Here is a 230,686-nt window from a genome sequence, read left to right as displayed (position 1 = left end):
CCTGTTCGAGCCCTGGATGGCCGGAAACCGCGTACTTCTGGTCTGTCATGAAACCCCCGGTAGAAAGGTCAGCCCTGTGGTCGGGAAGGCAACCAATACCCCCGAACAGTCTTCGCATCGTCCCCCGAACGGGTGACGTTACAGTAAAGTACAGGCTCGATCGACCGGGAGTCGGCCTGGAAACGACGAATCCGCGCCACCCATCAGGTGGCGCGGATTCTATCCGATGCGCGGGTCAGCCTCGCAGGTACTGGGAACCGCGAGTGACGGCCGACCAGGCGTCGACGGCACCGTGGCCGTAGAAGCCGTTGAACGAAGCGTCACCGGTGCAGGTCGCGGTGAACGACGCGTCCCGGCCTTCCTTCAGGTAGTCGACGGTCCGCGGCACCGGGCAGGCGATGTCCGAAGCCGTGCCCTCCAGCACCCGCTGCACCGCGTCCGGGTCCATCCCGAAGTCACGCGAACCCTTGCCGTACTGCGAAACGATGAGCGCCGCGACACCGGTCGCGTGCGGCGACGCCATCGACGTCCCCTGCAGCCACTGGTAGTAGCCGACGCGGCCGTCGGCGGCGGTCGCCTTCTGGACCCCGGCGGTGACACCGGCGGGAGTGATGTTCCCGGCCGCGTCGATGTTGCCTTCCGCGACGCCGACGTTGCGCGGGTACGTCGAGAGGATCTGGTTCTCGACCGTGCGGTACCACGGCGTGCCGAAGTAGTCACGGAAGTACCCACCAGGCGCGGAGACCGAGATCTGCTCGACGCCGTAGTTCGAGTAGTCCGCCTTCGCCTGCGAAGGACCGAAGGACGAGACGCCGATCGTGTGCGGGCCCTCGATGGGCAGCGAAAGGCAGCTGTTGTCGATCTGCCGCGGGTGCGTGCTGTTCGACGGGTAGCCCGGGCTCGATGCGTCCGGCTGCGGGGCGGCGAGGTCGCTGTGCTGGTTGCCCAGCGAGACGACCTGGGTGACGCCCTTGCGGTGCGCGTAGTTCAGCGCGCGGGTCGTCGCCTCGATGATGGTGCGCTGCTCCGCCTGCTGCGCCGGGGTGTCCGCGGGGTTCGCGGCACAGTTGTACAGCCACGGGTCCGTGAAGAAGGACATGTTGACGACGTCCACACCGGCGTCGCCGGCGTAGGTGATCGCGTCCACGGTCGGCTGCAGGAAGAAGAAGCCCGAGTCCTGCCCGGCGCGGATGTTCACCAGCGTCACGTTCGGCGCGACGCCCGAGACACCGAAACCGTTCGCGGCGGCGCCGATGGTGCCGGCGACGTGCGTGCCGTGCCCGTTGTCGTCGTGGTCCACCGGGTCGACACAGCCGCGGTATTCACACGGGCCGTCGACGACGGCACCGTTGACGTCGGCGACGATGTCCTTCGTGAAGTTCCGCGACGCCGCGCGGTCGAAGTTCGGCGCGATGTCGGGGTGGCTCGCGTCGACACCGGTGTCGATGATGCCGACCTTCACCCGCTTGTCACCGGGCTGCTCGGTGCGCGAGAGGTCCGAGCGGACCGACTTGAGGCCCCAGAGCTGATCGTCGAGCGGGTCCATGCCGACGGACTGCGGCTGCGCCGGTTTCTTCGCCGACTTGGCGCCCCGGCTCTCCTTCTCGACGACGTTCGGCTTGACCTTCGCCTTGCCGTCCTTCGGCGCGGTGCCGATCGGCTTCGCTTTGGCCGCGCCGAAAACCGAGCGGTCGGCGGAGACCCGTTCGGCGAAACCGTTGGCGGGCGCGGTCGCGGTGATCAGGCCGACCGCGGCGTTGCTGGTCACGACGGTGCCACCGGCGGCGCGGATCGCCCGTTCCACCGACGCGACGCTCTGCCCGTCACGCGCCAGGACGGAGAATTCGGTTGCGGCGCCGGAAAGCGCCGGCTGCGCGGACGCGACCGGAGTAGCGACGATCGCACCGAACAGCGGTACCGCGAGCGCGATCACGAGAGATCTGGGTCTTTTCACTTCCTGCCTCCTGAAGAAACGGTTCATGAAAACTACGTCAGCGTTCTCCACTTATCAAAGAAGTCCCCACTAAAGTCAGGGGACGACAGTTTTCTCCTCCGCGAAATGACAGGCGGACAAATGGCCACCGGACCGCGTGATCAATTCGGGTTCCTGATCCGCGCAGACGTCCTGAGCCTTCCAGCACCGGGTGCGGAACCGGCAGCCCGACGGCGGATCCAGCGGGCTGGGCACGTCGCCTTCCAGGCGGATCACCTGCCGCTGCCCGCGCAGCGCCGGATCCGCGACCGGAACCGCGGACAGCAGCGCCTGCGTGTACGGATGCGACGGGCGTTCGTAGATCTCCTCTTCCGTTCCCATTTCCACGATCTTGCCGAGATACATCACCGCGACACGCGTGGAAAGGTGACGGACAACGGACAGGTCGTGTGCGATGAAAACGTAGGAGAGGCCGAATTCCTTTTGCAGCTCGCCGAGCAGGTTCATCACCTGCGCCTGAATCGAGACGTCCAGCGCGGAAACCGGCTCGTCGCAGATGATGACCTTCGGCCGCAGCGCCAGCGCCCGCGCGATCCCGATGCGCTGACGCTGCCCGCCGGAGAACTGGTGCGGATAGCGGTTGATGTGCTCCGGGTTCAGCCCGACGACGTCGAGCAGCTCTCGCACCTTCGCCGCCCGCGATCCCTTCGGCGCCACCTCGGTGTGGATCTCGAAGGGTTCGCCGATGATGTCGCCGACCGTCATCCGCGGGTTCAGCGAGGTGTACGGATCCTGCAGCACGATCTGGATCTCGCGCCGCAGCTTCCTGAGTTCGGCTCCCCGCAGGGCGAAGATGTCACGGCCCTCGAAGGTCGCGAGCCCGCCCGTGGGTTCCTCCAGGCGCATCAGCACCTGGGCCAGCGTGGACTTGCCGCAACCGGATTCCCCCACCACGCCGAGGGTTTCCCCCGGCATGAGATCGAAGGAGACGCCGTCGACGGCCTTCACGTGGCCGATCGTGCGCTTGAACAGGATCCCGGCTCGCACCGGGAAGTACTTCACCAGGTTCTCGACCCGCAGAATGGGCTCAGACACGACCGCTCACCACCTCGTCGGCGAAGTGGCAGGCGCTGACCCGGCCGAAGCCGAGGGTGTGCAGGGCGGGCCGTTCGGTCTCGCACCGGCTCTCCGCCCGGGGACAGCGTGGATGGAACGGGCAGCCGGGCGGCACGTTCAGCAGGCTCGGCGGCAGGCCCTTGATGGTCTCCAGCGTCTGTCCTTTGAGATCGAGCCGCGGCAGCGAGGCCATCAGCGCCTCGGTGTAGGGATGCCCCGGCGAGCGGAACAACTCGGTGACGTCGGCCTGTTCGACGATCCGGCCCGCGTACATCACCGCGATCCGGTCGGCGACCTCGGCGACCACCGCCAGGTCGTGCGTGATCAGGATCAGGCCCATCCGCCGTTCGGCCTGGATCTCCGCCAGCAGGTCCATGATCTGGGCCTGCACGGTGACGTCGAGCGCGGTCGTCGGCTCGTCCGCGATCAGCAGATCCGGGTCGAGCGCGAGCGACATGGCGATCATCGCGCGCTGCCGCATCCCGCCCGAGAACTGGTGCGGGTACTCGCGGATCCGCCGGGCGGCGGCCGGGATGCGGACGATGTCGAGCAGTTCGATCGCCCGCTTACGAGCGTCCTTTTTGGACATGCCGAGCCGGACGGTCAGTTGTTCTTCGATCTGGAATCCCACGGTGAAGACCGGGTTCAAGGCGGAAAGAGCGTCCTGGAAGATCATCGCGATCTCCCCGCCCCGCACTTCACGACGCCGTTCTTCGGTGGCGGTGAGCAGATCCTCGCCGCGGTAGCGGACGGCCCCGCCGGTGACGACGGCGGGCGGGCTGTCCAGGATGCCCATCACCGTCTGCGCGGTCACGCTCTTGCCCGAACCCGATTCTCCCAGCACGGCAAGGGTTTCCCCGGCGTGCACGGAATAGTCGACCCCGTTGAGCACCGTCGCGACGCCGTCGGACGTGCGGAATTCGACGTGGAGGTCTTCCACCTCTAGCAGCACTTCGTCGGACACAGCCGATCACCGGGCCTTCGGGTCGAGCGCGTCGCGGATCCCGTCACCGAGCATGACGAACGCGAGCACGGTGATGGTGACGAAACCGGCCGGGAACAACAGCATGTGCGGGTTCACCCGAAAGTAGTCCCGCGCGTCGCTGATCATCACGCCCCACGAGACGACCGGTGGCCGCACACCGACGCCGAGGTACGCCAGCGTCGCCTCCGCGCCGATGAACGCGCCGAGCGCGATGGTCCCGTAGACCAGCACCGGCGCGACCGTGTTGGGCAGCAGGTGCCGGAACACGATGCGCGGCGTGCTCGCGCCGAGCCCGCGCGCGGCCTTGACGTAGTCGAGCTGTTTGGCCACCAGGGTCGCCGACCGCATGATGCGCATCGCCACCGGCCAGCTCAGCGCCGCGATCGACACGACCACCTGCACGATGATCGTGACCGCGCCCGGATTCGAGCCGGGGGCGTTGAACGTGGTCAGGATGACGATCGCGCCGAGCACGAACGGCAGCGCGGCGAAGATGTCGCCCACCCGCGAGAACAGGCTGTCGACGAGACGGCCGTAGTACCCGGCCACGATCCCGACCACCGAGCCGATCAGGATCGTCAGCACCGTCGCGAAGACACCAACCAGCAGCGACGCCCGCGCGCCGTGGATGGTCCGCGCGTAGACGTCGTAACCCTGGTTGTCGTAACCGAACCAGGCGTCCGCGGACGGTCCTTCGTTGGCGTGGAGCAGATCGCTGAACCCGGCGGGCCGGGAACTGAACAGGTCGGGCGCGATCGCGATGAGCACGACGAGCGCGATGATGACGGCGGAGATGATGAACGACGGCCGCTTGCGCAGCATCCGCCAGGCGTCGCCGCCGAGGCTGCGCGGTTTGTGCGCCACCGCGGAATCGTCGGCGACTCCGGCGCTCGCGACGTCCACAGAGGACACGCCGCCGGCCACGTTGGGGTCAGTCATAACGGATCCTCGGGTCGAGAACGGCATAGAGCAGGTCGACGATGAGACTCACCAGCAGGTAGACCATCACCAGCAGGACGACGACGCCGGTGACGGTGGCGCCCTCCCGGTTCTGGATACCGCGGAAGATGAGCCCGCCGATGCCGTTGATGTTGAACACGCCTTCGGTGACGATGGCCCCGCCCATGAGCGCGCCGATGTCGGTGCCGATGAAGGTCAGCACCGGGATCACCGAGTTCCGGAGCAGGTGCACCCCGACGACCCGGCTGCGCGGCTGGCCTTTCGCGACGGCCGTGCGGACGTAGTCGGCGTGCCTGTTCTCGGCGATGCTCGTTCTGGTCAGCCGGGCGATGTAGGCCATGGACAGACTGCCGAGCGCGATCCCCGGCACGATCAGTTCGCCGATCGTGGCGTCCTCGGACACGCTCGCGTCGATGATCCCCAGTTCCGAACCGAGGACGATCTGGAGCACGATCGCGGTGACGAACACCGGGATCGAGATCAGGAACGTGGTGGACATCAGCACGAGGTTGTCGAGGAAACCCTTGCCGCGCAGGCCGGTCAGGATGCCCGCGGACAGGCCGATGATCGCTTCGATGGCCACCGCGATGAGCGCGAGCCGGACGGTCACCGGATAGGCGTTCCCGATCAGCTCGCCGACCGAGACGCCGTTGAAGGTCTCGCCCCAGTCGCCGGTGAACAGGTTGCCGAGGTACTTGAAGTACTGGACGAAGATCGAATCGTCGAGGTTGAACTTGTCGGTCATCATCTCGATGTAGGCGGGCGGGCAGGCGACCTGACCGCATTTGCCGGCGAACGGGTCACCGGGCACCGCCCACACGAGGGCGTAGATGAGGAACGTCGTGCCGAAGAAGACCGGGATGAGTTGGAGTAGGCGTCGAAGGATGTACTGGGGCATGGGCGTGCCGTCCTGGGGATCGCGTGGTGGGAGCCGTGGGTCCGGCAGGCCGGGAGCGGTGCGCTCCCGGCCTGCGCGACCACGCGATTACTTCGCCGCGACCTCGATGGACGAGTAGTCCGCGAGACGACCGAAGTCGAGCTTCGCGGTCTTCAGGCGGTTCGACTTGCCGCCGACGCCCTTCTCCTCCCACACGGGGATCTGCGGCAGATCCTTCGCGATCAGGTCCTCGGCCTGCTGGTACAGCTTGATCGCGGCCGCCTTGTCGGCGGTCTGGTCCGCCTGGGTCAGCAGCGCGTCGACGGCCGGGTTGTTGTACGTGGAGTCGTTCGACGAACCGGTGCTCTTGTAGCGCGGGTTCAGGTAGTTCTCGATCGACGGGTAGTCGGCAGACCAGTCGGAGCGGCCCATGCCGGTCAGCTGGCGGTTGTTGACGATGCTGCGCCACTGCCCGAAGTCGGTCGCCGGCACGAAGTCGCATTCGACGCCGAGCGCGTTCTTGATGCTGTTGCACGCCGCGACCAGCGGCTCCTTGCGGCCACCGTCGGCGTTCGACGCGATGGTCAGCTTGCCGGTGAAGCCGGACTTCGCGAAGAGCTCCTTGGCCTTGGCCGGATCGAACTTGCAGAACTCGCCGCAGACACCGGGCCGGTAACCCTCGATACCGCGCGACACGTAGCCGTCGGCGGGCGCGTAGGTGTCGTTCATGACGGTCTTGACGATCTGCTCGCGGTCGATGGCCAGCGAGATCGCCTTGCGCAGGTCGAGGTTGTTGTAGCCCGGGACGTAGTACGGGAGCGCGAGCGCGCTGATGCCGAGCAGGTTCCCTTCGACCAGGCGCTGACCGAGGTCGGCCTTGTACTTACCGCCTGCCTTGGCCGAGGGCGGGAGCGCCTCCATGAAGTCGAGGCGGTTGCTCAGCAGATCCTGGTACGCGGTCTCCTGGCTGGTGTAGATGCGGACTTCCAGGTCCTTGAACTTGACCTTGTCCTCGCCCTGGTACTCGTCGAAGCGGGTGAGCTTCATGTTCTGGTTGGGCGTGCGCGAAACGAACTTCAGCGGTCCGTTTCCGATGGGGGCCTTGGCGAACGCCTCCGGGTCGGCGAAGAACTTGTCCGGCAGTGGAGCGAAGGCGAGGTAGCCGATCTTGGTGGCGAACACCGAGAACGGGCCCTTGAGGGTGACCTGGAACTCGTAGTCGTTCACGACCTTGAGCCCGGACATCTCCTTGACGGCGGGCTCCTTGGCGCTGATCTCGTCGTAGCCCTGGATCTGCTCGAAGAACGACGCGTTCTGCATGCCGTTCTTGCCGTTCGCGCTGTAGTTCCAGGCGTCGACGAAGTTCTTGGCCTTGACCTCGGTCCCGTCGTGGAACTTCCAGCCCTTTTTGATCTTGATGTCGAAGACCTTCGAATCGGTCGTGGTGATCGATTCGGCCATCAGGTTGTACGGCTCGGCGGTGTCGGATTTGTAGCCGACCAGCGCCGAGAAGACCGGCTTGAGCGCCTTGGACCCACCGAGTTCGTTGGTGTTGGCGGGAATCAGCGAGTTCTCCGGCTCGGTGCCGTAGACCGAGACCGCCGCGTTGGCGTCAGCGGCGCCGGATCCCTTGTCGTCCTTGGATCCACCACCCCCACAGGCCGTCAGCAGCAGGGCCGCCGTGGCCACCACCGCCGTCGCTCCCCAGAACCCGCGTGAAGCCCGCATGTCCCCTCCAACTCTCGTCGTCGGATAGTCCGGCGAGCGCTGGTCGCGCCCCACCGCCCAGAAGGTGAGACGACGCTATGGGACAGGTGAAGGCGATCACAGTGCGTTGGTGTTGCAAATGGGTGACGGTATCCGGGACCACCCGGTCAGAGCACAACCTTGGTAGGAACCAGGCTGCGCCGAATGGTCTAATCCGGACTGGAGGTCACCACTTGATCACCGAAAGAAATGGCTTCACGCAAGAGAAAACCGGGCTGTCAAGCCAGTGACAGCGCGATCCCGTCGAGGATGTCGTGCTCGGAGATCACCAGCTCGTCGGGACCACCGCGCGTGGCGAACTGTTCGGCCAGCACCTGCACGATCACCGAGCCGCCGCCGATCACGTCGACCCGGCCGGGGTGGATCACCGGGTTCGCGGCACGGGTCACGTGGTCGGCCGTGAGCAGCGACCGCGCGACACGGTCGATGTCGGCGTGGGAAAGCTTCGAAAGGTGGGTTCGCTCGGAGTCGTACTCCGACAGTCCCTGTGCGACGGCCGTCAAGGTCGTGACCGTCCCGGCGACACCGATCCACGTCTTGGCGGTGGACACGTCCACGACGTCGAAGGCCTCGGTGAGCACCTTGGCGGCCAGCTCGCGCGCTTCGGCGATCTCGCCGTCGGTCGGCGGGTCGGACTTCAGTGCGCGTTCGGTGATCCGCACACAGCCGATGTCGACCGACTTGGCCGCGATCACCTCGGCCTGGCGGCCGTCCCAGGTCCCGACCACGAGTTCGGTCGAGCCGCCGCCGACGTCGACCACCACGAAAGGACCGTCGTCGGGGTCTTGCTCGCCGACGGCGCCGGTGAAGGACAGCCGCGCCTCTTCGTCGCCGCTGATGACTTCGGCCTCGGTACCGAGCACCTCGCGCGTCATGGCGAAGAACTCGTCACGGTTGCTCGCGTCGCGGGTCGCCGACGTCGCGACCATGCGGACCTTCTCCACGCCCTTGCGGCGCGCGGCGACCGTGTAGTCGGCCAGCGCCTTGCGGGTGCGCTCGAGCGCCTCGGGGGCCAGCTTGCCGGTGGCGTCCACACCCTGGCCGAGGCGGACGATCCGCATCTCGCGGTGCAGGTCGCGCAGGTCGACCGTCCCGTCGTGACGGGGCGTCAGCTCGGCGACGAGCAGGCGGATGGAGTTGGTCCCACAGTCGATCGCGGCTACACGAGGCATGCGTTCAGGGTAGTCAATGCGATCAGGTGGGTTTGGTGCTGGCGCTCCCTGACGACGTCACGGTGGTCGTCGTCGTGGTCGTCGTCGGCGAGGTGCACGTCGACGGCGGCGGAGTCGTGGTCGTGGGGCTCGCGCTCGACGTGGTCGGGTGTGTCTCCGTGACGGTGACCGTCGGGCACTGCGGCGGCTTCGAGCTTGTCGTCGGTGACGAGGACGACGAACCCGAGTTGCTCGGCGGCAGCGAACTCGACGGCGGCGGTGTCACCGAACCGGGCGGCGTCGACGGCAGCGGGGGCGGCGGCACCGAGGCGGGCGGCGGAGCGGCCGCGGCGTTCGGGGCGCCGACGGGCACCTTGCTGTCCGGTGTCGGCATCACTCCCGTGCGGTAGGCCTCGGCCCAGATCAGCACGGTGTTCACGTAGGTCTCGGAGTTGTTGTAGCGGAACACGGCCGCGCGCAACTGGTCCGGTTTGGACAGATCGAGCCCGCCGGAGCACAGGTAGCGGCCGGTGCCCAGTGCCGCGTCGAAGATGTTGTTCGGATTGGACTCGCCGTCGCCGTTGCCGTCGGAGGCGTAGCGGGCCCAGGTCGACGGGATGAACTGCGTCGGGCCGACGGCGCGGTCCCAGACCGTGTCGCCGTCGTACTTACCGCCGTCGGTGTCCGGAATGGCCGCGAACGGCCCGGCGCCGTTGAGCTGCGGGCCCAGAATGGGTTCGAGGGTGTTGCCCATGGCGTCGACGAAACCGCCGCGCGCGTGGTTGGACTCGATCCGGCCGATGCTGGCGATCAGCGCCCAGTCGATGTGGCAGCCGGGCTGTTCGGCGATGAGGATGTCGGCGGCTTTGCGGTACGCGGTGAGCGCGGTGACCGGGATGCCGAGCGGACCGTTGGGGAGTTCGTCCGCGGGGAGCGGGAGCGGGGTGGGCGCGTTCGGCAGGCTGCCGTCGACACCGATCTGCTGGACGAGCGGGTTCTTCGGGTCATAGCCGCCGACGAGGGCGACGTTGTCGGTCTGGACCGTGCTCGCCGTCGCGGCCCAGCTGCCGGCACCGACGACCGCGGCACCGGCCGGGACGATGGCGAGGACACCTCCGGTCACCGCGGCGATCGTGCGGTGCCGAAGACAGAGTCTCCGGACATGACCGGTCACCGCGCCTGGCACGTGCCTCACGCGCATACCTCAGAACCCTCCCGGCGGATCGCGGCCCGCGATCCGGTACTTCCCCACCCCGACAACGCTCGACCGTGCCCAGCCTGCCGCATACGGTGACCGGTTTCACCCCATAGGGGAGGACCAGTTTGCCGACAAAGGGTGAATTAACCCACCTGGAGGAACTATCTGTGCACCGGGCGTCGGCGTTACCCCTGGCAGTCGCCCGACGGCCATCCGTTGGCCTTGAGCAGGGCGAGGGTTTCGTCGCCGAACGGGTTCACGCCGGGGCCGACGGCGAGCGTGTGCGCCAGGTGGACGTGCAGGCATTTGACGCGGCCGGGCATCCCGCCCGCGCTGACCTCGTGGCCGAGCGAGTCGATGGCGTCGCGTTCGGCGAGGTAGCTCTCGTGGGTCTTCTGGTAGGCGGCCGCCAGCTCGGGGTCCTCCGCGAGCCGGTCGGTCATCTCCTTCATCAGCCCGGACGCCTCGAGCGTGCCGACCATCGACGTCAGCTTCGGGCAGGTCAAGTAGTAGAGCGTCGGGAACGGGGTGCCGTCGTCGAGGCGGGGGCTGGTCTGCACGACCGACGGGTGGCCGCTCGGGCAGCGCGCGGCGACGGCGCGCAGCGCACGGGGCGCCCGGCCGAGCTGTTCCGCGATGATCTCGCGGTCGGCGTCGGTCACAGGCTCGTATGAAGACTTTTCCGTGCTGTTCACGCCCATAAGGCTAAAGGGAGAGCCTCAGCCGCCCGCGACCTGATCCCACAGCTTCTCGTACCAGGAGCCCGCGGGCACCGGCTGCTGACCTTGCGGCTGGCCTTGCTCGGGCGCCTTGTCGTCGGGGAGCTGCACGATGTACGGCGTCTCGCCGGGCTTCACGAAACCGAAGCGCTTACGGGCCTCGGCCTCGATCTGCGCGGGGTCGCTCAGCTCGGCCTTGCGGCCTTCCAGCTGGGCGACGCTCCGCTGCAGTTCGGACTGCATCTGCTGCTGCTCGTTCACCTCGGACTTCTGGCTGAGGTACGTGCGCAGCGGGACGGCGATGGTGAACGCGAGCGCGCACACCACGATCGCCACCACCGCGGCCCGGCGGGTGGTGGACATGCCGAGCACCTTCGCGGCACCCGATGCCCTTTTCGCCGCCAGGCTGCGGCGCAGCCGGGTTCGGGCGCGGACCTCGTTCGTCGTCGTGCGGCGGGCACTCTCCGGACGGCGGCCCCTGCCGGAGCCGCCTCCGTCCGCACGCCCGCTACGACGGGTCCGCGCCCTCCCCCGGTCTGCCATGGCTGGTTACCCCTCGGCGCTGAACCGCGGGAACGCGAGGTCGCCGGCGTAGCGCGCCGCGTCGGCGAGGGTCTCCTCGATGCGGAGCAGCTGGTTGTACTTGGCGATCCGCTCGCCACGAGCCGGGGCGCCGGTCTTGATCTGGCCGACACCGGTCGCGACGGCCAGGTCCGCGATGAAGGTGTCCTCGGTCTCGCCGGACCGGTGGCTCATCATCGACTTGTAGCCGTACGAGGTGGCCAGCGAGATCGCGTCGAGGGTCTCCGACAGCGTGCCGATCTGGTTGACCTTCACCAGCAGCGCGTTGGCGGCGCGGCGGGTGATGCCCTCTTCGAGGCGGTCCGGGTTGGTGACGAACAGGTCGTCGCCGACGATCTGGACCTTCTCGCCGACCTCGGCGGTCAGCTGGACCCAGCCGTCCCAGTCGTCCTCGCTCAGCGGGTCCTCGATGGACACGAGCGGGTAGTCGCGCAGCAGTTCGGCGTAGTAGGCCGACATCTGCTCGGCGCTCTTCTTCGCGCCTTCGAAGGTGTACGCGCCGTCGGAGAAGAACTCGGTCGCGGCGACGTCGAGCGCGAGCGCGACGTCACGGCCCGGGGCGTACCCGGCCTTCTCGATCGCCTGAAGGATCAGGTCGAGCGCTTCGCGGTTGTTCTTCAGGCTGGGCGCGAAGCCGCCTTCGTCGCCGAGGCCGGTGGACAGGCCGCGGCCCTTCAGGACCGACTTCAGCGAGTGGTAGACCTCGGTGCCCCAGCGCAGGGCCTCGCGGAACGACTCGGCGCCGATCGGCGCGATCATGAATTCCTGGATGTCCACGTCGGTGTCGGCGTGCGCGCCACCGTTGAGGATGTTCAGCATCGGCACCGGCAGCACGTGCGCGTTCGGCCCGCCGAGGTAGCGGAACAGTTCCAGCTCGGCCGATTCGGCGGCGGCCTTCGCGACGGCGAGCGAAACGCCGAGGATGGCGTTCGCGCCGAGGCGGGACTTCGCCGGGGTGCCGTCGAGGTCGACGAGCTTCTGGTCGACGATGCGCTGGTCGACGGCTTCGGTGCCGACCAGGTCCGGGCCGATCTCGTCCAAGACGGCCGCGACCGCGCGCTCGACACCCTTGCCGTTGTACCGGCCGGTGTCGCCGTCACGCAGCTCGACGGCTTCGTGTTCGCCGGTGGACGCACCCGAGGGGACCGCGGCCCGCGCCAGCGTGCCGTCGTCGAGAGCCACCTCCACTTCGACCGTCGGGTTGCCTCGCGAGTCCAGAATCTCGCGAGCGCCTACCTGCTCGATGAGCGCCACGCCATGCTCCTCATGTGGGTCGTGCCTGCGGTGACGGGGCCCAGCCTAGCCGTCGGCGCAGTTCACCCGTTGGAGGCACGCGCCACAGTGGGCTATTCCGCGGCTGGTTCACCTGCGCGGACTTCCCGCCAGCCCGACGGAAGCTCGACGGTGTCGGAGAACTGCTGCCAGAAAGTCCAGCTGTTGCCGCCGATGTCGGAGACGGTGAACACGCGGGCGCCGTAGGGCTGGTCCTGAGGTGCGTCGAGGTCGGCGTCGTCGCCGAGCGCCGCGCGGACCCGCTCGTACTGCGCGTCGGCGTCGGAGACGTAGATGATGTTCAACTGGCCGACCGGGCCGTCGACGCCCTTGGCCTGCCAGTACTCGGGGCCGACCCCGGCCAGCTGGATCTTGGCCGGGCCGGCGCACAGGGTGGCCTGGAACACCTCTCCGGAGGCGTCGGCGAAGCGCACTTCCTCGGTGAACCCGAACACTCTGACCAGCCACGCGACCGCCTCGGTGGCGTCGGCGTAGTAGAGGTACGGCGCGAGCCCGAGGTATCCGGGCTCGTTTTCGGGCCTATCCGCTTCGGCGCTGCTCATGGCAGGACAGTCCACCATGACCGTTTCAGCAGTCGAGATCGGCCCTGCCCCGGCGTATCGTGGAGCGGACCATGATGGATGCCGAACCCGCCCCAGAACCCGGTCAGGACTCGTCCGGTGAGTCTCGGTTCCGTGCCTTCCGACAGGCGGAGGCGCTGGTCGAAAGCCGCAGGCCGCTCGACGCGCTCAAAGCCCTCGAGCCCCTGCTGGAGGAAGAGACCGACAAACCGAGTGTCCAGTTGCTGGCAGGCCGCGCGTACTTCCACTCCGCTCAGTTGCGGCGGGCCGAACGCGCCTTCACCCGGGTGCTGGAACTGGATCCGACCGATCATTACGCGCGGTTCGTGCTCGGACGGACCCTCCAGCGCCTCGGCCGGTTGACCGAGGCGCTCGCGCAGATGCGGATCGCGTCGGCGATGCATCCGATCCCGGAGTATCTGGAAGCGATCAGCGAGGTCAGCGCGCGGATCGCGTTGCGCGACTGACCTGCCCGCCGTCGTCGCGGGAGCAAGGGACCTTTGCTCTCATTTGGACCTGGCCCGCAGGTGGGCGCGCTCGCCCTGTTTGCCGAACAGCACCAGCAGTTCCACCGGCCCCGGCCCCGCGCTCCCGAACCAGTGCGGCACCCGCGTGTCGAACTCCGCGGCCTCGCCGGGACCCATCGTGAAGTCACGGTCGCCGAGCAGCGCCCGCAACCGTCCACTGAGGACGTACATCCACTCGTAGCCCTCGTGCGTCCGTTGCACCGGCTCGATGTCCTCGACCGGGATCAGCAGTTTGAACGCCTGCGGCTGGCCCGGCTGCGCGGTCAGCGCCCAGGCGGTGAACCTGCCGAACTTCTGCGCTTTCATCCGGACCCGCGGATCGGACGGCTCGGGTTCGCCGACCAGTTCGTCCAGCGGGACCTGATGCGCCGCCGACAGCGTGAGCAACAGCTCGAGGGTGGCCTTCCGGGTGCCCGATTCGAGCCGCGAGAGCGTGCTGGCGGAGATCCCCGTCGTCTCCGAGAGCGCGGAGAGGGTGGTGCCGCGTTCCTTGCGAAGCCGCTTGAGCTTGGGGCCGACCTCGGCGAGCCGTCGTTCGATGTCCTCCATGCCCCCAGTTTGCCAAATCGGCAATGAACTTTGCCAGATTTCGAACCAGTACGGATGCTCGGGAGCATGAACGAATACGACGTGGTGATCATCGGCGGTGGTGTCGCGGGCCTCAGCGCGGCGTTGGTACTGGGCAGGGCACGGCGCAAGGTGGTCGTGATCGACGGCGGCACTCCGCGCAACGCCCCGGCCGCGCACGCGCACGGTTTCCTGACCAGGGACGGGATTCCACCCAAAGAACTACTGGCGATAGGCCGTGACGAAGTCCGCGCTTACGGCGTGGAGATCGTCGACGACGTCGTGCACCGGCTGCGGCACGACAAGGCGGTGGAGCTGGCCGGCGGCCGGGTCGTCAGCGGGCGCCGGATCATCGTGACCACCGGGCTGGCCGACGAACTGCCGGACGTCCCCGGCGTCGCGGAGCGCTTCGGCACCGACGTGCTGCACTGCCCGTACTGCCACGGCTGGGAGGTGCGCGATCAGCGGTTCGGCGTGCTCGCCACTTCCGACAAGGCGGTCCACCAGGCGCTGATCGTCTGGCAGTGGAGCAAGGACCTGACGTTCTTCACGCACACGCGGCAGATCTCCGCCGAGGACCGGGAAAAGCTGACCGGGCTGGGCATCCGGATCGTCGACGGGAAGGTGTCCGAACTCGCCGTCGAGGACGACCGGCTGACCGGCGTCCGGCTGGTCGACGGCGATGTCGTCGAACGCGACGTCGTGTTCGTCGGCCCGAAGTTCGTCCCGCACGACGAGCTGCTCGCCCAGCTCGGCTGCGCGCGCACCGAAACCGGCTCGATCGCGGTGGACGCGCAGGGCCGGACGACCGTGGACGGCGTCTGGGCGGCGGGGAACGTCGTCGATCCGATGGCGCAGCTGATCATCGCGGCGGGCGACGCCTACCGGATGGCGTCGGCGCTCAACTTCGATCTGGTCCTCGAGGATCAGGGAGCGACGCTGGCGTCCGCGTAGGCGTCGGCCGCGCTGAAGACCTCCTGGACGTAGGGAACGGCCGAGTCGAACGTCCGCATGGACTTCCACCAGCCCTCCGGGGTGGCGACGTCGTCCCCTGCGGCGCACAGGTACCGGGCGGCGGCGAAGGCGGCGTCGTCGCGGTCCTTCGGATCCGGCTGCTTCCCGTCGCTCCTGGCCCTCGCGGAATGTTTGGCCCAGACGTCGGGATCGAGCGTGATCGGACCAGGTCTGCCCTGCGCCGCTTCGACGTGGGAGATGCCGGCGAGGGTCGCCCACGAGAGGTGACAGCCCGGCTTCTGCCGCCGGAGCCACATCTCGGCCCGGCCGTAAGCGGACAGATCGGCGGCGGAGAGCCGGGTCTTGGCGGCCACCCGGTTCGCCCAGGTCTCGAGCTCGGCCGCGTCGGAAACGGTCGGCCGGTCGGGTGGCGCGGCGAGCCCCGCTCGCGGCGTCGCCACTCCCGGCTGCGGCTTCTGATCGGGAACCGCGAGCGCGGGCTGGGGCTGAGGCGGCGGGGCCGGCGGCTCCTCTCCCTCCGGCCGGTTCATCCCGACGGTCATGATCAGGATCACGCCCGTGAGCACGAGCCCGCCCGCGAAAGCGAGCCGGGGGACGTACGGCGGCAGAGGGCGCGCTGGGTGCTCCGGGGCTTCGGTGCTCTGGGCTGTGTCGGCCACCCGGTCAGGTTACTTCGCCACACTTCCGGGCGATGACCCATTCGGCTTACGAAGCCAACTGACGGTAAAGCGGATCGGCGACCGGTCCTCGGCGGCCGATTCGTTATGCGAAGGACACAGGTCGCGCTGACCTGGGGATGCTTGCGAGCACTCCGTCCGATCAAGACCTCTTCGAACGTTTCGTCCGCTTCCTGACCGCGTCACTCTCTCTGGACTTTCAGGGAAGCCTTACCTAAAACCAGGAGGTTCAGTCGGACGACCAGGGAGAACGAAGTGTGGTTCGCGAGTGCGCTCATCGGCCTGCGGGAAGGCCTGGAAGCCGCTCTCGTCGTCAGCATCCTCGTCGCGTTCCTGGTCAAGACCGAACGACGGCACGCGCTGCGCTGGGTGTGGCTCGGGGTGAGCGTCGCGGTCCTGCTGTCGGTCGGGGTCGGCGCGATCCTCACCTACTCCACCGCCCAGCTGTCCTTCGAGCAGCAGGAACTGCTCGGCGGCAGCCTGTCGATCGTCGCGGTCGGGTTCGTGACGGCGATGATCTTCTGGATGCGCAAGGCGTCGAGGACGATCGCCGCGGAGCTGCGCGGGAAATTGGACGAAGCGCTCGACGTCGGCCCTGTCGCGGTCCTCGTCCTGTCGTTCTTCGCCGTCGGCCGTGAAGGCCTGGAGACGGCGGTGTTCTTCTATTCCACCGTGCAGACCGCGCAGGGCGAGGGCGGGACGACCGAACCGCTGATCGGCTTCAGCGCGGGCATTCTCGTCGCGATCGTGCTGGCGTACCTGATCTACCGCGGCGCCGTCCGGTTCGACCTCGGCAAGTTCTTCACGATCACCGGTGTGCTGCTGGTGTTCGTGGCGGCGGGTGTGCTCGGCTACGGCCTGCACGACCTGCAGGAAGCCGCCTTCCTGCCCGGCCTGAACACGCTCGCGTTCGACGCGTCGGCCGTCCTGCCGGAAAGCAGCTGGTACGGCGCACTGCTCAAGGGGATCTTCAACTATTCGCAGCAGACGACGGTCCTGCAGGCCGTCGCGTGGGTCGCGTACGTGGCGATCGTGCTGCCCCTTTTCCTCAGGCCCAAGAAGAAGGTCGCGGCTCCTGTCGCGGCCGCGATCAAGGAGTGACCTCCGTGTCTCGTCGATTCCCGCTCTTCGCGCTCGCCGGTGTCGGCGCCCTGGTGCTCACCGCCTGCGGTGGCGGCGAGGAAACGCCCGCCGCGGCAGGCGGCCCGATCAAGGTCGAAGCCTCCGACAGCGCCTGCGCCGTCTCGGTGAACACCGCGAACGCGGGCAACGTGACCTTCGAGATCACCAACAAGGGCAGCAAGGTCACCGAGTTCTACCTCTACGCCGAGGGCGACCGGATCATGGGCGAGGTCGAGAACATCGCGCCGGGGCTGAACCGGCGGCTCATCGTCGAGGTCGCCGAGGCGGGCAAGTACCAGACCGCGTGCAAACCGGGGATGACCGGAACGGGCATCCGGGGCGACTTCACCGTCACCGGTGGCGGCGCCAAGCAGAACGACCCGAACTCGCAGAAGGCGCAGGCGGTCAAGAGCTACGCGGAGTACGTCGCGAACAACACCAAGGCGCTCGACGAGGAGACCACCAAGTTCGTCGCGCTGGTGAAGGCGGGCAAGCTCGACGAGGCGAAGGCCGCGTACGCCCGTACCCGCGTCTACTTCGAGCGTGTCGAGCCGGTGGCCGAGAAGTTCGGCGACCTCGACCCGAAGATCGACGCGCGCGAGGCCGACCTCGAACCGGGCCAGAAGTTCACCGGGTTCCACCGGCTGGAGAAGGACCTTTGGGTGACCGGGCTCCAGGCCGACGCCGGTCAGATCGCCGACCAGCTGCTCGCCGACGTCAAGGAGCTGGTCACCAAGTCCGCGACGATCGAACTGAACGCGCTCGACCTGGCCAACGGCGCCAAGGAACTGCTCGACGAGATCGCCACCGGAAAGATCACCGGTGAGGAAGAAGCGTTCTCGCACACCGACCTCTCGGACTTCCAGGGCAACCTCGACGGTTCGAAGGCCGCGATCGCCTCGCTGCGCCCGCTGCTCCAGGCGAAGGACGCGGCACTGGTGTCCACTTTGGACAAGGAGTTCGGCAACGTGCAGGCACTGCTGGACAAGCAGCGCGAAGGAGACGGCTTCAAGTCCTACACCACGCTGAGCCAGGACCAGATCAAGGAGTTCGCGTCGGCGGTGGACGCGCTGAGCGAACCCTTGAGCAAGGTCGCCGAGGTCGCGGCGCAATGACCGGGACGGAGCACACCTCGGTCTCCCGCAGGAAGCTGTTCGGCATCGCGGGCGCGGGTGCCGCTCTCGTCGGCACCGGCGCGGCGGCCGGGATCGGCGCGAACCGGCTCCTCGGCGGGGACAGCCCGGCGCAGGCCGCGCAGAGCGTCGTCGAGTTCCACGGCGAGCACCAGGCCGGGATCGTCACGCCGGTGCAGGAGAACCTGCATTTCGTCGCGCTGGACGTGACGACGAAGGACCGCGAAAAGCTGGTCAAGCTGCTGCGCACGTGGACGGACGCGGCCCGGCGGATGACCGCGGGCCAGGAAGTCGGGACGGGCGGCGCCGTCGGTGGCGCCCCCGCCGCCCCGCCGAGCGACACCGGTGAGGCGCTCGACCTGGCGGCGTCGTCACTGACGCTGACCATCGGTTTCGGCCCTTCACTGTTCGACGACCGGTTCGGGCTCGCCGCGAAACGGCCGGCCACGCTGATCGACCTCCCCCTGTTCCCCCAGGACAAACTGGACCCCGCGCGCGGTGGCGGCGACATCTGCATCCAGGCGTGCGCGGACGATCCGCAGGTCGCGGTGCACGCGATCCGGAACCTGGTGCGGCTGGGCTTCGGCGTCACGGCGGTGCGCTGGTCGCAGCTCGGGTTCGGCCGCAGCTCGTCGACGTCGCGGTCGCAGTCCACGCCGCGGAACCTGTTCGGCTTCAAGGACGGGACGCGCAACGTCAAGGCCGAGGAGACCGACGTCCTGCGCGACCAGGTGTGGGCGACGGCCGAAGACGGCCAGCCGTGGATGGCGGGCGGGACGTATCTGGTCGCCCGGCGGATCCGGATGCACATCGAGACCTGGGACCGGGAATCGCTGAAGGGCCAGGAAGGGATCGTCGGCCGGTCGAAGGGCGCGGGCGCGCCGCTGGGCCAGTCCGCCGAGTTCGACATCCCCGATTTCCAGGTCGGTGGCGCGGGCGGCGAAAAGCTGATCCCGGAGGACTCGCACGTCCGGCTGGCGTCGCACGAAAACCTGAACGGGGCGCGGATCCTGCGTCGCGGCTACAACTTCGTCGACGGTTCCGACGGCGTCGGGCACCTCGAAGCGGGGCTGTTCTTCCTCGCCTTCAACCGGGACACGCGTAAGCAGTTCGTGCCGATGCAGCAGGCGCTGTCGTCGAAGGACGCGATGATGGAGTATTTGCAGCACACCGGATCCGCCCATTTCGCGGTGCCGCCGGGCGTGCGCGAAGGCGGTTTCTGGGGTGAGGGCCTGTTCGCTTGACCTCTAGTTAAGTCGAGGTCGGACACTGGATCCCATGTTCAGTGAAGCGGAACTCGACTATCTCGCCACCCAGGTCCTCGGGCGGCTGGCGACGGCGCAGCCGGACGGGACGTTGCAGGTCAGCCCGGTCGGCTACGCCTACAACGTAGAGACTCGGACGATCGACATCAGGGGCTACGAACTGGCGAAGAGCAAGAAGTTCCGGAACGTGGCCGCGAACGGGCAGGTCGCGTTCGTGGTGGACGACATGCCTTCGCAGGACCCGCCGAGGGTCCGCTGCCTGGAGATCCGGGGCCGGGCCGAGGCGCTGACGGGCGCCCTCACGGCCGACGGTCATCTGGACGGCGCGGTGATCCGGATCCATCCCACGCGGATCATCAGCCTCGGCGTCGACGACCCGGACCACGACCCGCTCGATCTGGTTCCGCACAACCGAAACGTCTGACACGGAAAGGGGCGCTCCCGATTCACCGGGAACGCCCCTTTCGTCGCGACAGGGTCAGCGGCGGTTGCCGAAGACCATGTAGGTCCCGAGGCCGGCCACGGCGAGCACCGCCGCGGTCCACGTGGCCGCGGCCACGTCGGCGGGCTGGAGGAGCCAGGTGATCACCAGATGCACGGTGTCCGTGCCCGACGTGGTGGCCCAGACCACGAACGAGACGACGAACACGAGCAGCGGCAACGTCCATCCGAAGGCCCCACCGAACAGCACCGCGGCGATCCCGACGAGACCGAGCAAGCCGCCCGCGTTCCGCAGGATGATCTCCACCGGGACCCGATCCGCCTCCCACAACCGCGGCAGCAGCACGGCACCGACGCCGAGGCCGCCGATCAGCAGGAGATGCAGGCCACGACGAGGCACCCAGCGGATCGCGGCGGTCCGGTCGAGATCGACGTCCTGCCCGCTGAGGCCGATGGCGGTCACCGCGATCGCCACCAGAAGCGCCAGGGAAACCGGGATCATCGACCAGCGGTCCCGTGCCAGGAACCAGATCACCGCCATGCTCACCGCCAGCGCCACGAACGACGCGGGCAGGGCACGCGAGCGGGCGTACAGCACCGCCCATCTCATCGCGCACCGCCGAGCAGGATGTCGAGCTGGTTACCCCGGCAGGTCAGGCCCGCCTGCCGCACCGCGATGATCCGGTCGCGCTGCACCTCGGGCGGAAGGGCATGGAAGATCTCCTGCTTCTGGACGACCTCGTTCTTCATTTCGTCGCTCAGCCGGGAACTTCCGACCATCTTCCACTCGCCGAGAAACCAGCTCGACGTGATCGACCGCGCGACAAGTTCGTCCACAAAGGACTTGTCGACACCGTGGAGGGAGTAGCAGGTCGGCGTCCCGACGCCGGCGACCAGCGCCCGCGTCACATCGTCCGGGACGAGGAGCGAACGGACGGACCAATCCAGCAGATCCACGTAGACGATGTCGGCGGCACGCGGCGGCACCTCGTCGTAGCCCAGCCGCCGGTCCTGTACCACGACCTTGACCGGCGCGCCCGGCAGCGTTCCCAACAGTCGCAACGCTTCCTTGCCCGGTCCGGCGAGACGCGGTAGCTCGGACTCGAGCATGCGGGGGACGCAGACCGGGCCGTCGCAGACCATCGCCGTCGCGTGCGGGTCGACGACCTTGGCTTCGGCCGCGCTGCCGGGAAGGACGGGCAAGGCGATCCCGGCCGCCACCAGCGCGGGGACGACGGCGAGCGCCTTCGTCCGATGGGAACGGACCGCCAGCAGGAGGAACCCTGTCGCGGCCAGTCCGACGAGCCAGATCACCTGCCCGAGATCCATCCGGCCCGCGGTGGTGTTGAACGGATCGTCGATGACGTCCATCGCGGGAGAAAGCAGCGAGATCCGGAACGGCACGAACCCGGCCAGCGCGCTGCCCTCCGACGAAGCGAACTGGAACAAGAGCACGGCCGCGAAAGCGACGACGGCCACGGCGGGCGCGGTCAGCGGATGCGGCAGCAAGCGGCCGATCCCGAGCCCGATCCAGGCGCCCGCGAGCATCGCGACCACACCGACCACGACGATCGGCAGCCAGCCGAAGGTGAAGAACCCGCCGAAGAAGATCGCCTGGACGGCGCCGACCGCGAAGATCAGCAGATAGCCCAGCACCAGCAGGCCGCCCAGCGCACCGGCGAGTTTCGCGGCCCGCTGCCAGCCGGGACGCGGCATGGTGGCCATGAGTTCGGCCGTCCCGGACCGGCTGTCGCGCATGCCCTGGATGACGCCGGCGCCGACGGCGATCGGCCACAGGAACACCAGCAGGAACCGGCTCCATTCCGCGGCGGGCACCCAGTGTTCGTCCCAGGCGAGCGGTGACCTCGTCCACGGACCGCTGAACGAGTACAGGAACCCGAACGCGACGACGAGGATCGCGAGCGTGGCCCAAGGGGCGATCGAACGACGGAGTTCGATCCGTAGAATCCGCGTGTTCACCAGTTCCCCTTTCCCGGCTCATGCCCGAGCAGCGCCGAATAGCCGCGCTCGATCGGGCTGTCGCCGACGTGTTCCGCGCTCCCGGCCGCGGCCATTTCGTCCGGGGTCCCCTGGAAGACGAGTTTGCCGCTTTCGAACAGGACGACGTCGGTGCACGCCGTGGCGACGTCCTCGACAAGGTGGGTCGAGACGACGACGCAGGCATCACGCCCCATTTCCTGCATGAGCTCCCGGAACCGCACGCGCTGCGCCGGGTCGAGCCCCGCGGTCGGCTCGTCCAGTAGGAGGACGTCCGGATCGTTCACGATCGCCTGCGCGATCCCGACCCGTCGCACCATGCCGCCGGACAGCGTCTTCATCTTGTCGTCGGCGCGATCGGCGAGGCCGACCCGTTCGATCGAACGCTGCACCGCTCCCGGGATGTCCTCTTTGGACACCTCCTTCAGCCACGCGATGTACTCGACGAACTCGCGGACGGTGAACCGCTTGTAGTAGCCGAAATTCTGCGGCAAGTAGCCGATACGGCGGCGCAGGCGGCGCTGATCGGTGAACCCCCCGACGGACTCACCGAGCAGCGCCAGCCCTCCTTCCGCAGGCCGGAGCACTGTCGCCAGTGCCCGGATTAGCGTGGTCTTCCCTGCCCCGTTCGGGCCGAGCAGACCGTGCACCCCCGTGCCGAGTTCCAGATCCAGCCCGTTCACGGCGAACTTGCGTTTGCCGACCCGGACTTTCAGTCCCTCCGCTTTGATTTGCCACGCGTAGGTCGTCGGCGCGACCTCCGCGGCCCCGACAGCTCGCATCATGTTCTCCCCTTCGTTCTATCGTTCGGTTCCGCTGAGCAGGCCGAAGGAGCTCCGCCGGAGCACCACCACGACCGCGGTCAGCGCGAAGATCACGCCCCACACCGGAAGCAAGTGGGGATCGAGTGCGGTGGCGCGCCCTTGCGAAGCCACCGCGGGCGCCAGGACCACCACCATCCAGATCCCGGACAGGACATAAGCCGCCCGGGTCACCCCGATCAGCCCGCCGAGCGCGAGCGTCCCGGTGGTGAAGGCCAGGCTCGGCAGGAGAGCGAGCCCGAATCCGCCGCCCGCGGCCCAGCTCGCGAGGGCCTGTATCGGCAGCACGACGGCGAGGACCGCCGTCGTGCGGCGCAGCACCAGGTAGAACCCGCCCCTCGGCGCGGAAGTGACGAGTTCGTAAGCGGGATCGAGGCCCTTGGACCACGACACCGCGACCCCGAGCACCGGCAGCACCGGTGAGAAGAGCTGGACGAAGGAGTAGCCCCCGCTCCAGGTGAAGCCGGCCCAGTCCAGTAGGAATCCCGTCGCCGGGATCAGGATGATCATCACCAGCCACGGCAGCATCACCGGTGTCACCCAGGTGTGCAACCTCCCGGCCCACCGGCTTCGCGACCGCCCCGGCCCCGTTTCGGCCAGTTTCGGGCCCAGCCCCGCCCAGACGTCGTCCACCAGCGCCGACACCATCGGCGAGCTGACCTCGGACAGCCTCCCCCGGCATTCCGCGCACGATTCGAGATGGGCTTCGACCGCCCAGACCTCGTCGCCCGCCAAACCGTCGCCGCCACGGACATAACCGGCGAGAAGCTGTCCGGACACGTGTTCCTTGTTCACGACAGCGCCTCCCGCATCGCGATCCGAGCCCGCCTCGCGCGGGTTTTGACGGTTCCTTCCGGCAGGCCGAGCAGGACCGAGGTCTCACGGACGGTCAGCCCGTCGAGCACCATGGCCTGCAGAACCTGCCGCAGTTCGGGAGCGAGCCGGCGCAGCGCGTCGCCGACATGGTCGCCGACCGCGCCGGCCAGCGCCTCGTCCTCGGCGGCGGGCGCGACGGTCGTTTCCGCGACCGGCAGCGGCTGCGAATACCGTGCCCGGCGGCGGAAGGCGTCGACCAGCCGCCGCGCGGCGATCGTCCACAGCCAGCCGACGGCACTCCCGCCGACGGCCGAACCGGCGAACGCCCCGGCCGCGCGCCAGACCGCGAGGTACGTCTCCTGCATCACCTCGGCGACGATCTGTTCGTCGGAGCAGCGACGGCGCAGACGTACGGCCAGCCACGGCGACGTGCGGCGGTAGAGCTCCTCGAACGCCGCGCGGTCACCTTTGGCCGTGCGGCGGACGAGCTGCTCTTCGTCCGGTTCCGTTCCCTTCACACCCGGCAAGACGTCGAGATCACGGAATCGGTTCTCACCCGATTGTGTTCCGCATCACAGCGGCTGCGCGACCTCGGCCGATCGAGGCTCGGACGCGATGGCGCGAAAGTCGCTTTCGCGACGTCAGACGCCTCGAAAGCGGCTTTCGCGACACTTCCGGCGTACCTGACTCAAGAGTTCGGCCAGAATTTGCGCCAGCCGTCGGCCTCCAGCGTCGTCGGTTCGAGACCGGTGTCGCGGGCGGCCTGTTCGGCGGCGCGGATGTCCTGCGCGAACCGCTTCGCCACGGCGCGAAGTTCACCTTCGGGATCGATGCCCGCCCGGCGAGCGGTCGCGGCGACCCGGAACAGCTGGGCGGCCGCTTCGGAACCTTCGGGGAACAGGTCGAGCGGGATGCCGGCGCGGCCGCTGCGTTGGCCGAGCTTCCCGGCCAGCGCCACGGCGGGCTGACCGAGCGCGACGCCATCCACAATGGACTGCCGGCTCTTCTCGGCCTGTTTCAGTTCTTCCCACTTCAGGTTCTGGTCACCGACGGTTTCGACTCGCGGGGCGTCGGTGAACACGTGCGGATGGCGGCCGACGAGTTTCGCGACCAGTTCGGACGCGACCTCGTCGATCCCGAACGGGTCGTCGGAGTCCTCGGCGGCGACGCGCGCGTGGAACAGCACCTGGAGCAGGACGTCGCCGAGTTCCTCGCGCAAGGCGGCCCTGTCGCCCTCTTCGATCGCGTCGAGCAGCTCGTAGGTCTCCTCGACGAGGTACTGACGAAGCGACTCGTGCGTCTGCACGGCGTCCCACGGGCAACCGCCCGGCGAGCGCAGGCGGTCCATCACTTCGGCGGCCTCGACCAGTGGCGGAACGGGCGCTTCGAGCACCCGCGCGCCCGACCTGATCAGCTCCGCGGCCCTCGGTTCCCGGCGCGAACCGGCGATGAGCACGAGGTCGCGCACCTGTGCGTCACCGAGCGAAGGCACCCCGAAAACGCCTGGATCGACATCGGAAGCCGCGTACACGGCGTGACTGCTTCGCAAGATCGAAAGTGCCTCGGCGGGCAGTGTCGCCCCGTGGGCGATCACGACGACAGCAGCTGTCACGGGTTTCGCGGGGAGGCACCGTGCACAGGCAGCACGATGCCCTTCTTCGAAGCTTCGTTGGGCGCGAGGTCCATGCCCACAACATCCCACACGCCGTAGCGCGGGTTGACCTTGAGGTCGACCTGGTCGAGGTACGGCTGGAGGAGCCGGATACCGACCGCGGCCAGCTGCTGAGCGCTGGGCTGAGTGGCCTGATCCGACGCGACGGGCTTGTCGGCGGCCCGCTCACGCACCACGACGACGACCCACAGCGGCTGCTGCGGCGTCGGCTGGAACGCGGCGACGGTGTTGGGTTCGAGACCGAAGAGGACGGTGGCCGCGGTCGCGGGCGACTGCAGCGCCGGCAGCTTCTGGCCGGTGCCGGCCTGTGTGTCGGAGGCCTGCTGGTCCTGCGCGATCAGTTCGGCGGCCGCGTTCGGCGAAGCGGCGAACTTCCGGGCCTTCTCGATCGCCTGCTCACGCAGCTTGTCCGCGTCGGAGCCGGTGGCGTCGGTCGAGGAGACCGAGCTGAAATCGAAGGTGACGGTGAGCTTGTCCAGGTACTTCATCGCGAGCTGGGTCTGCAGCGCCGCGTCGACCAGGGAATCGCGGTGATCCCGCACGCGGGCCACGAGCTGCTGGACGCTGAGCGCGGGGTCGTTCTGCGGGTTGGCCTGCATCGGCTTCGCCAGCGGATCGTTCTGCAGCGCGTTCACGACGAGGGCCTCGTCGACCCGGACGCCTTCCCGCTGAGCGGCACGCTCGGTGAGGTCGTGGAGGATCTCCTGGCGCACGATCTCACGGCCGACGAGGTCGAGCTTGTGCTCACTGGCGAGCTGCTGCCCGTACGGATGCTCGCGGACGGCCTTGTCGATCAGCTGCTGCACGCGATCCACCGAAACGGTCTTGCCGCCGACGATCACCGCGGCGCCGACCTGCCCGGGTCCGGCGTTACAGCCGGCGAGCAGGAGAGAACCGGCAAGAACCCCGACCAGCGCGCGACGGCGCCCCATGATCCGCATCACAGCGCCTACCCTCTCATACCGGCCCCTGCGAGAGAACCGGGAACGCAGTCGCGATTCGCTCACGCCACCGGGGCCGGTGACTTCATCAGATTCGTCAGCAACTTCGCGCACCAGTCGAGAAGTTCCTCGTCCCGCAGCGCCGGGGCGCCCATCCGGCCGCCCGCCGGGCCCTCGGTCGGCTTCGGCACGGAAACCGTGTTCGTCACCGCTTTGTAGAGAGCCTTGGGATACAAGCGCTTCAGCCGCACCATCTGGGAATCCGCCAGCGGCAACGGCGCGAACCGGATCGACGTGCCCTGGACGGCGACCTCGGTGACCCCCGCCGCGCGGCAGGTGTGCCGGAACGCGGCGACGGCGAGCAGCCGCCGCACCGGGGCGGGCGGCTGGCCGTACCGGTCGATCAGTTCCTCGCGCACGGCGTCGAGCCCGGCCTGGTCCGGTGCGGCCGCGATCTTCCGATACGCCTCCAGCCGCAGCCGCTCGCCCGGGACGTAGTCGTGCGGGATGTGCGCGTCCACCGGGAGATCCACGCGGACCTCGGCGAGCTCCTCCTCTTCGGAGGTCTCCGCTCCCGCGTGCCGCCGGAAGGCGTCGACGGCTTCGCCGACGAGCCGCACGTACAGATCGAAACCGACGCCCGCGATGTGCCCGGACTGCTCCGCGCCGAGGATGTTGCCCGCGCCGCGGATCTCCAGGTCCTTCATCGCGACGGCCATGCCGGCGCCCAGTTCGGTGTTCTGCGCGATGGTCGCGAGCCGGTCGTGCGCTGTCTCGGTGAGCGGAGCCTCCGGCGGGTACAGGAAATACGCGTACCCGCGCTCGCGACCGCGCCCGACCCGGCCGCGCAGCTGGTGCAGCTGCGCGAGACCGAGCAGGTCACCGCGTTCCACCAGCAGGGTGTTGGCGTTCGAGATGTCCAGCCCGGTTTCGACGATCGTGGTGCAGACGAGCACGTCGTACTCGTTCTCCCAGAAACCCTGGATGATCTTCTCGAGTTTCTCCTCGTTCATCTGCCCGTGCGCGGTGACGACGCGCGCCTCCGGCACCAGCTCGCGAATGCGCTTCGCGGCCTTCTCGATCGAGGAAACCCTGTTGTGCACATAGAAGACCTGGCCGTCGCGCAGCAGTTCGCGCCGGATCGCGGCACCGACCTGCTTGTCGTCGTACGCGCCGACGTAGGTCAGGATCGGGTGCCTGTCCTCGGGCGGGGTCAGGATCGTGGACATCTCACGGATCCCGGCGAGCGACATCTCCAGCGTGCGCGGGATCGGGGTCGCCGACATCGTCAGGACGTCGACGTGCGTCCGCAGCGCCTTGATGTGCTCCTTGTGCTCGACGCCGAAGCGCTGTTCCTCGTCGACGATCACCAGGCCGAGGTCCTTGTACCGGATGCCGGTCTGCAAGAGGCGGTGCGTGCCGATCACGATGTCGACATCGCCGGAGGACAACTGCTCCAAGATCGCGTCGGACTCGGTCTTGTTCGTGAACCGCGAAAGCCCCTTGATCTTCACCGGGAACGAACTCATCCGTTCGGTGAAGGTGTTGAGGTGCTGCTGCGCGAGCAGCGTCGTGGGCACCAGCACCGCGACCTGCTTGCCGTCCTGAACCGCCTTGAACGCCGCGCGCACCGCGATCTCGGTCTTGCCGTAGCCGACGTCGCCGCAGATGACGCGGTCCATCGGGACGCCGCGTTCCATGTCCGCCTTGACCTCGTCGATCGCGGCGAGCTGGTCGTTGGTCTCGGTGAACGGGAAGGCGTCCTCGAGTTCGCCCTGCCACGGGGTGTCCGGCCCGAACGGGTGTCCCGGCGCGGCCTGGCGCGCGGCGTAGAGCTGCACGAGCTCGGCGGCGATCTCCTTGACCGCCTTCTTCGCCTTGGCCTTGGTGTTCTTCCAGTCCGACCCGCCGAGCTTGTTCAGCGTCGGCAGCTCGCCGCCGACGTAGCGGGAGACCTCGTCGAGCTGGTCGGTCGGGACGAACAGCCGGTCCCCCGGATGCCCGCGCTTGGACGACGCGTACTCCAGCAGCAGGTACTCGCGGGTCGCGCCGGCGACGGTGCGCTGCACCATCTCGACGAACCGCCCGATGCCGTGCTGGTCGTGCACGACGTAGTCGCCGGCTTTGAGGGCGAGCGGGTCCACGGCGTTGCGGCGCCGCGACGGCATCTTGGTACTGAAGTCCTTTGTGGACGTTCCGGCGCCGGAACCCCGGCCGGTCAGGTCCGCCTCGGACAGCACGACGAGCGCGCGCTCCGGCGAGACGAAGCCGTCCGAAATCCCGCCGCACGTCACCGTCACGACGCCGGGCGTCAGCGGTCCGGTGATGCCTTCCGCGAGCGACGCGGGCACCTCACCGGCCGACAGCTGCTCGACGGCGCGGGTCGCGGTGCCGTGCCCGGCGACGACGAGCACGGCCGTCCCGCCCGCGGCCGTGTGCGCGCGCAGGTCGGTCGTCGCGCGCTCGACCTCGCCGCGGTAGTTCGGCGCGGCCTCGATCGATACGCGGTAGACGTCGGGATCGTCGCTGGCCAGCTGCGTCAGCGTCCACCAGGGACGCTTCGTCTCCTGAGCGTGCTTCGCGATCTCCGCGAGGTCCCGGTACGCGGACGCGCCGAGGTCGATCGGCGCCTGGCCGCCCGCGGCGGCCGTGGTCCAGGACGCTTCGAGGAACTCCTGCCCGGTGCGGACCAGGTCCGCCGCGCGGGCGCGGATCTTCTCCGGATCGGCCAGCAGGACGTGCGTGCCCTGGGGCATCGCGTCGGTCAGCAGGTCGAGCTCGCCCTCGCACAGCACCGGGATGAGCGCCTCCATGCCCTCGACGGGGATCCCGCCGGACAGCTTGGTGAGCATCTCGGTGAGCTGGGCGTCCGCCTCGTACGTCGTCGCCAGCTCGGCGGCCTTCGCGCGCACCGGCTCGGTGAGCAGCAGCTCACGGCACGGCGGCGCGCTGACGTGCTGAATCTCTCCGGGCAGCGACCGCTGGTCGGACACCGCGAACGCGCGGATCTCGCTGACCTCGTCGCCCCAGAACTCGACCCGGACCGGATGCTGCGCCGTCGGCCCGAACAGGTCGAGGATGCCGCCGCGCACGGCGAACTCGCCGCGCTTCTCGACCATGTCCACCCGCGTGTACGCGAGCTCGACCAGCCTGTCCAGCAGGCCTTCGAAACTCTGCTCCTCGCCGACGACCAGGTCGATCGGCGCGAGCGAACCGAGCCCGGGCGCCATCGGCTGGATGAGGCTGCGGACGGTCGCGACGACGACGCGGAGGCCGTCCGAGCCCGTCTTGAGCCGGTGCAGCACCTCCAGCCGCCGCCCGACGGTGTCGGCCCGCGGGGACAGCCGCTCGTGCGGCAGCGTCTCCCAGGACGGGAAGTCGACGACGGCGCCTTCGCCGAGGAACGACTTCAGCGAAGCGGTCAGCTCGTCGGCCTCGCGGCCGGTGGCGGTCACCGCGAGCACGGGGCGGCCGGCGCCCTCGTCCGCGGCGAGGGCGCCCGCGACCAGCTGGCGGGTGGCGATCGCGCCCTGGAGCTCGAGCACCGGGGCACCGGCCCGCTCGACGACCCCGCGAAGGGCCGGATCGGGAAGGATGGAATGGAGGAGTCCGGACAATGGAGCGTTTGTCACCGTCCCAGCCTACGTGGGGGCACCGACAGTCCGCCGCGCGATTACCTGGGCAGGGCGTCGACGACCTTCGGGAGCTGCTCGTCGAACTCGGCCGGTTCCTGCGTCGCGATGCGGATCAGCACGTGTTCGGCGCCCGCGTTCCCGTATTCGTGAAGCCTTTCGGCGACCTCGTCCCGGCTGCCCGCGATCTGCACCTGGATCTTCTCGACGAAGTCCAGCGGGACGCCGTAATTGCGCCGCGCGTAGTCCTCCAGCCGCTCCCGTGCCCGGATCGGGTCGTCCTCGATGAGCACTGTCGCGAACAACGCGGGTGTCACCGGGCGTACGGCGGTTTCGCGGATCTTCGCGAGACCGTCGGCGTAGTCCGCGACGTCGGGCGGATACGGCAGCCAGCCGTCGTATGACCGTCCCGCTCGCTTCAGCGCTCCGGGGGTGAACGCGGCGAGCCAGACCGGCGGGCCACCGGGCCGGTACGGCTCCGGGTACTCAGGAAGGGTGTCGTAGTGCAGTACTTCGCCGTGGAACGGGCCGCTCTTCCCGCTCCAGACGTGCCGCCACAGCGCGACGATGTCGTCGAGCCGGGCCCGCCTCCGCTCCCACGGAACGCGGGTGAAGGCGAACTCGGGTTCGCTGCGGCCCGCGAACCCCGCGCCGACGCCGAGCGTGACGCGGCCCTGGCTGAGCAGGTCGAGCGAGAGGATCGCGTTCGCGGAAAGGACCGGATCCCGCAGGGCCGGGAGCAGCGCGGCGGTGCCGAGCGTGACCCGCTCGGTTCTGGCGGCGAACGCGCCGAGCAGCGTCAACGGATCGATGGGCGCCTTCGCGAGGGTGTCGCCGACCCAGACCGAATCGAGGCCGAGGCGTTCGGCTTCGACCGCGAGGGCGACCATTTCCGGCGCGGTGCGCCCGGCGTCGAGGATGGATCGATAAGTGGGGACGACCAGACCGAATTTCATGCCGGAAGCATCTCCGCGGCGGGGAATGGCCTCAATTCCTTCGAGGGAATAGCGGCATCGAACGCGGCTCCGCCAAGATGACGACCATGGTTTCCGGATTCGGCCCCGCGCTCAAGGGCTGGCGCGAACGGCGGCGGCTGTCCCAGCTGGAACTGGCGATCCGGGCCGGGACCACGCAACGGCACGTGAGTTTCCTCGAAGGCGGGCGGTCGATCCCCGGCCGCGGCCTGGTGCTGCGGGTCGCCGAATCGCTCGAACTTCCGCTCCGGGAACGCAACGGCCTGCTGCTCGCGGCCGGGTTCGCGCCCGGCTTCCCCGAAACGTCGCTGACCGACCCCAAGCTGAAACCGGTCCTCGACGGCATGCGACGGCTGCTCGACGGGCATCGGCCGTACCCGGCCATCGTGGTCGACCGCTACGGCGTGCTCGTCGCCCGCAACGACGCGCTCGACCTGCTCTTCGAGGACGTGGCGCCGGAACTGCTGGAGGAACCGGTCAACACGCTGCGGCTCGCCCTGCATCCGCGGGGGATGGCTCCGCGGGTGCGGAACCTCGCGGATTGGGCGCGGCACATCCTGGAGCGGTTGACGCAGGAGATCGCGCACGCCCCCGACGAGCGGCTCACCGCGCTCCTCGCCGAACTCGAAGGTTACGTTCCGGCGCCGGGACCGCCCGGCCCGGACCATCTCGGGTTCGCCGTCCCGATGCGCCTGTCCACTTCGGCGGGTGAACTGCGGCTGATCACCGCCATCACGACGTTCGCGACCGCCGCCGACGTCACGGTGTCGGAATTGAAACTGGAGACGTTCCTGCCCGCCGACGCCGAAACCGCCGCGATCCTCACCGGATGACCGGTTCGTTCCTCGCGGGCGATTGGCGGGGCTGGCATGCTGATGCCATGCGCACTACCGCCGTCGCCGCGTTCGCCTCGCTGTTCTTGCTGGTCACGGCCTGTTCCGGGGCGTCGAGCGAGCAGGTACAGAGCGCGCCGCCGGTCACCTCGAAGCCCGCCGTGTCGAAGCTGAAGGTCGAACAGGTGACGGCCGGGCTCGAACACGGCTGGGACGTCGGCTTCCTGCCGGACGGCAAGATCCTCGTCACCCAGCGGCCCGGAAAGCTCGCTCTGGTCGACGGCGGCACGAAACGCGACGTCACCGCCGACTTCTCCGACGTCCTCGTGCGCGGCGAGGGCGGCCTGATGGGGATGGTGATCAGCAAGGACTTCGCGACGTCGCGCGAGTTCATCACCTGCCAGACCCACAAGGAAGGCGACAACGCCGTCGACATCCGGCTGGTCACCTGGCGGCTTTCCGACGACAACGCGAGCGCCACGAAGGTCAAGGACCTGCTGACCGGGCTGCCGGTGAACCCCAGCGGCAGGCATTCGGGCTGCCGTCCCACGTTCGGCGCGGACGGCGCGCTGCTCGTCGGCACCGGCGACACCGCCCGCCCGCAGCATCCGCAGGACCGCACGAGCCTCGGCGGCAAGGTGCTGCGCGTCGACGCGAAGACCGGGAACCCGTTGCCGGACAACCCGTTCATCTCCTCGGCGAATCCGAACGAACAGCGGCTGTTCACTTACGGGCACCGCAACGTCCAGGGCGTCACGGTCCGGCCGGGCACCGGGCAGGTGTTCACCGCCGAGCACGGGCCGACCATCGACGACGAGGTCAACCTGGAGCGCGCAGGCGCGAACTACGGCTGGGACCCGTCCAAGGGCGGCACCGAGACCGAATACGACGAAGGCGTCCCGATGACCGACAAGCAACGGTTCCCGGACGCCGTCAGTCCTTTGTGGACGACCGGCGAGATCACCGAGGCGATCTGCGGCGCCGAGTTCCTCACCGGATCGCAGTGGGGCACGCTCGAAGGCTCGCTCGCCGTCACCGCGTTGAAGGGGCAGAAGCTCCTGCTGTTCCGCCTCGACGAAACCGGCAAGGTCACCGAAGTGACGCTGCCGCCTGAATTCGACGACAAGTTCGGCAGGCTGCGCGCCGTCCGCGGCGGACCGGACGGCGCCCTCTACATCACGACTTCGGAAGGCAAGGACGACAAGCTGCTGCGTGTCACCCCTGGCGCCTAACGTCCGAGGTACGCGCCGCCGTTGACGTGGACGACCTGGCCGGTGACGTGCCGCGCGGCCGGGCTCGCCAGGAAGGCCACCACTTCGGCGACGTCCTCGGGTTCGCCCGCGCGTTTGGTCATCGTATTGCCGATGAGCCACTCCCTGCGCTCGTCGGACAGCTTGCCGTTGAAGAACTCGGTGTCCCCGACCAGTCCTGGCGCGACGATGTTCGCGGTGATCCCGCGCGGCCCGAATTCCCTTGCCACATCGACGTTCCACGCCTCCAGTGCGGCCTTCGCGGCACCGTAGGAACCGGCTCCGGTGTGCGCGGCGATCGAGCCGATGGTGACGATCCGCGCGCCGTCGGCGAACCTCTCCCGCAGGGCGCGGGTGACCAGCACGGCGCTGAACACGTTCGCGTCCAGGTTGGCCTGCCAGTTCGCGGCGAACGACTTCAGGTCCCCGGCGGATCCGTTCCGGAAATCGGTGTTCCCGCCCGCGTTGTTGACCAGGACGTCGATCTGCTCGGGCAGTTCGGCCAGTGCCCGCTCCACCGCGTCCGGATCGGCCGCGTCGAACGGGACCGGGTTCGCGCCGAGCAACGCCGCGGCCTCGGTGAGGACATGTTCGCGACGGCCGGTGATCGTCACCCGGTCGCCCCGTGCGGCGAACGCCGCCGCGACCGCGTAGCCGATTCCCGTTCCACCGCCGGTGATCACTACTTCCCTGTGCTGCCCCATGCGCTCAGCATAGGCACACTAGGCTCCCGCCATGACGAAGATCGACCCGGCGACGACGGCGCTCGTCCTGATCGACCTCCAGACGCGGATCGTCGCTTTGGAGACCACACCGATCGAAGGCACGGAGGTCGTCGCGAACGCCGTATTGCTGCGAGACGCCTTCAGCGCGGCCGGCTCACCGATCGTCCACGTGCGGGCGCACCGGCCGGACGTCGACGAGCAGCCGCCCGGCAGTGAACTGGTCGCCGAGCTGACGCCCCGCGAAGGCGAGCACCTGATCACCAAGCACACGATCGGCGCGTTCTACGGCACCGGGCTGGACGAACTCCTGCGCGGGCTCGGCGTGAAGACGCTGGTGTTCGGCGGGATCGCCACGGAGTACGGCGTCGAGTCGACACTGCGGGCCGCCGTCGACCACGCCTACGAGACCATCGCCGTTTCGGACGCGATGGCCGGCATCGCCGCCGTCTCCCACGAATCGGCGATCACGAAGGTCTTCCCGCGGCTGGGCGAAGTGCTCACGACCGCCGAAACCGCCGCGGCGCTGAGCTGAGCTGAACCATGATCGACAAAATCGCCTGGCTGCACCTGGTGGACGACCGGATCCTGAGCACCCGCTCGCGTGGCAAGTCCGTCTTCTACCTGCCCGGTGGGAAACGCGAACCCGGCGAAAGCGACACCGAGACGCTGATCCGGGAGATCCGCGAGGAACTGACCGTGGAGATCACCCCGGCGAGCGTCGCGCCCGCCGGGGTCTTCGAAGCGCAGGCCGACGGGCACGCGGCGGGGCTCGTGGTCCGGATGACCTGCTACACCGCCGAATTCAGCGGGACACTCGCGGCCAGCAGCGAGATCGAGGAAGTCGCGTGGCTGGGCTACGAGGACAGGGACCGGGTCTCCGCGGTGGACAAGATCATTTTCGACCACCTGCGGGAGACCGGCCTCCTGCGCTGAGACTTACTTCTTCAGATCGTCCAGGCACAGCACCCGGGACTGCGGCAGCGAGCCGCCCGCCCGCTGCCACTGGATCTTCTCGTCGGTCGACGGCACCTGGGTGCACACCGTGCTGCCGTCGATGAGGAACGTCGCGCTCTTTTCGATGGCGAGGACCTTGTATCGCGCTGTCGCGCAGTCCGCCTTCGTGAGCTTCTTCGCCTCGACCACGCCGTCGGGCAGGCAATCGCCGACGACCGGTGCCCGCTCACCCGGGTTCTTCAGGTCCTCCAGGCAGAGCAGGGTGCCGTCACTGGCCCCCTTCTTCCCCTGGAAGAAGTACGCGTCGGTCGTCGGGTAGTCGTCGCATTCGGACCCACCCGAGAGCTTGAGTCCGATTTCCGACTTTTTATCCTGTTTTCCGACGACCTTGAAATTGGCGTCCGGCTTTCCGCATTCGGTGTTCTTGACGCTGTCCACGTTGTCGACGTTGCCCGTGAGACAGGCGCCGACCTCGGTGCTCGACGCCGTGAACGGATTCGCCACGAAGAACGCGATCACGGCGATGACGGCGAAGATGCCCAGCCGGATGACGGGCTTCAGCCACGTTCTCTTCTTCTGCGGAACCATCTGTTCCACGGCGGGCGCGGGATAGTTTTCCACGGTGCTTCCCCCAGCTTGATGATCTCTTTGGGGGACCTAGCGCTCTTCGACCGGGAAACGTTACTGCCGCGCGACGCAGATCTCAGTGCAGCCGCAGCTTGGGCTTGTGCTCCAAATTGGACAGACCGTTCCAGGCGAGGTTGACCAGATGCGCGGCGACCTCGTCCCGCTTCGGTTTGCGGGCGTCGAGCCACCATTGCCCGGTCAGCGCGACCATCCCGACGAGCGCCTGCGCGTACAGCGCGGCCAGCTTCTCGTCGTAGCCCCGCGCGGCGAACTGCTGCGCGAGGATGTGCTCGACCTGGCTGGCGATGTCGTTCAGCACCGTCGAGAACGTGCCCGTCGAACTCGCGACGGGCGAATCCCGCACCAGGATGCGGAAGCCGTCGTGCGAGTCCTCGACGTAGGAGAGCAGCGCGATCGCCGCCTGCTCCAGCATCACCCTCGGGTGTCCACCGTGGAGGGTGGAGACCATCCGGTCGAGCAGGAGCTGGGTCTCGCGGTCGACGACGACGGCGTAGATGCCTTCCTTGCCGCCGAAGTGCTCGTACACCACCGGTTTGGAGACGTTCGCGCGATGCGCGATCTCCTCGATGGAAGTGCCCTCGAAACCCTTCTCCGCGAACAGGGCCCTGGCGACGTTGAGCAGCTGCTGCCTGCGCTCGCTCCCCGTCATCCGCACCCGGGCCACCGGAGCGACCGGACGTGCCCCGGTGACCGCTTCACGTTTGGTTCGCCGTCTCCCCGCCATTGCAGAAGACTAACGTGACCTCGCTATTTGCTTTCGGTGGCGATCCGCGCGAGGCGCTGCGGGGTCGGCCAGCGCACGTCATAGGCCCAGCCGAACTTCTCGAAGATCCAAATGAGCCGGGCGGAAATGTCGATCTGGCCGCGCTGCACACCGTGCCGTGCCGAGGTCGGGTCGGCGTGGTGCAGGTTGTGCCACGACTCGCCGAAGGAGAAGATCGCCAGCGGCCAGAAGTTGGCCGACTTGTCGCGGGCGGCGAACGGGCGCTCGCCGATCATGTGGCAGACCGAGTTGACCGACCAGGTCACGTGGTGCAGCACGCAGACGCGCACCAGCCCGGCCCAGAAGAACGCGGTGACCGCGCCCCAGAACGACCAGGTGATCAGTCCGCCGAGGATCGCGGGCAGCACCAGGGTGAGCAGGCTCCACAGCCAGAACAGGTCGTCGACCTTCTTGATGGCGCGGTCCTTGAGCAGGTCCGGCGCGAACCGTTCGGCGTTGCTCTGGTCGCGGTCGAACAGCCAGCCCATGTGCGCGTGCCAGAAACCCTTGGCGATGGCGAGCGGCGTGGTCCCGAACAGCCACGGCGAATGCGGATCGCCGTCGCGGTCGGAGAAGGCGTGGTGGCGCCGGTGGTCGGCGACCCAGGTGATCACCGGCCCCTGCACGGCCATGCTGCCGGCGATCGCCATAACGACGCGCAGCCACGGCTTGGCCTTGAACGAGCCGTGCGTGAAGTAGCGGTGGTAGGAGACGGTGATGCCGAGTCCGCTGATCGCGTAGAAGACCACGAAGATGCCGACGTCGACCCAGGTCAGACCCCAGCCCCAGGCGAACGGGACGGCCGCGAGCAGCGCGGCGAGCGGGAAGATGACCCCGAGGTAGACCGACAGCTGCACGGCGCTCGACCGCTGCCCGTCGGTAACCGGCTTAGGGCCCTTCGCGGGCTTCTGGGACTGGTCCAGGGTAGCCGTCATGCAGTCACTTCTTTTCTACGCGCGACCCTTGAGGGTTTCCCTAAGGGTGACCTTACCTACGATGCCGTAAGTTACGGTACAGGAGGTTTCGTCCCCTGTGGAGTGCCCGCGATGGCGAGGCAACCCCCGGGCGCACGGGGAGGTCCCCGGCATGGCTATCCTGACCAGGATCGATCCGCCGTAGTGTAATCGGCAGCACTTCAGATTTTGGTTCTGACAGTTCAGGTTCGAATCCTGGCGGCGGAGCAGACGAACAGATGACCAGCGGCGTTTTCAACGGTGGGGGTGTGTGCGGCTGACCGAGGACGCGACGAACAGTGGCAGGCGGCCGGCGCTTGCGGAGATGTCCGACGCCTGGCTCTACGGTCGCGCGCGCGAACTCGGGGCGGCCATACAGCGCGTCAGCTTCGCCGAGCAGCTGGACATCGTCACCAGCCTCGACGAGCTCCTCGACGAAACGCAGCGCCGCGGCGAACCCCTGCTGGTCGCCCAGCTGCTGCGGTACTCCGCGATGGCCAGGCTGGTCACCCGCGGCCTCGCCGCCGAAGCCGAACCCAGGCTCGACGAGATGCTCGCGCACACCAGGCGGCACGGTCTCGCGCTGATGCGGGCCGACGCGCACGCCATGCGCGGCCGTCGCCTGGTGATCGCCAAGCAGGAGGACGCCGCCCTCACCGAAATCGCCAGGGCACTGGCCATCCTCGACGACTCCGCCGTCCCGGACCGGCAGGTCGGCAGGCGCAACTGGGACCGGATGCTGTCCACGACCCTGGTCGACTGCTGGCTGGTACTGAACCAGCTGGGCGTCTACGAGGCGGCCGAGGAGGCCATCGCCCGCGCCGCACAGGCGATCCGCGACAGCGCGAGCCCGCACGAGATCGCGCTCCAGCTGATCAACCGGGTCAAGATGCTGCTGGGCTGGGGCCTGCGGCTCGAACGCATCGAGCGGTACGACGAGGGAGCGGACAAGTTCCGCACCGCGGCTTCGATGGCGCAGGCCGCCGAAGGCCCGTTCACCGAGTCGCTGTTCCCGCGCAAGGCCAACCTTCCCGCGATCGACCAGGTCGGCGTGCTCGCCGCGGCCGCCGCGCTGGCGTCGCCCGATTCGTCGCATATCGACCGGCTGAACTCGCTGCTGAACCCGGAACTGGTGTTCCCGCACGAACGCGAGATCATCGCCATCGCGCTGGCCCGCTGCCTGGACAACGATGGCCGCCGCGAGGACGCGCTGCAGGTGCTCAAAGAGGTCCGCGAAGACAACGAGGACGGCTCGCTGCCGTCGATGCGGCTGAACCTCGCCCGTGAACTGGCCAGGCTCGACACCACCCCGGACTACGCGTCCGGGGCGAGCCAGTCGCTGATCGACTACGCGACCATCCTGGAGACGGAGATGTGGTCGCTGCGGGAATCGCAGATCGCCACGCTCAACGCGCGCCGGGAGCACGAACGCCTGTCCGCCGAGCACGGCGCGATCACCCAGCAGGCCCTGCAGGACCCGCTCACCGGGCTGCCGAACCGGCGCGCGCTCGACGAAAAGCTCCGTTCGCTGGCGTCGTCCGCGGACGCCCAGCCGCTCGCGGTCGCGCTGGTCGACCTCGACGGTTTCAAGGACGTCAACGACAAGCAGTCGCACGCCGAAGGTGACAACGTGCTCCGTGTCATCGCGAGCACGCTGCGCGACGCCCTGCGCGGCGACGACGTCGTCGCGCGATACGGCGGGGACGAGTTCATCGTGCTTCTACCTGGGGCTCCAGCTTCGGCGGCGAAGCAGGCGCTGGGTCGTTCTGTGAATGCCGTCGCATCTCTGCCGCACCACCTTTCGCACGGCGTCACCCTCTCCGTCGGCCTCGTCTCGCTCCGCCCGCAGGAGCGCGCCGAACAGGTCCTGGCACGCGCCGATGCGGCCATGTACCAGGCGAAACGCGGCGGCGGGAACCAGGTTTCGTCGGTGAACTCGATGGCCATCGATCCGGTGACCGGATGGCCCGGTGAGGATGCTCCGACCGACCCCGCGTGGGACGCCGAGCAGCCCACGTAGGATCAATGCCCGACAACCACCGTTGGTGAAATGTTGGGAGTGCCGTGACCGGCCCGCTGAGCACGTTGATCCTCGCCGCGGGTGAGGGCACCCGCATGCGCTCGTCCACCCCGAAGGTGCTGCACCCGATCGCCGGCCGTCCTCTGGTCGAGCACGCGGTCCGGGCCGCCGCGGGGCTGAGCCCGGAACACCTGGTCGTGGTGATCGGCCACGGCCGCGAGTCGGTCGGCGCGAAGCTGGCGAAGGTCGGGGAGGCGCTCGGGCGCGAGGTCGTCACGGCCGTCCAGGAGGAACAGAAGGGCACCGGGCACGCCGTCTCGTGCGCGCTCTCGGCGCTGCCCGACGGGCTGACCGGCACCGTCGTCGTCAGCTACGGCGACGTCCCGCTGCTCGACACCGAAACGCTCGCTTCCCTGGTCGCCGAGCACACCTCGACCGGCAACGCGGTCACCGTGCTGACCGCCGTCGTCGAGAACCCGACCGGCTACGGCCGGATCATCCGCGACGAAAGCGGCGTCGTCACCTCGATCGTCGAGCAGAAGGACGCCACCCCCGAACAGCACGAAATCGCCGAAATCAACTCCGGCGTTTACGCGTTCGACGCCTCCGTGCTGCTCGACGGGCTTTCGAAACTTTCGACCGACAACGCGCAAGGCGAGCTCTACCTCACCGACGTCCTCGGCATCGCCCGCGGCGACGGCAAGGGTGTCGGCGCGCTGGTCATCGACGACCCGTGGGTGACCGAAGGCGTCAACGACCGTGTTCAGCTCTCCGTCCTCGGCGCGGAACTGAACCGGCGGATCGTCCGCGGCTGGCAGCGATCGGGCGTCACCGTCGTCGACCCGGCCAGCACCTGGATCGACGCGGGCGTGACCTTGTCGCGCGACGTCGTCCTCGAGCCCGGCGTGCAGCTGAAGGGTTCGACGTCGGTCGGCGAGGGCGCGCAGATCGGCCCCGACAGCACTTTGGAGAACGTCTCCGTCGGCGCGGGCGCGTCGGTGGTGCGGACGCACGGTTCCGATTCGGAACTGGGCGACGGCGTGAAGGTCGGCCCGTTCACCTACCTGCGTCCCGGCACCAAGCTGGGGACCAAGGGCAAGCTCGGCGCTTTCGTCGAGACGAAGAACGCGGACATCGGCGCCGGAACTAAGGTTCCGCACCTGACCTACGTCGGCGACGCGACCATCGGCGAGAACAGCAACATCGGGTGCTCCAGCGTCTTCGTCAACTACGACGGTGTGAACAAGCACCACACCACCATCGGCTCCCATGTGCGGCTCGGCGCGGACAACACGTTCGTCGCCCCGGTGAACATCGGCGACGGCGCCTACAGTGGGGCGGGCACCGTGATCAGGCAAGACGTGCCCCCGGGCGCGCTCGCCGTGTCCACCGGGCCGCAGCGCAACATCGAAGACTGGGTGACCCGGCGCAGGCCGGGCACCCCCGCGGCGGAAGCAGCTTCCGCCGCGAAGCAGGACACCACCGCCGTGTCCGATTCAGCCAAGGGAAACGACGGGGAGTCGCCAGCATGAGCTCGAAGTCCGGAACACCGAAGAAGAACCTGATGCTCTTCTCCGGGCGCGCCCACCCGGAACTCGCGGAGGAGGTGGCCAAGCACCTCAACGTGTCGGTCGTCCCGCAGACCGCGCACAACTTCGCCAACGGGGAGATCTTCGTCCGGTTCAACGAATCGGTGCGCGGGACCGACGCGTTCGTGATCCAGAGCCACCCGGCGCCCATCAACGAGTGGGTGATGGAGCAGCTGATCATGGTGGACGCGCTCAAGCGCGCGAGCGCCAAGCGGATCACCGTGATCATGCCGTTCTACCCGTACGCGCGGCAGGACAAGAAGCACAAGGGCCGCGAGCCGATCTCCGCGCGCCTGATCGCGGACCTGTTCAAGACCGCGGGCGCCGACCGGATCATGACGGTCGACCTGCACACCGCGCAGATCCAGGGCTTCTTCGACGGTCCCGTCGACCACCTGCTCGCGCAGAACGTGCTGGCCGCGCACATCAACAAGACCTACCAGGACGAGAACATCACCGTCGTCTCGCCGGACTCGGGCCGCGTGCGGCTGGCCGAGAAGTGGGCGGCGCAGCTGGGTGACCGGCCGATCGCCTTCATCCACAAGACCCGCGACCCGGACAAGCCGAACCAGGCCGTCGCGAACCGCGTCGTCGGCAAGGTCCGCGGTCAGCTGTGCGTGCTGATCGACGACATGATCGACACCGGCGGCACGATCGTGAAGGCCACCGAGGCCCTGCTCGACGAAGGCGCGTCCGACGTCGTCATCGCCTCGACGCACGGCATCCTGTCCGACCCCGCCACCGAGCGGCTGTCGAACTGCAAGGCGCGCGAGGTGATCGTCACCAACACGCTGCCGATCCCCGAGGAGAAGCGGTTCCCGGGGCTGACCGTGCTGTCCATCGCGCCGCTGCTGGCGCAGGCCATCCAGCAGGTCTTCGAGGACGGGTCGGTCACGTCCCTCTTCGACGGCAACGCCTGATCCCAGCGAAGCAAGGGACCTTTGCTCTCGCTCTCTTTCGGAGAGTGACAGCAAAGGTCCCTTGCTCTGTTTTCGGCTCCTCGCGAAACGACGCGCGCCCGGCCACCCGGCGTGGCTAGGTTCCGTCCATGGGGAAATTCAAGTTCGGTGTGAACCTGTGGGGCGCCGAGAGCCGCGAAGACTGGGTCGCGAAGTGCCTCCGCGTCGAGGCCCTCGGCTACGACGTCATCTCCGTGCCCGACCATCTCGGACCGGGACGGAACGCGCCCTTTCCGGCACTGACCATGGCCGCGGCCGTGACCCGGCGGCCACGCGTCGGCACTCTCGTCTCCAACGTGCCTTTCTACAACTTCGCGCTCTTCGCCCGCGAAGTCGCCACGACGGTGAAGATGACGGGCGACCGGCTGGACCTCGGGCTCGGCTCCGGCCACATGAAATCGGAATTCGACGGCGCCGGCCTGCCGTGGATCCCGGCCAAGGAACGCATCGAGTACCTCGCCGAGAGCCTTGACCACCTGCGCGAACACTTCACTGAAGAAGGGGTCACGCCTCCGCCATTGCTCCTCGCGGGCAACAGCGACGGCGTGCTCTCCCTCGCCGCCAGGAAAGCCGACATCACCGGCTTCTCGGGTCTTCGCCAGGCGCCGGGGAAACCGCCGGGCACTTTCCAGCTCGACGACGCCGAGCGCATGGACGAACGCGTCGCCTTCTTCCGCTCACACGCGAACGGCCGCGACCCCGAACTGAACCTGCTCGTCCAGCGGGTCGTCGTCACCGACGACCGGCGCGCGGCCGCCGAGTCCTGGCGTGCGGAAGACCCGGACGGCCTCGACGTGGACAAGCTGCTCGAAACGCCACAGTTGCTTTTCGGGACCGTCGACGAGATCGTCCGGCAACTCCAGGAGCGCCGCGAACGATACGGCTTCTCCTACGTCACGGTGTTCCAGCCGATGCTGGAAACGTTCGCACCGATCGTGAAGGAACTGTCCGGTCAGTAGGCGACGCAGAAACGCTGACGGCGGCGCTGCGGCTTGTCGATCTCGTCGACGAACGCGATCGCGTAGTCGGCGCCGCTGATCTTCGACCCGCCGTTCTCGTCGGTCAGGAGCACGTCGCCGCCGAGCCGGAAGTCACCGGTCCGCTCACCCTCGGCCCATGCGCCGAACTCGGCGGCAGGGCTGAGGTAGAACCAGTCGACGTCCTCGGGAAGCTTCCGGAACGCTTCCAGCACCTCGGCGTGCGCCCCCGCTTCGCCCTTGTACTCGTCCGGGAACTCGGGGGTGTCGATCAGCCGCGGCCCGTCCTCGGCCACGCGCAGGCTGCCGGCGCCGCCGACCACGCCGATCCGCGCGCCGTTGTCCTTCGCGACCCGGGCGATCGACGGCACCGCGTCGAGCAAGCCGCTCTGCCCGTGAACCGCGATCACCAGGACGTCGGCGCCCTTGGCGACCTCGGCGAGGAAGGCCTCGTCGTAGAGCGACCCCGCCTTGGTCCCCTCGCCTTCGGCGTTCCTCGACACCACCAGGACCTCATGACCGCGTCCACGCGCTTCCCCGGTGATCTTCCCGCCCGCGTATCCGGTTCCTCCGAACACAACCAACTTCGCCATCGCGTTCTCCCTTTTCGTCGGTGACGACACCGATGCTAAGAACGCAAGATCGACTACTTCAACGTATGTAACGCACCCGTGGGTGAGCGTGCAGGTCAGCCGCCCAGCGTGGCGAACTCGGACTTGAGCTTTTCGCGAAGGCCGTTCACGTCGACCGGGACCCGGACCTCGCCACGGGCCACCGGCTTCGCCTGCACCTGGTAGCTGGCGTTCCGATTCGGCAGTTTGAACTTGACCTCACAGGACATGCTGGTCGTGGTGTCCGGCGCCGCGTTGGCGTCCGCCGTGCAGCTCTGCGCTCCGAGCGACTGGGCGGAGAAGTCGACGGTCAGCGTCAGGCGCACGGGTGTCCCGTTCGCTCCGCCGATGACGGTGTTGGCGACGTCGATGGTCGCCCGGCAGGTTCCGACGAAGTCCGTGCAGTCCAGTTTGTCGCCGACCACGCTGACACTGACCTGGGTGAGCGCGTCGAACGGCTGCCCGACCCCGCCGATCGCGCCGTCCAGATCGGTCTGGAGTTTCTTGATCGCGTCCCCGGCGAGAGGCTCGACCCGCAGTTCGGCGCCGAGCGTCTTGCCGCCCGCCGCGTCGACGAGGGAAGGCGCGAAACTGACGACACGGTGCGGTGCGGAGGTGGTCACCCTCAGCGTCCCGAGCCCGCTCCCGACGTCGTACACCTCGGTCCCGTCGGGCAGCTTCGACCGGACCGGATCCGTCAGCCGGTTCATCGCGGCCACCGCGGTCCGGAGGGTCGACGCGGCCTTGCGCGGGTTGAGCACCTCGACGGCGTTCACCGGCAGGTCCGAGCTGTCGGTGCGGACCCAGTTGGTGCCGTACTGCTCGCTGTTGCCGAGCCCGTGCGCCTTCCAGTACTCCGGCGTCGCCGAAAGGTACAGCTGCTTGTCGGCCGAAACGACCTGGATGGTCTGGCCGTCGACCGGCAAGGCACCCTGCGCGCTGCCGTTACGGGTGATCCGGAACTGCAATTCGGCGGGATTGCCGGAGGCATCCTTGATTGTCGACTTGTAGACAACCGCAGGTGCCTGTTCCAGCTCTTTCAGCGCGCTCTCGACAGCGCCGCGCTGCTCATCGCGCCGATCCACCCGCTGCTGCTCAGCGGGCGAAATCCCCGCCGCCCCATCGACCTCGACGTCGCAACCGGCCACGAGGCAACACAAGACGGCGATCACACCGATCCCCAACCGTCGTGCCGGCATGCCGCCCCCTTCGTCTCACGTGCGAGGAGATCACACCTTAGAAAAGGGGTCACGCACCACCGCATCCGCGGGTTCCCGAAGCAGCTGTCACCGACTTGTCACCTGAACGAGCCACCCGGCGGGACCCTTGCCCGACCGGTTGGTCTACACTTTCCCGGTCTCGGCGAGGCGGGTTCCGTGAGCACCTGGTGCCCGACGTGATCGACGCGGCGGCTTGAGTGGCCACACGCGATCGAGCACGCCTGTGGAATTCGCCGCCGAACACCAGAACCGCCCCGAACCATCCCCACCTCAGCATGCTTTCGCTGAACATGTTGGTGAATTGAAGGAGTGCTACACCGTGTCCGAGGTAACCCTGTCCGTCGAGCCCCGCACCGAATTCGGCAAGGGTGCCGCGCGTCGCACGCGTCGTGCCGGCAAGATCCCCGCGGTGCTGTACGGGCACGGTTCGGAGCCGCGTCACTATGCCCTGCCCGCCCTGGAGTTCGCCCGCGTCGTGCGTGAGAACGGCAGCAACGCCGTTATCACCCTCGAGCTCGAGGGCAAGAGCGAGCTGGCACTGACGAAGACCATCGTCGTCCACCCGCTGAAGAACTACATCGAGCACGTCGACCTGCTGGTCGTCATCCGCGGCGAGAAGGTCACCGTCGACATCCCCGTCGTCGTCACCGGCACCCCCGGCCCCGGCACCCTGGTCACCACCGACCTCGACGCCATCCAGATCGAGGTCGAGGCGCTGCACATCCCCGAGCAGGTCGAGGTCTCGGTCGAGGGCGTCGCCGCCGGCACCCAGATCAACGCCTCGGACGTCGTCCTGCCGAAGGGCGCTTCGCTGGTCACCGACCCCGAAGCCCTGGTCGTCGCCGTGAACGAGGCGCCGTCCGAGTCCTCGCTCGAGGGCGACGAGGGCGAGGCGGCCGAGGCCCCCGCCGAGGACGCCGAATAAAGTCACTCGTGTGACTGACGCAGTACTTCCCGGGGCCGGCGAGCAGATCCTGCTCGCCGGCCTCGGCAATCCCGGTCCCCAATACGCCGGCAACCGGCACAACGTCGGCTTCATGGTGCTCGACGAACTGGCCGGCCGTGTCGGCGGCAAGTTCAAAGCCCACAAGAGCGGCGCCGAAGTCCTCGAAGGCAGGCTCTCGGGGCAGCGGGTGGTCCTGGTCAAACCACGCTCGTACATGAACCTCTCAGGCGGCCCTGTCGTGGGTGCGGCCCGATTCTTCAAGATCCCCCCGGCCGGTGTCGTGGTCGTCCACGACGAGCTGGACGTCGACTTCGGGGCGCTCAAGATGAAACTGGGCGGCGGCGACAACGGTCACAACGGCCTCCGCTCGATCACCAAATCACTCGGCACGAAGGACTACTACCGCGTCCGTTTCGGCGTCGGCCGCCCGCCCGGGCGGCAGGATCCGGCGGATTTCGTGCTGAAAGACTTCTCGACGGTCGAACGCAAGGAACTCGCTTTCGAGATCGATCGCTGCGCCGACGCGGTTGAAGCGCTGATCAGCACTGGCCTCGTCGCAGCTCAGAACACCTTCCACGCTGGGTGAACCCGCTCACATGGCGGTGCGTTACACCTCGTCACTCGAAGGCGTTTCACCACGCCCCTGATCGAGTCGTGGAATAGCTCGAGCTCTTCCGGGGAACTCTCAAACCCGTTAGGACGGAATGCGGAGATCGCATTCCCCACCGAAACCGGAGAGAGTTTCATGTCGTTTACGGCCGAAGACATCACCGGCGCCACTTTCCCGAACGCCCCGATCGGGCGCCGCGGATACGCCAAGCACGAGGTCGACGCGTTCCTGGAACGGATCGCGGACACGATCTCGGACCGGGACGACCTGACGGCCGCCGAGGTCCACCACGTCATGTTCTCGCGTCCGCTGATCGGGAAGCGCGGCTACGACGAACGCGAAGTCGACGAGTTCCTCGACAAGATCGAAGAGCAGCTCGCCCACCGGACCGGACAGCAGGTGCTCAGCGTGCCCGGCGCACGCAAAGAGGGCCAGGCGACCGCCGAACGCTCCGTCCCGGACCGCGGTCCCGCCGAGTTCCTGCGGGAGCGCTAGTGCCCGTCACCGCGTTCGAGGCGAGAACCAGGCAGTTCGACCGTGCGCCGATCGGTGCGCGGGGCTATCACGAACCCGCGGTCGACGCGTTCCTCGAGCGGGTCGCGGCGACGCTCGACGGCGACGACGACCTGTCCGTTTCGGACGTCCACAACGTGGCGTTCGCCAAAGCGCCGCTCTCGAAGAGAGGCTACGACCCGACAGCCGTCGACGCGTTCCTCCGGGACGTGGAGGGCACGCTGGCCGGGCTCTCGCGGTCCGCCGACTACTACATAGCGCCCGCCTTGGAACACACCCATACCCGTAAGCCGCTCTGGCGACGCCGCTGACCCCCGGGAGGTGCCGCGCAAAGAGCCGGGTCCGCGACATCCGCGGACCCGGCTCTTTCGTGTCAGCTGGTCGCCGCGTTCTTGGCGATCTTGTCCGCGAACTGGGTGGCGGTCGCGGCCCGCTTCACCTTGCCCGAAGGCGTCTTGGGCAGGCTTCCCGCCGGAAGCACCACCACCGCGTAAGGCCGCATGTCGACCGCGCCGCGGACCTTGGCCGCGACCTCCTTCGCCAGCGCCTTCTCCGTCTCCGGGTCCCCGGCGAGTTTCGATTCGACCACGACGGCGAACCGCTCCCGGCGACTGCCGGCGTCGATCCGCACGGCCACGGCGTTTCCGGCCCGGACGCCCTCGACCGAGGTGGCCGCCCGTTCGATATCGGTCGGGTACAGGTTCCGGCCGCCCATGATGATGACGTCCTTGCGGCGGCCACAGATCACGATCATGCCGTCGACCAGGTAACCGAGGTCTCCGGTGAGCAGCCAGCCGTTCTCGTCCTGGGTCGCGAGCGGACCTTCCATGGTCAGGTACCCCGGCGTCACGGCCTCGCCGCGCAGCCGGATCTCTCCGACCTGACGTTCTCCGAGCACCGTGCCCTTGTCGTCGATGATCTCGGCCTCGAGCCCGTCGAGCGGCGGCCCGAGCACCGCGAAGGATCGGACTTCGTCGGTTCCATGCCGCGGGTCGCCCTCGGGGACCGGCACCGCGCGGTTGTCCGCCTCAAGCGCGTCGGCTTCGACGACGTCCAGCGTCAGTCCGGTGAAGAGCGGCGCGAACGAAACCGCGAGAGTCGCCTCCGCCATGCCGTAAGCCGGGAAGACACATTCCGCGGGCATCTTGAACCTTGCCCCGGCCTCGACGAACGTCTGGACGGCCGTCTCGTCGATCGGCTCGGCGCCGTTCAGCGCGATCCGCAGCTTCGAGAGGTCGTACGCGTCGTCGTCCTCGACACGGGCCATCCGCCTGCCCACGATCGCGTACGCGAAGTTCGGCGCGGCCGTGGTCGTGCCGTTGTACTTGCTGATCAGCTGCGGCCAGATCAACGGCCCCGACAGGAACTCGAGCGGCGTGATCTTGACGAGTTCGACGCCGAACGTCATCGGGACCGTCAGGAAGCCGACCATCCCCATGTCGTGGAAGGTGGGCAGCCACGAAACCATCACGTCGACGTCGAAATCGAACTCGGCGCGTTCGACCATCGCCTTGACGTTCGAGTACAGGTTTCCGTAAGTGATCCGTACGGCTTTCGGGTCGGCCGTCGACCCACTGGTCAGCTGTAGGAGCGCGGTGTCGGACTCGGCCGTCGTCACGGGCTCCGCCAGCGGCTCGGCCTCGAGCAGTTCGGTGATCACCTGGAAGGCGATGCCGTGCTCGGTGAGCACCGGCCCCAGCTGGTCGAACGGCTCACCGAGCAGAACCAGACCGGAACCGATCATCCGCAGCACGCGAACGGTGTCCTCGGCCCATTCGGCGAGGTCGGTGCGCTGGGTCGGCTGGTGCAGCATCGTCACGCTGCCACCGGCGAGCCACACCGCCTGCACCGTCGGCGCGATCAGCGACGGCGCCGCCGCCAGGACCGCGACGGCCTTGCCGGGCTCGAGCCCGGCCGTCACCAGGCCTCCGGCGACCCGCTTGGCCTGCTCGTGGATCTCGGCCCAGGTACGCCGAACCGGCTCCTTGGGCTCCCCGGTAACCATTCCCCGCTGCTGACCTCGCCCCGCCGCGGTGGCGACGAGCGTGTCCACGAACCGACTCATGCGCGTCACATTACTGTCCGCGCTGAAAGATCCGCTCGCCGTCGAGTGAACTCATTCGATCGCTTCGGAGGTCTCGAGCCATTGGGCCTCGACCTCCTCCTTCTCCGTTTCGACGGCCTTCAGCTCGGTGTTGAGCTCGATGAGCTTCGTCGGATCGGTCGCCGCGGCGAGCAGCGCAGCGTGCAGCTTCTCCTCTTTCGCGTGCAGCTGGTCGAGCTTGCGTTCGAGACGGGACAGTTCCTTCTGCGCAGCCCGCTGTTCAGCGGCGCTCTTCTTGGGCGCGGAGGCCTGCCCGTTGCCTGGCTTCCGCTCACCGCCGGCCTTCTCGAGGCTCTTGGCGCGCCGATCCAGGTACTCCTCGATACCGCCCGGCAGATGGGTCACCTGCCCGTCCCCGAACAAGGCGACGATGGTGTCGCAGACGCGTTCCACCAGGTACCGGTCGTGCGAAACGACGACAAGACTGCCCGGCCACGAATCCAGCAGATCTTCCAGCTGCTGCAAGGTGTCGATGTCGAGATCGTTCGTCGGTTCGTCGAGCAGCAGCACGTTGGGCTCGGCCATCAGGAGCCGGCACAGCTGCAGACGGCGCCGTTCACCGCCGGAAAGGTCTTCGACGGGCGTCCACTGCCTCGCCTGCGGGAACCCCAGCTTCTCGGCCAGCTGTGAAGCGGAAAGCTCTTGCTTGCCGAACACGACCCGTCCTGAGACCTCTTCGATCGCCTGCAGCACGCGCAGGTCACCCGGCAGATCATCGAGCTCCTGCCGCAGGTGTGCGAGGCTGACCGTCTTGCCCTGGATGCGCCGCCCCGTCTCAGGCTCCTTGTCACCCCCGAGCAGTTTGAGCAGCGTCGTCTTGCCCGATCCGTTGACGCCGACCAGGCCGATCCGGTCGCCGGGCCCGATCCGCCACGTGACGTGGTCGAGCAGGGTGCGGTCGCCGACGGTCAACGTGGCGTCTTCGACCTCCAGCACGGTCTTGCCCAGCCGCCGGCGGGCGAAGGCCTGTAGTTCGACCGAATCACGCGGCTCCGGCACGTCGGAGATCAAGGCCTCCGCCGCCTCGACGCGGTAGCGCGGCTTCGAGGTCCTGGCCTGCGGTCCGCGACGCAGCCATGCCAGTTCCTTGCGTGCCAGGTTCTGTCGCTTCTCTTCGGCCGTCGCCGCCAGCCTCGCCCGCTCGGCCCGCGCGAAGATCCAGTCGGCGTAGCCACCTTCGTATTGCTCGACTCGACCGTTGGTGACTTCCCAGGTCACGCTCGCGACCGTGTCGAGGAACCACCGGTCGTGGGTGACCACCACGACCGCGATCTTGCGGTTGAGCAGATGATCCGCGAGCCAGCGCACACCTTCGACGTCGAGGTGGTTGGTCGGCTCGTCGAGGACCACGAGGTCCAGTTCGCCGGTGAGGGCGGCCGCCAGCGCCACCCTGCGACGTTCGCCACCGGACAGGTTCGCCGTCGCCTTTTCGAGGCCGAGAGCGGTGACCCCCAGACCATCCATAATGGACCGGACACGCGCGTCAGCGGCCCACTCGTGCTCCGCACCGTAGCGCTCCAGCACGACGTCGCCGACCGTGCTGCCTTCCGGGAGCTCGGTCCGCTGGGTGACCACGGCCATCCGCAAGCCGCGGACTTGGCTCACCCGGCCCGTGTCCGGCTCGCTGATCCCCGCGAGGACCTCCAGCAGAGTCGTCTTCCCGCCACCGTTGAGACCGACGACGCCGATGCGCTGCCCCTCCGCGACACCGAGCGAAACACCGTCGAGCAGCGGGCGCACCCCGAAGGACTTGCTCACCGACTCCAGGTTGACCAAGTTGGCCATGCCTTAGCCGATCCTTTCCCAAAAAGCTTGCACCACAACGAATTAGTCGATGTCCATTCCGGACACCCTCACGCGTGAACCCTGGGCGGCGCCGGCCGCGGCGCGTCGTCCCCGCCCACCAGCCTGGCCCCGGGAACAGGCCCGTGCGCGACGCGAACCGTGCGACAGACCCCCGCCCCGGACAATTCCGCGGCGACCTCGACGGCCGTCTGGGCGTCCGCGCACAGGAAGGCGCAGGTCGGTCCTGACCCGGACACGGTGCCGGCGAGCGCTCCCGCGTTGACTCCCGCTCGCAGCGTGCGTCGCAGTCCCGGACGGAGCGAAACAGCGGCCGCCTGCAAGTCGTTGCCGAGAAGCAATGCCAGCTGCCGCGGGTCACCGGACGCGAGCGCCTCGACCACCGGAGTGTGCGAACCGATCCGCGGCGGGTTGCCCTCTTCACGCAATCTGTCCAGTTCCCCGAACACCCGCGGCGTCGAAAGACCACGCTGGTCGAAGGCCAGGACCCAATGGAACGTATGCCTGGACAGCACTGGCACCAGCTGTTCGCCCCGGCCGGTACCCAACGCCGTCCCGCCGTAGAGCGCGAAAGGAACGTCACTACCGAGCTTCGCGGCGATACCCGCCAGTTCGTCCCGGGAGATGTCGAGCTTCCAAAGCGACGCGAGCCCCACCAGTGTCGCGGCCGCGTCCGCGCTGCCACCGGCCATCCCGCCCGCTACCGGGATGCCTTTGCGAAGCACCACCCGGACCTTGGACTCACCGTCCGCCTTGCCGACGTGAGCCGCCAGAGCCTGTGCCGCCTTCCAGGCGAGATTGTTGGCCCCCGTCGGTACGGAACCTTCCCCCTCGCCATAGACCTCGACACCGGGGTCTTCGGTGACCGCGACGGTCACCTCGTCGGTCAGGGAAAGCGCCTGGAACACGGTCACCAGCTCGTGGTAGCCGTCTGGGCGTACGTCACCGACCGACAGGTGCAGGTTGACCTTGGCGGGAACCCTGACGGTTACTGGAGGCGGTACGACGGCGAGCACGACTCAAGCCTACGTGGCCGCTCCACTTGTGCCGTCACCAGGAGAAAAGAGAACAGGACGAGTCAGACATGAACGGGCCGCCCCGGACGGTTTCAGTCCTGGGCGGCCCGTTCATGGAGAAATCAGGCAGCGACGCCCTGCGGTCCGCGGACCGGGTGGGTCACGTGGCCGCCGCGTTCGGCGATCCAAGCGAGGGCGGCGTCCGCGCGCTCGCCGCGCACACCGAGGCGGAACCGGCCGACCGGCGTGTCGCCGATCCGGGTCAGGCCGCCCCCGATGGTGGCGAGTTCGACGTCGAAGCGGCCGGCTGCCTCGGGCAGCAGCGCGCCGACCGAAGCGAAACCGACCAGCACGACATCCACCGCGCGGTCGTACTTCGAAGCCTGCGCCCGGCCGGTCTCGATCGAGGGCAGCAGCGACTGCGCGGTCCGACTGTTCGGGTCGGAGATCAAGTCGAGCACCGATCCGCGTTCGACGATCGCCCCGGCTTCGAGGACTGCGACGTCGTCGCAGACACGACGGACGACACCGGCGTCGGGAGTGGTGAGCAGCACGGTGACCCCGAGCTCGGCCCGCGCCCGGTCGAGCACGGTCAGGACCGCGCCGGACTCCTCGGGCTGCACACCCGAGGTCGGGTCGTCGGCCAAGAGCACGGACGGTCCGGCGGCCAAGGCCTTGGCGATGGCGACTCGGCGCAGCTGTCCCTCGGACAGTTCACCCGGCCGCTGGCCTGCTCGCGGGGTGAGCCCGACCAGATCGAGCAGGTTGCCGACCCGGTTGCGGCGCTGCGGCCCGTCGAGGCCGAGCTGCTCGAGCGGCGACGCGATGTTGCCGGCGATGGTGCGCTCGGCGAGCAACTCCGGCTTGGTGCTCACGACACCGACCTGGCGGCGGATCTCGCGCAGACGGCGTCCGTCGAGGGTCCCGGTGTTGAGGCCGTCGAGGCGGACGACACCCCGGTCGGGGCGCTCCTGAAGCCCGATGCAACGAGCGAGCGTCGACTTGCCGGAGCCAGCCGGACCGACGACTCCGAACAGCGAGCCGGCCTGGATGTCCACGCTCACATCGCGCAGGGCGACGACGGGATTTCCGTTGAGGGGAAAGGACTTGGACAGGTTTTCGACAGTGATCACGAAAGGCTCCATGCAAATGGGGCGCTGCTTCTTTCGAGCGCGCCAACCGTCACCGAGTGACCGTCCGAACGGACGGGATTCAGAGGTAAGGGAAAAAGACTCAGGCAGTAACGGTGGAGCGTCGACACGCACTTACCGTGCGGCGACCTTCATCGACGACACGTCGCCTGGTCAGCAGGAGCGGGTGGGTGACCCTGTTCATTAGGCACAGCCTCCATCGGTCCTGGCGGTAGCACCTGCCCTGTGGAGGGTGGTTGCTGCGACTTCGGCGAGCCAGGTCTCTCAGTCGCTCGGGATGGCTCACTGAGTAAAACCGATCCCACTGGATGAAAGCAAGCGCGTAGGCGCAGATCACACGTCTGGTCGCGTCCAGCATACAGGATCGGCTGCCCATATTTTGAGACAGCGATGGATGCTTTTGCGTTATGGCGAGCCACTGCCTGCGAAGACAGGTGTGGATCATGCAGATCCAGAAGAGGATTACGCAGTCGTGCTGACATACGCCTGGACCGCCTCAGCGCGGTGCCGGTCACACCTGCGACAGGTGGTCAGCCCGCCGCGGCGGCGATCCGGGCGAACTGATGAACATCCAGCTGCTCTCCACGGGTCTTGGGGTCGATACCCGCCTTCTCGAGCAACTCCCCCGCGCGTTCGGCGGAACCCGCCCATGACGCCAACGCCGCACGCAAGGTCTTCCGACGCTGCGAGAAGGCGGCGTCGACAACCGCGAACAACCGCTCCCGCTCCACGGACGACACCACGTCGCCCCTTTCGAAAGCGACCAGCGCGGAGTCCACGTTCGGAACAGGCCAGAAGACCGCGCGGGGCACCGCCGCGACTTTTCGCGCCTTGCCGTACCACGCGAGCTTGACGCTGGGCACGCCGTAAGTCCGGCTCCCCGGACCGGCCGCCATCCGGTCCGCGACCTCGGTCTGGACCATTACGAGACCGCTGGTCAGCGACGGCAATTCGGCGAGCAGGTGAAGCACGACGGGAACGGCGACGTTGTAGGGCAGATTCGCGACGAGCGCGGTCGGCCGCGCGGGCAGATCGTCCGCCGTGATCCGCAGAGCGTCCGCCCCGACGACCTTCAGCCTTTCGGCTCCGCCCCGTTCGGCCACGGTGTCCGGTAGCCGCCCGGCCAGCACGGGATCGATTTCGACCGCGACGACCTCGGCTCCGGTCGCGAGCAGCCCGAGGGTCAACGAGCCGAGGCCCGGCCCGACTTCCAGCACGACGTCGCCCTCGCCGATCCCCGAGAGGTCGACGATGCGGCGCACCGTGTTGGGATCGTGCACGAAATTCTGGCCGAGCTTTTTGGTCGGACGCACGTCCAGCTCGGCCGCCAGCGCCCTGATCTCCGCAGGCCCGAGCAGTTCAGTCACCCGACGATCGTAGCCAGCCCCCTTGAGCCACGGCTGGCGGCCGCGACTCGCCCCCATCATCCTTCCGTCGGTTCCCACCTGCTCGCGTCCCACTCAAGGGTGATGGGCGCAGATTCGAGCCGCCGGAGCGTAATGATCATTCACCCGATCGATACCGTGCACTCGTTCGAATCTGGCCCGACAATCGAAGGATGACCAGCACAAACACCCCCAAGACCTTCCCGCTCAACCTGCCGGAAGGTGACGCCGATCTGCTTCTCGACGAATTGCAGACACGGCTACGCGAAGGGCGGCGCATCGCCGCCGAAGTCGGCCAGATCCTGGCCGAGATCGAGTCACGTGGTGTCCGGGAGCTCTACGGATACAACTCGATCGCCGTCTTCTATGAGCATGTGGCTCGTGTACCCAGAGCGGAGGCGAAGAAGGTGACCAGCAGAGCACTGGCGCTCAACTCGAGACGGGCGCGCGACGGCACTACGACTCAACCCGTCGCGCCTCTGACCGGAGTCACAGCCGCTACCGGCGTACTGGCCGAGGCCGGCATCGACCGGATCGTCACCGTCATGAAGAAGCTGCCCGATCACGTCACCGCGAACGCGCGGCACGAGGCTGAGAAGGACCTCGTCGATCTCGCCAGCGTCGCGAGACCGCGCGACATCACGGTGGCCGGAACGGACCTGCTCGCACGTCTCGACCCGGATGGGAGCGCCACCGACGACCCCAGCCCGAAACGCGAGCGAAGCGAATTCTGGCTGCGCCAGAAGCGAACCGGTCGTTGGGACATGCGTGGCAACCTCGATCCGGAGACAGGCGCCCGCCTGAACGCGCTTCTGGTGCCACGGGCGTACCCGGCCCCGAACGGGGAGGCCGACGGCCGCACACCGGCGGAGAGACGCGGTGACGCCTTCACCGAGATCGTCGATCTCGCTGAGGTCGGCCCGGATGTCCCTTTGCCGCGACAAGCCTCAGAGCAGGGCACCGAGCGGCCCCAGCCCGCGGAGCCGGGCAAGAAACCCGAACAAGGCCCCAAGGCCACCCAGGCACGGCCGAAGCGCTATCCAAGCCCGCACCGCGGCAACGGTGGCGTTCGAGGGAGCGCTGCGACTGAGCGATCCCAGAACGTGGCCCGCATACGGCCCACACGCTGGTGGACACGGCTGTCGAAACCGAGAGCGGAGAACGCTACGCGGCCACAGAAGCCCTTAACGGCCTGAAGGTCACCCTTGCAGGCGAACCCACACGATGACCTTCAGGAGAAAGGAGGCTTAGTCGGCGTCAGGCCTTCTTGCCGCAGTGCGGCCAAGCGCCGTAACCACCGCGGGCGTCGCGGACCTTCTCGGCGACAGCGATCTGCTGGGCCTTGCTGGCCTGGTGCGGGTACGCGGCGTACTGGTCGCCACCGTAGGCGTCCCAGGTGCTCTTGTTGAACTGCAAGCCACCGTAGTAGCCGTTGCCGGTGTTGGCGGCCCAGTTGCCGGTCGACTCGCACTGCGCGATGCGGTCCCAGGCGCCGGCGTCACCGATGACCGGGTCGGCGGGCTTCTTCGTACCGACCTTGACGATCTTGGGCTTGGCCTCGGTAATGACCTCTTCCGAGACCTTCTCGCGGCCGACCTCTTTGCCGTTGCGCTTGGTGACCTTGTAGGTCACGGTCTTCTGGCCCGGAGTGCCCGGGTCCTCGACCTTGGTCTTGCCCTTTTCGAGCTCCGGGTCGTCGACCTTCTGCTCGGGAGGCGCGATCTCCTCGTTCTGCTTGACCATGGTGACGCCGGTCCGGCTGATGTGGACCTCGGCGCCGTCGACCAGCTTGACGTCGAGTCCGCCGACGGCTTCGTCGTCCGGGCCGAGGGTCATCCGGAACTCACCGAGGAATTCCTTGGTGGTGACCGAGTTGGTCTGAACCTTGTGCGGTTCGTTCGCACCGTCGAAGACGGTGACGTTCTTGAGGGTCTTGACCTCGACGGTGGAGCCTTCGAGCGGAAGCTCGCCGTTCTGCGGCATCGAGGTCCAGGTGCCGGACTTCGCGAGATCGGAACGACCGAGCTGGTTCAGGGCCTCGCCGAGGTTGGTCGCGCGGACCCAGGACTCCTGCTGCGGGGCGCCGTCGACGATCAGGTTCAGCTTGCGGCCGCGCTCGAGCTTGATGACGCCGCCGTCGCCGACCTCGGCCTGCGGCGAGGGCGAGAGCGAGTCGTGCGCGCCGACCGAAAGACCGGCGTCTTCGAGGACCTCGCCGACCGTGTCGCCGAAGCTGTGGACGGTCTGCTGCTTGCCGTCGATGTCGAGCGTGACGCTCTTGTTCATCGCCATCGCCGCCGCGCCGCCACCACCGAGGGTGAGCAGCACCGCCATGACGGTTCCCTTGAGGAAACGCTTCTTCCAGACGCGGGTCGCGCTGGAGATGACCTCGTCCTTGGTCGCGACCTTCATCGGCGCGCCCGCGGTGCGGTCCTCGGCCATCTCGTCCGGAATGACGATCGGCGGGAGCATGGTGGTCTCAGCGCTGATGAGGCGGATCAGCTCGTCGACGTCGACGTCGATCTCGGCCATCAGGGTGTCGGCGTCGGGGCCGAGCGCGGCGAGGACGTCCTGGTGCGTGATACGCGGGTCGTCGGAGTAGTCCAGCTCGCCGTACTGAGTGTCGCGGTCGAGCACGGCAACCGAACCGGCGGAAGCGAAGGTGTTCGCCTCTGCGCCGAGGCGCGAGCCATCCTGCCTACTGCTACCAGTCACTGGGTCGTTCCCTTTCCCAAGACGTCGAAGAGCTCGACTGCCGCTCCACTACGTCCTTCGTCTCGATGCGCACTTCGGCACACCTCTAGAAGTCCGACACCCGCAGTCAGCGCCATCGTCACGGTTCCAGGCCGTACCGCTCCCGGTTCCGCTTCCCCGACGTGCACTGACGTGACTGTGGGCGTAACAGCCGGAAACCGCATGAGCGGGTACCGACCGGCACGATCACGGGACAGTAACGAACCTCGCCGGGTTGCGCAAACACCCCCCGGAGTGTCGTGACGTTGGTCACTCATCAGAGTGGACCATTGGTGATCACTAATGTCGCAGTCCGTTCAACCGGCCGTGACTGTCGGCAAACGGAAGACCCGCTCAGCGGTCACTCGCACCGCTTCGGCCACCTCGTGCACCGCCTCGCCCCTGAGCGAGGCGAGGTGACGAACGGTGTAGGCGGCGCAGTAGGGCTCGTTGGGGCGCCCACGGAACGGATGAGGGGTCAGGAACGGCGCATCCGTTTCGACGAGGTACTGGTCCGCCGGCACGATCCGCGCCGCCTCGTGGAGACCGCGGGCGTTACGGAAACTGACCGTCCCGGCGAACGAAAGCACGTATCCCGCGTCGATGCAGCGACGGGCGATCAGCTCATCCCCGGAGAAACAGTGGAAGACGACCCGTTCGGGTGCGCCTTCTTCTTCGAGGATCCGCAAAACGTCGTCGTGGGCGTCTCGATCATGGATCATCAACGGCTTCCCGATCCGTTTGGCGAGATCGATGTGCCACCGGAAGGCGTCCTGCTGGGCATCGTGGGGCGAGTAATCCCAGTAGTAGTCGAGACCGGTCTCGCCGACCGCGACGACCCTGGGCTCCTTCGCGAGACTCTCCACTTCGGATTTCTCGTCGTCGCCGAAATCCTTGGTACGCGTGGGATGGATCGCGACGGCGGCCCACACCCGAGAGTCCCAAGTGGACGCCTGCGCGGCCCAGCGAGCGGCCGTGAGGTCGTCCGCGACGGTGATCACCCGCGAAACACCGGCGCGTTCGGCGCGATCGACCATGGCTGTCACATCAGCCGCGGTGACCGCGCCGCACGCGTCGAGGTGGGTGTGCGCGTCCACCACCGAAACCGGAAGCCGGTCCGGGATCGGCGGCAGTTCCTTCTTCTCCGCACCCATCAGCTGATCATTTCGAGATCGGTGCCCATTCGGGGCCGGTCTCGCCGAGTTCCGGGTCCAGCTTGGCGAACAACGGGGTCGGCTTCTCGAGCGGCTTGCCGACCTCGATCGGCACGGACTTCCAGCGCGCCTGCTCGGTCTTGTAGTCCCCGGTGATGATGGGGTTGATCCGGCCGGGGATGTCGAGGTCCTCGACTTCCTGCAGTTCGGGCTGGGCCGCCCAGACGCCGGTGCCGCCAAGGGCCTCGTGCACCTTCTGCGCCGAGTGGGGCAGGAAGGGGGTCAGCAGCGTGTTGGCGTCCGACACGACCTGCAGGGCGGTGTGCAGAACGCTGTCACGGCGAGCGGGGTCGTCCTTGAGCTTCCAGGGCTCCTGGTCCGAGAGGTACCGGTTCGCAGCGGTGACGACGCGCATGGCCTCGCTCGCCGCCGCCTTGAACCGGGACCGCTGGAGGTGGGCACCCGCGGTGTCGAACGCCTTGCGGGAGAGCTCCTTGAGCTCCTCGTCGGCGGCCGTGGGAGCGTCGGGACGCGGGATGGCGCCGACGTTCTTGTGGGCCATGGAAATGGACCGGTTGACGAGGTTGCCCCACTCGTTGGCCAGCTCGAAGTTGGTCCGGCGGACGAACTCGTCCCAGGTGAAGTCGGTGTCCTGGGTCTCGGGACCCGCGACCGAGATGAAGTACCGCAGGGTGTCCGGGCCGAACTCGCGGAGGAAGTCGTGGACGTAGATGACCGTTCCACGCGACGTCGAGAACTTCGAGCCGCTCATGGTGAGGAACTCGCTGGAAACGATCTCGTCGGGCAGGTGCAGCTTGCCGTACTTGCCGGGCACGCCACCTCGGTCGCCCTCGCCGTTGTGACCGAACAGCAGGGCGGGCCAGATCTGGGCGTGGAAGGTGATGTTGTCCTTGCCCATGAAGTAATAGGAGCGGGCGTCCGGGTTGCTCCACCACTCCTGCCAGGCGTCCGGGTTGCCGGATCGGCGCGCCCACTCGACGCTCGCCGAGAAGTAGCCGATGACCGCGTCGAACCAGACGTAGAAGCGCTTGAGCGGCTGGTCGCGCCAGCCGTCTAGCGGGATCTTCACGCCCCAGTCGAGATCACGGGTGATCGGCCGCGGCCGCATGTCGTCGATCAGGTTCTTCGTGAAGTTGAGAACGTTCGGGCGCCAGTCGGTCTTGCTGGACAGCCACTTGCCCAAGGTCTCGACGAACGCGGTCAGGTCGAGGAAGTAGTGCTCGGTCTCGACGAACTTCGGCGTTTCGCCGTTGATCCGGGACTTCGGGTTGATCAGTTCGGCCGCGTCGAGCTGATTGCCGCAGTTGTCGCACTGGTCGCCGCGCGCGCCGTCGTAACCGCAGATCGGGCACGTGCCCTCGATGTAGCGGTCGGGCAGGGTGCGGCCGGTCGAGGGGCTGATCGCGCCCCGGGTCGTCTTGGGGACGACGTAGCCGTTGCGGTGCAGCGCGAGGAAGATCTGCTGCGTGACGTCGGCGTGGTTACCCGTGGTGGTGCGGGTGAACAGGTCGTAGGTGAGACCGAGTCCCTGCAGGTCCTGGCCGATCTGACGGGTGTACTTGTCGGCCGTCTGCTGGGAGGTGAGGCCTTCCTTGTCGGCCTGGACGGTGATCGGGGTGCCGTGTTCGTCGGTACCGGACACCATGAGCACCCGGTTGCCGGCCATTCGCTGGTAGCGGGAGAAGACGTCGGACGGGACGCCGAATCCGGACACGTGGCCGATGTGGCGGGGGCCGTTGGCATAGGGCCAGGCCACCGCAGTCAACACTGGGGTGCTCATGCTTGTTTAGCCTACGGACGTCGTCTAAGGCATTGTTGTCCGGGAGAGGATCGGAGGCCTCGGTGTCCGCCACGCGTCTGCTGGTGCTGGGTGTCGTGCGCATGTACGGGAAGGCACACGGCTACCAGGTCCGGCGCGAGCTCCTCTCGTGGGCGGCCGACAAATGGGGCAATGTCCAGCCGGGTTCGATCTATCACGCGCTGAAGAAGATGTCAGCCGACGGTCTCCTGGAGCAGGTCGAGGACGCCGAAGCGGGCAGTGGACCCGGCAGGGTCGCGTACAGGCTGACCGAAGACGGCGAAACCGAATTCGTCGTACAGCTCGGCAGGGCGTTGTCGAGCGACGACGCGACCGGGTACTCGCTGTCAGCGGCGATCACGTTCATGCCGACCCTTCCCCGCCCGCAGGTGCTGGCCTTGCTGAAACAGCAGCTGGCGAACATGGAAGCGCATGCCCAGTCGACCCACTACGCCCGCGAGCACGCCGTCGATCTGGGGAAGCCGCCGCACGTGAGCGAGCTGTACCGCCTGTGGAGCGTGCACGCGGAGGCGAACGTGTCCTGGATGAGGGATCTGATCGGTCGTCTGGAAGCCGGCGAGTACGTGATGGCCGGCGAAGGCGACGACGTGGCCGTGTTCGGCGCACCGCCCAAGTAATCAAATTTGACCACGGAGCGACTCCTAGGGCACAGTGCGTCCGTCAGCTAGTCAAGTTTGACTAGCTGGGCATCGGAAGGGAGTAGACATGATCAAGGCACGCGGCCTTGAGCGGCGTTTCCGCCGCAAGGGTCGCAATGGGGGCGAGGTCCACGCGGTCAAGGGCGTCGACCTCGACGTGTCGGCCGGGGAACTGGTCGGCTTCCTGGGACCGAACGGCGCGGGGAAGACCACGACCCTGCGCATGCTGACGACGCTCCTCAAGCCCACCGCCGGTGAGGCGACGGTGGGCGGCTGCGACCTGCTCGCCGACCCGCTGGGGGTGCGTCGGCGAATCGGGTACGTCGCCCAGGGCGGCGGCACCGCACCGGCGAGCAAGGTCGTCGAGGAGATCGAGTTCCAGGGACGGCTGTACCGGATGAGCAAGGCGGACGCGCTCGCACGCGGGTCCGTCCTAGCCGAGCAGCTGGACCTCGCCGGGCTCGAACAGAGGACGACCGCGACCCTGTCCGGCGGGCAGCGCCGGCGGCTCGACATCGCGCTCGGGCTGATCCACTCGCCCGGGCTCGTCTTCCTCGACGAACCGTCGACGGGACTCGACCCGCAGAGCCGGGCGAACCTGTGGGAGCACATCCGCAGGCTGCGAGACGAGCAAGGAGTCACGGTCTTCCTGACCACGCATTACCTCGACGAGGCCGACGCGCTCTCCGACCGGCTGATCGTCATCGACGACGGGAAGATCGTCGCCGAAGGCACACCGGATTCGCTGAAGGCGAGGGTTTCCGGCGACAGTGTCGTCCTCGGGGTCTCACCGGAATCGGCGGCGGAGACCGCGGAAGTCGCGGGCCGCCTCGAAGGGGCGCACGAGATGACCGTCACCGACGGCACGGTGCGTTTCCGCGTGCCGCGCGGAGACACCGCGATGCCCGACCTGCTGCGGGCGCTGGACGCGCGGGGCATCGCGATGGCGTCCATGCAGGTGCACCGGCCGACGCTCGACGACGTTTTCCTGACCCTGACGGGCCGGAGCCTGCGCGACGCCGAAGAGGGCGCGCCGGTCGACGGCTCGCCGGAGAAGGAGGCAACGCATGTTGCATGACACTTGGTTGATCTTCCGCCGGGACATGCTCGCGGCGTTGCGAAACCCGACGTGGCTGGCGATCGGCATCATGCAGCCGTTGCTGTACTTGTTCTTCTTCGGACCGCTTCTGGTGAAGTCGCTCAACGCGCAAGGGCTGTCCGATGTGGACGGCTGGATGATCTTCACCCCGGCGATCATCGCGCAGCTCGCGTTGTTCGGCAGTTCCTTCGTCGGGTTCGGCCTGCTCGCGGAATTCCGTTCGGGCGTGGTCGAGCGGATGCGGGTCACACCGGTGAGTCGGGTGGCGCTGTTGCTGGGCAAGGTGTTCGCCAACGCGTTGCAGGCCGTCGTCCAGGCGTTGCTCATCATCGCGCTGGCGTATCTGGTCTTCGACCTGAACGCGCCGTTCGGCGGTGTCGTGCTCAGCTTGGTGATCGTTTTCCTTCTGTCGATCACGTTGGCGTCGTGCTCGTACGCGCTGGCGCTGACCCTCAAGAGCGAAGACACCTTCCCGGCTTTGCTCAACGCTGTTCTCTTGCCGTTGTTGCTGCTGTCCGGAATCCTGATCCCGATCACCGCGGGCTCGGCGCCGGGCTGGCTGTACACGATTTCCCGGATCAATCCGTTCCGGCACGTGGTGGATGTCGAGCGGAACAGTTTCCGTGGCGACTTCTCGATGGACGCGTTGTTCACCGGGAGCGTCGTAGTGCTGGTCATGGCGGTTCTGGCCATCTGGTGGGGCTCACGGACCTTCCAGCGCGAAAACGCCTGAGACACGCTGAACCGAAAGGTCACCTTGCGGCCGCCTCGCGGACGTAAGGTGACCTTTCGGGCGTACTGGGGCGATATTCGAGGACAGGTGACTTTGATCGATCCGGAAGGTGAGCACGGCGTCACCCTGTCCCACCGTGAGACGGTGACGGACTGGGCGGCGGTACGTGGCGCCGACATCCGGTTCGCCTCGGTCACGGTCAGCGAGAACACCAACTGGCGGGACGCCGCCGCGGAACGCAATCTGGCCGGCGCGCAGCACGTCGGCATCCACACCGGCGCTCGGCATTACGCACGTCCTGGCGCTGTTCACGACCAGGCCGACCATTTCGTGCGGACGGCGAGCGCGCTCGGCGCGTTCGCACCCGGTTCGCTCGCGCCGGCGCTCGAAGTGGAGGCACCCAGCGTCGACGACCGGTTCATCAAGACGTGGATCAAACACGTCCGCCACGCGGCGCGCGTCGAACGCGTCCTGGTCTACGCGGGGCTCGACTGCTGGACGAATCGCCTGCACCCGGACAAGTGGGCGGACAGCGAAGTGGTGCTCTGGCTGGTCCGGCACAACGAAATCCCGGGAAGGCCGGGGTGGTTCCACTCGCGGCTGGGCTTGCACCAGCACGGTTTCGGTACCGGACTGCCCGGTGTGGACGGTCCGATCGCCCAAGACGCCGTGGTCTATCCCTTCAAGCTCTCGGACGTGCTTCTGTAGTACTCACTCCGTGACGACGGGTGTGCACGACGTCACCGTGTGGTCGCGGATCTCACTTTCCGCCGGGCGCGGTTGCGTTTCCGCCCACCCCGGCGGAGACAATGTCGCGTGCGGTTGATGTGCCGGAGGCTGCGGACGGACGTCGGACCCGAACGGGCGCTGACGGCTCTTGGGGTACGCGCCGAGTCGCTCGGGCTGGCGCCACCGGCGGCGCTTTGCGGAGACTGGTTTTCTTCGCGCGCGGTCATCGCGCTGAGTGCTTCCCTGACTCCTGTCCGGGATGTCTCCGAGGCATTCGCGATTCCCACCCGGATGCCTGTCGTTCGTGACGCCGTTCCCGGCGCCGTCGGGGGCGGCTGGTTCGGTTACCTGAGTTACGACCTGACCGACCCCTCAGGCCGTTCCGGCGCTCTTCCTCCGGCAGTCTGGGGCTGGGTCGACCGCGTGCTGCGACTGGACGCGGATGGTTCGTGGTGGTTCGAAGCGCTGATCCCCGACGAAGACCCGGATCCGGTCGACGAAGTGTCCGCGGTCGAATCCGCGCTCGACGAACTCCCCGAGGCGACGACTTGGAGTTCCGGTCCGCTGTCGCGGCCGCTTCCGTCGGAGCACTACGACGCGGTCAAGGCATGCGTGCACGCGATCGAGGCCGGTGAGCTGTTCCAGGCGAACATCTGCGCTCGCTTCGGCGGAAAGTTCGAGGGCGATCCGATCGCGTTGTTCGCCGAGGGCACGCGTCGGCTGCGAGCCCGCCGGGCGGCGTTCCTCGCCGGCGACTGGGGCTCGGTCGTGTCGTTCTCCCCCGAACTTTTCCTTGCCCGGCATGGGCGCCAGGTCCGGTCGACACCGATCAAGGGCACCCTGCCGCGGCGGAACGCGGCCGACGAGCATCTCGCGCAACGGCTGCGGGAATCCACCAAGGACGTCGCCGAGAACGTGATGATCACCGACCTCGTCCGCAACGACCTCGGCCGGGTGTGCGCCACCGGCAGTGTGCGCGTCCCCGAACTGCTCGAGGTCCGGCCCGCGCCCGGGGTCTGGCATCTTGAGTCCACTGTGGAGGGGACACTCGCCGACGGGATCGACGACGTGGCTCTGCTCGCGGCCACGTTCCCGCCGGGTTCGGTGACGGGCGCGCCGAAGATCCGGGCGCTGGATCTGATCGCCGAACTGGAGCCGACAGCGCGCGGTGTCTACACGGGCGCGATCGGGCTCGCGTCGCCGATCGCCGGACTGGAACTGAACGTCGCGATCAGAACCTTCGAAATCCACGACGGTGAGATCGCGCTGGGAGTCGGCGGCGGGATCACCGCCGACTCCGACAGCGAAGCGGAATGGCAGGAATGCCTGCACAAATCCGCTCCACTGGAGCGCCTGCTCGGCTGAGCTACTTGGCGGGATCCAGCAGGAGCTTGCCCATCGTGCCGCGCGAACGCAGGGCCTCGTGGGCAGCGCGCGCGTCGGAAAGCGCGTACTCGCCACCGGCGACGGCGCGGACCCGGCCGGCGAGCGCCAGTTCGAAAAGCTCGTCGAGCGTACGGCCGAAGACGTTTCCGGGGAGTTTGAAGGCGTGCGGCAGCCACATCCCGGCCACGGTGGTGCTGTGCCCGAGAAGGTTGCGGGCCTCGATCGGCTTCGGCTGCTCCCGGCTGGCCATGCCGTAGAACGCGAGCCGACCGAAGGGCGCGAGGGCCGCGATGCTCTGGTCGGTGACGCTGCCGCCGGTCATGTCGAGCACGATGTCGACGCGCTTGCCGCCGTTCGCCTCGCGAAGCGCGTCGGTCATGTTCTCGGCGCGCGAATCGATGGCGACGTCGGCGCCGAGTTCGAGGGCGAGGGCGCGCTTCTCGTCGCTGCTCGCGGTCGCGATGACCCGGCCGGCGCCCCAGGCCTTGGCGAGCTGGACGGCGATGGAGCCGACCCCGCCCGCCGCCGCGTGCACGACGACGGATTCGCCGGGCTCGAGGTGGGCGCTCTTGCGCAGCAGGAGCGAGGCGGTGGTGCCCTGGACGATGAAGGAGAGCGCGGTCAGGTCGTCGACGCCGTCGGGCACGGCGAAGCTGGTGGCCTCGTTCGCCACCGCGCGCTCGGCGTAGCCGCCACCGCCGTTGAGCAGCGAAACGACACGCTTGCCGTCCGCGGTGCGGCCGACGACCTCGCCGCCGGGCACGAGCGGGAGCTTGCTCGGCGCGAGATAGGAGTTCTCGGCCTGGTGGGTGTCGGCGTAGTTGAGGCCGATCCGGTCGACCTCCACCAGCAGCTGGCCCGGCTCGGGGACGGGATCGGGCAGGTCGACGAGGTTGAGCACCTCGGGTCCGCCGAATTCGGTCACCTGTACTGCGCGCATCCGCATCCTCCTCATCGAGATGAGACATTCTTGCATATGTCTCATCCATGAGACGTCGCGTGATATGTTTCACTCATCGAAACCGCACTCGAACGCCAGTTGACTTCGCCGCGCCCGGACGCCCTGCGCGCGTTCACGGTCGCGCGCGCCTGGTTCCTGGAGGGGCGCCGGGTGGACATGGGCGAGCTCGCGGGCGAGCTCGGGATCAGCCGGGCCACGCTGCACCGCTGGGTCGGCGGCCGGGATCAGCTGCTCGGCGAGATCCTGTGGTCGATGACCGTGGAGGTCTTCGAGGCGAGGGCTTCCGGCAAGCTCGGACGCGGCGCGAAGGGGATCGCGGAGCTCGTCGGCACCTTCGTCCGGACCGTGAACGACTCGAAACCGTTCCGGGAGTTCCTGCGCAACGAGCCCGAGCGGGCCCTGCGGATCCTGACGACGAAGGCCAGCGTGGTGCAGAGCCGCGCGATCGCGAAGATGCGCGAGTTCCTGGACGAAGAGGTCGCGGCCGGACGGCTCACCCCGCCCCTGCCGGTCGAGGACTTGGCCTACCTGCTGGTGCGGATCGGTGAGTCCTTCATCTACACCGACGTCATCACCGGCGCCGAGCCCGATGCCGCGAAGGCGCACGCGGCCGCGACGGCCTTGCTTTCCTAGCTCCTACGGGACGCCAGCACGGCGTCGTAGAGCTCCTTCTTCGACACTCCCGCGGCCTCGGCGACTTCGGCGGCGGCGGATTTGAGCCGTTCGCCTGCCTCGACGCGTGACGAGACCTCCGAAACCAGGTCCGCGACACTCACCGAGCGCGGCGGCGCACCTGCCAGGACGACCGTGATCTCGCCCTTGACCCCCTCTGCGGCCCAAGCGGCCAGATCCGGCAGATTTCCGCGTTTGACCTCTTCGTAGGTTTTGGTCAGCTCACGGCAGACGGCGGCACGGCGATCGGCTCCCAGGACTTCGGCGGCATCGGCGAGCGTGCTCGCGAGACGATGCGGGGATTCGAAGAACACGGCCGTGCGGGGCTCGTCCTTCAGCGAACCGAGCCACTTCGCGCGTTCGCCGGGTTTGCGCGGAGCGAACCCTTCGAAACAGAAACGGTCACAGGGCAGACCGGACAGCGCCAGCGCCGTGGTCACCGCCGACGGACCGGGGAGGCAGGTCACCGGCACCTCGGCCTCGACGCAGGCCGCCACCAGCCGGAATCCGGGATCGGAGACGCTCGGCATTCCCGCGTCGGTCACGAGGACCACGGTTTCGCCTGATCGGAGCGATTCGAGAAGTTTCGGCAGGCGGGCCGTCTCGACGTCCTCGTAGAAGCTGACGACGCGTCCGACCGGCGAAACATCGAGGGCGGCGGTCAGGGAGCGCAGGCGCCGGGTGTCTTCGGCGGCGATCACGTCGGCGGTCGCGAGGGCTTCGGACAGGCGCGGCGAAGCGTCACGGACGTCTCCGAGCGGGGTGGCTGCCAGCACGAGGCGTCCTTCGGTCATTCCCGAAGGTTAACCGGTTCGCACATCCGGACACCGAGTTCACTCTTCCGCCCGTAGGATCATGCCCCGTGACCGCACTGCTGACCCGGGACAACGAGAGCGTGCGGCCGGATCCGGTCGACGCGCTCCGGCCACCGAACGACCGGGAGGCCACCCTCCTCGGCCGCGGCATGCCGACCGACCGCCTACGCGGCTGGGTCGTCACGCTGGTGCTGACACTCGTCGGCGGCATCGTCCGGATCCAGAACCTGGGCACGCCCACGGACAAGGGCACCCCGGTCTTCGACGAGAAGCACTACGTCCCGCAGGCGTGGCAGATGCTGCGCAACGGCGGTTACGAAGACAACTACGGCTACGAGCTGATCGTCCACCCGCCCCTGGCGAAGCACCTCATCGCGATCGGCGAGTGGCTGTTCGGCTACAACGCCTGGGGCTGGCGGATCATGCCGGCGCTGGCGGGCACGCTGATCGTGTTCCTCACCATCCGGATCGCCCGGCGGCTCACCCGGTCGACGCTGCTCGGCGCGGTCGCCGGGATCCTGGTGATCAGCGACGGCGTCCTGCACTTGCAGTCACGCATGGGCATGCTCGACATCTTCATCGCGTTGTTCGTGCTCGCCGCGTTCGCCTGCGTGCTCGCCGACCGGGACCAGGTCCGGCAACGGCTCGCCGTGGCCGTCCGCGAAGGCTGGATCGACGAGTCCCGGTTCGGCCCGAAGCTGGGTTTCCGGTGGTGGCGGTTCGCCGGTGGCCTGATGATCGGGCTGACCTTCGGCGTCAAGTGGTCGGCGCTGTACTACATCGCCGCGTTCGGGCTGCTCACCGTCTTCTTCGACGTGGCCGCGCGCCGCGCCGCCGGGGTGCAGCGGCCCTGGGTCGGCACGCTGCGCCGCGACGTGCTGCCCGCGCTGTGGGCGATCGTCGTCATCCCGATCTTGGTGTACCTCGCCTGCTACTGGGCCTGGTTCGCGAGCGAGACCGCGACCGACCGCAATCTGGTCGCGATCAAGGACATCGATCCCGGTTTCTGGTCCTGGATGCCGCCCGCGTTGCGGTCGCTGGGCAACTACTCGATGAACGTCCTCGACTTCCACGCGAACCTGGTGACGCCCAAGGACAAGCCGCATCCGTGGGAGTCGAAGCCGTGGACCTGGCCGATGGGGCTGCGGCCGATGCTCTACGCGTACGCGGGCGGCACCGAGGCGACCGGCTGCGGCGAGTCGACCTGCGTCCGGGCGACGATGCTGATCGGCACGCCGGCGATGTGGTGGCTGGCCCTGCCGATGCTCGGCTGGAGCGCGTGGCGGTCGTTCTTCCGCGCGGACTGGCGCTACGCCGCCGTGCTCGTCGGCTACCTCGCCGGGTACCTGCCCTGGTTCACCAACCTCGACCGCCAGATGTACTACTTCTACGCGACGCCGCTGGCGCCGTTCCTGGCACTCGGGTTGACCTTGATCCTCGGCCAGATCCTCGGCAGCGCGAAACGCGGATTCGAACGGCGGGGCACCGGTATGCTCGTCGTCGCCCTCTACGTGGGTCTCGTCGTGGCCAACTTCGCCTGGTTGTGGCCGATCCTCAACGGCAACGCGATCACCAACGAGCACTGGAACGCCGAGCTGTGGCTTCCGTCCTGGAAGTGACCACGATCGGTTGACCCAAGCCCCGGCGAGACGGCGGAAACCGGCTTAGACTCCCGTCCGAATTGAGGACTACTGGGGGTCGTCATGTCTCGTTGGCCGTATTTGATGGCTGTCGCTCTGCTGCTCACCGGATGTTCCAGCGCCGTCGACGGCAAGGCCTTCCGCGAAGGTTCGGCGCCGGGTGCGAGCGATGCGAAGTATCCGCGGTACCAGCCGCCCGCGGACGGGTCGGGATTCAGTGATCAGGTGCTCGACCAGCCACTGGCCCTGCCCGCGACACAGGGCGAAGGGGGGTTGCGGCTGGCTCGAATCGATCAAACCGGAAATGCAGCCGCTCGGACTCGTGAGCACCAAGGGTGTGCTCAGCGGCTGCCAGTTCGTGTTCCCGAACAACAAGGGCGCGCAGGTGCACGCCTACAGCCCGTACAGCTGGATCACGCAGGATTCGGCGGTGATGGAGCCGGTGGAGATCGCCGGGATCAAGGGCCGGAAGTACGCCTTCGACCCGGAGCCGGTGACGTTCTGCTCGGTGAACATGGACGTCCGCGCCTATGCCTCGATCGCTGTCGACGCCTACGACGTCGACAGCGACGAAGCGGGGAATCGCGCGGAGCACTGCGAACTGGCGAAGAAGGTCGCCGAAGTGGTGGTGAAGAAGTTCGTGCCGCTCGCCGGCGGGACACCGGCGAGCGGCACCGTTCAGGAACCGGTCCCGGACGCGCTGGCGAACGCCGACATCTGCGAGATCGTCAAGTTCACCCACGCGAACTACGCCGGGGTCAACGCCGGCCGCGAAGGCGCGCAGAAGGGCGAGACCTCGCTTGGGCCGACCTGCACTCACGAGGTTCCGTACGCGAAGGTCGTCGGGATGTACACGAACGGCGTCGGCGGCCTCGAAGCCTTGCCGCCGAAAGCCGGCGCGGAGGTGCGGAACGAGAAGTTCGGGTCGCTGAAGGCGAGGTACGAGCAGACCGCCGAGACCTGCGCGCTGAGCGTTCAGCTCGGCAACGGGCAGGTGCTGCAAGTCGACTTCATCGGCAAGAAGAAGGAAGCGATGAGCCGCACCTGCGTCTCCGCCCGGCTCGTCCTGTCCGTGTCGATGCTGGCGCTGATCACCGGGGAGCACTGATTTCCCGTTTCAAGTGTGACACTTGAACGAGAGTTGTTACTCTGCCCTGGTCAACAGGATCTCGACAGGGGGCATCATGACGATCCGACCGCTCGGAGCGGCCTGCGCGGCCGCGGCGTTGTTCTTGATCGCGGGCTGCGAAGAGCAGACGCCGGGAACCGCGTCGCCGCAGACTTCGGCCGTTCCGAGCACCTCGGAGGCGCCGGCCAGCAGCTCGGCTCCGCCCAGCGCTTCGCGGCCTTCGGCGACAGCGGCGACCGTCTCGGAGGCGACGAAACCCGCCACCGGCGGTGCGGTGGCGCACAGTCCGGCCGGGGCGGCGAGCGTGATGGAGGAGTATCACCACGCGCTGGGCAACAAGGACCTCGACACCGTTTGCCGGATCACCGCGCCGGCGTTCGACGGCGGGATGAAGGAGTGCCGGAGCCTCACCCCGATGCAGTTCGGGATGCTCTCGGAGGACGACTTCAAAAAACTGAAGGCCACCCGCGTCGACCCGGCCAAGGTGCAGAGCAAGGGGGCGGACAAGGTCGTCGTCCCGCCGTCCGCGATCGCGCCGCAGATCGCGATGATGGCGGCCGAGCCCAAGACGTTCACCATGGCGTGGCGCGACGGGACCTGGGTCGTCGTCGACTGAGGGAGAGCAAGGGACCTTTGCTAGCGTTCGTTAGCACACTAACTAACGACAGCAAAGGTCCCTTGCTCTCTTTGCGCAGGTCAGCGCGGGGGACGCTGGGGCTGCGGCTGCTGCTGGCGGGGCTGGGGCTGCTGCGGAGGGCGGCGCGGCACGATCTGGGTCACCGGGCCGTCCGGCGACTTGCCCGCCCGCGCGAGCCAGCCCTCGACATCGCGCCGCACGGCGGTGAGCGTCGGGCGGCGGCGCGGTTCCTGGTCGAGCGACGCGATGAGGATCCGGGCGTGCGCGCTGCGGTTCGGCAGCTTCGACACCGGTTCGGCGCGGGCGGCGGCCATCAGCGCGGCCATCGGGGTCTCCCGGGTGCCGCGCGGAGGCTGGCCTGACAACGCGTAGCTGACCGTCGCGGCGAGCTGCCAGGCGTCCGACGCCGGGCTCGCCGGGGAGCCCATCGCCTGCTCGGGGGCGACGAAGTCCGGCGTGCCGATCATCATCCCGGTCGCGGTCATCTTCGAGTCGCCCTGGCTGCGGGCGATGCCGAAGTCGATCAGGTGGGCGAGCCCGTTGCGGTCGAGGATGATGTTCGACGGCTTCAGGTCGCGGTGCAGCACGCCCTTCTCGTGCGCCGCGGCGAGCGCGCCGGCCATGGTCGACCAGAGCCGTCCGGCGGCGATGTCGTCGAGCGGGCCCTGCGAGTCGACGATCTCGGACAGCGAGCGCCCTTCGAGGTACTCCATGACCAGCGCGAGCCCGTCGGGCTCCTCGGCGAGGTCGTACACCTTGACGCAGTTGGGGTGGTTCACCACGGCCAGCGCCCTGGCCTCGCGCTGCATGCGCTCTTCGGTGTCCCGGTCCGGCGCGTGCGCGATCTTCAGCGCGACAGTGCGGTTGAGCTGCGTGTCGACCGCTTCCCACACGGTGCCGAAACCGCCGTGGCCGAGCCGCCGGACCCGTTTGTAGCGGCTGCCGCCGGAGTTGCGGGAGCCCGGGGGCGCCGGGACCGGGCCCGGTACAGCGGCCAGCCCGGGCGGTTCGGGCGCCTGCGCCAGCGCGGTCGCCGGGTACTGCTTCTGCGGCGGGGGCGGCAGCTGCTGCTGCGGCTTCGGGGCGGGCGGCTCGGGGCGGTACGGCTCGATCTTCTGCCGAGGCTGCGGGTCCGGCCGGTTGATCACCGACCACGGCGGCGGGCCGACCAGCGCGACCGGGATCAGGCCCAGCACGCTGAGCGGCAGGAAGCCGAGCCAGAAGTGCACGGCGGTGTTCGCGCCCATGCCGACGCTGGCGATCACCATCAGCACGAACGGGATCCAGAAGAAGCGCGAAGGCCACTTCGGGCCGCGGCGGAACGCGGTCCGTGCCTGCAGCATGACGAACAGCAGGGACAGCGCGGGCAGACCGACCAGCAGGATCAGGTAGAAGATGTAGCCCAGCTGCATCCCGTTCGGATAGAACAGGACCTCGTACACGTTCTGGCCGCGCCCGAGGTACTCGCTCTGCGCGCCGACCAGCGGGTTGTACTCGCTGTTGAAAGTCGCCAGGTCACTGCCGGAAAAACCGGACTGACCGCCAGTTTTCGACGAGGCGGCTTCCTGGTAGGTCTGCGAAACACCGGTGGCCAGCAGCCACGGCAGCAGGAAGACGGCGACCACGCCGATCCCGCCGAAGACGGACAGGGTCACCACGTCGTAGCGGTTGCCGGTGCCTTTGCGGATGATCGCGACGACCATCGCTCCCAGCGCGGGCAGCAGCGCGACCAGCGCTCCCGCGGTGCTCGTCGCCCACACCCAGTCCCCGGGCCAGATCCCCGGTCCGAACAGGCTGTGCGCGAACGACAGCAGCGCGCTCGCTAGTCCCATGGACCCTGCTCCCCTAGCTCGTCGAGGCCGTTTCCGGCGGTTTTTTCCTGGTTCAGCTTAGGACGCCTCATGCCCTCGCGGGGTTGCCGGGTTGTCGCGGGCGTCTCCTCGCCGTTACCACCGGGCATGAGCCCGCCCGGAAGTCCATGATGGTCCGGTACCCGAGCGCGAAGGAGCCTTCGATGTACGCCGAGACGTACCAGCGGAGCCTAGAAGACCCGGAGGGTTTCTGGCTCGAAGCCGCCCGGGCTATCGACTGGACCCGCCCGCCGACACGGGCCCTCGACGTAGCGAAGGCGCCCTTCTACCGCTGGTTCCCGGACGGGGAACTGAACACGGCGTTCAACGCGCTCGACAGGCACGTGCGGGACGGTCGCGGCGAGCAGACCGCGCTGATCTGGGATTCCCCCGTCACCGATTCGGTACGCCGGTTCACCTACGCGGAATTGCTGGACGACGTCGCGCGCTTCGCCGGCGCGCTCGCCGCTCTCGGTGTCGAAAAGGGCGACCGTGTCATCGTGTACATGCCGATGGTCCCCGAGGCCGCGATCGCGATGCTCGCGTGCGCCCGGCTCGGCGCGGTGCACTCGGTGGTGTTCGGCGGGTTCGCCCCGAAGGAGCTCGCGGCGCGGATCGAGGACGCGAAACCCAAGGTCATCGTGGCCGCGTCGTGCGGGATCGAGCCGACGCGGGTCGTCGAGTACAAGCCGATCATCGACGAGGCGCTCGCGGGCACCGTCCATCAGCCGGACAAGGTCGTGGTGCTGCAGCGTGAACGCGCTCGCGCCGAATTGGGCGAGCGCGACGCGGACTGGGCCGAATTGGTCGCGAAGGCCTCCCCCGCCGATCCGGTGCCGGTCGCCGCCACCGACCCGCTGTACATCCTCTACACCTCGGGAACCACGGGGAAGCCGAAGGGCGTCGTGCGCGACACCGGCGGGCACGCCGTCGCGCTGGCCTGGTCGATGGGCGCGATCTACGACATCCGGCCCGGTGACGTGTGGTGGACGGCTTCCGACGTCGGCTGGGTCGTCGGCCATTCCTACATCGTCTACGCGCCGCTCCTGATCGGCGCCACGAGTGTCATGTACGAGGGCAAGCCGGTCGGCACACCCGACGCGGGCGCGTTCTGGCGCGTCATCGCCGACCACGGGGTCAAGGCGCTCTTCACCGCCCCGACGGCGTTGCGCGCGATCAAGAAAGTCGACCCGGACGCGGTCGAAATCGAAAAATACCAGCTCAGCGAGTTTCAGACGTTGTTCATGGCGGGGGAACGACTCGATCCGGAGACCTACCACTGGGCGCACGGGAAACTCGGCGTTCCGGTGATCGACCACTGGTGGCAGACCGAGACCGGCTGGCCGATCGCGGCGAACCCGCGCGGGCTGGAGCCGATGCCGGTCAAACCCGGTTCCGCGACGAAACCGGTACCGGGCTGGGACGTACGGATCCTGGACCAGGCGGGCGACCCGCTTCCCGCCGGACGGGAAGGCGCGATCGCGATCAGGCTGCCGCTCCCGCCGGGGTCGTTGCCGACGTTGTGGCAGGACGACGAGCGGTATCGCGAGGCGTACCTTTCGCGGTACGAAGGCCACTACCTGACGGGTGACTCCGGATACGTCGACGAGGACGGCTACCTGTTCGTCATGGGCCGCACCGACGACGTCATCAACGTCGCGGGCCACCGGCTTTCGACCGGTTCGATGGAGGCGGTCCTGGCGTCCCACGCCGCCGTCGCCGAATGCGCGGTGATCGGCGTGCGCGACCAGCTCAAGGGACAGCTCCCGCGCGGCTTCGTGGTGCTGAAGTCCGGGGTCGACGTCGAAGCCGAAACACTCAAGGCCGAATTGGTCGCGCTGGTACGGCGCGACATCGGACCGGTCGCCGCGTTCCGCGACGTGTCCATTGTGGACGCCCTGCCGAAGACGCGGTCCGGGAAGATCCTGCGCAAGACCATGCGCGGTATCGCCGACGGCCGCGACGAGCAGGTGCCTTCGACGATCGAGGACGCGAGCGTTCTCGATGCCCTGAAAGCGGTTCTGCGCGGCGAGTGAACCAATGACCGGTACGGATTCCTAGTCCGATCGGGTGTTGTCCCCTTTGCCCTATTGGTCTATACCTCTATGAGCAGAGAGTCTCCAGTTCCCCGACCGGAGGTGCTCCATGAGTAAACGCCTGTCCACAACCGTGCTCGGCGTGGCCGTCCTGAGTCTCGTGACGTTCGGCCTGCCCGCGACGGCGAGCGCGGCTCAGCACACCAAGGCCGAACGGACCGTCACCGACGTCGTCCCCGCTCCCGTCGACGCGAAGCCCGACCCCCGCGCGAACTTCCGGCTCACTCCCGCGTCCGTCATCCGCGCCGACCGCGACGGCAGACAAGTCGCCGAATACCTGGCCGGACTGCTCCGGCCCGCCACCGGCTACCGGCTGCCCGTCGTCAGTGACCACCGCGGCGGCGGCGCCATCTCACTCGAAACCGGCCACGCGGGCGACCGCGTCGGCACCGAGGGCTACCGGCTCAAGGTGTCGTCCTCCGGCGTGAGCTTGCGGGCGAACACCGACAAGGGCCTGTTCTCCGGCGTCCAGACGCTGCGCCAGCTGTTCCCGTCGGCGATCGAAGCGACCACCGTCCAGAAGCGTTCGTGGGTGGTCTCGGGCGGCACCGTGCTCGACTACCCGCGCTTCGGCTACCGCAGCGCGATGCTCGACGTCGCCCGGCACTTCTTCACGCCGGCGCAGGTCAAGCTCTACATCGACCAGATCGCGCAGTACAAGATCAACACGCTCCACCTGCACCTGAGCGACGACCAGGGCTGGCGGATCGAGATCAAGAGCTGGCCGAAGCTGGCGACCGTGGGCGGGCTGACCGCCGTCGGCGGCGGCCCCGGCGGGTACTACACGCAGGACCAGTACACGGACCTCGTGCGCTACGCGGCTTCGCGGCACATCACGATCGTTCCCGAGATCGACATGCCGGGACACACCAACGCGGCGCAGCACTCCTACGCCGAGCTGAACTGCGACGGCAAGCCGATTCCGGCGCGCACGGACATCGAGGTCGGCTACAGCTCGCTGTGCATCAACAAGGACATCACCTACACGTTCGTCGACGACGTCCTGCGCGAACTGGCGGCGATCACCCCCGGGAAGTACCTCAACATCGGTGGCGACGAGGCGCACGCGACCACCCCGGAGGACTACCAGACCTTCGCCAAGAAGGTGCAGCCGATCGTCGCGAAGTACGGCAAGCAGATCACCGGCTGGCACGACATCGCCAAGACGAACCCGCCGCTTTCGGCCGTCCCGCAGTTCTGGGGCACGACCGGCACGGACGCGAACGTCGCCGCAGCCGCGGCCAGGGGCAACAAGATCCTCATGTCGCCCGCCAACAAGGCCTACATGGACATGAAGTACCACCCGCAGACGCCGCTCGGGCTGAGCTGGGCCGGGTTCATCGAGGTCAAGACCGGATACGACTGGGATCCGGCCACGTACCTGCAGGGCGTGACGGAACAGAACGTCATCGGCGTCGAGGCGCCGCTGTGGTCGGAAACGCTCGTGACCAGTGAGCACATCGAGTTCATGGCGTTCCCGAGGTTGCCGGGTTACGCCGAGATCGGCTGGTCACCGAAGGATTCCCGGACCTGGGACGCCTATCGGCTCCGGCTGGCGAAGCAGAGCCCTCGCTGGGTTCAGCAGGGCATCGACTTCTACCGGTCCACTCAGGTCGACTGGGAGTAGTCGAGACGTTCGGTGATGGCGGCACGGGCCAGCGCGTAGGGCTCCGTGCCGCCGAACATCACCGAATCGGCGTTCGCGGCCCGGCCGAGTGCGTGCAGTTCGAAGGCCAGCCGCTCCACGTCGACGGACGCGCGGAGGTCTCCCAGCTTCCGCGCTTCGACGGCGGTCGAGCGGATGAACTGGGCGAAGGCTCGGCTCACCTTGGCGACGGCGTCGTGGACCCGGCCGGTCCGCGCGTCGAATTCGGCACCGGTGTTGAAGAAGAAGCAGCCGCCCGGGAACACCCGGCGTTCCGAGTAATCCAGCCAGTTCGCGCACAGCGCGCGCAGCCGGGCGATCCCCGGCTCGACCTTCAGCGTCGGCTCGACGACGTTCTCCGCGAAGATCGCGCTCGCCGTCTCGACGGTCGCGAGCTGCAGTTCCTCCTTGGAACCGAACAACGCGAACACCCCGGATTTGCTCAGTTCCAGTTCGGTGGCGAGCCTGCCGAGGGACAGCCCGTCGAGCCCTTCGACGGACGCGATGTCCACGGCGCGCCGGAGCACGATCCGCCTCGTCGCGTCGCCTCGGGCCACCCGGCCGTCAACCGGCATTCCGTTCCTCTTTCCGCCGTTTCGCCGATTCCAGGCCGTCACGGTACTGCCGGGAAAGCGCCGGCGTCGCGAGCACCCGGTCCAGCAGCGCCCAGTACGCGACACCGCGCTCTTCGTCCAGCCGGGCGACGTTGGTGAACGACGCGACGTACACCTCGGCGATCGTCGGATTCGCCGGATCGCGCTCTTCCAGCGTCATCCGCCCCGACGTCGGCACCTGACCGGTCCGGAGCACCCGCAGGTACCAGCCGCTGCGGCCGGAATCGATCATCGCCGGGATGACGTCCTTGCGGCCGGTCTTCATCGCGAGCTTGAAACACGGCGTCCGCGGCTGCGAGACCTGGACCAGGGCCTCGCCCCAGGACCAGACATCGCCGATCCGCACCTCGAACTCGTCCGCGCCGCCGACCGACAGGTTCTCCCCGAAATCGCCGGCCACCGTCTCGAAACCTTGCTCCGACCAGGCCGCGTAGTGCGCGGCCGGATAGACGTAAACCGCTTTGTCGACGCCGCCGTGAACCGTGCGGTCCGCCTGGTCGTCCCCGGTCAGATTGATCTCGCCGAGTTCCAGGAAGGGCGCCTCCACCCGTGATTTCGAGATCGCGCTGTACACCGGGACATCACGTTTCGTCCCGAGCACGGACGGCCGCCCCACGAAGACTTCGTTCAGTTCGAGTCCGCTCATGCACTAGAAAATAGCACGATCGTTCGTATATGTTCCCGGCATGGACTTCCTCGCGTTGACGACAAGGGCACATCAGGCGACGGGCAAGACGATCGCCGGAATCGGCACGGACGACTGGGACCGCTCGACCCCCTGCGCCGAGTGGGCCGTCCGTGACATCGTGAAACACCTGATCGACAACAACGAGCACCGCGCCGCGCAGGCGTCCGGCCGTCCCAGGCGGACCCGGCCGACGACGGACGACGACCTCGCCAGGTCCTACGAGGAGAGTTCCGCCGAGTTTCTCGCGGCTTTCGGCGCCCAGGCCCTGGAAAAGACCTTCGACTTCGGAACCTTCGGCCCACTCCCCGGGAAGAACGCCTTGGCTGTGCTCTTCGTCGACAACCTCGTCCACGGCTGGGACCTCGACGCCGCCCTCGGCCGCGAACACGACTGGGACGACGAACTCGCGACGGCCGCGTTCCGCGTGGCGAGCCGCTACCCCGACGTGATGCCGGTGCGCGGGCCCGGCGGCGCCTTCGACCACGCTGTCGAGTCACCGCCGGACGCCGCGCCCGGCGACCGGCTCATCGCGTTGCTGGGCCGTTCGATTCCGCCGACTCTTCGTCGCTGAACAACCGGGAGCGGACCAGGAAGCGGACTCCTTCGGGCGCCTCCAAGGAGAATCCGCTTCCACGGCCGGGGACGACGTCGATGGTCAGGTGCGTGTGCTTCCAGTACTCGAACTGCGGCCCCGACATCCACACCGGGACGTCCTCGATCCCCTCGACGACCAGATCGCCGAGATGGACGTCGGACATCCCGGTGCGGAATTCGCCCGCCGGGTAACACATCGGCGCGCTTCCGTCACAGCATCCGCCGGACTGGTGGAACATCACCGGTCCGTGGAGTGACACCAGCCGCCGCAGCAGCTCCGCGGCGGCCGGTGTCAAGCCGACCCGCTCGGTCATCAGAAGAACCCGAGCGCACTGTCCGAATAGGACACCAGCATGTTCTTGGTCTGCTGGTAGTGGTCCAGCATCATCTTGTGGTTCTCGCGCCCGATGCCGGAAGCCTTGTACCCGCCGAAGGCCGCGTGCGCCGGGTACGCGTGATAGTTGTTGACCCACACCCGGCCCGCCTGGATGTCGCGGCCCGCCCGATAGGCGGTGTTGCCGTCGCGCGACCAGACACCGGCGCCAAGGCCGTAAAGCGTGTCGTTGGCGATCTTGAGCGCGTCGGCGTAGTCGTCGAACTTCGCCACCGAGACGACCGGGCCGAAGATCTCCTCCTGGAAGATCCGCATCTTGTTGTCGCCCTCGAAGACCGTCGGCTGCACGTAGTAGCCGCCGGACAGTTCGCCGCCGAGGTCGCTGCGCTCGCCGCCGGTGAGGATCTTCGCGCCTTCCTTCACCCCGATGTCGATGTAGGAAAGGATCTTCTCCAGCTGGTCGTTGGAGGCCTGCGCGCCGATCTGCGTCTCGGTGTCGAGCGGGTGCCCCTGCTTGATCTTCTTGACGCGCTCGACGGCGTCGCCGAGGAACCGGTCGTAGATACCGGACTGGATCAGCGCCCGCGACGGGCAGGTGCAGACCTCGCCCTGGTTCAGTGCGAAGAGCGCGAAGCCTTCCTGAGCCTTGTCGTAGAAGGCGTCGTTGGCCGCGGCGACGTCGTCGAAGAAGATGTTCGGGCTCTTGCCGCCGAGTTCGACGGTGACCGGGATGATGTTCTCGCTGGCGTACTGCAGGATCAGCCGCCCGGTGGTGGTCTCGCCGGTGAATGCGACCTTCCGCACGCGGTTGCTCGACGCGAGCGGCTTGCCCGCCTCGACACCGAAACCGTTGACGATGTTCAGCACGCCCGGCGGGATCAGGTCGCCGATGAGCGACATCAGCAGGTGGATCGACGCCGGGGTCTGCTCGGCGGGCTTGAGCACGATCGCGTTGCCGGCGGCGAGCGCGGGCGCGAGCTTCCAGACCGCCATCAGCAGTGGGAAGTTCCACGGGATGATCTGGCCGACGACGCCGAGCGGCTCGTGGAAGTGGTAGGCGACGGTGTTGTCGTCGATCTGGGAGATGCCGCCCTCCTGGGCGCGCAGGGCGCCGGCGAAGTAGCGGAAGTGGTCGATCGCCAGGGGGATGTCGGCGGCGAGGGTCTCGCGGACCGGTTTGCCGTTCTCCCACGATTCGGCGACGGCGATCGCCTCGAGGTTCTGTTCCATCCGGTCGGCGATCTTGAGCAGCACGTTCGACCGCTCGTCCACCGACGTCCGGCCCCAGGCCGCGGCCGCGCCTTCGGCCGCGTCGAGCGCGCGATCGACGTCGGCCGCCGTGCCGCGGGCGATCTCGGTGAACGCCTGACCGGTCACCGGGGTCGGGTTCTCGAAGTACTGACCGCTCGCGGGCGGTACGTACTCGCCGCCGATGTAGTGGTCGTAGCGCGACTCGTAGCTGACGACGCTGCCTTCGGTGTTCGGTGCCGCGTACTTGGCCATCTTTCCTGCCTCATCGCTAGGGGTGGCGGATGGCGGCGAAGGTAGGCCGGGTGAGGTTGCACGCACGTTGCAACGAAGTGAGCCCGGTCACCTACCCTCGGAAACGTGGCGGAGCTGCCCGGAGGTGAAGCGTCGCCGCGTGACCCTCAGGCGTACGCGCGGCTGCTGAAGGACGTCCGCGAAGCCGTCCTCTCCGGTGTTCCCGCGCCACGTTCCCCCAGGTCGATCGTGTCGGCGTCGTGGAATCGCTCGCTCGCCGCGCAGGTCGATCCGGACGCGGGCGTCGCCCCGCTGGTCTACGACTCCGGCGAGCTGAGCGGCCTGCGGGACGAGCATCCGCTGGCGCCGGTGCTGCCGATCCTGCGGCAGACGCTGGTGAGCATCGCCGACGACGCCGAGCACATGATGATCGTGACCGACGCGGCCGGGCACATCCTGTGGCGCGAAGGCGCGGCCGGGGTGCTGCGGCGCGCGGACGGCGTGATGCTCGCCGAAGGCACGCGCTGGAGCGAGGACGTCATCGGCACGAACGCGATGGGCACCACGCTCGCCACCGGGGAACCGGTGCAGATCTACTCCGCCGAGCATCTCGTGCGGACCTATCACGGCTGGACCTGCGCGGCGGCGCCCGTGCGCGACCCGGAGACCGGCGCGCTGCTCGGGTCGATAGACGTCAGTGGTCCGCTGCGGACGGTCCATCCGGCGATGCTCGCGCTGGTCACGGCGGCCGCTCAGCTCGCCGAAGGCCAGCTGCGGGCCCGGCTCGCGATCCGCGACGAGCGGCTGCGGGTCCTGAACATGACCCATCTGGAAGCGTTGCGCGGCACGCCGGGCGCCCTGCTTTCGGCGAAGGGGCGCGTGCTGGCGGCCGAATCCTGCGGCGATCTTCCCGCCACCGTGGACATCCGGCCCGGCGGCGGCGCGGTCACCCTGCCCGACGGACGGCTCGGGACGGTCGAGCCGTTGCGCGAGGGCTATCTCCTGCGCCTGCGGAGCCGGGGTCCGTCGCGGCGGCCGCGGCTCGCGCTGGAGTTCCTCACCGACGGTCCGCCATCGACCACAGTGGACGGTCGCGAGGTGCCGTTCACCTTGCGGCACGCGGAAATCCTCACCCTGCTCGCCCTGCATCCGGGCGGCCTGTCGGCGGAACGGCTGGCCCTGCTGCTCTACGGCGAGAGCGGCAACCCGGTGACGGTGCGCGCGGAGATCCACCGGCTGCGCACGCAGCTCGGGTCGGACATCGTGCAGACCCGGCCGTACCGGCTCTCCGCCGAGGTGGACGCCGACTTCCTGCGGGTCCGCGAGGCACTCAAACGGGGCGACGTCGCCGGCGCCGCGAATGCGTTCCGCGGTCCGCTGCTGGCCGAATCGGAGTCGCCCGCCGTCCGCGAAGAGCGTGAGTCGGTCACCGCGTCGGTCCGGCGGGTCGCGCTCGGCAGCGGGGACGCGGCGGCGCTGTGGTCGTACTGGGAGACGGCCTGCGGTGCCGACGACGTCGAGATCGTCGACGCGCTGTGCCGGGTGCTCCCGGATGGCGACCCGCGGCGCGCCGTCGCCTTCACCCACCGGGCCCGCCTCACGCGATAGCAAAGGTCCCCCGCTCCCCCGGAGTAGACAGCGTCTACATCAGTTTGATAGACAGTGTCTACAAGGTGAACTAGCGGTTACGGAGATCTGGATGGGCTACCAACGATTCGTCGCGCTCGGCGACAGCTGCGCCGAAGGGCTGGCCGATCCGCATCCGTCGGGTGGCTTCTACCGCGGCTGGGCCGACTTCGTCGCGGCCCGCCTCGCCGAGGAAGAGCCCGATTTCCGCTACGCCAACCTCGCCGTCCGCGGGCGCAGGCTCGACCAGATCCACGCCGAGCAGACCCCGGCGGCGAGCAGGCTGCGGCCGGATCTGATCGCGCTGTTCGGCGGCGGCAACGACGTGATGAGCCGCGGCTGGGACGCGCGCACGGTCGCGCGCCGGGTCGACACCACCATCCGCGCCTGCACCGAGATCGCACCGGACGTCGTCACCTTCACCCTCAGCGACATCTCCCACCGCATGCCGATGGGGCACCGCATGCGCCCGCGCATCGTCGCGCTGAACGACGCCGTCCGCGAAGCGTCCGTCAGCTACGGCGCGACGCTCGTCGACCTCTGGCCGGACGACGCCGCGCACGATTCCCGCTACTTCGGCCCGGATCGGCTACACCTGTCCGAGCAGGGCCATCGTCGCCTGGCCGGGCACGTGCTCGGCAGGCTCGGCGTCACCCACGACCCGGCCTGGCTCGCCCCGCTCCCCGGTTCGGCCGGACGCCCCGGCCTGCGCGCGGACGTGCACTGGCTGACGAGAGAGGTCCTCCCGGTCGCGATCAGCCGGTTCCGCAACCGGCTGATCGGCCGCCAGCCGGGCGACGGCTTCCTGCCGAAACGCCCCGACCTCCTTCCCGTCATCGAGGAGACCCGGTCGTGGGCGCCCGAACCCGCCTGATCGACACCGCGGCCACCCTGCTGGCCGAAGAGGGCGTCGGCGCGGTGACCCTGCGCGGGATCGCGAAGGCCGCCGGCGTCTCGCACGGCGCGCCGCTGCGGCATTTCCCCGGACGCGCGGCCCTGCTCTCGGCGGTCGCCACCCGCGGCTACACCGAACTGCTCGACCGCGGCACCGGCCTGCCGGACGGGACACCGCGCGAACGGCTCATCGCGGCCTGCCACGGCTACCTCGACTTCGCGCTGGCCAATCCGGCGATGTTCGAGCTGATGTTCCGGCGCGACCTCATCGATCCGGACGACGCCGAACTCACGCGGGTGAGCAGCGCGGTCTTCGACTTCTTCGCCGCGCTCGTAGGCGCACTCCAGGACGGGGACTGGCATCCCGCGACCGATCCGCGGTTGCTCGCGTCCTCGCTGTGGGCTTCGCTGCACGGCCTCGCCCAGCTGTGGCTCTGGGGCGGGCTGGCGGGGGCGAGCTTCGCGCCGTCGCCGGAAAGCGCGCTGGCCGTCACGCTGGACGCTTATCTGGGCTGAGGCTCGGCGAAGAGGCGGCCCGTTCCGGATATCCCCTCCCGAAAGGCCCTCTTACCCGGAGAGGTCATCCTCTTCGCCGAGTTGGGGAATGGAATATCCATCCTACGCCGACGTTATCCGGACCGATCACCGAGCGGAATCACCACGAGTCGGAAGCCGGGGTAAACCTTGGCGGTATATAGGCGGGTGAATACCACGAAAGTCGCAGGAATTGGGCGGTCCGACGTTCCGGCGGTAACTTTCGGAAGTGCCGTCCCTCGCTCAGCCCTTTCAGCTCCTCCGCGCACGGCCGGCGCTCATCGACTGTCTGCTCACGGCGGCCTCGGCCACTCTCCTGGCGCTGGGCGCGGCTCCGCGCGGCGGGTCGTTCGGCGATCCGGTCGAGCCAGGCGTCGTCGCCCTCGCCGTACTCATCGCGCTCCCGCTGGTGGTGCGCCGCCGTTATCCGATCGCGGTCCTGCTCACCTCGGTCTCGATCATGACCGTGTACACCGCGCTGGGATACCGGGCCACTTTGGGCGAACCCTCGGCCTTCATCGCGGCGTACACGGTATGGGCGCGCTACCCACCCGCGAAGGCCGTGGCGCCGACCATCGCGTGGGTCGCCCTCTTCGAACTGGGCCTCGTACTCGGGGAGGTGCCGACCTTCGTGGTCGACACGACGCGCCTGATCGCGCAGTGCGCGGGCACGGTCATCGTCGGGCGGCTCGGTTTCCTGCGCGCGGACCGGCTGGTGGAACGCGCCGTCCGCGCGGAACGGGAGATCCGGCTCGAAGCGGAACAGGCCGTCGTCGAGGAGCGCATCCGCATCGCGCACGAACTGCACGACGTCGTGTCCCACCACATCTCGGTGATCGCGGTGCAGGCGAACCTCGCGCGTTACGTCTTCGAATCCTCCCCCGGCACCGCGCGCGCCGCGCTGAACACGATCACCGGCACCACGACGGAAGCCCTCGACGAACTGCGACGGCTGCTCGGGGTGTTGCGCCCACCGCAACACGAACCTCACGAGTACCGCCCACAGCCCGGTCTCGCCGACCTTCCCGCGCTGGTCACCCGCGTGCGCGAAGCCGGCCTCACCGTGAAGACGCAGACCATCGGCGACCCGCGACGGCTCGCTCCCGGGCAGCAACTGTGCACCTACCGAATCGCCCAGGAAGCGCTTACGAACGTACTGAAACACGCGGGGAAGGCGTGCGCGGAACTCGTCCTCGAATACGGCGAGGAAGCGCTCGTGCTGCGTGTCCGCAATTCCGCTTCCGGCGATACACCGCCGCACAATCCGGCAGGACAAGGGCTCATCGGAATGCGTGAACGGGCCAGAATGTACGGTGGTTCCATCGAAATGGGACCGGCCGGATCCGGTGGTTTCTCGATCGAACTGACCCTTCCCTATCTGCCGCAGGAGCGAGCCCGGTGACCAGTGTGCTGGTGGTCGACGACCAGGATCTCGTCCGCGCGGGCTTCGTCGCCCTGCTCGACGCCGTTCCCGACGTGCGCGTCGCGGGCGAAGCGCGAAACGGGCTCGAAGCCGTCGAGAAAGCCCTCGAACTGCGTCCCGACGTGATCCTGATGGACATCCGGCTGCCCGGACTCGACGGCGTCAAGGCGACCGAGCAGATCCTGGCGCGGGCCGGGCCGGAGAAGCCGAACGTGCTCATGCTGACGGTGTTCGACCTCGACGAATACGTCTACACCGCGTTGCGGGCGGGAGCGGCGGGTTTCCTGCTCAAGGACTGCCCGCCGGAGACGCTGATCGCCGGGATCCACGCCGTCGCGCGCGGCGACATGCTTTTCGGACCGACCATCACCCGGCGCCTGGTCGAGGCCTTCACCCAGAGCCCGCCGGAAAAACCGGCGGCCCCGCCCGCGCTGACCGGGCTGACCGATCGCGAACTCGAGGTGCTGCGGTTCGTCGGCACCGGCGTGCCGAACTCCGACATCGCGCTGAGCCTCCTGGTCAGCGAGGCCACCGTGAAGACGCATCTGAACCGGTTGATGACGAAACTCGGGATCTCCAGCCGGGCCCAGGCCGTGGTGGTCGCCTACGAAACAGGGCTCGTGCGACCACGGGATTCGTGAAGAACGCGTTCGAAGTCCTTTCCCAGTACGGATTTCGCGGCATGCCAGCCGCCCATCCCGTGTACACCGGGTCCCGGCGCCGTCGCGGCCGAACACAGGAAGACACCGCCGAGCGGGGTGCGGTGCGGATTCCACCGCGGGACGGGGCGCCCGAGCACCTGGCGCAGGTTCACCGCCCCGGCGGCGACGTCACCGCCGGGGTAGTTCGCGTTGTAGGCCTCCAGTTCCGGCGCGGTGACGCATCGGCTCGCCAGGATCGTGTCGGAGAATCCGGGCGCGAACCGTTCGATCCGCCGCCGGACGAGCTCGGTGACGTCCCGCGGATCCCCGTGCGGCACATGGCAATACGCCCACACCGGCCGTTTGCCCGGCAGACCGCGGGACGGGTCGATCGTCATCGGATCGGACACGAGTACGAAACGGTCTTCCGGATCTCCGCCGCGCACCACGGCGTTCTCGGCCGCGTACACCTCGTCCCGGGTGCCTCCGAGATGGACGGTGCCCGCCTTGCCGACCTCCGGAACCGCCCACGGAACCGGTTCGGACACCAGGAAATCGACCTTCGACGCGCCGGGACCGTAGCGGTAGGACTCCAGCGCCTTCCGGTAGCGCGGCGGCAGCAGATCGCGGGCGATGTCGAGGAAACCGCGCGGGGCGATGTCGAGGATCACCGTCCGCGAACCCGCCAATCGCCGCAGGTCCGTGATCCGGCTGCCGGTGTGGATCCGGCCGCCGTGCGCGACGACGTCGGCGGCGAGCGCGTCGGTGATCGTTTGACTGCCGCCGCGGGCGATCGGCCAGCCGGTCGAATGCGCGAGGTGGCCCAGTAGAAGGGTCGCGCCGGCCGCGGCGAGCGAGGGCTGACGGCTCATCACGTGCGCGGAGACACCGGACAACAGCGCGGGCGCTTCCGGACCGGTGAACAGACGTCGCTCCAGCCCGGACGCGAGCAGCGCGATCCGCGCGGGCAGAAGTGCGGCGGCACGCGGGTCGCGGGGCGGATGCCGGAGGTCGCCGAGCAGGAGATCGGCCAGTTCGCGGCTGTGCGCGGCCAGCGGTCCCAGCAGGCGGCGCCACCGGGGGCCGTCCGTACCAAGGGCATCACAGGTCCGGTCGAGATCTTCATAGGCGAGTCCGGCCCGGCTACCGTCGATCGGGTGCGCGTACGCGATCTCCGGCCGAAGGAGGTCGACTCCGTGCCCGGCGAGATCGAACCAGCGGAAGAAGGGCGACGCCGCGGCCATCGGATGCCCGGTGGCGCAGATGTCGTGCCGGACGTCGTCGTCGAACAGCGGGGCCGTGCGCGTCCCGCCGCCGATCCCGTCCGCCGCCTCGTGCACTTCGACCGACAGGCCCGCCCTGGCCAGCAGCACCGCCGCCGCGAGTCCGTTCGGACCGGAACCGACCACCGAAACGTCGATCGACATACCGCCCCCTTGCCGGGATCCGAACATCCGTCCGAATATTGTCGGACCTCTCTCCTAGATTGACCCGTTCCAACCCAATCAGGAAGGAGGGCCATGCCCGACCACGACACGCTGCTCGCGCGCGTCCGGAAACTCCTCGCGAAGGCGGAGGACCCGGCGGTCACCGAGGCCGAAGCCGAGTCGTACAACACCAAGGCCGCCGAACTGATCGCCAGGTACGGCATCGATCAGGCGCTGCTGGCCGCCTCCGGGGCGACCGCCGACGAGATCACCCAGGTCATGATCCCGCTCGAAAACCCGTACAGCCGGGACAAGGCGGGACTGCTCACGAACATCGCGCATCCGCTGCGCTGCCGGGCCCTGCTGCACCGGCTCGGCCAGTCGGTCACCGCGGTGACGGTGTTCGGCTTCCGGTCCGATCTGGAACGGACGGAGCTGCTGTACACGAGCCTGCTGCTGCAGGCGACCACCCAGCTGACCAGGGTCCGCCCGGAGAACCGGGTGTTCGCGGGCGAATCGCTGGCCGCGTACCGGCGCACCTGGCTGCACGGATTCTCCGGCGCCGTCTACGAAAGGCTCCGCAACAGCGAAGACACCGCGGCCCGCACCCACACCACGGCGGCGGGCCATCGCTCCGCGGAACTGGTGATCCAGGACCGGACGGCGATGGTCAAACAGGCGTACGATGAGCAATACGGTGATCTTCGTTCGGCACCGCCGAGGCGGCTGTCCGGCAGCGGCTACCTCGACGGGCACTCCGCCGGCGAGCGCGCCAACCTCAACACCACCGGTCTCACCGGAAGGCGGCGTGCGCTGCCGGTCCGCTAGACCGTCGTGAAGACCAGTTCGTGAAAACCACCTCGTGAGAAACGCGTGTCCTCGGGTCTACTGAGGACATGATCGTGATCGAAGACCTGGCCACCCGGCCTGAGCTGCGCGAGCCCGCGCTCGGCCTCGGCGGTGTCGGCGGCGAATTCCTCCAGCACGACCTGACGGGCCTGCTGGCGAAGTCGTCCCATCTGGCCGCCCGCTGGCCGGAATACTTCCTCGTACTGCTGGAAGACGGTGTCCCGGTGGCGAGAGCGGCCGCCGTCCCGGTCGGATTCCCGACGGCCGAACGCCCGGAGTTGCCGGACCACGGCTGGGACGCCGCCCTGATCTGGGCCGCGGAAGATCTGCTGAGCGCCCGTGAGACGAATACGCTGATCGCCCTCGAAGTGCTGGTCGCGCCAGGCCGCCGCGGTGGCGGCCTGGCCGCGAAAGCGTTGGAAGCCTTGAAAAAGCGTGCCTCGGAAAAGAGGATGCGCAAACTCGTCGTGCCGGTCCGCCCGGCCGGGAAGGAGAACGAACCTGGACTGTCCTTTGAGGACTATGTCGCGCGCCGTCGCCCGGACGGCCTGCCCGAAGATCCGTGGCTGCGCACGCACGAGCGGGTCGGCGCCCGGTACGTGAAAGTGGCACCGTTCGCGATGACGGTCACGGGCACCTTCGCCCAGTGGAAGGCGTGGACCGGCGTCGAACTCCAGGACGGCCTCGCGGCCGTGCCGGGCGGGATCGCGCCGGTGCTCGCCTCCTCGGCGCTGGACGTCGGTGTCTACGTGGAACCCAACGTCTGGATGGAGCACCTGGTAGATCCAGTCAGCACCTGCTAGATTTCTTTGGCATGTGCTGGAGCCAGGCATGACCGCCACCGGACCGTCCGGCGACGAGCTGCTGCGACTGCTGGGGGCACTGGCGAATCCGCATCGGCTGCGGATCGTCGCGGCGCTCCGCGCGGAGCGCGCGTACGTGAGCCAGCTGGCGCGAGAGCTCGGCATCAGCCGGGCACTGCTTCAGCTCCACCTGCGCAAACTGGAGGCGGCCGGTCTCGTGTCGGCCACCCTGGAGCTGTCGGAGGACGGGAAGGCGATGAAGTTCTACGAGGTGAAACCGTTCGTGCTCGAACTGAGCCCGGACGCCATCGCCGCCGCGGCACCGACACTGAGTACGCCGACACCAGGCACACCGACACCGGGTGACGAGGGGGAACGACCGTGAAGTGGCATCAATGGCAGGAAGTCGCCGGCCTGATCGGCATCTTCGTGTTCCTCACCGTGGTGATCACGGTGGTCGTGTGGCAGTTCGGCGCGACCATCCGCGCCAAGGGCGCGCTCGCGCGTGAACAGGAATACCGCAGGCTCGCTGAAAAGGCCGTCCAGGCGCAGGAAGAGACCGAACGCAAACTCACCGAACTCGACGGCCGCCTCGCGGATCTCCAGAAGAGCGTGGGCTCGGTCGAACGGATCCTCAAGGAGGTCGACTGACCGGCCGGTGAAAGACCCTGGGCCGCCGAGCGGCAACTCGACGACCCAGGAAAGAAGAAGCAAAAACCTCGCCCGAGGCATCTCACTCCTTCACGTAAAGGACTGTAGTTCATGCTGCCCGAAAAGCTCGCCGCCTGGTCCGTCCGGCATCGCGCGCTCACCCTCGTCTGCTGGGTCGCCCTCGTGGTCGTCGCCCTGCTGTCGGGTGCCCTGCTGGACGGCGAAAGCCGGCGGAGCACCGATCCCGGCGAATCCGGCCGCGCGCAGACCGCTTTGAACGCCCAAAGCACCTTCGACCCCTTACGCGAGAACGTCCTCGTCGAAGCGAAGAACCCAGGCTCGGCGCCGTTCACCGCGAACGAAGAACTCCGGCGGGCGACCGAAGACCTGGTCACCACGCTCGCCCGATCCGGCTCCGTCACCGACGTCCGCTCACCGCTGGCTCCCGACGGCGCCGAACGGATCTCGGCCGACGGCGCGTCCGGGCTCGTCGGCTTCTCGATCGCGGGCGGCGACAAGGACATCCGCCCGAACTTCGAGACCGCGTCCGCGCAGGTCGACGCGGTCGCCGCCCGGCATCCGTCGGTCCGGTTGGGCCTGTCCGGGGATCTCAGCCTGTCGACCGTGGTCGACAAGGGAATCCGGGAAGACGTCAAACGGTCGGAACTCCTGTCCCTGCCGATGACGCTGGTGATCCTGCTGATCGTCTTCGGGGCGCTGGTCGCGGCGTCGGTCCCGTTGCTGCTGGCCGGAACGACCGTCGCGGCGACGTTCGGCTTCCTCTCCGTCGTCGACGACCTCACCCCGATCAACAGCGCGACGACGGTGATCACGCTGCTCATCGGGATGGCGGTGGGCGTGGACTATTCGCTGTTCTTCCTGAGGCGGCAACGAGAAGAACGCGCCAGGGGGCATTCGGTCGACGACGCGATCCTGATCGCGGCACGGACGTCAGGGCACGTCGTGGTCGTCTCGGGCGTCACGGTCGTCCTGTGTGTGAGCGGACTGGTGTTCACCGGGCTCGACAACTTCACCGGACTCGCGATCAGTACGGCGTTCGTGGTCGGCCTGGCCATGCTCGGCGCGGTCACCGTGCTTCCCGCGCTGCTGTCACTGCTGGGCGACAAGGTCGACCGGGGCCGGATTCCCTGGCTGGGCAAGCGGCGGACCGCCGCGGAGAACTCACGCTTCTGGTCCGCGACCGCCCGCGCGGTCACCCGGAGGCCGTCGCTGTGGGGCGGGCTCGCGGCCGCGCTGCTGATCCTGCTCTCCCTGCCCGCCCTCGGCATGCACCTGCAGGATCCGACACCGGCGGAGAGCCTGCCGCGATCGATGACGACGATCGACTCCGCCGTCCGCACCCAGGAAGCCTTCCCCGGGGTCGTCTACCCCGCGACGGTGGTGCTGACGGCCGCGAAGGGCGGTCCGGTCGACAGCCCGGCACTGCGATCGGCGATCACCGATCTCGAACGCAGGATCGGGGAAACCGGCGGCGTGCTGAACAAACCCGTCGCGGTCGCGAACGTCGACGAGGCGGTGGTCGTCCGGGTCCCGCTGTCCGGCGCGGGCCGGGACGCGGAAGCCGACGCCGCGCTGGCGAAATTGCGCACCGAGGTCCTGCCCGAGACGATCGGCCGGGTGGACGACGTCGGCTTCGCGGTGTCGGGGCGGACGGCGAACGCTCGCGACTTCGCCGACCGGGTCATCGACCGTATGCCGCTGGTCGTCGGTTTCGTCCTGCTGGCGGCGTTCGTGTTGCTGCTGCTGGCTTTCCGGTCCGTGGCGGTGTCGCTCGTGTCGCTCCTGCTCAACCTGCTGTCGATCGGCGCCGCCTACGGCGTGCTCACCTGGATCTTCCAGGACGGCCATTTCGCTTCCCTGCTGGGATTCACCCCGTACGGCGGGGTGGTCGGCTGGCTGCCGATGTTCATGTTCGTCCTGCTGCTCGGGCTGAGCATGGACTACCACATCTTCATCCTCAGCCGGATCCGTGAACGCCGGGCCGACGGGGCCGTCACCGCGATCGTCCGCGGCACCGGCACCAGCGCGGGGGTGGTCAGTGGCGCGGCCGTGATCATGGTCGGCGTGTTCAGCGTCTTCATCACGCTGAGCGCGATCGAGTACAAGATGATGGGCGTCGGGATGGCGGTCGCCATCCTCATCGACGCCACGCTGGTCCGCGGGGTGCTACTGCCGGCGTCCCTGGCACTGCTGGGAAAGCGGGCCTGGCGGCCCGACCGTAAATCCGTGGCTCCCGAACGGGTCCCGGAACTATCGTCACCGAATGCCTGACGCGCTCTTCGCCCACGCTCGGCTCGCACCGATCTACGACGCCTTCGACGGCGCTCGCGACGATCTGGACCACTACCTGGCCATCATCGGCGAACTCGGGGCGAGAAGGGTGCTCGACGTCGGCTGCGGTACCGGCTGCCTGGCCGTTCTCCTCGCCGAGCGAGGGATCGAGGTCGTGGGGGTCGATCCGGCCGAGGCTTCTCTGGAGATCGCGAAGGCCAAAGACCCGGAAGGGAAGATCACCTGGATCCACGGTGACGCGAAAGCGGCGGGTGAGGCGGGCGCCGATCTCGCCGTGATGACCGGCAACGTGGCCCAGGTCTTCCTCACCGACGACGAATGGCGCCGGACCCTCGAAGGCGTCCGCACGGCGCTGAAGCCGGGTGGGCACCTGGTGTTCGAGATCCGGCGCCCGGGTCGCCGCGTGTGGGAGGACTGGGCCGCCGACACCGCGCACGACGTCATCGACGTCCCGGGTGTCGGCGAGGTCGAGCAGTGGCGCGAGGTCACCGAAGTGAACCTCCCGTTCGTCTCGTTCCGGTACAGCTACCGGTTCCCCGACGGCGAGATCGTCACCTCGGACTCGACGCTCTGGTTCCGCGAACGCGAAGACCTGGAAGCCTTGCTGGCGGAACACGGTTTTCGCGTCCTGGACGTCCGGGAGGCCCCCGACCGTCCAGGACGCGAGTACGTGTTCATCGCCCAGCGGGACTAGAGGACTTCGCCGTCCGGAACCGTTTTCGGCCCGGTGATCTTCACATCGCCGCGGACGACGACGTTGCTCCCGAAGGTGACGTCGCCGTCCACGGCGAGGCTCGTGCATTCCTTGAGAGAAGGCGCGGAAGGGATACGCGCGTCGAAGTCCGGCAGGAGCTTGTAGAACTCCTTGCTCAGCGACACGACCGGCGGGGTGGTGGTGAACTCCGGGATCATCTCCCCGCCGTCATCGAGCACATAAGCGTCGGACCGGACAACCAGCAGGTCGTCCGTGGTCTTGACCGGCGCGAACCGGGTCCGCGGGATCTCGATGGCCCGCGCGCCCTCGACGGAACCGATCGCCGCGCCCATCGCCGTTTCGAGCTGGATCACCGGCGTGCTGGACGAATCGGCCGGATCGACGGTCTTCCGGTTCACGATCAGCGGTAACAACGGCGCGGCCGGGTCGGCGTCCTGAAGTGCTTTCAGGCGTTCCAGGTCGAACCAGATGTTGTTGGTGTTGAAGAAACGCCACTTGGCGACGTCGCCGAACGAGTCGTCGCCGTCGGGCACCTGCGCGGATTCACGCAGGACGATCCGGCCCGCGCGCCGCGCGAGGTGCCCGCCCTTGCGGTCGGCCGCGGTGCCGAGCACGGTCTCCATCGCGAACGGGATGTTCTCCCTCGCCAGCCAGGCGGCGATCCGGGCGTCCGGCAGCGCGCCGAGGTTGTCGGCGTTGGACACGAAGCACCAGCGGATGCCTTCCGCCAGCAGCGTTTCGAGCATCCCGCTCACCGCGAGCGCGACGTAGATGTCCCCGTGCCCCGGCGGGCACCATTCGAGTTCCGGGTTCGCGGGCCACTCGGCGGGCCGCCCGTCGGCGGTGATCTTCGGTTCGCGACCTTGCAGGAAGTCGGCGGGGATCACGTCGTCGGCGAGATCGGGGTACTTCTTCAGCAACTCCAGCGAAGGTTCGCGGGTGCCCGCCGAATTCATCAGGATCAGCGGCAGGCGCGCGCCGTACTTCTCGCGGGTCGAGAGCACCTGCATCGCGATGACGTCGAGGAACGACTTCCCCGGTTTGATCTCCAGCAGGGACTTCGGCCCGGTGAGCCCCATGCTCGTGCCGAGCCCGCCGTTGAGTTTGAGCACGGCCGTACGGTCCAGGACCCGGCGCGCTTCCGCGGCGTCCGGCTCGGGCAGATCCACGAGCCTGCTGATGTCATCGAGTGGTTCGAGTTCGTTTCCCGGCAATTCACCGGCGCCGGGTTCGGACAGCTGCTCGAGACGCCTTCTCAGGGCCGCCAGCTCCATGGCGTGGGCTCCCGCGGAACGCATTTTCGACAGCGTTTCGGCGAAATGATCGGACAGGTGCGCGTCAGAGCTCATTGTGCCCTTTCTGAACCACTGCGTCGGGGCGTCAGTCTATTACCGGTCGCGGGGCCACCCCCTGGTCCGGGGTCAGCACTCCCGTCATCCGGACGTCGTGCGGTTCCGCGGGCAGGGCGCGCACGAGTTCGGCGTCCCGGACGACGGCGATCAGCGCGGCGCCCGGCGCGGCGAAGGAGAGTGACCGGTCGTAGTACCCGGCGCCCCTGCCGAGCCGGACACCTTCGTCGTCGACGGCGAGCGCCGGGATCAGCACCAGATCGGCCGTCCCCAGCGTGTCGGGACCGAACCCGCGGCCGGTCGGTTCGAGCAACCCGCGCAGTCTGCCCGGCCCGAGGCTCGACGGGCCTTCGTAAACGGCCCACCCGAGCGGTCCCGGCTCGGCGGGGACGATCGGCAGCAGCACCCGTTTGCCCTGGTCCAGAAGTTGATCTAGGAGTGCCCTCGAACCCGGTTCGGTGCCGAACGGCATGTACGCGCACACGACCTCGCCCGGCAGCCGAGCGGCCGCCGAGGCCAGTGCCGCGGCCTCCCTGGCCCGCTCTTCCGTCACCTGTGAACGCCGTTCGGCGGTTATCCGAGTACGCCACTCCGCTTTGCTCAGGTGTTCATTGCCGGGCTCGCCCACGAGGTCAGGTTAGGCTTCACGCCTATGACAGGCGCAGCGACCACCCCGGCGGCACGGACCACGGGGGACTTGCCCGATCGGGCGATTTCCACGGCTTCGGACCGCATCACTCCTGGTAACGGTGGTGAACTTCAGTTCACCGACGGGCCTTCATCGCGTGCCTGGTCGAACGAACGGATCGAGATCCCCCAGTCATGACGGAACCCATCGCCGAAGCGGCCGAGACCGAAGACGCGGGACAGTTCCGTTCCGTCGAGGATCAGATCGCGCTGACCCTGGACGCCGCGGTACGCCCGCGCCCGGTCCGGGTCGCCATCTCCGAGGCCCAAGGCCTCCTGTGCGCCGAAGAGGTCGTCGCCGAACACGCGCTGCCCGGTTTCGACCAGGCCGCCGTCGACGGCTACGCGGTACGGAGCGTCGACGTCCGGACAGCGGGCCAAGAGCCGGTGCAGCTGCCGGTGGTCGGCGAGATCGCCGCCGGTTCACGCCAGCCGCGGCGGCTCCAGCCGGGCCAGGCCGTGCGGGTCGACACCGGCGCGCCGCTGCCCACGCTCGCCGACGCCGTCGTCCCGACCGCCTACACCGACGGTCACCAGGCCAAGGTCACCGTGCACAAGTCGGTGCCGTCGGCGGGCTACGTCCGCCGGACCGGTGAGGACGTGCAGATCGGCGACGTCGCCGTGCGCAAGGGCGACACCATCGGCTCGGCCCAGGTCGGCCTGCTCGCCGCGGTCGGCCGGGCGAAGGTGCTGGTCTACCCGCGGCCCCGCGTTTCGATCGTTTCCGTCGGCGACGAACTGGTCGACATCGACCGCACCCCGTCGGTCGGGCAGGTCTACGACGTCAACTCGTACGCGCTGTCCGCGGCCGCGCGGGACGCGGGCGCCGAGGTGAGCCGCGTCGGCATCGTCCCCGGCGATCCGAAACGTCTGCGGGAGATCGTCGAAGGCCGCCTGCTGATGTCTGAGATCGTCGTCGTCGCGGGCGGCGCCGGCGGCAGCGCGGGCGACGAGGTGCACGCGGCGCTGTCCGACCTCGGCCACATCGACATGACCCGGGTCGCCATGCACCCCGGTTCGGTGCAGGGCTTCGGCAGGCTCGGCCCCGACTCGGTGCCGACGTTCCTGATCCCCGGAAACCCGATGAGCGCGCTGGTCGTGTTCGAGGTCCTGGTCCGCCCGCTGATCCGCGCCGCGCGCGGCACCCGCAACCCGCACCGCCGGATCGTCGGCGCGCGGCTGCTCTCCCCCATCACCTCGACCAAGGGCCGCAAAGGCTTCCTTCGCGGGCAGTTACTGCGCGACGAAGGCAACGGCGAGTACCTGGTGCAACCGCTCGGCACTTCGGGCGCGCATCTGCTCGCGTCGCTGGCCGAGGCGAACTGCCTGATCAACATCGACGAAGACCTCACCGAGGTCGCCGCGGGCGAGCAGGTCAAGGTGACCTTCCTGGCCCAGCGGGCGTAATGGGCGCACCCATTTCCGGCGTCGCGTATCCGATCGAGACCCGGCATCCGGGCTGGCCCGCGAAGCTGGGGCCGCTCCGGGTGCCCGCCGGGGTCCTCGCCGTTCGACCGGTCCGGCTGCGGGACGCCGGCGAGTGGAGCCGTGTCCGGCTGCGGGACCGCGAGCACCTGGAGATGTGGGAACCGACCGGCATCGGGCCGTGGCCGGACCGCAACGCGTTCTGGTCATGGCCGTCCCAATGGCTGGCTCTGCGCGGCCTCGCCCGGCGCGGCCAGTGCCTCCCGTTCACCATCACGGTCGATGGACGCTTCGCCGGGCAGATCACTGTGGGTAACGTCATCCGGGCGTCGCTCCGATCCGCCTGGATCGGCTACTGGGTGTCATCGGAGATCGTCCGCGGCGGCGTCGCGACAGGCGCCGTCGCGCTGGTCACCGACCACGTCTTCGACTTCGGCGGGCTGCACCGGCTCGAAGCGACCGTCCGCCCCGAAAACACCCCCAGCCTGCGGGTTCTCGGCAAAGCGGGGTACCGGCAAGAGGGCCTTTTCGAGCGCTACCTCGATGTCGCGGGCGGCTGGCGGGACCATTTCTGCTACGCGATCACCAAGGAGGAGACCGGTGACGGACTGGTCTCCAGGCTCGTCGCGAAGGGCCTCGCGGAGCGCGTTTGACCCCGTCACAGGGTCGTTCCGGTGACCGCGTTACCACAACCTGTGAGATTCACCTAATTTGGTGATGCATTTTCCGTGATCGAAACCGGCGAGTCTGCGCGGCGTGTGTGACTGTTGTGGCTAGCGTGACTACAGCAGTGGATCGGGGGAGGTGACGGGAGATGCCCAGTTCGGTGATCATCGTCGCGCTCGCAGCGGCATGGCTCGTCGTTCTCGTGCCCATGGTCGCCCGCAAGCGCCAGCAGGTCGCACGGACGACGGACTCGGCCATGGCGGCGCGGGTCGTGCGGAGCGGGAGCACACGCCACGAGGGACCGGAGGAGTTCGCCATGGCGGAGAACACGGAACCGTCGGTAGAAGACGACCTGGCCGAGCTCGAGGCGGAACTCGACGCCGACCTCGAAGACGAGGAACCGGAAGCCGAACCGCTACCCCAGCCCTCGCGCGCGACCCACGCCGAAAGGGAACGCCAAGGCAGCGGCTACCGGCCGGGCCGGGGCGGTTTCGACCCCGAGGCCGCGGACATCGCCGCGCGCGCCAAATACGCGTTCCGGCAGCGGATCGTCATCGCGCTCCTGGTTCTCGTGGTCACCACCGCGGTCGTCGCCGGCTTCCTGACCCCGACGGTCTGGTGGGCCAACGGTGTCGTCGACGCCGTTCTCATCGGCTACCTCGTGTACCTGCGCCGTCAGGTCCGCATCGAGAACGAGATCCGGCAGCGCCGCCTCGCCCGCTTCAACAACACCCGCGCCCCGCGCCGCTCGGTCGCCGACGACGAAGACTCCGGTGAATCCCACGAGGACATCGAGGTCGTCGCCGCCGAACGCCCTGCCGTCGTGGAGCGCAAACCGTCCCCGATGTCCCGCCTCCGGCGCCAAGCCGTCGTCGTCGACCTCGATGACGAGGATCCGGCCTTCCACGAGCTCGACGAGCCCGGGACCAGGCCTTTCCGCCGGGCCGCCGGAGAGTGACCCCCGCGTTTCGGGGCTCCATGAGCCACTGATAGGCTCATGGAGCTCCAAACAACGGGGCGAGATTCACCAGGGGCTGTAGCGCAGTTGGTAGCGCGTCTCGTTCGCATCGAGAAGGTCAGGGGTTCGATTCCCCTCAGCTCCACAGCAGGTCAAAGGCCCTTCCCAGGGATATGGGAAGGGCCTTTTTGTTACCCGTACAGCAGCAAAGTACAGCAGCAGGTCATTGCAGGCTGTCTCCAAGCTTCTTGAGCGCCGCTCGCGTCTGGTCCGACGAAATCTCGGTGTAGATCTCCATCGTGACCGCGAACTGAGCGTGCCGGAGAATCCGCATCGCGACCCGAGGATGCACGTCGAGATCCGCCAGCAGCGACCCGCAGGAGCGGCGACCGTCGTGCACGGTGATGTACCGGACGCCCGCCTTCCTGCATCGAGTCGCCCACGACCGGAGGAAGTTACGCGGCTCGATCGGCGTGCCGTGCTCGGTCGTGAACACGAGCCCGCTGTCGAGCCAGGCATCAGCCTTCTCCTTGTCTCTCTCCCGACGCTCCAGCCGCAGCTTCAACGCCGCTGTGATGATGTCGATCAAGGGCATGACGTCATCGGACGTCGGAGTCTTCGTCTGGCGATGCAGGAGCTTCTTCTGAACCCTTTGCAACTGCCAGGAGATATCCAGCTCCGACGTCTCGAAGTTGATCGCCTCATCAGGAATGCCGAGCACTTCACCCTCACGCATGCCCATGATCAGGACGAGGGCATACGCCGCGTACAGCGGATCGTTCTCGACCTTGGCCGACTCCAGGAACTTCCGAGCCTCATCACTCGACCACCGTTGCCGCTTCGGCTTCCGGAGAGTCGGCAGGGTCACGAGCGCCACCACATTTCGGCTGATCAACTCTTCGCGACATGCGTAGTTCAGCGCGCTACGCAGGCAGTCCCGAATGTCTTTGATCGTACGACCTGACGGTGCTTGCTCACAGCATCGCCCGAGCGCGCAACACCTCTGCTTGGCCCGCGACCTACGAGCATCCTTCCCCTGCGCACAGCACTGGCACACCAAAGGCAGCTTGTTGACCCACTTCTGTGCCTCACGAAGTTGCAGACGGTCGAGACGCTTGTCTCCCAAGAACGGAGCGATGTACAGCCGAACGAAAAGCTCGTAGTTCACGTACGTCTTGGGTGCCCGGTTCGGCCGGATGACCTCCTCAAGCCAGTAGTTCAGGTACGGCCCCAAGTTCGGAACCCGAGTCGCGACAGGCCCCTTTTTCGCTTCCTGGTGCAGCTTCAACCACTTGTCGTGAACTTCCTCGCGCGTCTTCCCGTAGACGTACTTGCGCTTCCTCTCCCCGCTAGGAGTCGTGACCCACACGTAGGCGGCGAAACCATTGCGGTGGGGGTAAATCGAGCCCTCACCATCAGCGCGTGCCTTCCCAGTCATCAGGCAGCCTCCGCCACTCGATCGTTGATGTACTGATCAACCCATTGAGGGAGAATCCGCCGGTTGTGGCCGTCCTTGACGGATTGAATCCGCCCGGTGGCCACCAGCATCTTTGTCTTCGACAGTCCGTAGCCCAGCATCTCCGCCACCTCAGCGACGGTGTGCCATTTACGCGTGATCATCAGTTCCCCCTTACGCCGCTTGCCGAGTTGCCGAAGTTTCGAGACCTTCGCCCGGTGGCCCCTGTGCGGCGAGTAGTGCTCTGTCGTACTCGGCCTTCCAGGTGATGCGTTCGGAGATGGCGCGCATGACGAGGTGGTCCCGTGGCGGGCAGTGGGTGTCGCCGGGTTCGACCTTGCGCCAGACGAACCGGTCAGGGGCCGGGGCTTCCTTGGTGATGCCGACAGCGGCCAGCGCGTCCAGGACGAAACCCTTCCGGTCCGCCTTGTGATCGGCCACCGTCTTGCCCGACCACTTGCGGGACACCAGCACGCGCCGCCCAGGAAGCCCGAGCGTCGTTCGGCGGTGGGCGCGTCCCTTGCAGTATCCGGGGACGGTCTTTCCGTTGGCTCCCTTGGGGTTGATGCCGTACAGCAGCCACACTGCGCATCGAGGCGAGCACGGGGTCACCGCCAGTTCAGCGTGAAGACGGTCGTGGTGATCCCGCTGTGCTGAGGTGTCCGCGTTGACCACCTCGCCGGTCGACTTGGTCAGGTACTTGGTGAGGTAGCCGATGTGACGCCCGGATTCCTCTGTGCCGCCCAAAATTCCCTTGGAGTGCACCTGACGTCCGAAGGTGACGACGTGCGCCGGTTCCTCCACCGTCTCCACGGCCTCGTCCCACGACGGCAGCGGCTCCCGCGTGTCCATGTCCACGAACGTCCGGGAATGCATGTCCCACAACGGTTCCCGATCGGTGTAGACGATCTCGTCATGGTTGGGCCACCACACCTGGTGATAGGTGGCCTCCGTGACCATCCGGATGACCTCATGGGAGATGGAGCCACGGAGGGCGGTGTGCAGGTGCGGAGCCGCCCGCCGTTGGGGTTCCACGGTGGCGAAGTACTGCACATCCCAGCCGACCACGCGCCGCAGGTTCTGCCACCACCGATCCACCAGCGCCGAGAAGTGCACCGCGTCCCGAGCAGCCCGCCGGTAGTCATACGTCGACGGGTTCACCGGCGAACCATCGGACCGCACCGGGCCGTAGGTGTCGCAGGTGAGAGTGACGAACATCGACGGCCGGAACTTCCCCGCGTACTCACGGCCCACGGTGGTCTTGGTGACCTTGCGGCGTGGCAGGTTCGGTGCGTCCTGCCGCCGCTTGGTCGACCGCTTCACCGGACGCTTCTCCGGGACGTCGAGAGCGGGCAGGCGACCCGTCATCCCCGACGCTCGCAGCTCCTCGTCCACCGAGGCGACCTCTGCCCGCAGCTCCTCCATCTCGACCTCATCACCGACGGCCAGTGCCTCCCGATAGGCCGCCGCCAGATCAGCCCGGAACGCCACCAGCTCCGTCTGCGTCTCCGACGGCGTCTCACGGGCGATGACGGGTTCCTCGGTCATGTGCCAGCCCTCACGGCACTGCGCCTGACGGAGCGCCTTTGCCTTGCGAGCACAAGGAAGGCACACCGATTCCACCGTCGACCCGCACGGCACCGGGACGTAGCGGATCTCGCCGGTTTCGGTGTCGCCGACCTCCATCGTGAAGGGCCGGACACACACGCCGTGCTTTTCCGCGGTGGCCTTCACGACCTCCGCAGAGAGCGCCCCGCGGATTCGTCCATTCGTGGCCGGCGGGCTTGCCGCAGTGCCGTTGACCTGGGGGACTGTGGTTGTGCTGGTCATGCCGTCCCCCTCTCGCCGCGCCGGTCTGACAGGTGGACGACCGAGGCACCGCCGTTGGTGACGTAGCGCTCCAAGTGCTTGATGGTCTGGTCCGGAACCCAACCGGCCCGCACGCGGAGGGGTTCACGGATGCCCTCGCCCCAGACGTAGCCGACACCGGCCGAGCCCTCCGGGATCCGGTTCGCCCACGCCCCACGCTCATACGCGCCGTCCCCGAGGACCATCGGAACCTGTGTCTTCGAGGCCACCCGCAGCGCCACCCGCCGGGGCAACAGCTCCCGAACCGGAACGGTGTCCTTCGTCGGCTCCTGGACATACCCGCGCACCGTGAACAACAGCGCCCGCCCCTGAGTAGCCAGGACCGCCACCCGCTCCACAATGGCCTCACGGGTCTTACGGTCGGTGTAGCGGGTCAACGCCCCGATCTCGTCGAACTCCAGCAGCTCCAACGGATACTCCGTCGAGAGCGGCACCTCACGGGTGTTTCCGGCGAAGACGCGCTTACGGTTCTCCAGCTCATCGATCAGCGCCTCCAGGATCTCCAGCGCTTCCTTGCCCGACTGCCCGTAGCGGGCGAAGATCCCGCGCCCGTAAGACAGCTCCATCGCTTTCGGGTCGATCCCCGACATACGCACCAAACCCGCACGGATCGCCGGAGCCGCCGACACCAGCGGGGACCACATCACCGACCCCTTGCCCGCACCCGTCGCCCCAGCCACGAGCGTGTGCGCGCCACGACCCATCAACGGCACCGTCCACGGCTTCCCGTACTCCGTCGAACCCGCGTACACCGCCCGCAGATCCACCCCCGAGCCATCCGTGGGCAGCATCTCCGGAACCGGCAGGCACGCCACCGCCGCCTCCAGCAGGTCACGGCGCATGAAGTCGATGGACACCACATTGGGTTCCAGCTCACGCACCTGACAGCGGGACACTTTGCGCGCCACCGCCAGCTCACGCGCCTTCTCGTCGAAGTCTTCCGGCTTCTGCCCAGGGACCAGCCGGACCCGGACCTCATCCCACGACGGGCCGGAGCGGACCGACAGCAGTTTCGGCACCGCCACCCCGGACGCCTGACGCGCCTTCGCGACCGCCTCACGCTTGCGCCGCCGAGAAACCAGGTTCACCGTCACATCAACGGGAATCGCGTCATCCCGGACAGTCAGCCCGCAGGCGTGCAGCCACCCGGCCAGCTTGCGACCGTAGAGCGCCCAGCGCAGCCACCACGCCCGCAGCCACCGCCCGCACCACTGGTCATAGCCGACCGCGTCCAACCGCCACCACACCAGCAGCACCGCCGCCAGCACGCCGACCGTGACGACGAGCGACACCCAGCCCAGCACCGTGCACCAGCCCCACAACGCCAGCAGCGCCAGGCAGGTACGCCAGTGCCCGACGAGTTGCCGAACAATCCAGCCGACCGCCCGCAGCAGGCCCCACAGCGCCACACCGAGCACCGCCAACGCGGCCAGCGCCTCGAACACACTCGCCAGCACACGGCCGACCTTGGCCAGCACCCACAACACCACCGCCAGCCCGCCACCGACCGCAAGGGTGGTCATGATCTCCTGCGTGTTCATCACCGACCACCCCGCAGACCAGCAGCGGGAACCACGATCGGCAGCGGCAACATCCCCAGGCACGAGGAGCACTTCTCCTCACCCGGCAGCAGCCGAGCGAACCGTTTGCATTCCGTACAGCGCGTTCGGGTGACCCCCGTTGACTCGCACTGCATGCCGTCATTTATCTTCGTCATTGTTCACTGCTCCAGTGGACAGGCGCAGAACCGGAACAGGTTGGTAGCCAAGGGCCGGTTCTGCGTTTTAAGGGACACTTTTAGCCACGTGAGGACGCGTTTATCCGCCACACGTCCCCACGTGCGAAAATTTCGATATTCAGTTCTTGCCTATCGAGTCAGTCCTGCGACCGTGCGCGCTCCTTACGTTCGAACTCCCGAAGCGCGACCAACCACACGTGCTCCCGTGCGATCTCCAGGCCATCCGCCAGGCGGACCGCTGTAGTCACCGTGGTCAACGACCGTTCGCCCCGCTCCAGTTGGCCGAGGTGCCGAGGGCTGATTCCGGATCGCTTGGCCAGTTGAGCTTGGGTCAGCCGCCGAAATCGACGTGCCCGCCGCAACCATTGCGCCGCCGTCTTGCCGTCCAGCATCGAACCGTCGCCGTTTCCTCCCCATTCCTGCACGCGTCTAACTGGCATCCGATTTCTCCGCCCGAATCCTCGCGGCAAGTTCTTCCGCCTTACCGTCCTCGTGCGCGACCCAGTACCGAATCTCGTGGTGATGAAAACGGTCCACATCGGACACCGCGCGATACATTCTGGCGTTGGCCTGCCGCCATTTCAGCCACGTCGACAGGCTCGCCCCTGGCAGCGGACGAGTCGATGCCGCAACGTCGTGCGCATCCTTGAGTGTTTGCGGCTCATTCCTGCCCGGAGTCGTCATCACAGGCCCCGGTCCGTGCGCGGCTTTCGAGCAGTGCCGCCAGTTCGTCCGCGCAATCGCGGAGTCGGCGAAGGAAGACGGCCCGGCTCAGCCAGTCGCCCCGATGTTCGGGAGGACGGATCGTCAGCGATCCCGCTGTGCCCGACAGCACCAGCGCCGGGGGCGACCCCGGACCCGAACCAGTCTCCTCCACCGTCACCTCGTCCCACGGGCTGATCACCCACGTTGGGCCGAACCCCTCCCGCATACTCGTCACCTCCCGCCTTGCGTTCCCACTCCCGCGCCTGCTCCTCGAAGGCTTGCGCGGCCGACACCACGGCGGCGACCACCCACCACGGCAGGTCGGGATCACTGCCCAGCGCTCGCCATGCCTGAGCGACCAACCGCGACGCCGCCGCCATCTCTCGCGCAACATCCGGATTCGCGCCCCGCGACCGTGCATCCACGTCCGCCGCGTCCCGATAAACGCGATACGCCGACTCCCACGCCGACACCTGCTTTTTCGACGTCACGACACCACTTCCCTCTAGAAGTCAGTGCCGTCACGCGGCCTTGGCCGAGGACTCACCCGCCGTCGACCGGGAAGCCTTCCCGCCCACGCCACTTCCCGCCGCCTTGAATCCGGTAGCGCGGAACACGTAGGACAGATACTTGTACTCACCTTGCCCGGCCACCTTGGGTTCAGCGGTCAGCCCGTCCAGCTCCACCGGGCGCATACCCGGCATCACCTCAGCCGTCGTCGGCACCGGCTGCACATCAGCCAGCAGCGTGATCTCGAACGAAGCCCGCTTCGCCTTCGTCTCACCGGGGTCGGTCGCCATGAACTTCCACTGCCGCTTCCCGGTCACCTCGTCCACCCGCTGCCTCGTCGGCCGCCCCTGCGCCCTCTCCTCACGCGACTGATATTCGTTGTCCGGCGACACTTCGCCCACCATCACAAGACCCTGCGGAAACGCGTCATCGTGGTCAACGCTGAATCGGATGCCCTTTTCGATCGCCATGTCGTGGTGAACCTTCCCGCTTGTCGGATACGCCTTTACCGGCGTACCTACAACAATCGGCCAAATGGGTGTCCCGTCACGACACCGTCTCGGTCTCGCCTCACTGCGTCTCGCACTCACTTTGTCTCGTCTTGTCTCGTCTCCCGTGCTACGTTGGTCTCATGAGCCCCGACACCACAGCTCAGGAAGCCCGGCCGATCGTCCTCAAAGTCCTGCTCAGAGGACGACACTTGCAGAGCTACCGCGCGTTCTGCCGCGAGTACGACAAGGTGGCCGAGAAGGTCGACAAGAGCCTCAGGGGCAGCTTTCCCAGCAAAGCCCAGTTCTACCGATGGCTATCCGGCGAACTCGTCGGCCTGCCCTACGCCGACCACTGCCGAATCCTTGAAGCAATGCTTCCCGGCTGGCAAGCCGAACAACTCTTCGGGCCGCACGAAGGCGGAATCGAGTTTGTACCCGAGCCGCCCCAGACAAGGGCGGAAGCTCCTGCTCAAGGGTCTCCCCCGCAGAGGATTCACACAGAGGGGGCCCGAGCCGCCCCAGGAAACCAGGTTGGCGAAGAATTCGCCCTTGCGGTCCCCAGGGCTGAATTCGGCGATTCTACTATCGACGTCTTCTCACTACCGAACCCGCAGCCAGGTCGGTTACTGGACTTGAATTGGGAAACATTCGGACTGGGGATCGAGCGGCTCGGCAATCAGATCAAGAATCTCGGCAGCCGCCTCGACGTTGATATCTGCTTCGGGATCAACGAAGCAGGTTTGGTCATGGCAACTTTTCTTTCGTCTTCACGATTTTCGCGATGCCCCATCGGCTACCTACGATGCAACAAGGTTCGCGGTGGTATCGAACTTGACGACGCTTCCGTTTTCCCCGAGGCCAAAGATCACCCGACTATCGTTCTCTGCGATTTCGAGGTCAAGCATTCCGACGCTATCGGATACCTTGAAAAGCAGGTTCGTGCACGCTACCCGACTGCCGACCTGTATTTTGCCGTATTCGGAGCCATGACCAAGGGCGACGATCCCCGCGCCTACAGCTTCGATGACCTTGCAGGCGTGCACAACCTGCGGAAGGCAGACTTCTCCGCTATCTTCATCGCCGCGACCATGAGCCCTCCCGGCATTGAACCTCCGCTGGAACTGCGATAGATCACGAAGGTGGCCCACTCGATGAACCACGAACCGTCAATCCCAGACTTGGCCGCACGCATCGCCGATCTGGTCAAGGGAATGATGCTCGAAATCCGGCCCCGCCTGATGAAAGCCGCCATCACTGGCAATCGCGGAGAACACGAGAACGTTCGCCATAGTGACAACTTCCTTTCAGACTTCGATCTGTGGATGCATCGACGCTACAAGGAAGCCATTGCCGAGCACCTGACGTCCTTCGTCTACGCATCAGAGGAAGCCGACCCGGAGGTGATCGGCCCAGACTCCGACCCTGATCTTTGCGTCCTCGTCGATCCCTTGGATACCAGCGAACTCGCGGTGCGCGGCCTTTACGGCTACACGCACATCATGGTCTACTCTCGCGCTCTCGCCAGGCCGATCGTTTCGGTGATCGGAGATATCTTCCACCACATTCAGCTCTACATCGGCGCGCGAGACGACGAAGGCGTTGACCGGGCGTTCATGGTCACAGCCGACTCCACTAGGTACGCACTCGACCAGCCCTCGCAAGCCAGCCTTCCGCAAGCCCTGGTAACCAACTACTTGATGCGCCCAGATGCACGGTTCGCTCCCCTCGCACGGCAGGAGGGTTTCCTAGCCGCTCTCAGCGCACCGTCCGCCGGAGACAAGAAGAAGGGGCGTATCGGTGTCGACTTCGGTTCAGTGAGCCTGTGCCATGTGGCCGCTGGTCTGACCGACGCCACAGTCGAGTTCGCGAAGGGGTTCGCCATCTGGGACCTTGCGCCAGGCCACTACGTGCTTCATGCCGCAGGCGGAACCGTCGTCGATCTCCAGGGCCGAGCGCTCCCCCTTGACTACAGCTTCGATTCGCTCGCTGACATCACCGCGGCGATGAACCCGCGCCAAAAGTTCGTTGCCGCCGGTAACGCCAGCCTTGCCGACGAGATCGTTAAGACGCTGCGCGTGTAGCTCACCCTGACGCCCCGAGCGGTCGCCAAAGCGCAGACAAGCGAGTCCTGCCGAATTTGGCTCTATGGGATCAAGGCGCCGCCGTTGGCGGCGCGCGGGTCACCACCCGTCCGGCGGGCTACGCCCAAGAGGCGACGCCGGCCTCCCGCTCCGCTCCGGCAGGCGCCGCCGGGCGAGCCCGCCGCAGGGCAGCACCCGCAGCGCGCCGCCAACGACGACGGAGCTCCAGGAGCCACACGGCGAGATCACCCGACCCGCCCAGCCGACGCGCAGTGGTCACCGGGGGCTCCCTCGCCTCTCAGCGTCTTACGCCGAGCCGCCCGCATCAAGGCGGGAAAGCGTGCCTTGACACGACCGACTCAGCGCAAGGCGTGGCGGTGACGAGGGGAACGGGGACGAGCAGGCACCAGGGCACTCAGGCAGCCGCGAGGGGCCGGAGTGCGATAGATTCAGAGCGAGACTCAGCGCGCTGACCAGCGACGATGACGCTGCTGTACAGCAGCAAAGTACAGCAACGCCATCGACCATGAGCGACCGTCAGCAGCGTCTATGGCCTTGGGCATGACCTCAGTGACCTGCGGAAACGTCGATGCCGACAGTTCGCATCGAGAAGGTCAGGGGTTCGATTCCCCTCAGCTCCACAGATCCAAGAGACCCGCGACTCATGAGTCACGGGTCTCTTGCGTTTCGTCCCGGCTAGGCCAGGTCGCGGTATTGGTGCAACAGCCGGTTGAACCGTCGCAGCTTTTCGACCGCGTCCTCCGGCACCGGGTCCGGATGAAAGTGCATGACCTTGTTGCGGATGACCCGGATCGCGTCCAGCCGCTCGATGAAAGCGGAGCGATCCAATGGCCAGCCCAACTTCGCCCATGCCTCGTTGTTCTCCAGTACGCGCAGGTAGTCACCAATGGTGAGCTGATCGAAGCTCTCGACCTTCCTGTTGCAATACGGCCGAATGGATTCGACGTCGAAAGAGCGCCCCAGAATCCAGCGGAGCGTTTGATCCAGCTCACCCAGCTGGAAGAACGGCGTAGCCAGCTCGCCGTAGCGCTGCGCGACATCGGCGGTCGTGACAATGCCCTCGATGACCTTGCTTTCGTTCAAGACGAAGACGAAATCGCGCTGCTGCAACGTAGGAAGCACCTCGAAGAGGTCGCGATCGTAGGGAACGACCTCCACCAGAGGATCGATCGCATCGGCGACGCTCGCCTCGGGCCTCTGGTGCATCGCCTGCGCGACCGAGCGCCACGTGACGGCACCTCGCAGGTTACGGGGGCCGCTCAGGACCGCGAGCTGCGAGTAGTCGTTGAGAAGCATCTTCGTGATCGCTTCTTCGAGCGTGCTGTTGGGACTCACAGACTCGACACCACGCAGAGGAGACAGATTTCCCACCGTCAGACGGACGTTCAGGTCGTCACCGCCCTCGTCGTCCTCCGCGACCGGGAGATTGTCCATTCCAGACCTTCCCGCCTCCGGTGGCTCGTCTTCCTCGTCGGGTGGCGTGATCAGCGAAACCGTCGTGTCGAGGGTCACCGCCCTGAAGCTGGGCGAAGTCACCAATCCGTGGTTCGCGAGATCCGCTTCGATCTGACTGACCTGGTCGCCACGATCCTTCACCCCCCAAAGCGCCAGGAGGTCACGGACCGAGAAGCTCTCGGGGTTCCGCTCGTCCGCGCGACCACGCGCCTCCCGCAAGCGCGAATGGATCCGTTGCCGGTCCACGTCTTCGTTCTGCCGGTTGGCCGCGGCCGCCGCCGTCGAAATCGCCCGGTCCAGCAGTTCCTGACGAACAGCGTCCAGCATCCGGCCCTGGTCGACCACATGCCACGCATGCCAGCCGTCGACCGCCCGCATGCCGGCTGCCACCATGGCCGCCCGGGATGGCGAGCGGAATTCCTCGCCGTCCGGGACGAGCCGGATCCGCCCTTTTTCTGTCACCGTCGCGTCGTAGACGGCACCGATCCGGCTCCGCGTGAACCTGAGCTTCTCCCCTACCCCGACCAGCCCGGCGTCCAGCAAGTCCAGAACCGTGACCCGCCGCCCGCGGATAAGGTGCATCGTCCGGCCGCTGCTCTCGGTGGTCCCCTCCGTCATCGCGCTCACCACTTCCCCAGGCCGGAGAACTTGCGGCGAGACCCGATCGCCTGCTTGAGCACCCTCTTCTCGAGTTCCGCCTGGTTCAGGCGATCGACCCGGGTGAGTTGCAGTGCGGCCGCGAGGGCACGAAGGCCGTCCCGGTCCAGCTGAAGAGTGTCGAGGTAGGCAGCTCCTTCTTCGACAGTCTCCATTTCACGAAGCCGTGCGGCGATGGACGCCACTTCCGCGTCCGCCCGCGCGGTTTCCGGCTGGAGCGCCACCTTCGCCTGTCGGCTCTTCCGCGGCGTGCCGAGCTGTTCAGTTCCCGGGGAAGCCAAGTGATCGATGAGTCCGGCTTTGGTGAGACCACTGTAGCCGCGCAAGCCACGCAACCTGGCCACCCTCCGCAGTCCGGTCACGGGTAACCCGGTCGCTCGCAAGAAGATCCGTCGCTGATCCTCCGATGCCGGTTTCGAAAGCTCCTGCGCGACGAGTTCCGGATCGCCGGAGGGCAGCAGGGCCTCCGGCGCGGGGCCGGACGATGAGACCTGTGTGTCACCGTCGCGCGAGATGGCGAGCCGGGCTTCCCCACTGACAATCGCCAGCAGGGTGGCCTCGTCTTGTCGCTCAAGGAACTCGTACACCCTGGCTTGCAGCGCGACGACGCTCTTCAGCTCGTTCACCGGTGGCCACCCGACGGCAAGGCGAGCGCACCCAGCACCTCGTCCGCCAGCCGGTCGAACTCCCTGACGACCTCATCCTTCGCGGAAGCACCCAGCATCGCCGGTACACCGCTCTCACCGGCGTCGCCGAAGTGCCGCGGGCTGTTGCGGATCTTGCTGTCCAGTACGGGGACCCGGGAGTTCAGGCGTACCTCCTCGATGTAGGTGTGCTGCGCGAGGACTACTTGCTGCGAGTAGATCTGCACCATCGTGAAGACCACTCCCAAGAAGCTCGGATCGATCGCCCGATGACCGCCGCTACCACCCTTGTGGTTGACGAAGTCGTTGAACTGCTCCACCAGTTTCCCGCAGTTGCCCGCCAGATAGTCCAATCCCAGCGTGGACAGATAGTCCGCCTTCGCCGGTACGAGGATCTGCTCGCTGGCCACGATCGCGGTCTTGGTGACGAGGCCGAAGTTCGGCGCACAGTCGATGAGGACCAGGTCGTACCCGCTGAACCGGCCGTCTTCCAGCGCGGCTCGCAGACAGCCGTGCAGATCCAGGAACTTTCGCTTCGACCCGTCGAGAGTCGTCGTCCCACCCAGCCGAGCGGCGAGTTCGAGGTCTATGTCGATGAGGCCGAGATGTGAGGAGATCAGATCGAGCTGACCACCGGTTTCCTTGAGAACGTGGTTGGCCCGCTCGGGAGTGACGATCAAATCGGCGAGCGACACCTCGTTGCCGGGCGATTCGGTGCCATACCATTGCTTGATCGTCCGGCTGTCCTTGAGCCGATCATGCCATTCGTCGACCGAGAAGAAGGAGAAGGTCAAATTCGTCTGCGGATCGAGATCGAGGAGCAGCACCCGGAGACCGCGGCTCGCGGCGACCGCTCCCAAGTTCGCGGTGAGCGTCGTCTTTCCCACACCGCCCTTGTAGTTCATGACCGCCACGACCCGCATACGCTTCTCCCCGTCGGTCTCGCGTTCTGGCCTGACGACCTTTACAGAGGCCCCGCGCCCAAGGCAACCAACGAACTCGAACATTGACTCCAATGTTCGCGACGCTAGGCCATTCGATGCAGCCACACGAACGCGCGAACACAGAAAGTCAGAGCAGGTCCGAATTCACTTCATTCCACTTTTCGCGTTAAAGCTCGATCTTTTTCACCGATTTCGTCGCGACATGTTTAGAAATTTGCGAATACGGAAGGAGGAATTCCTGTGGCTTCGATCGGCACATCATCGGAACAGCGCCCCGACCATCCATAGTGGACGTGCCCGGCGAGGTGCCGTCACCTCACCGCGAACGCGGCCGCCGCCCGGAGCGGCGGCCGCCTGCCGGCTCAGACGCGCTGCTGGATACGGATCAGGTTCCCGGACGGGTCGCGGACGGCGCCGTCGCGCAGGCCGTACGGCTGGTCGGTCGGCTCCTGGATGATCTCGGCGCCCGCGTCCTGCAGGTGTTTGAAGAGACCGTCGAGGTCATCGGAGGAGAACAGGATGCCCGCGTACGTGCCCTTGGCGATCATCTCGCCGATGACGCGGCGTTCGTCGTCGGTGATACCCGGGTCGACGGCCGGCGGGTGCAGCACGATCGACACGGGCTGCCCCGGCGGGCCGACGGTGATCCAGCGCATGCCGTCGTAGCCGACGTCGTTGCGCACCTCGAAGCCGAGGACGTCGCGGTAGAACGTCAGCGCGGCTTCAGGATCGGTCTGCGGGAGGAAGCTCCCGTGAATGGCGATGTCCATGATGGTCACGCTAGGTGAGACCGGTTCTCGGCGCTTCTCGATTCCTGATCGGTCGCGCCGGCTAGGAAATCCGCCTGGTCAGATGCACGGTGACCTGGTCTCCGATCTCCTTCCGGATCACCTTCCGGAAGGGTTTGCGCAGCGGCATCATGTGGACGCCGCCGCCGATCGGCAGCATGCTCACCTCGTAGTCGTGGCCGTCCACGGTGCCGACGACCTTGACGGCCTTGCCGGTGCCGAAGAACTCCGCGGAGCCCGGCATGTTCACACACGGCCAGCCGCTGTTCGAGTCGGGGATGACCTCGGCCGTGAACGTCACGTCGATTTCCTGCGGTGTCTTGTCAGTCATGTTTTTCAGTTCTTTCTCTTCGTGGTTTCACGAGCCGCCTTGATCGCTTCGACAGCTCGGTCGACGTCCGCCTCGGTCGTGCTCCAGTTGGACACGGAGATGCGCATCAGGCGCCGGCCGCGCCAGGTGGTCGCGCCCATCCAGCACTCGCCGGAGCGCTGGACGGCCTCGACCACGCGCTCCGTGTCGTCGCCGAAGTCGACGAGCACCTGGTTCAGCACCACGTCGTTCACGACGGTGACGCCGTCGCACGCGTCGAGTTTCCCGGCGAACCGGCGGGCGAGGGCGCAGCATCGCTCGATCATCTCGGCGATCCCCGTGCGGCCCAACTCACTGAGTGCCGCCCAGGTGGCGAATCCGCGCGCCCGGCGGGAGGACTCCGGCACGAAGTCGCTCGGCGCTCTCACGCCACCATCGCCTTGGCCGGTCAGGTAAGCGGCCGTGAGCGACATCGCCGCGATGTGGGACTCGGGATGAGCGCAGAAGGCGTACCCGCTGTCGTAGGGGACGTTGAGCCACTTGTGCCCGTCGACCGCCCAGGAGTCGGCCGTTTCCAGTCCCGCGGTCAGCCTCCTGAGCGCGGGAGCGGCGGCCGCCCAGAGCCCGAAAGCGCCGTCGACGTGGACCCACGCGCCGTGCCGGTGGGCGATCTCCGTCGCGGCGGCGAAGTCGTCGAACGCTCCGGTGTTCACGTTGCCCGCCTGAAGGCAAACGATTGCGGGCCCGTCGAGCGCCTTCTCGAGATCGGCGATGTCGATGGCGCCTTGGTCGTCCGCGCGGACCGGCCGGACGGCGTCGGTCCCCAGGCCGAGGAGACGGAGGGAACGGTCGATCGTCGCGTGCCGCTCCACGTTGGCGACGACCCGCAGCGGCGGCGCCCCGTGCAGCCCGCGGCGTTCGACGTCCCATCCCGCCTGGGCCAGCACGTGATGCCGGGCGGCGGCCAGGCCGACCGTGTTCGCACCCTGTCCGCCGGTCACGAACCCGAAGGAGGCGCCGGACGGCAGGCCGAGGACGTCCTTGAGCCACTCACCCGCCACCTCCTCGACGATCGCGGCGGCCGGCGAGGTGACCTTGTTGAACGCGGGCTGATCCCAGCCGGTCGCCAGCATGTCGGCCGCCGTCGCGGCGTCGAGCGCGCCACCGGTGACGAAGCCGAAGTACCTCGGCCCCGTGCTCCCCACCAGCGCGGGCTCGACGGCGTCGGCCAGCCGCCGGATGACGTCAGCGGGCGGGACGGGCGTCTCGGGCAGGTCGCCGAGCTTTTCCCGGACGCCCGACGTGTCGTCCGGGAAGACCGGGACGTCGGCCACGCTCTCGCGATAGTCGGCCACGCGGGCGGCGGCGTCGGCCAGCAGGTCTCGCAACTCACTCATCCGGCGGCTCTCTCTCGATCGTCGCGAACCAGGCCGGGGCGCCGTTTTCGTCGTGGAACCTGGTCCGGACGCGCTCCTCCTCGATGGTCTTCACGCGCCATCCTGCACCGAAGGGCTTTGTCAGCGCCTCGCGTTCTACGGGGTGCGGCCCAGCGTTCTCGCCGTCGCTGAAACACAGGATGTACAGCGTCCCTTTGGTGACCGCTTCGAGGCTTCTGACGTACGCCAAGCGCTCGTCGGCGTCGAAAGCGTGGAAGAGGCCGCAGTCGAGCACAGTGTCGAATCGACGTCGGAGCCGATCCAGGTGGAGCGCGTCCGCCGTCACGAACTCGGCGTCGAGCCCGCGTTCCCGGTTCTTCTCGCGTGCGGTTTCGAGAGCCGTCTCGGCGACGTCGACACCCAGCACGCTCAGGCCCCGGGACGCGAGGTGGAGCGCGTTCTCACCGGATCCGCAGCCCGCGTCGAGCACGGTGCCGGTGAACCTTCCCGCCGCCCGGACGACGGCGGGCTGGGGTCCGCCGAAGTCCCAGGGAGCTGGGCCTTCGTGGTACGAGGCGTCCCAGGGCAGGCCGGTCATGCGCTCATGACTGGTCGGGGCCCTGCCGCCGAAGGGATCTTCGCTCGCTTCCGGCATGGTGGCCTCCGTTCAGCTCAGGGGCTCAACCGCCCGCGGTCGCACCCTTCCCCTTGCCCCCGATCAGCTGACTCACCCGCTGAGGGGTCAAACCCAGTACCGCGGCGATCTCCCGCCCCGAAAGACCGGAAGTTCCGAGTTTCTTCGCCACGTCACGCTGCTTCGCCGCGGCCTCGCGTTGCCTGCGCTCCGCGTCCCGCACGTCGGCGCGCGCCGACCTGACCTGCTCCGCAAGCTTGGCATCCAACTGGGGTACGACGTCCACTTCGAAGGAAGTTTCGTCGTCGAGATCGAGAGCGAACGCGATGTACTCACGGGCGACGGCCTCCGCCTTCGACAGGGTGCTCGCCTGCGTGACTCCGACCCCGTCGACATGCAGTTCCCAGCCGCGCTTCCAGCGCTTGGCCACGACGACATAGGTGTCGGTCACTGCAACCACCCCTTCGAGAGACACGTGAGCTTCTTGATGACGTCGTCCACGACTCCAGGTGAGACGTTCTTGTAGTTGGGCACGATCGCTTGATGTCGCCCGCAAGGACACACCCACTTCTCATGACTGCCCCGAGTCGATTTGTGAGCGCAGCTTTCGTCGAGTAGTGCCCGCCGCACGTCTCGATACTTCATCGCCTTCACCACGCAGCCTAATCTAGCCCCCCTTGATATTCAACATCTAGAGGGGCTGGACGCGCCTTGCCTGATCAGGTGATGACCATCATGGCGAAACCCGGTCTCGATCCCGCACGCGAGAGGGTGCGTGACCAGGTCCTCATGTGACCTTGGGAAACCTTGTTTGACCTGCGTCGGAATGCCCCGGTACCGTGTGGCGTTAGCACTCTTGTCGGCTGAGTGCCAATGCACGAAGGAGCAGCAGTGCCCACCTACCAGTACGCCTGCAAGGAATGCGACCACGCTTTCGAGGCCGTGCAGTCGTTCTCCGACGCGAGCTTGACCGTGTGCCCGCAGTGCTCGGGCCCGCTTCGCAAGGTCTTCAGCTCGGTCGGCGTGGTCTTCAAGGGCAGCGGGTTCTACCGCAACGACTCGCGCGACTCGAAGGCCAATACGACCTCGAACTCGTCGTCGGCCAAGAGCGAGTCCAAGACCGAGAGCAAGTCGGAGTCGAAGATCGAGTCGAAGTCGGACTCGAAGAGCTCGGCATCCTCCTCCACGGGTACGACGAAAACGGCCGCCGCCGCTTCCTGACGTCCCGAGTTGTCCACAGGCCCCCGGTTATCCACAGCCGGGGGTTTTCGTTCTTTCCAGGTGTCGCACCGGCCCCTAGCGTCGAGATCATCACCGATCGACGAAGGGGAATCCCGTGTTCCACGATCTGCCCGTGCTGCGAAGACTCCGCGGCAGGCCCGCGCGGTTGCTCCGCCGTTGGCTTGCCCTGTCCCTGCTGCTCAGCGGCCTGGTCGTACTCTTCCTGCCCGCCTCCGCGCGTGGCGCGCCCGGCATCGCGACCGTGGTCTCCGCCCGCGACCTCCCGGCCGGGTCGCTGCTGCGCGCCGGGGACCTCGAACTCGTCGACCTCCCGGACGACGTCCGTCCACAGGGCGCCACCGGCCAGCGGTCCTCGGTGGAGGGGCGGATGCTCGTCGGGGCGGCGCGGGCGGGTGAACCGCTGACGGACGTCCGCCTGCTGGACGCGGCCATCCCCGGATCGGGTGATCCCGAAAGCTCGACAGTCCCGGTGAGGCTCGCCGACGCCGGTGTCGCCGAGCTGCTCAGGCCGGGTCAGCGGGTCGACGTCGTCGCGGCCGCCGAGGCTGGACGAGAGGCGTCTGTGCTGGCCAGCATGGCCGTGGTGGCGGCCGTCGGCGAACAGGGCACCCGCGACCCGAAGACCCTCGGCACCGGGAGCAAGGGACCTTTGGTGCTGCTCTCCCTGCCCTCGGAGATCGCGACACGGGTCGCGGCCACTTCGCTGGAACGGTCCATAGCGGTTACCCTCCGCTAGCTCGCGCCTGCCCGGTGGCGGCGGGCGCCTGCGTCCCCCCGGTTCGGAAAAGGGACGGTCGGCGAACCGTCCCAGGTGAAGAGGAGAGAGCGTCTTGCTCAAGGGTTTCAAGGACTTCCTGATGCGCGGGAACGTCGTCGACCTCGCGGTCGCGGTGGTCATCGGCGCGGCGTTCACGGCGATCGTCACGGCCTTCACGAACGGCCTGATCAAACCGCTGATCAACACCATCGGCGGCTCGGACGCCGCCAAGGGGCTGGGATTCAACATCCTCGCCGAGAACGACGCCACGTTCCTCGACTTCGGCGGCGTGATCAACGCGGCGATCAACTTCGTGCTGGTCGCGGCCGTCGTCTACTTCGTGATCGTGCTGCCGGTCAAGCACGTCCAGGAGCGGCGCAAGCGTGGCGAAGAGGCGGGCCCGGCGGAGCCGACCGACGTCGAACTGCTCACCGAGATCCGCGACCTGCTGCGCGCGCAGCAGAACCGCCAGGGCTGACCCGGATCACCGGTCGTGATGAGGCGGCCGGTTCTCCAGGTACCACGAGTCGGAGTCCGGGGTGCGCTGCCCCGGCTCTCGCTCGTCGGACGTCGTGTCGGGCAGGACGTCGCCGAAGATCTCGTCGACCCGGCGTTTCGCTGCCGCAGCGGGGTGCTTGTCCTTGTCTTCACCTGGCATGACGTCCATTTTCGCACCGGTCGCGGGGTCCGCCGACCGGTGGGACCATCACTGTATGGGCATTGTCGACAAAGCGAAGGGACTGGCCGCGCAGGCCGTCCACAAAGCGGAAGAGGTCGCGGGCGAAGTCCGCGAGAAGGCCGGGCCGCTGGCCGAGAAGGCGGGCGACGTCGCGGCCAAGGGTGTCTCGGTCGCGTCGGCCGGGGCGAACAAGGTCACCGGCGGCCGGTTCGAGGACAAGATCGGCCAGGTCACCGAGAAAGTGGAAGGAGTACTCCACCAGGACAAGAAGGACGAGCCCGGGCCGGAGCCCGGACCCGCCGCCAAGAGCTAAGCCTCTTCGAGCCCGGAAAGCTCGTCGATCACGTACGGCACGAGCGACGAGAGCGTCGCCATGCCGTCGCGGACGGCCGCGCGCGAACCCGCCAGGTTGACCACCAGCGTGCTGCCGGAGACGCCGACGAGCCCGCGGGAGATGCCCGCGTCCACCGCGCCGGCGGCCAGTCCGGACGCGCGCAGCGCTTCGCCGATGCCCGGGATCGGGCGGTCGAGCACACCGGCCGTCGCGTCGGGCGTGCGGTCGCGCGGGGAGACCCCGGTGCCGCCGACGGTGATCACCAGGTCGGCACCGCCGATCACCGCGGTGTTGAGCGCGTTGCGGATCGCGGCCGTCTCGGCCTCGACCACCACGACACCGTCGACGATGAACCCCGCCTCTTCGAGCAGCTCCGTGACCAGCGGTCCCGTGTTGTCCTCGTGTTCGCCGTGGGCGACCCGGTCGTCCACGATGACCACCAGTGCGCGGCCCAGCCGTTGTGCGCTCCGTTCCATACGCACACCGTATCCGGTTTCGGCTGATCTTCGCTCCCATGGTGCCGGGCGGCGCGAGTTGTGACGATTCCCTGACGTGAGCCGCTGATCCGGGGCCGTCGGCGAAGATCAGCCCTAGCGTCGGGATAGTGCGAACACTGGTAACCGGCGGGGCCGGGTTCATCGGCTCCCACATCGCCGATCTGCTGTCCGATCAGGGCCACGAGGTCGTCGTCCTCGACAACCTCCTGCGCACCGCCCACGGTTCGTCGCGTCCGCCCGGGTACACCGGACGTCACCGGTTCCTGCGCGGCGACGTCACCGACACGGAGCTGGTCGCCGAACTGCTGGACGGGGTCGACGCGGTCTGCCATCAGGCCGCCGTCGTCGGGCACGGCGTCGATCCGTCCGACGCGCCGTCGTACGCGCTGAACAACGACTACGGGACGGCCGTGCTGCTCGCCGCGATGCACCGGGCGGGAGTCCGGAAACTGGTGCTCGCGTCGTCGATGGTCGTCTACGGCGAGGGTCGCTACGAGTGCCTCATCCACGGGATCGTCCCGCCGTCGCCGCGGAAACAGTCCGATGTGGACGCCGGATGCTTCGAGCCCGCGTGCCCGGCGTGCGGCGCCGAACTCGACTGGCGGCTGGTCCCCGAGGACGCGCCGCTGCGGCCGCGAAGCACGTACGCGGCCACCAAGCTCGCGCAGGAACACCTCGCGGCGGCGTGGGCCCGTCAGACCGGCGGGACGGTCTGGGCCATGCGGTACCACAACGTCTACGGCCCCCGGATGCCGCAGAACACCCCGTACGCGGGCGTCGCGTCGCTGTTCCGGTCCTCGCTGCTGCGCGGCGAGGCGCCGACAGTGCTGGAGGACGGCAAGCAGCAGCGCGATTTCGTGCACGTCCACGACGTCGCGAGAGCGAACGTCCTGGCGCTGACCACCGACGGGCCCGAAGGCGACCTGACCCCGCTGAACATCTGTTCCGGACAGCCGCACTCCGTCGGCGAACTCGCCGTGGAACTCGCGAAGGCCTGTGACGGCCCGGCTCCGAAGATCGCCGGTGGCGCGCGGCCTGCCGACGTCCGGCACGTCGTCGCCGACCCCGTCCGCGCCGAACGGCTGCTCGGCTTCACCGCGCGAACCGGTTTCGCCGAAGGCATCGCCGGGTTCGCCACCGCTGAACTGCGGGAACCGGTCGCTTCCTGAAACCGGGAACAGACCCGGCCCCCGCTCGGTTGTCGTTCCCGGCAACGGAATCGACTTTTTTGGGGGTTTTGGTGGGCATCACCGTCGGAGACATCGAGATCGAAGCGATCGGGGACGGCCTGATCCGGCTGCCGCTCGCGTTCTTCCCCGGTCTCGACCCCGAAGCCCACTCGGACGTCTTCGACGAAGACGGCACCGTGCACGTCCCGACAGGCGCTTACCTGATCCGCGGCAACGGCCGCACGATCCTCGTCGACACCGGCCTCGGCCCGCGCGAGTTCGCCTTCCCCAAGGGGATGACGCCCGCCAAGGGCGACCCCACCCCGCCGATGGGCACGGGAGGCGACCTCGCGGCCGCGCTGGACAAGGCGGGCTGCCCGGTCGGCGAGATCGACACCGTCTTCCTCACCCACCTGCACAACGACCACATCGGCTGGATCGCCCCCGAAGGCGACCTGACCTTCCCCAGTGCTCAGGTCGTCTTCGGGCAGCTCGACTGGGAAGCCCTGATCGAGCCCGCCGAGACGGGCGCTTGGCCTCGCGTCGGCATGGAGACCGCGCGCGGCGCGGGCCTGACCGAGGCGATCAGCGGCGACGACGTCGAGATCGCGCCCGGCATCGTGGCCCGGCACGCCCCTGGCCACACGCCGGGTCACTACGTCCTCGACATCACCGCGGACGACGAGCGCCTGCTGCTGCTCGGCGACGTCCTGCACACGCCCGCGCAGCTGACGGACACGCGGGTGGGCTTCCTCGGCGACGTCGACCCGGATCTCGCGCTCCGCACCCGGCGGCGCTTCCTCGCCGAAGCCGAAGAGACCGGCGCGCTCATCGCGCCGGCCCACTTCCCGGACATGGGTTTCCTGCGCCTCTAGGGCATCGCGAGCGGCAGCCGGACCTCGAAACGGCAGCCCGGACCGTCGTTCCGGACGCCGATGCGGCCGCGATGGGCCTCGACGAGGCCTTTCGCGATCGCCAGCCCGAGTCCGCCGCCGCTCGCCAGCCCGCCGCGCTCGGGCGTCCGCGCGGGCGTCCCCCGGAACGCGACGTCGAAGACGCGCCCGATCTCGTCGTCGGGGATCCCGCCGCAGCCGTCGGAGACCGCCAGCAGCGCCTCGCCGCCTTCGATGCCGATCTGGACCGCGACCGTCCCGTCCGGCGGGGTGTGCCGCACGGCGTTGGACACCAGGTTGCGCACGATCCGCGCCAGCTCCGGGTCGCTGCCGGAGACGACCGGCCACACGGTGGCCTGTTCGATCATCCGCACGCGTTTCTGCTCGGCGAGCGGGGCCTGCGCGGCGACGGCGTCGCTCACGACGTCGCGCAGCGGCACGGCGGCCATGGTCAGTTCCAGCGCGCCCGCGGTGATCCGCGACAGCTCGAACAGATCGCCGACCATGCCCGACAACCGCGTCGTCTCGCCGCTGATCCGCCGCGCGTACCCGGTGACCTCGATCGGCTCGGCGACGACGCCGTCCGCGACGGCCTCGGCCATCGCCTGGATCCCGGCCAGCGGGCTGCGCAGGTCGTGGCTGATCCACGCGACGAGTTCGCGCCGTGACGCCTCCGCCGCGCGCTCCCGTTCCCGCGCCTCCCGCTCCCACACGCTGCGGCGCGCGATCGCCCGCCCGAGCATGAGCGCCGCGGGCACGGTCACCAGCGCGACCAGCAGGCAGACCAGCGTCATCGTGGTCAGCGCGGGGGTGAACATGAACCCGCTGATCCCGAGCACCGCGACCAGCGTCGCGAGCACCGGGATCAGCACGAGAAGCGTCATCGTGCTGGCCAGAGAACCTCGTCTGAGCAGGTACAACGCCAGCCAGCCGAGCAGCACCACCGGCACCGCGAACATCAGCGCGAACGGCAGGATGTGCCAGGCGTGCGTCAGCATCTCGCCGAACGACTCCCCGGAGCCGATCACGGCCGCACCACCGGGTCGTACCGGTAGCCGACGCCCCATACGGTGGCGACGCGGACGGGTTTGGCCGGATTCCGCTCGATCTTCTCCCGCAACCGTCTGACGTGGACGGTCACCGTGGACTGGTCGCCGAAGTCCCAGCCCCACACCTTCTCCAGCAGATCTGCGCGGGAGAACGCCACGCCGGGATGGGCGAGGAAGAACGCGAGCAGATCGAATTCCCGGCTCGTCAAAGGAAGTTCGACGCCGCCGAGGGTCGCCTGCCGTGCCGTCATCTGCAACGAGAGGTCCCCGTCGGTGACGGTGCGCGCCGCGGGTTCGGGCCGCGGCATCCGCGCCCGCCGCAGGACCGACGCCACGCGCAACGCGAGTTCCTTGGGGCTGAAGGGTTTCGTGACGTAGTCGTCGGCGCCGAGCTGGAGCCCGGCGATCCGGTTCTCCTCCTCGCCGAGCGCGGTCAGCATCACGACCGGCACCTGGCTCACCTGCCGCAGCCGCCGGCACACTTCGAGCCCGTTGAGGCCGGGCATCATGACGTCGAGGACCACGAGGTCCGGGCCGGTCTCGGAGAACAGCCGCAGCCCCTCGGTGCCGTCCCCGGCGACGTCGACCTCGAAGCCCGCGACCTCCAGGTACCGGCGGACGACGTCCCGCACGGTCTCGTCGTCGTCGACCACGAGCACGCGGCCTTGCTCAGTCATACGGTCCACCTCACCAGCTCGTCAGCACCAGATGGTTCACCACCAGCGCCGTGGCCGCCGACGCGGCGAGCCACCATTGCCGCCCCTTCGACGGCAGCAGCGCCACCGAGGGCAGCAGCCACACCTCGAACGGTAGCCAGATGCGTTCGACCTCCGCCTTCGACAGGCCGGAGAGGTCGGCGAAAGCGATCGTCAGCGCCGCGGCCAGCACGATCAGGACGACCGGGTCGCGAAACGACCGTTTCGGCTCGGCGAGGAACGCCGCCCCGGCCCGCCGCGTCCCGGCGATCACGGCCGGTCCGATCGCGATCAGCACCGCCGCGATGTCCGCCCACACCCAGTAGGAGTACGGGCGCAGCGTCGCGATCCCCTGGTAGTAGCGCTCGACCACCAGGTGATACCCGTCGACCCACCAGAACCCGGTCAGCGCGAACGCCACGACGACCACCGCGACGCCCGCCGCGGCGGGCAGCAGGATCCGCCACTCGCGGGTCAGCAGGACGACGGCCAGCACGATCACGCCCAGCAGGACGAGACCGTACGAGAGGAAAAGACCGAACCCGAGCAGCAGGCCGCCGGGGAGCGCGAGGATCCGCCGTCGCGTGGCGAGCGCCAGCAGTGCGATCCCGGTCGCCGTCACCCCGGCGAACATCCCGTCCGCCGAGACGCCGAGCCAGATCGCGCCCGGGGTCAGCACGGCGAACGGCAGGACCGTCCTCGCGGCGTCCTGCCTGCCCAGCGCAGAGAGCGTCACCGGCACCGCGACCACGGCCAGGCAGCCGACGAGCACGACGAACGTCGAAGCCCAGGCACCGCCGTGCAGGCCGAGCCTGTCGAGCCAGACGAAGACCAGCGTCGCGCCCGGCGGATGCCCGGAGACGTGTGTCGTCCACGAGTTCGGCTGGTAGTCGAGGATCCGCGAGGAGAACTCGCTCAGCATCTTCGGGATGTCGGTGATCCCCGGGACCTCGTGCAGGTATTCGTGCTCCGTGGCCAGCCTGCCGGTGAACCCACGCGCCCAGCCGTCGATCATCGCCAGCGAGAACGTCCACACCAGCGCGGTCACGTAGCCGAGCGCGAGCAGCGGACGCCAGCTCAGCCGCGCGGCGAGCAAGGGACCTTTGGTGACGACGAGGAGCGCGAGCACGACGGCGGCGATCGACCCCGGCCCCACGTGCGGCAGCCACAATCCGAACAGCGGCGGCGCGAACGCGTAGATCACCACGCCGGAGCCGGGACGGTTGTAGTAGAGGCCGACCGCGATCGCGGCGGCGACCACGAGCATCGCCAGCCCGACGGCGATCAGATCGGCCCGGCGGCCCGTGCGGGAAGGGGCGGTGACAGTGGACATCACCGGCACCATAACCGGATTCCCGGTGCCCGGCGGTACGGAGACGCGGTCCGTCAGAACTCGGTAAGAACTTCACCGACGTCATGATTCGGTAAGCACCACAAGGGTTTTCGTCCGTCCACCCCGGACTTAACGTGCGATGGGTGAACGATGACCAGGTTGACGTCGTGCTCCCCTGTCTCGACGAGGCCGGTGCCCTCCCCGGGGTGCTGGCGGCGCTGCCCGCGCGCTATCGGGCGATCGTGGTCGACAACGGCTCCACGGACGGTTCCGCCGAGATAGCGGCCGGGCTCGGGGCGAAGGTCGTCCATGAACCCCGGCGCGGCTACGGCGCCGCCGTGCACACCGGGCTGGAGGCGGCCACGGCGGACGTCGTGTGTTTCGCCGACGCCGACGGTTCGCTCGACCTCGCCGAACTGCCGATGCTGGTGCGCGGGCTGGCCGACGCCGATCTGGCCGTCGGACGCCGGGTGCCGTCCAGGCCCGGAGTCTGGCCGTGGCACGCGAGAGCGGGCAACGCGCTGATCTCGTCCCTCTTGAGGCGCAAGGGATTGCCGGTCCGCGACATCGCGCCACTGCGGGCCGTCCGGCGGCGGGCACTCCTCGACCTTGACGTCACCGACCGCGCCTTCGGCTACCCGCTCGAACTGCTGATCAAGGCGCGGCGTGCGGGCTGGCGGGTCGCCGAGTTCGACGTCTCGTACGGCGAACGCGCCAAGGGGACGAAGTCGAAGGTCTCCGGCTCGCTGCGCGGAACCCTCCGCGCCGCAAGGGATTTCGGGCGGGTGCTGAGCCGATGACCTTCTGCTTGCTGATCGTCGCCAAGGCGCCCGTGCCCGGCTTCGCGAAGACGCGCCTCTGCCCGCCCGCGACCCCGGAGCAGGCCGCAGGGATCGCGGCCGCCTCGCTGCTCGACACCCTCGACGCCGCCCTGCTGACCCCGGACGCACGCGTGGTCGTCGCACTGACCGGCGACCTCGGCAGAGCGACGAAGGGCAAGGAAATCGCCGCTGTAATCCGGAAAACGGAGGTGATCCCCCAGCGCGGCGAAGGTTTCGACGTCCGGCTCGTCAACGCCCACGCCGACGCCTCCCGCCCCGGGGAACCGGTGCTGCAAATCGGGATGGACACCCCTCAGGTCACCCCTGCCTTGCTGGCCGAGGCCGCGAACCGGCCCGAAGACGCCGTCCTGGGACCGGCGGAAGACGGCGGCTGGTGGGCGCTGGGACTCAAGGATCCTTTGCACGCCAAGGCCCTCGCCGGGGTCCCGATGTCGCGCGACGACACGGGCCGCCAGACTCTGCGCGCACTGGCCGACGTCGGTCTCGACCCCGGCACCCTGCCCGCCCTGTCCGATGTGGACACGATGGCGGACGCGCGCCGGGTCGCGGACCTCCGGCCGGGGAGCCGGTTCGCCCGAGCGGTGGCCGAAGTCCGGTGACCGTCTTCGACCGCGGCCTGCTCGGCCACCGCTGCTGGCTGGAACTGGCGACCGGCGAACGCGTCGACCTGCCGGTGGACCGCTGGACGGCCATCCCCTGCGACGGCGACGACGTCCTCCTCGACGCCTGTGACGGTCCGACCCTCGACGTCGGCTGCGGACCCGGCAGGCTCACCGCCGCGCTGTCCGAACGCGGTGTCGCCTCGCTCGGCGTCGACATCTCGGCCACCGCCGTGCGCCTCACCCACGCCCGGGGCGCCGCCGCGCTCCACCGGGACGTCTTCGACCGGCTGCCCGGCGAGGGGCGCTGGCGGCACATCCTGCTCGCCGACGGGAACATCGGCATCGGCGGCGACCCGCTCCGGCTCCTGTCCCGGATGGCGGAACTGGTCGGCGACGGCGGCACGGTGCTCGTCGAACTCGACCCGCCCGGCCGCGGCGTCCGTCAGGACCGGGTCCGGCTGGGGCCCGGCAGTGATGACACCGATGGCGCCTGGTTCACCTGGGCGTGGGTCGGCGTCGAGGCGATCGCGGAACTCGCCGCCGGCACCGCGTTCCGGGTCGCCTGGGCCACCCGCCGCGACCACCGCTGGTTCGCCTGCCTGGAGAAAGCATGAACGCGACTTCCGAGCGGGTGACGTCCCGGATCGGGCTCGCCCTCGCCGTCACCTTCACCCTGTGCTTCGTCACCGGCCTGATCAGCCATCTCGTCCAGCATCCGCCGTCGTGGTTCGGCTGGCCGAGCCGCCCGGTCTGGCTGTACCGGGTCACGCAGGGCACGCACGTCATCTCCGGGATCGCGTCGATCCCCTTGCTGCTGGCCAAACTCTGGAGCGTCTACCCGAAACTGTTCGAGCGCCCGGTGATCCGTTCCCTGCCGCACGCGCTCGAACGCCTGTCGATCCTGGTGCTGTCCGCGGCCGCCTTCTTCGAACTCGTCACCGGCCTGTTCAACGTCGCGCAGAACTATCCGTGGAACTTCTACTTCCCGCAGCTGCACTACGCGGTCGCGTGGGTGGCCATCGGCTCGATCCTGGTGCACGTCGCGGTGAAACTCCCGATCGTCCGCCGCTCGGTCGCGCAGGCCCCCGAACCCTCGCGGCGCGCCTTCCTCCGCACGACGTGGCTGGCCGCGGGAGTCGCCGTCGTGGCGACGGCCGGGGCGACGGTACCGTTGCTGCGCACCGTTTCCGGGCTGTCCTGGCGTAGCGACAAGGGGCCGCAGGGCCTGCCGGTGAACCGGACCGCCGAGGCGGCCGGTGTCGTGGCCACGGCGAAAGACCCGAACTGGCGGCTGTCCGTGGTGACGCCGAAAGGCACGAAGACCTACTCGCTGGAAGAACTGCGCGCGCTCCCGAGAACCTCGGCCGAGCTGCCGATCGCGTGCGTCGAGGGCTGGAGCCAGTCCGCGCGGTGGAGCGGTGTCTCGCTGCCGGAGTTGTTGCGGCACGCCGGAAGCACACCGGGTACCCCGGTCCGGGTGTTCTCACTGGAGAAGGCCGGGCCGTACGGGATCAGCGACCTCCCCGGCGAGCACACCGCGGACGAGCTCACCCTGCTGGCACTGGAACTCAATGGCGAGGTACTCGACGCCGACCACGGCTTCCCGTGCCGGATCATCGCCCCGAACCGGCCCGGCGTCCTGCAGACGAAATGGGTCACCCGGTTGGAGACGCTGTGAAAACGGTGCGACTGCTGCTGTTCCTGCCCGGCCTCGGCGCGCTCGCCTGGGGCGCGATGTTGTTCGCCGAGTACGCCTTCCCGCTGCGCCCGGACGTCTTCGGGACGCTCGGCTGGCTCGCCGGCGGCCCGCTGGTCCACGACCTGCTGGCCGCGCCCCTGGCCGGTGCCGTGGGATTCGTCCTGAGCAGGTTCCTGCCGGAACGCTGGAAGACCCCGGTCAAGACGGGTGCCGTCCTCACCGGCGTCCTGACGGTGATCGCGTTCCCGTTGCTGTGGCGGCCTTTCGGCGGCGCCCGGAACCCGGGGCTGCACGACGCCGACACCGTCACCGGCCTGCTCGTCACGCTCGCCGTCGTCTGGCTCGGCGTCCTCGTGGCCGCGCTCGTCCCGCGAAAAGCGCGTTAAAAGGGCCACGCACGACCGGGATTGGCAGCCGGTCGCGCGTGGCCTCTGGGTCCGGCCCGCTGGGGGTTCGAGCCGGGGTTTGGTCTCGGCCGCGCACTGCGGCCGAGCGTCTGTGAGGAACTAGTTCGGGGTGACCGGCTGTCCGCCGAGGGTCACCTCGATCACCTTGCCACCGCTGAGGGTGAACTTGACCTTGTCGTTCGGTGCCCGGGTGCGGATCTCCGCGACGAGGGCGTCCGCGTTGGGGATCGCCCGCTCGTCCAGCTTCGTTACGACGTCGCCGGATTTGAGGCCCGCCTTCTCGGCGGGGCTGCCCGGGGAGATCTCGCCGAGCTGCGCGCCACCTGTCGGCGCGGTCTGCACCCGTGCGCCGATGAAGGTCTGCGTCGCCTGGCCGGTGTTGATGATGTCGTCGGCGGTCCGGCGTGCCTGGTCGATCGGGATCGCGAAGCCGATGCCGACGTTGCCGCCGCTCTCGCCGCCCTGGCCCTGTGCGGACTTCGGGCTGTAGATCGCCGAGTTGATGCCGATGACCTGGCCCGCCATGTTCGCGAGCGGGCCTCCGGAGTTGCCCGGGTTGATCGCCGCGTCGGTCTGCACCGCCGACATCACCGTGGTCTGGTCGCCGCCGCCACCGGCGCTCACCGGCCGGTTCAGCGCGCTGACGATGCCGGAGGTGACCGTGCCCGCCAGTTCGAACGGCGAACCGATGGCGACCACCGGCTGCCCGACGCGCAGGTCGTCGGACCGGCCGAGCTCGACCGGGGTCAGGCCGCTGACGCCGCTGACCTTCACCACGGCGATGTCCGTCGTGGGGTCACGCCCGACGACGGTCGCCGTGCCCTTCTTGCCGTCCTGGAACACCGCCTGGATCTGCCCGCCGCCACCGGCGGCGACCTCGACGACGTGGTTGTTGGTCAGCACGTAGCCGTCGGTGCTGAGCACGAAGCCGGAGCCCTCGCCCGCTCCGGACCGGCCGGACACCTGCAGCTCGACCACGCTCGGCGACAGCTTCTGCGCCACGGACTCGACCGAACCGGCGGGCAGGTTGCCCGTCTGCTGGGCGGGTTTCGGCGCGTCGAGCGCGTTCACCGACGAGCCGCCGGACGCGTCGCCGGTCAGGTAGCCGACCGTGCCGCCCGCGACCCCGCCGACCACCAGCGCGATCGCCGCGACACCGGCGAGCAGCTTGCCCGAGGTGGACTTCTGCGCCTGGCGCTGCTGCGGGACCGCGTAGACAGAAGGACCCGGTTGGGTGAACGGCGTCTGCTGGCCGGGGATCTGGTGTCCCTGGGTGTACGGGTTCTGCTGGGCCTGGGTCTGGGTCTGCTGTGTCTGGGCCTGGTGCTCCTGAGCGGGTGCCTGCTGTGGCTGAGCCTGGGCCGACCACGGGTTGTACTGCTGCTGTTCCGGGCTATAGGCCTGCTGCGCTCCGGTCTGCGGAGTGGCATGGCCGCCGAGGCCGGTCGCGTCAGCCTGCTGCGGCGCAGGCTGTGCGGCCCAGCTCGCGCTCTGCTCCGCGTCCGGCTGGGTGCCGGCGGGCCGCGCCTTCTCGGCGTCCTGGGCGCTGGGGTCGTTCTCGGTCATGTCCTCACCTTGCGGGATGGTCCTGAGAAGTTCCTGAGCCAAAGCTGTGCATCGCACATGAGTATGGCCCCGTCAGCGGGTGGCGCGCAGCCTGTCCGCGATCTGCTCGGGGGTGGCGTCGTTGATCCACACGGCCATTCCGGACTCCGACCCGGCCAGGTACTTCAGCTTGTCCTTGGATCGAAGGACCGAGAACACCTCCAGGTACAGCCAGCCGAGCTCGCGATCACGTTTGGCGGGCGCCTGGTTCCAGGCCGCGATGTAGGGCAGCGGCCGGTCGTAGAGCCCGTCGCAGCGGCGGAGGACTTCGAGGTAGACGTCGGAGAAGTCGTCACGCTCGGCGTCCGACAACGCGGGGATGTCGGGCACCTGGCGATGCGGCACGATCTGGACCTGCACCGGCCAGCGCGCGGCGGGCGGCACGAACGCCGTCCAGTGCTCGCCCGCGACGACGACCCTCGCCCCGGACTCCCGCTCGGCTGCCAGCACGTCCCCCATCACCGGACGGCCGTGCTCGGCCTCGTAGGCGCGGGCGACCTCCAGCAGCCGCTCGGTCTTCGGCGTGACGAACGGGTAGCCGTAGATCTGACCGTGCGGGTGATGCAGCGTCACGCCGATCTCTTCACCGCGGTTCTCGAACGGGAAGACCTGCTCGACACCGTCCATCGCGGACAGTTCGGCGGTGCGGTCGGCCCAGGCGTCGACGACCGCGCGGACCTGCTTCGCGGTCAGCCCGGCGAAAGAACCGTCGTGGTCACTGGTGAAACAGACGACCTCGCACCGGCCGACGCCCGGCGCGATCGGCACCAGACCCGCGCCGTCCACTGTGGACGACTCGCCGATGACGGTGCGGGAGAAGGAAGGGAAGCGGTTCTCGAACACCGCGACGTCGTAATCCGGCTCCGGGATCTCGCTGGGCTTCCCGGGTTTCGTGGGGCACAGCGGGCACAGGTCGGCGGGCGGTTTGTAGGTCCGCGTCTGCCGGTGCGCGGCCATCGCCACCCATTCGCCGGTCAGCGGGTCGCGCCGGATCTCCGACGCCGCCGCGACCTGCGGCAGATCTCGCGTGTCCTCGGCGGTGCGCTCGGGCGCGCCGGGCGAGTCGAAATAGATGATCTCCCGGCCGTCGGCCAGGTGCCTAACCGTGCGCTTCACGCTTCTTCAGCCTCAGCCGTCTCCGCCGTTTCGGCGATCATCAGCTCACCCGCCTGCTCGGTGAGCTTTTCCCTTGCGTTGTCGGACAAACCGTCGTCCGAGACGACGACGTCGGCTTCTTCGAGCCCGGCGATGGTGGAGATGCCGACGATTCCCCATTTGGTGTGGTCGGCCAGCACGACCAGTTTGCGGCCCGCTTCGACCAGCGCCCGGTCGGTCTCGGATTCGGTGAGGTTCGGCGTGGTGAACCCCGGCCCGTCGGCCATCCCGTGCACACCGAGGAAGACGATGTCCAGATGCAGGGAACGCAGGCTCTGCACGGCGACCGGCCCGACGAGGGCGTCCGACGGGGTGCGGACGCCGCCGGTGAGGACGACCGTGCGATCCGGCTGGTTCGCGCCGCGCAGCACGTCGGCGACCTGGATGGAGTTCGTGACGATCGTCAGGCCGGGGACCTCGTCGAGTGCCCTGGCCAGCGTCCAGGTGGTGGTGCCCGCGGAGATGCCGATCGCGGTGCCCGGCCGGACCAGCCCGGCCCCGAGGGCGGCGATGGCCTCCTTCTGCGCGCGCTGGCGCACGGATTTGGCCTCGAACCCCGGTTCGTCGGTGCTCTTGCCGACGATGGAGGTGGCACCGCCGTAGACCTTCTCGACCAGGCCGCGGGCGGCCAGCACGTCGAGGTCGCGGCGCACCGTCATATCGGAAACACCGAGCCTCGTGACGAGGTCGCTGACCCGGACCGCCCCGGTCCGGCGCGCCTCCTCGAGGATCACCGCCTGTCGTTGCCGCGCGAGCACGAAGCCTCCGATGACTACACTGGATCAACTACACAAAATCCTACACGATCAAACAAGGCGCGACGAGCGGAACCGCCTGCCACCATGAGGCCATGGCCAGGATTCGCGACGTCGTCTTCGACTGCCGGCATCCGGCTTCGCTGGCCCGCTTCTGGGCCGCGGATCTTCTTCAACTCGGTGCCGGAAACCAAGGCCGTCAAGAATCGCGTGCACCTGGACCTGACGGGAGACGACGTCGACCGGCTCGTCGCCTTGGGTGCGCGTACTCGCACGTCCCGAAGACGGGCTGGTCGTTCTCGCAGACCCTGAAGGGAACGAGTTCTGTCTCGTCACTCCTCGACCGTCTGCTTGACGCCGTCGATCGGGACGCCGCGGAAACTCAACACGAAGAGCGCCACCGCCCCGAAGAACAGCGCGATGTCGGCGACGTTCCCGACGAACCAGCCGTTGTAGTCGATGAAGTCGACGACGTGCCCGCGCGCGAAGCCGGGGTCGCGGAACAGGCGGTCGCCCAGATGCGTCGTCGCGCCGCCGAGCAGCAGACCGAGCGAGATCGCCCAGCCCGCCGAGCGGACCTTGCGCGAGATCCACAGCAGCGCGACCACCGCGACCGCGGCCACGATCGCGAAGATCCAGGTGGAATCGGCGCCGAGTGAGAAGGCCGCGCCCGGGTTGTAGAGCAGCCGGAACCGGATGAAGTCGCCGATCACCGGGATCGGCGCGCGGTCGGTGAGGGCGTCGACGGCCCACCATTTGGTCAGCTGGTCGGCGGCCAGCAGCACCGCGGCCACCAGCAGAGTCCACAGCAGACGGCGGGGCGGCATCTCAGGCGCGTTCTCGGTGCTCATCACTCGTCAGAGTAGTGGCGAGCGCGTTGAGCGCGGCGGGGAAGCCCACGTACACGGCGAGATGCAGGATCGTCTCGACAGCCTCCCTGAGTTCCCCCGCGTCCTTCGCTTCCTGGAGGACGTCGGCCAGCTCCGGGTCCACGCCACCCTTCGCCGTGTACACCGCGATCCGCTTGAGCCGCCGGGTCGTTTCGTCGTCCTGGCCCAGGTCGCCGCCGACGTTCACCACGGCGGCACGATGGAACGCGAGCTGCGCCTCCGCGTAGCCCAAGGCCTCCAGCGCGGCGACCGTCACCAGTTGCCGCTGTGCCAGCGAAAGCCCGGGCCGCTGATAGACACCGCCGTAGACGAAGGCGACCGCTTCCTCGCCGTACTCCGCCGCCTGGGCGGCCTTGAACAGCTCCAGCACCGCGGGGTTCTCGACGCCGCCGAGAAGCCGGAGCAGTTCGAGGCCCTTGTCGTAATCGCCCATCAGGCGGGGGCTCCCGGGAGCCGCAGGGTCATCAGCGCACCGCCGGCGGCGGCGCGGCCCGCGTAGACGTCGCCGCCGTGCCGCTGCGCCGCGTGCTGGACGATGGCCAGGCCGAGCCCGGAACCGGGCAGCGTCCGCGCCTCGGACGAACGGTAGAACCGGTCGAACACCTTTGGCAGGTCCTCGTCGGCGATGCCCGGACCCGAGTCCTCGACTTCGAGCACCGCGGTGCCGTCGCCGACCGGGTACAGCCGGACCCCGACCGTCGATCCCTCCGGCGAGAACTTCACCGCGTTGTCGAGCAGGTTCAGCACCGCGCGTTCCAGTGCGCTCGTGTCACCGGTCAGCACCCACGGCTGGAGCGAGACGCCGAACTCGATCTCGCCCGCGCGGCGGCGGGCCCGGTCCAGCGCGCGCTCGACGACGTCGACCATCTCGACCCGCTCGTGCTCGATCCGCGGCTCGTCCTGGCGGGCGAGTTCGACGAGGTCGCCGATGAGCTGGGTCAGCTCGTCGAGCTGGCCGCGGATGTCGGCCTCGATGTCGCTGCGGTCCTCGTCGGACAGCGTCCGCGCGCCCGGCCTGCTCGCGGACAGGAGCAGCTCCAGGTTGGTGCGCAGCGACGTCAGCGGCGTCCGGAGTTCGTGACCGGCGTCGGCGACGAGCTGCCGTTGCCGTTCCTGCGATTCGGCGACCGTGCCGAGCATCGTGTTGAAGCTCTGGGTGAGGCGGGCGAGTTCGTCGTCGCCGCTGACCGGGATCGGCCGCAGGTCACCCGTGGTGGCGACGCGTTCCGCCGCCGAAGTCAGCCTGTCGACCGGCCGCAGGCCCGCTCTCGCGACGGCGGTCCCCGCGGCCGCGGCGACCAGGATGCCGGCGCCGCCGATCAGGAACAGGACCACCGAAAGCTCGTTCAGGGTGCGCTTGGTCGGGCCGAGCGACTGGGCGAGCACCATCGCCTGCCCCGCGCCCTGCGGGAGGGCGACGACGCGGCTGTCGGTCTTCGGGTCGGTGCGCAGGGAGAACGGGCTGTCGCCGGAAGCGACCGCGATCTCGTCGTCGCCGTACGGCGGGCGGCTGCCGGACTGCGGGTAGGTCAGCCGGACCTTCTCCCCGACCGTCAGCTGGCCGATCTGCAGGTCCGCGCTGGCGAGGAAGGCGCCGGGCACCTGCTGCAGCTCTGTCTGCACCTGCGGTGATTCGACCGCGGCGTGCGCGCGGGCGACGAGGTTGTCGTCCACCTGCTGATAGAGGTTGTCGCGCACGACGAGGTACGCGCCCAGGGACACCAGCGCCACCGCGCCCGCCACCGAAGCGGCCGCGAGCAGCGTCACCCGGCCGCGGAGCGAGAAGCGCCGCGTGCCCCAGCGGTCGCCGCGCGGATCCTTTTCGGACACGTCGACGACCTGGACCGGCTCGGTCACGGCGGGGTTTCCCTCAGGACGTAGCCCACTCCCCGCACCGTGTGGATCAGCCTCGGTTCGCTCCCAGCCTCGGTCTTTCGGCGCAAGTAGCCGACGTAGACCTCCAGCGCGTTGCCCGACGTCGGGAAGTCGTATCCCCATACTTCCTCCAGGATCCGGCTGCGGGTCAGGACGTGCTTCGGGTAGGAGAGGAACAGTTCGAGGAGGGCGAACTCGGTCCTCGTGAGACTGATCTCCCTGCCTGCCCGGCGCACCTCGCGCGTCCCCGGGTCCAAGGTGAGGTCCGCGAACGACAGGACCTCGGCGTTCTGCCCGGCCTGCGGGTCCGGGATCGCACGACGCAGAAGCGCGCGAAGGCGCGCGAGGAGCTCTTCGAGCGCGAAGGGCTTCGGGAGGTAGTCGTCGGCTCCGGCGTCGAGGCCGGATACGCGGTCGGACACGGTGTCGCGCGCGGTGAGGACGAGAATCGGCAGGTCGTCACCGGTGCTTCGCAGGCGTCGGGCGACCTCCAGGCCGTCGAGCCGCGGCATCATCACGTCGAGGACCATCGCGTCGGGTCTGTTGGCGATGATCGCTTCCAGGGCCTGCGCGCCGTCCCCGGCCAGTTCCACCTGGTACCCGTTGAACTCAAGGGATCGCCTGAGTGATTCACGGACGGCCCTGTCGTCGTCCACTACGAGGATGCGCATGGCGACAGTCTTACGCAGAGTGCTGAGACTCGCCTAAGAACACACACAGAACCAACAAAGGAAATCCGGCGGTCCACAGGACGTTTCAGCCGGTCTCGGGCCCCTTTGCAACAGGTGCGTTCCATCTGCGCCACAAAGCGAGCATTCGGACCCCCACCACGACGGCAGCTGCTACCACCGTCACCGGCCCCGGCGGCAGTCGCAGAGCGTGACCGATCACGACGAGCACGGCCCCCGCGAGCGCGGCGACCGCGTAGATCTCCTTCCGCAGCACGAGCGGGATTTCCCGCAGGAGGAGATCACGCACCGCGCCGCCACCGATACCTGTCGTCATCCCGATCAGGCACGCCGCGTAGGGGGTGGCGCCCGCGTTCAACGCGATGGTGGTCCCCGCCGTCGCGAACACCCCGAGCCCGAGCGCGTCGGCGAGCAGCACGGCGCGCCGCAGCTTCGCGATCTGCGGGTGGAAGACGAACACGACCAGCGCCGTCCCGCCGCAGACCGCGAGGTACGGCCAGGTCCGCAGCGTCGTGGGCGGCGTGATCCCGAGCAGGACGTCACGGATGACCCCACCGCCGAGCGCCGTGGTCAACCCGACGACGACCACCCCGAAGACGTCCAACCTGGACCGCACCGCCGCGAGCGCCCCCGAAGCGGCGAACGCGATCAAGCCGAGGAACTCGAGCGCGGTGAGGATCATTACTGGTCGAGCAGGCCGCCGCGGTAGGCCAGCAGCGCGGCCTGCACCCGGTTCGCCGCGCCGATCTTGGACAGGACGGCCGAGACGTAGCCCTTGACCGTGGCCTCGGACAGATGAAGGCGCCCGCCGATCTCCGCGTTGGACAGCCCCTGGCCGATCAGCCCGACGACCTCACGCTCCCGTTCGGACAGCGACGCGAGCAGCTTGCGCGCCGGCTGCGCGGCCCGCTGCTCGTCCCGGTGAGACTGGACCATGCGCGCCGCGACCCCGGGGTCGAGCACCGCGCCACCGCGCGCCAGGTCACGGACCGCCCTGAGCAGCGCCGCCGGATCGATGTCCTTGAGCAGGAAGCCGTTGGCCCCGAGCCGGAGCGCGAGACTGACGTAGTCGTCGATGTCGAACGTGGTCAACATGGCCACGGTCGGTGGATCCGGCAACGCGAGAATGGCCCTGAGCGCGCGGATACCGTCGTCGGGCGCGCGCATCTTGATGTCGAGCAGCGCGACGTCGGGGTGGTACCGCCGGGCGACCTCGACCGCTGATCTCCCGTCGCTCGCCTCGCCCACGATCTCGATGTCGGCAGCGCCGGACATCATGGCACGCAGGCCCGAGCGGACCAGTTCCTCGTCGTCGGCGAACATGAGCTTGATCAACGAAGCCCTCCGGCAGCCGGGGGAGCGGCGTCTCGCGTCCCGTTAACGAAGATTACCTACTGTTGTTCAGGGTTTCGAAACCAGACACGTACGAGTGACCCTCGCGGGTCATCTGTGTCGATCTAGCTTTCGATTCAGCCCTGTTTTCTTGGGTGTGAGTGTGCGTGCTCGGGGACGGATCCGCAGGTCGAGTGTCACTAGGCGGCCACTGTCCCGGTTGGGCCCGCCGATCGGACGACCACTCGGCGCTCGTTTGAGCACAACCGCCGTTCGGGGCATTCCGGGCATTCACCGGGGCGGCCGCGCGCCCTCCGGATGTGACGGTGCCCTCGTGCCCTGCCGGAGCCGGTCACCCGGTAGGCTGTGCCCGGCAGTACATGCCCTCGTAGCTCAGGGGATAGAGCACCGCTCTCCTAAAGCGGGTGTCGCAGGTTCGAATCCTGCCGGGGGCACACCGAGGACGGATACGGGTCAGATGTCGGGCATGGCATTCTCCTTGTTCTGGCGTGTTGCATTTTCGCGGTTCAAGCCGTTGTCACAATCAAGCGGCCACAGTCGTCGTGAGATGTTCAAGGAGCGAAGCACGGCGTTACGTCAGACGCATGCTCGCAAACCGAGCCTCATCGAACGACCAGGCAGGCCTCTGAGCTGCCGAGAAAATATGGCCGTGCAGACCACGGTTCGGCGAGCATCCTGACGGCACCGCTCTCTGTCGGTGGCTCCGACTACACTCCGTTCGGCCAGCGGGCACGGCAGGGATCGAGGGAGGCAGTGTGACACCGGGCGCCAATTCAGGCTCCTCCTCAGTACGTTGGTATCAGCGCAAGCAGTCGGACTATGCCTGGGAACAGGAGGGCCTCGACTTCATCAAGCGCCAGATGCCGGACGCCGAGCCTTACCGTGCCTGGGCAACGTTCTCGTTCACAGCGGCCTCCAGCCGCAGCAACGAGTGTGACCTGCTGATTGCAGTCCCCTCAGGCCTCTATCTACTCGAGCTCAAGGCGCATCCCGGCAGGGTGGTCAACCACGGCTCGACCTGGCGGTTCACCGACCGGCACAGCGGACGAGTCCGTACTCTGCCGAATCCGCTTGAGATGACCAATCTCAAAGCCAAGGAGCTGCGAGGACAGCTGACTCGCGCGGCACAGAAAGTCGGCTACACCGGCCGGGTTCCGTGGATCGAACCGATCGTGTTCCTGACCGATGCCGGACTTCGCAGCGAACTGGACGAGTTCCAAACGCCGAACGTCTACGCACGCCACGCGAACAGCGGCCTCCCCACTGTCTGGGACGACCTCCTCGCACGCCCTCCGCACCGCGAGGCGGACAGGATCCGTCCGGAGTTCGCGTCACGCGTCTTGCCGCAGCTGATGACGGCCATCGGCATCCTGCCCGCCACCGCGCATCTGCGCTACGGCGACTTCTGGAAGCTCGACCCGAAAGCACTCGACGCCGGGCCATTCTGGGAAGATAGGCTGGTCAGGCGCGACGACGGCCAACTCGACGAGCAGGGCCGCCTCAGGATTTATCTGATCAGCTCGGGCACCAGCAAGGCCGACGCCGAAAAGGCCCACCGGGCCGCCAAACGTGAGTACCAGGTGCTGCAGGGCATCGACCACCGAGGCATCGCCCAAGCCCGCCAGTTCGGAGAACACCAGGGCCGGCCTGCGATTCTGTTCCGACACCACGAGTCGGACCTCAGGCTTGACGCATACCTGGCGACATTCAGCGACTCACTGACCTCGGAAACCCGCCTTGGTTTGGTCCGCCAGCTTGCTGAAGCCCTGAAATACGCCCATGACCGGATGCTGTATCACCGTGCTTTGTCACCCCGGTCGATCTACGTCTCCTGTCGGCCAGACGGCTCTAGCCCTGTACTCCGGCTGATCGACTGGCAAACAGCAGCAAGGGACTTCGAGACCACGTCACTGAGGTCCATTGGAGATTCATCGCTGGACGGTGCGTTCATCGAGGACACCGCCTTGCGGTATTTGGCCCCGGAGGCCGAACATCAGTATCCGGATCCAGTGGAGATGGACGTCTTCAGCCTCGGTTCGGTGTCCTACCTGGTGCTGACCAGTCGTCCGCCCGCCTCGAGCCGTTCCGAGCTAGTCGAGCGGGTAGGCACCGACGGAGGCCTTCAGGTCTCTGCCGTGGACGACACCTTGCCTCCCGAGATCGGCGACCTGATCTACGACGCTAGCCGCTCGGACGTCGTCCTCCGTCTCGACTCGGCGGCGGCTTTTCTCGACCGGCTTGACGACGCAGAAGAAGACGCCACGCCGATGCCTGCCGGAAGGTCCTTTGTGGACCCGCTTGAGGCGATCGCAGGGCAGGAGGTGGACGAGGAATGGTTCGTACGCCGTGTTCTCGGCACCGGGGCTACCGCGCGCGCCCTGCAGGTCGAGCGGCTCAGGGAAACTGACGACGGCGCCGTCGTCGATGAGCGAGTCTTCAAGGTCGCGCTGGATGAGGACAGCCGGGCCGCAAGACTGCATGACGAGGCGGAGGCCCTCCGCAAGGTCACGGGTGGCACGATTGTTCAGCTGCTGGACGGACCCCGCCTCATCGGCGGTCACACCGCGCTGGAGCTGGAACTCGCCGGTGAAGTTTCGCTGGCAAAGCATCTGCGCGAGGAGGGCAGGCTCAGCTACCACGACCTGGAAAACTTCGGCCGAGAGCTAATCCTGGCGATGTACCAGCTCGAAGCCGCCGAGATCCACCATCGCGACATCAAGCCGGACAACCTCGGCATCCACCGCCGGGCGAACCGGTCGCGACAGCTGAAGCTGTTCGACTTCTCTCTGGCCAAGGCATCTCCGACGGATACCGTAGGTACCCGCGGTTATCTCGACCCGTTCGTACACACCACGCGGCGACAATTCTACGACGACCACGCCGAGCGGTACGCGGCCGCCGTCACGCTGTACGAGATGGCCACCGGTGAGCGTCCACTGTGGGGTGAAGGCATTAATGCGCCGACAGTCACCCAGGACGAGACGCCCCAAATCGAAGGGCATTTGTTCGACGACCGACTTCGAGACGGTCTTACTGCGTTTTTCAAGCGGGCACTGCATCGAGACACCGCACACCGCTTCACATCGTTGCGCGAGATGGACGACCTTTGGCGCTCGGTATTCACTGAAGCCGACAAAGCACGTCCTGCGACCACACAGGAAACGGTGCGGAACACCGCAGCCGACCGGTCTGACATCGAGGTGCTCGACCGCGCGGCAGAAGCCGCCAAGCTGACAACACCGCTTAGCGCGGCTGGCCTCAGCCCTCGGGCTGCTTCGGTGGCCGACGGCCTCGGCGCAACGACGGTCGGCGAGCTGCTGGACATCCCGGCCTCGACAATCACACGTGCCCGAGGGGCTGGCGCGCTCACACGTCGCGAATTGACCAGGCGACACCGGCAGTGGAGCGCAAAGCTTCGCACAGACACCGGAGCCGCGGACGGGCCGGATTCGGAGAAACTGGCTGTCCCGGTCGATGTCGAGCGCCAGTCTGTCGAGCTGCTGCTGGAACGTCTACTGACCAAGCCCAAGATCAACAGTAAAGACAAAGGCCCCAACGTAGAGCGTCTGACACTAGGGCTGCCGAGAGTCGACGGGTCGGTCGCCGACATCAGTACTTGGCCCGTGCAACGCCTTGTCGCTGACGCAGTGGGACTCACACAACCCTCGGTGTCGACGAAGTACGTCAGTTCCCTCAGGAAGTGGCAGACCTTCGACTGGATGGACACAATCCGCCGCGAGGTCGTGGAGGTCCTCGGCGACCTTGGTCGAATCGCCACCGCGCCCGAGGTGGCGGCTGAGTTCCTCGCGAGGCATGGATCGACCGAGAACGATCCAGTAATCGCGCTGCGCAATGCTTCGGCGATCATCCGGGCAGCGGTGGACACCGAGCTGCTTCTACCGGGCAAGGACGATCTCGAGAGGTCCGAGCCGGCACTGGCGGTTCTCCGGCGCAACGACCGCGTACTCCTGGCTGCCGAATCCCTCGATGGCTCCGACGACCCAAGCCCCAGCGAATTGGGCGACTACGCGATCGCACTGGGCCAGGCGGCCGACGGGATCTCGAAACGCGATCCGCTGCCTAGCTCGGCGACAGCCCTGCGCGACCTTCATGCAGTCGAACGGCCGGAGGGGATGTCACCACTGGCCGACACTCGCCTTCTTTCCCTGGCCGCTTCGATGTCCGCGCATTCAGCCGCCTCCCGCCGCCTGGAACTCTATCCGCTCGACCTCGGTCTGGTCCGCGGTTTGCGCATCTCGCAAGCCGCAGCTGGGGTAAGCGACGACGGAATCACTCTGGATGCGCTTCTCGCGAAGGTCAGGGTCCGCTTCCCGGAGATCTCGCTGGGAACCCCCTCACCGATCGACGTTGGCGAGGCCTTGCGTGACGCTGGCAGCAGCCTGACGTTCGATCCAGTCAAGAATCGCTTCTGCCCACCGAGGCCTGCGGAAAGTCTGCGACCGGCTCGATCATCTTCACGCACGTTGACTTCGATCGACCATGCTGCGCTCAACACTGGGCGCAGTTCCTCGGAGCTGATCACAGCAAGGCTTGTCGACGGACACAGGCTGGGTGGATTCCTGGCTCTCAAGGTCAAGGCGAAGAACCTGCCCGGCACGGCAACACTCGTCGCGTCTGAACATGATGTGGAGGCCGTCGACCTTGGTCGGTTATTCCTCACCGAGCTCCGGGCGCTGGTGAAGGAGCGCAACCAGGGGTGGGACCGAGTTCTGGTCGCCGACACCCGCGTTGGTCGCGACGGCACAGTGCCGCCAGGACTAGCGTCCTACGTGTCGGTGAGCTGGCAGCGCGTTCAGAACCGGCTCATGGCCACCATGGCTGAAGCTGGACCGCGAAGTGTGCTGTTCCTGCATAATGCCGGCCTGATCGGCCGGTATTTCGACGCCGGCGGCCACAGTTTCCTCACCGAGCTGCAGCGTGCAGCTCGTGACCCACAGGCAACACCGCATGGCCTGTGGCTGCTGTGCCCCATGGAGACCGCCGGAGAAGCACCCAGCCTGGCAAGCCAGATTGTCGGTACCGAAGGTGACCACGAGGTCCTGCTCCTGCGCAGCAAGTACCTCGACGAGCTCCACAAGGGCGAGGTCGCCTGAGCTGCACGTCTTCAACAACGCCCGTCCCGCCTACAGCAGACACAGACCCAAGAACGTAGGGTTGAGGCTCAGAAGTTCGGTAGTTCCGGGATCCGGATCTGGGAGGAACGGTCATGGCGCACAGCGACCTCATCCGTCGCCTGTTCGCTAGCCATATCCAGTCGGACGACGTCGGCTTCCGCCATGCCGCAAGTGAGCTGATCGCCGAGGAGCGACGTAAGAATCATCGGCTCCTGGCGGATGAGCTCGAACGTGAACTGAACTCACAGCAACGACCTGGGCCCGGTCTGTCGTTGACCTTCAAGGCGATCCCGAAGAGCCGCGACGAACGTCCACTACTCCGTCTCACGAAGCCGCGGCATGAGCTGGACGACTTGGTTCTGACCTCGAACGTGCGAACACTGGTGGACGAGATCGTCAGCGAGTTCCGGTCTCGCTCGATCCTGACCAGTCACGGCTGCGACCTCGCTCACGCCTGATCATGCTCGGTGCGCCGGGAACTGGGAAGAGCGCCACTGCGCACGCCATCGCCGCCGAACTGAGCATGCCAGTCGCCACGGCGTCGCTGGCCGCCCTAACCTCGTCATTCCTCGGCGACACCGCCCGAAACATCGAATCGGTAGTCCACTTCGCCGAGCAGACGCCCTGTGTCCTGCTCCTGGACGAGTTCGACGTCCTAGGTGTGATGTCCAGGGAGGTTGGTCAGTCGGGTGATGGGTGGTTGGCCTCCGAGGGCGGAGTGGGGTCGGTGGTGATTGTAGAAGTGCAGCCAGGTGGGGAGTGCTGTGTGGCGGTCGGTGTTTGAGGTGTAGTGGCGGGCGTAGGCCCAGCCGTCGGCGAGGGTGCGGTGGAATCGTTCGATCTTGCCGTTGGTTTGTGGCCGGTAGGGCCTGGTCCGTTTCGGTGTGATGCCGAGTTGGGTGCAGGTGTCGCGCCAGGCGTGGGATTTGTAGGCGGCGCCGTTGTCGGACAGGACGCGTTCGACGGTGACGTTGTGGTCGGCGAACCAGGTCACCGCGCGGCGGAGGACGCCGATCGCGGTGGTGGCTTTCTCGTCGGTGTGGATTTCGATGTAGGCCACTCGGGAGTGGTCGTCGATGACGGTGTGCAGGTAGCTGGTTCCGGGGCGGGGTTCGTAGCGGTGGTTGCGCCGGCCGGTTCGTTTGGCGGTCGTTTCCCGGTTGCGCAGACCTTGGCTCCGGCCGACGAACCGGTGGCCCCCGCCGTCGGGGATGTTGCCGAATTTGGTGACGTCGACGTGGATCAGCGAGCCGGGATGGTCGTGTTCGTAGCGGCGCAGCGGTTCGCCGGTGACCCGGTCGATGCGGGAGAGCCGGTTGATCCCGCAGCGCACCAGCACCGCGTGCACCGTCGAGGCGGGCAGGCCCAGCCGACCGGCGATCTGGACCGGCCCGAGCCGGTGCCGCCAGCGCAGCCGCACGATCGCGCGCATCAGGTGTTCGGGTGTCCGGGTCGGGCTGGAGTGTGGCCGGCTACTGCGATCAGTCATCCCCGCGGCGCCGTCGGTGCGGTAGCGCTGGGCCCATTTCCTCGCGGTCCTCGTGGCGACCATGAACATCTCGCCGCCTCCGGAGCGCTCCAGCCCTGCTCGACTATCAGACGCGCCAGCCGTAACCGGGTCCGTGGAGTCAGGGTGGCATTAGGGTGGGACACGAAGGCCTCCAGATCGTGAAGCGGTTCCTAGACAGCTCCACTTCACATCCGGAGGCCTTCACCTGTCAGCACGACAAGCCGCCACCACCCCACATCAGAGAACAACGTCCCTGGACATCACACCGACCAGGCTCGCAGCCAGGCCGGTGACCATGGCGAGATGCGCCGGGTGGCCGCGACAGTCCTGCAACTCCTCGAAGACATGCAGGGTGAATCGGTGGTTGTCGCAACGTCCAATCACCCACAGCTGGTCGACACCGCAGTATGGCGTCGCTTCGACGAGGTGATCGGCTTCGGCAAGCTAAGCCAGAAGCAGTCCAGTGATCTGATCAAGCTGAAATTGCGTGCCCATCGGTCGGAAATCACACCACTGACCTGGGCAAAGAAGCTGGCCGACTGCACTCCCGCGGAAATCGAACTGGTGTGCTTCGACGCGCTGAGGCGGACTGTCCTCGCGGACAAGCCTGCGGTGGACAACGAAGCCATGACCTCGGCATGGCAACGTCTACGCGAGCGCTTGGACACGCTCGCCGGGGTCGTCACGAACGTGGGATCAGACTAGGCAATCCGGCTGATCTTCGATACCGAGCGTAGCCACGGGTCTCTGAACAGGTATGCCGGAGGGTATGTCCCTGACGCCGCAGCTTGCGTTGGGCGTTGAGCGTCAGCACGCCCACCTGAAGATCGCGCGCGCTTTGGACCCGCTTCCACGGCGAAAGGGCACCGGGAGCGGGGGGACGCGGCCCACGCCATGCGGACCACAAACGTCACGCGCGCGACCTTGCCCACCAGCTTGCTTCGCTTCGTGACCTGCACGCTCGACGAGAACCCATCCTGGGTATCGATCCGAATCTGATCATGGTGATCGAGTGCAACGACGCGGTCATCAACGTGGCCGACGCCCTCGTGGGCGCGGGCCTGCGTGTCCTCGAGGCTCGCGGGGATCAAGCCCTGGCCGCCTTCTCGTCTGACCCGGAAATGACCAAGTTCTTCGAACTGCGTACCCGATATGAGACAGAGTCCACTCCAGCGGGAAAACCCCGGTATCAAGGCCTTTTCGATGCTATCGAACGCATCCGGCCACTGGAGCCGTCCGATGTTATCGACGAGGACCTCGGGGAGCGGCTTACATCTGCCAGTCCGGACGAAGTCCTGAGGATCGATCTCGCCTGCTGGTGTAGCGAGGACAGGGAAGACACGATCGAGCGCTACGAGGAAACGCGAGTCGCGCTCACCAATGCGGGAGCGGATGTCCTGGATCGCACATGCCGCCACGAAGTCGGCCTCTCCCTTATCCGAGCTGAAATCTCGGCAGGAGTTGTTCTGGACGTTGTCCGGACAGACCGAATCAGCCGAGCGTCCCTGCTCCCCCAGCCGATCTTCAACCAGAGCGAGATCGATACCTGGCCCGTAGCCAAGCTGCCTCTCATCCGGCCTCCTGCGCCGAACGCACCCCTCGTGGCAATCATCGACTCGGGCATTCAAGCAGGAAATCCACTGTTGGCTCCTGTTGTCTACGAAACTCTCAGCGGCACGGACGAGCTACCAGACGGCGCAGACGAATCGGGACACGGAAGTTTCGTCGCCAGCCTCGCCATCTATGGCTCCCTTGAACAGAAACTCTCGTACCGCACTGAACTTCGTGCAGTCGGAAGAATTCTGGGCATCAGAGTGCTCAATGGCGAGAATCTCTTCCCCACCGCCGAACTCTGGCAATCGGTGCTAGAACACGCGATCGTCCTGGCCGCCGACCGCGGAGCCCGCGTCATCAACCTATCCGTCGGTGACCCCGCGCATCCCTACTATCCGCCGGCGCCGTCGGGCATCGCCGCGGTTCTGGACAAGCTCGCGCGAGAACGAAACCTGGTGATCGTTGTCAGCTCAGGCAACGTCTCGCCCTTCGAATACTCCGGTCCTACTTACGCGAAAGGGTTGCTCGAGTCTGATCAGACTGGGCTGGCTCCTCCTACCATGTCCGCACTGGCCTTGACAGTCGGCGCGTTGGTGCCACACAGCCATCAAGGTGTTCGAGCAGCACAGGAGTCGGTTGCGCTTCAGCAGATGGGAAAGCCCGGCGAACCGAGTCCGGTAAGCAGGACAGGCCCTGGCATGGAGAACGCCGTGAAGCCCGAGTTGTCCGTACCCGGCGGAACATTCACGTACGACAGCGACAGAAAGCGTGTCGCCGCGGACACCAGGCCCGGAGGGGTCGTAGGCGCCGCAGGCGGGCGACCAGACGCTCTTCTGGCGCGAAGCATCGGTACCAGCTTCGCCGCCCCGCTCGTCACCCACGCAGCTCTCCGCGTGCTCGGACGCTACCCCCGGCTCCAGGCGACTGGCGTCCGCGCACTGCTACTGGCAGGTAGCTAAGGTCATCGAAGGCGAGCCGGGAAAGAAAAAGAATACCATAGCCGACGTTTGTCCGATTTCGACAGAGTCGACACTGAAAGGGCCGAGGTTTCCAGTGACCATCGCGTAGTCCTGTTGAGTGAGGAGACATTGGCCGCTGACCAAGTTCATTTCTATACCATCCCAGTTCCGAAAGCCTTCTTCAGCCGAGGCGACAAGAGGATGGCCATCGGATTGGCCTTCGACCCGCCGACCCGTGCGACACGGCTCAGCTATTTGTCCAGCCGGATGTCCGTCTATGCCTATCGCGGGGTCGATGTCGATCAGGTGCGCGCGAAGTTCGCAGCCTCCGCAGAAGAGACCTCCAAAGATCTGAACAACATCGACCTGATGCCAGCAAACGGATCTCGTCTGCTCGGCGCCAATCAAGCGGCGCGGAAGGACTGGGTCGGCCCCTGGGACAAGGACGAGCACCCTGAGCTGGTCGTTGTGGTGCGAAATACGCAGCGATGGCCATATCCGGCAGACGAGCCGATTCGCTATGCCTTGGCAGTGGCGCTCGAGGTCTCGGAAGCCCTCCCGGAACTGTATTCGGAGCTCAGTGCCCAGCTCGATGTTCTCGCCGAGATCGAGTCCGAGATCGAACTCGGCTAGATCCGCGACTCAGAAGGTTCCGTACAGCCCCAGGCGACCAAGTGCCGGGACTGGGCGTGCCCGAGTGCCATGTTGCAGTCAAGCAAAGATGACATACATTACATCGGCAACGGGAGCCGCTGGTCGACCACCATGCGGCGGCTGGACCGGGATCGTCGAGGTCAGCCACGCGATAATGGTCTGCAAGGGCAGCGGAGATGTCCCGGACCAGGTCGATGTCGAGCACCTCGACGCGAACGTTATTCCGTGCAGCCCGTCAGGGACCTCACAGAGCCGAAAACCCTGCTCGACCGCACGGGCGAGCGCATCGAGACGCGGGGCGAAGTCCTTCACCAGCGCTCGTCCGGGTTCGGGCCGGTCGGCGCTGAGGAGCGCCTCGTCGCGCAGCACCGCACGCACCCTGTCGACGTCCAGCCTTGGAACTCGACCCACGAGCCGTCGTCGACCAGCAGGCAAACCCGGCCGCGGTGAGCACACACCCGTAGCGCTCGCCGCCGTCTCCTCGCAGCTCGATGTCGGTTTCGCCTGCGTATCGGAACCCTGCGAGCTTGAATGGACCAGCTTCCGTAGTTCTCCGCCTTCGCGCGCTACGTATGTTAGACGCGCTACCCGCCCATGCTCACGTAACGGATTGGTACGTTGAGTAGCGCTCCGTGGCTCCGCAGCGATCACGCCACGGTGAGCACGAGGGACAGGGAGTACACGCGCGTGGCGAACGGAATCGATCAGAAGGCTCTACTGGCAGACCTGCGGAAGCAGCTCACGACTCTGGAAGACGACTTGCGCGAGCGCAGCGCCGAGCTGGAGTTCGACGGCCCGCTGCGTGATGAGTATCAGAAGGCCGTCGACGCCGACCGCACCGCCGCGATCTACGAAACCTGGCGTGACGATCGAGTCACGCAGGCCGCGGTGGCCTGGCTGCTCGGCTGTGTCTACGTGCGGTTCTGTGAGGACAACGGCCTGATCCCGGAGCCGTTTCTGTCCGGCCCAGGTGATGCGCTCGCCACAGCCCACGAGCGGCAAGAGGCGTTCTTCCGCGCCAACCCGCACCTCAACGATCGCGACTGGCTCGAGGCCGCATTCACCCACCTGACGGAAGCTCACCCAACCGCCGCCGGCCTGTTCGATCGCCGGTACAACCCGCTGTGGGAGCTGACACCGTCGTTCGAGGCGGCGACCGCCCTCCTCTCGTTCTGGCGCCGCCGCGGCCCAGACGGCGAGGTCATCCACAAATTCGCCGACGAGTCCTGGAATACTCGCTTCCTCGGGGACATCTATCAAGACCTGTCAGACCATGCGAAGAAGACTTACGCGCTACTGCAGACCCCAGAGTTCGTCGAGGAGTTCATCCTCGACCTGACACTGACCCCAGCTTTAGAGACCTTCGGCCTTGACCCTGTCGTGGAGATCCACCGCCACGGCGGTGGCACTGAGCGAACCCGCGAGGGCTTGCGCACGATCGACCCAGCCTGCGGCTCGGGTCACTTCCTACTGGGCATCTTCCACCGCCTCCTAGCCGAGTGGCGCCGCACCTCGCCCGGCATCGACGACTGGATCCTGATCCGACGCTCCCTTGAGTCGGTGCACGGCTGCGACAAAAACCCCTTCGCCGCCTCGATCGCCCGCTTTCGCCTGCTAGTCGCCGCACTCAAAGCCTCCGGAACCCGCACACTCGCCTCTGCAGGCGAGTTCCCAATCAACGTCGCCGTCGGCGACTCACTCCTGCACGGCATAGGCGTCGCGGGCGAGCAGATAGACATGCTCGACTCGAAAGCCGACGAGGAGTTCACCTATCGCAGTGAAGACGTTAATGAATATATCAACTCCTGCGACCTACTCACGTCCGCTTCGTACCATGTAGTCGTCGGAAACCCACCGTACATAACAGTAAAAGACCGGCGGGAAAACGAGAACTACCGCGCACGTTGGAAAACCGTGTGCTCTGGCAAGTACGCTCTGTCGGTCCCCTTCGCAGCACGAATGTTTCACCTCGCCACGCCAACCCAACAAGGCGGCTACGTCGGCCAGATTACCGCAAATTCCTTCATGAAGCGGGAGTTTGGCAAGAAGCTCATCGAGAACTTCCTTCGCAACATCGATCTGACTCACATAATCGATACATCGGGCGCATACATTCCCGGACACGGCACTCCGACGGTCATAATAATCGGCCGCAAGAAAATATCCAATGAACACAAACCGATTCGTTCCGCACTTGGCATTCGCGGCGAACCCGAAACACCACCCGATCCCACCCAAGGCCTTGTCTGGCAAGCGATTATCGAGCAGATCAGCACTCCAGGAAGCGAATCTGATTGGATCAGTGTCGCCGATGTCGATCGACACACCCTCAGCAGTCATCCCTGGTCTCTGAGCGGCGGCGGGGCGGACGCCCTACTGGCGCGTATTGAAAATTCCACCACAAAGAAGCTGGAACGCGTCAGCGATTCAATCGGCATAACTAGCTTTACGCTCGAGGACGATCTATATCTGCAACCGAAAAGAAGTGCGTTACGCAAGTCCGTAAGCGAAGAGTACCTTCGAGACATGATCACTGGAGACCTTCTACGTGACTGGTCGAGCGGCAATCCCGAGTCTGCACTATTTCCGTATACAACAGACTTCAAGCCGATTGACGTCGAGGGGACCCCTGGTCTCCATCGCGCCATGTGGCCAGCCAGAACCACAATTTCAAACAACGTCCTCTTCGGCCGAAAAACAAAGCTCGACGCCGAGTTGAAATGGTCGGAGTATGGGAGACTAACTCACAGAAAGCTCCTTACGCCGCTTTCTATAACCTATGCTGAGGTCTCGACGCATAACCATTTTGTTCTCGATCGCGGCGGAAGGATTTTTAAGCAGACTGCGCCAGTAATAAAACTTGCTAGCGGAAGAACTGAAGGTGAACACCTGGCAATACTCGGCCTACTAAACTCATCAACAGCATGCTTCTGGCTAAAGCAGGTATGCCACGATAAAGGTATTCGCGGCGAAGGGGGCGGCTTTACAAGTAACGACTGGGAGCGATTCTTTCAGTTCAACGCTACCAAGTTGCAACAATTTCCATTGCCAGCCGCGGCACCTGCACGCGCAGCCACACTACTAGACGCACTGTCGCGACAACTCGCCGACACCGAACCTTCAGTGATACTCGACAATAATATTCCAAGTCGAGAATCCTTAGAGAACAAACGTATCGAACAGATGAAGACTCGAGCTCAAATGATCTCCATCCAAGAGGAATCAGATTGGGAAGTATACAAACTGTACGGCATCACGAGCGAAATTGAGTCATCCGAACTGCAATACTCACTCGAGGACGTGCCAGAAATTGCGCTCGGCGAGCGCGCGTTTGAAATTTCCATAGCTCGACGTGCTTCCATCGACGATTCTGTAGATCTTGAATGGTTCGACAGACACGGTTCGAAGCCGATCACTGAGCTTCCCGAGCATTGGCCGGAGGCGTACAAGCAGGTCGTTGAGAAGCGGATCGAGACGATCAATAGCCGTCGAGACATTGCACTCATCGAACGTCCCGAGTGCAAGCGACGCTGGGCAACCGAGCCGTGGGAGAAGAAGGAGCGCAAGGCTCTCGAAACCTGGCTGCTCGACAAGTGCGAGGACAAGGAACTCTGGTTCGCCCTCCGCGACGGCTTGACCGGACCACGCACACTGACCGTCAGCCAGCTCGCCGACCTCCTCCGCACCAACGATGACGTCAACTCTGTCGCTGCCCTGTACGCAGCCGACCACCTTGGCAAGCGGGACCTCCCGCTAGCCGACGTGCTGGAGCAGGTCATCGCCACCGAGCACGTCCCCTACCTCGCAGCGATGCGCTACAAGGAGACTGGCCTGCGCAAACGCGCCCAGTGGGAATCCGTCTGGGAGGAGCAGCGCAAGGAGGACCGCACCGGCAAGCGGCTCGACATCAAGGTGCCGCCGAAGTACACCTCTGCGGACTTCGCCAAGACGTCCTACTGGTCACACCGCGGCAAGCTCGACGTGCCGAAGGAACGGTTCATCTCCTACCCCGGAGCTGGCCCAGAAGCTGACCCGACCTTGCTGCTCGGCTGGGCAGGTTGGGATCATAAGGACCAGGCGCTCGCGCTGGTCAACGTGATCAATGACCGGCTCGAGCAGGAAGGATGGGAGACCGACAAGATCGCGCCGCTGCTCGCAGGGCTGGCCGAGCTCATGCCCTGGGTCAAGCAGTGGCACGCTGGCTATGACGCAGAGTGGGGCGGGAACCCCGCGGAGGAGTTCCAGACCGTGCTCGAGCAGCAGCAGACCAAGCATGGGCTGACCGACGAGGCGTTGAGCAAGTGGCGGCCGGAGCAGACGCGGCGCGGCCGCAGGAAGAGCTAGAGGGAGGGGACGAGAATGGCCGAGGAGGTGTACCTCCGGGATGTGATCCACATGCCGGAGGAGGTCAACCGGGGCGACTTCAAGATCGACCTGACCAAGGGATTCACGGCGACGGACGAGCTGGTCGACAACTATGTCGTCACTGATCAGCTGCGCGGCGCCTTCACCCAGGCCCTCGCGCTGATCCGGGCTGCAGTCCGCGACGGCAACTCTCATGCCGCTTACCTGCACGGCTCGTACGGTTCCGGTAAGAGCCACTTCCTGACCGTTCTGCACGCCGTTCTGAACGGAAACAAGACCGCACGCGACAAGCCCGAGCTGCGGAAGGTCGTCGCCGAACACGATGAGTGGCTGGCCGGTCGCAACTTCCTCATGGTGCCGTTTCACCTGATCGGGTCGGTCGACCTTGACGCGGCAATCCTAGGCGGCTATGTCAAGCATGTGCAGGACACCATGCCGGGCAAGCCGGTCCCTGCGGTCTTTCGAGACGACGCGATGCTCGTGGATGCCAAGAATCTGCGCGAGGCGGTGGGCGACGTCAAGTTCGCGGAGATGCTCGGGACCGAGGACGCCAAGCCGTCAGACCTGGACGACCTGGAACCAATCGAGGGAGCGGCTCCCAGCGTTTGGACCAGTCTAGAACTTGATAAGGCATTCGGTGCGCAGCCTGGAGATCCACGACGGGACGCTCTGGTTTCCGCGCTCCTGTCCGGTCCAATGGCCTCCTATGCCCGCGGAGCGTTAGGGGACAAGGACGCCTACATCCCACTGGAGAACGGCCTTTCCGTCATCAGCCGGCACGCGCAGCAACTCGGTTACGACGGCGTTGTGCTGTTCCTCGACGAGCTGATCCTTTGGCTGCAGGGCTACTTATCCCGCCGCGACTTCGTCAACGTTCAGGTGAACAAGCTGGTCAAGCTGATCGAGTCGGGGGACAGCGATCGACCGGTGCCGATCATTTCGTTCGTCTCCCGTCAGCGGGATCTCGGCACCCTCATCGGCTCGGACATCATGGGCTCCGAGGTCAGCAACCTCGAACAGCAGGTCCAGTATCTCGCCGGGCGATTCGACACGATCAGCCTCGAAGACCGCAACCTTCCGGCGATCGTCAAGGAGCGCGTTCTCAAGCCGCTCCCCGGCAAGGACCATCTACTCGATGCGGCCTTCAAGAACATCGAGTCGACCAAATCCAACGTCAAGGAAGCGCTACTCGACGCGAACGGCGCCACCCATGCGGACTGGTCCGACTTCCGCGACGTCTACCCGATCTCACCCGCGCTGCTCAACGTGCTGGTGGCGCTTTCGGGGGCACTGCAACGCGAACGCACTGGCCTCAAGCTTTTGCAGGACATGCTCCATCGGCGGCGCACGGACATGAAGCTGGGCGACCTCATTCCGCTCGGAGACCTGTGGGACGTCATCGCCGAAGATGCAACGGCAGCCTTCACCGACAAGCTGCGTACGGACGCCGAAGCAGGCCAGCGTTTCCACCGGAGGGTTCGCCGCTACCTGGAGGGTAGGTACGGCTCGACCACCGATGCCCGGTTCATCGCAGACGAACGTCTGGTCAAGACGCTCCTGCTGGCGTCCCTCGCTCCAGACGTGCCCGCGTTGACCCGGCTCACCGGGCAGCGGCTGGCCGCATTGAACTACGGCTCGATCACCTCACGCACTGCTCAGCCGGGCGATCTAGCGACCACCAGGCTGGGTGACCTCAAGACCGAGTTCGGCGAGCTGCGCAGTGATGGTGACGAGAACCCAGTGTTCAGCCTGCACCTGTCCGACCTCGACATCGAACCGCTGCTGGACAGCGCGAACGACGAAGACAACACCGCCAACCGGCGAAAGTGGCTACGCAGCCAGCTTTGGGAGGCGATGGGTGTCAAGGACACCGGTGTCTTCGTGAGCGAGCGTGAGATCGTCTGGCGAGGCACCAAGCGGACCGCCGAGTTCGTATTCGAGAACGTCCGCGACCCACAGTCGATGCCGGACTTCCAGTTCCGGCCCAGCCTTGACGGCGTAATCCGGTTCGTCATCGACTATCCCTTCGACGAACCCGGACGTTCACCCCGGCAAGACGCCGAGCGCGTGGAGGAATTGAAACAGCATGGCCACGCCTACCCCACCCTGGTGTGGCTGCCGGCCTTCTGGTCTGAGCAGCGGTTTAACCAGCTCGGTCGCCTGCTGAAGATCAACCACCTGCTCGAGCGAGGTAGGCTCGAAGCGGTCGCAGCAAACCGATCGGCCGAGGACCGGATCCGCCTACGCACCCAGCTCGAGGTGCACAAGGAGAACCTCACGTCGAGCCTTCGAGGCGTGCTGACTCAGCTTTACGGCCTCTCCCGCGGTGACGAGTCGAACCTCATCGACCCGGAGGGCGAACCCGGGCGAGTGCTCAGCATGTTCCCGCAGCACACTCCCCGGCTCCATGTCGGCGCTCCGTTCGAATACAACATGTTCGAACTGGCCGACAGCCTCCTGGGCGCGAAGTACCCGAATCACCCGGACTTCGATCCGAAGAAGGAACGCAAAGCTGTCACCGTCGGTGAGCTTCGTACGGCACTAAACTGGATCACCAAAGCAGCAGAACAAGGCGGCCGCGTTGAACTGGAGAAGAGCAACCTTGCCCTGATGCGCAAGATCGTGCACCCGCTCGGCTTGGGTGAGGTCCACGACGGCCCGCTCACACTGAGCAACGAGTGGCGACAGCGTATCGAACAGCACGCGGCAAGGATGCAGGTCGCAGGTGACTACTCGGTCGACGACATCCGACGGTGGCTGGAAGAGCTTGACTACAAGGGGCTCGACAAGCCAGTCGAGAACCTGATCATCTCCGTATACGCCCTGCTCGCTGATCGAGCTTGGGTCCGCGAGACCATCCCGCAAGACGCCCCAGACGTCGGCAACATCGGTCCAGGTTGGGCTCTGCGCGCACAAGAACTGCCTACCGAGGACGAATTCGAAGCAGCCCGCAACCGAGCGGGAACGATTCTGGGGGTGTCGGCTCCGGCAGCCCGATTCACGCGCAACATCACCAAGCTGACCAATAGTGTGCTCGAACAGGTCCGTGAACACGAGAACGCTGTCCACCGCCTGCACGAAGCGTTGCACAAGCATGCGTCCGAACTCGGGATCGAGACTTCATCACCACGAGTAGTGGCGACCCGGGCCGCAGCGGACCTGTTGGCCAAGCTGTTCGGCATTAGCGACTCGACAAAGCTGATCAGGACACTCGCACAGCTGCCGGACCCAGACAACGACGGTGTGCTGGCGAGGACGATCTCATCGGCCCAGTCCGTCCTGAGTGCACTCGACGCAGCAGACTTCGAACTCCTGCGAACGATCCAGCCGTATCTTGACCGTTCTGACGGCATTCGAGACCGCACCGAACGCCTGATGGCCGACATAGCGGAGACGGCCCAAGCCGACGAGCAAACCCGGCAGCTCGGCCCCATGCTGCACGGATTCCGGGCGATCGCTCTCAAGATCATCCAGGATGCCACGGCAGCAGCAGGAGCCCCGCCGGCGCCACCGCCGCCAGCACCCACGCCCACGCCCACGCCCACGCCCCAGCAGACACGCCGAGTGACCGCTGACGCGACTCCCGCAAAGTTGACTGAGACGATGGCAGCCGTGCAGCAATCGGTCAGTGAGTTCGCCAAGGAACACCCGGGTCAGGAGATAGAGATCTCGTGGCGTGTTGTCGACGGGAAGGCTTGATGGCCCAGGTTCCGCCTATCACGCGAGCAGGGATCGAGTCGCTGCTCACGCAACACAGACACGCGCTGGACAAGCAGCCAGGCCGATGCCTGGTGCTTGTCCACGGCAGGTATGAGCCTGGTGAACGCACCGAGTTCCGGCTGAAGCCGATCGAAGGTGACCAAGGCGAGCGGGCAGTGCGCGTCACCGACCAACCCTCCATACTGGGGATCACTGCCGAATGGCTGGACTACCAGCACACTGGAGCGGCCTCTGGTGTGCTGGTAATCACCACCGGTGTAGAGCCTGCCGAGCTCGACTGGGACTTGCGGGGACACGCTCTCGAGACCAGCCTGCTGCGAATCGACCCGGTCGAGAACCTGAAGTTTCGGTTCGGCGCCAATCGCTTGGACCCCCGAGTCTGGCAGTCCACCTGGCTCGTCCAGGCAGTCCTCGACGCCGAACCCACCAGTGGCTGGCCCCGCCGTGGTGGCGTGCTGACCTATGACGACGCCTTGCTGGCTCTCGTCGGACAGCGGCTTGGCGTCGACGCCGCAACTCTCGACCTCGACCGCCTGCTCGAGTGGTCCCGGAGCACCGCAACGACCAGCTGGGCTGAACTGGACAACGCTGAACGTGACGGCATCCGCAGCTGGCTCGTCGAGCGTCTCGGCCTGGCGGCGGAGGCTGTTCTCACGTTGGTCGCGGCTGGTCGAGGCCGCGACGCTCTGGCGCTGGGGGTCGTCGGCGCGGCATTAAGCGATCAATCGCTGTCGCGCGACGCCTTGGTGTCGGTCGGTGGGCTCTTCCCCGGTATCCGCTCAGATGCCGTCGAAGCGTTCGCCCTGGCGGTCGACGGCACGCTGAGCCGGTGGATCACTGCCGCCGGACCTGCCGATTCCCCTGCCCGCCATGACGTCCTCACCGTGCTTGAACGGGCCGACGAGCTGGCCAAGCAAACCGGCCTCACCGAGGCCTTGTCTAGCAACCCACTACTGCCCTCCGCATGGCGAGCACGTCTTCGTTCGGTGGGCGCGGCGCTCCCCGATCCGGAGGCTGCGAACCGCGCGCTCGGCGAACTCGGCGAACATCGCCTCGCCGAATTGTTCAGTTCTCAGAAGACCACAGCGACCATGGCCGTCCGGCTCGCACGGTGGCTCGCAACACCGGAATCCGGAGTCCCGTCCGTGTCGGCAGGTGTGCAACAGCAAGTGGCCCAATGGGGCTGGGTCGACTACGCCCTTGCTGTTCTTTGGGCAGGCGACGTGGCAGGCGAACCGGTGAGCGCCAAGGCTTACCGCGATCTCTGTGAGCAGGTTACGGCTCGACGCACCGCGTCGGACGAAGAATTCGCGCTCCGCCTGGCCTCCTGGGTTCCGCATGCTCGCGCACAGCTGTCCGAAGGCGCGTTGCTGATCGAAGACATCCTGACGACAGCCGCGGTTCCGCTGGCCGGTGACTCAGCTCCCCTGATCATCGTGCTCGATGGAATGAGCGCTTCTGTCGCGGCGCAGCTCGGCGACGAACTGAGCCGTCGGCCCAACTGGCTGGAGGCCAGCCCGGTATCCGGCACCCGTCTGGCTGCAGTGTCAGTGTTTCCGTCGATCACGACGGTGAGCAGGCCGTCCCTCTTGTGCGGGAAACCCATCGCAGGAGGCCAGTCGACAGAAAAAGACGGCTTTGCCTCGTTCTGGAAGAAGCACCACAAGCAAGCGCGACTTTTCCACGAGAACGAAGTCGGCGGCGGCGCCGGCCAGAGTCTCAATCCCGAGCTCGTTGCGGCGTTGGCAGGCGTCGAAGTCGTCGGTGTCGTACTCAACACGATCGATGACACGCTCGGCCCCGGTCGCGAGGGCGATGGGACGACCTGGCGCCTCCAGGACATCCGGTACCTGACCAGCCTGCTCACTCAGGCACGCAGCTACGGACGGCCGGTCGTCGTGACATCGGACCACGGGCACGTTCTCGAGCGTGGCCTCGCTAGCGGCCCATCCCCGGCAACTGCCGAATACGGTGGACGGTGGCGGACAGGAGCACCGGCTGAGGGCGAAGTCGCGCTGCACGGTCCGCGAGTCCTCGAAGGGAACGGAAAGGTGGTTCTCCCGTGGCGCGAGGATATCCGATACACGCAAAAGCGCGCGGGGTACCACGGCGGTGCCGCTTTGGCCGAGGTAAGTATTCCCGTCTTGGTCCTGCTGCCGTCTGTCGACGTATTACCGGACAGTTGGGCGGGATTGCCCGCTGAACAGACAACGCCTTCGTGGTGGCGGGGCAGCCCAGAGCAGGTAATTGTGGAGCCCGCTCCGGCACCCAAGGCGCCGCGTAAGAAACAAAAGGCTATCCCCGACGGGCCAGGGCTGTTCGATCATGTGCTGCCGGAGCCCATACCACCTGTGCCGGCCGTGCAGAAGACTCTTGGCCAGCAGGTAACCGCTTCGAAGATCTTCGCCACGCAAGAGAAATTCATCCGTCGTGGACCCAATAGCGACGTTGTGGCCGCCGTAATTGACAGCCTTGCCGACGCAGGCGGCAAGCTCTCGCTTGCCGCAATTGCCTCCACCGCAGGCAAAGCAGCCAGAAACATCGATGGATTCCTTGCCACCCTTCAGCGTTTGCTCAACGTGGAGAGCTACCCGGTACTCGAACTCATCGATGGCGGCCGAACGGTGGAACTCAACCTTGAGCTCCTTCGAACACAATTCGACCTGGACAAGCCGTGAATCCGGTCAGTTCAGTTCGTCGTCGCGAGGTGGTGGATGCCTTGCGCCGTGGCACAGTTCCACAGTTCGGGCTCGATCTGTTCGCCGTAGGACTCGATCGGTTCACCGGAGCACTCGACGACGACCTGAGCACGATCAAGCGCGGCGGTGCGGCCTTTCACGCAATCCGCGGGGAATATGGCTCCGGTAAGACGTTCTTCGCACGCTGGCTGGCCGAACGAGCGAAGCGAGCCGGGTTGGCGACGAGTGAGATTCAGATCTCGGAGACAGAAACCCCGCTACATCGCCTCGAAACCGTGTACCGGCGGCTGACCGAACGACTGTCTACGGCGACCCACCAACCGAGCGCGTTGCGATCAGTGATCGATTCCTGGTTCTACACGCTCGAAGAGGAGGTTCTCGACACTGGCGAAGTCGACGAGGAGGACGAAGACGCCATCGCCGAAGCCGTGGACACTCTCATGGAGCGTCGCCTAGGTGATGTCGCCAGGACAACCCCCGCCTTCGCTTCGGCTCTCCGCGGATACCGGCATGTGAAGCGTGCCGATGATGCGGCGACCGCAGAAGCGGTAATCGCTTGGCTGGGCGGGCAAAAGTCAGTGGCGGCCTCCGCGAAGCGAGCCGCCGGAGTGCGCGGAGACCTCGACCATTTCGGGGCGCTCGGCTTTCTCCAAGGCCTGCTGACCGTGCTGAAGGATTGCGGTCACCCGGGCCTTTTGGTCGTGCTCGACGAGATCGAGACCCTCCAGCGCGTTCGGGGTGATGTGCGCGAGAAGGGCCTCAACGCTCTCCGCCAGTTGCTGGACGAAATCGACACCGGCCGCTTTCCAGGACTCTTCCTGGTGATCACCGGCACTCCTGCGTTTTTCGATGGACAACAAGGCGTCCAACGCCTACCGCCGCTCGCTCAGCGACTTGCGACCGACTTCACCACCGACGCCCGCTTCGACAACCCACGTGCGGTTCAGCTCCGGCTTCCCGGATTCGACCTGAACCGGCTTGGGGAGCTTGGTCGGAACGTCCGCGATCTCTATGTCGGCGATGCCAAGGAGCCCGAACGGATCGCCGCTCGCGTGGACGACGCCTATGTCGATGAACTAGCTCGGGCTGTCACCGGCGGGATGGGTGGCAAGGTAGGTGTCGCACCACGCGTCTTCCTCCGGAAACTCGTTCAGGACGTGCTCGACCGGGTCGACGAACACGAGGAGTTCGACCCGAGGGTGCACTATCCGGTAACCGTCAAGGGCTCTGAGCTCTCAGAGGAAGAACGCAACACCGTCGCCGATGTCGACGACATCGATCTGGATCTCCCGTGAGTTCCGGAGCCGACCGGCTGCTTCCCGCGCTGGTGCACCACATCGTCAACACGCTGGGCTGGCCGGGGCTGCGCCCGCTCCAGGCCGAAGCGATCGACCCGCTTCTTGACGGGTCCGATGCGATCCTGTTGGCGCCAACAGCAGGCGGTAAGACCGAAGCTGCGATGTTTCCCCTGCTCAGTTCCATGGAAGAACAGTCATGGACGGGCCTGTCGGTGTTGTATATCTGTCCGCTTCGGGCCCTCCTGAATAACCTTCAACCCAGACTGGCGATTTATGCGGGCTGGCTCGGTCGCACTGCCGACCTATGGCACGGAGACGTCAGCTCCGGCGCCCGCAAACGGATACTCCAGGAACCGCCGGATATCCTGCTGACCACGCCGGAGTCGCTCGAGGCGATGCTGGTGTCGGCAAACATTGATTCCCGGCGCTTGTTCTCGAGCCTTCGAGCGGTCGTAGTGGACGAGGTCCATGCTTTCGCCGGCGACGACCGCGGCTGGCACTTGCTCGCGGTCCTCGAACGACTCTCTCGGATCGCAGGCCGCCCGCTTCAGCGAATTGGCTTGTCAGCCACAGTAGGCAACCCGGACGAACTGCTGAGGTGGCTTCAGGGCTCGCAACACTCCAGACCACGATCGGTAGTTGCGCCCAGCGGTGGCACGACGACCACGCCGGACATCACCGTCGATCATGTCGGTTCAATTGACAACGCGGCCACCGTCATCGCAACACTGCACCGAGGCGAGAAGCGACTGGTGTTTGTCGACAGCCGCCGACGCGCTGAAGAACTCGGAGCAGCACTACGCGCCCGCGAAATCACCACGTTCCTGTCGCACTCATCGCTCTCCGCAGACGAACGCCGCAGATCAGAGCAGGCCTTTGCAGAAGCTCGCGACTGCGTGATCGTTGCGACTTCCACTCTGGAATTGGGAATCGATGTCGGAGATCTCGATCGTGTGATCCAGATCGACGCTCCCCGGACGGTGGCTTCGTTTCTCCAGCGTCTGGGCCGGACAGGACGTCGTGCAGGGGGCACCAGAAACTGCCTCTTTCTGTGTCTCGAAGAATCAGCCGTACTCAGCACAGCCGGTCTGCTCGAACGGTGGGGAGCAGGCTGGGTGGAACCGATCGTGGCCCCGCCACACCCTCGACACATCGCCGCGCAGCAGATGCTCGCCCTCGCCCTGCAAGAGAACAAAATTGGGACGCACACCTGGCGAGAGTGGTGGGGCGACCTGCCGTTGTTCGATGAGCACCAAACCGAGATCTTTGATCATCTACTGGCCGAAGGCTACCTCGAGCGGGACGGCCCGATGGCGTTCATCGGGCTCGAGGCGGAGAAGAAGTTCGGCCGACGGCATTTCATGGACCTTCTCGCCGTGTTCAGCGCGCCACCGGAGTTCACAGTCCTGACCGGCCGAGAAGAGATCGGCCGAGTGGGGGACGATGTTCTGCTGGCCGACAACCACGACGGACCACGTGTCCTGCTTCTCGCTGGACGTGGCTGGAAGGTCGGGCACATTGACTGGAAGCGGAGGCGCTGTTTCGTCGAGCCGAGCGACCTCCCCGGCCGCGCCAAGTGGGGCGGGAGCGAAGGTGGGCTGTCTTTCGCCCTTACCCGCAGCCAGCGATCGGTCCTGCTGGGCACCAATCCCGCAGGGGTCCGGTTCACCCGCAGAGCAGCATCGGTACTCGCCGAGCTCCGCGAGAAGCACTCCGGAGACGTTGCCGACAACGCGACTGTGTTCCGGCGTTCGTCTGGCGAGCTCAGATGGTGGACTTGGGCTGGTATCGCAGCCAACCGGACGTTGCAAGCCAGCTTCCCACGAGTCGTGGATCCTCGGCAGCGGACTACCGATCAATCCTTGCGCTTGCAACCAGATCTGTCGAATAACGAATTGCTGCGCACGCTGTCAGCAAGCGCGGCGCTTTCCCCTCCACACGTCAATAAGTCCGCCCTCCATGGACTCAAGTTCTCTTCCACTCTCCCAAGCGAGCTAGCCTCTGAAACCATTTCCGAACGCCTTGCGGATCAGAGACACGCACAGTTCGTCTTATTCGAGAAACGACTATTTTCCCAAGCAGAGAACTAGGCCAGTCGCTATATATTCAGGTTTCACCTAGCAGACATAGTGCTTGTAGGAAAAGACGAGCCGACGCTCTCTTGAGAGTGAACTCTAAGCGTTCTGCAAGCAAACTTTGCCGCCCGCACCCAGGGCATTGCAAGGTCAGTTTGTGGCCTCAGTCCACGTTTACACATCTCCGGGACACATACTACTTATCACCCAACTCGCGTCAGGAGGTCATGACCCGGCACCGACTTGCGCAGCCGGGCAGTCGTGAGTGGCGAATCGCATTAGGGCGGACAGCGATTTGTATACCCACACCTGATCCGGCCCGAGGATGATCTTGATCAACGGAAGATGGGGGACGTTGAGTGTCCACATTTCCCGCATCGTCGAGCTGCTCAGTGGGTACACAAATCAAGGTCCACCAGAACACAACTTGCCACTCACGACCACCCTGACCACACGACCACCGACTCAGCCCAGCGGCGCCAACGGAAAGCCCCATTTTGGTGGTGATCAACGTCTGGCCCATGACAGAGCAGAGCACGCCCGGGTCGTCGTACACCGCCGCGGTCACCTGGACGGCCCCGCTGTCCGAGTGGCTGCCCGACGACGACGTAGTCGCGGCCGGGTCGAACCGGCTGACGGACGGTGGCACGCAACGTGTGGGAGATAACGTGGGTGCCGGTCGGCAGATCGTGATGCAGTGCCAGAGATTCCGGGCAGTCCAGCACTACCCACACGAGCGCGTCCGCGACCGGCTCGGCACGGGCTTCCGAGCCGAGCCAGCGTCAAGGATGCAACCGGCCTGCTCGACATAGTCCAGCTCGCTCTCGAAAACGAGACCGGACCGGTTGTTCGCGCGCAACTGGCCGCCACCGATGCCCTGCTAAACAGGATGCCGCTCTGCACGTCGAACGATGGTTCGGGATGGCCGCCGCGCGCAGCTTGCGACTCATCGGGACAACTCCCAGCGGCTACGACACCACGTCGGATACGGTCGCCCTGGTCGGCGAACTCCTCCTGGCCTCGCTCACGGGCTAAGCCTTGGCCAGTCGCGCCTTTGTCGTCGACACGGCAGACTTCACAACAACACCTCCACCTACCAAGACCTGAAGGTAGGTCCACGCGACCACTCAAGCCGCGGAACGCCTTCACGCCGAAGTCACGTATCAGCCGCGACACGCCCGAACCCGGGAGCGAGGTTGACGTGACCCATACCGTGACCCGAACCTCGGGCGAACCGCGTGATCAGTGAGGTCACAGAGGTTCATCGCGATACAGAAGTCACAGGTAGAGGCCATAGTCAACGCTGTCACCCTCCCTCCTGAAGCGGGTGTCGCAGGTTCGAATCCGGCCCGGGGGCACAACACGTCGACCGCAACCCCGAGTGACACGCCGGTAGGGCAAGCGCCTGATCTGCGGTAGCACGAGCCACTCGCCACCTATCGGTGAGCGGTAGCCGCGGGATCGCCATCATCGAAACGCCGAGCGCCCGCAAAGACGGCAGGTCGTCATCGGCTGCTTGCGGGCGAACCGATCGACCGGCCCTGCCCCCGGGAGCGTCAAGGGGAAGCCCGAAGCGCTCGGCCGCCTTGGGCTCGCTTCACGGCGGCTACCTCGCGTAGTTCCGCAGGAAGTCGTTCGTCTCGTCGTCTTTGGAGTAGACGCAGACTCCCTGCATACCGCGCGTCAAGAGCACCTTGTAGGTGTTCCGGACCAAGCGATCGAACTCCGGGGCTTCGGCGCCTTTCACTTTGCGGTCGTAGGAGAAACCGCTGCGGGCGAACCACTTACCGTCCCGGATCACAAGGTCGTCACCGAAGATCGTGCCCGCCCAGTCGTACTCGAAACCCTGCGCCGTGTAGATGCAGCCGACTTGCCCGAATCCCTCCGGCTCGGATGCCCACAAGGAAGCCGAAGGAAATCCTGGGACTTCGAACCCCTGCTTCGTGTTCCAGGGTCGACGCCAACCACCGATCTCCACATCGTCGACGAGTCGCAGCCTGCCCTCGACTTTGACCGGATCACTCCAGTCCCAGCAGAAGCCGGCCGCCATTCTCGCGGTGCCGGAGAAGGTCTTCGCCTGCCGGAGAAGCCAGTTCTCCAGTTCGTGCGGGGATCCGACCGAGTCGACCACGTACTCGTCTTCACTTCCGTCGACCAGTTCCGACCAGGACACCGGCGGTTCGGAACCGAGTCCCAGCAAGCGCACGACCCATTCGTCGAAGCTCGCCGAGCCTCCGCACCGGTACTGGCCGTCCAGGTCGATCTCGATGACATCGCAGTCCTTGATGTCGGCGATGGCGAGGATGTCCGCCTTCGTTCCGATTTCGCCGGGACGCACGACCTGGTGTTCGTCGAGCAGGAAGAGCGGCACCTTGGCGACGTCGATGAGCTGGTCGATCTGGCTGCGCACCTTCCCGTGCAACCGGGCGGGCATGCCACGGACACGGTGCGCTTCGTCGCAGATCAGGACGTCCAGCGCGTCCTCCGGCGCGGAGCCGAACTCGTTGAAGTACTTGAAGATCTTGCCGTACCGATCGTCGTCACCGGTCACCTTCTCCCGCAAGGTTTCGGTGAACGCCTTCGAGCCGGTCGCATGCAGCGCCTTTCGCTTCTGCCTCGCGAGAGCGGCGAGGAGTGTCACCGCGATGGCGCTCTTCCCAGAACCCGGACCACCGTTGACGACGACGACCTTCTTCCGCTTCGTGCTGTCAGAGTCCGCTTCGGCCACGGCGTCGAGCACCGTCTTGTAGGCAACCTGTTGTTCGTCCAGTAGAACGAACTCGTCTCTGGCGGCCAACGCGTCCGAGGCGGTCTTCAGCAGATTCCGCGCGGGGGCCGGTCGAGCGGAGATCAATTCGTGAGCGGCGGCCACCGCCGCATCCGCCGTAGCCGGGTCCTTGTCGAGCAGCGACCACAGATCGGCGACCAGATCACCCTGCAGGTCCGACGTGTAGAGCTGGCCGAAGTCGTCGTACTCGAACTGGTCCAAAGTCCAGTCCACACCACGAACGGCGTCGTGCATGTACGCGATCCCCTTGATTTGCCCGGGGATCCGCGCGAACGCGGGGACGAAGTCGAGTAGCTGACGGCAGTACCGCCTGACCTGTTCCGCAGGATGGAGGTCAGGTTGTCTCTTGCCATGGGAAGTCCACACCAGGTCGGTGCCCAGCGACTTCGCCTTCTTCCACTGCTTCAGCTCGACGAGTACATAGGAGGACTTCCCGGTCTCCGGATGGACCCCGCAGAGAATGGCATCCACCCTCTTCGGGCTGTACGGAAGCCGGTACTCGATCAACACCTGCACGTGCCCGAGGCCCGCAGCACACAAAGTATCGGCGAGCACCGGGAGACTGTTCCTCCAGGAGCCGAGCTCACCCCCTTGTTCGGACGCTTTGTAGGGGATACCCACATGCTTGGCGAGATCCAAGAAAATGCGCTCGTGCCGAAGTTCTCCGCGCAGGTCACGCGCGGTCTTGATGACCGGCAAGCCACCCTCCCCAGGGCCGTTCCCGTCGTTTGGGCCTCTCGCACTATTGCGTGAAGGCAAGAATCACTCTAGCGGGTTATGATCGACTGCTGGGGAGCACTCGGGCGCCCCTGCGCCCCGGGGAGGGACGAGTGGCTCTTGCACGCGGCAGCGCGGCCGATCTCTTGATCGAAGCCCGCGCGGGACGGCTGCACACCCGATTGCAGGAACAAGCCGGGTTCGTACTCGGCGGCAGGGTCGGGACCAGCGAGGTGGCTTCCTGGCAGAGGAGCCTGCCTATCGTGTTGACGGATCTCGTCGACGCCGGTCTCGGCGACGTCGAGGTGCTCCTCGAGCATCAGCTGCCGCACAGCAAGCAGCGCATCGATGTCGTGCTCTGCGGCGTTCACCCTCGTTCCGGTGACAGTTCATTCGTCTTCCTCGAGCTCAAGCAGTGGTCCAAGGCCGAGTCCTATCTGTCCGAGGTGATCAACATTCCCGGACTCCAGGGGAGGCACCTTCATCCCACCGAGCAGGTGCACGGATACCGGGAGTACTTCGTGGACCACACCCCCGCGCTGGTCGAGCGGCCTCAGGCCGTTCACGCGGTGGCGTACCTGCACAACGCGCGGCGCACGGACGTGTCCGGCCTTCTCCAGGACAATCCCCGCCCCACCAGCCGACTGTTCACCATGGACGACAAGGCGGCGCTGGGAGAGCACCTCAACGCCGTGCTCGACGCCGCCGCCGCCCGGCAGTCGAATGTCGCGGCAGGCGATGAATTGAGCGGGTTCGCGCATCGCCCCACCAAGCCATTGCTCGATCTGGCCGCGGCCGAGATCAAGGATCGCGAACAGTTCGTTCTATTGGACGAACAGAAGGTCGCGTACGAACTCGTCCTCCGCGCGGTGGAACGTTCCCGGGCCGCGCAGACTCGCACGGTCGTGATCGTCGAAGGCGGACCGGGGTCGGGCAAAAGCGTGATCGCGCTGAGCCTGCTCGGCGAACTGGCCCGCCGGGGGCGCGCGGTCCACCACGCGACCGGCTCGCGATCGTTCACCATGACCATGCGCAAGTACGCGGGCCGTGGCAGCAAGCGGGTTCAGGGCTTGTTCAAGTACTTCAACACTTACGTCGGTTGCGAGCCGCGCGAACTGGACGTCCTGATCTGCGACGAAGCACACCGCATCAGGGAAAAGGGCACCGACAGGTACACGAAGAAGGAGAAGCGCGACCGCGCTGACCGGCAGGTCAACGAGCTCATCAACGTCGCGACCGTTCCGGTCTTCCTGCTCGACGAACATCAAGTGGTGCGCCCTGGCGAGATGGGCTCACTCAAGGAGATCACCACCGCGGCGGAAGCGCTCGGGTGCCAGGTCGAGATCGTCCGCCTTCACGACCAGCTGCGTTGCGGTGGCTCGGTCTCTTATGACACTTGGGTAGCGCGGCTTCTCGGCCTCGGCACCAGCGAGCGACCGATTCCGTGGAGCAAGCTGGCGGGCCCGCTCGACGAGGGCATCACTCTGAGTGCCGTGGCCTCTCCCGAGGCGCTCGAGTCCTGGATACTGCGGCAACGGTCGGAGCACGGCGGAGTGGCGCGTCTGTCAGCCGGCTTCTGCTGGCCGTGGAGCGACCCGGTCGACACTCCGGACGGCGCACGCCTGGTGGACGACGTCCAGGTCGGCGCCTGGAAACGCCCCTGGAATGCGAAGGGCGACGGCAAGAAGGCAGTACCCGGCGTTCCGGAATCCAGCTACTGGGCCACGGACGAGCGCGGCTTCGACCAGGTGGGCTGCATCTACACCGCCCAGGGATTCGAGTACGACTGGTCGGGCGTGATCTTCGGCAAGGATCTCGTACGCCGCGACGGCATGTGGCGAGCGGTGCGCGAGCGCTCCAAGGACTCGGAAGTCAGGAAGGCCGACGAACTGCACTTCGGCGCACTGATCAAGAACACGTACAAGGTTTTGCTCACTCGCGGGATGCGCGGGACAGCCATCTTCTCGGAGGACCCCGAAACCCAGGAATTCCTGGAGGAGATGACCCGATAGCCGATCTGACCTGGCTTGATCAACGCCCCGCGGGGCGGCCGTCCGGGTCGGTCATCGTGATGGCCCCACCCTGCGCCTTCAGCACGACGTCCGCGCGGTACTTCCCGTCGCCGATCGCGGCGAGCGTGCCGAGGCTGACCATCCGCGTGGTGGCGCCGTCGCGGTCGAACACCAGCAGGTTGCCGTCTTGGACATAGTCGCCACTGTGGGTGCCATCGCCCTCGACCGTGACGGGCCTGCCGAGTTCGCGTTCGATTCGCGCGCCAGAGGCGGGGCCGGTGAGGACCTGGACCGAGGTCCAATCGCCGGACGCCAGTTCCTTGAGCGGCCGCGAGCCGCCTGACCTGGCGAGGTCGCTGATCGCTTTCTCGAGGCCGTCGTCGAATTCCACCGTCACTCCTGGGGTGCTCGTGCCGCAGCCCGCCACGAGAGCGAGAAGGGCGAGCAAAGTCACTATCAAGCGCATGGTCAGTATTGGTCCGGTGTCGCCGTGGGTTGACCGGGGTCATGGTCGTCACCGCGCCCTGGATTGTCCGTGGGCCAAGGCTTGTTCTTGGTTTCACGGGTCTCACCAGGAAGCGATTCGCTGGACGGTACCAGTGTGTCGTTCTTGTCGATGACCACCGTTTTGCCGTCCTTGACCGCTTGTTCGACCAGGTTCGCCAACTGTTCGGGGCTGGCGTCCGGGTTGGCTTTGGCGATCAAGCGACCGACTTCGTTGTTGTGCAGGTCCATGGCCACCGGGACATGGTGGCTGGTCGGGTTCCGCTCGTGCGCGGTCGCGAAGTCGCGGGCCCATTCCTCTCCGTACCGCTGCGTCATCATCGCGTTCCAGTAAGCATGGCGGAAAGCGTCGGCGTGCCCGTCGGTCCCGCCCTTGCCCTCGAACTTGCCCTCGGCGACATGCAAGGCGTCCTGTCGGATGTCGGCGAACTCTTTGAGTCCGAGCAATCCCTTGCGCATCTGCAGATCGTCGAGCAGTTTGGCCTCGGCCTCGGTGATCTTCTCCTTCTTGAACCCCGCCTGTTCCGCGATCCAGCCGGTCAGGCCGCTCGGCCACGTCGTTGTACCGTCTGTCTTGACCTGGTATTTTGCCAGGAGATCGCGGTGCCGCTGTTCGTCGGCGATGCGGTCTTCGCCTGCCGCGGCGGCCGCCGCCAGCGTCGTCGCACCGGCGTCCCCGATCTCGCCGGCCAGGATTCGCTTGAGCACGGTGTTCAGTTCGGTGTCGATCTCGCCGGCACGGGCCAAGATGGCTTCCACTTCGACCTGCAAGAGCACGCTGGATAGAAACCCTGTGGAGTTCTCCGTCTCGACGACCTTGCCATTGTCTATCCGGAAGCCGTTCTTGGCGGCGAAGTCCTCCGTCGTTTCGAGACTGCGCACCAAATCGCGCACAGCCTGCTCCGTGTCATCGATGATCTTCACGGCTGCGGACAACCGTGCGGCGAGGTCCTCGAGTTCCTGGCATCGGGCACGAAGGTTCCCGGCAGCCGCCTCCGCCGCTTCCCCTGCCCACCCGGCCGGCTTGGCACCGTCGATCTCGTCCTGCAGGCCGAGCACCTGCCGGTTCTGCGAGGCCAGGTGGTCACCGATCTGCCCTATCCCGTCGGCTTTCCATTGGCTGACATCGGCCCAGGTGACCATCAACGGCCACCCGCGCCGTCGAATCCCTGCTCACCCACGCCATCTTGAGCCCGGTACGCGGACGCGGCGGTGGTCAGCGATGCCGCGTAGGAATCCACGCCCCCTGCCCATACGCTGATCGAGCTCTCCCAATGTGGGCCGAGCGTGGCAGCGGTCTTCGCGGACTCTGAGCCGGTCAGGGCGCCGGAAAGTGCCGCCACCCGTTCCAGATCCAGCTCGCGCACGATTCCTGCGGCACGCTTCGCCTGGTCAACCGCGTCGCGCAGGGCTTTCGGATCAGCTTCGAACCCCGTCATCCAACCCCTCCCCCTCGGTTTGAGGCTACTTGTCCTGTTTGGGAGGTTCAAGTCACTCGAATTCGCCTTTTGAACTCAGAGTCCACTGCGGGTTCACGCGTTCAGGATCCGGCAATGGTCCGGATCCCGGTGATCAAGCGGTCGACATGCTCCTTCGTCGTGCCGATCCCGATACTCGCGCGCACCGCCGTCGGCGCCGTCGCGCCCGCCTGTTCCAGCAACCGCCGAGTGAACGGGTGGGCGCAGAACAGGCCGTCGCGGACGCCGATGCCGAACTCCGCGGCCAGCCTGGTGGACACCGTGCGCGTCTCGACACCGTCGACGGTGAAGGAGACGATGCCCAGCCGGTCCGGCCAGCGGCCGGAGTCACCCAGCACCCGGACCGCGGGGATCTCCGCCAGGCCGTCGTGCAGTCGGGTCGTCAGAGTGTCCTCTTCGGACCGGAGCGCGTCCAGGTCCGCCGCCGCGAGGGCGTCGCACGCGGCGGCGAGGGCCACCGCGCCGATGACGTTCGGGGAGCCCGCCTCGTGTCGCGCGGCACCTGACGCCCAGTCGACCTGACCGGGCGCGTCCCCTACGTGCGCGGTGGCCCCGCCGCCCGCGAGGTACGGCCGCGCGCGGTCCAGCCAGTCGGCGCGGCCCGCGAGCACGCCGGTGCCGAACGGGGCATACAGCTTGTGGCCGGAGAAAGCCACGTAGTCGAGGCCGAGGGCGGCGACGTCGATCCGCCGGTGTGGCGCGAGCTGGGCGGCGTCCACCGCGATGCGGGCGCCGGAGCGACGGGCGACGGCGGCGAGTTCGGCCAGTGGCCAGACCTCACCGGTCACATTGGACGCTCCGGTGACGGCCAGCAGAGCCGGACGCCAGGTGCCCAGCACGGCGAGCGTCTTCGCGACGGCCGAAACCGCCTCCTCGGGCGACGAAGGCGCAGGGAGCCGAATGACATCGCTCCAGGGCAACAGGTTCGCGTGGTGTTCGCCTTCGAACGTGATGACCGCGGTGTCCGGCGGCACGACGTGCGCGAGCAGGTTCAGGGCGTCGGTGGTGTTGCGGGTGAACACCACTTCGTCGTCCGGGCGGCAGCCGAGGAACGTGGTGACGGATTCGCGGGCCAGCTCGTACTTTTCCGTGCACAGCTGGGAAAGGGCGCCTGCGCCCCGGTGCACGCTCGCGTAGTACGGGAGCAGCTCCCCCACCACGTCGGCCACCTCGCGCAGGCACGGCGCGCTCGCCGCGTAGTCCAGGTTGGCGTAGGCGATCTTCGTCCCGTCGGACAATCCCACCTTGACGTCGGAGCCCAGCACGCCGAGCGTGTTCCCACCCATCACGAAGCTCCTCCGCCGATCGGACCATCGTCTCCAGCCCATGGTCGCAGCGTTCCCAAGGGATGGACATCTCCTGCGCTGCCACGGACTACGAAAAAGTCCACGGTGAAGTGGCGATCGCGCAGCCGTTCTGCTCGAACCGGCTGGGACGGCGTGAGACGAGCGTGCGCAGGTCACGCCGGACGGGCACCGCGATCGGCCCCAGCCTTCGTTCCCAGTCCGCCGCCGGCCGCGCGCCCAGCGTCTTGGTGATCGCGTCGGGCAGTTCTTCTTGCGGTGGAACGGGAATCTCCAGGGACGAGCACAGTGCCACGACGTCCTGGGTCACGATCGCGAGCAGGCCGTCGGCCGCCGCGAAGACACCGTCGACGGCGGCGGGCGACGGCTCGCGCAGCAGTGCGTCCGCCGCACCGAGAAGCGACGTCGCGACCTCGCCGCCCCGGCCGAAGCGCTGACGTGCCACCAGCGCGGCCAGGATCCCTTCCGCCGAAACGAATCCGCCCGCGATGTCCACCATGATCATCAATGTCGGGCGCGGCGGCGCGCCGTCGGGGGCCATCACGTCCGCCAGCCCGGAATAGGCCTGGACCATGTAGTCCGTCCCCGCGGGCGGGTTCTCCCCCAGCGCGTCGCCCCAGCCGGACGCGGTCGCGTACACCAGTCCGGGGTTCACCGCGTGCATCGTGGCCGCGTCCAGGCCGAGCTCGGTGTCCTTGCCCGGCGCCCAGTTGTGCAGGAAGACGTCGGCGTCGCGGACCAGGTCCAGTACCGCGGCACGCCCCGACGGCTGCTTGAAGTCGATCTCGGCGATCCGCTTGCCGTCGTTGAGCACGCGGAACTTCGCCGAGCAGTCACCCGCCATCGGCGGCATGCCCCGCAGCGGGTCGCCGCCCGGCGGCTCGATCCGGGTGACGGTCGCGCCGAGCAGTGCCAGCAGCCGGGTGGCCATCGGGCCCTGCACCCGCCGGGTCGACTCGACGACGTGGATCCCGGCGAGCGGCCGTCCGGCTTCGGCGCCGGGTCCGGGCGGCGCCGCCCGGCCTGCCCGGAACGACCATGGCGGCGAGCCGGCGTCGGGATCGGCACGCCGATCGGCCACTGTCCTCACCGGACAGACGTGCATCCCGGTCGACGCGGCGATCGAGCGGATCTCCTCGAACGTGGCGGACTCGGCCGCCTCGTGCAGTTCGCGCGGCAACGACACCGACGCGCGTTCGTAGCGGAGGAGGAACGGTCGCCAGCCTCGTCCGACCGCGCCTTCCGGCGCCCCCAGCGAGGCCCAGAACCCTTGCCAGGCTTCACTGCTGAAGGCCTCGACCTCGAAGGGAAGCCCGTCGGCCGAGACGAACGGCGGCCGCGCTGTCGACGGGGTGCCCTCCGGCCCCTCGGGATCCTCGTCCGCGGTGGCGGCGGCGATGTACTGCGCGACCGCGATCATCGCGACGCGGTCCGGGCCCATCTCGATCCGCGACACCGGGTTTCCACGCAACTGGGCCAAAGTCGCGGCCAGCACGCCTTGGACGGCGGCCATTCCCGTGAGCACCGAAACGTAGTCGACGCCCAGTGGCCGCGGCTGTGCTTCGGACCGGCCGTGCAGTGCCATGATCCCGTAGTCGGCCTGCAGGAGGTTTTCCGGGTACGGGCCGAGCAGACCGGCCTCGACCGAAGCACCCGGCCCGCTCAGGCTCAGCACGCCCGGACGCGCGGTGCCGGCGTCGGCACCCAGCATCCGCAGCCTGTCGAGAGCGGTCTCGACGGCCGGGCCGGATCCGGCGCTCAGGACGTGGAAACCGTTCAGGGGATGGGAAAAGGACACGGGTACCTCCGGGTGTGGCAACGGAAACGGCCTGGCGTCCGCGGGCGGCGGACGCCAGGCCAGAGGGTCCGATGGCGAGTACTACGCCGGGACCGATTCCTCACGCGGCCGCGGCAGGGTGGCCGCCTTGCGGGCGGCGCGGCGCTTGATGACGCGCTCGCCCCAGTTCATCAGCGGCCGTTCGAGCAGGTAGTACGAGATCGTCGACAGGATGATCGTGCCGACCAGGGTGACCAGCTGCAGCTCCCAGAACCCGGTGCCCGCCCGGATCAGCATCAACGGCATCGGTTCCCCGTTGAAGTAGGCGTTCGGTTTCTGCAGGTAGAAATGCATCACCGCGAACTGCCACAGATAGACGCCGTAGGAGATCTTGCCGATGAACAGGATCACCCGGTTGGTGAACACGGCCCGGATCAGGCGCGACTCGGGTCCTGGCGCGACCATCGAAAGCAACAGGCTCGCCGAGAGGATGGCCAATAGGCCGTAGAAAATCCCTAGTGCGGTGAGACTGTAGTAGTCGTCCATGCCGATTTCACTGCCGGGACGGGCACAGTTGATCAGCAGGCAGGTCAGCGCGATGCCCAGGAACAGGACGCGGTGACGGCCGGCGAAGGTGAGCAGCTTGGGCGCCTCGTTCGGCGCGGCCTTCTGCAGTTCCAGCCAGATCGCGATGATCATGCCGATCGCGACCTCCGGCATCAGGCCCATCGGGTACCAGAACAGCGCACGGGTGCCGAGACCGTTCATCTGCGAGTACAGCAGCCAGGCGATACCGGCCGCGAACAGGATCGGCACGGGGAGCATCATCCGGTACGCGCGTGCCCGCGCGGTCTGGCCGCGGGAGGCGAACTTGAAGGTCGCCCAGGCGAGCAGCGGCAGCAGGAGATAGAACTGCGCCATGTCCGGCACGGTCCAGGTGATCTCCATGCCGTTGCTCCAGCCGTCCCAGTCGTAGATGTGCAGCAGTGCCATCGGACGGAGGACGTCCCACACGCTGTCGATCTGCTGGAGGTTCAGCGCGATGAGGACCACGAAGTACATCGCGTAGTACGCGGGGAGCAGGCGCAGCACACGGCGGATGACCGTGCCTTCGCGTTTGCGCGGGGTTCCGTTGATGATCGACTTCGCGAACCCCTGATAGACGAACATGCCGGTGAGCACGAAGAAGACACCGGCGAAGATCTGCAGACCGCCGGTGAAGAATCCACCGACCGCGCTGGTCGACGCGATCGTGCCGCCGAGTTCCTTGGTGCCCAGCACTCCCGCGATCATCGCGACGTGCGTGAAGAGCAGTGCCAGCGCGCAAAGCCCGCGCAAGCCGTCGACCGCGAGATAGCGTTGTTTGGCCGGCTTTTCCGCGGCTGCGGGCGGCCCGCCTTTCCGCGTTGTGGTAACGCTCATTTGTGCGTCCTTTCTCCCAAAAGCGATGGGGTGAACCGCGCTCGAGCCTTTCCACGCCACGCGGCGGAACCCAGACCGATGTCCGTCTGCCCCACTAGCTTCGCACCGCGATATGGGCTCCGTCTTATCCCATTCTGCGAGTCTTTTCGGGCTTTCCGGGTACGTGCGGTCCACGCGTGAAGGCCCCCTTGCCTCGGCTGAGCCGAGGGAAGGGGGCCTTCACGCGCTTCAGGTAGGTGAGGGGGCGTGGGCGGCGGTGTTGCGAAAGCCACTTTCGCAACGTTGAAGGTTGCGAAAGTGGCTTTCGCAACACCGCCGACCCGCCAGGCCAAGGGGGTCGTAAAGCCGGCTTCGGGTCTCAGGCGGCTTCTTCCTCCAGCCGCCGCGCGATGTCCGCCCGCAGGACCTTCTTGTCGATCTTCCCGATCGGGGTGCGCGGCATCGCGTCGACGATCACCAGCCGCTCCGGCAGTTTGAACCGGGCGACCCCCGCCGTCTCCATGACGTCGATGACGTCCCGCAGCTCGACCGAGGTGCCGGGCATCGGCACGACGTAGAGGCAGCCGCGCTCGCCGAGTACCGGATCCGGCATCGCGACCGAGGCCGCCATCTCCACCGAATCGAGCTGGTAGGCGAAGGATTCGACCTCCTCGGCCGCGATCTTCTCGCCACCGCGGTTGATCACGTCCTTGGTGCGCCCCTCGACGACGACGTAGCCGTCCGGGCGCAGCCGCACGAGGTCACCGGTGCGGTACCAGCCGTCCGGGGTGAAGGCGCGCTGGTTGTGCTCGGGCGCGCGGTAGTACCCGCGGATCGTGTACGGGCCGCGGGTGATCAGCTCGCCCTGCCCGTCCGGCGGGACCGGGTTCCCGTCGGGGTCGACCACCCGCAGCTCGTCGGCCGGGTTGATCGGGCGGCCCTGGGTGTCGCAGGTGACGTCGAACGGGTCGTCCAGCCGGGTGAGGTTGGTGAGCCCCTCCGCCATGCCGTAGCCCTGCTGCAGCGTGCAGCCGAACACCGAGCTGATCTGACGCACCAGCTGGTCCTGCAGCCGCGCGGCGCCCAAGGTCAGCACCTCGAACGACGAAAGATCGTGGTGCTGGTCGGCTTCGCGGTACTCCAGCCAGCGCACCACGATCGCCGGTACCACCGACGTCACCGTGGCGCGTTCGGCTTCGATCGCGCCCAGCGAGTCCCGAGGGGACGGCGACGGCGAGACGACCACGCGGCCGCCGGCCCAGAGCACGCCGAGGATCGCGCTGAGCGGGTAGTTGTGCCCGAACGGCAGCACGGCGAGATACACCGACGAAGCGGAGAAACCGAAGGCGTCGGCGGATCCGTCGACGTAGCAGGCGTAGTCGTCGTGGGTACGCGCGATGAGCTTCGGCAAACCCGTGGTACCACCGGAAAGGATCAGCAGCGCGACCGAACGCGGGTCTGGCGCCAGCGTGTCCAGCTCCGTGCGCGCCGACCCGGCGTCCGGGGCCGGGGCGCACAGCGCGCGCAGGTCCACGTTGCCTTCACGAGCCTCACCGGCGACGATGACGTGCTCGATCGTCTCGGCACCGGCGGCGATCTCCGCCGCCAGTTCCTGGTGGTCGAAGTCCTTCACGCGATCCGGCACGGCGATCGCGCGGGCCTCGGACAGTTCGGCCAGATAGGACAGTTCGTGCCTGCGGTGCTGGATCAGCGCCATCACCGGGATCACGCCGAGCCGGAAGCACGCCAGCGTCAGCACGACGAATTCCCAGCCGTTGGGCAGCTGGACGAGCAGCCGGTCGTCCGGCCGGAGCCCCAGCGCGCGCAGACGCTGGGCGGCACCGTCCACACGGGACAGAAGCTCGCCATAGGTCAGCCGGAAGTCGCCATCGGTCAGGGCCTCGGAATCCGGAGTCGCGTCGGCGGCGGCCACGATTCGCGAGGCGAGTGCCTGGCCCTTCCAATGGCCTTCGGCGACGTAGCGCGCGACCAGGTCGGCGGGCCAGGGGACGGTCCCCGCTCGGCTCGGCTGGACAGGTTTCGAGGGCACGACGGCCTCCCTTTCTCGTGAAGTCACCCGAAGCTCGCGGGCATGCTCTTGGCGCCGTTGACGAAGTTCGACTCGAGCCGGGTCACCGGCCCGGTCAGGCGCAGCCGGGACAGATGCGGCAGCAGTTCGGTCAGCAGCGTCGACATCTCCAGCCGGGCCAGGTGCGCGCCGAGGCAGAAATGCGGGCCGATACCGAAGGACAGGTGAGGATTGGGATTCCGGCCGAGGTCGAGCCGGTCCGGGTCGGTGAACACGGCGGGGTCGCGGTTGGCGGAGGTGTAGTAGACGACGACCTTGTCGCCCTCGGCGATGGGCTGCCCGGCGATCTCCGTGTCCCGCAGCGCGGTGCGGCGGAACTGCATGATCGGGGTGACCCAGCGGATCAGCTCGTCGACCGCGGTGGCGACCGGCACCTCACCGGACACCAGCCGGTCGCGTTCGGCCGGGTTGGCGACGAGCGCCTCCAGCGAACCGGAGATCAGGTGCCGGGTGGTTTCGTTGCCCGCGACCACCAGCAGCAGCCAGAAGCTGCAGAACTCCCTGTCGCTCAGGTGTTTCCCGTCGACCTCGGCGTTGACCAGCCTGCTGATCAGGTCGTCGGTCGGGTTCTCGCGCCGGGACATGCCGAGCTTCATCGCGTAGGCGAACGCTTCGGCGAAGGTCCGCCGGTAGGTGTCGACGTCGCCGCCGCCGAACTCCGGGTCGTCGAAGCCGACCAGCGCGTTGCCCCAGCGGTAGAGCAGGTGCCGGTCCTGCGGCGGGACCCCGAGCAGATCGCACAGGACCAGCAGCGGCAGTTCCGCGGCGAACTCGGCGACGGCGTCGAACTCCCCCGCCGCGGTGACCTTCTCCACCAGCCGCCGGGCGTGCCCGGCGATGCTGTCGCCCAGCCCGCGGACCGACTTGGGCGTGAACACGGTCGCGACCAGGCGGCGGATCCGGACGTGCTCGGGGCCGTCCATGCTGACCAGCAGCTGGCGGGTCTGCTTGAGGTCGCCCGGCGTCCGCGGGTCGGGCAGGAAGGCGCCCTTGGCCGCCGACGAGAACTCCTCCGGCCGCCGCGACACCGCGTAGACGTCGTCGTAGCGGGTCACCGCCCAGTAGCCGGAGCCGCGCTGCGCGGTGCGGCCGGCGCTGGAATGCCGGGTCAGCAACGGTTCCGGGGTCCAGGCCACCGGTTCGGTCTCGCGGCGGCGGGCGAACTCCCCGTGCGGCACCCCGGCGGCGAACGTCACCGGATGCGCGATGTCGGGCCGTCCTATCCCGATCGCGGTGAAGCTCTCGCGCAGCACGTCCTTGCGGAGCTTGCCGGTCGCCTCCCGAGGGAGCCGCTCGATGACGTGGTACGACCTCGGGGTCTTGAAGCCCGCCAAAGACTTGCGGCAGAACGGGTCCAGCAGCGCGAACAGGTCCGCGGGGGCGTCTTCGGCGACCTCGACGACGGCGGCCACCCGCTCGCCGAACTCGTCGTCGGGGACGCCGATGACCGCGACGTCCCGGATCACCGGATGGTTGAGCAGCACGGCCTCGATCTCGGCCGGGTACACGTTGACCCCGCCGGAGACGATCATGTCCTGCGCGCGACCGGTGAGGTAGAGGAAACCGTCCTCGTCGAGGTGGCCGACGTCGCCGAAGGTGAAGGTGCCCGGCTCCAGATGCGCGGACCGCGTCTTCTCGGGGGCGTTGTGATACGAAAAGCTCTGACCCTTGACCCGCCGGACGAACACCCGTCCGGTCGCGCCGGCCGGCTGCGGCGTGCCGTCCTCGCCGAGGATCACGATCTCGTTCGGGGGCACGGCTTTGCCGACGCTGCCGGGGTGCGCGAGCCAGTCGCGCGAGCCGGTGAGCGTGACCGCGCCGCCCTCGGTGGCGCCGTAGTACTCCGTCAGGACGGGGCCCCACCAGTCGATCATCCGGCGCTTGACGTCCGGCGGGCACGGGCCGCCGCCGTGCCACACGCGGCCGAGGCTCGCCCCCGAGAACCGCGCGCGGACCTCCGGGGGAAGTCGCAGCAGGCGGATGAACTGGGTCGGCACGAGGTGCGCGGCGGTGATCCGCTCGCGGTCGATGACGTCCAAAGTGGACTCCGGGTCGAACGACCGGCGGATCACCAGCGTCGAGCCCAGCAACAGCCCGAGCAGCGAGAAGAACAACTGCGACGAGTGGTACCAAGGACCGTCGAGCAGGCACCGCTCGCGCGCCGGGACGTCCAGGACGACATGCGCGTATCTGGTCAGTTTCGCCACCCGGGAGAACGGCGCGCCGACGACGAAGAGACCGTTCACCACGCCCTTGGGGGCGCCGGTGGTCCCCGACGTGTACAACATCGTGGCGCCGCAGGTCTGTCCCTCGGGCTCGGCCGCGGACACGGTGGCCAGCAACGGTTCCACCGCTTCGAAGCCGGCCTGGTCCGAGGAGCCGGTGACGAACAGCGTCGCGCACCCGCCGGTGGACCGGGCCACCGCGCGTCCGGCCGTCTCGGCGTACGAGGGCTCGACGACCAGGGCCTTGCTCCCGGAATCCGAGATGATGTAAGCGATTTCCGGGTCGGTGAGATGCCAGTTGACCGGGACCACGGTGATCCCGGAGTGCAGGCACGCCAGAAGCACCTCGTAGGTCTCCCGGCGGTTTCCGAGCACACAGGCCAGCCGGTCGCCCTCGCCGAGCCCCCGGTCGCGCAGCAGGGTGATCCAGCGGTTCACCCGCTCCCCGAGCAGTGCCCAGCCGACAGCTCCCGCCTCGTCGACGATCGCGCTCCCGGCCCCGTCCTCGGCGATGTGGTCGTTCAGTAGCGTCGGCATGACCTTTCCCCTCAGTCCAGCAGATCCGGCTGCACGCGCACGAGATCGGCGTACAGCGGGCGGAAGTTGAGCCGCCCCATCCCCGGTGTGCCGATGGTCGACGCGGTGTGCCGCGCGACCCCGGGTTCGATCGGCACCGGTGTCCCGGCCGCCTCGGCGAGCAGTTGCACGTGGCACGAGCTGTCCATGGTGGTGAACCACCAGGCCGCCTCCTGCACGGTGCCGCCGACCGTGAGCAGCCCGTGGTTGCGCAGGATCACCGCCTTGCCCGTGCCGAGGCGGACCGCGATCCGCTTGCCCTCTTCGGAATCCAGCACCACGCCGCCGAACTCGTCGAAGACCTCGTGGTCCTCGTAGAACGCGCAGGCGTCCTGCGTGATCGGGTCGAGTTTGCGGCCCAGCGCCGCCCACGCGCGTCCGTAGGTGGAATGCGCGTGGGCGACCGCGACGACGTCGGGCCGCGCCGCGTGGACATGCGAATGGATGATGAACCCGGCCGGGTTGATCCTCCCGTCGCCTTCGACGACTTCGCCCCGGCTGTCGACCAGCAGGAGATCGCTGACCCGGACGTGTCCGAAGTGGACACCGAACGGATTGATCCAGAACCTCTCCGGGTCGCCGGGATCCCGCGCGGTCACGTGCCCGCCCGCGCCCTCGTCGAAACCCCGCACCGCGAACAGCCGCATGGTCGCCGCCAGGCGCTGCTTGCGGTAGAGCCGTTCCTCTTCGACGGTCCTCATCCGCAGCCGCCCGGGCTGTCCCAGTCGTAGACGGCGCCCTCGTCCAGCAGTTCGTCGGGTACGCCGTACCACTCGGACTGGGGCAGCTCGATGACCGTGGCGTCCTGTTCCTCGCTCATGCCGCACGCTCCTCTCGCGCCGCGGGCCGCCAGACCGCCAGGAACGCGTCCAGCCGGTCGAATCCCCAAAAGCGGTGACGGCCCCATTTGAAGTAGGGGATGCCGAAGATGTCGTCGAGATAGGCCTGATAGAGACAGTCGACCCCCTCGGCGCGGATCTCCGGATCGTCGACGGCGCCGACGGCGAGCTCCGGGTCGAACCCGGCCCGCTCGGCGGCGGCACGGACGATGTCGGGCTCGCAGATGTTGTCGCCGCGGCCCCAGCGCGCCTCGTTGAGCGCGTCGTAGAACGGCCACTCGACACCCTCGCGGCGCGCGCGCAGCCAGGCCAGATGCGGCAGTTCCCACCACGGCTCGATGTCGATCGGCCAGGCCATCTTGCGGCCCTGTCCTTCGGCGATCCGCTTGGTGTCCATCAGCATGTACAGATGCTTCGCGCGGCTCATCTGCACGTAGTGGAACTCGCCGCCGCGTTCGCCGAGGCCGGCGCCGGTCACCGTGTCCGGATCCCAGTACGGAAGGCACACCAGCTGTTCGAGCGCGCCGGGCACTTCGTCGCGCAACCGGTTGATCGCGAGCCAGCTGTACGGGCTGCGCAGCGAAAAGTACAGCTTGGCGGGCCGGCTCACGCCCGGTCCCCGATCAGCGCGTGCACGACACCCTCGTCCAGCTGGGCCATCCCGCCCGCGCCCGGACCGGCCGCGATGGCGTAGCCGTGCAGGATCTGCGCGGTGGCCACCGGGACCAGTTCCGATCCGCGCTGGACATAGCAGTCCATGCGGCCGTCGAACATGACCCCGCGCAGGATGTCGGTCACGGTGAACACGGTGTGCACCGTCTCCTCCATCCGCGCGTCCTCCAGCAGCCGGACGCGGGCGCGGGAGACGACCGGGATCCACGCGCGTTCGGACAGCATGCGGCCGACGGAGATGCCGCGGTCGGCGAGGTAGCGGTCGACGACCTCCTCCAGCGTCCGGACGAAACCGGAGTGCTGGACGCGGTCGGAGTAGTGGCAGTAGAAGTACGGTGCCCGCCAGGACCACAGGAACGCGCCCGGCTCGGCGGTCAGCACCGACTCGGCGGTCTCCCCGGCCGGGATGGCGATCCGCTCCACAGTGGACGTGAGCGCCGGGACCTCCAGACGCGCCAGCGCTTCGGGGGCGGCCGCGGTGGTGTCCGCCGCCCGCTCGCGGACCAGCGCGACGGTGACCTTGCCGCGCAGCACGGTGACCTTCGCGCCGTCGCGGACCACCGAGAGCTGGACGTTCAGCTTGTCGCCGCGCCCGGGGGTGACCTCGACCTCGACCTCGTCGTCGAGTTCCAGCACCGCGGGCAGCTGCACCGAGCAGTCCACGATCTCCGCGCCGAGGCCGTGCTCGAGGAAGAGGTCGCGCGCACTCGTGCCCTGGTCGCGCAGCCATTGCAGGACACCCTGCTCGACCAGGTACATGAAGTGCTTGAAACCGATCCAGGTGCGGATGTTGGCGCCCTCGAACGCGGGGCGGCCGTACGTGACGGTCGGGCTTGGCCGCAGGACTGCGGTCATCGGAGCTCACCTACCTTCGGGATGGTCCGGACGTCCTCGACGAGGCCGGTCACCTCGGCCGCGGCGTACCGGGCGTAGCGAACGTGGAAGAAGTGGTCGCCGCGTTCGTGCGTGTGCAGCGTGGCGCCCGGCATACCCGCGGCGAGCGCGATGGCGGACTCGGCGGGCAGCGTGGGGTCGAGGCCGCCGACAAGCACCTTCGTCGGGATCTCGACGTTGCCGAGCTGGAGGTCGGCGCTCGCGGCGTACCGGTCGAACACCGACGCGAAACCGAGCGGCCCGGCGCGGTTCAGCGCGATCTTGACCATGCCGTCGACGACCTCGGGGTCCAAAGTGGACGCTCGTTTGCCGAGCCGGGCGCGGACCCCCTCGCCGACGTGCGCGGTGAACGTCTCGCGCGAGCGCTCGAACATCCGCCAGGTCACCTCGTACCGGGGCAGCCGGTAGAACGGGCAGAACAACGCCACCGACGAACCGACCCGCGGATCCAGCGCGCACATCAGCTCCAGCGCGGCGTTGGCGCCGAACGAATGCGCCACGAGGACGTCCGGGGTGGTGCCGAGCAGGTCGAGGCCGTCGCCGAGCCAGTGGCCGAAGGAGCGGTTGCGCCAGCGGAAGTCGTTGCCCGCCTTCCACGGCAGCTCCAGTGAGACGACCCGGTAACCCTGGTCGAGATGCGCCGCCAGCGGCGTCCAGCTCTTCCAGTGCCCTTCCATGCCGTGGGCGAACAGCACCAGCGGCGCGCCGGGCCTGCCGGGCGAGATCGTGTGCGCCTTCACCGCTGAACCGTTCACCGGGACCCCATCTCCTCGCTGTGATCAGTGACGGCGACCGAAACAGCCGGTCCGCCGTCCGGCCGGCGCGGGCCGATGCCCACGCGGCCTTCGCCTTCCGCGACGGCGAGGTGGGCGGCGAGCGCGAGCTCCACGACCCCGTGCGCGCCGTAGAAGTCGCCCCACTGCTCCTTGACGTCGAACCCGCCAGGCCCGACCATGCGCCCGGGCAGTGGCGCGGGCTCCCCAGGCTCGACGTCGACGACGGCGTGCCCGGAGTTCTCGCGCCAGGGTTCGAGGATCACGCACGCGCTCCCCGCGCGCAGCGGTCCGTCGTGCAGGATCGAGGCGATCTCGTCGTCCGGCTCGGCCCCGACGAGCACCACCCGCGTGGCCCGGCCGGAGCGCAGCAGCAGGCTCGCCATCCGCAGTCCGGCGAGCCCGGCGGTGCCGCCGGGACACAGCATCAGGTTGGGACCGCCGAACCCGAACCACAGCGCGACCGTGCTGGCCACGACGTTCGGCGACACGTTCGGCGCGTCGAGCACGCTCACCGCGCGGCCGCCTTCCGAGTCGACCGTGCGCGTGACCTTCGCGACCGTCTCGACGTTGCCGAGATTGCTGCACGCGACCACCGCGGTACCGGTTTCGATCGGCCCGGTGACCCGTTGCCCCGGTTCGAAACCGAGGGCGCGATGCACCGCGCACAACGCGAGACGGGTCGAGGGTTCCTTGTACAGCAACCCTTTCCGACCCAGGACGGTGGCGGCCTTCTCGGGCGGCGCGCCGTCGAAACCCGCGATCCCCGGCAGGTGCAGGCTCCAGCCGGTCAGCAGCAGCCTGGTTTCCCTCTCGCGGCCGGTCATGCCCGCTCCAGCAGTGTGACGGCGTTGACCCCGCCGAAACCGAACGCGTTGACCTGCACCAGATCCGGCCGCGCGGCGACCGCGTCGCCGATGACCAGCCGTAGTCCGGCACCCTCGTCGAGGGGGTCGGTCAGGCCGGCGACGGCGGGTACCTCACCGGAGGCGAAGATCCGCAGCGCGACGTCCACGTTGACCAGGGCTGCGCTGCCCGAGGTGTGGCCCGTCGAGCCCTTGACCGCGGTGACGAGCGGGTTCCCGCCGCCACCGAGGACGACCTTGCGCAACGCGTCGCATTCGACCGGATCGTTGAGCGCGGTGCCGGTCGCGTGCGCCACCACGACGTCCACATCGGACGGTTCGCGGCCCGCGAGCGTGTAGGCGCCGGACATCGCGCGGGCGATGCCCTCGATGTCCGGTGCCGTGGCGTGGTAGGCGTCGCAGGAAAGACCGGTCGCGGCGACCCTGCCGAGCGCCGGGCCGTCCCAGTCACCGGGCACGACGACGAGCGCGGCCGCGCCCTCGCCGAGGAGCACGCCGGTGCGCTCGCGGTCGAACGGCCGCACGCGCTCGGTCGGTTCCTCGGCGACACGGCCGATCATGGCGAGCATCGACCTCGTCATCGCGTCGGTGGCGGCGACCACGACGGCGTCGCACTCGCCCAGTTCCAGAAGGTCCTGCGCGAGCGCGAGAACGTGGCCGCCCGCGCTGCACGCGTTGACGACCGTGGTCACGTCCGTGACGCCGGGCAGGGTCTCGGCCACGACGGCGGCGAAGTCCAGCCGCCCGGCGGGCACGGTCTCGCCGGTCAGCGCCAGCCGTTCCACCGCGGACAGCTCCCGCAGCCCTGTGCCGATCAGCACCGCGACCCGCCGCGTCGCGGTGTCCACACCGGACTGCGCGACGGCTTCCCTCAGACATTCAGCCAGGAGACGCCCCGCGCGGAACAGCTCGTCGCCGAGGTCGGCGTGGTAGCCGTAGGCGACGTTCAGCAGCCCGGGATCGCCGTACCGGAGCGGTGAGACACCGCAGGCACCGCGAAGCAGGCCGTCGAACGTCTCCGCGCCCGAACCGAGGCAGGTGCGCACCGCGCTACCCGCGATCAGGACCGCCATCGGCGTACCTCCTCACGATGGCGGCGCCCACGGCACCGTCCGCGCCCCGCGCGGTGAGCAGGCTCAGCCCGCCTGGTCCGGCGTCGCGCTCTTCGGCCAGCAGGACACCCAGCGCCACCGCGCCGGAGGCCGCGTCGCATTCGCCGAACAGCCGCTTGACCATGACCCGTTCCGGGCCGCGGCCGAGCGCGCGGACGATCGGTCCGTACTCGCGGCGGTCGTCGTCGTCGACCTCGCCGGTGTATACAGTGGACACTTCGGACGCGTCGGCGCCCGCCTTGGCCAGTACCCGGCTCACGCATCCGGCGAGCGCGGTTTCGGCCGCTTCACCGCCGCCCGGCCCGTAGGCCGTGGCGACCGCGAGGACACCGGCACGCCGCCGCGTGCCCGCCCACTCCGGCGTGTTCTCCTTGGCCAGCACGAACATCCCCGCCGCCTCCCCCGGGGCGACGACGTCGGTCGCCCCGGTCAGGTGGGTCGCCCACGCGCGGTGCGGGGTGAACTCCTCCACCGCGCCCGCGACGACGGCGTCGACGTGACCGCGGTCGATGGCGTTGCCGGCGTACCGGAGCACGTTGAGGAAACCGAGGGTGCCGCCCGCGATGGTGGTGTTCGCCCCGCGGAGGCCGAACCGGATGGCGACCTGCCCGGCGGCGCAGTTCATCACCGTGTTCGGGAACAGCATCGGGTTGACCAGATAGGGCTTGTCCTGCACCAGGGTCTCGCGGGTGTAGTCGCTGGTGGACTTGAAGCTGCCCAGCGAAGTCCCGAGCACCACACCGATCCGGGGCCGGGCCTCGTCGTCGAGGGACACCCCGGCTTCGCGCAGCGCCTCCTGGCAGCAGACAACGGCCAGCCCGGTGGCCCGGTCGTAGGTGCTGGTTCCCTTGCGTCCCAGGTGTTCCCTGGGGCTGAAGCTGTTGAGCACGTGCCCGTTCGACGCGGGCAGCGGCTCCTCGTAGAGATCGCCGACCTCCTGGCCCTTCTCGACCTGGTCCGTCTCGGCCAGTGCGAGCTTCTTCGCCAGCGCGTCCACGCCGACGCCCGCGGAGGTCAGCGCGCTCCAGCCGGTCACCACCACACCGCTCATTCCGGGGCTCCCAACATCACGATGGCGTTGTTGCCACCGAAGGCGAAACCGTCGTTCTGGACCACCCGGACGTCGGCCGGGCGGGCCGCGTTCGGCACCGGGTCGACCCCACCCAGTTCCGGATCGGTGGTGGTCCAGTTGACCGTGGGCGGCAGGAAACCGCGGTCGATCGCGATGGTCGAGGCGATCGCCCCGAAACCGCAGGCCGCGCCCATGGTGTGGCCGAGCATCGACTTGATCGAGCTGATCGGCGGCGGGCGCTCGCCGAAGACCTCGAGGACCGCCTTGCTCTCGACCAGGTCGTTCACCTGCGTGCCGGTGCCGTGCGCGCAGATGTAGTCCACATCGGACGGTGAGATCCCGGAGTTGCGATGCGCGATGCGCATGCACTCCGCGACCGTCGGCGCGTCCGGCGTGACCGGGTGGATGGCGTCGCAGTTGACGCCGTACCCCAGCAGTTCCGCGTAGATCGTGGCACCCCTCTTCCTTGCGTGGTCGAGGGTTTCCAAGGCCAGCACGGCGCCACCCTCGCCGGTGAGGATGCCCGCGCGGTCCTTGTCGAACGGGGTGCAGGCGTCCTTCGCCAGCGCGCCGAGCCGGAAGAACCCGGCGTGCGCCCAGCGGCACACCGAATCGGCGCCGCCGGCGAAGACGACGTCGGCCTCGCCGCCGGCCAGCAGGTCGTAGGCGTAGCCGATCGCGTAGTTGCTCGCCGAGCAGGCGGTCGCGATGGTCAGCGACTCGCCGGTCAACCCGAGTTCCTCGCTGACCGCGTTCGCCAGCCGGTTGGCGGGCAACTGGGTCAGCAGGGCCGGGTCCTGCGCGGCGAAACCGCCGTCGATGATCTGCGCCGTGAGCGCCTCCGCGACCGCGGACTCACCACTGGTGGTGCCCATGATCGCGTGGGCGCGCCCCGGCGCCACCGACGTCAGGTCGAGCCGGGCGTCGGCGACCGCCAGCTGCGCGGCGCTGGCCGCGAACTGGCTGGACCGCCCCCACCGCGCCGGGTCCACCCGGCGGAGATGAGTGCCCGGATCGAAGGTCTGGACCTCGCCCGCGTTCCGGTGCGGGAACCCGGCCGGGTCGAAGCTGGTGATGGGCGAGATCCCGGATCGGCCGGTGCGCAGCGCCTCGGCGAACGCGGCTATCCCGATCCCGATGCTCGACACCGGGCCGACCCCGGTCACGACAACGCGGGCCACGGTTCATCCCTTCTTGACGGAGTGCCGGATCAGGGCGTCGTTGACCGCCTTGAGCGTGCGCAGCTCGGGCAGCTCGGCCTGCGGGATCTCGATCTTGTACTGCTTGTCGATCCGGGCGAGGATCTCGATGGCACGGAGGGAATCGGCCTCGTAGTCGTCGATGAAGTCCCCGTTGTCCTCCAGCTCCTCGGGCTCGAGTTCGAGCACCTCGGCGACCAGCTCGCGAAGCTCCTCGAGCTGGGTGTCGGTCTGCGTCATGACGATCCTCCGATTTCGTTGTCCGGTTCTCACGCCGCGTGCCGTACGGGGCGTCGCGTCGCGGTCAGGGTGGTGACGGTCGCGATCAGGCGATCACCGACCCAGGTCCGCCCGGTGGCGAAGGCCGTGTCGGCCAGCACCGATTCCAGGCTGACCTCGTGGCGCAGCACGTCACCGGGACGGGCGGCACCCGTGAAGCGGTAGTCACGGGCACCGATGAACATCAACGTCGAGTCGTCGTCCTCGACCGGCTCACGGCCGTCGAGCCAGAGGAGCGCGGCACTCTGCCCGAACGACTCGATCATCAGCGACTTCGGGTAGTCGTACCGGTCCGCCGGGGCGCCGTCGGGAATCCCCTCGTAGCACGGCTCGGTACCGGTGACCGCCTTGATCGTGACGATCGACTCGCCGGGGATCAGTTCCAGCACCCGGTCCACCAGCAGCAGCGGATACCGCTGCGGGAGCAGGACCCGGATGTCGTGGTGTTCGGTCATTCCGCGACCTCCTCGAAGGTCGCGCGGATCTTGGCCGTCGTCGTCTCGCCGAGGGTGGCCTTGCCGGTCACGTCCCAGCCGTCGGGGGTGCGCTTCGCGGTGGCTGTCAGCACCATCCGGTCGCCGTCGAGCAGCGGCGCGAGGAAGCGGACCGACCGGACGGTGCGCAGCCGGGCGTCCGCGGCCTGGCGCATCGCCTGCTCCAGCGTCTCGATGACGAAGACGCCGGGGTAGACGGCCTGGCCGGGGAAATGCCCGCGCAGGTTGGGTTCCTTGCCGTCTACGGTGATCTGGGCGACGAGTTCGAGGTCGTCCCCCGAGGCCACGACGTCCAGCGTGTCGATCGCCCGCAGCGGCGCGGCGAAGGCGGGAATACCGGTCACAGCGTGATCCCCCCGTCGACCTGCAGCACCTGTCCGGTGATGTAGGAGGCGCGATCGGAGACCAGGAAGGCGACCAGTTCGGCGACGTCCTCGCCGGTGCCGAACCGTTTGGCCGGGATCTGCGTCAGCGCCTTGGCGCGCTGCTTGTCGCCGAGGGAACCGGTCATGTCGGTCTCGATGAACCCGGGCGCGACGACGTTGACCCGGACGCCGTGTCCGGCGACCTCCTTGGCCAGCGACTTGCTGAAGCCGATGATGCCGGCCTTGCTGGCGGAATAGGCGGTCTGGCCCGCGTGGCCGTAGACGCCGGCGACCGAGGACATGTTGACCACGACGCCGCCGCGGTTCTTCATGAACCGGAAGGCCATGGCGCGGCAGAAGTTCCAGGTGCCGGTGAGGTTCGTGGCGAGCACCGCGTGCCAGTCCTCGGCGTTGGCGAGCACCAGCGGGCTGTCCTTGGTGATGCCGGCGTTGTTGATCAGCAGGTCGATCGGCCCGAGTTTCTCCTCGGCGTCCTTGACGAATTGCTCGACGGCCGCCGAATCGGCGACGTCGCATTCCGCGAAATAGCCGGGCACGCCGATCGCGGCGATGTCCTCTTCGATTTCCGCCGACGCCGCGCTCGGTTTCGAGAAACACCCCGCGACGGCGTAGCCCTCCTGGGCCAGCCGCAGCGCCACGGCCCGGCCGATCCCTCGTGAGGCCCCGGTCACCAGGGCCCGGTGGTGCTCTGCCACGCCGCCTCCTCTGTTTCCCGCACAATTTGTTTCTATTTTATGAAGCGCGGCGCAAACTATTCTTCTCATCGTTTGCCGCGAGGTCCGCGAACACTTCGGCGGTGTCCGCGCCAGGCCGGGGAGCGCCGTGACGGACCCTCGTCGGAGTCCGGGAGAACTTCACCGCCGGCCCGACGATCGGTGCCGTGGATCCGTTGCTCAGCACCGTTTCCTGCAACATCGCGCGCGCTTGGACGTGTTCGTCGGCGACGGCTTCGGTGAGCGTGCGCACCGGCGCGGCGACGAGCCCGTTGCCGTTCAGCTCCTCCAGGGCGTCCGCGAGCGGACGTCCCGCGCACCAGCCCGAAATCATCGCGTTGATCGCTTCCCGATTGGCCAGTCTCTCGACATTCGTGCGGAATCCCTCCGCCCGGCCGAGTTCCGGCCTGCCGATGATCTCGGTGAGCGTGCGCCAATGCCGGTTGATCGCGACCGCGAGATACAAATGGCCGTCGGCGCAGGCGTAGACGTTCGCCGGGCAGACGAAATCGGTCTCGTTGCCCAGCCTCGGCGGCGGGGCGCCGGTCGCGGCGAGGGTCGGCAGCCCGCTGCTGCTGGCGAGCAGGCAGTCCACCATGGCCACGTCGACGTGCTGCCCTTCGCCGGTCTGGTTCCGGTGTGCCAGCGCGGCCAGCGCGCCGATCGCCGCGTGCAGGCCTGCCAACTCGTCGGCGAGGAACGTCGGGGCGCGGACGGGCGGCCCGTCCGGCAGGCCGTTGAGCGACATCCAGCCCGCCGCGGCCTGGATCGCCGGATCGTAGGCGGGCAGGTGCGATTTCGGGCCGTACTGCCCGAAGCCGGACACCGAAACGAACACGATGTCCTCGCGCGCCGCCCGGCAGGCCTCGTAGCCGGCGCCCCAGCCGTCCAGGGTGCCGGGTTTGTAGTTCTCGACCACGATGTCCGCCCGCGCGACCAGTTCCAGGAACCGCGCGCGATCGAGGTCGGCGCGCAGGTCCAGTCCGGCACTGCGTTTGTTGCGGTGCACGGTTTCCCGGAACCACGACAGCCCGGTGCCGGGGATGTCCGGCGGCACTTCGCCGTCGTGGCCGTCGGCGAGCTCGATCCGGACCACGTCGGCGCCCATGTCCGCCATGACGCAGGTGGCGAGCGGTCCGGACCATACCTTGGTCACGTCCAGGACGCGCACCCCCTCCAGCGGGCCCGCCGAACCGGGCCGCGCCCGGCGGAAGAACTCCTCTTCGCGCATGGTCAAAGCCTTTCCAGCAGGGAGGCGGTGCCCAGGGAACCGCCGCAGCACATGGTGATCAGCGCCGTCGAGGTGTCCGTGCGCTCCAGCTCGTGCAGCGCCGTCACCAGCAGCCTGGTCCCGGTCGCGCCCAGCGGATGACCGAGCGCGATGGCGCCGCCGTTCACGTTGACGCGGTCGATGTCCGCGCCGTGCGCCTTGGCCCAGTTGAGCACCACCCCGGCGAAGGCCTCGTTCACCTCACAGATGTCCACATCGGACAGTCGGCGGCCGGTCCGGCGCAGCACCCGTTCGGTGGCGACCACGGGCCCGTCGAGCAGGTAGTAGGGATCGGCGCCGGTGACGACCTGGCCGACCAGCCGCGCCCGCGGGGTCAGGCCCAGCGCGCGTGCCTTGCCGTACGACATCCAGAGGATCGCGGCGGCGCCGTCGGAGATCTGCGACGTCGACCCGGCGGTGTGCACCGCGCCCTCGACGTTGGGCCGCAGCGCGGCGAGACCTTCGAGGGTGGTTTCGCGGATACCTTCGTCGCGGGTGACCGCGCCGACCGGGGAGACCTCACGGTCGAACCGGCCTTCGTCCCATGCTCGCGCCGCGCGCTGCTGGGAGAGCAGGCCGTAGTCGTCGGCGTCCGCTCGCCCGATGCCTTCGCGTTCGGCGATCCGCTCCGCGCCGCCGAACTGCGCCTTGGGCGGGTCGTCCCACGGGTAGTCCCGCGTCTTGTAGTGCCCGGGCCCCTGGTAGAGGTTCGTCCCGATCGGCACCCTGCTCATCGACTCGACGCCGCAGGCGATCCCGGTGTCGATGGCGTCCGCGGCGATCAACGCGGAGATCAGGTGGTTCGCCTGCTGCGCCGATCCACAGGAAACGTCCACTGTGGAACATCCGACGCCGGGGTCGTGCCCGGAGTTGAGCCAGGCGTTGCGGGTGACGTTGAGGCTCTGCTCGCCGGACTGGGTCACGCAGCCGCCGATGATCTGGTCGACGTCGCCGGGTTCGACGCCGGCGCGGGCGATGACCTCCAGCTGGACGTGCCGCATCAGTTCGACGGCCTTCAGCTCGGCGAGTACCCCGCCGCGTTTGCCGAGCGGGGTGCGGACGGCGGAGACGATGACCGGGGTGCGGTCGTTCAGCGCGGCCACGGGCGGGTACCTGCCTCTCCACCGGACGCGTTGCCCGGCTTCACCAGCATGGTGCGGCCCCGGCAGGCGAACGTCTCACGGATTGCGCACCCAGTAGGGGTTTCTCCGTAGTTGCGGGAATGGCTCGCGCACCCCCTCACGATCATCGAGGCTGGTTATGGTGCCTACATGCGGCTGGACGACAGCGAAGATCAAGCGGCATTCCGGGCGGGCCTCAAAGCCTGGCTCGCCGAGCAGTTACCCGAAACCACCCCGAGCGCGCCTCGCGCGTGGGCGGCCGACGAGTTGCGCGCCTGGAGCAAGGCGTTGCACGCGGCCGGATACGCCGGTCTGACCTGGCCCGCCGATCATGGCGGCCGAGGGCTTTCCCCCGCGTACCAAGCGATCTACGCCGAAGAGAGCGCACTGGCCGAAGCACCGGACCACGCGGGCGTGATCGGGCTCGGCATGGTCGGCCCCGCGATCGTCCACTATGGAACGGACGCGCAGAAGGCCGCTCATCTCCCCCGGATCCTTTCCGGGGAAACGATCTTCTGCCAGGGCTTCTCCGAGCCGGACGCCGGCTCGGACCTCGCCTCGGTGCGCACCCGGGCCCGCCGCACCGACGGCGGCTACGTCGTCGACGGCGAAAAGGTCTGGTCCTCCTACGCCCATTTGGCCGACCACTGCCTGCTGCTCGCCCGCACCGACCCGGACGCGGCCAAACACCGCGGGCTGACCTGTTTCCTGCTCGACATGCGCGCACCCGGTGTCGAGGTGCGGCCGCTGCGCCAGCTGTCCGGCGACACCGACTTCAACCAGATCCTGCTGACCGGCGTCGAGATCCCCGACGACTGTGTGCTCGGCGAACCGGGACAGGGCTGGCGGGTCGCGCTGACCACCCTCGCGCACGAGCGCGGCACCTTCGGCATCACGCTCACCGCGCGGCTGGCCGTCCAGCTCGACAGGCTGGTCAAGACCGCCAAAGCGTGCGGAGGCGACACCGATCCGCGGATCCGGGCCGAGATCGCCGAGCTGTACGTCGACCTGCAGGGCCTGCGCTTCACCGGATACCGCGCGCTGGCCGCGATGGAACGGACCGGCGAGCCGGGTCCGGAGAGCTCGATCCTGAAACTGCGCTGGTCCCAGGCGAACCAGCGGGTGAGCGCCCTCGCGCTGCGGCTGCTCGGCGCGGGCGCCGCGGCCGACGGGACCGACGCTTTCTGGGACGGCTACTGGCAACACCAGCGGTTGCGCAGCCGGGCCAACAGCATCGAGGGCGGGACGTCGGAGATCCTGCGCGGCATCGTCGCGGAGCGGGTCCTCGGCCTTCCGAAATCACGTTAGGGGAGCAATCGATGGACTTCGCGCTAACCGAGGACCAGGCCGGGCTCAAGGCCGCTGCCCGGACCTACCTCGAGGACACGTACGGCCTCGAACGGATAGCGGCACTGGCCGACGATGGCGGGCAGGACCTCGCCGCCTGGCCCGAGCTGGTCCGGCAGGGCTGGCTCGACCCGGACCTCGGCCTGGCGGAGTTCGTGCTGCTGGCGGAGGAGGGCGGCCGCGCGCTGCACCCGGTGCCGTGGTTCGCCACCGCGGCGCGCGCGCTGCCGGTGTACCAGGCCGCGGGCGTCGCCCTGCCGGGGCCGGCGACGCTGGCCGACGGCTCCACCACCTGCCGCGCGACCCGCCGCGACGGCGGCTGGCGGCTGGACGGCGCCGTGCAAGCGGTCCTGCACGCCGACGTCGCCACGGAGATCGTGGTCGCGGCCCGCACCCCTGCCGGGGTGGCGCTGTTCGGCGTCGGCCCGGACGCCGCTTCCGTGTCCACGCGGACCGGCGTCGACCCGCTCCGGATGACGTCGGACGTCGCGTTGGCCGGGGCCGAGGGCCGGCTGCTGGCCGGGCCGCCGTCCGCCGCGCCACTGCTCACCGCGATCCGCGGCCGGGCGACGACGTTGCTCGCGGGCGAGGCCATCGGCGTCGCGGACCGGGCGCTGGAAATCGCCGTCGGGCACGCGAAGACACGGACCCAGTTCGACCGTTCCATCGGTTCGTTCCAGGCGGTGAGCCAGCAACTCGCCGACGGTTACGCCGAAGTCGAGCTCGCGCGTTCACTGGCCTACCGCGCCGCGGTCGTGCCGCAGGACGGCGGGCCCGCCGCGACGGAAGCGATCGCCTGCGCCGCGCACGCCGCGAGCCGCGCGGCGATCTCCGTCTGCGAGACGGCGATCCAGGTCTGCGGCGGGATGGGCGTCACCTGGGAATTCCCGCTGCACCGCTGGTTCCGGCGCGCGTTGTGGCTGGAGGCGGAACTCGCCGGGGGACCGTTGGAAGCGATCGCGCACTCACTGTTCGGGGAGCACTCATGAGCCTGCAACTGCACTGGTTCCTGCCGTCGCACGGCGACGGGCGGGAGATCGCCAAGACCGCCGACGGTGTCGCGGCGCCCGGCGCCCGGCGCGAACCGGACCTCGAGTACCTGACCCAGGTCGCGCTCGCCGCGGACCGGTTCGGGTTCACCGGGATGCTCACGCCGTTCGGGTTGTTCTGCGAAGACCCGTGGGTCGTGGCTTCGGCGCTGACGGGCGCGACGCGGTCGGTCAAGTTCATGATCGCGATGCGGCCGGGATTCGTCTCGCCGCTGCTGGCCGCGCAGACCGCGGCGACGTTCCAGCGCGTCTCCGGTTCGCGGCTCCTGCTGAACATCGTGACCGGCGGGGACCCCGACGAGCAGCGCCGCTACGGCGACTGGCTCGACCACGACCAGCGGTACGCGCGCACCGGCGAGTTCATGGACGTCTTCCGTCAGGCCTGGCCAGGTTCGCGGTTCGACTTCACCGGCACGCACTACAACCTGAAGGCCGGGCTGATCGCGCGGCCGCATCCGGTGCGCCCGACCCTGTTCCTGGGCGGTTCTTCGTCGGCCGCGCTGGAAGTCGCCGCCGCACAGGCGGATGTGCTGCTGATGTGGGGTGAGACCCCCGCCGCGATGGCCTCCCATCTCGAGCGGTCGCGGGCACGGGCGGAGTCGCTGGGGCGTTCGCTGCGCTTCGGCACGCGATTCCACGTGATCAGCCGGGACACCTCGGCCGAGGCGTGGAAGGTGGCCGACCAGCTGCTCGCCGGCATGGACCCGGCCCGGATCCGGCAGGCACAGGAACGGTTCGCCGCCACCGAATCCGAGGGCCAGCGGCGGATGGCGGCGCTGCACTCCGGCAGCACCGACTCACTGGAGATCCACCCGAACGTCTGGGCGGGCTACGGCCTGGTCCGTCCCGGTGTCGGCACGGCACTGGTGGGCAGTCACGAAGAAGTGGCCGAGCGGATCGAGGAATACCATGCCCTCGGTCTCGACCATCTGATTCTTTCCGCTCAGCCGCACCTCGAAGAGGCCTACACCTTCGGTGAAGGCGTGATGCCGTTGCTGCGCAAACGCGGTCTGCTCGCGGAAACGTTCTGACGTATTTCTTTTCGAAACGACGGTGAAGGAATCGGGACGCTCGACGTCCGCGATTCCTTCACCGTCATCGTTGTTTCGGCGATGAGGGTCAGCTGAAACTGATGATCACGCCGCCGCCGTTGCCGGCGGCGTCCCCGAGGCCGACGACGCAGGTGATGACCTTGCAGTCCACCGCGCCGTAGCTGCTGCCGTCGGGCAGGACACCGGTGAAGTTCTTCTGCACGGTGACCGGGCTCGAGATCTTCCCGGCCGCGTCAGCGACCAGCGAGAGCTGCGAAGGGCTGCAAGGGAACTGCCCCGTCGCGTCCTGGGCACATTCGCCCACCCGATAAGTCGCTCCCGGCGTCAGGCCGGTTCCGGTCACCTGGACGACCGCACCGTCCGAGAGCCCCGAGGACGGCGTGACCGTGACGGCCGCCGCGGCGGAAGCACCGGGAGCGACGACGGCCAGCAGGCCGAGAGCGGCGATGGCGGAACCGGCGAACTTGGCGACGAGCTTTGCGGACACAGTAATCACTCCGATTCATTGCTGGGGATTTTCCGACTTACCAGGCGCGGGTTCCGTTTCCCCCCGGCGGCCTGGTAACAACGTTACGATCATCCGGCGTAGATCGTCAACTTTTTCTTCGAGCAGTTTTCGAGTAGGCCTTCAGAAAAAACGTGCAATAAACTCGCGCGCTTCATGCGTAATTCATGGATGAAAGGCCGGTCAGGAGAAGAAGGCGGGCGGGCGCGCACGGGAACCTGATTCGGTGACCTCTTCCAGCTCCGACTTCCTGTTCGGGGGCGCGCCAGAAAGGCACGCCGCCTACGCCGCGCTGCGCGAAAGCGGCCCGGTCCGAAGAATCACGCTCTCCTCGGGCACCGGCGGCTGGCTGGTGAGCGGCTACGCCGAGGTCCGCCAGGCACTCGCGCATCCGGGACTGAGCGGACGCACCGGTGTCGTCGGCGACCGGCGAGGACTGTCCGAGGACGTCCGGCTCGGCATGAACACCCATATGCTGAACCTCGATCCGCCGGACCACACCCGGCTGAGAAAGCTGGTGTCCGCCGCGTTCACCGTGCGCCGGATCGCCCAGCTGCGCCCCAGGATCGAGGCCATCACGGCCGAACTCCTCGACGCCGTCGCCGACTTCGACGAGGTCGACCTGATCAAGGCGCTCGCCCTGCCACTGCCGATCCGCATCCTCACCGAGATGCTCGGCGTGCCCGAGGACGAGGCCGGCGCCTTCCACGGCTGGACCGAGACCCTCACCGCCAGCGCGCTCCCCGTCGACGAACTCGACGCGGCCGCCGCCGAAATGTTGCGCTATGTCAGGAAACTTCTCGCCGAGAAGCGTGAGAACCCTGGCACGGACCTGCTTTCCGCCCTCGTGACGGTCCGCGACGGCGACGACCGGCTGACCGAGCACGAGCTGACCTCGATGGTCTTCCTCCTGCTCATCGCCGGCCACGAGACCACCGTCCACCTCATCGGCAACGCCACTCTCGCCCTGCTCGAGAACCCGGCGCAGCTCGCCGCGTTGCGCGCGAACCCGGAGGGAATGCCCGCCGCGGTGGAGGAATTCCTGCGCTACGAGAGTCCGGTGCACGCGGCGATGCGCTATTCCACCCAGGAAGTCGAACTCGGTGGCGTGACGATCCCGGCGGGTTCGCTGGTCATCGTGTCGTTGCTGGCCGCCAACCGCGACCCGGCCCGCTTTCCGGGCGCGGACGCGCTGGAACTCGACCGCGACGACAACCCCCAGCTCGCCTTCGGACACGGTATCCACCACTGTCTCGGCGCGCCGATGGCCCGGCTCGAAGGCGGGATCGCGATCGCCGCGCTGCTCACCCGGTTCCCGAACCTGCGTGAAGCCGTCCCCACGGAAAGCCTCCGCTGGCGCGTCAGCATGGTGATGCACGGTCTCGAAGCGCTGCCCGTCCGGCTTCGCTGACAACTGTCCTTAAAGGACACATTGCCCTGAAATGGTGGCAAACCAGCAGGCTGGGATAAGACGCGCGCGAAACCGCGGTGCGACACTTTCGGGAGACGATCACGAATTCGCGGTGCGTATCTCACGTCCGCGAGCCGCGTCATCTCCTATTCCTGGGAAGGGAGTAGAACGTGTCCCAAGACCTAGGCACCCCGGTCACGAGCACCGCGCCGCGAGGCACTGCCCCGCCCGTGCGGACGCCGAAGAAGAAGACCAAAACGGGGCTGTCCGCACTGGCCGCCAAGCGCATCGCCGTCCTGAGCTCGCTCGTCGCCGGCGTCGCCTACGGGTGGGGTATCGGCGGGAACGCCGCACACTACGCCTACGCCGCCGCGGTCCGCAGCATGTCCGCGAACTGGCACAACTTCCTTTACGGCGCTTACGATCCCGCCGGGTTCATGAGTGTCGACAAGGCACCCGGCGCACTGTGGCTGCAGGCGCTTTCCGTACGCGCCTTCGGTTACCACACCTGGGCGCTGCTGCTGCCCGGCGTCGTCGCGGGCGCCGTCTCGGTGTACGTCCTGTTCGTGCTCGTGCGCCGATGGGCCGGGCACGCGCCCGCGGCGCTGGCCGCCGTCGTGCTCGCCGCGACACCGATCACGATCGCGGGCACCCGGGTCAACCTGCCCGACTCGACGCTGATCTTGACGCTGCTCGTCGCGACCTACGCCTTCTGGCGAGCGCTGGAAAAGGCGTCGCCGCGGTGGCTGCTGCTCACCGCCGCGCTCGTCGGCATCGGCTTCCACATCAAGCTCGCCATGGCGCTGGCCGTCCTGCCGGTGCTCGGGGTCGTCTACCTCGTCGCCGCGCCGACGTCGCCGGGCCGCCGGGTGCTGCACCTGCTCGGTGCCGGCGCGGTGACCGCCGCGGTGTCGTCGATCTGGATGCTCATCGTCGGGCTGACGCCCGCGGGCTCCCGTCCGTACATGGACGGCAGCACCTCGAACTCGGTGTGGCAGATGGTCTGGTCCTACAACCTCTTCGACCGCACCGACGCCCCGAAGAGCGGGAACTCGGCCGAACTGCCGGTCCTGCCCGACGGCAAGGTCACGCCGGTCGACCAGGGCGGCGAAACCGGCGTGTTCCGGCTGTTCAACGACCTGATCGGCGGCCAGATCTCGTGGCTGCTGCCGCTGGCACTGCTGCTGCTAGTCGTCGGCCTGGTCGCCGCGGGCCGCGCGCCGCGCACCGACAAGACCCGCGCGGGCTGGCTGCTGTGGGGCGGTTGGCTCGTCCTCTACGCGGGCGCGCTGAGCTTCTCGCAGAGCATCCACCCGTACTACACGAGCATCCTGGCGCCGGCCATCGCCGCGATCGCCGGTGTCGGCCTGCACCTGGCCTGGACGAACCGCCGCTTCGCGTGGGTCCTGCCGGTCGGGCTGCTCGCCACCGGCGCCTGGGCGTTCGTCCTGATGAGCCGCTCCAGCGACTACGTCTCGTGGCTGCGGCCGGTCGTCGCGATCGCCGCCGTCACCGCCGCGGTGCTGTTCCTCCTGGTCCGTACCGGGAAGTTCGCCGTGGTGACCGGCGCCGTCGCCGGGATCGCGCTGCTGGCCGGGCCGGTCGCCTGGGCGGCGCCCGCCTTCCACCCGCCGACGGATCCGCGGACGGCGATGTTCCAGAACTTCAACCCCCTCGCCGGGCCGAACCCGAACGCGCTCTCCACCGGCATCGACCTGACCAAGCTCATGGCGGGCGGCCCGAAGCCCGGCGCGGCGGGCGGGCAGGCCATGCCGCTGCCCCCGCCGATCATGTTCCAGATGATGCCCTCCGACGCGGACCAGAAGCTCCTCGGCTTCCTCAAGGCCAACAACCGCGGCGAGCGATTCGATCTGGCGACCTTCGGCGGCACCGGGGCCTCGCCCTACATCCGGGCCGGGCTGTCCGTGATGCCGATGGGCGGTTTCGTCGGCACCATGCCGATGCCGACCGCGGACGGCCTCGCCGCGACCGTCTCAAGTGGACAGTTGAGGTACGTCCTGTTCGGCGGGTTCGCCTACGACAGCCCGACCGCGCTGGCCCGCAAGGACTGGGTGGTGCGCAACTGCACCCGCGTCCCGCCGCCCGCCTACACCGCCAACCCGTGGATGGGCTTCACCTCCGCCCTGTTCGACTGCAAGCCGGGAGCGTGATGACCCATGACGGCCGAACTCACCGCGGCACCCCGAACCGCACCGGGAAGCCGCACGACGGCGAGCGTCGAGATCGTCATCCCGGTGCTCAACGAGGAACGCGCCCTGCTCGGCTGCATCACGACGCTGAGCGCGTACCTCGGTGAGGACTTCCCGTTCCCCTGGTCGATCACCATCGCCGACAACGGCAGCACCGACCGGACCTGGGAGATCGCCACCGAACTGGCGGAGCGGAACCCGCGCATCTCCGCGCGGCGGATCCCGGTCCGCGGCCGGGGCGCGGCGATCAAGGCGACCTGGGGTGCCAGCACCGCCGACATCGTCGCCTACATGGACGTCGACCTGTCGACCGGTCTGGAGGGTCTGCTCCCCCTGATCGCGCCGCTGGTCAGCGGGCACTGCGAGATCACCATCGGGACCCGGCTCGGGAACGGCTCGCGGATCCGCCGCAGCCTCAAACGGGAGATCGTCTCCCGCACCTACAACGCGATCACGCGGCACGTGTTCGGGCTGCGCAGCTCCGACACGTCCGCCGGATTCAAGGCGGCCCGGCGCGAAGCCGTGCTCGGGCTGTTGGACGCGGTCGAGGACGACCAGTGGTTCTTCGACACCGAGATGCTGATGCTGGCCGAGCACAACGGCCTGCGGGTGCACGAGGTGCCGCTGGACTGGGTGGAGGACGTCGATTCGCGGGTCAAGGTCACCCAGACCGCTTTGGGGAACCTCAAGGGCCTGGTCCGCGTGGGCCGGGCGATCGCCGCCGGGAAGGGTCGTGTGAACGTGCCGGAGATCCCGCAGTTACGGGCCACCCATCCGGACGCCGTACTGGCCGAACCCCGGGCCGCGACCCTGGCGAAGTTCATCGGGTTCGCGGTGATCGGTGTCATCTCGACAGTGCTCTACACGCTGCTGTATCTCCCCCTGCGGGTCCCGCTGACCCCGGCGGGGGCGAACCTGGTCGCGTTGGTGCTCGTCGGGGTGGCCAACACCGAGGCGAACCGGCGCTGGACGTTCAATCGCGGCGGCGGGCACCGGCTCGGGTTGCACACCCGCGCCGCGATCCTGTTCGCCACCACGTATCTGCTGACCACGATGGCCGTGACCGGGCTCCATCTGCTCGCCCCGGGCTCCGGGCCGGTCGTCGAACTGCTCGTGCTCATCGTCGCGTACGGGCTGATGACGTTGCTCCGGTTCGTGGCCCTCGACCGCTGGGTCTTCGCCCAGCATCGGAAGGAGCGCCGGTGAAGACGGCGGACATCACCCGGATCACCGAGATGGAGGACCGCCACTGGTGGTTCCGGGAGAAGCGGCACCTGCTCGCCGACGAACTGAAGCGGCTCGGCCCGCCCGGGCGCGCGCTCGACATCGGCGCGGCGGGCGGCGGCAACACACGGGTGCTGCGCGAGCGCGGCTGGGACGTCGTCGCCACGGACTACGACGAGAACGCCGTCGAGATCGCGCGCTCGCGCGGTCTCGACGCGATCCACGCCGACGCCCGTGACCTCCCGTTGCCGTCTTCGTCGTTCGACCTGGTGGTGGCGTTCGAGATCCTCGAGCACATCCAGGAGGACGACCAGGCCGCGGCGGAACTGTTCCGGGTGCTGCGGCCCGGCGGTTCCGCGCTGATCAGCGTCCCGTCCGGAATGGACCTGTGGTCGGCGCACGACGTCGCGGTCAGCCACGTGCGCCGTTACGACCGGGCCGGGCTGCGGAAGGTCATCGAGGACGCCGGCTTCGTCATCGACGAACTGTGGAGCTGGAACGTCCTGCTCCGGCCGGTAGTGGCGCTGCGGCGACGTTCGGCCCGCGGCAACGAACTCAACGAGCACACGCCCTGGCTGGTCAACCACGCCCTGACCGCGATCGTCACGGCCGAGCGCTACCTCCCGACCCGTTCGCGGCGCGGCGTCTCGCTGATCCTGAAGGCTCACAAGCCTTAGCTGCGGTCCGCCGGTCCAAGTACGTGAAGGCCCCCTTCATTGCGTGTAGCGCAGTGAAGGGGGCCTTCACGTACTTGGGGGCCGTCGGTGACCCAGGCGGACTGTGAGGGGTGTGTGGAAATAGGGACGTTGCGTGTCCCTATTTCCACACACCCAGCCACGACCGGACCGGTCACGCGGGACTGTGTGGATTTCTGAGCGTCCAACGCACCGAAATCCACACAGTCCGGCGTCACCGGCCCTCTCATGACTCCGAACGCGAAGAAAGGGCCGTTCACAACAGAGAACCTGTCGTGAACGGCCCTTTCCCGACGCCTTAAGCCGCGCGAAGCCCGGCCGGGGGGACGTCCCAGGCGGTGCCCCGGTGCTCCAGGTACCAGTCCACCGTCTTCGTCATGCCCTCCTCCAGCGAGACGAGGGACTCCGGGTCGATGCCGACCGCCAGCAGCGTCGAAACATCGGCCGTGACGGGGGTGTCCGGGGTTTCGCCCGGCCGCATCGGCAGGTCGGCGATGCCCACCCGCGGGTAGCCGCGCTGCTCGCAGATGTCGATCACCAGCTCAGCCACCTCGCGGATCGTGACCGACTCGGCGGGCCCGATCTCCACCGTCTTCTCCAGTACCCGTCCTTCGGCGGCGGCCTCCAAAGAGGACACCAGGGTGCGGGCCACGTCGCCGACCCACACCATGTCCGAGACCTGCCGTCCACCGCCGTAGAGCTCCACCGGGATGCCGGACAGGGCCCGGCAGACCAGCGCCGGGGTGATCTTGCGGACCTTGCCCGCGGCGAACGGCGGCGCGGCCTTCTGGCGCGGGCCGTAGGCGTTCACCGCGCGGACGCAGTTCACCCGCGTCCCGCGGTCCGCGTTGAACATCCGGACGAACCGTTCGACCGTGGTCTTCGAGATCGAGTAGCTGTTGTTCATCCAGTGGTTGCCGACGCAGATGTACACGCCGGGCAGGTCGTACTGGGCGACGGCCTCGAGGAAGTTCAGGCCGCCCATGACGTTGGTCTCCACGGCGGGCCGCGGATTGGTGATCGTCTCCTGGGTGCCCAGCACGGCCGCCAGATGGATGATGCCGTCGCAATGCGCGGCGAGTTCGGTCATCGCCGTCGCGTCACGGATGTCGCCCAGCATGACCTCCCAAGGCCCGCCGTCCCCCTCACCACGATGGTCGAACACGACCGGCGTATGCCCTCGTGCGGCGAGTTCTTCGCAGACGTACTGCCCGATGAACCCGGTACCGCCGGTAACACCAACCTTCATTGTTTGCCACCTTTTCCGGTTAGGCTGGGATTTCCAGGATTTTTCTTTTCGCAGAATCCCACCGGCGGCATCACCGGGGCGCCTCCAATACTGCCCCGGAACGGCCGTGAATTCAGCCGAGGAACTTCTCCAGCGCGTCGATGATCTGGGCTGGCTGTTCCTCGGAAAGGTAATGCCCGGCCCCGGCGATCTTGACGACCCGCGGGTCGGCCGCCTTCGACGGCAGCACCTGGAGGAAGTACTGGTGGTTGAATTCCCCGGCGAGGCCCAGCACCGGCATGGTCAGCTTCCCGTACGCCGACCCGGCCGCGATGTCCTGGTTGAGCGTCCGGTACCAGCCGTTCCCGGCACGGACGGCCTCCTGCGAACCGTAGGCGCGCGCGTAGACGTCCCGGTCGAAGCCGCTCACCGCCGCCGGCGCCACCGAAAGCTGGTCGATCATCGCGTCCACGAGGTAGCGCGAACGGCCGGAGACGAGCTGCTCGGGCAGGCCTTGCAGCTGGTTGAACGTCCACCACCACGGCGAGAACTGGCCGGGACCCGACGGCAGCAGCGGCAGCTGGTAGAGGCTCTTGTCGGGCGCGACGACGTCCATCAGCGCCAGCTTCCCGACAGCCTGCGGGTACTTGATCCCGTAGCTGTGGGCGACCATCGCGCCGATGTCGTGGCCGACCACGTCCGCCTTGGCGTACCCGAGCTTGGTGACCAGCGCGTGGACGTCGGCGGCCAGCGTCTCCTTGTCGTAGCCCGCCGCGGGTTTCGACGATCCGCCCATCCCCCGGAGGTCGACGGCGATCACCCGATGCTTCGCGGCCAGCGCCGGCATCACCTTGTGGAACGACCACCACGTCTGCGGCCAGCCGGGCAGCAGCACCACCGGGCTGCCGGACCCACCGGCGACGTAATGCAACCGGACGCCGTTGACGTCGGCATGGGCGCTTTCGAATTTACCCGGCAGCGAGCGCGCGAGCGCCGCGTCGGATTGCCTCCACCCCGTGTTCGCGGTGGCTCCGGCCCCCGCTCCCCCCAGCAGTACCACCGCCGCCGCGGCCGCGGCCAGCGCGGTCATCACCTTCTTGTACTTACGCATGAATTTTCGCTCCCACCGCCAGGGAATGGTTCACTGACACAGCAATGATCAGCCGAGTGGACCGAAAGAAGCATCTCGCGTGTTGCGGAGGAGAAAAGATCACCCGTGCGTGAAAACGCATTCTCCGGGGACGAAACGACGAATCCGTGAAGGCCTCCTTGAGGGACTCTGAGTCCCTCAAGGAGGCCTTCACGGACTGTGGAAAGAAACGCGCTGTCAGGCGGCGCGCGAACGGCTTCCCGGACGGGGAAGCTCCGTCACGGTCGCCCCGGTGACGGGACGCCGCCGGTTCGCCCGCAGCACTTTGCGCACAATGCCCGGCTTCATCAGCGCGGTCGGCGGATCGATCAGGCCCGCCACCCGCATGAACGCCGCGGTGATCTCCGGATCGACGGTCGCCGCGTACTGGACCTTCGCCATGTACGCGTTGCCCATCTTGACCTTGAGCGTCCGTTTTCCTTCCGCACCGGGGAAGTCGAGGTCACCACTGGTGGAGATGTCCCACGGGTCGTTGATGACCTTGGCGATCTCGCGCAGGAACCGCCGCGAGTCGGGCTCTCGCCGCCGGGCCAGGTGCTCGCGCAGCGCGATCGCCTCCATCGACGCGACCGTCATGCCCTGGCCGTACACCGGGTTGAAGCTGCAGAACGCGTCGCCGAGCACGAACAGGCGCTCCGGGAACCGCTTGAGCCGTTCGTACCGCCTTCGCAGGCTGGCCGGGAACTTGAACGTCACCGGCTCGATCAGGGGCTGGGCGTCCTTCACCGCTTCGTAGATCTCCTTGACCGGCAACGACTTCACGTACGCGAGATAGCCGCGCGCGTCGGTCGGCGGATGGTCGCCCAGGATGCCGGTCAACGAAAGGATGCACTCGTTTTCGTTGACCTGCCCGAAGAACGCGCCTCGCGGATGCGAGGGCGAGGCGACCGGGTTGATCGACTGCCAGCCATCGAACATCTCCGGGCGTTTGCGGAACATCCGGGTGGTGTAGGCCAGCCCGATCTTCACGCGCTCCTCGGCCGGCCGCTCGAAGCCCAGTTCCTCCAGCCACACCGGCGTCCGCGTACCGCGTCCGGAGGCGTCGACGACCAGGTCCGCGCCGAGGCGCTCCTCCTCCGCCGAGCCGTCCCGCCCCTGCACGCGGACCCCGATGATCCGCTTGCCCTCACGGGTGGCGAGCAGGCCGTTGACGTCGGTGCGTTCGCGGTAGGTGACGTTCGGGAGTGCCGCGGTGCGCAGCCGCAGGTGGTGCTCCAGCACCGGGCGCAACGCCGTGATCGACGGCAGCCCGCTGTCGGCGGGCATGACCTGCGTCCCGTTGAAGAACCACTTCATCCGCGCGAGATCGCCGACCGGGATGCCGGAATCCCGCAGATCGTCGAGCAGGCCGGGGAAAAGCTCCTCCAGGATGAAATAGCCGCGCGCGTGCAGTCCGTGCGCGTGCCAGGTGTGCGGGGTGCCGCGTCGCGGCTTGTCCACGCCGAGCACCTCGTCGCGGTCGACGACCACGACCTCGCGGTAGAACTCGGAAAGCACTCTCGCCGCCAGGGTGCCGGCGACACTGCCGCCGATCACCACCGCGCGTTTGCCGACGGGTTCGTTCATGACGATGGCTCCTTGACGCTCAGGCCGCGAGGTCGTCGGAGGCGGGCGGGGCCTGACCGATCGTGGCGGTGGGTGCGATGGGGGTGGCCGTCTTGACGCGCCGCGCGGTGCGCAGCACGCCGACCACCAGGCTGGGCCGCATCAACGCGGTCGGCGGGTCGACCAGGCCGGCGGCCCGGAAGAACGCCTCGGTGAACCGGCCGTCGACGGTCGCCGCGGAGTGCAGCTTCGCCATGTAGGCGTTGCCCATCTTGACCTTCAGCGGACGCGGGCCCTCGACTCCCGGGAAGGCGAGGTCGCCGCCCGCCGAGATGTCCCACGGCACGTCGATGATCGGGCTGATCTCCTTGAAGAACCGCAGCGGGCGCACGCCACCGTCGTCGAGATGCCTGCCGAGCTGGTCGGCCTCCATGGCCGCGACCGTCATCCCCTGGCCGTACACCGGGTTGAACGCGCAGACGCCGTCCCCGATCACCAGCATGCCCTCGGGGAAGCGGCGCAGCTTGTCGAACCGGCGGCGGACGCTGGCGGGCACCTTGAAGCTGGTGATCTCGCTGATCGGCTTCGCGGTGCGAACGGCCTGGTAGATCTCCGGCGCTTCCAGCGTCTTGGCGAACGCGAGGAAGCCCTCGGCGTCACGCGGCGGGTGGTCGCCGAGCAGGCCGGTCTGCGACAGCAGGGCCACGTTCCCCGGCAGGTTCACGAAGAACGCGCCACGCGGGTTGGCGGGCGAGGCGACCGGGTTGATCGCGAGATCGTCGCCGAACGGGTCGGTGTCCAGCTCGAACAGCCGTGAGGTGTAGGCGAGATCGATCTTGATCTTCTCCTCGGCGGGCCGCTCGTAGCCGAGTTCCTCCAGCCATACCGACGATCGGCTGCCGCGGCCGGTGGCGTCGACGAGCAGATCGGCGAAGATCGTCTCGGGCTCGGCGTCGTCGCCGGTCACCCGGACACCGGTGATCCGCGTGTGGTCCCCGGTCGCGACCAGCGACTGGATCACCGTGCGCTCGCGGACCTCCACGTTCGGCAGCGCGAGCACCCTCGCGCGGACGTGCTCTTCGAGCTCCGGGCGGGTCGCGGACACACTGAGCAGGCCGGAGTTCTTCTGCTGCAGGCGTTTCCCGTTGAAGTACCAGCGCAGGCTGCCCGAGAGGTCGCCGCTGGGGATGCCGTCGGCGGTCAGCTCGGCCTGCAGGCCGGGAAAGAGGTCTTCGAGGATCTGCTGGCCGCGTGCGAGCAACGCGTGCGCGTGGTGCGCCTGCGGTACCCCGCGGCGGGTCCCGGTGACGCCGACGATCGTGTCACGCTCGATGATCACGACGGCGCGGTAGCGCTCCGAAAGTACGCGGGCGGTCAGCAGGCCGGCCATGCCGCCGCCGAGCACGACGGCGCGTTCGCCAAGGTATTCGCCCATCGCGGGATGCCTCCAATAGGTAGTCGGCCGGGCCGTCGGAGTCCGACACGTGAAGAATCGTCGTCCGCCCGGATGCCCGGAGCGTCTCTTCGACTGCGGTTTCGCGAAATGCCTTGCGAGGCAACAGGTTCCCCTGAACAGGGCGGCGACTTCTCGAGTGGATCTCAATTCCCGGTTGTTAGCGTCGGTCAAGTAATTCCGGCCGTCGGCGTAGTTGGAGAGGTGTCATGCGCACAACGACCCAGATCCTCGTGATCGGCGGTGGACCGGCGGGTTCCACCGCTGCCGGGCTTCTGGCCAAGGAGGGCTTCGAAGTCACGCTTCTCGAGCGGGATCACTTCCCGCGCTACCACATCGGTGAATCGCTGCTGCCCTCGTGCCGCCCGATTCTCGAGCGCCTCGGCGTCTGGGACAAGATCGCGGCGGCCGGGTTCCAGCCCAAGGGCGGCGCCTACTACTTCTGGGGACCCGAGGAGTGGGAGGTGCGCTTCCGGCCGCACGGCCGTGACGGCAGCACCAGCGCGTGGCAGGTCATCCGCGCCGATTTCGACAAGATCCTGCTCGACCACGCGCGCGAGGTCGGCGTCGACGTCACCGAGGGCGTCGCGGTGAAGAAGCTCGACTTCGACGGCGACCGCCCGGTCGCGGCGCACTGGGCCGAGGCGAAGAACCCGGCCAACTCCGGCCGGATCGAGTTCGACTACCTCGTCGACGCCTCCGGCCGCGGCGGCGTGATGGCCACCAAGTACCTGAAGAACCGCAAGTTCCACAACGTCTTCCGCAACGTCGCGGCCTGGTCGTACTGGAAGGACGCGAAGCAGCTGGACCGCGGGCCGAGTGGCGCGATCACCGTCGCCTCGGTCGGCGACGGCTGGTTCTGGGGCATCCCGCTCCCCGACGGCACGATGAGCGTCGGCCTGGTCACCGGGAAGGACTCCTTCAACGCCGCGCGCAACGAGCTCGGCGGCGTGGACCCGTTGTACCACAAGGCTATCGGCGACTGCCCGGCGATCCAGCAGCTGCTGATCGAGGCTGAGCAGGTCACCGAGGTCAAGGTCGAGCAGGACTATTCGTACGCGGCCGAGCAGTTCCAGGGCCCCGGCTACCTGCTCGCCGGCGACGCCGCCTGCTTCCTCGACCCCCTGCTGTCGACCGGTGTGCACCTGGGCACCTACAGCGCGCTGATCGGCACCGCCGCGATCAGCAGCGTCATCCGCGGCGAGATCGGCGAGACCGAGGCCTGGGACTTCTACGAGGTCGTCTACCGCCGCGCCTACGAACGACTGCTGGTGCTGGTGTCCACCTTCTACGAGAGCTACCGCGGCAAGGAACACCACTTCTTCCGCGCCCAGCAACTGTCCGAAAAGGACTGGGACGGGATGGACGTGCAGGCCGCGTTCGACCGGTTCGTCACCGGCATCGCCGACCTCGAGGACACCGAAGAGGTCTACCGCCGGATCCAGGGTCACCTGCTCGGCGACGAGAGCGGCAAGCACAACCCGCTCGACAACCTCAACCGCGTCCACGAACACAAGCAGGCACCGGAGAAGCCCGAAAAGGCGATCAACGGGTTGTACCTGAGCTACGAGCCGCAGATCGGCATCCGGCGCGCGTGAGCGCCTTCACTCCTTGACAGGCCTAGGGAAAGGGTACTCATGTCAGCCACGCTCCACGGTATGCCCGAGCGGTTCGACGTCATCGTCATCGGTGGCGGCCCGGCGGGCGCGACCTGCGCCGGCCTCCTCGCCAAGGAGGGGCATACGGTCCTGGTCCTCGAACGCGAACGCTTCCCCCGCTACCACATCGGCGAATCCCTGATCCCGGTCGGCATGCGTCCGCTCCAGGAGCTCGACCTGCTCGACCGCATGGAGGCCCGCGGTTTCGAGCGCAAGTACGGCGGCAGCCTGGTGTGGGGAAACCGGGACGTGCCTTGGAACTTCTCGTTCATGAAGGCCGCGGAAGGCACCTACGCCTACCACACCCGCCGCGCCGACCTGGACTCGCTGCTGCTCGACCGTGCCCGCGAACTCGGCGCGTACGTCGTGGAAGAGACGACGGTGAAGGACGTGCTCCAGTCCGACACCGGCCGGGTCACCGGTGTCCGGTTCACCCTGCGCGGCTCGGCGGGCGACTACGAGGCCACCGCCTCGCTGGTCGTCGACGCGTCCGGCCAGTCCCGGGTGATCGGCCGGAAGTTCAGCGACATCACCTGGCACAACGAGCTCCGCAACGTCGCGGTCTGGACGTACTACGACAACTGCGAGCGGCTGCCCGGCGACGAGTGGACCAACATCCTCATCGAAGGCACCGAAGAGGGCTGGTTCTGGGGAATCCCGATCGACAAGGGCACGATGAGCGTCGGCTACGTGACCAAGTCGGACGTCGCCAACGCGGACGACCAGTCCCTGGAACAGATCTTCCTCGCCGAACGGGACAAGACCACCCGGCTCAAGGGGCTGCTGGCCAACGCCCGCCAGCACGCGGGGTACCGGACCGCCCGGGACTGGTCCTACACCAACGAAACCTTCTACGGTGACGGCTGGGTGCTCGTCGGCGACGCGGCCGCGTTCGTCGACCCGCTGTTCTCCACCGGGGTCGCGCTGGCCACCCTCGCGGGCAGCTCACTGTCCAAAGTGGTCCACCGGATCCTGGAACATCCGGCCATCGAAGAGAAGGCGCTCGACCGGTACGCCGGGAACTATCGCGCGTTCTTCGACGAGATCCGCAACTTCGTCGAGCGGTTCTACGACCGGACGAAGTACAAGGAGTACTACTACGACCTGGCGCAGGAAATCGTCGACCCGGAGCAGCTCCACGCGCCGAGCACCGACTTCGTCACGTTGATCTCCGGCCTGTCGGGCAAGCACCCGCTGCTGAACATCAGCCTCGACGACCTGATCGCGAACGTCGTCGAACCCTGACCGAGGAGCAGCCTTGGTGGAGATCAAATCCCGCACCGGTTCCCGAACCCTGTGGGTCTACATAGGACTGGTCGTCGTCCCGGTCGTGGTCGCGATCGTCCTGCTGTCACAGGGCGACGACGGCGGCAGCGTCTCCGGCACCAAGGCCGCGGCCGGGCCTTCGCTGGCACAGCTGCTGCTGGCCATCACCGTGGTGGTCGGCGCCTGCAAGGTGGTGGGCTGGCTGGCCCAGCGGATCGGGCAGCCCGCGGTGATCGGCGAGATCACCGCGGGCATCCTGCTCGGCCCGTCGGTGCTCGGCGCGCTGTGGCCTTCGGGCGCGGCCGTGCTGATCCCGAAGGCGGCCGTACCGCAACTGAACGTCGTGGCACAGCTCGGCGTGATCTTCTTCGTGTTCCTCGCCGGGCTCGAACTGAACACCAAGCTGTTGCGCGGACGCGGGCGGCTCGCGGTGGTCGTCAGCCATGTCAGCATCGCGTTCCCGTTCCTGCTCGGCGTCGGGCTCGCCATGCTCGCCTACACCCGGTTCGCGCCCGGCGGGGTCGGATTCCTGCCGTTCGCGCTCTTCTTCGGGGTGTCGATGAGCATCACGGCACTGCCGGTGCTGGTGCGGATCCTGCACGAGATCGGGCTCTTCCGCAGCGAGGTAGGCGTGGTGGCGCTGACCTGCGCGGTGGTCGACGACGTGACCGCGTGGAGCCTGCTGGCGCTGGTGATCGCGCTGACCACGGCGTCCTCGCTCGTCGGCGTCGTGCTGACGGTCGTGCTGACGGCGGTGTTCGTCGCGCTGCTCGGGCTGGTCGTGCGGCCGCTGCTGCGGAAGCTGGTCACCCGGGCGCCGGCGGCGAGTCTGCACAAGGCCGCGCCGCTTTCGGTGGTCGGCGTGCTGCTCTGCGCGATGGCGACCGAATGGATCGGCGTGCACGCGATGTTCGGCGCGTTCGTGTTCGGCGTGGTCTTCCCGCGGGACAACCCGATCGCGGCCTGGCTGCACGACAAGGCGGGCGGGCTGACGACGGCGTTGATGCTGCCGTTGTTCTTCGCCTACAGCGGGTTGCGCACCGACATCGGGCTGCTTTCCGGTGGCGGCGCGTGGCTCTGGTGCGGCGTGATCCTGGTCGTGGCCGTCGTGGGCAAGCTCGGCGGTTCGGCGCTGGCCGCCCGCGCGGTGGGCGAGAACTGGAACCGGTCGCTGCAAGTGGGCACCCTGATGAACTGCCGTGGCCTGACCGAACTGGTGGTCCTCAACATCGGTCTCGACCTCGGCGTGCTCTCCCCGACGCTGTTCACCATGCTGGTGATCATGGCGCTGGTCTCGACCGCGATGGCGGCACCGATGGCGACCTGGTTCGCCCGGCGCGACGGCCGGAACGTGGTCGATTTCCCCGGCCGCACCTCCGATCGTGCGGCGGCCTGATCCACCGGCAAGCGGGAAGACGCCGTACCGTCCGCCCGCTGCGAAGCTGGGTCCGTCGACAATCTAGGAGGTCAAGGTGTCGAGCACCGATGTTCCGACGCGGGAGGAGCTGGTCCGCCGCGTGGCCGACCTGGCTCCCGCACTGAAGAAGCACTCGAACTGGTCCGAGCAGAACCGGCGGGTGCACGAGGAGTCCATCGAGGCGCTGGCCGACGCCGGCGTCTTCAAGCTGCGCCGCCCCAAGCGTTACGGCGGCTACGAGGCCGACACCCGCACCCTGGTCGACGTCGCCACCGAGATCGGCCGCGCCGACGGCTCCACCTCCTGGGTGGCCTCGGTGTACTGGATCCCGACCTGGATGGCCTGTCAGTTCCCGGAAGCGGTGCAGGACGAGGTGTTCTCCACCCCGGACGTCCGCGTCTGCGGCACCTTGAGCCCGTCCGCGATGGCCGCGCCGGTCGACGGCGGGGTCGTGGTGAACGGCAAATGGGGCTTCATCAGCGGGGCGCTGCACGCGCAGTGGCAGGAGATCATCGCGATCCTCGTGCCGCCGGAGGGCGAGCCGTACCCGATCATGGCGCTGGTGCCGATCTCGGATCTGCTGATCGTGGACGACTGGGACACCTCGGGCCTGCGCGGCACCGGCAGCGTTTCGACGGTGGCACAGGACGTCTTCATCCCGGCGGAGCGGGTGCTCCCGCTGCCGGCGGTGCTGGAAGGCCAGGGCGCCGCTTCGGCGTCGATCTACCGCGCCCCGTTGCTTCCGGTCGCCTCGGCGTCTTCGGTGGGGACGCTGGTGGGCATGGCGAAGGGCGCGCAGGACACTTTCCTCAAGCGCCTGCCGGACCGCAAGATCACTTACACCGCTTACGATTCGCAGCGCGAAGCCCCGATCACGCACCACCAGGTGGCCGAGTCGGCGCTGAAGATCGACGAGGCCGAGTTCCACGCGCACCGTCTGTCCACTTTGGTCGACACGAAGACGGCGGACGGCACCCCGTGGAAACTCGAGGAGCGCGCGATCGCGCGGGCCGACCTCGGCGCCGTGGTCCGCCTGGCCAAGGAGGGCATCGACATCCTCGCCTCGGCTTCCGGTGGTTCGTCGATCTACCACGGCATCCCGATCCAGCGCATCGCCCGCGACGTCGCCGCGGTCAACCTCCACGCGCTGATGCACCCGAACACCAACACCGAACTGTACGGCCGCGTGCTCTGCGGGCTCGAGCCCAACACCCTCTACATCTAGGAGGATCCTCCGATGACCACGACCGAAACCGGCACCGGCACCGCCGCCGACCAGGCGGCGATCGCGGCGCTGACCCAGAAGGTGATCGCCGCGTGGGCCTACCACGACGCCGACGCGTTCGCCGGCGTCTTCACCGACGACGGCACGATGATCCTGCCCGGCGTCTACAAGAAGGGCCGTGAGGAGATCCGGTCGTTCCTCGTGGAATCCTTCGCGGGCAACTACAAGGGCACCCAGGTCACCGGCCGCCCGCTGGAGATCCGCTTCTTCACCCCGGACTCCGGCGTCCTGATCACCCAGGGCGGCGTGCTCGGCCCCGGCGAGACCGAGGTCGCGGACTCCCAGTCGATCCGCGCCTCGTGGACGGTCGTCAAGCGGGACGGCGCCTGGCACCTGGCGTCCTATCAGAACACCCCGGCCAAGCAGCAGCTGCCCAAGCCGGGCACGGCCGCCTGACCCTCACCATCCGGAACCCGGGCCCCTCCCCCAGGGCCCGGGTTCCACGCTGTCCGGACGGTCCGCGGCCGGGCCCGGGCCGCAGTCGAGTTGTTCGTGAGTGGCGATTCGGGTTAGAGCCAGCCGTGTCCCAGGTACCTACTGTCGGACGGGTTTCGCGTGGCTAGAGGGACGACACGTGTGATCCGATGGACGACACACGTGTCCAGCCGGACGACACACGGCGGACCGGCCGCATGCCGTGTCGTCCACCCAGTCACGCGTGTCGTCCGTCGGGTCACACGTGTCGTCCACCCCAGCACGCGAAACTCCCGGATCGGTCCAGTGGGTCGTCCCGACACTCACCACTGGCGCCGACGTTGCGAAAGCCACTTTCGCAACGTCTAACGTTGCGAAAGTGGCTTTCGCAACGTCGCCACGATCGTCCGAACCGCGCACCTATCTGATGGTGAAAAGCTCGACGGGGTGCGGGACGCGGATCTCCCCCGCGGCGCGCGTGCCGAGTTCGCTCACCGCGTCCAGCAGCTCCGCGCGGCTCGTCCCGCCGGACCACGGCTGGTGCCGGGCGAAGGTCAGGAATTCGAGCAGCCGCTGCGAAGGCTCGGAAACCGGCACCACGATCTCCGCGTCCACCGTGACGGACATGAACCCCATGCCGAACCGCGTCAGTTCCTCCGCGAGCGTCTGCGCGAACAACGGACGCACCACGCCCTGCTGCGCCAGGGAATCCGCGAAGGGACCGTTCAGCCGGTTCAGCGGGGTCACCGCGACGAAGAGCCGCCGATGCCGGTTGCGGGCCTCCTTCAGCACCGCCATGCCGTCGTCAGCGCCGAGGTAGCACAGCGACTGGACGAACAGGCCGTACTCGGTCGCCGCGATCCGGCGGTCGGTGATGTCGGACATGCTCGCGGTGAACACGCGGTGGCCCCGCACCTTCGGCAGCCCGGCCAGCTCCGCGCGCAGCCGTGCCACCGCTTCGCCGTTGGTGTCGACGCCCTGGAACCACACCGTTCTCCGCGGCACCCGCGCGATCAGCTCCAGTTCGAACATGCCGAACCCGCAGCCGTACGACGTCAGCTCCAGATCCGCGCCCGCCCCGATCTGTCTCGACGTCTCCTCGGCCATCAGCCGCTGCTGATCGGTCAGGCTCCGGAAGGTGGCGTTACAGGTGTTGTAGTCCAGTTCGTCCATCAGTGCTCCCCGAATCAGGGCCCCGAAACACCGAAGCCGTGGCGCGCGGGCGCCACGGCTTCGGTGATCGAGCGACGAATACTTCAGATCCGCTTCTTCAAGGCACGTACCGAAAGTGCCCCGAAAACGATCGCGATCACGGCCGCCCAGACCAGCGACCAGATCACCGATGAGGTGACGCCGGCGCCACCGTTCATCAGCCCGCGGCACGCCTTGAGCAGGATCGCCACCGGGCTGACGTCGGCGAACGCCTGCAACCAGGACGGCATCGTCTCGACCGGCGCGAACACCCCGCTGACGAAGTTCAGCGGCAGGACGACCGCGAACGCGAACACCTGGACCTTCTCCGCCTGGTCGGCGGCGACGCCCACCAGCGTGGGCACCCAGGAGAACGCGATCGCGAAGACCAGCAGGAGCAACCCTGCCGCCAGCACGCCGAGGAAACCCTTCTCCGGCCTGAAGCCGAGCAGCAGCCCGACGCCGACCACCAGCAGCACGGACCAGACCTGCTTGAACTGGTCGCCGACGATCCGGCCGGCCAGCGGTGCCCAGCGCGCGATCGGCAGCGAACGGAACCGGTCGAACACGCCCTGGGACAGGTCGGTGTTGAGGCCGATGCCGACGTTGATGGTCGCGAACAGCATGCTCATCACCAGCATGCCGGGGATCATGAACTGCAGGTACGCGTGCCGGTCCCCGGAGATCGCGCCACCGAAGACGAACGTGAACAGCAGCGTGAAGATGATCGGCTGGAAGCTGATGTCGGCGAGCTGCTTCGGCTCGTGCTTGACCGAAACCGTGCTGCGCCAGGCGAGGGTGAACATCTGCGAGATGCCCTGGAAGAACCCGACCCGGGAAGAGAGCTGCGGCGTCGCGGCGGTCATCGGATCTCCTCCTCGGTCTCGTCGGGCGTCTCCTCGGCGGGGCGTCCGGTCAGGCTCAGGAACACCTCGTCCAGGCTGGAGCTGCGCAGGGACAGTTCGCCGATGACGATGCCCGCCTCCTCCAGCCGCCGGACCGCGCCGGGCAGCGCGGCCGGGTCGGTGACCGGGACGCTGACGACCTGGCCCGAGACGTCCGGCGTCGCACCGGCGATCTCGCCGATCAGCCGCACGACCTTCTCGAGGTCGGCGCCCTGGGCGCCGCGCACCGTCAGGCGCTGGGCGCCGGTGCTGGCCTTGAGCTCGTCAGGAGTGCCCTTGGCGATCACCTTGCCGTGGTCGACGACCACGATCTCGTCGGCGAGGGCGTCGGCCTCCTCCAGGTACTGCGTGGTCAGCAGCACCGTGACGCCGTCGGCGACCAGGCCGCGCACGACGTCCCACAGCTCGAGCCTGCTGCGCGGGTCAAGCCCGGTGGTGGGCTCGTCCAGGAACAGCAGCCGCGCGTCCCCGACCAGGCTGGCGGCCAGGTCGAGCCGACGTCGCATACCGCCCGAGTAACCCTTGGCCGCGCGGCCACCCGCCTCGGTGAGGGAGAAGCGCTCCAAGAGCTCGTGCGCGCGGGCCTTGGCCGCCCGCCGCGAAAAGCCGAGCAGCCGCCCGATCAGCAGCAGGTTCTCCACGCCGGTCAGGCTTTCGTCGACCGAGGCGTACTGACCGGTCAGGCCGATCAGCTGGCGTACCTGGTGGGCTTCCTTCTGGATGTCGTACCCGGCAACGGTGGCATGGCCCTCGTCCGGCGTCACCAGCGTGGACAGGATCCGGACCGTGGTGGTCTTCCCGGCCCCGTTCGGGCCGAGGACGCCGAGCACCGTGCCCGTGCGGACCGCCAGGTCGACGCCGTCGAGCGCGGTCGTCTCGCCGAACCGTTTCACCAGCCCTTCGGCGTGGATCGCGAATTCCGTCTCGTTCCCCCGCTGCCCCGGGCCGGCCCTCGACGCGGTCGCGGGTTCGACGTTCTGCAACATGACGCACTACCTTCCTGTTCCTCACAACCAGACGCTCTCGTGCGGTTACATCATGCGACCGAGCGCCGCACAGGAGCAGTGAATGGTTAATCTTTTAAGTATGAATTCTTCATTTTCGGGATGAATATCCCAGCCTGCCGAGCGTCGTACCGAAGCAGAGAATACCGCTGGCACGCGGTTTCGATCTTCTCCATAAATGCGGTCAATAATCGTGGTCTCTTCCCGAATTCCGCTGATAACCTGCGAATGTCAACCCCTTCGGGAAACGCCATTACCCACCCCGGAAAGGATCGTCACGGTCATGGTCGCCGTCATCACCGCCGCCCCGCGGACCAGCACGGTCTTCGCCGGATTCGCCGCGTACGGCGCCTTGTGGGGGCCTTATCTTTCGATGCTGCCGGACGTCCGGACCGCCACCGGCGCGGGTGAGGCACAACTCGGTGCCGCGTTGCTGATCGGCGCGCTCGCGGCGATGCCCGCGATGTTCGCGATCGGCAGGCTGCTCGACCGGTTCGGCCGCCCGGTGGCGGTCGCGACTTTCGCCGGATTCGCGCTCATCGCGCCGCTGCCCGCGCTCGCCGGTTCCGTGCCGGCTTTGTTCCTGACCTTGGGCTTGTTCGGATTCGGCTCCGGCGCCTGCAATGTCGTCGTGGTCGCGCTGGCCGCGTCCGCCGAAGCGGGCGACGGGCCCCGCGTGATGAACCGCGCGCACGCGTTGTTCAGCGTCGGCCTGTTGACGTGCAGCCTCGGCACCGGGGCGGCGCGATCAGCGGGCGTACCCGCCGAAGTGATCGCGCTGACGCTTTCGGCGCTGGTCGTCGTCGGCGCCGTCGCGACGAGGAAATCCGTGCCGGGACGACTGGTGCGGCAGGGCCGGGAATCGGGGCGGGGCCTGAAACTCGGCCCGGCGGTCCTGTTGCTCTGCCTGCTGGCCGCGCTGGCCATGGTCGTGGAAAGCGGGGTCCAGCAATGGAGCGCGGTCTTCCTGACCGACGTCACCCGCGCGCCGGTCGGGATCTCCGCGGCCGCTCCCGGCGTCTTCGCCGCGGGAATGGCGCTGGGCAGGCTCGGCGGGCACTGGATGGCGGGCCGCGCGTCGGACCGCCTGGTGCTGCTCGCCTCCGGCGCGCTTTCCGGAGTGGGCGTGCTGCTGCTTTCCATGGCCGACGCGCCGGTGCACGGCCTGCTCGGCACCGCCGTGGTCGGGGGCGCGATCTCGGTGTCGACGCCCACGGTCTACGGGCTGATCGGGCGCGGCACGACACCGGAGGACCGCGGCGCGGTGATCGGCTCGGCCGCGTCACTGGCCAGCGTCGGCCTGCTGCTCGGCCCGGCCGTGGTCGGCCAGATCGCCGGACACACCGACCTGCGGGTCGCCATCGCGGCACTGTCCGTGGCCTCGGTCGCGGTCTGCCTGCTCGCGCTGCGCGTACCCGCCCGGAATGGATGAACGGAGGATGATCCCGATGGCCGACGTCACGGGAGGCAGCGGAGGCTCGGATTTCGCCGAAGGGCGGAACAGGCGACTGCTCGTCGGGGACGGCGTCCCCGACGGATGCCCCATCAGTTCACGCCACCGCGACGGACGTCGTGAATGGCTGGTGAGCGGCCATTCCGAAGCTCGCGAGTTCCTGCGCGACAAACGATTCAGCCGGGCACTGCTGGCCGAGACGGCCCATCCGCGCGGTCCGGCCACCCGGATGTCGGTGACCGATTTCGACCCGCCCCGGCACACGCGGATCCGGAAGCTCATCGGCGGCGCGTTCTCCGCCCGCCGCGCGGAACAGTTGCGCGAGTATGTCGCGACCGCTGCCGAAGACCTGCTCGGCAAACTGATCGACGACGGCCCCACCGCGGATCTGATCGCCGATTTCTGCGCACCGCTGACCTTCACGGCGCAGGCCGAACTGCTGGGTGTGCCGCGATCGCGCCGCGAGGCGATCCGCAAACGCGCGAACGGGCGGCTCGGCGAGCCCGGCTCACCGCGATCCGCCGTCTACCAAGGCGAACTGCTGCTGCACGACGAGGTCACGGCGATGCTCGCCGACACCGAGGACCCACCGGCCGGGCTGATGGCGGAACTCGTCGAGGCCCATCGCTCGGGAGTGCTCGACGAAAGCGAACTCACCGGGCTGGCGGCGTCGCTGTTCTTCGACGGGCACGCGCTGGCGTCCGCGCAGATCGCCAACACGGTGCTGTGCCTGATCTCCCGGCCGGGTCTGCTGGGCACACTGGACGCGAATCCGGAACTGGTGGAATCCGCCGTCGAGGAAGCGTTGCGGTACAGCCCCTCGGTGAACTTCAGCATGACCCGGATCGCGACGGAGGAAGTCACCCTCGCCGACGCCCGGATCGAGCCCGGCGACCTGGTGACGGCGCTGCTGCCGGTGGTCAACCGCGACGAAGACGTCTTCACCGACCCGGACCGGTTCGAGGTGGACCGGCAAGCCCGGCACCTGTCCTTCGGGCACGGCACGCACCACTGCATCGGCGCCCACCTCGCCCGCGTCGAGGTCCAATCGGCGGTGCGCGCGCTTTCCCGCCGCGCGCCGCGGCTTTCCCTTGCCGTGCCCGAATCCGCGCTGACCTGGACGGTCTCGCCGACGATGCGGGCATTATCGGCGCTGCCGGTCCGCTGGACTTCTTCCGGCGTGCTCGATCCTTTGGACCGCCGCGCACGGCGGTGGGAGGATCGCCCAGCGGCCTGAATCCAGGCTTGCGGGTAACGAAAGGAGTTCGTCATGCGCGAGATCGCCGCGGGACTGTTCATCACACTGGACGGCGTGGTGGAACGGCCCGACCGCTGGATGAACCAGTACTGGTCCGACGAGATGACCGAGGGCATCAACGAGAGCCTCGACGCCTCGGACGCCGTTCTGATGGGCAAGGACACTTACCTGGCCTTCGAACAGTTGTGGAAGCCGCAGGGCGACAGCAACCCGATGGCGGCGTTCCTCAACGGCACGCACAAATACGTCGTGTCTTCGACGCTCGACGAAAACTCGCTGACCTGGCCGGACACGAGCCTGATCACCGGCGACATCGCGGGCGCGATCACCCGGCTGAAGGAGGATTCCGGCAAGTCGATCCGGGTGCCCGGAAGCCCGAGGCTGGTTCGGTGGCTGCTCGCCGAGGGGCTGCTGGACGAGCTCGCGCTCAACGTCATGCCGCTGGTGGCCGGCGAGGGAATGCGGCTGTTCGAGGACGGCGGCAAGGAGATCCCGCTGAAGCTGACGAGTGCGAAATCGCTGAAGACCGGCGTCGTCGGCACTGTCTACACCCGCGCCTGAGGAATCGCCCCGGCAGTGGCATGAAATATTCATTTCTCCGTCGTGACGAATGCATAACCCGAAATGGCGCGAACGGGCTACCGCACGACCCAAGGCACTGTGATAATGGCGAGCAGGCGCGACCACTCTCGCGCTTCGGCGAAGAAAGGAAACTTCTGTGACTGCCGCAGCCCGCAAGACCAGGCAACAACCGGCGGGTGAGGGAATCCGCGTCACCGGCGCTCACGAGAACAACCTGAAGGACGTCTCACTCGAACTCCCGAAGAACCAGATCACGGTTTTCGTCGGGGTGTCGGGTTCCGGGAAGTCCTCCGTCGTGTTCGACACGATCGCCGTCGAGGCGCAGCGCCAGCTGAACGCCACGTTCCCCTGGTTCATCCGCAACCAGCTGCCCAAGCACGAACGTCCGCATGTGGACAGCATCGAGAACCTGACCACGCCGGTGATCGTCGACCAGCGCCCGCTCGGCGGGAACGCCCGCTCGACGGTCGCCACGGTCGCCGACATCCACCCGCTGCTGCGGGTGCTGTTCTCGCGCCAGGGAAAGCCCAGTGCGGGCAACCCGTCGTTGTACTCGTTCAACGACCCCAACGGGATGTGCCCCGACTGCGAAGGCATCGGACGCGCGGTGCGCCCGGATCCCGAGCTGATGCTCGACATGACGAAGTCGCTCGACGAGGGCGCGATCCTGGTGCCGGGCTACCCGGTCGGCAGTCCCGGCTGGCAGTTCTACGCCAACCACGACGCCATCAACCCGGCCAAGAAGCTCAACAAGTACACCGCGAAGGAGATGGACACCCTCCTGCACGGCAACGAGGGCAAGGTCCAGCTCACCTTCAAGAACGGCAAGACGCAGACCCTGACGTTCGAGGGCCTGGTCGCGAACTTCACCCGGCGCCATCTCAAACGCGACACCGGGTCGATGAGCGAGAAGACCCGCGCCCAGGCGGAGAAGTTCATCTCCGAGGGCACCTGCACGGTCTGCCGCGGCGGCCGGCTGAGCGCGGCGGCGCTGGCGACCAAGCTGGCGGGCAAGAACATCGCGCAGTGGTGCGAGCTGCAGATCACCGATCTGATCGAGCTCATCCGGTCCATCAAGGACAAGCAGACCGTCGCGATGGCGCAAGGCGTGCTGGCCGCGCTCGAACGGATCGAGGCGATCGGCCTCGGCTACCTTTCCCTGGACCGTGCGACGACTTCGCTGTCCGGCGGTGAAGGGCAGCGGCTCAAGCTGGTCAAGCACCTGGGCAGCGACCTGACGGGACTGACCTACGTCTTCGACGAGCCCAGTGTCGGCTTGCACCCCCGCGACGTCGGGCGGCTCAACGACCTGCTGAGGGCGTTGCGGGACAAGGGAAACACGATCCTGGTGGTCGAACACGACCCGGACGTCATCGAGATCGCCGACCACGTGGTCGAGATCGGGCCGCGCGCGGGCGTGCACGGCGGCGAGGTCGTGTTCGAGGGGACGTACAAGCAGCTGCGCGCCGGCAAGACGCTCACCGCGGCAGGGCTGGCCCGCTCGGGTGTCGTCAAGGCGAATCCGCGGAGTTCCAAGGGAAAGCTGCCGATCAAGCGGGCCTCGCTGCACAACCTGAAGAACGTCTCGGTCGACATCCCGACCGGGGTGCTCACCGCGGTCACCGGTGTCGCGGGCTCGGGCAAGAGCTCGTTGATCTCCGGTGTCTTCCGCGAGGCGCACCCGGACGCGATCTTCGTGGACCAGACGCCGATCGCGGCGTCCTCCCGGTCGACTCCGGCGACGTACCTCGGCCTGATGGACCCGGTGCGCAAGCTCTTCGCGAAGGCGAGCGGCGCGAACGCGGCGTTGTTCAGCTTCAACTCCAAGGGCGCCTGCGAGGAATGCCAGGGCCGCGGCGTGCTGATCACCGAAGTGTCCTATATGGACCCGATCACGACGCATTGCGAAAGCTGCGACGGGCGCCGGTTCAAGGACGAGGTGCTCGCGCACAAGCTGCGCGGCAAGTCGATCGCCGACGTGCTGGAACTGTCGGCGGAGCAGGCGGCGGAGTACTTCACCGAGGCACCGGTGCTGGCGAAGGTGAACGCGCTGATCGAGACCGGGCTCGGCTACCTCGGGCTCGGGCAGGCGCTGAGCACGCTGTCCGGCGGTGAACGCCAGCGGATCAAGCTGGCGGACCGGCTTTCCGGTGGCGGGAACGTCTACATCCTCGACGAGCCGACCACCGGTCTGCACATGAGCGACATCGACATGCTGCTCGGCCTGCTCAACGGCATGGTCGACGCGGGCAACACGGTGGTGGTCATCGAGCACAACCTGGCGGTGATCGAGCAGGCGGACTGGGTCATCGACCTCGGTCCGGGCGGCGGCAAGAACGGCGGCGAGATCGTCTTCACCGGCACGCCCGAGAAACTCCTGACCGCGGAGAACTCGCTGACCGGCGAGTACCTCAGGCGCTACCAACAGGCCGACTAGGCAAATCAAGTGAAGGCCCCCTTCCCTCGGCTGTGTTTTCAGTGACCAGCCGAGGGAAGGGGGCCTTCACGCGTCACCGAGCAGGATCCGAGACGCCCTGCGCCGCCGAAGATCGCCATGCTGGAGGCAGTGGTTCGGTGAGGAGGCTCGATGGCGGTGCGGCTGGCGCTGGCCGGCGGGCTGGAATGGCTGGATTCGATTCCGGAAAGCGAACGCGCGACGATTTTCACGGCGTTGTTCGCCATCTGCGACGGATCCGCGTTCCTGACCTACGGCGTATTCAAGGTCGGCGGCGGCCGCGACCGATTCCTGCTGACCGTGGCCCCCGAGCTGGCCGTCCGGATCCGGATCGACTGGGCGCGTTCGGAATTCGAGCTGCTCGGGTTCACCCGGAGGGCCCTCGGCTGGCCGAAGGAGCTCGACGAGCTGTGAGCCGCCGCGGCATTCGGGTGCCGGAAGGACACGACCGGCCTAGGCGAAACTCACGACGGGAAAGCGCATTCCGTCGATCCGTCACCGGGTGATCAAAATGCCGTAGACTGACGACGAAGCCACTGAACTGGGGTGCGAGGTGCTTCGTGGTGATCAAAGTGCTGCTCGCTGAAGATATGCATATGGTCCGCGGTGCCCTCGTGGCCCTGCTGAACCTGGAACCGGACATAGAAGTGGTCGCCGAAGTCTCTTCGGGTGACCAGATACTGCCGACCGCGAAATCCGTCCAGCCGGATGTCGCGGTCATCGACATCGACCTGCCGGGCAAGGACGGCCTGACGGCGGCCGTCGAGATCCACGAAAGCCTGCCCGGCTGCCACACGCTGATCCTCACCAGTCTCGGGCGCCCCGGCACGGTCCGGCGCGCGCTGGACGCGAAGGTCAAAGGCTTCCTGCTGAAGGACGCGCCGTCGGACAAACTGGCGAACGCGGTGCGGTCGGTCGCGATCGGGCGGCGGGTGATCGACAGCGAACTGGCGCTGGCCGCCTGGGAGACCGACGACTGCCCGCTGACCGGTCGCGAGATCGAGATCCTGCGGGTGACCGCGCGCGGCCGCACCGTCGCCGACATCGCCGCCGAGCTCTTCCTTTCCCCCGGCACGGTCCGGAACTATCTGGCCGCGATCGTCATGAAACTCAACGCCCGCAATCGGGTGCACGCGATCCGCATCGCCACCGACGCCGAATGGCTGTGACCGCACCGTCGGCCGGTGGATCCCCATTGGACCAGCGGTCAGGTCGCGGAGGGAGCGACCGCCGGCCAGGTGCGTACCACGTTGCCGGGCTCGTCCAGCCAGATTTCCTGGCCTGTAGTGGAAATCGTCAACCCGAAACGCGTGTGTCGCGGCTCCAGACGGCTCAGCCACCAGGCGTGCGCGGTCTCGACCTCGGTCCACAACCTGCGCGGGCCGAGCTGCCGGACCGGGTACTTCCCCGTCACGGCGGCATCGGCGGTGGCGTGGACGGTGGCCACCGACTCGCTGGGCACGTGATAGAGCAGCAGCTCGTCGGTGCCTTCGCCGTCGAAGTCGTAGGCCATGGACTGCTGCACGTCGGCGAGCTGCACACCGACGGCGAACGCCGCCGGGCCGGCGTGGACCGCACTCGGGCTGACGGTGGTGGTGTCGGTGTCCACGTCGGCGGCGTCGATCAGATCGGACAGGCGGCCGGCGTGGCCGAACGGGCCGCGCTGGGCTCGCAACCGCATGAACGAGGCGGAATCGACCACCCGTCCCTGTGCCCGGCCTCGGCCGTCGGCGCTGAGGTGGACCTGGACGCCGTTGCAGAACAACGTGCCCCACGGGGACAGGATCGTGCCGTGCTCGATGGTCTGGGCGGCCCAGGCGTAGGGGATATGTCCGGCGGTGACCGCGCACGTCGCGATGATCCGGTCGAACGGTGCCCGCTCCCGGTGCCCGGCCGCGCCGTCTCCGGTGATGACCGTGGGCCGGTAGCCGGCGGCGTGCAGGTTCGCCCGCGCACCGTCGGCCAGCACCGGGTCGACTTCGATGCTGGTCACGTTCTCCTCGCCGGCCAGCGCGCACAGCAACGCGGTGTTGTAGCCGGTTCCGGTACCGATCTCCAGTACGCGATGCCCCGGCTGGACGTCGAGCCGGTCGAGCATTCCCCGCACCAGCGACGGTTCGGACGCCGAACTGGTGGCGTTCATGCTCGTCGCGGGCCACACTGTGGCGCCGTCGTCGAGCTGGGTGACGATCGGGGCGTCCTGCTCGACCGCGGCCCGCCATCGCGCCGGCTCGGTCGCGCGGTCGATCGGCTGCGGACGGCCGTTCTCGTCATCGAACCAGATCCGGGCGGGGATGAACGCGGCCCGGTCCACCAGCTCGAACGCCGCGTCACTGCCCACTGCGGTGCCGTCCTTGAGGATCATCGTCCCCACCGCCGCCCTGGGTGCCCTTCTTCTCGTCTGGATCCTTCGAGTCCTGGTTGGCCTTCTCTTCGTGCTTCGCCACGTCGAGACCTCCCCTTCCGCCGGTCCGTTTCTCAACGGTAGCCGTCGGTGACCCGACAACTCCAGAACGCACGCATCTCCCAGGACATCCCACCCGATCAGCGCAGACCAGGCTCAAGACCGATCGAGCTCATCCATGGAGATCTCCACGGGGCCTAACCGCAGCACGCCGTCGTCGAGCGGCACGCAGCGTTTCCCGCCGCGGCCCCGCAGCGCGCGGAAGGTGCCGGGCGGGTAGACGACGTCCATCCAGGCGCACGGGTTCGCGGGCCGGTGGATCTCGAAGCGCACGGGTCCGTCGCCGGAGTCCAGCGTGAGAACGGAGTCCCGCGGCAGGGCGTCCACGTCGAAGCCCGACAGCACGATGTTCCGCCGGGCGAGCAACGGGTCGCCGGGAACGGACGCCGAGAACAGCGTCACCGCGGCCTGACGATGAGCGGGGTGGTCGAAGTACCGGTCACCGACCAGCCCCAGTCCCGCGCGTACCTCGACGTGGTCGCACGAGACCGGAGACGGATCGGGACGAGGGCCGTCGGAAGGACGGCCCTCGTAGGCGTGCACGGGAGAGACGTGCAGCGCGACGATCAGCGCTCGCCCAGTTGCCATTCCGGCCGCACGTAGTGGCAGGTGTAGCCGTTCGGGATGCGCTCCAGGTAGTCCTGGTGCTCGGGCTCGGCTTCCCAGAAGTCACCGGCCTGGGTCACCTCGGTGACGACCTTGCCCGGCCACTTGCCGGAGGCGTCGACGTCGGCGATCGTCTGTTCGGCGACCTGCTTCTGCTTGTCGTCGGTGTAGTAGATCGCCGACCGGTAGCTCGCGCCGATGTCGTTGCCCTGACGGTTGCGGGTCGTCGGGTCGTGGATCTGGAAGAAGAACTCCAGGATCTGCCGATACGACAGCTGGGCCGGGTCGAAGACGATCTCGATGCCTTCGGCGTGCGAGCCGTGGTTGCGGTAGGTCGCGTTCGGCACGTCTCCGCCGGTGTAGCCGACCCTGGTGGAGACGACTCCGGGGTGCCGGCGGAACAGGTCCTGCATGCCCCAGAAGCAGCCGCCCGCGAGAACAGCCTTTTCCGTCACTGTTGATCTCCTCTGGTCGTTGACACCCAGTACAACGTGTCGCACCGTCCCTGTCATCCCCGTCCAAGTGTGACGGAACGCTTACGTCCCCTGTGCGTCTCACACTGGGTGAAGCTCCTGCTCGCGGCCCTCGCCCTCCTCCTCGCCGGCTGTGCGACACCCCAGCCAGGTCCGACACCCGAAGAAGCCTTCAAGTTCGGCGGGATCTCGATGCCCGCGAGCGGCAAGGTGCTGGAGACGAAGTACGAGCGGGGCATCGACGTGAGGTACCGCGTCGTCCTCACCCTTCCGGCGGAGGACGTCCCGCGGCTGCTCGAGGCGTCGGGCTTCGCGCCCGGTGCCCTGAAGGACGACCAGCTCATCGACGGTCGCCGGGTGTATCGCGAGGTCACCGTCGACGGGACCACCGTCCACCTCAGCCTGTTCACCACGTGAGCACTCAGCGTGAAAAAAGACGGTCCGTTCAGACTCGCCTGGGTGACCCCCTAACGTGGGACCCCACGCTTATCCGCCGGAGGACGCATGGATCCGTTCCGTGTACCGCCCGAGCTGTTCCGTTTCACCGACGGCAGCAGGTCCGGGCTCCCCCTGGCGATCCTGCACGCCTTCGGTGAGGCGAACGAACGGCTCGAGACGGCGCTCGGGATCGACGACGTCCGCACGGAACTGCGGGCGGTCGGCTGGATGGAGACGCTGGCCGACGAAGACCTGGTCAGCACGCTGGACCAGTTGCGGAACGACAAGCTCCTCGACGTCGTCCAGAACCACGCGGGCGATTACCGGACGGCGTCCGAGTACGAACGCCGCAATCTCCAGTACTCGCTGACCCGGCTCGGCGAAGCGGCGTACGCGGGCGTGGTCCGCGCGAACGAGGTGCTCAACGCCACCGGCGCCCTGCAGACAGCCACCCTCGAAGCGCTGGGTGAGCGGCTCGGAGAGCTCGCGAAGCAGCTCGAAGACGGCACCGACAGGCGCGTGTTCAGCACGCTCACCGAAGCCGAGGGCCATCTAGAGGCGTTCCGCGACAACACGAAGCGTTTCAACGGCGACCTCCAGCGCCTGCTGCACGCCGAAGCCGACCTAGCGACGTTTCACGAGGTCAAGGCGTCGACGGTCGCGTATCTCCAGGAGTTCCTGAACGACCTGGAGCATCACACCCACACGATCGCCACCCGCATCAAGGAGATCGACGACCACGGCATCGAGCGCGTGCACCGCCGGGCGCTCAACGGCGCGGCCCTGCCGAATCCGGATCAGCGCTGGCTCGACGTCCGCAAGGCCCGCTGGGACGGGCTTCGCGCGTGGTTCCTGCCCGAAGACGGGGCGACGCCGCGGGTCGAGGACCTGCACCAGGTCGCGCGGCGGGCGATCATCACGCTCTTGCAGGTGCTGGACCGGATCACCGAGTCGCGGCGGCGCGCGAGCAGCGCGGTCGCCGACTTCCGCGAGCTGGCGCGATGGTTCACCGTCGTCCCGGCGCAGGAGGACCTGCATCGCCTGTGGTCCACGATGTTCGGGCTCAGTTCCGCGCGGCACGCGCATCTGGCCCACGCGGACCCGGAAGTGGTCAGCACGACCGCGTCGTGGCTCGACGCGCCGCCGGTGGAAGTCTCGGAGCTGCTTCGGTCGGCGGGCCGCACCGAGCGGTTCACCAGGACCGGACGCGTCCGCGACGTCACGGCGATCCGGGCGGCGCGTGTCCAGCAGGCGATCGCGGAGCGCGCCGAACTCGAGGCGGCCTGGAACATGCTCGACACCGGCGGGATCGTGCGGCTATCGGCGTTCGAGAAGCTGGACCACACCGTCTTCGAGCGACTGCTGGACCTGCTGGGCCAGGCGTTGGGCAGCGCGGTCGGCGCGGACGGCACCCGGCGGAGCACGACGTCGGACGGCCAGATCGAGATCGTCCTGAGGCCGCCGCCCAAGGGCGCGCTCGCGCGCCTGACCACCACGAGCGGCGTCTTCCGCGGCCCCGACTACGAGATCGAGATCAGCACGGCCGGAGGCGGTGCGTGAGCCTCACGAACCAACTGGTCATCGCGGAGCGCGAAGAGGTCGCCCGCGGGATCCGGGCCCTGCTGGCCACCCCGCTCATCGGCGAACGCGGCGCCCCGGAGACCTTCGACCTCATCCGGCGCCGCCGCGAGCCCATCCGGCAGTGGTTCGACTACTACTGCGGCTGGACGCTCACCGTCGAACCCCGGCTCGGCTACGCCCGGCTGGTCAAGGTCCGTGCCGCCGCCGACCCCAGCCGGCCCGCCCGGCGGCTGCGGTCCGGACGGGCGGCGTTCGACCGCCGCCGCTACGTGCTGCTGTGCGTGGCGGCGGCCGAACTCCTGACGGTGCCGGTGACCACCATCGGCCTGCTCGCCGACCGCGTGGCCAGGGCGAGCGGCGCCGACGACCTCGTGACGACGTTCGACGTCGCCTCCCGGGCCGAGCGTCTCGCGTTCGTGGACGTCCTCGCGCTGCTGGAGTCCTTCGGCGTCCTCGAAACCGCCGACGGCGACGCGGAGTCCTTTGTGGACGATCCGGCCGCGAAGGTCCTGTTCCGCGTCGACGCGACCCTGTTGCTGCGGATGCTCGCCGCGCCGGTCGGGCCGTCGCAGCTGGCCGTCCCCGCCGACGACGTCGCGCTGCGGTTCGAGGAACTGCTGGAGGCGGTGTCGCACGAGCAGCGCTACGGCCTCTCCTCGGGCCGCCACGAGGACACGCCGAGCGCGTCCGACGTCCAGCGGAACCTGTGGCTCCGGCACACCGTCTTCCGCCGTCTCGTCGACGACCCGGTGCTGTACTTCGCCGAACTGACCGCGGAGGAGCGCGCGTACCTCGGCTCGCCGACCGGGCGCCAGCTGCTGCGGCGCGCCGCCGAACAGGGCGGTTTCGTCCTGGAAGAACGCGCGGAGGGTGTGCTGCTCGTCGACGTCGACGGGCTGTCCACCGACGAGCGGTTCCCGGACGACGGCAGCAACGCCAAGGTCGCCGCGCTCCTGCTGCTCGACGTGCTCGACGAGCCGCGGACGACGGACTACCTGCGCAACGCCACCGCCAAACTGCTGAAACGCTTCCCGCGCTGGGCCAAGACCTACCGGGGCAAGGACGGCGTGCGACGGCTGACCGTCGACGCGCTCGCCGTGCTGACCGGCTTCGGGCTGGTCCGCGCCGAAGCCGAACTCGTCCGGCCGCTCCCGGCCGCCGCGAGGTACACCGACCGAAACGAGGAGGCGCCGTGACCGTGACGAGGTGGGTCCCGTCCCGCGCGGGCATCCTCAACATCTGGCGCTACTACGACGAGATCTTCGAGTTCCACGACGGCCGCCTCCTGCTGCGCGGCCCCAACGGGAGCGGGAAGTCGAAGGCGCTGGAACTGCTGCTGCCGTTCCTGTTCGACGCGAGCCTGCGCGCGAACCGGCTGTCGACCTTCGGCACCAGCGAACGCAGCATGCACTGGAACCTGATGGGCGAAGGCGCTTCCGGCGCCACGCGCGTCGGGTTCGTCTGGCTCGAATTCGGCATGGCCGGGGACAAGTGGTTCACCTGCGGCGCGCGGCTTCAGGCCAGCACGCACACGAGCACGGTGCACGCCGACTTCTTCACGACGGACCTTCGGATCGGCGACGGCCTTTCACTGGTCAACGAGGCGGGCCAGCCGCTGACCAAGAACGCGCTGGAAGAGGCCCTCGGCGAACAGGGGACCGTGCACGCCGGCGCGGCCGAGTACCGCGCGGAGATCCGCGCGAAGCTGTTCCCCACCTTGAGCGAGCAGCGGTACGACGCGCTCATCACCGCGCTGCTCCAGCTGCGGATGCCCAAACTCTCGCAGCGGCTCGACCCGAGCCTGCTGTCCAACCTGCTCTCCCGTGCGCTCCCGCCGTTGGGACAGCAGGAGATCGCGGATCTCGCCGAGGGTTTCGAACGGCTCGACGCGCAGCGCGAACGGCTGGGCTCGCTGGAGACCGAGGTCGACGCGACCCGCGCGCTCGCCGCGCGCCAGAAGACCTACGCCCAGCGCGTCCTGCGCGCGGGCGCCGCGAACCTCATCTCCGCGACCACCGAACTCGACGAACTCGCCGCGGCCGCCCGCCGTTCGGCCGAGGAACACGACGAGGTCGCCGCGAAGAAGGAAGCCGCCGAAGAGCAGGCGGCGAAGTTCGAAAAGGACGTCGAAGAGACCGAAGCCCGCCTCGCCGGGCTGACCGAGTCCGAGTCGTACCAAAAGGGCCAGGAACTCGACAAGCTGCGGCAGCGGACCCTCTCCGTGAAGGAAAAGGCGGAATCGCTCCGCTCCGACGCCGATCGCCTCCGTGCCGAGGCGGACGCCGACGAAGAGCGCTCGCGAGCCGCGAAGCAGGTCGCGAAACGGCAGGCCGACCTCGTCCGCGCGCAGGAGACCGAGGTCGCCTCCGCCGCGACCCGCGCGAACCTGGCCGGAGTGCACGACGAACTCGTCGCGGGCCTGCGTGAGCCGGAAAAACCGAGCGAACCGACCCGGCTGCGCCCCCTGCTGCAAGCCGCCGTCCGCGGCAAACGCGACCAGGTCGAAACCGTCGGCCGGGCGCTGGACAAGCACGAACGCGCCGTCGGCCGCCGTCACCAGGCCGAGGCCGATCTGGACCGGGTCCGGTCGGATTTCGCGGCCTCGCAGGAGAAACTGGACCTGACGACGGCGACCCGCGAACTCGCGCTGAGCGATCTGCGCACCCGGCTCGCCGAATGGGCGATCGGCTGCCGCGAGCTGCGGTTCCCCGACGTGGAAGCGATCGTGCGGGACGCCGAGGCGGAGGTCTCGCTGCTGGGCAGGATCAGCGCGGTCGCCGAGACCGTGCTCGAAGACATCATCCGGCGCGAGGCGGCGACCAGCGCCGCGCTCGCCACCGCGCGCGCCGAGCACGACGAACTCCTCGTCGAGGCGGGTGTGCTCGAAACGGAGGACGTCCTCCGACCCGAGCCGCCGCGCACCCGCACGGCGGACCGGACCGAGATGAGCGGCGCGCCGTTGTGGCGACTGGTCGACTTCGCCGGCTCGGTCCCGGAAAGCGCGCGGGCCGGGATCGAGGCCGCGCTCGAAGGCGCCGGTCTGCTGGACGCCTGGGTGAACTCCCACGGCGTCGTCGAAGGGCACGACGTGCTCTTGGAGACCGGTTCGCTGCCGATCGCTTCCCCCCGTTCGCTCGCCGACGTCCTCGTGCCGGAAGCCGACGCGGAACTCTCGCCCGCGAAGGTCCGGCGGGTGCTGGAAGTGATCGCGTTCGACGACGTCCTCCCCGCCGGTCCCGCCGCGATCGGCGCGGACGGCGGCTGGCGGATGGGCGGCCTGTCGGGCAGCTGGGCGAAGGACGCTCCGGCCCACATCGGTGCCGCCGCCCGCCGGCGGGCCCGGGAACGCCGGATCGCCGGACTGCGGGACGAGATCTCCGGCCGCGAGAAGCTCATCGCCGAGCTGGAAGGCGAACTGGCCGCGCTGCGCGGCAGGCGTGAACTGATCAAGATCGAACGCGCCGCCCGCCCCGGCCACGACGATCTCCTCGCCGCGACCGGCGAGATGACCACGGCCGAGGCCGATCTGACCGCCGCCGACGCCGCCGTCCGGCACCTGGAGACGACGGTCTCCGCGCTGGAATCCGAGGCCAAGACCGCGCTCCACGAGCTGACCGGTCAGGCGTCGGAGAGCGGGCTGCCGACCGAGCGTGCGCCGCTGGCCGCGCTCGCCACGGCCCTGCGCACCTACTCCGACCAGGGCGAGAACTGGTTGTACGAGAACGGGAACCTGCGCACGGCGACCCAGCGGGCCGAGACGTTCGCCGAACAGGCGGACCGGTCGGAGGGCAACGCGGCCCGCCGTGAGGACGAGGCCGCCGAGGCGGAGGCGGAACGCACCAAACTCACCGCGATGCTCGACGCGATCGAGGGCTCCGTCGGCACCGGCCAGCGTGAGGTGCTCGCCGAGATCGACGGCCTGCGCACGAAGCTGCGCGAGCTCTCGGGCGAACTCCGCGCCGCGAACGCGCGCGCCAAGGAACTGGCCGTGTCACTGGGCGCGCTCGGCGTCCGGCGCACGACCGACGCGCGGGCCCGCGAAGAGGCCGCCAAGAAGCAGGACGCCGCCGCGCTCCGGTTCCGGAAGCTCGCCACCGGGATCTTCCCGGCGGACGGCGGGATCGAGGATCTGCCGAAGTTCCAGGCCACTCTGTCCGCCTCCGACGGGGTGCGGTCGGCGCTCGACACGGCCCGTCTGGTGGCCGCTGCGTGGCCGTCCGTGCCGCACGCGCCGAGCAACCTCGGCGAGGCGCTGCACCGGCTTTCCGAGGCGGTGCACACCTGCCGGAACACGCTCAGCTCCCGCGCCGAACTCGATCTGGAGACCGACGAGGACGTCCAGATCTTCACCGCCGTCGTCGACGGGCTGCGGGTCGGCGCGACCGAACTGCTGAAGATCCTTTACGCGGAGGCGGAACAGAGCAGGCACGAGATCACCGGCCGCGAGAGCGACCTGTTCGACAAGACGCTGACCGGGGAGACCCGGCGGCATCTCGCGGCCCGCATCCGGCAGGCCAACGACCTGGTCGACGGGATGAACGCGCGCCTGGAACGGGTGCGCACCGCGTCCAGGGTCGCCGTCCGGCTGGTCTGGCAGGTCTCCCCCGATCTGCCGCCGGGCACCAAGACCGCGCGGGACCTGCTGCTGAAGGATCCGGACCAGCTGACCACCGAGGATCGCGCGTCGCTGCACAAGTTCTTCCGCGAGCGCGTCGAGCAGGCGAAGGCGGACGACACCGCGACCAGCTGGGAGCAGCAGCTCGCGCAGGTCTTCGACTACACGTCGTGGCACCGGTTCGTGGTCAAGGTGGACCGCGCGAACGGGGCGGGCTGGCAGCTGCTGACCAAGAAGCTGCACGGCGCGCTTTCCGGCGGGGAGAAGGCGATCGCGCTGCACCTGCCGCTGTTCGCCGCCGTCGCCGCGCACTACCAGGCCGCGCCAGAGGCACCGAGGGTGATCCTGCTCGACGAGGTGTTCGTCGGCGTCGACACCACCAACCGGGGGCAGGTGTTCGGCCTGCTGTCGGCGCTCGACCTCGACCTGATGCTGACGTCGGACCACGAGTGGTGCACCTACGCCGAACTCGGCGGCGTCGGGATCCATCAGCTCATCACCGGCGGCGACGGCGACGACGCGGTCACCACGGCCCGGTTCACCTGGAACGGCCACGACCTCCTGCCCGCCGAACCGCGTTAGCCTGAGCGGCTCAAAAAGCGGATAACTCGCTTGTGCGGCGCGGGACGGCTCGCTACGTTCCTGCCGGTGGCGCCGACGGCTGTGCGGATCCAAGTGCTGGGTGCGCTGCGCGTTTGGCTCGACGGGGCGGAACTCGACCTCGGCCCACCGGGCCGCCGTGCCGTCCTGGGGTTGCTGGTCCTCGCCGGCGGTGAGGCGATGTCCAAGCAGGAACTGGTGGACGCGCTCTGGGGTGACCGGCCGCCGCGCAGCGCGGTGAACGTCCTCCAGACCCACGTCAAACACCTGCGACGGCTGATGGAACCCGGCCGCGTGTCCCGGTCCGGCAGCGAGATCCTGCCGTACGTCGGCGGTGGGTACGCGCTGCGCTGGGACGCCGCCGAGATCGACCTGCCCCTCGTCCGCGCGCTCGCCGCCGAGGCGAACGACGCCCAGCGTGACGGCGAGACCGCCCGTGCCGCGGCTCTGCTCGGCGAGGCACTGCGCTGGTGGCGTGGCAAGCCGCTGGCCGATATCCCATCGCTCGCAACGCATCCGAAGGTCGTGGCGCTGGTCGCGGAACGCCGCGCGCTGCTCGCCAGGTACGGCGACGCGATGCTCGCCATCGGTGCCGCCGGCGAGGTCTTGACCGAACTGGCCGAAGCCGCCGCGGAGCAGCCGCTGGACGAGCCCGCCCAGGCCCGGCTGATCCGCGCGTACCACGGCGTCGGGCAGCGGGCGACGGCTTTCCGGCTGTACCAGGAGGTTCGCGGTCGGCTCATCGAGGAACTGGGCGTCGAGCCCGGTTCCGAACTCGTCGCGGCGCACGCCGCCCTGCTCGACGAGGGGGAGTCGCCGCCCGGTCCGCGTCCCGCCGCCCGTGTCCCCCGGCAGCTGCCCGCCGAACCGTCCGGCTTCACCGGCCGGACGACCGAACTGTCCATTTTGGACGAACTGGTGCCGAAGGCGGGCCGTTCCGGCGGCGCGGTGGCGCTCGCGGCCGTCACGGGGACGGCGGGGGCCGGGAAGACCGCGCTGGCCGTGCACTGGGCCCACCGGGTGAAGGACCGCTTCCCCGACGGCCAGTTCTACGCCAACCTGCGCGGCCATTCGCCCGGCCCGCCCGCGACGGCGCTCGAAGTGCTCACCCGCTTCCTGTCCGCGCTGGAGATCCCCGCCGAACGGCTGCCCGCGGACACGGAGACCGCCTCCGCGCTGTACCGGACGCTGATGACCGACCGGAAGGCCTTGGTACTGCTGGACAACGCCGTCGACGTCGACCAGATCCGGCCGCTGCTGCCCGCCGGACCGGGCTGTCTGGTGCTGGTCACCGCCCGGGACCGGATGACCGCCTTGGTCGCCCTGCACGGCGCCCGGCGGCTGACGCTGGGCATGCTGGATCCCGGCGAGGCGCTGCAGTTGCTCTCGCGGGTGCTCGGTCCCGAGTGGGTCCGGGCCGAGCGCGAAGCGGCCGCCGAGGTGGCCAGGCTGTGCGCGTATCTGCCGCTGGCGCTGAGGATCGCCGCGGCCAACCTCGCCGACAATCCCGGGAAGAGCGCCGAGGACTACGCCGTCGAGCTGCGCAAGGGCAATCTGCTCGCCGCGCTCACTGTGCCGGGTGACGAGCAGATCGCCGTCCGTACCGCGTTCGACCTGTCCTACGCGGCCCTGCCCGAGGAGACGCGCCGGGTCTTCCGGCTGCTGAGCCTGGTGCCGGGCAACGACATCGGCACCGAAGCGGTCGAAGTCCTCACCGGCGCGGAGCGGGCGGGCACGATCCTGGACACGCTCGCGGGCGCGCATCTCGTCGAGCAGCACGCGCCGGACCGCTACCACTTCCACGACCTGCTCCGCCGCTACGCCGCCGACCGCCTTACGTCGCTGGAATCCCCGGCCGAAAGCGAAGCCGCCCGCCGCCGGTTGCACGAGTGGTACCTGCGCGGCGTGGACGCGGCGGCGAAAATCGTTTACCCGCACATGTTCCGGATTCCGCTGTCCGTGCCCGACGGCCTGGTTCCCGTCGCCGTGAAGGAGAACGCGGCGGAGTGGCTGGAGTCCGAACTGGGCAACCTGGTCGCCGTCGTCGAGGACGCGGCGAGGCTCGGGCCGCGTCCGGTGGCGTGGCTGCTGGCCGACGCCCTGCGCGGCTCCTTTTGGATGTCGTTGCGGCAGGTGGAATGGCGGGCGGCCGCCGGGGCCGCGCTCTCCGCCGCCGAAACGGAGGGCGATCCCCGCGCCCGTGTCTCCGCGCTGTTCAGCCTCGCCGACTTGAGTTTCCGTCAGGGGCGGTACCGGGAGGCCGTCCGGCACTACACCGGCGCGCTCGTACTCGCCAGGCGAGCGGACTGGCCCGAGGCGCGGGCCGCGGTGCTGGGCAACCTCGGTTGTGTGTACTGGCAGTCCGGACGGCTTCCGGCCGCCGCGGCGCGGTTCTCCCGGGGGCTGGAGTTGAGCAGGCGGGCGGGCAAACCCGCCGGGGAAGCCGTAGCGCTGGGCAATCTGGGGCTCGTCCACTGGGAGATGGGCGACCTGCGCGCGGCGGCGGACCATTACGTCCAGGCGTTGCGCCGGTATCGCGGGCTGGGTTCGCGCTACGGCGAGGCGATCAACCTGGCCAACCTCGGCCAGGTGCAGCACGCTCGCGGCCGGATCACCGAGGCGGCGGGCCTGCTCGCCAAGGCGCTGGCCCTGCACCGCGAGGCCGGGAACCGCGCGGGCGAGGCGGAAACGCTCGGCAGGCTCGCTTCGGTGTACTGCGATCTCAGCAGGTTCACCGACGCGCTCGACCACGCGCGCGAGGCGCTGCGGCTCGCGCGGAGCACTGGAGAACCGCGGGGCGAGGGCGAAGCGCTCGTCGCGCTCGCGAGCGTGCATCAGCGCACGGGCCACCGCCAGGACGCCGTCCGCCGGTACCGGCAGGCCCTCGCACTGCTGCGGGAAACCGGCGACCGGTATCCCGAGATCGACGCGCTCATCGGGCTCGCCGCCGCCACCGGCGACCTCGGCCAGGCCCGGCAGGCGCTCGCTCTGGCCGGCCGGGCGGGCTACGGCGCATTGCGAAAACGGGCGGCGGCCGCGGTCGAGTCCATTCTCCGCGCCTGATTCACGCGGGGTCGATGCCGCTGGTGATCTTGTACGCGCCCGCCGGGACGAAGTTCACGATGACCCACGGGTTGACGCCGTGTTCCTTGCCCGCGTTGTCGGCGCAGGAGAACTCGCTCGTGTCGGTGGCGGTCCACTGGCTGCTTCCTTGCGGTGGCTTCTGCAGCGACTCCTCGATCCTGCCGACCCAGCGGCAGGCAGGCGTGTGCACCCGCGCGATCACCGAGGGTTCGATCCAGGCGACCGTCCCGCCGTCCGCGCACCACGAAAGGTTGTAGGTATAGGTCCATCTCCCTGGATCTTCGAGTACCACAGGTTTGATGGTCTTGACGCCGGACGCGCACGGCCGCGCGGCGTTCGTCTCCTCCGCGCTCGCCTCCTCGGCGCTCGCCTCGGCGCCGCCGAACGCGAGCCCGGCGCACAGGACCACCGAACCGGCGAGAACGTTCTTGATCGTCATCACTCCCCCTGAATCCGTTGTCGTTCCACTGTTCCGCCGGTTCCCGCCGGCCGCAAGCAGCCGGACGCCGTATCCAATCGACGTCCAATGGCCGTCCAGTGCCGCCGAATAGCTTGTGAGCGCATAGTTTCCGTTGAGGGGAGTACGGATCATGAGGGCACGACTCAAGAAGGTTCTGATCGCGGCGGCCACCACGGTGACCGTCGCGGCGTCGCTCGTCGTCGGCGGCGCGGGCGCGAGTTCGGCGCAGGGGGCCGGGCTGAGAGCGTTCGCGATCTCGGCGGACGGCAAGCTGATGGCCACCTTCACCACGGGCAATCCCCAGAGACTCGACTGGGTCCTGCTCGTACAGGGGCTCACCGGCGGCGAGACCAACCTGATCGGGATCGACTTCCGGGTACAGGACGGCCTGCTGTACGGGGTGGGGAACAAGGGCGGCATCTACACGATTTCGACCCCGGTCTCGGCTTCGGCTTCGAAGGCGCCCGAGGTCCTCCTCAAGAAGGTTTCGCAGCTCACCATTCCGCTGGAAGGCACGAACTTCGGCGTCGACTTCAACCCGGCCGCCGACCGGCTCCGGGTGATCAGCGACACCGGCCAGAACCTGCGGCACAACCTCGCGGGCGCCACGATCGCGGACAACCCGCTGACCACACCCCCCAGCCCCGACCGGACCACCGGGGTCACGGCCGCCGCCTACACGAACAACGACCTCAACCCCGACACCGCCACCACGTTGTTCGACATCGGCACGGCCACCGACCAGGTGCTCATCCAGTCACCGGCCAACAACGGGCTCCTGGTCCCGACCGGGGCGCTCGGCGTCGACACCGGCCCGATCGCGGGCTTCGACATCTACAGCGATCTGACCTACGGCAAGACGACGTCGGTGAGCGCGTTCGCCGTGCTCAACCCGCCGTCGGGCTCGCCGTCGACGTTCTACACCGTCAACCTGCTGACCGGCACGGCGAGCAAGGTCGGCGATTTCCCGCTGCCGATCGGGGACATCGCCATCGCACTCGACAAGAACTGAACTGGGTGAGCTGTTCGGTGTTCGGCCGTCGGTCCCCGGCCGGACACCGAACAGCCGTACGGTTGGTTGGTCGGCTGACTATCGCTCGGATACTGGTTGCCGGAAAACGGCGACGAGTATCCGGAACCGACGTCATTGCCGGAAATCGGCAATGCCTTGTGGTGTCTTATGTACCGGGCTCTGTTGGGGCGGCTTGCTCGGTGCGGTGGCGGCGACCGAGAGGTGGCATCGGGCAGTTTCCGAGATCTCGCCGCCGGAAAACGGCCACGCACGATGCCGATCGAGCATCCGGAGCAAACGTCATTGCCGGAAAACGGCAACGTCCTGCGTTGTCCGCGAGTTCCAGATCCGCCGGGGACGGCGTGGGGCGGCGCCGTAGCAATGACCGAACCAACCCCGCCACGACCGATCGCACACGAGGGCAATACAGGCCAGTTCCCAAGAACTCACTGCCAAACGGCGACAGCGCCAACCGAAAATCCGAAGCCGACGTCGTTGCCGAAAATCGGCAATGTCTTGCGGTGTCTGCAAGATCAGAAACTGTCGGTGGTCGGTCGTATGGTCGTCGGGTGGACACACACGAAGCCACCGCAGTGGCACTACTCAAGAAACTCACCGAACCCGGCACCCTGGAGTCGGTCAACGCTGCTGTCTTTTCCTTGGACGACAGCGATTGCGTCGCTCTCGCGAAGGCGGCGTCGGCGG

The 230,686-nt window shown here is 67.9% G+C and carries 208 protein-coding genes, 3 tRNA genes, 3 pseudogenes and 1 riboswitch; of the genes and pseudogenes, 99 read left to right on the top strand and 115 right to left on the bottom strand.

Going from position 1 to position 230,686, the window contains the following annotated elements:
* Positions 1-235: 235 nt before the first annotated feature.
* The 12 genes from B0293_RS26300 to B0293_RS26245 all read right to left on the bottom strand — a co-directional run bounded on the left by B0293_RS26300 (position 236) and on the right by B0293_RS26245 (position 13,123).
* Positions 236-1,981 (bottom strand): S8 family peptidase, encoded by a 1,746-nt coding sequence (locus B0293_RS26300; RefSeq protein WP_005155789.1) that lies wholly within the window; start codon positions 1,979-1,981, stop codon positions 236-238.
* 48 nt (positions 1,982-2,029) lie between these two features.
* The gene (locus tag B0293_RS26295) at positions 2,030-3,028 is read right to left on the bottom strand and encodes an ABC transporter ATP-binding protein (protein WP_005155788.1); all 999 of its coding nucleotides are present in this window, start codon (positions 3,026-3,028) and stop codon (positions 2,030-2,032) included.
* Positions 3,021-4,013, bottom strand: coding sequence for an ABC transporter ATP-binding protein (locus tag B0293_RS26290; protein ID WP_005155787.1), 993 nt, complete (start codon positions 4,011-4,013; stop codon positions 3,021-3,023). The genes B0293_RS26295 and B0293_RS26290 overlap by 8 nt, the downstream gene beginning before the upstream one ends.
* Before the next feature lie 6 nt (positions 4,014-4,019).
* Entirely contained in the window at positions 4,020-4,973 is a 954-nt protein-coding gene (locus B0293_RS26285) for an ABC transporter permease (protein ID WP_005155786.1), read from the bottom strand.
* Positions 4,966-5,892: an ABC transporter permease gene (locus tag B0293_RS26280; RefSeq protein WP_005155785.1), complete on the bottom strand. Its 927-nt coding sequence runs from the start codon at positions 5,890-5,892 to the stop codon at positions 4,966-4,968. Before B0293_RS26280 ends, B0293_RS26285 begins: the two co-directional genes overlap by 8 nt.
* 87 nt (positions 5,893-5,979) lie before the next feature.
* Positions 5,980-7,599 carry a peptide ABC transporter substrate-binding protein gene (locus B0293_RS26275; protein WP_039917333.1) on the bottom strand — a complete coding sequence of 540 codons (1,620 nt, stop codon included), beginning with the start codon at positions 7,597-7,599 and terminating at the stop codon, positions 5,980-5,982.
* A gap of 257 nt (positions 7,600-7,856) precedes the next feature.
* Complete coding sequence (locus B0293_RS26270) at positions 7,857-8,810, bottom strand: Ppx/GppA phosphatase family protein (RefSeq protein ID WP_005155783.1); 954 nt, start codon at positions 8,808-8,810, stop codon at positions 7,857-7,859.
* Positions 8,811-8,832: 22 nt separating this feature from the next.
* The gene (locus tag B0293_RS26265; protein WP_039917331.1) at positions 8,833-9,990 is read right to left on the bottom strand and encodes a lytic transglycosylase domain-containing protein; all 1,158 of its coding nucleotides are present in this window, start codon (positions 9,988-9,990) and stop codon (positions 8,833-8,835) included.
* Between the two features lie 182 nt (positions 9,991-10,172).
* Positions 10,173-10,688 (bottom strand): DUF501 domain-containing protein, encoded by a 516-nt coding sequence (locus tag B0293_RS26260; protein WP_400838478.1) that lies wholly within the window; start codon positions 10,686-10,688, stop codon positions 10,173-10,175.
* A gap of 18 nt (positions 10,689-10,706) precedes the next feature.
* Positions 10,707-11,069 carry an FtsB family cell division protein gene (locus tag B0293_RS26255; RefSeq protein WP_085939641.1) on the bottom strand — a complete coding sequence of 121 codons (363 nt, stop codon included), beginning with the start codon at positions 11,067-11,069 and terminating at the stop codon, positions 10,707-10,709.
* A gap of 186 nt (positions 11,070-11,255) precedes the next feature.
* A complete protein-coding gene (gene eno, locus B0293_RS26250; RefSeq protein ID WP_005155779.1) occupies positions 11,256-12,542 on the bottom strand; it encodes a phosphopyruvate hydratase in 1,287 nt (428 codons plus the stop codon).
* A 92-nt stretch (positions 12,543-12,634) separates the two neighbouring features.
* Entirely contained in the window at positions 12,635-13,123 is a 489-nt protein-coding gene (locus B0293_RS26245) for a VOC family protein (RefSeq protein ID WP_005155778.1), read from the bottom strand.
* A 71-nt stretch (positions 13,124-13,194) separates the two neighbouring features.
* Between B0293_RS26245 and B0293_RS26240 the strand changes: the two genes are divergently transcribed.
* Complete coding sequence (locus B0293_RS26240; protein WP_005155777.1) at positions 13,195-13,608, top strand: tetratricopeptide repeat protein; 414 nt, start codon at positions 13,195-13,197, stop codon at positions 13,606-13,608.
* A 39-nt stretch (positions 13,609-13,647) separates the two neighbouring features.
* On the opposite strand, the gene B0293_RS26235 is transcribed toward B0293_RS26240, so the two are convergent.
* The gene (locus B0293_RS26235) at positions 13,648-14,217 is read right to left on the bottom strand and encodes a helix-turn-helix domain-containing protein (protein ID WP_005155775.1); all 570 of its coding nucleotides are present in this window, start codon (positions 14,215-14,217) and stop codon (positions 13,648-13,650) included.
* Positions 14,218-14,271: 54 nt separating this feature from the next.
* Between B0293_RS26235 and B0293_RS26230 the strand changes: the two genes are divergently transcribed.
* Positions 14,272-15,189: an NAD(P)/FAD-dependent oxidoreductase gene (locus B0293_RS26230; RefSeq protein WP_039917328.1), complete on the top strand. Its 918-nt coding sequence runs from the start codon at positions 14,272-14,274 to the stop codon at positions 15,187-15,189.
* Here the strand turns inward: B0293_RS26230 and B0293_RS26225 are convergent.
* Positions 15,162-15,869, bottom strand: a complete 708-nt coding sequence (locus tag B0293_RS26225; RefSeq protein WP_005155773.1) for a C-type lectin-like domain-containing protein — start codon at positions 15,867-15,869, stop codon at positions 15,162-15,164. The two genes, B0293_RS26230 and B0293_RS26225, sit on opposite strands and share 28 nt — an antisense overlap.
* A gap of 273 nt (positions 15,870-16,142) precedes the next feature.
* Here B0293_RS26225 and efeU point away from each other — a divergent pair, with 273 nt between their 5' ends.
* Genes efeU through B0293_RS26205 form a run of 4 tightly spaced genes read left to right on the top strand, consistent with a single transcriptional unit; the run spans position 16,143 to position 19,831 of the window.
* Positions 16,143-16,988, top strand: coding sequence for an iron uptake transporter permease EfeU (efeU, locus tag B0293_RS26220; RefSeq protein WP_005155772.1), 846 nt, complete (start codon positions 16,143-16,145; stop codon positions 16,986-16,988).
* 5 nt (positions 16,989-16,993) lie between these two features.
* Entirely contained in the window at positions 16,994-18,124 is a 1,131-nt protein-coding gene (efeO, locus tag B0293_RS26215) for an iron uptake system protein EfeO (RefSeq protein WP_005155771.1), read from the top strand.
* Positions 18,121-19,386, top strand: a complete 1,266-nt coding sequence (gene efeB / locus B0293_RS26210) for an iron uptake transporter deferrochelatase/peroxidase subunit (protein WP_005155770.1) — start codon at positions 18,121-18,123, stop codon at positions 19,384-19,386. Before efeO ends, efeB begins: the two co-directional genes overlap by 4 nt.
* A 34-nt stretch (positions 19,387-19,420) precedes the next feature.
* Positions 19,421-19,831, top strand: coding sequence for a PPOX class F420-dependent oxidoreductase (locus tag B0293_RS26205; RefSeq protein ID WP_005155768.1), 411 nt, complete (start codon positions 19,421-19,423; stop codon positions 19,829-19,831).
* A 54-nt stretch (positions 19,832-19,885) separates the two neighbouring features.
* On the opposite strand, the gene B0293_RS26200 is transcribed toward B0293_RS26205, so the two are convergent.
* From B0293_RS26200 to B0293_RS26160, 9 genes are all read right to left on the bottom strand, one after another.
* Positions 19,886-20,458 carry a hypothetical protein gene (locus B0293_RS26200; protein ID WP_039917325.1) on the bottom strand — a complete coding sequence of 191 codons (573 nt, stop codon included), beginning with the start codon at positions 20,456-20,458 and terminating at the stop codon, positions 19,886-19,888.
* The gene (locus B0293_RS26195) at positions 20,455-21,828 is read right to left on the bottom strand and encodes a hypothetical protein (protein WP_005155765.1); all 1,374 of its coding nucleotides are present in this window, start codon (positions 21,826-21,828) and stop codon (positions 20,455-20,457) included. Before B0293_RS26195 ends, B0293_RS26200 begins: the two co-directional genes overlap by 4 nt.
* The gene (locus B0293_RS26190) at positions 21,825-22,628 is read right to left on the bottom strand and encodes an ABC transporter ATP-binding protein (RefSeq protein WP_005155764.1); all 804 of its coding nucleotides are present in this window, start codon (positions 22,626-22,628) and stop codon (positions 21,825-21,827) included. The genes B0293_RS26195 and B0293_RS26190 overlap by 4 nt, the downstream gene beginning before the upstream one ends.
* Before the next feature lie 18 nt (positions 22,629-22,646).
* On the bottom strand, positions 22,647-23,462 hold the full coding sequence (locus B0293_RS26185) for a zf-HC2 domain-containing protein (protein ID WP_005155763.1): 816 nt from the start codon (positions 23,460-23,462) through the stop codon (positions 22,647-22,649).
* On the bottom strand, positions 23,459-24,001 hold the full coding sequence (locus B0293_RS26180; RefSeq protein ID WP_005155762.1) for an RNA polymerase sigma factor: 543 nt from the start codon (positions 23,999-24,001) through the stop codon (positions 23,459-23,461). The genes B0293_RS26185 and B0293_RS26180 overlap by 4 nt, the downstream gene beginning before the upstream one ends.
* Positions 24,002-24,171: 170 nt before the next feature.
* Positions 24,172-25,095, bottom strand: a complete 924-nt coding sequence (locus B0293_RS26175) for a MazG family protein (protein ID WP_005155761.1) — start codon at positions 25,093-25,095, stop codon at positions 24,172-24,174.
* Complete coding sequence (locus B0293_RS26170; protein WP_005155760.1) at positions 25,092-26,096, bottom strand: hypothetical protein; 1,005 nt, start codon at positions 26,094-26,096, stop codon at positions 25,092-25,094. The genes B0293_RS26175 and B0293_RS26170 overlap by 4 nt, the downstream gene beginning before the upstream one ends.
* Positions 26,097-26,158: 62 nt before the next feature.
* Positions 26,159-29,713, bottom strand: coding sequence for a transcription-repair coupling factor (mfd, locus tag B0293_RS26165; RefSeq protein WP_005155757.1), 3,555 nt, complete (start codon positions 29,711-29,713; stop codon positions 26,159-26,161).
* Between the two features lie 56 nt (positions 29,714-29,769).
* Positions 29,770-30,684 carry an LLM class flavin-dependent oxidoreductase gene (locus B0293_RS26160; protein WP_005155754.1) on the bottom strand — a complete coding sequence of 305 codons (915 nt, stop codon included), beginning with the start codon at positions 30,682-30,684 and terminating at the stop codon, positions 29,770-29,772.
* A gap of 86 nt (positions 30,685-30,770) precedes the next feature.
* Between B0293_RS26160 and B0293_RS26155 the strand changes: the two genes are divergently transcribed.
* A complete protein-coding gene (locus tag B0293_RS26155) occupies positions 30,771-31,535 on the top strand; it encodes a helix-turn-helix transcriptional regulator (RefSeq protein WP_005155751.1) in 765 nt (254 codons plus the stop codon).
* Positions 31,536-31,582: 47 nt separating this feature from the next.
* A complete protein-coding gene (locus B0293_RS26150) occupies positions 31,583-32,767 on the top strand; it encodes a PQQ-dependent sugar dehydrogenase (RefSeq protein ID WP_039917322.1) in 1,185 nt (394 codons plus the stop codon).
* On the opposite strand, the gene B0293_RS26145 is transcribed toward B0293_RS26150, so the two are convergent.
* Positions 32,764-33,489, bottom strand: coding sequence for an SDR family NAD(P)-dependent oxidoreductase (locus B0293_RS26145; protein ID WP_039917318.1), 726 nt, complete (start codon positions 33,487-33,489; stop codon positions 32,764-32,766). The two genes, B0293_RS26150 and B0293_RS26145, sit on opposite strands and share 4 nt — an antisense overlap.
* A gap of 31 nt (positions 33,490-33,520) precedes the next feature.
* On the opposite strand from B0293_RS26145, the gene B0293_RS26140 reads away from it, so the two are divergent.
* Both B0293_RS26140 and B0293_RS26135 read left to right on the top strand, forming a co-directional pair.
* Positions 33,521-34,042 carry an isochorismatase family protein gene (locus B0293_RS26140; protein ID WP_005155738.1) on the top strand — a complete coding sequence of 174 codons (522 nt, stop codon included), beginning with the start codon at positions 33,521-33,523 and terminating at the stop codon, positions 34,040-34,042.
* Between the two features lie 8 nt (positions 34,043-34,050).
* On the top strand, positions 34,051-34,443 hold the full coding sequence (locus B0293_RS26135; protein WP_005155735.1) for an NUDIX hydrolase: 393 nt from the start codon (positions 34,051-34,053) through the stop codon (positions 34,441-34,443).
* Positions 34,444-34,446: 3 nt separating this feature from the next.
* On the opposite strand, the gene B0293_RS26130 is transcribed toward B0293_RS26135, so the two are convergent.
* The 3 genes from B0293_RS26130 to B0293_RS26120 form a co-directional block, all read right to left on the bottom strand.
* The gene (locus tag B0293_RS26130) at positions 34,447-35,085 is read right to left on the bottom strand and encodes an LppU/SCO3897 family protein (protein ID WP_005155733.1); all 639 of its coding nucleotides are present in this window, start codon (positions 35,083-35,085) and stop codon (positions 34,447-34,449) included.
* A gap of 82 nt (positions 35,086-35,167) precedes the next feature.
* On the bottom strand, positions 35,168-35,761 hold the full coding sequence (locus B0293_RS26125) for a TetR/AcrR family transcriptional regulator (RefSeq protein ID WP_026466989.1): 594 nt from the start codon (positions 35,759-35,761) through the stop codon (positions 35,168-35,170).
* A 98-nt stretch (positions 35,762-35,859) separates the two neighbouring features.
* Positions 35,860-36,810 (bottom strand): acyl-CoA desaturase, encoded by a 951-nt coding sequence (locus B0293_RS26120; protein WP_039917316.1) that lies wholly within the window; start codon positions 36,808-36,810, stop codon positions 35,860-35,862.
* A gap of 174 nt (positions 36,811-36,984) precedes the next feature.
* Between B0293_RS26120 and B0293_RS26115 the strand changes: the two genes are divergently transcribed.
* From B0293_RS26115 to B0293_RS26095, 5 genes are all read left to right on the top strand, one after another.
* Positions 36,985-37,056, top strand: a tRNA-Gln gene (locus B0293_RS26115).
* 43 nt (positions 37,057-37,099) lie between these two features.
* Complete coding sequence (locus B0293_RS26110; protein ID WP_005155721.1) at positions 37,100-38,848, top strand: GGDEF domain-containing protein; 1,749 nt, start codon at positions 37,100-37,102, stop codon at positions 38,846-38,848.
* A 44-nt stretch (positions 38,849-38,892) separates the two neighbouring features.
* The gene (gene glmU / locus B0293_RS26105; protein WP_005155719.1) at positions 38,893-40,380 is read left to right on the top strand and encodes a bifunctional UDP-N-acetylglucosamine diphosphorylase/glucosamine-1-phosphate N-acetyltransferase GlmU; all 1,488 of its coding nucleotides are present in this window, start codon (positions 38,893-38,895) and stop codon (positions 40,378-40,380) included.
* Entirely contained in the window at positions 40,377-41,357 is a 981-nt protein-coding gene (locus B0293_RS26100; RefSeq protein ID WP_005155717.1) for a ribose-phosphate diphosphokinase, read from the top strand. Before glmU ends, B0293_RS26100 begins: the two co-directional genes overlap by 4 nt.
* Before the next feature lie 128 nt (positions 41,358-41,485).
* Positions 41,486-42,355: a TIGR03621 family F420-dependent LLM class oxidoreductase gene (locus B0293_RS26095; protein ID WP_005155715.1), complete on the top strand. Its 870-nt coding sequence runs from the start codon at positions 41,486-41,488 to the stop codon at positions 42,353-42,355.
* On the opposite strand, the gene B0293_RS26090 is transcribed toward B0293_RS26095, so the two are convergent.
* Together B0293_RS26090 and B0293_RS26085 are read right to left on the bottom strand one after the other, a co-directional pair.
* Positions 42,349-42,966: an NAD(P)-dependent oxidoreductase gene (locus B0293_RS26090; RefSeq protein WP_005155713.1), complete on the bottom strand. Its 618-nt coding sequence runs from the start codon at positions 42,964-42,966 to the stop codon at positions 42,349-42,351. The genes B0293_RS26095 and B0293_RS26090 overlap by 7 nt on opposite strands.
* Before the next feature lie 95 nt (positions 42,967-43,061).
* Positions 43,062-44,183 (bottom strand): hypothetical protein, encoded by a 1,122-nt coding sequence (locus B0293_RS26085; RefSeq protein WP_039917312.1) that lies wholly within the window; start codon positions 44,181-44,183, stop codon positions 43,062-43,064.
* A gap of 340 nt (positions 44,184-44,523) precedes the next feature.
* Here B0293_RS26085 and B0293_RS26080 point away from each other — a divergent pair, with 340 nt between their 5' ends.
* The 4 genes from B0293_RS26080 (at position 44,524) to B0293_RS26065 (ending at position 46,584) form a co-directional block, all read left to right on the top strand.
* Positions 44,524-45,129 carry a 50S ribosomal protein L25/general stress protein Ctc gene (locus tag B0293_RS26080; protein ID WP_039917310.1) on the top strand — a complete coding sequence of 202 codons (606 nt, stop codon included), beginning with the start codon at positions 44,524-44,526 and terminating at the stop codon, positions 45,127-45,129.
* A gap of 10 nt (positions 45,130-45,139) precedes the next feature.
* Positions 45,140-45,736, top strand: coding sequence for an aminoacyl-tRNA hydrolase (gene pth / locus B0293_RS26075; protein WP_005155698.1), 597 nt, complete (start codon positions 45,140-45,142; stop codon positions 45,734-45,736).
* A gap of 159 nt (positions 45,737-45,895) precedes the next feature.
* Positions 45,896-46,255 carry a DivIVA domain-containing protein gene (locus B0293_RS26070; protein WP_005155692.1) on the top strand — a complete coding sequence of 120 codons (360 nt, stop codon included), beginning with the start codon at positions 45,896-45,898 and terminating at the stop codon, positions 46,253-46,255.
* Positions 46,255-46,584: a DivIVA domain-containing protein gene (locus B0293_RS26065; RefSeq protein WP_005155683.1), complete on the top strand. Its 330-nt coding sequence runs from the start codon at positions 46,255-46,257 to the stop codon at positions 46,582-46,584. Before B0293_RS26070 ends, B0293_RS26065 begins: the two co-directional genes overlap by 1 nt.
* A 62-nt stretch (positions 46,585-46,646) precedes the next feature.
* On the opposite strand, the gene B0293_RS26060 is transcribed toward B0293_RS26065, so the two are convergent.
* From B0293_RS26060 to rsmA, 5 genes are all read right to left on the bottom strand, one after another.
* Positions 46,647-48,338 (bottom strand): fatty acyl-AMP ligase, encoded by a 1,692-nt coding sequence (locus B0293_RS26060; RefSeq protein ID WP_039917307.1) that lies wholly within the window; start codon positions 48,336-48,338, stop codon positions 46,647-46,649.
* Between the two features lie 51 nt (positions 48,339-48,389).
* On the bottom strand, positions 48,390-50,162 hold the full coding sequence (locus tag B0293_RS26055) for an ABC-F family ATP-binding cassette domain-containing protein (protein ID WP_005155679.1): 1,773 nt from the start codon (positions 50,160-50,162) through the stop codon (positions 48,390-48,392).
* Positions 50,163-50,230: 68 nt separating this feature from the next.
* Positions 50,231-51,196: a 4-(cytidine 5'-diphospho)-2-C-methyl-D-erythritol kinase gene (locus tag B0293_RS26050; protein ID WP_005155678.1), complete on the bottom strand. Its 966-nt coding sequence runs from the start codon at positions 51,194-51,196 to the stop codon at positions 50,231-50,233.
* Between the two features lie 122 nt (positions 51,197-51,318).
* Complete coding sequence (locus B0293_RS26045; RefSeq protein ID WP_005155675.1) at positions 51,319-52,329, bottom strand: methionine ABC transporter ATP-binding protein; 1,011 nt, start codon at positions 52,327-52,329, stop codon at positions 51,319-51,321.
* A 211-nt stretch (positions 52,330-52,540) separates the two neighbouring features.
* Positions 52,541-52,631, bottom strand: a riboswitch (SAM riboswitch).
* Between the two features lie 246 nt (positions 52,632-52,877).
* A complete protein-coding gene (rsmA, locus tag B0293_RS26040; RefSeq protein ID WP_005155673.1) occupies positions 52,878-53,714 on the bottom strand; it encodes a 16S rRNA (adenine(1518)-N(6)/adenine(1519)-N(6))-dimethyltransferase RsmA in 837 nt (278 codons plus the stop codon).
* A gap of 191 nt (positions 53,715-53,905) precedes the next feature.
* Here rsmA and B0293_RS26035 point away from each other — a divergent pair, with 191 nt between their 5' ends.
* Entirely contained in the window at positions 53,906-54,928 is a 1,023-nt protein-coding gene (locus B0293_RS26035) for a DUF222 domain-containing protein (protein WP_005155671.1), read from the top strand.
* A 61-nt stretch (positions 54,929-54,989) separates the two neighbouring features.
* Here the strand turns inward: B0293_RS26035 and B0293_RS26030 are convergent, their stop codons facing one another.
* The 3 genes from B0293_RS26030 to metG all read right to left on the bottom strand — a co-directional run bounded on the left by B0293_RS26030 (position 54,990) and on the right by metG (position 59,420).
* Positions 54,990-56,369, bottom strand: coding sequence for a resuscitation-promoting factor (locus tag B0293_RS26030; protein WP_005155669.1), 1,380 nt, complete (start codon positions 56,367-56,369; stop codon positions 54,990-54,992).
* Between the two features lie 413 nt (positions 56,370-56,782).
* Positions 56,783-57,619 (bottom strand): TatD family hydrolase, encoded by an 837-nt coding sequence (locus B0293_RS26025; RefSeq protein ID WP_005155668.1) that lies wholly within the window; start codon positions 57,617-57,619, stop codon positions 56,783-56,785.
* A gap of 7 nt (positions 57,620-57,626) precedes the next feature.
* Positions 57,627-59,420: a methionine--tRNA ligase gene (gene metG / locus B0293_RS26020; RefSeq protein ID WP_077241387.1), complete on the bottom strand. Its 1,794-nt coding sequence runs from the start codon at positions 59,418-59,420 to the stop codon at positions 57,627-57,629.
* Positions 59,421-59,482: 62 nt separating this feature from the next.
* Here metG and B0293_RS26015 point away from each other — a divergent pair, with 62 nt between their 5' ends.
* The 5 genes from B0293_RS26015 to B0293_RS25995 all read left to right on the top strand — a co-directional run bounded on the left by B0293_RS26015 (position 59,483) and on the right by B0293_RS25995 (position 64,023).
* Positions 59,483-60,076 (top strand): PadR family transcriptional regulator, encoded by a 594-nt coding sequence (locus B0293_RS26015; RefSeq protein WP_005155663.1) that lies wholly within the window; start codon positions 59,483-59,485, stop codon positions 60,074-60,076.
* A gap of 88 nt (positions 60,077-60,164) precedes the next feature.
* A complete protein-coding gene (locus B0293_RS26010) occupies positions 60,165-61,175 on the top strand; it encodes an ATP-binding cassette domain-containing protein (protein WP_005155662.1) in 1,011 nt (336 codons plus the stop codon).
* On the top strand, positions 61,165-61,929 hold the full coding sequence (locus B0293_RS26005) for an ABC transporter permease (protein ID WP_005155661.1): 765 nt from the start codon (positions 61,165-61,167) through the stop codon (positions 61,927-61,929). Before B0293_RS26010 ends, B0293_RS26005 begins: the two co-directional genes overlap by 11 nt.
* Positions 61,930-62,022: 93 nt before the next feature.
* Positions 62,023-62,637, top strand: coding sequence for a glycoside hydrolase family 25 protein (locus B0293_RS26000; protein ID WP_039917403.1), 615 nt, complete (start codon positions 62,023-62,025; stop codon positions 62,635-62,637).
* 108 nt (positions 62,638-62,745) lie between these two features.
* A complete protein-coding gene (locus B0293_RS25995; RefSeq protein WP_005155658.1) occupies positions 62,746-64,023 on the top strand; it encodes an aminodeoxychorismate synthase component I in 1,278 nt (425 codons plus the stop codon).
* Between the two features lies 1 nt (position 64,024).
* On the opposite strand, the gene B0293_RS25990 is transcribed toward B0293_RS25995, so the two are convergent.
* Positions 64,025-64,984, bottom strand: coding sequence for a quinone oxidoreductase family protein (locus B0293_RS25990; protein WP_005155657.1), 960 nt, complete (start codon positions 64,982-64,984; stop codon positions 64,025-64,027).
* A gap of 99 nt (positions 64,985-65,083) precedes the next feature.
* Here B0293_RS25990 and B0293_RS25985 point away from each other — a divergent pair, with 99 nt between their 5' ends.
* Positions 65,084-65,638 carry a QsdR family transcriptional regulator gene (locus tag B0293_RS25985; protein ID WP_005155656.1) on the top strand — a complete coding sequence of 185 codons (555 nt, stop codon included), beginning with the start codon at positions 65,084-65,086 and terminating at the stop codon, positions 65,636-65,638.
* Here B0293_RS25985 and rsmI read toward each other — a convergent pair.
* On the bottom strand, positions 65,635-66,471 hold the full coding sequence (rsmI, locus tag B0293_RS25980) for a 16S rRNA (cytidine(1402)-2'-O)-methyltransferase (protein WP_039917303.1): 837 nt from the start codon (positions 66,469-66,471) through the stop codon (positions 65,635-65,637). The two genes, B0293_RS25985 and rsmI, sit on opposite strands and share 4 nt — an antisense overlap.
* A 68-nt stretch (positions 66,472-66,539) precedes the next feature.
* Between rsmI and B0293_RS25975 the strand changes: the two genes are divergently transcribed.
* From B0293_RS25975 to B0293_RS44340, 3 genes are all read left to right on the top strand, one after another.
* Positions 66,540-68,111: a dolichyl-phosphate-mannose--protein mannosyltransferase gene (locus tag B0293_RS25975; RefSeq protein ID WP_005155654.1), complete on the top strand. Its 1,572-nt coding sequence runs from the start codon at positions 66,540-66,542 to the stop codon at positions 68,109-68,111.
* Between the two features lie 325 nt (positions 68,112-68,436).
* The gene (locus B0293_RS25970) at positions 68,437-69,240 is read left to right on the top strand and encodes a hypothetical protein (RefSeq protein WP_039917299.1); all 804 of its coding nucleotides are present in this window, start codon (positions 68,437-68,439) and stop codon (positions 69,238-69,240) included.
* A gap of 76 nt (positions 69,241-69,316) precedes the next feature.
* Positions 69,317-69,877: a hypothetical protein gene (locus tag B0293_RS44340; protein ID WP_245191926.1), complete on the top strand. Its 561-nt coding sequence runs from the start codon at positions 69,317-69,319 to the stop codon at positions 69,875-69,877.
* Positions 69,878-69,957: 80 nt separating this feature from the next.
* On the opposite strand, the gene B0293_RS25955 is transcribed toward B0293_RS44340, so the two are convergent.
* Entirely contained in the window at positions 69,958-71,730 is a 1,773-nt protein-coding gene (locus B0293_RS25955; RefSeq protein ID WP_005155650.1) for a serine/threonine-protein kinase, read from the bottom strand.
* Between the two features lie 146 nt (positions 71,731-71,876).
* On the opposite strand from B0293_RS25955, the gene B0293_RS25950 reads away from it, so the two are divergent.
* Both B0293_RS25950 and B0293_RS25945 read left to right on the top strand, forming a co-directional pair.
* On the top strand, positions 71,877-73,784 hold the full coding sequence (locus tag B0293_RS25950; protein WP_005155649.1) for a propionyl-CoA synthetase: 1,908 nt from the start codon (positions 71,877-71,879) through the stop codon (positions 73,782-73,784).
* Positions 73,785-73,893: 109 nt separating this feature from the next.
* The gene (locus tag B0293_RS25945) at positions 73,894-75,471 is read left to right on the top strand and encodes a beta-N-acetylhexosaminidase (RefSeq protein ID WP_005155648.1); all 1,578 of its coding nucleotides are present in this window, start codon (positions 73,894-73,896) and stop codon (positions 75,469-75,471) included.
* On the opposite strand, the gene B0293_RS25940 is transcribed toward B0293_RS25945, so the two are convergent.
* Together B0293_RS25940 and B0293_RS25935 are read right to left on the bottom strand one after the other, a co-directional pair.
* Positions 75,453-76,064: a TetR/AcrR family transcriptional regulator gene (locus B0293_RS25940; RefSeq protein ID WP_039917296.1), complete on the bottom strand. Its 612-nt coding sequence runs from the start codon at positions 76,062-76,064 to the stop codon at positions 75,453-75,455. The genes B0293_RS25945 and B0293_RS25940 overlap by 19 nt on opposite strands.
* The gene (locus B0293_RS25935) at positions 76,054-76,749 is read right to left on the bottom strand and encodes an MOSC domain-containing protein (RefSeq protein ID WP_005155644.1); all 696 of its coding nucleotides are present in this window, start codon (positions 76,747-76,749) and stop codon (positions 76,054-76,056) included. The genes B0293_RS25940 and B0293_RS25935 overlap by 11 nt, the downstream gene beginning before the upstream one ends.
* A gap of 40 nt (positions 76,750-76,789) precedes the next feature.
* Here B0293_RS25935 and B0293_RS25930 point away from each other — a divergent pair, with 40 nt between their 5' ends.
* Positions 76,790-77,362, top strand: coding sequence for a TIGR03086 family metal-binding protein (locus B0293_RS25930; protein WP_005155642.1), 573 nt, complete (start codon positions 76,790-76,792; stop codon positions 77,360-77,362).
* Here B0293_RS25930 and B0293_RS25925 read toward each other — a convergent pair.
* A complete protein-coding gene (locus B0293_RS25925) occupies positions 77,316-77,699 on the bottom strand; it encodes a DUF779 domain-containing protein (protein WP_005155639.1) in 384 nt (127 codons plus the stop codon). The two genes, B0293_RS25930 and B0293_RS25925, sit on opposite strands and share 47 nt — an antisense overlap.
* Positions 77,699-79,222 carry an acetaldehyde dehydrogenase ExaC gene (gene exaC, locus B0293_RS25920; RefSeq protein ID WP_005155638.1) on the bottom strand — a complete coding sequence of 508 codons (1,524 nt, stop codon included), beginning with the start codon at positions 79,220-79,222 and terminating at the stop codon, positions 77,699-77,701. The genes B0293_RS25925 and exaC overlap by 1 nt, the downstream gene beginning before the upstream one ends.
* Positions 79,223-79,327: 105 nt before the next feature.
* Here exaC and B0293_RS25915 point away from each other — a divergent pair, with 105 nt between their 5' ends.
* The 5 genes from B0293_RS25915 (at position 79,328) to B0293_RS25895 (ending at position 84,319) form a co-directional block, all read left to right on the top strand.
* Positions 79,328-80,809: a helix-turn-helix domain-containing protein gene (locus B0293_RS25915; RefSeq protein ID WP_005155637.1), complete on the top strand. Its 1,482-nt coding sequence runs from the start codon at positions 79,328-79,330 to the stop codon at positions 80,807-80,809.
* A 91-nt stretch (positions 80,810-80,900) separates the two neighbouring features.
* Entirely contained in the window at positions 80,901-81,701 is an 801-nt protein-coding gene (locus B0293_RS25910) for an SGNH/GDSL hydrolase family protein (protein WP_005155636.1), read from the top strand.
* Positions 81,680-82,237, top strand: coding sequence for a TetR/AcrR family transcriptional regulator (locus B0293_RS25905; protein WP_005155635.1), 558 nt, complete (start codon positions 81,680-81,682; stop codon positions 82,235-82,237). Before B0293_RS25910 ends, B0293_RS25905 begins: the two co-directional genes overlap by 22 nt.
* Positions 82,238-82,484: 247 nt before the next feature.
* Positions 82,485-83,657, top strand: coding sequence for a sensor histidine kinase (locus B0293_RS25900; protein ID WP_005155634.1), 1,173 nt, complete (start codon positions 82,485-82,487; stop codon positions 83,655-83,657).
* Positions 83,654-84,319, top strand: coding sequence for a response regulator (locus B0293_RS25895; RefSeq protein ID WP_005155633.1), 666 nt, complete (start codon positions 83,654-83,656; stop codon positions 84,317-84,319). The genes B0293_RS25900 and B0293_RS25895 overlap by 4 nt, the downstream gene beginning before the upstream one ends.
* On the opposite strand, the gene B0293_RS25890 is transcribed toward B0293_RS25895, so the two are convergent.
* Entirely contained in the window at positions 84,283-85,746 is a 1,464-nt protein-coding gene (locus B0293_RS25890) for a phytoene desaturase family protein (protein ID WP_005155632.1), read from the bottom strand. The genes B0293_RS25895 and B0293_RS25890 overlap by 37 nt on opposite strands.
* A 93-nt stretch (positions 85,747-85,839) precedes the next feature.
* On the opposite strand from B0293_RS25890, the gene B0293_RS25885 reads away from it, so the two are divergent.
* The 6 genes from B0293_RS25885 (at position 85,840) to B0293_RS25860 (ending at position 91,056) form a co-directional block, all read left to right on the top strand.
* Entirely contained in the window at positions 85,840-86,574 is a 735-nt protein-coding gene (locus B0293_RS25885) for a DUF2786 domain-containing protein (protein ID WP_005155631.1), read from the top strand.
* Positions 86,575-86,642: 68 nt separating this feature from the next.
* Entirely contained in the window at positions 86,643-87,398 is a 756-nt protein-coding gene (locus B0293_RS25880) for a GNAT family N-acetyltransferase (RefSeq protein ID WP_077241386.1), read from the top strand.
* A 28-nt stretch (positions 87,399-87,426) separates the two neighbouring features.
* Positions 87,427-87,783, top strand: a complete 357-nt coding sequence (locus B0293_RS25875) for an ArsR/SmtB family transcription factor (protein ID WP_005155629.1) — start codon at positions 87,427-87,429, stop codon at positions 87,781-87,783.
* Complete coding sequence (locus B0293_RS25870) at positions 87,780-88,049, top strand: hypothetical protein (RefSeq protein WP_005155628.1); 270 nt, start codon at positions 87,780-87,782, stop codon at positions 88,047-88,049. Before B0293_RS25875 ends, B0293_RS25870 begins: the two co-directional genes overlap by 4 nt.
* A 111-nt stretch (positions 88,050-88,160) precedes the next feature.
* On the top strand, positions 88,161-90,341 hold the full coding sequence (locus tag B0293_RS25865; protein ID WP_005155627.1) for an MMPL family transporter: 2,181 nt from the start codon (positions 88,161-88,163) through the stop codon (positions 90,339-90,341).
* Entirely contained in the window at positions 90,334-91,056 is a 723-nt protein-coding gene (locus tag B0293_RS25860; protein WP_005155626.1) for a class I SAM-dependent methyltransferase, read from the top strand. The genes B0293_RS25865 and B0293_RS25860 overlap by 8 nt, the downstream gene beginning before the upstream one ends.
* Here B0293_RS25860 and B0293_RS25855 read toward each other — a convergent pair.
* Together B0293_RS25855 and B0293_RS25850 are read right to left on the bottom strand one after the other, a co-directional pair.
* Positions 91,053-92,426: a UTP--glucose-1-phosphate uridylyltransferase gene (locus B0293_RS25855; RefSeq protein WP_005155624.1), complete on the bottom strand. Its 1,374-nt coding sequence runs from the start codon at positions 92,424-92,426 to the stop codon at positions 91,053-91,055. The genes B0293_RS25860 and B0293_RS25855 overlap by 4 nt on opposite strands.
* A gap of 31 nt (positions 92,427-92,457) precedes the next feature.
* Positions 92,458-93,030 carry a 5-formyltetrahydrofolate cyclo-ligase gene (locus B0293_RS25850; RefSeq protein ID WP_052014418.1) on the bottom strand — a complete coding sequence of 191 codons (573 nt, stop codon included), beginning with the start codon at positions 93,028-93,030 and terminating at the stop codon, positions 92,458-92,460.
* Between the two features lie 218 nt (positions 93,031-93,248).
* Here B0293_RS25850 and glp point away from each other — a divergent pair, with 218 nt between their 5' ends.
* The 4 genes from glp to B0293_RS25830 all read left to right on the top strand — a co-directional run bounded on the left by glp (position 93,249) and on the right by B0293_RS25830 (position 96,307).
* Positions 93,249-94,520 (top strand): molybdotransferase-like divisome protein Glp, encoded by a 1,272-nt coding sequence (gene glp, locus B0293_RS25845; RefSeq protein WP_005155621.1) that lies wholly within the window; start codon positions 93,249-93,251, stop codon positions 94,518-94,520.
* Positions 94,520-95,191: a GNAT family N-acetyltransferase gene (locus tag B0293_RS25840; RefSeq protein ID WP_005155620.1), complete on the top strand. Its 672-nt coding sequence runs from the start codon at positions 94,520-94,522 to the stop codon at positions 95,189-95,191. Before glp ends, B0293_RS25840 begins: the two co-directional genes overlap by 1 nt.
* Positions 95,192-95,352: 161 nt before the next feature.
* A complete protein-coding gene (gene sepX / locus B0293_RS25835) occupies positions 95,353-96,162 on the top strand; it encodes a divisome protein SepX/GlpR (protein ID WP_005155619.1) in 810 nt (269 codons plus the stop codon).
* Between the two features lie 72 nt (positions 96,163-96,234).
* Positions 96,235-96,307: transfer RNA gene (locus tag B0293_RS25830), tRNA-Ala, on the top strand.
* Between the two features lie 78 nt (positions 96,308-96,385).
* Here B0293_RS25830 and B0293_RS25825 read toward each other — a convergent pair.
* The 8 genes from B0293_RS25825 to B0293_RS25795 form a co-directional block, all read right to left on the bottom strand.
* Entirely contained in the window at positions 96,386-97,600 is a 1,215-nt protein-coding gene (locus B0293_RS25825; protein WP_005155618.1) for a site-specific integrase, read from the bottom strand.
* Positions 97,600-97,782, bottom strand: a complete 183-nt coding sequence (locus B0293_RS25820; RefSeq protein ID WP_005155617.1) for an excisionase family DNA-binding protein — start codon at positions 97,780-97,782, stop codon at positions 97,600-97,602. The genes B0293_RS25825 and B0293_RS25820 overlap by 1 nt, the downstream gene beginning before the upstream one ends.
* A gap of 10 nt (positions 97,783-97,792) precedes the next feature.
* On the bottom strand, positions 97,793-99,448 hold the full coding sequence (locus B0293_RS25815; RefSeq protein ID WP_245191924.1) for a replication initiator: 1,656 nt from the start codon (positions 99,446-99,448) through the stop codon (positions 97,793-97,795).
* The gene (locus tag B0293_RS25810; protein WP_039917293.1) at positions 99,445-101,028 is read right to left on the bottom strand and encodes an FtsK/SpoIIIE domain-containing protein; all 1,584 of its coding nucleotides are present in this window, start codon (positions 101,026-101,028) and stop codon (positions 99,445-99,447) included. The genes B0293_RS25815 and B0293_RS25810 overlap by 4 nt, the downstream gene beginning before the upstream one ends.
* Before the next feature lie 334 nt (positions 101,029-101,362).
* Positions 101,363-101,650, bottom strand: a complete 288-nt coding sequence (locus tag B0293_RS25805; RefSeq protein ID WP_209437273.1) for a helix-turn-helix domain-containing protein — start codon at positions 101,648-101,650, stop codon at positions 101,363-101,365.
* Positions 101,651-101,654: 4 nt separating this feature from the next.
* Positions 101,655-101,909 carry an AMED_5909 family protein gene (locus B0293_RS44715; protein ID WP_143254642.1) on the bottom strand — a complete coding sequence of 85 codons (255 nt, stop codon included), beginning with the start codon at positions 101,907-101,909 and terminating at the stop codon, positions 101,655-101,657.
* A complete protein-coding gene (locus B0293_RS25800; RefSeq protein WP_085939640.1) occupies positions 101,887-102,156 on the bottom strand; it encodes a hypothetical protein in 270 nt (89 codons plus the stop codon). The genes B0293_RS44715 and B0293_RS25800 overlap by 23 nt, the downstream gene beginning before the upstream one ends.
* Before the next feature lie 295 nt (positions 102,157-102,451).
* On the bottom strand, positions 102,452-102,910 hold the full coding sequence (locus B0293_RS25795) for a hypothetical protein (RefSeq protein ID WP_005155611.1): 459 nt from the start codon (positions 102,908-102,910) through the stop codon (positions 102,452-102,454).
* Positions 102,911-103,071: 161 nt separating this feature from the next.
* On the opposite strand from B0293_RS25795, the gene B0293_RS43985 reads away from it, so the two are divergent.
* Both B0293_RS43985 and B0293_RS25785 read left to right on the top strand, forming a co-directional pair.
* Complete coding sequence (locus B0293_RS43985) at positions 103,072-104,061, top strand: hypothetical protein (protein ID WP_209437272.1); 990 nt, start codon at positions 103,072-103,074, stop codon at positions 104,059-104,061.
* A 21-nt stretch (positions 104,062-104,082) separates the two neighbouring features.
* A complete protein-coding gene (locus B0293_RS25785; RefSeq protein ID WP_039917283.1) occupies positions 104,083-105,012 on the top strand; it encodes an inositol monophosphatase family protein in 930 nt (309 codons plus the stop codon).
* 118 nt (positions 105,013-105,130) lie between these two features.
* Here B0293_RS25785 and B0293_RS43555 read toward each other — a convergent pair whose 3' ends face one another.
* The 9 genes from B0293_RS43555 to B0293_RS25745 all read right to left on the bottom strand — a co-directional run bounded on the left by B0293_RS43555 (position 105,131) and on the right by B0293_RS25745 (position 112,292).
* Positions 105,131-105,292, bottom strand: a complete 162-nt coding sequence (locus tag B0293_RS43555) for a hypothetical protein (protein ID WP_157376421.1) — start codon at positions 105,290-105,292, stop codon at positions 105,131-105,133.
* Between the two features lie 416 nt (positions 105,293-105,708).
* A complete protein-coding gene (locus B0293_RS25780; protein ID WP_039917386.1) occupies positions 105,709-107,106 on the bottom strand; it encodes a restriction system modified-DNA reader domain-containing protein in 1,398 nt (465 codons plus the stop codon).
* 5 nt (positions 107,107-107,111) lie between these two features.
* Positions 107,112-107,771 carry a hypothetical protein gene (locus tag B0293_RS25775; protein ID WP_005155607.1) on the bottom strand — a complete coding sequence of 220 codons (660 nt, stop codon included), beginning with the start codon at positions 107,769-107,771 and terminating at the stop codon, positions 107,112-107,114.
* The gene (locus B0293_RS25770) at positions 107,768-108,712 is read right to left on the bottom strand and encodes a ParA family protein (protein ID WP_005155606.1); all 945 of its coding nucleotides are present in this window, start codon (positions 108,710-108,712) and stop codon (positions 107,768-107,770) included. Before B0293_RS25770 ends, B0293_RS25775 begins: the two co-directional genes overlap by 4 nt.
* Before the next feature lie 383 nt (positions 108,713-109,095).
* Positions 109,096-109,503 carry a VOC family protein gene (locus tag B0293_RS25765; protein ID WP_039917382.1) on the bottom strand — a complete coding sequence of 136 codons (408 nt, stop codon included), beginning with the start codon at positions 109,501-109,503 and terminating at the stop codon, positions 109,096-109,098.
* 61 nt (positions 109,504-109,564) lie between these two features.
* The gene (locus B0293_RS25760) at positions 109,565-109,852 is read right to left on the bottom strand and encodes a DUF1905 domain-containing protein (RefSeq protein ID WP_005155604.1); all 288 of its coding nucleotides are present in this window, start codon (positions 109,850-109,852) and stop codon (positions 109,565-109,567) included.
* Between the two features lie 5 nt (positions 109,853-109,857).
* Positions 109,858-111,228, bottom strand: a complete 1,371-nt coding sequence (locus tag B0293_RS25755; RefSeq protein ID WP_005155603.1) for a pyridoxal phosphate-dependent decarboxylase family protein — start codon at positions 111,226-111,228, stop codon at positions 109,858-109,860.
* A complete protein-coding gene (locus B0293_RS25750) occupies positions 111,221-111,805 on the bottom strand; it encodes a class I SAM-dependent methyltransferase (protein ID WP_039917379.1) in 585 nt (194 codons plus the stop codon). Before B0293_RS25750 ends, B0293_RS25755 begins: the two co-directional genes overlap by 8 nt.
* Positions 111,806-111,887: 82 nt before the next feature.
* Positions 111,888-112,292, bottom strand: coding sequence for a hypothetical protein (locus B0293_RS25745; protein WP_005155601.1), 405 nt, complete (start codon positions 112,290-112,292; stop codon positions 111,888-111,890).
* 440 nt (positions 112,293-112,732) lie between these two features.
* Between B0293_RS25745 and B0293_RS25735 the strand changes: the two genes are divergently transcribed.
* From B0293_RS25735 to mscL, 3 genes are all read left to right on the top strand, one after another.
* Positions 112,733-113,062 (top strand): FmdB family zinc ribbon protein, encoded by a 330-nt coding sequence (locus tag B0293_RS25735; protein WP_005155599.1) that lies wholly within the window; start codon positions 112,733-112,735, stop codon positions 113,060-113,062.
* Positions 113,063-113,177: 115 nt separating this feature from the next.
* A complete protein-coding gene (locus tag B0293_RS25730) occupies positions 113,178-113,819 on the top strand; it encodes an SAF domain-containing protein (protein WP_005155598.1) in 642 nt (213 codons plus the stop codon).
* A gap of 94 nt (positions 113,820-113,913) precedes the next feature.
* Positions 113,914-114,318 carry a large-conductance mechanosensitive channel protein MscL gene (gene mscL / locus B0293_RS25725; RefSeq protein ID WP_005155596.1) on the top strand — a complete coding sequence of 135 codons (405 nt, stop codon included), beginning with the start codon at positions 113,914-113,916 and terminating at the stop codon, positions 114,316-114,318.
* 6 nt (positions 114,319-114,324) lie between these two features.
* On the opposite strand, the gene B0293_RS25720 is transcribed toward mscL, so the two are convergent.
* The gene (locus tag B0293_RS25720; RefSeq protein ID WP_209437271.1) at positions 114,325-114,498 is read right to left on the bottom strand and encodes a hypothetical protein; all 174 of its coding nucleotides are present in this window, start codon (positions 114,496-114,498) and stop codon (positions 114,325-114,327) included.
* A gap of 55 nt (positions 114,499-114,553) precedes the next feature.
* Between B0293_RS25720 and B0293_RS25715 the strand changes: the two genes are divergently transcribed.
* Positions 114,554-114,832 carry a hypothetical protein gene (locus B0293_RS25715; RefSeq protein WP_005155593.1) on the top strand — a complete coding sequence of 93 codons (279 nt, stop codon included), beginning with the start codon at positions 114,554-114,556 and terminating at the stop codon, positions 114,830-114,832.
* Here B0293_RS25715 and B0293_RS25710 read toward each other — a convergent pair.
* On the bottom strand, positions 114,829-115,329 hold the full coding sequence (locus B0293_RS25710) for a MogA/MoaB family molybdenum cofactor biosynthesis protein (protein WP_005155592.1): 501 nt from the start codon (positions 115,327-115,329) through the stop codon (positions 114,829-114,831). The two genes, B0293_RS25715 and B0293_RS25710, sit on opposite strands and share 4 nt — an antisense overlap.
* Before the next feature lie 128 nt (positions 115,330-115,457).
* On the opposite strand from B0293_RS25710, the gene B0293_RS25705 reads away from it, so the two are divergent.
* Both B0293_RS25705 and B0293_RS25700 read left to right on the top strand, forming a co-directional pair.
* The gene (locus tag B0293_RS25705; RefSeq protein ID WP_005155591.1) at positions 115,458-116,519 is read left to right on the top strand and encodes an NAD-dependent epimerase/dehydratase family protein; all 1,062 of its coding nucleotides are present in this window, start codon (positions 115,458-115,460) and stop codon (positions 116,517-116,519) included.
* 71 nt (positions 116,520-116,590) lie between these two features.
* Positions 116,591-117,394 carry an MBL fold metallo-hydrolase gene (locus tag B0293_RS25700; RefSeq protein ID WP_005155590.1) on the top strand — a complete coding sequence of 268 codons (804 nt, stop codon included), beginning with the start codon at positions 116,591-116,593 and terminating at the stop codon, positions 117,392-117,394.
* On the opposite strand, the gene B0293_RS25695 is transcribed toward B0293_RS25700, so the two are convergent.
* The 3 genes from B0293_RS25695 to B0293_RS25685 are packed head-to-tail and all read right to left on the bottom strand — an operon-like array spanning position 117,391 to position 120,501.
* Entirely contained in the window at positions 117,391-118,440 is a 1,050-nt protein-coding gene (locus B0293_RS25695) for a sensor histidine kinase (RefSeq protein WP_005155589.1), read from the bottom strand. The genes B0293_RS25700 and B0293_RS25695 overlap by 4 nt on opposite strands.
* Positions 118,437-119,138 (bottom strand): response regulator transcription factor, encoded by a 702-nt coding sequence (locus B0293_RS25690; RefSeq protein WP_005155588.1) that lies wholly within the window; start codon positions 119,136-119,138, stop codon positions 118,437-118,439. Before B0293_RS25690 ends, B0293_RS25695 begins: the two co-directional genes overlap by 4 nt.
* Before the next feature lie 10 nt (positions 119,139-119,148).
* Positions 119,149-120,501: a hypothetical protein gene (locus B0293_RS25685; protein WP_005155585.1), complete on the bottom strand. Its 1,353-nt coding sequence runs from the start codon at positions 120,499-120,501 to the stop codon at positions 119,149-119,151.
* 131 nt (positions 120,502-120,632) lie between these two features.
* On the opposite strand from B0293_RS25685, the gene B0293_RS25680 reads away from it, so the two are divergent.
* Genes B0293_RS25680 through B0293_RS25660 form a run of 5 tightly spaced genes read left to right on the top strand, consistent with a single transcriptional unit; the run spans position 120,633 to position 124,018 of the window.
* Positions 120,633-121,289: a glycosyltransferase family 2 protein gene (locus tag B0293_RS25680; protein WP_005155583.1), complete on the top strand. Its 657-nt coding sequence runs from the start codon at positions 120,633-120,635 to the stop codon at positions 121,287-121,289.
* The gene (locus tag B0293_RS25675) at positions 121,286-121,930 is read left to right on the top strand and encodes a TIGR04282 family arsenosugar biosynthesis glycosyltransferase (RefSeq protein WP_005155581.1); all 645 of its coding nucleotides are present in this window, start codon (positions 121,286-121,288) and stop codon (positions 121,928-121,930) included. The genes B0293_RS25680 and B0293_RS25675 overlap by 4 nt, the downstream gene beginning before the upstream one ends.
* Positions 121,927-122,547 carry a methyltransferase domain-containing protein gene (locus B0293_RS25670; RefSeq protein ID WP_005155580.1) on the top strand — a complete coding sequence of 207 codons (621 nt, stop codon included), beginning with the start codon at positions 121,927-121,929 and terminating at the stop codon, positions 122,545-122,547. Before B0293_RS25675 ends, B0293_RS25670 begins: the two co-directional genes overlap by 4 nt.
* Entirely contained in the window at positions 122,544-123,611 is a 1,068-nt protein-coding gene (locus B0293_RS25665) for a molybdopterin-dependent oxidoreductase (RefSeq protein WP_005155579.1), read from the top strand. Before B0293_RS25670 ends, B0293_RS25665 begins: the two co-directional genes overlap by 4 nt.
* A complete protein-coding gene (locus B0293_RS25660; protein WP_005155578.1) occupies positions 123,608-124,018 on the top strand; it encodes a hypothetical protein in 411 nt (136 codons plus the stop codon). Before B0293_RS25665 ends, B0293_RS25660 begins: the two co-directional genes overlap by 4 nt.
* A 120-nt stretch (positions 124,019-124,138) precedes the next feature.
* On the opposite strand, the gene B0293_RS25655 is transcribed toward B0293_RS25660, so the two are convergent.
* From B0293_RS25655 to B0293_RS25645, 3 genes are all read right to left on the bottom strand, one after another.
* On the bottom strand, positions 124,139-125,605 hold the full coding sequence (locus B0293_RS25655; RefSeq protein ID WP_005155576.1) for a S1C family serine protease: 1,467 nt from the start codon (positions 125,603-125,605) through the stop codon (positions 124,139-124,141).
* A gap of 72 nt (positions 125,606-125,677) precedes the next feature.
* Complete coding sequence (galT, locus tag B0293_RS25650) at positions 125,678-126,760, bottom strand: galactose-1-phosphate uridylyltransferase (protein ID WP_005155575.1); 1,083 nt, start codon at positions 126,758-126,760, stop codon at positions 125,678-125,680.
* Entirely contained in the window at positions 126,757-127,557 is an 801-nt protein-coding gene (locus B0293_RS25645; RefSeq protein WP_005155573.1) for a DeoR/GlpR family DNA-binding transcription regulator, read from the bottom strand. Before B0293_RS25645 ends, galT begins: the two co-directional genes overlap by 4 nt.
* A 153-nt stretch (positions 127,558-127,710) precedes the next feature.
* Here B0293_RS25645 and B0293_RS25640 point away from each other — a divergent pair.
* Positions 127,711-127,909: pseudogene (locus tag B0293_RS25640) on the top strand (VOC family protein); the annotation flags it as partial.
* Here B0293_RS25640 and lspA read toward each other — a convergent pair.
* From lspA to B0293_RS25610, 6 genes are all read right to left on the bottom strand, one after another.
* Positions 127,887-128,405, bottom strand: coding sequence for a signal peptidase II (lspA, locus tag B0293_RS25635; RefSeq protein ID WP_039917264.1), 519 nt, complete (start codon positions 128,403-128,405; stop codon positions 127,887-127,889). The pseudogene B0293_RS25640 and the gene lspA overlap by 23 nt on opposite strands.
* Positions 128,383-128,877 (bottom strand): carboxymuconolactone decarboxylase family protein, encoded by a 495-nt coding sequence (locus tag B0293_RS25630; RefSeq protein ID WP_005155570.1) that lies wholly within the window; start codon positions 128,875-128,877, stop codon positions 128,383-128,385. Before B0293_RS25630 ends, lspA begins: the two co-directional genes overlap by 23 nt.
* On the bottom strand, positions 128,877-130,301 hold the full coding sequence (locus tag B0293_RS25625) for a HAMP domain-containing sensor histidine kinase (protein ID WP_005155569.1): 1,425 nt from the start codon (positions 130,299-130,301) through the stop codon (positions 128,877-128,879). The genes B0293_RS25630 and B0293_RS25625 overlap by 1 nt, the downstream gene beginning before the upstream one ends.
* Entirely contained in the window at positions 130,298-130,990 is a 693-nt protein-coding gene (locus tag B0293_RS25620) for a response regulator transcription factor (protein WP_039917259.1), read from the bottom strand. Before B0293_RS25620 ends, B0293_RS25625 begins: the two co-directional genes overlap by 4 nt.
* Positions 130,991-131,075: 85 nt before the next feature.
* The gene (locus B0293_RS25615; RefSeq protein ID WP_005155567.1) at positions 131,076-131,690 is read right to left on the bottom strand and encodes a trimeric intracellular cation channel family protein; all 615 of its coding nucleotides are present in this window, start codon (positions 131,688-131,690) and stop codon (positions 131,076-131,078) included.
* A complete protein-coding gene (locus B0293_RS25610) occupies positions 131,690-132,343 on the bottom strand; it encodes a response regulator (protein WP_005155565.1) in 654 nt (217 codons plus the stop codon). Before B0293_RS25610 ends, B0293_RS25615 begins: the two co-directional genes overlap by 1 nt.
* Positions 132,344-132,722: 379 nt before the next feature.
* Between B0293_RS25610 and B0293_RS25605 the strand changes: the two genes are divergently transcribed.
* The 4 genes and pseudogenes from B0293_RS25605 to B0293_RS44885 form a co-directional block, all read left to right on the top strand.
* A tRNA-Arg gene (locus B0293_RS25605) sits at positions 132,723-132,795 on the top strand.
* A gap of 321 nt (positions 132,796-133,116) precedes the next feature.
* Positions 133,117-137,475 (top strand): BREX system serine/threonine kinase PglW, encoded by a 4,359-nt coding sequence (gene pglW, locus B0293_RS25600; RefSeq protein ID WP_005155563.1) that lies wholly within the window; start codon positions 133,117-133,119, stop codon positions 137,473-137,475.
* Between the two features lie 113 nt (positions 137,476-137,588).
* Positions 137,589-137,954, top strand: coding sequence for a hypothetical protein (locus B0293_RS43980; RefSeq protein ID WP_005155562.1), 366 nt, complete (start codon positions 137,589-137,591; stop codon positions 137,952-137,954).
* A 2-nt stretch (positions 137,955-137,956) separates the two neighbouring features.
* A pseudogene (locus B0293_RS44885) lies at positions 137,957-138,106 on the top strand (AAA family ATPase); the annotation flags it as partial.
* Between the two features lie 45 nt (positions 138,107-138,151).
* Here the strand turns inward: B0293_RS44885 and B0293_RS25590 are convergent.
* Positions 138,152-139,149: pseudogene (locus B0293_RS25590) on the bottom strand (IS481 family transposase).
* 46 nt (positions 139,150-139,195) lie between these two features.
* On the opposite strand from B0293_RS25590, the gene B0293_RS25585 reads away from it, so the two are divergent.
* The 9 genes from B0293_RS25585 to B0293_RS25550 all read left to right on the top strand — a co-directional run bounded on the left by B0293_RS25585 (position 139,196) and on the right by B0293_RS25550 (position 156,345).
* Positions 139,196-139,711, top strand: coding sequence for an AAA family ATPase (locus B0293_RS25585; protein WP_280620088.1), 516 nt, complete (start codon positions 139,196-139,198; stop codon positions 139,709-139,711).
* A 296-nt stretch (positions 139,712-140,007) separates the two neighbouring features.
* Positions 140,008-141,519 carry a S8 family peptidase gene (locus tag B0293_RS25580; protein WP_005155559.1) on the top strand — a complete coding sequence of 504 codons (1,512 nt, stop codon included), beginning with the start codon at positions 140,008-140,010 and terminating at the stop codon, positions 141,517-141,519.
* Between the two features lie 48 nt (positions 141,520-141,567).
* Positions 141,568-142,152 (top strand): hypothetical protein, encoded by a 585-nt coding sequence (locus B0293_RS43975; RefSeq protein ID WP_209437270.1) that lies wholly within the window; start codon positions 141,568-141,570, stop codon positions 142,150-142,152.
* A gap of 246 nt (positions 142,153-142,398) precedes the next feature.
* Positions 142,399-142,623 carry a hypothetical protein gene (locus B0293_RS25575; protein ID WP_039917248.1) on the top strand — a complete coding sequence of 75 codons (225 nt, stop codon included), beginning with the start codon at positions 142,399-142,401 and terminating at the stop codon, positions 142,621-142,623.
* Between the two features lie 237 nt (positions 142,624-142,860).
* Positions 142,861-146,517, top strand: a complete 3,657-nt coding sequence (pglX, locus tag B0293_RS25570; protein ID WP_005155555.1) for a BREX-2 system adenine-specific DNA-methyltransferase PglX — start codon at positions 142,861-142,863, stop codon at positions 146,515-146,517.
* A 15-nt stretch (positions 146,518-146,532) separates the two neighbouring features.
* Entirely contained in the window at positions 146,533-150,237 is a 3,705-nt protein-coding gene (locus B0293_RS25565; protein ID WP_005155554.1) for a hypothetical protein, read from the top strand.
* Positions 150,237-152,936, top strand: coding sequence for a BREX-2 system phosphatase PglZ (pglZ, locus tag B0293_RS25560; RefSeq protein ID WP_039917244.1), 2,700 nt, complete (start codon positions 150,237-150,239; stop codon positions 152,934-152,936). The genes B0293_RS25565 and pglZ overlap by 1 nt, the downstream gene beginning before the upstream one ends.
* Complete coding sequence (gene brxD / locus B0293_RS25555) at positions 152,933-154,252, top strand: BREX system ATP-binding protein BrxD (RefSeq protein ID WP_039917241.1); 1,320 nt, start codon at positions 152,933-152,935, stop codon at positions 154,250-154,252. The genes pglZ and brxD overlap by 4 nt, the downstream gene beginning before the upstream one ends.
* Positions 154,249-156,345, top strand: coding sequence for a DEAD/DEAH box helicase (locus tag B0293_RS25550; RefSeq protein ID WP_005155550.1), 2,097 nt, complete (start codon positions 154,249-154,251; stop codon positions 156,343-156,345). The genes brxD and B0293_RS25550 overlap by 4 nt, the downstream gene beginning before the upstream one ends.
* A 1,591-nt stretch (positions 156,346-157,936) precedes the next feature.
* Here the strand turns inward: B0293_RS25550 and B0293_RS25540 are convergent.
* Entirely contained in the window at positions 157,937-159,673 is a 1,737-nt protein-coding gene (locus tag B0293_RS25540; RefSeq protein WP_005155548.1) for a DNA/RNA helicase domain-containing protein, read from the bottom strand.
* Positions 159,674-159,867: 194 nt separating this feature from the next.
* Here B0293_RS25540 and B0293_RS25535 point away from each other — a divergent pair, with 194 nt between their 5' ends.
* A complete protein-coding gene (locus B0293_RS25535) occupies positions 159,868-161,847 on the top strand; it encodes a DUF2075 domain-containing protein (RefSeq protein WP_342364829.1) in 1,980 nt (659 codons plus the stop codon).
* Between the two features lie 19 nt (positions 161,848-161,866).
* On the opposite strand, the gene B0293_RS25530 is transcribed toward B0293_RS25535, so the two are convergent.
* The 23 genes from B0293_RS25530 to B0293_RS25425 all read right to left on the bottom strand — a co-directional run bounded on the left by B0293_RS25530 (position 161,867) and on the right by B0293_RS25425 (position 184,873).
* Positions 161,867-162,238: a hypothetical protein gene (locus tag B0293_RS25530; protein WP_005155546.1), complete on the bottom strand. Its 372-nt coding sequence runs from the start codon at positions 162,236-162,238 to the stop codon at positions 161,867-161,869.
* A 77-nt stretch (positions 162,239-162,315) separates the two neighbouring features.
* Positions 162,316-163,494 (bottom strand): DUF6973 domain-containing protein, encoded by a 1,179-nt coding sequence (locus B0293_RS25525; protein ID WP_005155545.1) that lies wholly within the window; start codon positions 163,492-163,494, stop codon positions 162,316-162,318.
* Positions 163,494-163,790, bottom strand: coding sequence for a hypothetical protein (locus tag B0293_RS25520; RefSeq protein WP_039917236.1), 297 nt, complete (start codon positions 163,788-163,790; stop codon positions 163,494-163,496). Before B0293_RS25520 ends, B0293_RS25525 begins: the two co-directional genes overlap by 1 nt.
* Positions 163,791-163,891: 101 nt before the next feature.
* The gene (locus B0293_RS25515; protein WP_005155544.1) at positions 163,892-165,115 is read right to left on the bottom strand and encodes an aminotransferase class V-fold PLP-dependent enzyme; all 1,224 of its coding nucleotides are present in this window, start codon (positions 165,113-165,115) and stop codon (positions 163,892-163,894) included.
* Positions 165,116-165,203: 88 nt separating this feature from the next.
* Positions 165,204-166,931, bottom strand: coding sequence for a CoA transferase (locus B0293_RS25510; RefSeq protein ID WP_005155543.1), 1,728 nt, complete (start codon positions 166,929-166,931; stop codon positions 165,204-165,206).
* Positions 166,932-167,012: 81 nt separating this feature from the next.
* Positions 167,013-168,332, bottom strand: coding sequence for an acyltransferase family protein (locus tag B0293_RS25505; RefSeq protein WP_005155542.1), 1,320 nt, complete (start codon positions 168,330-168,332; stop codon positions 167,013-167,015).
* A 358-nt stretch (positions 168,333-168,690) separates the two neighbouring features.
* On the bottom strand, positions 168,691-170,361 hold the full coding sequence (locus B0293_RS25500; RefSeq protein ID WP_005155541.1) for a (2,3-dihydroxybenzoyl)adenylate synthase: 1,671 nt from the start codon (positions 170,359-170,361) through the stop codon (positions 168,691-168,693).
* 23 nt (positions 170,362-170,384) lie between these two features.
* Positions 170,385-173,162: a cytochrome P450 gene (locus B0293_RS25495; RefSeq protein ID WP_005155540.1), complete on the bottom strand. Its 2,778-nt coding sequence runs from the start codon at positions 173,160-173,162 to the stop codon at positions 170,385-170,387.
* An 11-nt stretch (positions 173,163-173,173) separates the two neighbouring features.
* Positions 173,174-173,902 (bottom strand): class II aldolase/adducin family protein, encoded by a 729-nt coding sequence (locus B0293_RS25490; protein ID WP_005155539.1) that lies wholly within the window; start codon positions 173,900-173,902, stop codon positions 173,174-173,176.
* Positions 173,899-174,021: a hypothetical protein gene (locus B0293_RS44710; protein WP_005155538.1), complete on the bottom strand. Its 123-nt coding sequence runs from the start codon at positions 174,019-174,021 to the stop codon at positions 173,899-173,901. The genes B0293_RS25490 and B0293_RS44710 overlap by 4 nt, the downstream gene beginning before the upstream one ends.
* Complete coding sequence (locus B0293_RS25485; protein WP_005155537.1) at positions 174,018-174,650, bottom strand: 2-hydroxychromene-2-carboxylate isomerase; 633 nt, start codon at positions 174,648-174,650, stop codon at positions 174,018-174,020. Before B0293_RS25485 ends, B0293_RS44710 begins: the two co-directional genes overlap by 4 nt.
* Positions 174,647-175,567 carry a thioesterase family protein gene (locus B0293_RS25480; protein WP_005155536.1) on the bottom strand — a complete coding sequence of 307 codons (921 nt, stop codon included), beginning with the start codon at positions 175,565-175,567 and terminating at the stop codon, positions 174,647-174,649. Before B0293_RS25480 ends, B0293_RS25485 begins: the two co-directional genes overlap by 4 nt.
* Positions 175,564-176,361, bottom strand: coding sequence for an alpha/beta fold hydrolase (locus B0293_RS25475; RefSeq protein ID WP_005155535.1), 798 nt, complete (start codon positions 176,359-176,361; stop codon positions 175,564-175,566). The genes B0293_RS25480 and B0293_RS25475 overlap by 4 nt, the downstream gene beginning before the upstream one ends.
* On the bottom strand, positions 176,358-177,206 hold the full coding sequence (locus B0293_RS25470) for a beta-ketoacyl synthase N-terminal-like domain-containing protein (protein ID WP_005155534.1): 849 nt from the start codon (positions 177,204-177,206) through the stop codon (positions 176,358-176,360). The genes B0293_RS25475 and B0293_RS25470 overlap by 4 nt, the downstream gene beginning before the upstream one ends.
* A complete protein-coding gene (locus B0293_RS25465) occupies positions 177,203-178,318 on the bottom strand; it encodes a beta-ketoacyl synthase N-terminal-like domain-containing protein (RefSeq protein WP_005155532.1) in 1,116 nt (371 codons plus the stop codon). Before B0293_RS25465 ends, B0293_RS25470 begins: the two co-directional genes overlap by 4 nt.
* A complete protein-coding gene (locus B0293_RS25460; RefSeq protein WP_039917365.1) occupies positions 178,296-179,408 on the bottom strand; it encodes a beta-ketoacyl synthase N-terminal-like domain-containing protein in 1,113 nt (370 codons plus the stop codon). Before B0293_RS25460 ends, B0293_RS25465 begins: the two co-directional genes overlap by 23 nt.
* Positions 179,405-180,610, bottom strand: coding sequence for a beta-ketoacyl-[acyl-carrier-protein] synthase family protein (locus tag B0293_RS25455; protein ID WP_005155529.1), 1,206 nt, complete (start codon positions 180,608-180,610; stop codon positions 179,405-179,407). The genes B0293_RS25460 and B0293_RS25455 overlap by 4 nt, the downstream gene beginning before the upstream one ends.
* A 3-nt stretch (positions 180,611-180,613) precedes the next feature.
* Positions 180,614-180,868 (bottom strand): acyl carrier protein, encoded by a 255-nt coding sequence (locus B0293_RS25450; RefSeq protein ID WP_005155526.1) that lies wholly within the window; start codon positions 180,866-180,868, stop codon positions 180,614-180,616.
* 29 nt (positions 180,869-180,897) lie between these two features.
* Positions 180,898-181,362 carry a 3-hydroxyacyl-ACP dehydratase FabZ family protein gene (locus B0293_RS25445; protein WP_005155525.1) on the bottom strand — a complete coding sequence of 155 codons (465 nt, stop codon included), beginning with the start codon at positions 181,360-181,362 and terminating at the stop codon, positions 180,898-180,900.
* On the bottom strand, positions 181,359-181,745 hold the full coding sequence (locus tag B0293_RS25440) for a polyketide synthase dehydratase domain-containing protein (RefSeq protein WP_005155523.1): 387 nt from the start codon (positions 181,743-181,745) through the stop codon (positions 181,359-181,361). Before B0293_RS25440 ends, B0293_RS25445 begins: the two co-directional genes overlap by 4 nt.
* Positions 181,742-182,482, bottom strand: coding sequence for a 3-oxoacyl-[acyl-carrier-protein] reductase (gene fabG, locus B0293_RS25435; RefSeq protein WP_039917226.1), 741 nt, complete (start codon positions 182,480-182,482; stop codon positions 181,742-181,744). Before fabG ends, B0293_RS25440 begins: the two co-directional genes overlap by 4 nt.
* 37 nt (positions 182,483-182,519) lie before the next feature.
* Positions 182,520-183,731, bottom strand: coding sequence for a CaiB/BaiF CoA transferase family protein (locus B0293_RS25430; RefSeq protein ID WP_005155520.1), 1,212 nt, complete (start codon positions 183,729-183,731; stop codon positions 182,520-182,522).
* A 2-nt stretch (positions 183,732-183,733) separates the two neighbouring features.
* Entirely contained in the window at positions 183,734-184,873 is a 1,140-nt protein-coding gene (locus tag B0293_RS25425) for a steroid 3-ketoacyl-CoA thiolase (RefSeq protein ID WP_005155519.1), read from the bottom strand.
* 168 nt (positions 184,874-185,041) lie between these two features.
* On the opposite strand from B0293_RS25425, the gene B0293_RS25420 reads away from it, so the two are divergent.
* From B0293_RS25420 to B0293_RS25410, 3 genes are read left to right on the top strand one after another with little or no spacing between them, the layout of a single operon-like run.
* Complete coding sequence (locus tag B0293_RS25420; RefSeq protein WP_005155518.1) at positions 185,042-186,199, top strand: acyl-CoA dehydrogenase family protein; 1,158 nt, start codon at positions 185,042-185,044, stop codon at positions 186,197-186,199.
* Between the two features lie 11 nt (positions 186,200-186,210).
* Positions 186,211-187,227, top strand: a complete 1,017-nt coding sequence (locus B0293_RS25415) for an acyl-CoA dehydrogenase family protein (RefSeq protein WP_077241383.1) — start codon at positions 186,211-186,213, stop codon at positions 187,225-187,227.
* The gene (locus B0293_RS25410) at positions 187,224-188,318 is read left to right on the top strand and encodes an LLM class flavin-dependent oxidoreductase (RefSeq protein ID WP_005165876.1); all 1,095 of its coding nucleotides are present in this window, start codon (positions 187,224-187,226) and stop codon (positions 188,316-188,318) included. Before B0293_RS25415 ends, B0293_RS25410 begins: the two co-directional genes overlap by 4 nt.
* Positions 188,319-188,406: 88 nt before the next feature.
* Here the strand turns inward: B0293_RS25410 and B0293_RS25405 are convergent, their stop codons facing one another.
* Positions 188,407-188,826, bottom strand: coding sequence for an enediyne antibiotic chromoprotein (locus B0293_RS25405; RefSeq protein WP_039919497.1), 420 nt, complete (start codon positions 188,824-188,826; stop codon positions 188,407-188,409).
* A gap of 244 nt (positions 188,827-189,070) precedes the next feature.
* On the opposite strand from B0293_RS25405, the gene B0293_RS25400 reads away from it, so the two are divergent.
* The 4 genes from B0293_RS25400 (at position 189,071) to B0293_RS25385 (ending at position 194,366) form a co-directional block, all read left to right on the top strand.
* Positions 189,071-190,255, top strand: coding sequence for a cytochrome P450 family protein (locus B0293_RS25400; RefSeq protein WP_005165880.1), 1,185 nt, complete (start codon positions 189,071-189,073; stop codon positions 190,253-190,255).
* Between the two features lie 170 nt (positions 190,256-190,425).
* Complete coding sequence (locus B0293_RS25395) at positions 190,426-192,426, top strand: ArnT family glycosyltransferase (protein ID WP_005165882.1); 2,001 nt, start codon at positions 190,426-190,428, stop codon at positions 192,424-192,426.
* Between the two features lie 6 nt (positions 192,427-192,432).
* Positions 192,433-193,671 carry a glycosyltransferase gene (locus B0293_RS25390; RefSeq protein WP_005165883.1) on the top strand — a complete coding sequence of 413 codons (1,239 nt, stop codon included), beginning with the start codon at positions 192,433-192,435 and terminating at the stop codon, positions 193,669-193,671.
* Positions 193,668-194,366, top strand: coding sequence for a class I SAM-dependent methyltransferase (locus tag B0293_RS25385; RefSeq protein ID WP_005165885.1), 699 nt, complete (start codon positions 193,668-193,670; stop codon positions 194,364-194,366). The genes B0293_RS25390 and B0293_RS25385 overlap by 4 nt, the downstream gene beginning before the upstream one ends.
* A 316-nt stretch (positions 194,367-194,682) precedes the next feature.
* Here the strand turns inward: B0293_RS25385 and B0293_RS25380 are convergent, their stop codons facing one another.
* The 4 genes from B0293_RS25380 to B0293_RS25365 form a co-directional block, all read right to left on the bottom strand.
* A complete protein-coding gene (locus B0293_RS25380; RefSeq protein WP_005165886.1) occupies positions 194,683-195,633 on the bottom strand; it encodes an NAD-dependent epimerase/dehydratase family protein in 951 nt (316 codons plus the stop codon).
* 112 nt (positions 195,634-195,745) lie between these two features.
* Complete coding sequence (locus B0293_RS25375) at positions 195,746-196,723, bottom strand: alpha/beta fold hydrolase (protein ID WP_005165888.1); 978 nt, start codon at positions 196,721-196,723, stop codon at positions 195,746-195,748.
* Between the two features lie 216 nt (positions 196,724-196,939).
* Entirely contained in the window at positions 196,940-198,328 is a 1,389-nt protein-coding gene (locus B0293_RS25370) for an FAD-dependent oxidoreductase (protein ID WP_005165890.1), read from the bottom strand.
* Positions 198,329-198,347: 19 nt separating this feature from the next.
* A complete protein-coding gene (locus B0293_RS25365; RefSeq protein ID WP_005165892.1) occupies positions 198,348-199,742 on the bottom strand; it encodes an FAD-dependent monooxygenase in 1,395 nt (464 codons plus the stop codon).
* Positions 199,743-199,969: 227 nt separating this feature from the next.
* Between B0293_RS25365 and B0293_RS25360 the strand changes: the two genes are divergently transcribed.
* From B0293_RS25360 to B0293_RS25340, 5 genes are all read left to right on the top strand, one after another.
* The gene (locus B0293_RS25360) at positions 199,970-201,358 is read left to right on the top strand and encodes an NAD(P)/FAD-dependent oxidoreductase (protein ID WP_039919498.1); all 1,389 of its coding nucleotides are present in this window, start codon (positions 199,970-199,972) and stop codon (positions 201,356-201,358) included.
* A 39-nt stretch (positions 201,359-201,397) separates the two neighbouring features.
* Positions 201,398-202,663: an NAD(P)/FAD-dependent oxidoreductase gene (locus tag B0293_RS25355; protein ID WP_039919499.1), complete on the top strand. Its 1,266-nt coding sequence runs from the start codon at positions 201,398-201,400 to the stop codon at positions 202,661-202,663.
* A 13-nt stretch (positions 202,664-202,676) separates the two neighbouring features.
* Positions 202,677-204,080, top strand: coding sequence for a cation:proton antiporter domain-containing protein (locus B0293_RS25350; protein WP_052014595.1), 1,404 nt, complete (start codon positions 202,677-202,679; stop codon positions 204,078-204,080).
* A gap of 76 nt (positions 204,081-204,156) precedes the next feature.
* A complete protein-coding gene (locus B0293_RS25345) occupies positions 204,157-205,326 on the top strand; it encodes an acyl-CoA dehydrogenase family protein (protein ID WP_005165896.1) in 1,170 nt (389 codons plus the stop codon).
* 12 nt (positions 205,327-205,338) lie between these two features.
* On the top strand, positions 205,339-205,782 hold the full coding sequence (locus B0293_RS25340) for an SgcJ/EcaC family oxidoreductase (RefSeq protein ID WP_005165897.1): 444 nt from the start codon (positions 205,339-205,341) through the stop codon (positions 205,780-205,782).
* A 438-nt stretch (positions 205,783-206,220) separates the two neighbouring features.
* Here B0293_RS25340 and B0293_RS25335 read toward each other — a convergent pair whose 3' ends face one another.
* The 3 genes from B0293_RS25335 to B0293_RS25325 form a co-directional block, all read right to left on the bottom strand.
* Positions 206,221-206,973, bottom strand: a complete 753-nt coding sequence (locus B0293_RS25335; protein WP_005165898.1) for a hypothetical protein — start codon at positions 206,971-206,973, stop codon at positions 206,221-206,223.
* Positions 206,974-207,056: 83 nt separating this feature from the next.
* Positions 207,057-207,857, bottom strand: a complete 801-nt coding sequence (locus B0293_RS25330) for an ABC transporter permease (protein ID WP_005165899.1) — start codon at positions 207,855-207,857, stop codon at positions 207,057-207,059.
* Entirely contained in the window at positions 207,854-208,882 is a 1,029-nt protein-coding gene (locus B0293_RS25325; RefSeq protein WP_005165900.1) for a daunorubicin resistance protein DrrA family ABC transporter ATP-binding protein, read from the bottom strand. The genes B0293_RS25330 and B0293_RS25325 overlap by 4 nt, the downstream gene beginning before the upstream one ends.
* 301 nt (positions 208,883-209,183) lie before the next feature.
* On the opposite strand from B0293_RS25325, the gene B0293_RS25320 reads away from it, so the two are divergent.
* The 6 genes from B0293_RS25320 to B0293_RS25295 all read left to right on the top strand — a co-directional run bounded on the left by B0293_RS25320 (position 209,184) and on the right by B0293_RS25295 (position 215,817).
* Complete coding sequence (locus tag B0293_RS25320) at positions 209,184-210,332, top strand: MFS transporter (RefSeq protein WP_005165901.1); 1,149 nt, start codon at positions 209,184-209,186, stop codon at positions 210,330-210,332.
* A 16-nt stretch (positions 210,333-210,348) separates the two neighbouring features.
* On the top strand, positions 210,349-211,590 hold the full coding sequence (locus B0293_RS25315) for a cytochrome P450 (protein ID WP_005165902.1): 1,242 nt from the start codon (positions 210,349-210,351) through the stop codon (positions 211,588-211,590).
* A 33-nt stretch (positions 211,591-211,623) separates the two neighbouring features.
* A complete protein-coding gene (locus B0293_RS25310; RefSeq protein WP_005165904.1) occupies positions 211,624-212,172 on the top strand; it encodes a dihydrofolate reductase family protein in 549 nt (182 codons plus the stop codon).
* 157 nt (positions 212,173-212,329) lie between these two features.
* The gene (locus tag B0293_RS25305; RefSeq protein ID WP_005165907.1) at positions 212,330-214,630 is read left to right on the top strand and encodes an ATP-binding cassette domain-containing protein; all 2,301 of its coding nucleotides are present in this window, start codon (positions 212,330-212,332) and stop codon (positions 214,628-214,630) included.
* A gap of 150 nt (positions 214,631-214,780) precedes the next feature.
* Entirely contained in the window at positions 214,781-215,062 is a 282-nt protein-coding gene (locus tag B0293_RS25300; protein WP_005165909.1) for a DUF6235 family protein, read from the top strand.
* A 149-nt stretch (positions 215,063-215,211) separates the two neighbouring features.
* Positions 215,212-215,817 (top strand): response regulator transcription factor, encoded by a 606-nt coding sequence (locus tag B0293_RS25295; protein WP_039919500.1) that lies wholly within the window; start codon positions 215,212-215,214, stop codon positions 215,815-215,817.
* A gap of 38 nt (positions 215,818-215,855) precedes the next feature.
* Here B0293_RS25295 and B0293_RS25290 read toward each other — a convergent pair whose 3' ends face one another.
* From B0293_RS25290 to msrA, 3 genes are all read right to left on the bottom strand, one after another.
* A complete protein-coding gene (locus tag B0293_RS25290) occupies positions 215,856-217,013 on the bottom strand; it encodes a methyltransferase domain-containing protein (RefSeq protein WP_039919505.1) in 1,158 nt (385 codons plus the stop codon).
* 195 nt (positions 217,014-217,208) lie between these two features.
* Positions 217,209-217,700 carry a hypothetical protein gene (locus B0293_RS25285; RefSeq protein ID WP_005165917.1) on the bottom strand — a complete coding sequence of 164 codons (492 nt, stop codon included), beginning with the start codon at positions 217,698-217,700 and terminating at the stop codon, positions 217,209-217,211.
* Entirely contained in the window at positions 217,679-218,173 is a 495-nt protein-coding gene (gene msrA / locus B0293_RS25280; protein ID WP_005165919.1) for a peptide-methionine (S)-S-oxide reductase MsrA, read from the bottom strand. The genes B0293_RS25285 and msrA overlap by 22 nt, the downstream gene beginning before the upstream one ends.
* Before the next feature lie 69 nt (positions 218,174-218,242).
* Between msrA and B0293_RS25275 the strand changes: the two genes are divergently transcribed.
* The 5 genes from B0293_RS25275 (at position 218,243) to B0293_RS25255 (ending at position 228,488) form a co-directional block, all read left to right on the top strand.
* Complete coding sequence (locus B0293_RS25275; RefSeq protein ID WP_245192099.1) at positions 218,243-218,608, top strand: hypothetical protein; 366 nt, start codon at positions 218,243-218,245, stop codon at positions 218,606-218,608.
* Positions 218,609-218,695: 87 nt separating this feature from the next.
* Positions 218,696-220,189 (top strand): TIGR02677 family protein, encoded by a 1,494-nt coding sequence (locus B0293_RS25270; RefSeq protein WP_005165922.1) that lies wholly within the window; start codon positions 218,696-218,698, stop codon positions 220,187-220,189.
* Positions 220,186-221,406: a TIGR02678 family protein gene (locus tag B0293_RS25265; protein WP_005165924.1), complete on the top strand. Its 1,221-nt coding sequence runs from the start codon at positions 220,186-220,188 to the stop codon at positions 221,404-221,406. The genes B0293_RS25270 and B0293_RS25265 overlap by 4 nt, the downstream gene beginning before the upstream one ends.
* Entirely contained in the window at positions 221,403-225,407 is a 4,005-nt protein-coding gene (locus B0293_RS25260; RefSeq protein WP_005165926.1) for a TIGR02680 family protein, read from the top strand. Before B0293_RS25265 ends, B0293_RS25260 begins: the two co-directional genes overlap by 4 nt.
* A 66-nt stretch (positions 225,408-225,473) precedes the next feature.
* Complete coding sequence (locus B0293_RS25255) at positions 225,474-228,488, top strand: AfsR/SARP family transcriptional regulator (protein ID WP_245192100.1); 3,015 nt, start codon at positions 225,474-225,476, stop codon at positions 228,486-228,488.
* Between the two features lies 1 nt (position 228,489).
* Here B0293_RS25255 and B0293_RS25250 read toward each other — a convergent pair whose 3' ends face one another.
* Positions 228,490-228,948: a hypothetical protein gene (locus B0293_RS25250; protein WP_039919502.1), complete on the bottom strand. Its 459-nt coding sequence runs from the start codon at positions 228,946-228,948 to the stop codon at positions 228,490-228,492.
* A 151-nt stretch (positions 228,949-229,099) separates the two neighbouring features.
* Between B0293_RS25250 and B0293_RS25245 the strand changes: the two genes are divergently transcribed.
* A complete protein-coding gene (locus B0293_RS25245) occupies positions 229,100-229,981 on the top strand; it encodes a DUF4394 domain-containing protein (RefSeq protein WP_005165932.1) in 882 nt (293 codons plus the stop codon).
* The last annotated feature ends 705 nt before the right edge of the window (positions 229,982-230,686 follow it).

This window comes from Amycolatopsis azurea DSM 43854, assembly GCF_001995215.1.
GTDB lineage: Bacteria > Actinomycetota > Actinomycetes > Mycobacteriales > Pseudonocardiaceae > Amycolatopsis > Amycolatopsis azurea.
Note: the sequence above shows the minus strand (reverse complement) of the source record. Positions and strands in the feature narration are given on the sequence as shown.

Bases quoted from the DNA above. Each gene is read 5' to 3' on its own strand.
- B0293_RS25885 (WP_005155631.1), top strand. From the start codon at position 85,840: ATGCCCGACCACGACACGCTGCTCGCGCGCGTCCGGAAACTCCTCGCG.
- B0293_RS25330 (WP_005165899.1), bottom strand. From the start codon at position 207,857: ATGACCGCCGCGACGCCGCAGCTCTCTTCCCGGGTCGGGTTCTTCCAG.
- B0293_RS25525 (WP_005155545.1), bottom strand. From the start codon at position 163,494: ATGGTCACCTGGGCCGATGTCAGCCAATGGAAAGCCGACGGGATAGGG.
- pglZ (WP_039917244.1), top strand. From the start codon at position 150,237: ATGGCCCAGGTTCCGCCTATCACGCGAGCAGGGATCGAGTCGCTGCTC.
- B0293_RS25375 (WP_005165888.1), bottom strand. From the start codon at position 196,723: ATGCGTAAGTACAAGAAGGTGATGACCGCGCTGGCCGCGGCCGCGGCG.
- B0293_RS25765 (WP_039917382.1), bottom strand. From the start codon at position 109,503: ATGGACATCGCCATTCACGGGAGCTTCCTCCCGCAGACCGATCCTGAA.
- B0293_RS25825 (WP_005155618.1), bottom strand. From the start codon at position 97,600: ATGACTGGGAAGGCACGCGCTGATGGTGAGGGCTCGATTTACCCCCAC.
- B0293_RS25315 (WP_005165902.1), top strand. From the start codon at position 210,349: ATGGCCGACGTCACGGGAGGCAGCGGAGGCTCGGATTTCGCCGAAGGG.
- B0293_RS26170 (WP_005155760.1), bottom strand. From the start codon at position 26,096: ATGCGGATCATGGGGCGCCGTCGCGCGCTGGTCGGGGTTCTTGCCGGT.
- B0293_RS25465 (WP_005155532.1), bottom strand. From the start codon at position 178,318: ATGGCGGTCCTGATCGCGGGTAGCGCGGTGCGCACCTGCCTCGGTTCG.
- B0293_RS25950 (WP_005155649.1), top strand. From the start codon at position 71,877: ATGATGGTCCGGTACCCGAGCGCGAAGGAGCCTTCGATGTACGCCGAG.
- B0293_RS25630 (WP_005155570.1), bottom strand. From the start codon at position 128,877: ATGGGCGATTACGACAAGGGCCTCGAACTGCTCCGGCTTCTCGGCGGC.
- B0293_RS25785 (WP_039917283.1), top strand. From the start codon at position 104,083: ATGAACCACGAACCGTCAATCCCAGACTTGGCCGCACGCATCGCCGAT.
- B0293_RS25930 (WP_005155642.1), top strand. From the start codon at position 76,790: ATGGACTTCCTCGCGTTGACGACAAGGGCACATCAGGCGACGGGCAAG.
- B0293_RS25820 (WP_005155617.1), bottom strand. From the start codon at position 97,782: ATGATCACGCGTAAATGGCACACCGTCGCTGAGGTGGCGGAGATGCTG.
- rsmI (WP_039917303.1), bottom strand. From the start codon at position 66,471: ATGACCGAAGGACGCCTCGTGCTGGCAGCCACCCCGCTCGGAGACGTC.
- B0293_RS25370 (WP_005165890.1), bottom strand. From the start codon at position 198,328: ATGAACGAACCCGTCGGCAAACGCGCGGTGGTGATCGGCGGCAGTGTC.
- B0293_RS25925 (WP_005155639.1), bottom strand. From the start codon at position 77,699: ATGACCGAGCGGGTCGGCTTGACACCGGCCGCCGCGGAGCTGCTGCGG.
- B0293_RS26245 (WP_005155778.1), bottom strand. From the start codon at position 13,123: ATGAGCAGCGCCGAAGCGGATAGGCCCGAAAACGAGCCCGGATACCTC.
- B0293_RS25620 (WP_039917259.1), bottom strand. From the start codon at position 130,990: ATGCGCATCCTCGTAGTGGACGACGACAGGGCCGTCCGTGAATCACTC.
- B0293_RS25675 (WP_005155581.1), top strand. From the start codon at position 121,286: ATGACCTTCTGCTTGCTGATCGTCGCCAAGGCGCCCGTGCCCGGCTTC.
- B0293_RS25760 (WP_005155604.1), bottom strand. From the start codon at position 109,852: ATGACTGACAAGACACCGCAGGAAATCGACGTGACGTTCACGGCCGAG.
- B0293_RS26280 (WP_005155785.1), bottom strand. From the start codon at position 5,892: ATGCCCCAGTACATCCTTCGACGCCTACTCCAACTCATCCCGGTCTTC.
- B0293_RS26270 (WP_005155783.1), bottom strand. From the start codon at position 8,810: ATGCCTCGTGTAGCCGCGATCGACTGTGGGACCAACTCCATCCGCCTG.
- B0293_RS25270 (WP_005165922.1), top strand. From the start codon at position 218,696: ATGGATCCGTTCCGTGTACCGCCCGAGCTGTTCCGTTTCACCGACGGC.
- B0293_RS25710 (WP_005155592.1), bottom strand. From the start codon at position 115,329: ATGGAACGGAGCGCACAACGGCTGGGCCGCGCACTGGTGGTCATCGTG.
- B0293_RS26120 (WP_039917316.1), bottom strand. From the start codon at position 36,810: ATGACGGCTACCCTGGACCAGTCCCAGAAGCCCGCGAAGGGCCCTAAG.
- B0293_RS26005 (WP_005155661.1), top strand. From the start codon at position 61,165: ATGTTGCATGACACTTGGTTGATCTTCCGCCGGGACATGCTCGCGGCG.
- B0293_RS25720 (WP_209437271.1), bottom strand. From the start codon at position 114,498: ATGCCAGGTGAAGACAAGGACAAGCACCCCGCTGCGGCAGCGAAACGC.
- B0293_RS25690 (WP_005155588.1), bottom strand. From the start codon at position 119,138: ATGACTGAGCAAGGCCGCGTGCTCGTGGTCGACGACGACGAGACCGTG.
- B0293_RS26235 (WP_005155775.1), bottom strand. From the start codon at position 14,217: ATGGAGGACATCGAACGACGGCTCGCCGAGGTCGGCCCCAAGCTCAAG.
- B0293_RS26155 (WP_005155751.1), top strand. From the start codon at position 30,771: ATGGTTTCCGGATTCGGCCCCGCGCTCAAGGGCTGGCGCGAACGGCGG.
- B0293_RS26300 (WP_005155789.1), bottom strand. From the start codon at position 1,981: ATGAACCGTTTCTTCAGGAGGCAGGAAGTGAAAAGACCCAGATCTCTC.
- B0293_RS26060 (WP_039917307.1), bottom strand. From the start codon at position 48,338: ATGAGTCGGTTCGTGGACACGCTCGTCGCCACCGCGGCGGGGCGAGGT.
- efeB (WP_005155770.1), top strand. From the start codon at position 18,121: ATGACCGGGACGGAGCACACCTCGGTCTCCCGCAGGAAGCTGTTCGGC.
- B0293_RS25665 (WP_005155579.1), top strand. From the start codon at position 122,544: ATGAACGCGACTTCCGAGCGGGTGACGTCCCGGATCGGGCTCGCCCTC.
- B0293_RS25480 (WP_005155536.1), bottom strand. From the start codon at position 175,567: ATGACCGCAGTCCTGCGGCCAAGCCCGACCGTCACGTACGGCCGCCCC.
- B0293_RS25655 (WP_005155576.1), bottom strand. From the start codon at position 125,605: ATGACCGAGAACGACCCCAGCGCCCAGGACGCCGAGAAGGCGCGGCCC.
- B0293_RS25495 (WP_005155540.1), bottom strand. From the start codon at position 173,162: ATGCCGACGCTACTGAACGACCACATCGCCGAGGACGGGGCCGGGAGC.
- B0293_RS25955 (WP_005155650.1), bottom strand. From the start codon at position 71,730: ATGGGACTAGCGAGCGCGCTGCTGTCGTTCGCGCACAGCCTGTTCGGA.
- glp (WP_005155621.1), top strand. From the start codon at position 93,249: ATGACGGAACCCATCGCCGAAGCGGCCGAGACCGAAGACGCGGGACAG.
- B0293_RS25750 (WP_039917379.1), bottom strand. From the start codon at position 111,805: ATGACCGGCCTGCCCTGGGACGCCTCGTACCACGAAGGCCCAGCTCCC.
- B0293_RS25770 (WP_005155606.1), bottom strand. From the start codon at position 108,712: ATGCGGGTCGTGGCGGTCATGAACTACAAGGGCGGTGTGGGAAAGACG.
- B0293_RS25755 (WP_005155603.1), bottom strand. From the start codon at position 111,228: ATGAGTGAGTTGCGAGACCTGCTGGCCGACGCCGCCGCCCGCGTGGCC.
- B0293_RS26010 (WP_005155662.1), top strand. From the start codon at position 60,165: ATGATCAAGGCACGCGGCCTTGAGCGGCGTTTCCGCCGCAAGGGTCGC.
- B0293_RS26090 (WP_005155713.1), bottom strand. From the start codon at position 42,966: ATGGCGAAGTTGGTTGTGTTCGGAGGAACCGGATACGCGGGCGGGAAG.
- B0293_RS25520 (WP_039917236.1), bottom strand. From the start codon at position 163,790: ATGACGGGGTTCGAAGCTGATCCGAAAGCCCTGCGCGACGCGGTTGAC.
- B0293_RS26230 (WP_039917328.1), top strand. From the start codon at position 14,272: ATGCTCGGGAGCATGAACGAATACGACGTGGTGATCATCGGCGGTGGT.
- B0293_RS25840 (WP_005155620.1), top strand. From the start codon at position 94,520: ATGGGCGCACCCATTTCCGGCGTCGCGTATCCGATCGAGACCCGGCAT.
- B0293_RS25310 (WP_005165904.1), top strand. From the start codon at position 211,624: ATGCGCGAGATCGCCGCGGGACTGTTCATCACACTGGACGGCGTGGTG.
- B0293_RS26035 (WP_005155671.1), top strand. From the start codon at position 53,906: ATGACCAGCACAAACACCCCCAAGACCTTCCCGCTCAACCTGCCGGAA.
- B0293_RS25430 (WP_005155520.1), bottom strand. From the start codon at position 183,731: ATGCGCGAAGAGGAGTTCTTCCGCCGGGCGCGGCCCGGTTCGGCGGGC.
- B0293_RS25360 (WP_039919498.1), top strand. From the start codon at position 199,970: ATGCGCACAACGACCCAGATCCTCGTGATCGGCGGTGGACCGGCGGGT.
- B0293_RS26200 (WP_039917325.1), bottom strand. From the start codon at position 20,458: ATGAGATGGGCGGTGCTGTACGCCCGCTCGCGTGCCCTGCCCGCGTCG.
- B0293_RS25355 (WP_039919499.1), top strand. From the start codon at position 201,398: ATGTCAGCCACGCTCCACGGTATGCCCGAGCGGTTCGACGTCATCGTC.
- B0293_RS26095 (WP_005155715.1), top strand. From the start codon at position 41,486: ATGGGGAAATTCAAGTTCGGTGTGAACCTGTGGGGCGCCGAGAGCCGC.
- B0293_RS25810 (WP_039917293.1), bottom strand. From the start codon at position 101,028: ATGAACACGCAGGAGATCATGACCACCCTTGCGGTCGGTGGCGGGCTG.
- B0293_RS26055 (WP_005155679.1), bottom strand. From the start codon at position 50,162: ATGGCCAACTTGGTCAACCTGGAGTCGGTGAGCAAGTCCTTCGGGGTG.
- B0293_RS25795 (WP_005155611.1), bottom strand. From the start codon at position 102,910: ATGGCGATCGAAAAGGGCATCCGATTCAGCGTTGACCACGATGACGCG.
- B0293_RS25470 (WP_005155534.1), bottom strand. From the start codon at position 177,206: ATGACCGGCCGCGAGAGGGAAACCAGGCTGCTGCTGACCGGCTGGAGC.
- B0293_RS26125 (WP_026466989.1), bottom strand. From the start codon at position 35,761: ATGACGGGGAGCGAGCGCAGGCAGCAGCTGCTCAACGTCGCCAGGGCC.
- B0293_RS26140 (WP_005155738.1), top strand. From the start codon at position 33,521: ATGACGAAGATCGACCCGGCGACGACGGCGCTCGTCCTGATCGACCTC.
- B0293_RS25250 (WP_039919502.1), bottom strand. From the start codon at position 228,948: ATGACGATCAAGAACGTTCTCGCCGGTTCGGTGGTCCTGTGCGCCGGG.
- B0293_RS25325 (WP_005165900.1), bottom strand. From the start codon at position 208,882: ATGTTGCAGAACGTCGAACCCGCGACCGCGTCGAGGGCCGGCCCGGGG.
- B0293_RS25945 (WP_005155648.1), top strand. From the start codon at position 73,894: ATGAGTAAACGCCTGTCCACAACCGTGCTCGGCGTGGCCGTCCTGAGT.
- B0293_RS25935 (WP_005155644.1), bottom strand. From the start codon at position 76,749: ATGAGCGGACTCGAACTGAACGAAGTCTTCGTGGGGCGGCCGTCCGTG.
- B0293_RS25875 (WP_005155629.1), top strand. From the start codon at position 87,427: ATGACCGCCACCGGACCGTCCGGCGACGAGCTGCTGCGACTGCTGGGG.
- B0293_RS25300 (WP_005165909.1), top strand. From the start codon at position 214,781: ATGGCGGTGCGGCTGGCGCTGGCCGGCGGGCTGGAATGGCTGGATTCG.
- B0293_RS26190 (WP_005155764.1), bottom strand. From the start codon at position 22,628: ATGCGAGCTGTCGGGGCCGCGGAGGTCGCGCCGACGACCTACGCGTGG.
- B0293_RS25580 (WP_005155559.1), top strand. From the start codon at position 140,008: ATGGTGATCGAGTGCAACGACGCGGTCATCAACGTGGCCGACGCCCTC.
- B0293_RS25910 (WP_005155636.1), top strand. From the start codon at position 80,901: ATGGGCTACCAACGATTCGTCGCGCTCGGCGACAGCTGCGCCGAAGGG.
- B0293_RS25800 (WP_085939640.1), bottom strand. From the start codon at position 102,156: ATGCGGGAGGGGTTCGGCCCAACGTGGGTGATCAGCCCGTGGGACGAG.
- B0293_RS25970 (WP_039917299.1), top strand. From the start codon at position 68,437: ATGCAGCCGCTCGGACTCGTGAGCACCAAGGGTGTGCTCAGCGGCTGC.
- B0293_RS25880 (WP_077241386.1), top strand. From the start codon at position 86,643: ATGATCGTGATCGAAGACCTGGCCACCCGGCCTGAGCTGCGCGAGCCC.
- B0293_RS26070 (WP_005155692.1), top strand. From the start codon at position 45,896: ATGTCGTTTACGGCCGAAGACATCACCGGCGCCACTTTCCCGAACGCC.
- B0293_RS25420 (WP_005155518.1), top strand. From the start codon at position 185,042: ATGCGGCTGGACGACAGCGAAGATCAAGCGGCATTCCGGGCGGGCCTC.
- B0293_RS26025 (WP_005155668.1), bottom strand. From the start codon at position 57,619: ATGGGTGCGGAGAAGAAGGAACTGCCGCCGATCCCGGACCGGCTTCCG.
- B0293_RS26145 (WP_039917318.1), bottom strand. From the start codon at position 33,489: ATGGGGCAGCACAGGGAAGTAGTGATCACCGGCGGTGGAACGGGAATC.
- B0293_RS25290 (WP_039919505.1), bottom strand. From the start codon at position 217,013: ATGATCCTCAAGGACGGCACCGCAGTGGGCAGTGACGCGGCGTTCGAG.
- B0293_RS25340 (WP_005165897.1), top strand. From the start codon at position 205,339: ATGACCACGACCGAAACCGGCACCGGCACCGCCGCCGACCAGGCGGCG.
- B0293_RS25515 (WP_005155544.1), bottom strand. From the start codon at position 165,115: ATGGGTGGGAACACGCTCGGCGTGCTGGGCTCCGACGTCAAGGTGGGA.
- B0293_RS43985 (WP_209437272.1), top strand. From the start codon at position 103,072: ATGAGCCCCGACACCACAGCTCAGGAAGCCCGGCCGATCGTCCTCAAA.
- B0293_RS26255 (WP_085939641.1), bottom strand. From the start codon at position 11,069: ATGTCCACCACCCGCCGGGCCGCGGTGGTGGCGATCGTGGTGTGCGCG.
- B0293_RS26275 (WP_039917333.1), bottom strand. From the start codon at position 7,599: ATGCGGGCTTCACGCGGGTTCTGGGGAGCGACGGCGGTGGTGGCCACG.
- lspA (WP_039917264.1), bottom strand. From the start codon at position 128,405: ATGAGCACCGAGAACGCGCCTGAGATGCCGCCCCGCCGTCTGCTGTGG.
- B0293_RS25615 (WP_005155567.1), bottom strand. From the start codon at position 131,690: ATGATCCTCACCGCGCTCGAGTTCCTCGGCTTGATCGCGTTCGCCGCT.
- B0293_RS25365 (WP_005165892.1), bottom strand. From the start codon at position 199,742: ATGGGCGAATACCTTGGCGAACGCGCCGTCGTGCTCGGCGGCGGCATG.
- B0293_RS25505 (WP_005155542.1), bottom strand. From the start codon at position 168,332: ATGAGCGTTACCACAACGCGGAAAGGCGGGCCGCCCGCAGCCGCGGAA.
- B0293_RS25445 (WP_005155525.1), bottom strand. From the start codon at position 181,362: ATGACCGAACACCACGACATCCGGGTCCTGCTCCCGCAGCGGTATCCG.
- B0293_RS25450 (WP_005155526.1), bottom strand. From the start codon at position 180,868: ATGACGCAGACCGACACCCAGCTCGAGGAGCTTCGCGAGCTGGTCGCC.
- B0293_RS25285 (WP_005165917.1), bottom strand. From the start codon at position 217,700: ATGGCAACTGGGCGAGCGCTGATCGTCGCGCTGCACGTCTCTCCCGTG.
- B0293_RS43980 (WP_005155562.1), top strand. From the start codon at position 137,589: ATGGCGCACAGCGACCTCATCCGTCGCCTGTTCGCTAGCCATATCCAG.
- B0293_RS25565 (WP_005155554.1), top strand. From the start codon at position 146,533: ATGGCCGAGGAGGTGTACCTCCGGGATGTGATCCACATGCCGGAGGAG.
- B0293_RS26240 (WP_005155777.1), top strand. From the start codon at position 13,195: ATGATGGATGCCGAACCCGCCCCAGAACCCGGTCAGGACTCGTCCGGT.
- B0293_RS26150 (WP_039917322.1), top strand. From the start codon at position 31,583: ATGCGCACTACCGCCGTCGCCGCGTTCGCCTCGCTGTTCTTGCTGGTC.
- B0293_RS26205 (WP_005155768.1), top strand. From the start codon at position 19,421: ATGTTCAGTGAAGCGGAACTCGACTATCTCGCCACCCAGGTCCTCGGG.
- B0293_RS25380 (WP_005165886.1), bottom strand. From the start codon at position 195,633: ATGAAGGTTGGTGTTACCGGCGGTACCGGGTTCATCGGGCAGTACGTC.
- B0293_RS25390 (WP_005165883.1), top strand. From the start codon at position 192,433: ATGACGGCCGAACTCACCGCGGCACCCCGAACCGCACCGGGAAGCCGC.
- B0293_RS26135 (WP_005155735.1), top strand. From the start codon at position 34,051: ATGATCGACAAAATCGCCTGGCTGCACCTGGTGGACGACCGGATCCTG.
- sepX (WP_005155619.1), top strand. From the start codon at position 95,353: ATGCCCAGTTCGGTGATCATCGTCGCGCTCGCAGCGGCATGGCTCGTC.
- B0293_RS26085 (WP_039917312.1), bottom strand. From the start codon at position 44,183: ATGCCGGCACGACGGTTGGGGATCGGTGTGATCGCCGTCTTGTGTTGC.
- B0293_RS44715 (WP_143254642.1), bottom strand. From the start codon at position 101,909: ATGACGACTCCGGGCAGGAATGAGCCGCAAACACTCAAGGATGCGCAC.
- B0293_RS26285 (WP_005155786.1), bottom strand. From the start codon at position 4,973: ATGACTGACCCCAACGTGGCCGGCGGCGTGTCCTCTGTGGACGTCGCG.
- B0293_RS25815 (WP_245191924.1), bottom strand. From the start codon at position 99,448: ATGACCAGCACAACCACAGTCCCCCAGGTCAACGGCACTGCGGCAAGC.
- B0293_RS25990 (WP_005155657.1), bottom strand. From the start codon at position 64,984: ATGCGCGCAGTACAGGTGACCGAATTCGGCGGACCCGAGGTGCTCAAC.
- B0293_RS25860 (WP_005155626.1), top strand. From the start codon at position 90,334: ATGCCTGACGCGCTCTTCGCCCACGCTCGGCTCGCACCGATCTACGAC.
- B0293_RS25940 (WP_039917296.1), bottom strand. From the start codon at position 76,064: ATGCCGGTTGACGGCCGGGTGGCCCGAGGCGACGCGACGAGGCGGATC.
- B0293_RS25410 (WP_005165876.1), top strand. From the start codon at position 187,224: ATGAGCCTGCAACTGCACTGGTTCCTGCCGTCGCACGGCGACGGGCGG.
- B0293_RS25320 (WP_005165901.1), top strand. From the start codon at position 209,184: ATGGTCGCCGTCATCACCGCCGCCCCGCGGACCAGCACGGTCTTCGCC.
- B0293_RS26265 (WP_039917331.1), bottom strand. From the start codon at position 9,990: ATGCGCGTGAGGCACGTGCCAGGCGCGGTGACCGGTCATGTCCGGAGA.
- B0293_RS26160 (WP_005155754.1), bottom strand. From the start codon at position 30,684: ATGAAATTCGGTCTGGTCGTCCCCACTTATCGATCCATCCTCGACGCC.
- B0293_RS25865 (WP_005155627.1), top strand. From the start codon at position 88,161: ATGCTGCCCGAAAAGCTCGCCGCCTGGTCCGTCCGGCATCGCGCGCTC.
- B0293_RS25780 (WP_039917386.1), bottom strand. From the start codon at position 107,106: ATGACGGAGGGGACCACCGAGAGCAGCGGCCGGACGATGCACCTTATC.
- B0293_RS44710 (WP_005155538.1), bottom strand. From the start codon at position 174,021: ATGAGCGAGGAACAGGACGCCACGGTCATCGAGCTGCCCCAGTCCGAG.
- B0293_RS25685 (WP_005155585.1), bottom strand. From the start codon at position 120,501: ATGGTGCCGGTGATGTCCACTGTCACCGCCCCTTCCCGCACGGGCCGC.
- B0293_RS25245 (WP_005165932.1), top strand. From the start codon at position 229,100: ATGAGGGCACGACTCAAGAAGGTTCTGATCGCGGCGGCCACCACGGTG.
- B0293_RS26100 (WP_005155717.1), top strand. From the start codon at position 40,377: ATGAGCTCGAAGTCCGGAACACCGAAGAAGAACCTGATGCTCTTCTCC.
- B0293_RS26260 (WP_400838478.1), bottom strand. From the start codon at position 10,688: ATGGGCGTGAACAGCACGGAAAAGTCTTCATACGAGCCTGTGACCGAC.
- B0293_RS25855 (WP_005155624.1), bottom strand. From the start codon at position 92,426: ATGAGCTCTGACGCGCACCTGTCCGATCATTTCGCCGAAACGCTGTCG.
- B0293_RS25490 (WP_005155539.1), bottom strand. From the start codon at position 173,902: ATGAGGACCGTCGAAGAGGAACGGCTCTACCGCAAGCAGCGCCTGGCG.
- B0293_RS44340 (WP_245191926.1), top strand. From the start codon at position 69,317: ATGACGATCCGACCGCTCGGAGCGGCCTGCGCGGCCGCGGCGTTGTTC.
- B0293_RS25460 (WP_039917365.1), bottom strand. From the start codon at position 179,408: ATGAGCGGTGTGGTGGTGACCGGCTGGAGCGCGCTGACCTCCGCGGGC.
- B0293_RS25890 (WP_005155632.1), bottom strand. From the start codon at position 85,746: ATGTCGATCGACGTTTCGGTGGTCGGTTCCGGTCCGAACGGACTCGCG.
- B0293_RS25715 (WP_005155593.1), top strand. From the start codon at position 114,554: ATGGGCATTGTCGACAAAGCGAAGGGACTGGCCGCGCAGGCCGTCCAC.
- B0293_RS25335 (WP_005165898.1), bottom strand. From the start codon at position 206,973: ATGGACGAACTGGACTACAACACCTGTAACGCCACCTTCCGGAGCCTG.
- B0293_RS25415 (WP_077241383.1), top strand. From the start codon at position 186,211: ATGGACTTCGCGCTAACCGAGGACCAGGCCGGGCTCAAGGCCGCTGCC.
- metG (WP_077241387.1), bottom strand. From the start codon at position 59,420: ATGAGCACCCCAGTGTTGACTGCGGTGGCCTGGCCCTATGCCAACGGC.
- exaC (WP_005155638.1), bottom strand. From the start codon at position 79,222: ATGGCCAAGTACGCGGCACCGAACACCGAAGGCAGCGTCGTCAGCTAC.